The sequence below is a fragment of the Lysinimonas soli genome (genome assembly GCF_042655435.1).
Lineage (GTDB): Bacteria > Actinomycetota > Actinomycetes > Actinomycetales > Microbacteriaceae > Lysinimonas > Lysinimonas soli.
Map to the genome: position 1 here is coordinate 1 of NZ_JBHSMG010000004.1, position 192640 is coordinate 192640.

The window sequence follows — 192640 nt, forward strand, 5'->3', positions numbered from 1 at the left end:
GGGGGGGGGGGGGGGGGGGGGGCGGGGGCGGGGGGCGGGCTACCCCAGCGCGCGCAGGCGGGGGGCGAGGTCGCGCTCGAACAGCGTCAGGAAGCGCCGCTGGTCGTGCCCGGGGGCGTGGAACACGAGGTGGTTGAGCCCGGCATCCACGTACTGCTTGATCGACGCGACCACCTCGTCGGGATCGGAACCGACGATCCAGCGCTTGGCGATCTGCTCGATCGGCAGGGCATCCGCCGCGTTCTCCATCTCGATCGGGTCGGTGATCGAGTGCTTCTGCTCGGCGGTCAACGACAGGGGCGACCAGAACCGGGTGTTCTCGAGGGCGACATCGCGGTCGGTGTCGTACGACAGCTTGATCTCGATCATCCGGTCGATCGCCTCGACGTCTCGGCCCGCCTTCTCGGCGCCCTCCTTGACCGCGGGGATGAGCTGCTCGGTGTAGAGCTCCATGCCCTTGCCCGAGGTGCAGATGAAGCCGTCACCGGCACGCCCCGCGTAGCGGGCCACGACGGGGCCGCCCGCCGCGATGTAGACGGGGATCGGGACATCCGGTCGGTCGTAGATGCTCGCGTCGACCGTGGAGTAGTACTCGCCCTCGAAGGTCACGCGGTCGCCGGTCCAGAGCTGGCGCATGAGGTCGACGGACTCGCGCAGCCGGGCGAAGCGCTCCTTGAACTCGGGCCACTCCCCCGTCCAGCCGGTGGCGATCTCGTTCAACGCCTCGCCGGTGCCGACCCCGAGCATGATGCGACCCGGGTACAGACATCCCATCGTCGCGAACGCCTGCGCCAGCACCGCCGGGTTGTAGCGGAACGTCGGCGTCATGACGCTCGTGCCGATCTGGATCGTGCTCGTGCGCTCCCCGACCGCCGCCATCCAACTGAGCGAGAACGGCGCGTGCCCGCCGGCGTGCCGCCAGGGCTGGAAGTGGTCGCTAGTGGCCACGCTCTCCATGCCGTGCGCCTCGGCCGCGACCGCGATCTCGACCAGCTCACGCGGGTCGAACTGCTCTGCTGAGGCCTTGTATCCGAGTTTCAGGGGCATGGCTTCATTCTTTCAGGTCGGGATGCGCGTGGTGCCGGCGAGCGGAGCGGGGTCGGGGCGCGGGAGGCGTCAGGGCGCGGGCGGGCCTGCGAGCTCGGATGCGCGCCCCGCGACCCCGTCGGCGTAGCCGCGCTCGTATCCGGCCCGGTCCGCCTCGTCGCTGCCGAGCCGGAACATGTCGAGCTCCGCGGCCCGGACAAGGCGTCGTGCCCCCGGCGCATCCACCCCGGTCACGTAACGCCCGAGTCCGCGCACGACGGCGACCGGTCGCCCGCCCGCCTTGCCCTTCACGAGGTCGGCGGCCCCCGCCAGCTCATCGGCGATCGCCGGGACCGTCACCTCGAGCGTGCGCCCCTGTGCGTCGGTCGAGCCGCGCAGGTCGTCCACGACCATCAGGCCCGCGGCGCCGATGGCCACGTCGGTCTGGCCGTCCCGCCATGGGCGGCCGAAGGTGTCGCTGAGGATCACGCCGAGCGCCACGCCGAGCCGCTCGCGCAGGGCGGTCGCCAGGGCGCGAGCCGAGGCATCCGGATCGACGGGAAGCAGCGCGATCATTCCCTCGGGCACGTTGCTGGCGTCGACACCGGCGGCGGCCATGACGAGTCCCACATGCGTCTCGACGATGCGGGTCGTTCCGCCGGAGTGACGGCGCGAGGCGACGAGGCGACGGGTCTCGGCCGTGATGGCGTCTTCTCGATCGGCGGCGTGGATCAGCCGCCCCTCGGCCTTCGAGACGACCTTGCTGGTGACGACGAGGATGTCGCCCTCGATCACCCGCCCCGCCAGCACGTCGCCGAGCACGGCGGCCAGGTCGTCGCCGGGCCGGATCTCGGGCAGGCCGTCGATCGCGAAGATCGTGACGGCGTCGGCCGGGGCGGCCCCGTCGAGAGCACTCACCGGGTGACCTTCGGCATCGCCTCAGCCGCAGCGAGGCTCTCCAGCATCATGTGCGTAGCCGCGGCTAGCCGCGGTCCTTCTGAAGGTAGTCCGCGACCGCCCTCGGCACGTACGGGGCGACATCGCCGCCGAGCGAGGCCACCTGGCGGACCAAGGAACTGGACACGTGAGCGTGGGCGGGGTCGGGCAGCATGAAGATCGTCTCGACGCCGGCCAGGTCGCGGTTCACGATCGCCATCGGGGTCTCGTAGGCCACATCCACCTGCGAGCGGATGCCCTTCACCAGCACGCTCGCGCCGACGTCGGTGCAGTAGTCGACCAGCAGACCCACGCTCCAGCTGGTGACCAGGATGTTCTTGGCCGCACCGGATGCCGCGATGGAGTCCTGCAGCAGCGACACGCGCTGTGCGATCGGCAGCAGGGCGGTCTTGCCCGGGTTGTGAACCACAAGCACGTGGATCTGATCGAAGATGCCCGCCGCCCGCTCGATCACATCGAGATGGCCGAGAGTGACGGGGTCGAACGACCCGGGAACGACCGCGATCCTGCTCATGCACTGAGACTATCGGGCGCGTCCTGGGCGAACCATCCGACCGCCGGGTTGTCGACGTGCTCGCGTCAACCCTTCGCCAGGAAGGCCGCCTCGGCGGCGTCCAATCGGGCGGCGAGGGCCCGTCGCAGCGCCGGGTGCTCGGCGAGGTCCGGGTCGGAGTCCAGCACCGCGCCCGCCAGCACCCGCGCCTCGGCGATCAGCTCGCCGTCGCGGGCCACCCGCAGCAGCTTGAGCGAGGAGCGTCCGCCGGACTGCGCGCGCCCCAGCACGTCGCCTTCGCGTCGCAGCTCGAGGTCGACCTGGGCCAGCGCGAATCCGTCGAGCGTCGCCGCCACGGCATCGACCCGTTCGCGCGCCGGGGTCTCGAGTGCGGCCCGCGTGACGAACAGGCAGAGCCCGGGCACGCCGCCGCGTCCGACGCGACCGCGGAGCTGGTGCAGCTGCGCCACTCCGAAACGGTCGGCGTCGAGCACCACCATCGTCGAGGCGTTGGGCACGTCGACCCCCACCTCGATCACGGTCGTGGCCACCAGCACGTCGATCTCGCCGGCGGCGAAGGCGCGCATGGTCGCATCCTTCTCATCGCTCGACATGCGCCCGTGCAGCGGCTCGATGCGTCGGCCCGCGAAGAGCGGATCGGCGCGCAGCTGCTCGAGCACGGGGAGCACGGCGGCGACGGGGCCGGCGGGGCTGTCGTCGGGGGTCGCATCCGGATCGCCCTCCTCGACGTGCTTGGCGTCGATCGCAGGGCACACCACGAAGCCCTGGCGGCCCTGCGCGAGCTCCTCGCTCAGACGCCCCCAGATCCGCGACTCCCACCCCGGATGCTCGGCAAGCGGCACGACGAACGACTCGATCGGCGAGCGCCCGGCCGGGAGTTCGGCGATCGTCGAGATGTCGAGGTCGCCGAAGACCGTCATCGCGACCGTGCGCGGGATCGGCGTCGCCGTCAGCACGAGCACATGCGGCGCGGCGCCCTTCAGCCGCAGGGCCTCACGCTGGTCGACCCCGAAGCGGTGCTGCTCGTCGACGACGACGAGTCCGAGTTCGGCGAAGCTCACCGTGTCGCCGATCAGGGCGTGCGTTCCGACGACGATCGAGGCGCTGCCGGATGCCGCGGCCAGAAGGGCGCGCCGCCGCAGCGCCACCGGCAACTGACCCGTCAGCAGCGTCGGACGCAGCCGCGCGGCGAGGTCCGGGCCCAGCGCCGCCGTCAGCGACCGCAGGTGCTGCGCCGCCAGGACCTCGGTCGGCGCCAGGAAGGCGGACTGGCCGCCGGAGTCGGCCACGGCGAGCATGGCGCGCAGAGCCACGAGCGTCTTGCCCGAACCGACTTCGCCCTGCACGAGCCGGTTCATCGGGGCGCCGTCGGCCAGGTCGCGTTCGATCTCGGCGCCGACCGTCAGCTGGTCGTGGGTGAGGGTGAAGGGCAGCCGCTCCTCGAACTCGGCCGAGAACCGGCCCGGCGCTCGGGAGGTCGCGGCCTGGGAGCGACGTTCCGCGCGCTGCTGGAGCAGCGCCGCCTGCAGCACGAACGCCTCCTGGAAGCGCAGGGCGTCGTGCGCGCGACGCCAGTCGGCATCCGTCGCAGGGCGGTGCACCAGTTCGATCGCCCGGCGGAAGTCGAGCAGCCCGCGATCGCGCCGCACCTCGTCGGGCACCGGGTCGTCGAGCGGCGGCAGCACGTCGAGCAGCACCTCGATCGCCTTGGCCAGCTGCCAGCTCGCCATCGTCGAGGTCGCGGGGTAGATCGGGATGGGCTGCTCGGCCCACTGCCGGGCCGCCTCGGGATCGCTCGGGTCGGCCGCGGCGAGCGCGGGGGCGTCGTCGGCATCGGGGTCGAACAGCTCGTAGTCCGGATGCGCCAGCTGGCGCGCACCGCGGTACTCGCCCACCTTGCCCGCGAAGATGCCGCGCACACCCGGCCGGAGCTCGCGAGCGCGCCACGCCTGATTGAAGAAGGTCAGGGTGAGGTGCGCGCGCCCATCGCTGATGACAACCTCGAGGATGGTGCCGCGCTTGGCCCGCATGGGGCGCTCCGTGGCGCTGCGCACCTCGGCCACGATCGTCACGCTCTCGTCGAGCTGCAGTTCGCTGATCGCGGTGAGCTCGCCGCGGCGCGCGTACCGGCGCGGATAGTGGCCGAGCAGCTCGGCGACGGTGGTGTACCCGAAGCCCTTCTCGATCGCCTGGGCCGTGCGCCCGCCGAGCGCCGTCGACAGGCGCAGCTCGAGCGGAGCTGCTCCCGCGAGGTCAGGCGTTGGCACGAGTCGAGGCTACCGTCGGCCGGCGATACGGCCGGGCGTGGGAGCGTGCCGGCAGCTACAGCCAGCCCTTGCGCTTGAACACGAGGTAGAGGATCAGACTGCCCACCAGCATGAGACCCAGGGCGAAGGGGTAGCCGAGCATCCAATGCAGCTCGGGCATCACCTTGAAGTTCATGCCGTAGATGCCCGCGATCAGGGTCGGCGCGAACAGGATCGCCGCCCAGCCGGAGATCTTGCGGGTCTCCTCGGCCTGGCGGTTGCTCGCCGCACTGAGCGCCTGGGCCTCCTCGCTCTGTCGCTGGGCGACGAGCGAGGTGTTCACGGCCAGGATGTCGCGCAGCAGCAGGCGGAACTCCTCGACACGCTCCTTGGCCTGCACGACGTGATCGGCGACATCCCGCAGATATTGCTGCAGGATGTCGCCGACATAGCCGTCGGCGAACCCCGACGAGAGCGTGTCGATGATGCCGATGAGGGGCGACACGGCGCGCTCGAACTCGATGACCTCCCGGTTGAGCTCGTAGATGCGGCGCGAGACCGCGGCATCCCCGTCGAACACCTGGGTCTCGATCTCGTCGACGTCGTTGGCGACGCCCTCGACGACCGGGCCGTAGCCGTCGACGACGGCATCCAGGATCGCGTAGAGGATCGCCTCGGCACCCTCGTCGAATGCGCCCGGCGTGGTCTCCATGCGCTTGCGCACCACCGAGAGGTCCGGTGATTCGGCGTGCCGCACGGTGATGACGAAGTTGGAGCCGCTGAAGACATGCAGCTCGCCGAACTCGACGCTCTCCGTCGCATCGATGTAGTGCGCCGCCTTCAGCACCATGAACAGCGTGTCGCCGTAGCGCTCGATCTTGGGTCGCTGGTGCGCGTGCACGGCGTCTTCGATCGCGAGCTCGTGCAGGCCGAACTCGTCGGCCAGCTCGGCCAGCTCGTCGGCGCTGGGGCGGTAGAGCCCGATCCAGGCGATCGCATCCGGATGCGCGGCGAGGGTCGCGAAGGTGCCCGCGAGGGTCGCGGGGCTGTCGATCTTCACGCCCTTCTGGTACACGGCGTTGTTGACGAGGCCCGTGGCTCGACCGGGTGTCGAGCGGGTCAGGGTGGATCGGGCGGCCGACGTCGCGGGCGGCACCGCCTCGACCGGGGTCGCGGACCCGTCGGGGCTCGGGGCTGCGTCGGCGGCGGCCGTGGGCGTCGTGCGGGGCTTCGCGCCGAGCAGACGCACGCGGGGAAGCTTCGGGCCGGAGGGGGTGGACACGGGGGAATCGTAGCGCCGCCGGGATGACGCTCTCTGAAGGCGGGGGCAGCGCGTGGCGGCCGGCCGGCTCCGCGGCACCGCTCCAGTACCGTGGGCACATGACGCGCATCATCGGCGGCTTCGCCGGGTCGATCCGGTTGACCGTCCCGGCGTTCGGCACCCGCCCGACGAGCGACCGGGTGCGCGAGGCGATCTTCTCGGCTCTCGAGGCGCGCGACGCGATCGACGGGGCCCGCGTGCTCGACCTCTACGCCGGATCCGGCGCCTTGGGGCTCGAGGCAGCCTCCCGTGGCGCGGCGCACGTGACCCTCGTCGACCGGGCGACCGCGGCGACCCGGGTCGCCCACGACAACGCCGCCGCCGTCCGCAAGGCCGCGCCCCGGGGCAAGGCCCCCGAGATCATCGTCTCGAGCCAGCCCGTGCAGTCCTTCCTGGGCGGCGCGACGGGCGTCTGGGATCTCGTCTTCCTCGATCCGCCCTACGAGTTGGGCGGCTGGGAACTGGCGCACACCCTCGAGGCGCTCGGCCCACGACTCGCTCCGGATGCCGTGGCCGTGCTCGAGCGCTCCGCCCGCGACCCCGCCCCCGCCTGGCCGTCGGGCCGACACGGACTCGAGCTCGAGCGCCGCAAGGACTACGGGGACACCGCGCTGTACTGGCTCCGGCCCCGATCGAACGATGACGCCGACGCGAGCGCCGACGCGGCACCGAAGGGCGACGCGCCCTCAGGTCAGCCCGACCCGCCGTTCCAGTCGGCGTAGGGATCCCAGCCGCCCCGCGCCTCATACGGCACGCCGTCGACGAGCACCCCGGCGACCCCCGGGGAATCGACCGCACGCACATGCCCGATCGGGCGGAAGTCGCCGGGCAGCTCGGTCCCGGGCGGGAAGGTGGCCAACAGTGCGTGGTCCTCTCCCCCGCGCAGCACCTGCTCGGCTCCGACCTCGTCGTGGTCGCCTTCCAGGGCGAGGCCCGCGATCCCGATCGCCACGCCGTCCAGATCGATCAGCACGCCGCTCGCCGCCGCCAGCCGTCGCGCGTCGAGCGCGAGGCCGTCGCTCACGTCGAGCATCGCGGTCGCCCCGGCGAGCGCAGCACGCACCCCGTCGGCCAACGGCGGGCGGGGGGTCAGCTGCGCGGCCAGCTCGGCGCCGTGGGCGTGCCGGAGGGCGGCGACGCGGCCCGCATCCGGATGCCCGTCCGCGTCGACCGCGTGCGCGAACAGCAGGGCGATCCCCTGGGCCGCGAGCCCCAACGCCCCCGAGACCGCGACGATGTCGCCCGCTCGGGCGCCGGAGCGCAGCACGGGCGCCCGGCCCTCCAGGTCGCCGAAGGCGGTCACGGCGATGACGAGGGTGTCCGAGACCGAGAGGTCGCCGCCGACCACCCCGGTGCCCGGGGCCAGCTCGGCGCACGCCTCGCGCAGTCCGTCGGCGATCCCTTCCAGCGTCGCGGCCGGGGTCTCGGACGGAGCGACGATCGCCACCACCAGGCCGGTCGGGCGCGCGCCCATCGCGGCGATGTCCGAGAGATTGGTCGCGGCGGCCTTCCAGCCGAGTTCGAACGGCGTCGACCAGGCCAGCCGGAAGTCGGGCCCGTGCACCATCGTGTCGGTCGTGACGACGTAACGACCGTCGGGTGCCGCGAGCACCGCGGCGTCGTCGCCGGGACCGAGCAGGGCGGATGCCGCGGCCGGCAGCCGGGGGAAGATGCGCGCGAGCACCGCCGCCTCGCCCAGCGAACCCAGCGTCTCGGATCGCGCGACGCTCGCGGGCTCGCCCCCAGACTGCTCCATGCAGCCCACGCTAGCCTGAAGGCGATGAGAACCCGTCGTGCCGCCGCGGCCGTAGCCCCCGCTCTAGCGGCCGCCGTCCTGTTGACCGCGACGCTGACCGGATGCTCCCCCATCGTCGCGCTCACCCCCGCCACGCACGCCAACGACCCGGCCTGCGCCGACGTGATCGTGCGCCTTCCGCAGACCCTCGAGGGCCTGGCGCGACGGGAGACCAATGCCCAGGCGACCGGGGCGTGGGGCGATCCCGCCCAGGTGCTGCTGCGGTGCGGGGTGACCGAACCGACGGCGTCGGACCTGCCGTGCGTGCAGGTCTACAACACCGACTGGCTGCGCGACGACACCAACGCCCCCAGCTACGTGTTCACCAGCTACGGCCGCACCCCCGCGATCGCGGTCGTGATCGACCAGCGCAAGCTGACGCCCGGCCTCGTGCTCGGCGACCTGGACTCGGTGGTCGCCTTCACGAAGCCCAACGGGCGGGCCTGCTCATCGATCGAGGACTCGCTGGGAAGCACTGCGACGCCCGGCCCGACTCCCACACCCACTCCGACCCGCTGAGGGGCCGGCCCGCTACCGCTCGGTCGCCAGCCCGAGCGTGATCAGCTCGTCGATCAGCTCCGGATAGCTCATGCCGCTCGCCAGCCAGCAGGCCGGGAACATCGAGATCGGCGTGAACCCGGGCATCGTGTTGATCTCGTTCACGACGAAGCCGGCCCCGGTGAAGAAGAAGTCGACGCGTGCGAGCCCCGCGCCGCCGATCGCCTCGAAGGCGCGCGCCGCGATCCGCTGCATCTCGGCGAGCTCCTGCTCCCGCAGCTCGGCGGGGCAGACCAGCTCGACGCCCGGTGCGTCACGGTACTTCGCGTCGAAGTCGTAGAACTCACGACCGGTGATCACGATCTCGCCCGCGACGCTCACCCGCGCCGGGGTGCCGTCACGTCCCTGAAGCACGGCGCACTCGAGCTCGCGACCCACGACGGCCGCCTCGACGAGCACGCGATGGTCCTCGTGGAACGCGGTCTCGAGCGCCGCATCCAGATCGTCCCACGACGAGACCTTGGTGACCCCGACGCTCGAGCCGGCCCGCGCCGGCTTGACGAAGACCGGCAGATCGAGGCCGCGCATCCGGCGCTGCCACAGCTCACGATTCGCGGCGAGGTCGGCGCGGGTCACGGTCACCCAGGGCGCGACCGTCACCCCGGCGCCCTCGAGGACCGTCTTGGTGAAGTGCTTGTCCATGCCTAGGGCCGACGCCAGCACGCCGTTGCCGACGTAGGGCAGCCCCACGAGCTCCAGCAGACCCTGGATCGTGCCGTCCTCGCCGAACGGGCCGTGCAGGATCGGGAAGGCGACGTCGACCTCACCCAGGGACGCGGGCACGCCATCCGCCGCCACGACCGTGAACTCGCGGGTGGCGGCCGACTCCGGGACATGCACGCGCGTGCCGTTGTCGACGACCTCGGGCAGCTCCGCCCCCAGCGAGAAGCCGGCGACCGTGGCCGGATCCTGCAGAGTGAACGCGCCGTCGCGGGTGATGCCGATCGGCACGACCTCGTAGCGCTCGCGATCGATGGCCCCGAGCACTCCGCCCGCGGTCGCGCAGCTGATGGAATGCTCGCTGGAACGGCCGCCGAACAGGAGCGCGACGCGGATCATGTGGGCTCCCGGGGGATGTGGATCAGAACGGGGTGGCGAGGATGCGGACCGCCGGCCCCCGAGCCGCCGCGCGTCACTCGCCTTGCGGCTCGTTCGTCTCGGTGGTCAGGTGCGGCGCGATGTCGCGCGGATTCAGCGTACCCGCCAGCACCTCGGCCACCTGGCTGACGATCGGCATCTCGACCCCCATGGATGCCGCCAGCTCGAGGATCGGCGCGACCGAACTCAGCCCCTCGGCCGTCTGGTTCATCTGCGCGATGACCTCGCCGTACGCGTAGCCCTGCCCGAGCAGGCGCCCCGCCGTGTTGTTGCGCGACAGCGGCGACTCGCAGGTCGCGATGAGGTCGCCGAGACCGGCCAGACCCGCGAGGGTCTCGGGGCGTCCGCCGAAGGCGACCGCGAAATCCGTCATCTCGACCAGACCGCGGGTGATGATCGACGCCTTGGTGTTCTCGCCGTAGCCGACCCCGTCGACGATGCCGATGGCCACCGCGATGAGGTTCTTCAGCACGCCGCCGAACTCGGTGCCGATGACGTCGGTGTTGACGAAACTGCGGAAGTAGGGGTTGGTCGCCACCAGCGCGACCTCGGTGGCCGTCGCGAGACTCACCGACGACACGACCGCCGCAGTCGGCTGCTCCTTGGCGATCTCGAGCGCCAGGTTCGGCCCCGAGACGACGGCGACCCGATCGGGCGAGATGTCGAGCTCCTGCACGATGACCTCGCTCATCCGATAGCGCGTGCCCTTCTCGACTCCCTTCATCAGCGAGACGACCGGCACCCCTTCGGGCACCAGCTCGCGCACGATCCGCAGGTTCTCGCGCAGCGACTGGCTCGGCACGCTCAGGTAGACCTGCTCGGCGCCCTCGAGCACCTCGGGCAGACGGGAACTCGATTGGATGCCGCGGGGCAGGTTGATGCCCGGAAGGTAGTCGGAGTTGCGGCGCGACTGCATGATCTCGCGGGCCAGTTCGGGCCGGCGGGCCCAGACCGCGACGCTCGACCCGCCGTCGGCGAGCACCTTGGCGAAGGTGGTCCCCCACGATCCGGCGCCGAGGACGGCGACTCGCATCCTCGTCGGATCGGCAGTGATGCGCGCGTCGGCCATGATCGACACGCTATCGGGTGCGGTGAGCCGGAGTTCCCTCGCCGCTCGGGGTCGCGCGCATCACGACTCCATCGTGCCGAACTCGCTCTGGCCGTGCTCGGAGGGGTCCCAGCGCTCGGCGGGAGCCTTCTCGCCCCGCAGCTGCTCGACCAGCCGGGTGATCTCGGCCATCAGGGCCGCAGTCGCCGACGACAGCACCTCGCCGGTCAGCGGCTTGCCCTTCCACGGGCTCAGGTCCATCGGCTCGCCGATCAGGATGTCGACGGGCTTGCGTGGGAACAGGCTGATCTTCGACGAGTAGCGACCCATGATCTTCTGGTCGCCCCAGTGCGCCGCCGGGATGATCGGCACGTCGTGTTCGAGCGCGATGCGCACAGCCCCCGACTTGCCCCGCATCGGCCACAGCTCCGGGTCGCGGGTCAGCGTGCCCTCGGGGTAGATGACGAGGGCGAGGCCCTCGTCGGTGATGCGTCCGGCCGCCTCGAGCGTGCTGCTCTGGCCCCGCACGGCGCGAGCAACGGGAACCTGCCCCGTCACGCGGAACGCCCAGCCCACGATCGGCAACCGGAACAGACCGGCCTTGGCCAGGTAGCGCGGCACCCGGCCGTGGTGCCACAGGGTGTACGCGGTGACGAGGGGGTCGAAGTTGGTGACGTGGTTCGCGGCGAGGATGAACGCCCCGGTCTTCGGGATCCGCTCGGCGTTCTGCCAGCGGTAGCGCCCCACGAGCAGCAGGAACGGGATGACGATGGCCCCGAACAGGCGCCAGACGGCGGTCTTCTCCGACCGCCTCCCCCGCTTGGGAGGGTGCGCCTGCAGGGGTGTCGAATCGGCGGAGGACGGCTTGCGTGCCGACATCAGGCGGCCGTCCGCTCGTCAGGCAGCTCAGCCCACCAACTCGAACCGCGCCCCGAGAGCCTCGAGCTTCTCGACGAAGTGCTCGTAGCCGCGGCTGATGATCCCGAGGTTGGTCACGGTCGAGCGGCCCTCGGCCGTGAGCGCGGCGATCAGGTAGCTGAAGCCGCCGCGCAGGTCGGGCACACGCACGTCGGCGCCGTGCAGCGGGGTCGGGCCCGTGATGACGGCCGCCTGCTCCAGCTTGCGCCGGGGAACACGGCGGGTCACCGACTCGAGGCCGTCCTGGTGCACGACGATGTCGGCCCCCATCTCGACCAGGGCATCCGTGAATCCGAAACGGTTCTCGTACACCGTCTCGTGCACCACCGAGACACCCTCGGCCTGGGTGAGGGCCACGATGAGCGGCTGCTGCCAGTCGGTCATGAAGCCGGGGTGCACATCCGTCTCGACCTGAACGGGCTTGAGTGCGCCGCCCGGGTGGTAGAAGCGGATGCCGTCCTCGTGCACCTCGAAGGCGCCGCCGACCTTGCGGAACACGTTGAGGAAGGTCATCAGGTCCTGCTGCTTGGCCCCGCCCACGAAGATGTCGCCGCCCGTCGCGAGGGCCGCCGAGGCCCAGCTCGCGGCCTCGTTGCGGTCGAAGATCGCGCGGTGCGTGTAGCCGCTGAGCGTCTCGACGCCCTCGATGAAGATCGTGCGGTTCGGCTCCATCCAGATGATGGCGCCCATCTTCTGGAGGACCGCGATCAGGTCCATGATCTCGGGCTCGATCGCGGCGTTCTTCAGCTCGGTCACGCCGCGGGCGCGCACGGCGGTCAGCAGCACCTGCTCCGTGGCGCCGACGCTCGGGTACGGCAGTTCGATGTTGGCCCCGGTCAGACCGTCGGGGGCCGTGATCCGGATCCCCTCGTAGCTCTTGTCGACGATCGCCCCGAAGGCACGCAGGGCGTCCATGTGGAAGTCGATCGGCCGGTCGCCGATCCGGCAGCCGCCGAGGTCGGGGATGAGCGCCTCGCCGAGCCGGTGCAGCAGCGGGCCGCAGAACAGGATCGGGATGCGGCTCGAGCCGGCGAGCGCGTCGATCTGCGCGAAGTGCGCCCGCTCGACGTTGCTCGGGTCGAGCACCAGAACGCCCTCCTCGGGGCTGGTCACCGCGACCCCGTAGGCGTCGAGCATGCGCGTCACGATCGAGACGTCGCTGATCTGCGGCACGTCCTGCAGGATGCTCGGCGTATCGCCCAGCAGGGCCGCCACCATCGCCTTGGTGGCGAGGTTCTTGGCCCCGCGCACCTCGATCCGGCCGCGCAGCGGAATCCCGCCGTCGATCACGATGCTGTCGGACATGAGTCCCACGCGTTCTCCCGCCTTCTGAGCGTCCTTCGCGAGGTCTGCGACCGAATCAACCACTGGGTACCTTGCCTTGCCTTCCGGATGAGGGTCCGGTTGCCTGTTGAATACGGGCCTGTTCCCGTTGAAAAGGGCTCATGCCCGCGGAGCGCGGGCTGAGCGACTATCGGACCGGCAACGTCGTCGGGCGCCAGCTCTCCCGGCGGCCCTCGAACTCGGTGATCCTCGCCTCGTCGCGCAGGGTCAGCCCGATGTCGTCGAGACCTTCCAGGAGCCTCCACCGAGTGTAATCATCGATCTCGAACGGAGCCACGAGATCGCCGACCGACACGGTCCTGGCCACCAGGTCGACGGTCGCGGACGTTCCCGGGTCGGCCTCGATGAGCTCCCAGAAGCGCGCAACCGTCTCCTCGTCCACAACGCCGGTGAGCAGGCCCTGCTTGCCCGAGTTGCCGCGGAAGATGTCGCCGAAACGCGGCGCGATCACGGCGCGGAATCCGAAGTCGCGCAGCGCCCACACGGCGTGCTCGCGGCTCGATCCGGTGCCGAAGTCCTGCCCGGCGAAGAGCACGGTCGCGCCCTGGTACGCGGGCTGATTGAGGATGAACTCGGGGTCCTGCCGCCACGACGAGAACAGGGCGTCGTCGTAGCCGGTCTTGGTGACCCGCTTGAGGTAGACGGCGGGGATGATCTGATCGGTGTCGACGTTCGAGCGGCGCAGCGGCACGGCGACGCCCGTGATCGTAGTGACCTTGTCCATGACTACGCCTCCGCCTTCTCGAACTGCTCGGCCCCCACCAGGTCCCACGGCGACGAGAGCGTGCCGCGGATCGCGGTGGCCGCGGCCACCAGCGGCGACACCAGATGGGTGCGGCCGCCCTTGCCCTGGCGTCCCTCGAAGTTGCGATTGGACGTCGAGGCGCAGCGCTCGCCCGGGGCCAGCTGGTCGGGATTCATGCCGAGGCACATCGAGCAGCCGGCGAAACGCCATTCGGCCCCGAACTCCTCGAAGATCTTGTCGAGGCCCTCGGCTTCGGCTTCCAGTCGCACGCGCGCCGAGCCCGGGACCACCATGACGCGCACGTGATCGGCCTTCTTCTGGCCCTTCACGATGCCGGCGAAGGCCCGGAGGTCCTCGATGCGGCTGTTGGTGCACGAGCCCATGAACACCGCGTCGACCTTGACCTGCTTCATCGGGGTGCCCGCGGCGAGGTCCATGTACTCCAGGGCGCGCTCGGCGGCGGCCCGGTCGTTGGGGTCGCTGAACGACGCGGGATCGGGGATCGTCTCACTCAACGACACGCCCTGGCCCGGGTTGGTGCCCCAGGTGACGAAGGGCTCCAGCTCGTTCGCGTCGAGGAAGACCTCGGCGTCGAACGCGGCGTCGCCGTCGGTCTTCAGGGTCTGCCAGTAGGCGACGGCGGCATCCCAGTCCTCGCCCTGCGGCGCGTGCGGGCGGCCCTTCAGGTAGGCGTAAGTGGTTTCGTCGGGGGCGACCATGCCCGCGCGGGCGCCGGCCTCGATCGACATGTTGCAGATCGTCATCCGGCCCTCCATCGAGAGCGAACGGATGGCGCTCCCGCGGTATTCGAGCACGTAACCCTGCCCACCACCGGTGCCGATCTTGGCGATCACGGCCAGGATGATGTCCTTCGCCGTGACGCCCGGCCGCAGCTCGCCCTCGACGGTGATCGCCATCGTCTTGAACGGCTTCAGCGGAAGAGTCTGCGTGGCGAGCACGTGCTCGACCTCACTCGTGCCGATGCCGAACGCCATCGCCCCGAAGGCGCCGTGCGTGCTGGTGTGGCTGTCGCCGCAGACCACCGTGATGCCCGGCATGGTGAGCCCCAGCTGCGGGCCGACGACGTGCACGATGCCCTGCTCGATGTCGCCGAGCGGGTGCAGCCGGATGCCGAACTCCTCGCAGTTGCGGCGCAGGGTCTCGATCTGGGTGCGGCTCGTGAGGTCGACGATCGGCCGGTCGATGGCCAGGGTCGGGGTGTTGTGATCCTCGGTGGCGATCGTGAGGTCGGGGCGCCGAACGGGGCGGCCCGCGACCCGCAGGCCATCGAATGCCTGCGGGCTGGTGACCTCGTGCACGAGGTGCAGGTCGATGTAGATCAGGTCGGGGTTGCCATCTTCGCCCTTGGCGACGAGATGGTCGTCCCAGACCTTCTCGGCCAGGGTCTTCGGGGTCGTGCTCATCTGACTGGTCCTTCTTCGTCGTGCCGCGCGGCCTGCTGGCCATGATCGGGCGGCGGTATCTGATCGGCCACCGTCATGCCGGCGACGGCGAACTCCGCGACGAGGACGGCCGAAGGATCAGGCCTCGTCGCGGCAGGGAAGGAGCACGAGTCGTACGGGAAGCATCAACGCAGGTTACCACTGCGCCCGGCGACGCCGCCGGGGAGCGACGCCCGCTCAGAGCTGATGCCGGCGGGATCAGCGCAGCAGCGCGGCCGCGCCGAGATCGACGGCGAGCACGACCGCGCCGATCGAGAGCACGGCGAGGACCGCGACGAGCACGGCCACCGCGATCCGGCGCCGTGTCGTGGGAACCACGGGGATGCGTGGCGCGGAGGCCTCGAGCGTCGCGCCGGACGGACCGGCGCCTCCCCCGCCCGTCGCGTCGAGCTCGCCGTTGCCGCCGGCGTCGCCGCCGACTTCGCTGCCGATCCCCTCATCGACCGGGACTTCGATCGCGGTCGGCTCGGCGCCGAGCTCGCGCTCGACCTGTTGCAGCGCCCGGGCGAACTCCACCGCCGACGAGAACCGGTCATCGCGCCGGGGCGACATGGCTTTCGCGAGTGCCGCCGACAGCGACGACGGCACGTCTTCGCGCCAGATCGGGGTGAGCTGCCCGCGCTGGATGCGGGCGATCAGGTCGGCGGTGCCGTTGGGTCCGCCCGCGACCTCGAAGGGGGTGCGTCCGGCCAGGACCGTGTGGATCGTCGCGGCGAGCGAGAAGACGTCACTGCGCACATCGGGCATGGGAACGTCGACGAACATCTCAGGTGGAGCCCACGGGACGCTGATGCCGATGGTCTCGTCCGTCTCGGTCGCCGCATCCACCCCCGCCGGCCTCCTAGCCGCCGCGACATCGCTCGCGATGCCGAAATCGGCGAGAGCCGGCCAGCCGTAGTCGTTGGTGAGCACATTGGAGGGCTTGATATCGCCGTGCAGGATCCCGAAGGAGTGTGCGGTCGCGACCGCCCCGGCCAGGCGGATCCCGACCCGCAGGGCGTCGACGACCGACAGCGGCCGGCGCTTGTAGCGCTCTGAGAGACTGGGGCGGGAGCAGTACTCCATGACGAGGTAGGGGCGGCCGTCATGGGCGACTCCGGTCTGGTGGATCGTCACGATGTACGGATGCGTCGACAGCCGCGCCATCACGTCCGCCTCTGCCGAGAACGCGGCTCGCTGCCGATGACTGAGGTCGGCAGGCAGCAGCGTCTTCACGGCGACCCGGCGCCGCGGCGACTGCTGCTCGAAGAGGAACACGTCCGAGAAACCACCAGACCCGATCAACCGGTCGACGACGAAGCCGTCGATCACGGGCGGATCCGAAGGTATCCGCTGCACGCCGACCCCCTTTCCGAGATTCGTGACAGAAATGTCGGCGATGCATGCTAACAAATCCTCGCGTATAGGGGGACTGAACGGTCTGTCTCCGTGCGCTAGGGAACCATCGAGCCGGTGCGACGAGCATCCAATCGCAGCCGGATCACGCTCGCGACCACAGCGACGCTCATCGCCAACACGATCACGGCCAACGACACCGGGGTGGAGATCTCGGGAGCCCACTGGACCCCGTGCCCGCCGTTGATGAACGGCAGCTCGTTGCCGTGCAGGGCGTGGAAGAACAACTTGACGCCGATGAAGCCCAGGATCGCCGCGATGCCGTACTTGAGGTAGACGAGCTTCTCGACCAGATCGCCGAGCAGGAAGTACAGCTGCCGGAGCCCCATCAGGGCGAAGACGTTGGCGGCGAAGACCAGGAACGCGTTGGTCGTGATGCCGAAGATCGCCGGGATCGAGTCGAGGGCGAACACCAGGTCGGTGGTGCCGAGGGCGATGAAGACGATGAGGGCCGGGGTGAACAGCCGCCTGCCGTCGACGGTCGTGCGCAGCTTGGCGCCCTCGAAGGTGTCGGTGATCGCGATGCGCCTGCGCAGGAGGCGGATCAGGCGGTTCTCGGTCTCCTTCTCCTCGTCGTGACTCGTGACGGCCTGGTTCACCGCCGTGTAGACCAGGAAGAGGCCGAAGAGGTAGAAGATCCAGCTGAAGTGCTCGATGAGCTGGGCGCCGAGCAGGATGAACACGCCGCGCAGGATCAGCGCCAGCACGATCCCCACCATCAGGATCTCCTGCTGGTACTTCCGCGGTACCGAGAAGCGCCCCATGATCAGCAGGAACACGAACAGGTTGTCGATCGAGAGGCTGTACTCGGTGAGCCAGCCCGCCACGAACTGGCCCGCGTGATCCGCGTCGCCGAGCACGAACAGCAGCCCGGCGAAGATCAGCGCCAGCAGCACGTAGAAGGCGATCCAGATGGCCGACTCCCGCGTCGAAGGGATGTGCGGCCGGCGGAAGGCGAGGAAGATGTCGGCGGCGAGGATCAGCAGGAGCACGCCGAACGACGTGAACTCGAACCAGACGGGGATCTGCATGGGGGGCCTTCCGGACGGGGCATGACGAATGTCCGAACGTCTCTCCCGCGCCGGCCCGGCGTCTCGACACCGCGGCCCGCGATCGCGACCGGGGCTGCAGCGTCGGAGCCCGTGATGACGGTCGCGATGAGGTGGGATACTCCCCTTCGCGCGTTCAGACTAGCGGGTCCGGTCGCGTCATCCGGCGTCGACTTGACCTGTTCCTGCGCCGTGCGCACCTCGGCGCGGGGGTTGGCGGCGCCCGGAGCCGGGGCTACAGTCGGTGCCATGACCGACGCCGACCGCAACCTCGCCCGCAAGAGGATCAAGGCTCGTCGCGAGTTCTGGAGCATGCTCGCGATCTTCATCGTCATCAGCCTGCTGCTGACGGCGATCTGGTTCATGACCACCGGAGGCACCGGCTACTTCTGGCCGATCTGGCCGCTCTTCGGTTTCGCGATCGCCACGGTGTTCGGAGCGTTGAACGCCTTCGGCATCATCAACCGCGAAGTCACCGAGGCCGACATCGACGCCGAGCTGGAGCGACGCAACCGCAAGAGCTAGGGACGCTACCTGAGGAACCCGGCTGCGCGATAACAGGAGGCGCCTAGTCGAAGAACCAGGCCCGTTTGTCGGCGATGCCGCGCCCCCCTTTGTTCTTGGACGACGTGGTCTTCGCCGCGCTCCCGACCGAGGAGTAGAGAGTCCAAAGGTGCGTGACCGCAGCGCGACGGCTCGCCACCGGGTCGTGAGAGGTGATGGCGTTGGCGATGGCATCGTGGGTGGTGCCCGAGCGGTGCGCGGACGCGGGAATCGCCAGGGACATCCGACGGAACTCGCGAAGCCCGGGCACCAGCATGGAGTACAGCTGGTTGATCAGCGAGTTATGTGCGGCGAGCACGAGCGCATCATGAAAACGCTCGTCGGTGTCGATGAGGGCATCGATCTCGGCAGCGGAGCGATGCGCCTGGGAGGCGGCGTGCAGCCTGGCGATGTCATCGGATGTCGCACGCTCGGCCGCGAGCCCCGCGGCCGCGATCTCTAGCGACATCCTGGCCTCGAACAACTCGGTCACTTCGAACTCGTTCTCGGCGCACCATTTGACGAAGGAGTGCACCGGCTCCATCCGGTTGCCCTCGACGATGAAGGTGCCGACACCTTTTCGTACCTCCAGCACGCCGAACGCCTTCAGCTTCTGAATGGCCTCCCGCAGCGAGGTGCGCCCGACTCCGAGCTGCTTTGCCAGCTCGATCTCGATCGGCAACTGCTCGCCAGGAGTCAACCTCCCTTCGTTGATCGCAGAGAGCAGGGTCTCTGCGATCATGTCGGGAAGCGATCGGCGGTCGCGCGGAGTGCCGAAGAGAATCGCCGTGTCGATGTCGGCGCTCATCGCGTCGGCCAGAGCCAACAGCGGGGAGAGCCCGCCAGCATCCCGTCACGAACCATTCGTTCTCCCCATCTCCGCTGTCCGGGGGTCGACCCCGCCACAAGCTCTAGCGTGCGATGGTAACAGGGGGTTCCGCACTGCAGAACGCCGTCCTCGCGAACGCCCAATGTGAACACCGTGTAACTGTCGTGTTACACCGGCTCGTGTCGGTTGACTGATGTCAGACATCTCAATAACCTGGCCACACCCGGCCGGTGTTACGCAAGCGTTCGCGCCCTGTTCATCGCCAATGGGTGAACACCGCCGCTCACCGCTCGCCCCCTGTGTCGAGCGACAGTCAGTTGTTGTCTGATGTCAGACTGCATCCCCCGATACCGCAAGGACTTCTCCCCGAATGACGACCTCCCCCTTTGTCTTCTCGACGGACCGCATCGAAGCGGGCCGAGGGCCGTCACTCGTGGTTGCCCACGGTGGCGTCGACATGGAGCCGGTCGACGCCACATTCCTCTCGCTCGAGGCCGCGACGACGGCAGCCCTCGCGGAACTCGCTCGCGGCACCGACGGGATCACCGCCGCGCTCGCCTCGGTCGCCGTGCTTGAAGATGATCCACGGTTCAACGCCGGTTACGGCTCGGTGCTCACCCGCGCCATGACCGTCGAGACCGACGGGGCGGTCTCGTCCGGCCGCACCGGCCGCTTCGCGGGGGTCGGCGCTGTCCCCGGCATTCGCCGGCCCGCGGCGCTCGCGCACCGAATCATGCAGCAGGAGGAAGTGGTGCTGCTGGTCGGCACCCAGGCGGCGGAGTACGCGGCGTCGCTCGGCATCGAAATCGAGGATCTGGTGACCCCCGAGCAGTTGCAGGCTCTGCGAACGCAGACCGACGACCCACTGACCAGCGTGTTCACCGGCAGAGGAATCCCGAGCGAGACCGTTGGATGCCTCACAATCGATCGTCTGGGTGAGGTCAGCAGCGCATCCAGCACAGGCGGCCTGCTGGGCAAACCGCCGGGCCGGGTCGGAGATGCATGCATCCCGGGCGGCGGCTACTGGACCGACGAGCGCTTCGGCGTGCTCTGTTCCGGCTCCGGCGAGGCCGCGATGAGCATCAACCTCGCGAGGACTGTCGCAACGCGGGCGGTCGAAGAGGGACTGGCGAGTGCCCTCGAGAACTCGCTTCGGGCGGTCACCCGCTCGGGCCGTGCTGTCTGCGCGATCGTCGCGGTCGACGCCCTCACGGGCGAGGTGATGACGATGCACAACGGGTCCAGCTTCCCTGTGTCGGTCCGTAACGATCGGGCGACATACCGACTCGGCGACCCGACCCGCGAGCAGAGCGACGAACGGTCCCGCCGATGACGATGACGACCCGCAGAACGACGGACCGGGTGCGCTCCGGGGTCGAGGCCGCGCTCGCGGGCAAGGGCATCTTCATCGCCCTCGCCGTGATCCTCGTCGTGGCCGCCGTGCTGGCACCCAACTTCTATGCGCAGGTGAACATCGCGAACACGCTGCGCCGTGCATCGATTCTGGGTCTCCTGACGATCGGGCAGTTCCTGGTGCTCACGGTCCGCGGGGTCGATCTCTCCGTTGCGGCCATGGTCGGCGTGACCGCCGTGGCCATCACCACCTCGGGCAATATCGCAATCGGATTGCTCATCGCGCTGGGCATCGCTGGTGCAGTCGGCGCGGCCAACTCCTGGCTCGTGGTTCGGCGATCCGTCCCCGCGTTCGTCGCGACATTCGGCACGGCACTGGTGCTCGAAGGCGGCAAGCTGCTCTGGACGCGCGGGGCGCTGAGCGCCGAATCCCCCGCACCCCTGGTCGACCTCGCCCGAGCTTCGCTGGGGCCCGTACCGCTGCCGGTCATCCTCTGGATCGTGGCGACGGTCGCGGCAGTGGCGTGGACGCAGCGCACCGTCTCCGGGCGTCGCTTCGTGCTCTCGGGCGCCAACCCGCGAATGACCCGGCTGTCGGGCATCGGCGTCGGCGGCAAGGTGTGGCTCGCCTTCACTCTCGCCGCGGTGCTCGCCGTGCTCAGCGGAGCGCTATTGGTCGGCTTCTCCGGCTATGTGGATCAGAACGTCGGCGCCGGGATGGAACTCGACTCGATCACGGCCGCCCTGCTCGGTGGTGCCCGATTCAAGGGCGCGGAGGGATCGTTCGTCGCCGCGATGGGTGGGGTGCTCGTGCTCGGTGCGATGTCCACTCTGATCGTGGTCCTCGGATTCCCCCCCCAGATCCAAGACGTCGCGAAGGGCGTGGTGCTCATCCTCGCTCTCACATTGCACTGGCCGCGACGGCGCTGAGTACCCGCCCCAGGACCAACCCATCGAAGCACCAAGGAGGAAGAGGAAACATGAATAAGCCCAACCCCGCCGCGCGGAAGTTCTTCGCGATGGCCGTGGCAGGACTCGCCGTGCTGGGAATGGCCGGCTGCTCCACACCCGCAGCCGACAGCACCCCCACGTCGGCGGCAGCGAAGAACCCGGTCAAGGTCGATTCGAACGGCCGCCCCATCCTGACCGACGACTACTCCAAACAGGTCGCCGCCGCGGCCGGCGTGGAGGTCGACACCACCAAGTTCAAGAAGACCGCGCCATACAACATCGCAGCGATCGTGCAGGGCCCGACCAACGGTTGGGGCACCACCTTCGACGCCGTGATGAAAGACGAGTTCACGAAGTCGGGCAAGGTCGGCAACCTCATGTACGTGCCGTGGAACTTCCAGACCGACAACCAGGTGAAGGGCGTCGAGGACGCGATCGCGGCCCATGTGGATGCGATCATGCTCACGTCCCTGTCGCGCGCCGGGCTGGTCTCGGCCGTCGAGCGCGCCACGGCGGCAGGCATCCCGGTGATCACCTGCATGGCGGGCGTGCAGAGCACCGCGTACACGGCAGAGGTGAGCCGCAACATCCCGCAGATGGGGTTCTCGAGCGCGGATGCCATCGCGCAGCAGCTGCACGGCACCGGCAAGGTCGTGATGCTGAACGGCATCGCGGGGGCTGACGCCGCCGAGTTCTGGAAGTCGGGCGCCGAGGCGGCCTTCAAGCAGTACCCGGGCATCACGATCGTCAGCCAGCAGTACGCGGACTGGTCGGCGGCGAAGGCGATGGACGTCATGCGCACCGTGATCGCGCAGCACCCCGATGCCAACGCGGTGTGGGTCGGTGGGCTCGAGATGGGGCCGTCGGTCATCCAGGCCTACAAGGAAGCGGGCATGACCGTTCCACTGATCGGCGGCACCAACCCCACCAACGGGTTCCTTCGTCTCGCCATTCAGGACAAGCTCAAGTTCAACGTCTCGCCGTTCCCCCCGGCGGCGGCGAAGGAGTGCGTCGACACCGTCTTCAAGGTGCTGAACGGCCAGAAGGTCGCCAAGTACACCGACGTCATCGACACCATGAAGGGCGTCGCGCCGTACAGCCAGGCGGACGCGTCGAAGTGGTACGAGCCGGCCTTCAACGACGACTACATCGGCCCGAAGGTCGCAAGCGACGCGGTCTATCTCGCCGCCGGGTTCGGCAAGAAGTAACTCGGTTCCCACGGATGGGGCCCCTCGCATCTGAGGGGCCCCATCCTGAGGCAGACGGCGGAAAGGAGACAACGATGGCGACGATCCCGGCGATCGAACTGGACGGCATCACGAAGAGCTACGGATCGGTGACGGCCCTCGACCACGTTGGCCTGACAGTGCTTCCCGGTGAGGTGCACGCCCTGATGGGCGAGAACGGAGCTGGAAAGTCCACCCTGATGAAGGTGCTCAGCGGAACGCTGCAGCCGGACTCGGGAACCGTCAAGGTCTTCGGCGAGACGGTCGACACCCGCTCGTACTCCCCCAAGGTCGCCCACCGACTCGGGGTCGCCATCGTGCATCAGGAGTTCTCCCTGATCCCGTCGCTCACGGTGACCCAGAACATCTTCCTCGGCATCGAGTCGACTCGCTTCGGTCTGCTCGCCCGCAGCAGGATGACGGCGAAGGCCGCGGAGCTGCTGAAGCGGGTGCACTCGCGGGTCTCCCCTCACGCGCTCGTGGAAACACTCAGCATCGCCGAGGCGCAACTCGTCGAAATCGCCAAGGCGCTCGCTAGCGACGTCAAGATCATCGCGTTGGACGAGCCGTCGGCGGTGCTCTCCGGCGCAGAGCTCGATTCGTTGTTCACCGTCATTCGGGATCTGGCGGCGAGCGATGTCGCCGTACTCTACGTCAGCCATCGCATCGACGAAGTCTTCACCCTGTGCAGCCGCTATTCGGTGCTCAAGGACGGGCGCAACACCGGCACCGGTCGCATCGACGAGATCGACGCCGACACACTCATCTCGCTCATGGTCGGGCGCAGCGTCTCGCAGTTGTTCCCCGAGTCGAACCGCCACATCGGCGAGATCGTGCTCGAAGCTCGGCAGCTGGAGATCGAGGGGCTCGCCGCGCCGGTGAGCCTGCGCCTGCACGCCGGGGAGATCGTCGGACTGGCCGGGCTGCAGGGTTCGGGCAGAACGCGACTGGCGCGCGGTCTGTTCGGCGACATCCCCTCCACGGGAGGGCTGAGGGTCGGCTCGCGCGACGTCGCTTTGTCCAAGCCCTCCGACGGGATGAAGCACGGAGTCGCCTACCTCCCCGAAGACCGCAAGGGCCTCGGCCTTGCGCTCGGTAAGCCGGTGGGAATCAACATCTCCATGCTCGCCTGGAGGCGGCTGAGGTCACGCCTGTTGACCATCGACCGCGATGGGGAGCGTTCCCTCATCCGATCAGCCATCGAGAAGCTGTCGATCAAGACCGATCCCTCGGGAAAGGCCCCGGTCGCGACCTTGTCCGGAGGCAACCAGCAGAAGGTCGTTATCGCGAAATGGCTTGAACTGCTTCCCGATGTCGTGATCTTCGATGAGCCGACGCGGGGAATCGACGTCGGGTCGAAGGAGCAGATCTACCTGATCCTGCGAGAGCTCGCGGATTCGGGCAAGGCGGTGCTGCTGATCTCGTCCGAGCTCATCGAGGTGATCGGGCTCTCCGACCGCATCCTCGTCATGGCCGACGGGGAACTGGTCGGCGAGCTGTCCGAAGCGACGACGGGAGAAGAGGACATCATGCGGCTCATCACCTCACACACTCCGGTCGGGAAGGCCACGGCACGCCCATGAGAACCCTCAGCGAACGGGTCGCAAAGTACGCCGGAAGCGGCATCGTCGTCTGGCTCGTCGTGACGATCCTGCTCGTCATCGCCTTCAGCTTCGCGAAGGGATTCGCGACACCCGAGAATCTGACGAGCGTCAGCCGGCAGGGCGCGGTGCTCGCCCTGGTCGCGCTCGCGCAGTTCTTCGTCGTGCTGGTCGGCCACGTCGACTTGTCGATCGCTGCGAATGCCAAACTGGCTGCGCTCCTCGCGGCCATCGTGATGGACGGCACCGACCGCAACCTCCTCACCGGGGCGCTTGTCGCGATTCTGATCGGCGTCGCCGTCGGAACCCTCAATGCGATCGTCGTCGTCGCCCTCAAGGTCGAGTCGTTCATCGCGACCCTCGGCACCGCCGCGATCGTCCAAGGGGTCGCCCTGTTCGTCGCTCCGACGCCGGTCGGCAAGAGCTCGCCCGCGCTGGTGCAGTTCTACGGCGCTCAGGTTTTCGGTGGGATCTACCTCGTCGTGCTGGTCGTCGCACTGCTCTGGGGTGTCAGCTGGCTCGCTCTGCGGAGAACGGTATGGGGCGGCCACGTCTTCGCCGTAGGTGGCGACCCGGCCGTCGCGGCACTCAGCGGAGTGCGCAGCTCGCGCATCATGATCAGCTCGTTCCTGACCAGCGGTGTGCTCGGCGCGCTGGCCGGCCTTCTCATTCTGGCGACCTCGGGGGTCGGCGATCCGACTGCGGCCGAAGGTCTGCAATTCACCACCCTCGCCGTCGTTGTCATCGGCGGGGCCAGCCTCGCCGGTGGTCGCGGCACACTGATCGGCTTGCTCGGCGGCGTCGTGCTGTTCGCACTGCTGGGTAACGTCTTCAATCTGCTGCACGTCGACGTGTGGTACCAGGAACTGTTGCGCGGCCTGATCATCCTGCTCGCCGCCGCGATGTTCGTGAGCCGGGTCGCGAAGCGACGACGCTCGAAGAAGAAACCCGATGCCGAACGCCGGCCAACGAGAGAAAAGGTGGATGCCTGATGGCAATGACCAGCAATGAGGGACGCGGAATGACCCCCGAGGAGCGAAACGAGTTCCTCACGACGGGAAGGATCTTCGCCAAGATCGCCACGGTGAACGAGGACGGCTTTCCGCAGGTCAGTCCCGTCTGGTACACGTGGGACGGCGAGTCGTTCCTGATCATCAGCAAGGAGCGCACCGGCATGGTCAAGAACCTCCGCCGCGACCCGCGCTGCGGCATCCTGGTCGACAACCCCACGCTCCCCTACAAGCGGGTGAGCGCTCAAGCCGAGGTCGAGTTTCTCGAGGACTTCGAATACATCGAGCCGATGCGCGAGATGATCCTGCGCTACCTCGGGCAAGAGGGCATGGAGTACGGCGAGAGCACGTTCGAGTTCGCCCGCACCCCGTTCAAGGTGCACCCGGTGCGTATGACGAGCTGGAATGGCGGCGGCTTCGATCGCACGTTCAGCAAGGAGACCGTGTGGAAAGAGGTCCGGTGACGGCTGCGAGCGCGAGGCTCAGCGGCAAACGGATCCTCGTCACCGGCGGCGGCTCCGGGATCAACTTCGCTATCGTCGAGCGTTTCATCGCCGAGGGAGCTTCGGTTTCGGTCGGTGACCTCAATCCGGGCGCCGCAGATGCCGTCACGGCTCTCGGCGCTCGGTTCACCTCGGTCGATGTGGCCGACGCCGATGCCATCGCCGGCTGGGTCGCCACGGAGGCCGCAGCTCTCGGAGGTCTGGACGTCGTGGTCGCCGGCGCCGGGTACGAACTCGTGGCCACCGCGACCGAACTGACTGTCGAGCAGTGGGATCACCACATGGCCGTCATGCTGCGGGGTCCGTTTGTGACGTTCAAAGCGGCTCTCCCGGTGATGATCGAGGGCGGGGGCGGATCTCTCATCGCCCTCGGCTCGAATCTCTCCTTCGCCGGCCTCACCGGATTCACCTCCTACGTGGCGGCCAAGCACGGGCTCATCGGCTTGGTGCGCGTGCTCGCGATCGACTACGCGGCACACGGGGTCCGAGTCAACGCCCTGTGCCCGGGACCGACCGACACCCCGCTCATCCGCCGCCAACTCGTCGGTGTGCCGGATCCCGATGGGCTGCTTGCTCGCTGGGAGAGTGACACCCTCCTCGGCCGCCTCGGCCGCCCCGACGAGATCGCCGCAGGCGCACTGTTCCTCGCGAGCGACGAATCGAGCTTCGTCACCGGCTCATCCCTGTTGGTCGACGGCGGGTACACCGCCCGATGAGCGCCGCGGACCTCGATTTGGAACAACTCCTTGAGCAACTCGTCGCGATCGACTCGCGCAACCCCGATCTCGCGACCGCGAGCCCCGGCGAGCGTCCCCTCGCCGACTTCGTCGCCGACCGGCTCGGCAGAAGCGGCCTCGAGGTGACCTTCGAACCGGTGCTCGGCGAGCGCGGAAACGTGCTGGCGGTGCTCCCCGCGCGAGACAGCTCGGCGACCGTGGTGTTCGAGGCGCATCTGGACACCGTGCCGGCCGAGCCCGGAACCATGCGACTCCGACGGGATGGGCGCCGGGTGTACGGTCGCGGTGCCTGCGACACCAAGGGTTCCCTCGCGGCCATGCTCGGCGCTGCGCACCGTTTGGCGCAGAGCAATGGCCGCCGCCCCCGGATCATCGTCGCCGCCGTGTGCGATGAGGAGTACATCATGCGGGGCGGGCAGGCTCTGGCCCGTTCCCTGCCCCCGGCCGACGCGGTCATCGTCGGGGAGCCGACCTCGCTGCTTCCCGCGCGCGCCCACAACGGCTTCGTCCGACTCTCCGTGACGGTGGTCGGAGTGGCTGCACACAGCTCACGAGCCGAACTGGGAACGAACGCAATCAACCAGGCTGCGGGCTTGATCCTCTATCTCGACGAGACGATCGGACAGCGGCTGCGCGCCAGCCCGGATCCGCTGTCGGGACCGACACCGCTGTCGGCCACGATGATCGAGGGCGGTACGGCACCGAATGTGATTCCCGACCGCTGCACGGTCTGGTTCGACCGACGGGTATCCCCCTCGGAGACGCCGCAGTCGGCGCTCGATGAGATCCGGTCAGCGGTGGCCGACTTCTCGGCTCGGGAGGCGGTGCGGGTCGATGTCGCTGAGCCGCTGATCGCGCTCGGCGCCCTCGACACAAGCGCCGAAGCTCTCGCTGTGCGAGCCGCCGAGCAGGCGGCCTCCACGCTGCTCGGTCGCCCCGTGATCGCGGGCGGCCTCGGCTATTCGACGGATGCGTGCTGCTTCTTCGATCGCCCCGACCTGCCGGCCGTCGTGCTCGGCCCCGGCTCGATCGACCAGGCTCATGGCGAGGTCGAATGGATCGACCTCGACGAGGTGACCGTTGCGCGCGACATCTACGTGGAACTCGCGATGAACGTCGCAACTCTCAGACTCGAAGGAGACGGTGGATGATCACGGACTTTCACACGCACGTCGACGAGGCGGAAGCCTTCGGGTGGATCGACCCGCCCGAGAAGATCCTCGGCCTGCTCGACGAGGCCGGTATCGAACGCGCCGTGATCATGACCTACACCGACCTTCCCGGCCTCAACCCGGGCGCTCTCGAATACATCGTCGGCGCAGCGAACCAGTACCCCGACCGCCTGATCCCGTTCTTGCGGGTCAATCCGAACCACCCGCGCGTGATGCCCGAACTCCTGGAACGGGCGCTCGCAGCGGGAGTGCGCGGACTCAAGGTCCACCCCACGACGACCCTGGCTCATCCGGCCGCCGAACCGACGCTCGAGGTGCTCCGCCTCGCAGCGCGGAGCGGCGTTCCTGTGCTCTTCCATTGCGGGGATGATCCGTACACGACGCCACAGACGCTCGAACTCGCCGCCCAGCAGGTTCCAGACTGCAACATCGTGCTGGGTCACATGGGTGGGTACTTCCACGTGACCGACGCGATCGAGGCGGCCATCCGGCAACCGAATCTCTACCTCGAGACCTCGGCGATGCCGTATCCCGAGATGATTCGGCAGGCCGTCGACCAGGTCGGCGCCGATCGGGTCATCTTCGGCAGCGACGGTCCCGGCTGTAACCCCCGGCTCGAGTTGGCGAAGATCACCTCGATCGGGCTGCCGACGGAACAGGAGCGTCTGGTCCTCGGCGGAAACGCGGAGCGACTGCTGGGAGGCACGGCGGCATGATCGACTCACTCGTCGTCCTCGGGAACAACCTCTTCCGTCCCGGGCTCAGTGTCGAGGCGGCCGTGGCGTCCTCGTCACGACTCGGCCTGGAGGGAATGGTTGCGGCCCCGGCCCGCGACACCGACTACAGCGTCGTCGATGCCAACGATCGGCTGGCACGCGATGCCGAAGGGCACCCCGGCATCCGCCGTCTGGTTCGAGTCGATCCGAATCAGGGGCGAGCCGCCGAGAACGAACTGCGACGGGGGATCACGGAACTCGGCTGTGTCGGGCTCTTCCTCAATCCTGACGAAGAGGTCTTCCGTATCCAGGATGCCGAGCCCGTGGTGCGAGTCGCCGCCGGCCTCGGGATCGCCACGGTGATCGTCGCAGGAGTCCCACTCCGGTCGGAGGCGCTGCAGATCCTGGAGCTCTCGGCCAAGGTGCCTGACGCGCGCCTCATCCTGAGCTCAGGAGGTCAGGTCAACATCACCGGGCTCGGCATGGCGGACGCCTGGATCGCGCTTGAGCGCAATGCGAACATCGCCGTGCTCTCCAACGGTGAATACCGTCAGGACTATCTGGAGAGGATCGTGCGCGAACTGGGCCCCGAACGCCTGCTCCTGGGCACGATGGCTCCGTACTACGACCGCGCGTTCGAGATCGCTCGGATCGAGAACATCGCCTATTCCGCCAGCGATCGAGCGCTCGTCGTCGGCGGGAATGCACGGCGCATCTTCGGCTGACCGAGTAGGCCGAAATCCCCGTGATTTAGGGGCTCTTGGGATGACACGGACCCTCATAGGATCACGTCGCATGTCGTCGTAGCCAATCTGTTGCCACGGAGAGCTCTGATCTGCGACACGCTGTGGGACCCGGCGATGGCCCTTGGCATACCCCATCTATCAGAGTATTCTCGGCGCATGAAATCCGTCGAACTTCGTGAACCCAGCTTCTGGGTTCTCACCGCTCTTGCCGGCGGCCGCAGCCATGGGTACGCCTTGATCCAAGAGACGAAGTCGCTCTCGTCAGGCCGCGTCGAGCTCAAGGTCCCCACCTTGTACGCGGCCCTCGACCGCCTCCGCGAACAGGGCCTAGTCGCCCCCGACGGCGACGAGGTGACCGACGGCAGGCTCCGACGGTTCTTTCGTCTGACCGATGACGGTGCGGCTCGCCTCCGCGAAGAGATTGAGCGAATGGAAGCCAACGCAAGGCAAGCGAAGTCGCGCCTGCGGATGCGGCCCACCCAGGTAGCAAGAAAGGCCATGGCATGAGCGGCGCCGACGCCGCGCTCCCGCTCGACGGCGATCGGAGTGCGGGCTCGCCTGAGTCTGCTCTCGCAGCCGAATATCGGCAGCTGATGCGCTGGTATCCCCATCGGTGGCGTCGAGACAACGAAGACGCGATGCTCGGGGCCTTGCTCGACCAGGCCGAGGACGAGGGGCGCGAGCACCCGACGGACGCGGAGCGAACGGCGCTTGTGCGCTCGGGGTTGGCGCAATGGTTCGGGTTCCCGGTTCCGGGCCAGCGGCTGCGCCTCATCCCATTGATCGTCGGAGGCGCGCTGTCGGTCTTCTATGCGACTGTCGTGATCTGGTCGCCACAGACCAACTACCCCGGTTCGATTGGCCCGTTCTCGAACCCGTCGATCATCACCTGCGTACTGCTGAGCCTCGCGCTTGTCATTGGGCTCTTCACTCGAGCCCGAGTTGCAGACGTCTTGGCGCTGGCGGCTGCGGCGGTCGAGATCGTCATCGGCGTCCTTGCAGCACTCCACCCGACGCTCGGGCCGGAGCCGTGGCAAGGGCCGAGCCCCAGCACCGCCGCCCTGTTCGCAGGTATCGCAATTCTGAGCAGCGTCACTCTTGGTCGAGGTTGGGCCTCCGCCGCCGGTGCGTTGCTGGTGGTCGCGGGGACCGCATCGATGATGGTCGTCAACTTCGTTCAGGCCGAGCTCGGAATGTTCTCTGTCTTGTCGACCATCCTTGTTGCGGTCATCGTGGCGGCTGTCGTCGGAGCCATCGCCATCTCCATCCGGCACCGCAGGATCAGCAAGAGGTCAGTGTGAGCGCCCGCGCCAATGGCCGCCGGACAACGAGTTCACGCCGACTCTCCCTCTATGGCTCGGGAAACAGATCAACTCCCCCGCAAACACGGGAGAGTTGGAAGAAGTGACCCCAGCGGGATTCGAACCCGCGTTACCGCCGTGAGAGGGCGGCGTACTAGGCCACTATACGATGGGGCCGTCACGACAACTTGACGAGTATGCCATACCTTGAGGGGCCCACGCCATTCGACGAGGGCCATCTCCAAGCCATGGAGGGCCGCTGGTCAGGTGGGCGTCGCAGCCAGCACGCGCAGGGCGCCGGGAACGAGCTCCACGTCGATGGGGGCTCGTCCGATGCGCTCGCCGTCGGCGTAGACGATCACGCCCTCGCCCGCAATCCGCACGCGCCTGGCGCGATCGATCGAGACCTTGGGATGCCGCACGTGAGTGCCCTTGAAGACGCTCGGAAAGATCCGGATGAAGTTCAGCCGGCTCAGCGGGCGCACGATCATGACATCGAGCAGGCCGTCGTCGAGACGGGCATCCGGCGTGATCTTCATGCCGCCGCCGAGCGAGATGCCGTTGCCGATCGAGACCATGTTGGCGTCGACGACGAACTCGCGGTCGTCGAGGGTCACCGTGTAGTGGATCGGCTTGAGCCGCACCAGCTCGATACCCAGCGCGATGATGTACCGGCTCGGCCCGCGCGGGTGGCGCATGAGGTTGGCGCGCTCGTTGACGGTGGCGTCGAATCCGGCGCTCAGCGAGCAGGCGAACCATCGCTCGGCGGGAACACCGTCGTCGTCGAGGTAGTGGATCAACCCGGCGTCGACCACGCGCGGAGGGTGCTGCAGGGCCTCGGCCAGGGCATCCACCGAGGCCTCGGTGTCGTCGAATGGCAGCCCCAGTGAACGGGCCATGTCGTTGCCGGTGCCCGAGGGGACGATTCCGAGCGGGACCTTCGTGCCGGCCAGGAGGTTGGCGCCCAGGTTGACCATGCCGTCTCCGCCGACCACGACGAATCCATCCGGTTTCGACCGCACCGCCGCGCGCGCGGTCGTGAGCAGCGACTCGTAGTCGGGTTCCGTCAGCGAGGTGACCTCGTGCCCCATCGCCCGCAGCGTCTGCACGACCGCGGGCCCGATGTCGCGGGTCGTCCCGAACGAGGCCGAGGGGTTGATCGCGACGACGACTCGCTTGACCTGAAAATGGTCCGCCACACGGGCCTCCGGGATGCTCGTCTCGCGCGATCGCCGCGCATCGTCGCGCGTGCCTGGACTCTATCGTCCCGCACCGGTGAGAGCTGCCACACCGGGCGGGGATGCGCGCCGTCTAGGGTCGGAGAATGGACGGGATCGGGCTGGGGTTGCATGCCGAGCCGGTCGACGCAGAGTTGTTCGAGGCCCTGGCCCGCGCTCATCCGCGGCTGGGACTCGATGGTCTGCTGAGGCGGCCCGGCCGCCGGGCGCGGGTTTCTCGCCCCCGGGCCGAGGCCGCGGCGTGGGGTTTCCGCTGGCCGCTGCTCGAGTCGCACACCCGACGCTGGTGGCCGCAGGGGGTCGACACGCGACCGGATGGCAGCGACATCCTCGTCGTGAGCTGGTTCGCACAGGACCGTCGCGGGCGCTCGACCGGATCGCGCCTCACCGTCGTCGATCTGCGCGACGCGCGACGCCCGCGCTTCCACCACGTTCTGCTGGTCGAGGCGGTGCGCGGCGACGACGGCCGGGTGCAGATGGATCCCGTGCTCGTGCACGCGGGCGGCCTCGCCTGGGTGGGCGACCGGCTGTATGCCGCAGCGACCTTCGACGGGCTCGTCGCCTTCGGCCTCGCCGACATCCTCGACACGCGCGCGGGAGGCACGCGGGCCGGGGGCCGACGACCGGCCGCCCCGTTCGGCGCCCGCTTCGTGCTCCCGCTCTCGGCACGGCTCCGTGCTACGACTCCGGATGCGGCACGATCGCTGCGCTACTCCTTCGTCTCGGTCGAGCGCGGCGGCACCGCGGCACGGCCGCAGCTGGTCGTGGGCGAGTTCGGCGACGAGGCCCGCGGGCGGCGGATCGCCCGCGTCGCACTCGCGGCCTCGTCCGCACCGGGCGACGCCGCCGAGGTGGTCGAGATCGCCGAGCCCGGCATCGCCCGGATGCAGGGCGCCTGCCTCATCGAGAGCACCTGGTTCGTCAGCGCGAGCAACGGCCTACGGCCCGGCGACCTGTGGGTCGGAAACGCCGCCGGATGGACGCGGCACCCCGGCGTGCTCCCCGCCGGGCCAGAGGACCTCGCGGCCTCCGTCGACGGCTCGACGATCTGGTCGCTCAGCGAGTGGCCGGGAGCCCGCTGGGTGTTCCGCATCGACCCGGCCGGGTGGGCCGCGCGCCGCTGATCGCGCCCGCTACCGGCTGAACCGCATCCGCCGCAGCAGCTGCGCGTTGAGCGCGACCACGATCGTCGAGACCGACATGACCGCCGCGCCCACCGCGGGCGGCATGACGAAGCCCACCCCGGCCAGAACCCCCGCCGCGAGCGGAAGCCCGATGACGTTGTAGCCGGTGGCCCAGGCCAGGTTCTGCAGCATCTTGCGGTAGCTCGCGCGGCTCAGCGTGATCGTGTCGGCGACCCCGCGCGGGTCGCTCGAGGCGAGCACGACGCCGGCGGATTCGATCGCGACGTCCGTTCCCGCTCCGATCGCGATGCCGAGGTCGGCCCGCGCCAGCGCGGGCGCGTCGTTCACACCGTCGCCCACCATCGCGACCCGCTTCGATCCCTCGGCCTGCAGCCGGGCGACGACGTCCGACTTCTGCCCCGGCAGCACCTCGGCGAACACCTCGGTGATGCCGAGCCGGCCGGCGACCCAGTTCGCGACCTCGTGCGAGTCGCCGGTGAGCATGGCGACCCGGATGCCGCGCTTGCGCAGCAGGGCGACGGCCTCGACCGATTCGGGCCGGATCGTGTCGGCGAGTGCGAACATGCCGAGCACGCGCGCCTCCTCGGGCCCCGTGCCCGCGGTCTCGTCGATGAGGTAGACCAGCGTCGCGCCGTCGGGGGCGAGCTCGCGCGCGCCGTGGATGAGTGCCGGATCGAGACGGATGCCGCGTTCCGTCACGAGACGCGCGCTCGCCATCGTCAGCGTGCGGCCCGCGACCGTCGCAGTCGCGCCGCGTCCCGCGAGCGACTGGAACGCGGTCGCCGGGTCGAGACCCAGCTCCTTCTGCCGGGCCGCATCCACGATGGCGCGCGCGATCGGGTGCTCCGACTTCGACTCGACGGAGGCGGCCAGCGCCAGCAGCGCGTCCTCCCCCGCGTCGGCACCGCCGGGGGTGGGCACGACCCGCACGAGCCCCTGCTTGCCGGTCGTGAGCGTTCCGGTCTTGTCGAAGAGCACGACGTCGATGTCACGCGCCTCCTCCAGTGCGGCGCGGTCCCGCACCAGGATGCCGCGACGGGCCCCGATCGCGGTCGTGAGCTGCGCGACCAGCGGGATGGCGAGTCCGAGCGCGTGCGGGCACGCGATCACGAGCACCGTGACGACGCGCTCGAGCACGAACGCCGGGTCACCGGGGCGCAGCAGCAGCCACACGATCAGGGTCACGGCGGCGGCGGCGATCGCCAGGTAGAACAGCCAGCCGGCGGCGCGGTCGGCGAGCAGTTGCGCCCCCGACTTGCTCGCCTGCGCCTCGGCCACGAGCCGCATGACGCCCGCGATCGCGGTGTCGTCGCCGAGCTTGGTGACCTTGACGGTCAGGGCGCCGGTCGCGCCGTCACCACCGACGTTGACGCTTCCCGCGACGACGGATGCGCCGATCGCCTTCGCGACAGGAGCCGACTCGCCCGTGAGCAGCGACTCGTCCAGCTGCGACTCGCCGTCGACGACCTCGCCGTCGACGGGGACCGCGGCGCCGGGCCGCACGATCACGAGATCGCCGAGCGAGAGCGACCCGACCGGCATCGTCATGGTGTGCTCGCCGTGCACGACCTCGGCCTCGTCGGGGATGAGCTTGGCGAGTTCGCCGAGCGCGTCCGACGCGCCCATCACGGCGCTCATCTCGATCCAGTGCCCGAGCAGCATGATGACGATGAGCGTCGCAAGCTCCCACCAGAAGTCCATGCCCGGCAAGCCGAAGGTCACCGCGAGCGAGTAGCCGAATGCCACCAGGATCGCGAGCGAGATCAGGGTCATCATGCCCGGCTGCCGACCCCGCAGCTCCGACACGGCGCCCGTCAGAAACACGCGCCCACCGATCAGGAAGATCGCGGCGCCGAAGACGGCGGGGATCCACTGACTGCCCGGGAAGCGCGGGCCGCCGAGGCCCAGGATGTCCTGCAGGCCGGTCGAGAACAGAAGGGTCGGCACCGCGAGAACCAGGCAGACCCAGAACAGCCGGCGGAAGACATTCGGGTCGTGGCCCATCGCGGCGTGGTCGTGCGCGCTGTGGCCCATCGCGGCGTGGTCCATCGTGCTGTGGTCCATGGCTCCGTGATCATGCACCGCGTGGTCGTGGTCCATGTGCTCTGACTGCGTCATGCGGATGCTCCTCGGTTGTTCTGCAGTTCGAAGACGGTCAGGAGTTCGGCCACCGCGGCATCCCGCCGCTCACCGCCCGCGTCGAACATGTCGGCGACGTGCGTTCGCAGGTGGTTCTCGACCAGGAGCTTGTTGAGGCTGCTGAGCGACTTCTGGATGGCGAGGGTCTGCGTGATGATGTCGACGCAGTAGGCCTCGTCGTCGATCATCTTCTCGACGCCGCGCAGCTGCCCCTCGAGGATGCGCGCTCGGTGCAACGCCCGCTTCTTGATGTCCGCGATCATGCGGCGAGTATACCCCCTAGGGGTATCTGGCGGCGTACAGTCGCAAGAGTGAAGGTCACCAAATACGAACACTCCACGCTCGTCATCTCCTCGGCCGACAAGAAGCTCGTGGTCGATCCGGGGGTCTTCCTCACTCCCCCCGACTTCGGCAACACGGTCGCCGTCGTGATCACCCACGAGCACGCCGATCACTGGAGCGAGCAGAACCTCGCGGCGATCCTCGAGAAGTCGCCCGACGCGAAGATCTTCGGACCGCAGGGCGTCGCCGACGCGGCGTCCGGCTTCGAGATCACCGTCGTGAACGCCGGCGACCGCGTCACGGTCGATCCCTTCACCCTGGAGTTCTTCGGCGAGAAGCACGCCGTCATCCACGAGAGCATCCCCGTCGTCGACAACGTCGGCGTGCTGGTCAACGACGAGCTGTACTACGGCGGCGACTCGTACACCGTGCCCTCGAAGGCGGTCGGAACGCTCGCGGCCCCCGTGGGAGCGCCGTGGCTCAAGATCGGCGAGGCGATGGACTACGTGCTCGAGATCAAGCCCAAGCGCGCCTTCTACATCCACGACATGACTCTCTCGGCCGCAGGCAAGGGCATGGCGAGCGATCGGCTGAAGTGGGCGACCGAGCAGAATGGCGGAGAATACCTCCCCCTCGAGGTCGGCGACTCCCTCGACCTGTAGGCGCTCGCTCCCCCGCGCACGGCCCGACCGTCCGCGCCCGGTCGGATACCATGATCAGACCTCAGCATTTCCGCTCGCTCTGATTCAGGACCACCGCTGTGTCGAACTACGATCCGAATGACGGATTCTCGGACTTCACCGAGATGCTGCGCCGCGCCGAGGCCCAGGACCGCCAGCGCCCCAGCCGGCCCGCGGAACCGGATCCGGTCGAGCGTCGCCGCCGCCGTCGTCGTGGGCGCGTGGCCGGCCTCGTCGTCGGCCTCGTAGTGCTCGCCGTCGTCGGCACCTACATCCCACTGGCGCTGACGGCTCCCATCGGCGCGGCCGCCTCGACCGTCCACCGTCCCGACGTGACGCCGCCCGCCGCGACGACCCTCGCGATGCCGCCGGAGGGCGAGTCGGCCCTGAGCGTCGCCGGGGCGGATGACTACCTGGGCGCGAGCGCGAGCGGCATTCTCGCCTCGAGCGGCGGTGACTCTCCCCTGCCGATCGCGAGCATCAGCAAGCTGATCACCGCGATGGTCGTGCTCGACGCCAAGCCGTTGCGCTCCGGAGCCGGTCCCACCCTCACCTTCGACAAGGCCGATCACGCGCTCTACGACAAGTACTACCTGCTCAACGCCACGATCGCGGCGATGCCGACGGGCAGCACGATGTCGGAGCACGATGCCATCGAGACGATGCTCGTCGTCTCGGCCTGCAACTACGCCGAAGCGATCGCCGACTGGGCGTTCGGATCGAACGCCGGGTTCGTGAGCGCCACCAAGCGGTGGCTGAAGGCGCACGGCCTCGGCGGCACGACCATGGTCGAGCCGACGGGGATCGACGACCGCAACACCAGCACCCCGAGCGACCTGATCGCCATCGGCAAGCTCGCCATGGCGAACCCGGCGGTCGCCGAGATCGTGGCGAAGATCCGCCTCGACGTGCCGGCGCTGGGGGGTCTGCCGAACACGAACGACCTGCTCGGGTCGGACGGGATCAACGGGATCAAGACCGGCACCCTCGATTCGGCGGGGTCGGACCTGCTGTTCTCCGCCACGATGTCGGTCGGCACCTCCACCCCGCTGACCATCATTGGCGTGGTACTCGGCGGAGACACCCACAGCTCGGTCAACGCCGATGTGCGTGCCCTGCTCACGAGCCTCGGCTCGGGCTTCCATGAGGTCTCGCTCGCGACCGAGGGGCAGCAGGTCGGCACCTATTCGACACCCTGGGGAAGCAAAGCCACGATGGTGCTGGGCTCGAGCGCCTCGGTGTTCACCTGGTCGAACACGCCCATCACATCGACGATGACGACCACGACTCTCAAGACCGGTGCCGACGGCGAGAAGGTCGGCACCGTGACCTGGAAGGCCGGCAAGAACACGGTGTCGGTACCGGTCGTGTTGAAGGGCAGCATCAAGCCGCCGAGCGCCTGGTGGCGGCTCACCCATCCGCAGCAGCTGTGGAAGTAGCTGTCGCAGTCGTCGGTGGCGATCGCTAGTCTCGCGGAATGAGCGAACTGCGGATCGTTTCGGTCGTCGACGCCCCCTGGGACGATGTGCGCACGGTGTTCGGCACGCGCGGCGATCCCGCCAGGTGCTGGTGCCAGTTCTTCAAGACGGATGCCGCCGCCTGGAAGCAGCAAGGCGCCGCGGCCTTCGAGGGCGCCCTGTGCGAGCAGGTCGACGCGGCGCGTGCGTCCCATTCCGCGGGACCGGGGGTTCTCGCGTATCTCGGCTCCGGCTTGGAGCCCGGCTCCGGCTCTGAGAGCTGGGAGCCGGTCGGCTGGGCGGCGGTCGAGCCGCGCTCGGCGTATCCGCTCATCCTGCGCGGACGAGCGATCGCAGGCAGCATCGATCCGGTCGACGGCGCCGACGCGGCATCCGTCTGGGCGATCACCTGCTTCGTGGTCCGCGTCGGATTCCGCCGCCGCGGCGTGGCTGGCGCCCTGCTGAGCGGGGCGGTCGCCGAGGCCCGGCGCGGGGGCGCACGGGTCGTCGAGGCCTACCCGGTCGACACCGCGGGCGAGAAGGTCAGCTCGGCCGATCTCTACCACGGGCCGCTGTCGGCCTTCCTGGCGGCAGGCTTCGAGATCAGCGGACGACCCCTCGACGGCCGCGCCGTCGTGCGGCTGGCGCTATCCGGGTCGTAGGCCGGCCAGCCGGAGCACCGCAGCGAGGCCCTCCGGCGTACCCGGCCAGTGCCGGCGGATCGCCTCCGGCCCGGCCCGCCGGACCGCGAACCGCAGGGCGATCGCGACCACGATGGCATCGTCGGCGTACCCGAGCACGGGGATGAAGTCGGGAATCAGATCGATCGGCGACAGCAGGTAGACCAGCAGGGCACCCAAACAGATGCGAACGCCGATCGAGACCGTGCGGTCGCCCGCCAGGCGCGTGAGCAGCCGCGCGACATCCGGGGCGAGACGCAGGAGGTCTCGCAGACTCGCCGCTTCGGGATGACGACGCTGCTCGGTCCAGAGGAACAGCACGAGGAGAAGCCACAGCATGACCAGGCCGCCGACGACACCGAGAGCGAGCTGCCACCACTGGGTCATGAGTCGATCATGTGCTTCGGTTTGAGCAAAGCAACAGTTGCTGGCTCGGTAACGAAATATTCAAACCTAGACCTTGAGGCCCTGGTAGACGCCCTCGCTCGATTCACGCGGCCGCAGCACCCGGAGAAGACCCTCGAGGAACTCGTCCGAGTATACGAGCGGATCCAGGCGAGCCCGAGAGCAGCCGAGAAGGCGTATGAGGTGCACATCCACAATGTCGAGCGACGGCTCGGGAGCACGCGCGTCGCGGATCTTGTCGCTGAGTACGAGGGCGGACTGGCCGCGGAAGCCCTCGCAAAGGAATACGGCGCGCCGCCTCAACGGTGCCGCGGCTGGTGCGCAGAGCCGGCGGAGAGGTTCGGAAGCAAGCCCCTTCGGACGGGGTACTGGCGGAAGCAGCCCGTCTCTACCAAGAGGGGACATCACTCCAGCAGCTCGCGGATCAGCTTGGCGTTCCGAAATCGACGCTGCGGCGCAAACTCAGCGAGTCCGGGGTCGTAATGGGCCGGCCGTCAAGCCGCACGGTCCTCATCATCGAGACGGATCCGCTCCAGCGCCAGCAGGAGCTTCCGCACATCCGGGTCTAGGTCCATAACGGTCATCGCCTCACTCAAGATGTCCGGGAAACCGGGTCAGGCTCCGTAATCGCTTGCGCCTGAGGGGCGGCCTGGGCCGCCTCAGCGGGGAGCGGCGTCAGCACCCCGACGACCAGTGCCGCAACCGCGACAATCGGAATCAGCACACGACGGGCGGAGGACACACGAGCCACGACAACATCCCAGCGAAGAGAAGCCACGAGCTGCCAATGGTTCGCCCGACCAACAACGCTCCAACGCGTCACCGGTGAGGAAACGTTAGTACCCGAAAAGCGTTACCTGAGAACTCCCCATGTGAACATCTGATTACGCGTCTACCCCAGAACGGGTGCCATTAAAATCCGGACGCTCTCACCGAAATCACTCATCTCCCACCGCACTTGCGAGAACGAATAGCGGAGATCGCCGACTCTGGAAGCGAGTCTCCGCAGCGCAATGTTCGCCCGCCCCGAACGCGAGAAGGAAGTCCAGGTCACCGATTGCCTCGCGCAGCTGTGTGTGGCTAGGGGTGGCCAAAGCGTTCCGATCTAGTCCCGAACGTCGCCTCCAGGGAGGCGGGGATTACCAGTTCCTGCATCAGGCAGTTGGTATCTCTTGCCGTTGCGTCGGTTGATCGATCGCTGATCACCTATTCCGCTGGCGACCTAAACCCGCCCGCACGATCGTTCACTCCGACCGGGGAGCCCTCCGGGTCAGGCTCACGGTTCCTGGCCCGCAAAGCTCAGTTATTCTTTGGAATTGGGCGCCGTTCGCGCCGCGTCGCCCGATATCTCGACGTCACTTCAGAGTGAGCAGGAAACAAAAAGGGACGGCGCCACACGCGTCGTCCCTTTGGATGAATATCTTGGGCTACTTTGGCGCTCTTTTCGCGCCTTGGTTTGAGTAAGCCAACCTTGGCTGGGGTACCTGGACTCGAACCAAGAACAACTGAACCAGAATCAGCCGTGTTGCCAATTACACCATACCCCATCGAAAACCCTGGTCAGAGGGCAGTTTCGAAGTTTGACCCCTCACACCGTCGTGAGACGGATGCGCGGCGGGCCGTCGTCCAGCATACGACATGACACACTCCCTTCATGACTCGACCCCTCGCCGACTGGCACGCCGACCACCGCAAGACCCTGACCAAGGGCGACAAGGCCGCGGACCGCCTGCGCAACGTCATGGGCAGCTGGTTCTTCGTCGGCGGCTTCGTCGCCTTCATGATCGTCTGGGCGATCGTCAACAGCTTCAAGATCGCCTGGGATCCGTACCCGTTCATCCTGCTGAACCTGTTCCTCAGCATGCTGGCCGGCCTGCAGGGCGCGATCCTGCTCATCGCCGCGAAACGCCAGGATGCGATCGCCGCCGCCCTCTCGACGCACGACTATCAAACGAACAAGGCCGCCAAGAAGGAGATCGAGGAGCTCATGGCGATCAACCGCGCCCAGCTCGAACTGCTCAACCAGCTGTGCGGCAGGCCGGCCGACTCCGCCGAGACGACGAAGCGGGTCGAGAGGGCCCGATCCGCCGGCACGGGGACGGTCGTCGAGGGCTCGGCCTAAGCGGGCAGGGGCTGCTCGAGCGCCTGCCGGAAGCGCTCGATGCGGGCGAGCGTCGCCTCCTTGTCGAGGATCTCCATCGACTCGAACAGCGGCGGACTGATGCGCTTGCCGCTCAGGGCCGTGCGCAGCGGTCCGAAGGCGAGCCGCGGCTTGAGGCCGGCGCCGCCCTCCTCGGGCGAGTTGGTCAGCGACACGCGCAGAGCCGACTCGATCGCCTCGCGGGAGAAGTCGTCGAGTTGCTCCAGGCAGGCGTAGGCCGCGTCGAGCACGAGGCGCGCCTGGTCGCGGTCGGTGGGTAGGGCATCCGGCTCGTAGGCGATCGCGTCATCCGCCTGGAAGAAGAACGCCAGCAGCTCGCGCACCTCGCTGAGCACGGCGATGCGCTCCTGCACGAGCGGGGCGGCCTCGCGCAGGATGGCCCGCTCCGAGGGCGTCGGGGGGTCGCTCACGATGCCGGCCAGGTAGGGCAGGATGCGCACCTCGAAATCGTCGGGGGCCAGCATCCGGATGTGGTCGCCGTTGATCGAGTCGGCCTTCTTCTGGTCGAATGAGGCCGGGTTCGGGTTGACATCGACGATGTCGAAGGCCGTCACCAGTTCGTCACGGGTGAAGATGTCGCGGTCGGGCGCGATCGACCAGCCGAGCAGGGCCAGGTAGTTCAGCAGCCCCTCCGGGATGAAGCCGCGATCCCGGTGGTGGAACAGGTTGGACTCGGGATCGCGCTTGCTCAGCTTCTTGGTGCCCTCGCCCCGCACGAGCGGAAGATGGCCGAAGCGCGGCACGAAGTCGGTCACCCCGAGCTCGATCAGGGCGAGGTAGAGCGCGATCTGCCGCGGGGTGCTCGAGAGCAGATCCTCGCCGCGGAGCACGTGGGTCACCCCCATCAGCGCGTCGTCGACCGGGTTGACGAAGGTGTAGAGCGGGGCCCCATTCGGGCGCACCACCACGAAGTCGGTGAAGCTCCCGGCCGGGAAGGTGATCGGCCCGCGCACGAGATCGTCGAAGCTCAGTTCGGTGTCGGGCACCCGCAGGCGAAGGGCGGGCTCGCGCCCCTCGGCCCGGTAGGCGGCGCGCTGCTCGGCGGTCAGCTCGCGCTCGAAGTTGTCGTAACCCTGCTTGGGGTCGCGGCCGTTCGCGACGTTGCGGGCCTCCATCTCGTCGGGGGTGACGAAGCTCTCGTAGAGCAGGCCGGCATCCGTGAGGCGGGCGATCAGCTCGCGGTAGATCTCGGTGCGCTGCGACTGCCGGTACGGCGCGTGCGGGCCGCCCTTCTCGACCCCCTCGTCCCAGTCGAGCCCGAGCCAGCCGAGCGCGTCGAGCAGCTGGAGGTAGCTCTCTTCGCTGTCGCGGGCCGGGTCGGTGTCTTCGATGCGGAAGATCAGCTTTCCGCCGGTGTGACGCGCGTACGCCCAGTTGAAGAGCGCGGTGCGGATGAGCCCGACGTGCGGGGTGCCGGTGGGCGAGGGACAGAAGCGCACGCGCACGGCCGAGCCGGTGGCGGTGGAGAACGGAAGAGACATCGGAATCGAGCCTAGCGACCGCGACGCCGCCGGGCTCGCGCCTCTCGCCGCCCAGCGGCTCAGACGACCGCGAGCACGGCCGAGGCCGCCAGGGCCAGCACGATGCCGACGGCCTGAAGGACGCTCAGTCGTTCGCGCAGCACGAAGAAGGCCAGGATCACGGTGCCGAGCGGGTAGAGCGCGTTGAGCACGCCCATGACCGCCAGGTCGCCGAGGTGCAGTCCGACGACGAGCAGGATGTTGCCGAGGGCGAGCAGGATGCCGGCGAGCACCGCCTGCACGACGCCGAGCCGATCGCCCAGCCCCGCCAGCTCGGCCCTGCCCCGCCGCACGCGGTTCACGAGCAGCACCGTGCCGTAGAGCAGCGTCGCAACGCAGAGGTCGACGAGCAGGGGCGCCAGCCCGGAATCCCTCGGCGTGCGGCCGATCGCGATGATGTAGCCGGCGAAGCCGATTCCGGCGATCGAGCCCAGCACGACCGCCCGCGGCGTGACCCGCACCGGATCGCGCTGCCGCGGCACCGCGAGCAGCACCGCCGCCACGACGACGGCGGCGAGCGCGACGTAACCGAGCGGCGCGATCCGCTCACCGATCGCGAAGCCGACGATCGCCGGAACGACGGCGTAGATCATGGCGACCCCCGGCGAGACGACGCTCATCGGGCCGATCGCGAGGCTGGCGTAGAACGCCCAGGTGCCGATGCCGCCCGCAACGCCCGCCACGGCGCCGAGCAGCACCGCCGACGCCGACCAGTGCCCCGAGCCCGACACGGTGACGACCGTGACGATCAGCAGCGCCGCCAGCTGGCTCAGCAGGCTCACCAGCAGGGAGGTCATCCGCCGCGAGGCGAGACCGCCGAGGAAGTCGGAGGCTCCGTAGACGAGGGCGCTGGAGAGTCCGAGGAGGGCGATCACATCCCTAGTGAACCGGATGCCACCGTCGCGTGGTGACCGGCGCGACGGGCCCTGGCCTCCCCGCCGCGAGCGCGATCAGGTGAGCACCGCGACCAGGAGGGCGAGTCCCAGGATCGCGGTCCAGCTGAGTGCGCCGGCGAGGAGGGCGCGCGGACCCGATCGCACCAGCCGCTCGAGCCGCAGCGAGGTGCCGATCGCGAACAGCGCAGCCGCCAACAGCGCGGACTGGACGACATCGGCGACGGCGAGCACGGCATCCGGTACCGGAACGAAGGTGCGCACGAGCACGAGCGCCACGAACCCGACGATGAACAGCGGCACGATCGGCGGCCGCGGCGGCGCCACCTCGTCGGTCGCGGGCAGGCGTGCCGCCCGTCGCCGCGTCGAGACCGAGGCGATCGCGACCATCGGCGCGAGCATGAGAACGCGGGTGAGCTTGACCACGACGGCGATCGCGAGAGCGGCGGCTCCGGCGGTTCCCGCCGTGGCCACGACCTGGCCGACGTCGTGCACGCTCGCCCCCACCCAGTGGCCGAAGGTCACCTGGCTCAGACCGAGGGGTACGGCGAGCGCGGGCAGCAGCGCGATCGCCGCGGTGCCGTAGAGCGTGACGAGGGCGATCGGCGTGCCGGTGTCTTTCGGGTCGGTGCCCCGGGCGGCGCTCATGGCGCCGACGGCGCTCACGCCGCAGATCGAGAACCCGGCGGCCAGCATGACCGGCTCGTCGCCCGGAAGGCGCAGCGCCGTCGCGATCGCCCAGGTGAGCACGAAACTGACGCCGACGAGGGCGACGATCGCGACGACGGCGAGCCAGCCGAGCCGGGCGATGTCGGCGAGGCTCAGCTTGAGGCCGAGCACCACGATGCCGAGCCGCAGCAGGCGGCGAGCCGACACGCCGAGGCCCGGGCGCAGCACGCCCTCGAGAACCGGTCGGACCGGCCCGATCGACCCGATGACGACTCCCAGCACGATCGACGCGGTCAGCCACGGGATCACGGGAACCAGCAGGTGGATGCCGTAGCCGGCCGCCGCGCCCGCCGCCACCACCGCGAGCCCCGGCAGCCAGACCGCGCCCCGGGGCACCTGGATCCGCCGGCGCTCGCTCACGGCACGCCCCGCGCGGGCGTGGTCGGTGCCTCGTCGGCCCCGAACGCGATCGCGTCGTCCGGTTCGCCCGGTGACGACGCGCGCCGACGCGCCCGCCAGGCGAGGGCGACGAGCACCGTGGCCACGAGCGCGATCGCCACCAGGGCCAGGCCCGAGTAACCGATCGCCGCGAGGATCGGACCGGCGAGCGCCCCGCCGGCGGCGCCCGTGCCGCTCATCACGAGGTCCGCGCGGCCCTGAACGACCGTGCGCCGCGCCGGATCGGCGGATTCGGAGATCAGGGCGGACCCCGCCACCGTCGAGGCGCTCCAGCCCAGCCCGAGCAGCACGAGACCGATCATCACGAGGTCGGCGCGAGCGGACCCGAACGAGGTCAGCAGCAGGGAGGCGAGCAGCAGCCCCTGCCCGATCGCGATCACCCGCTCCCGTCCGAGTCGATCGGCCAGCAGGCCCCAGATCGGCGACGCGGCATACATCCCGGCCACGTGCAGGCTGATGGTCACGCCCACGATCACGAGGCTCGCGCCGTTGTCCATGAGATGCACGGGCGTCATCGACATGACGGCGACCATCGTCGCGTGGCTGAGCGAGGTCGAGATGACCCCGGTGCGCACACCGTTGCGATCGAGACCGGCGAACGACACGACCCCCGCGGCGGTGCGTTCCGCCCGGATCCGCGCCGCGAGCCGCAGCGGGTCCGGTCGGAGCGCCACGAAGTAGATGGTCGCCGCGATGAGCTGCGCGACGATCGTGAAGAGCAGCGGGCCGGTCAGGGCCGGCAACCCGATCGACAGGCCCACGTCATCCGCGAACTGGATGAGGTTCGGCCCCGAGACGGCGCCCACCGTGGTCGCCCACACCACCACGGCCAGGTCGCGGGCGCGCCCGCCGGGATCGGAGAGATCGGTCGCGGCGAACCGCGACTGGAGGTTCACCGCGGTGCCGACGCCCACCAGGGCGAGGCCGACCAGAAGCAGCGGGAACGACACGATCACGGCGGCGACCAGGGCGACGGCCGCGCCGCCCGCCGCCACGAGAGCTCCGGTCGTGAGCGCCGGAGCCCGACCGTGCCGGCGGGCGAGCGCCGCGAGCGGCACCGCCGCGACGGCGGCACCCACGGCGGTCATCGTCGCCGACATGCCCGACCACGATTCCGAGCCCGAGACCCGTGTCGCGAGCAGGGCTCCGGAGGAGAAGGTGACGCCCATGCCGATGCCGGCGAGCGCCTGGCCGGTGATCAGCGCGAACCTGCTGCGTCGCCGGACCGAGCGCACCTCGGCCACGGTGACGGCGGTCACGGCGCCGGAGCGTCGCGGTTGCGCGCCGGGTTGCTGAGCGTCCCGATTCCTTCGATCGTGATGTCGATGGTCTGACCGTGCACGAACCCGCCGAGTCCGGAGGGGGTGCCGGTCATGATCACGTCACCCGGCAGCATGGTCCAGACATCGGTGATGTAGGCGATGAGTTCGGGGATCTTGTGCAGCAGGTCCTTCGTGTTGCCGTGCCGGCGCGGCTCCCCGTCGACCTGGCTGCTGATCTCGAGATCGCTCGGGTCGAGCTCGGTCTCGATCCAGGGGCCAAGCGGAGCGAAGGTGTCGTAGCCCTTGGCACGGGCCCACTGACCGTCGGCGAACATCTGATCGCGCGCCGAGACGTCGTTGCCGATGGTGTAGCCGAACACGTAGTCGGCCCAGCGCTCGGCCGGAACCTGCTTGGCGATCCTGCCGATCACCACCACGAGTTCGCTCTCGTGCGTGATGCGACCCTCGACGGGCGGGATCTGGATGGCGTCGCCGGGCCCGATGACGGCCGTGTTCGGCTTCAGGAAGATCAGGGGGTTCTCGGGGGCGTCGACGCTGTTCGCCATGTCCTGCCGGTGCTCCGCGTAGTTCAGCCCGACGCACACCACCTTCGAGCGCGGGATCACCGGCGCGAGCAGCCGGGCGTCGGCGAGCGGCACCCGCTCCCCCGTCGGGTGATACCCCGCGAACATCGGATCTCCCGCCAGCACCACGAGTTCGTCGTCGTCGACGATCGCGAAACGGGGGTCGTCGCCGGGAGTGCTGAACCGGGCTACCTTCACGGCTTCGAGCCTAGTCTTGCGGGATGCATCTGCTGACCGACGGCGACCCCACGGCCGACTCGACACTGCTGCTGGCGCATGGGGCCGGTGCGGCGATGGACTCGCGTGGGATGAACGAGATCACGGCCGCGCTGGTGGCGCGCGGCATCCGCGTTGTGCGCTTCGAGTTCGGCTATATGGCCGGGCGACGCGACGGCGTGCGCAGACCGCCGCCGCGTGCCGAGACCCTCGCACCCGAGTACCGGGATGCGGTCGATGCGGTGCGCGAACTCGGTGTCCCGAGGTCGCTGCTGATCGGCGGCAAGTCGATGGGCGGCCGCGTCGCCAGCATGATCGCCGACGAGCTGGCCGATGAGGGGATGATCGACGGGCTGCTCTGCTGGGGCTACCCGTTCCATCCGCCCGAGAAGCCCGGGCAGCTGCGCACGGCGCATCTGCTGACGCTGCGAGTCCCCACGCTGATCTGCCAGGGCACGCGCGACCCCTTCGGCGGGCGTGACGAGGTGGTGGGCTACGGGCTCTCCCCCGCGATCGACGTGCTCTGGCTCGAGGACGGCGATCACGACCTCCGCCCGCGCGCGGCGGTCAGCGGGCGCAGTTACGCCCAGAACATGGCGGAAGCCGCGGATGCCGTTGCGGCGTTTGCGGCGCGCGTCAGCTGAGCGGGCGCCGCGTGCGGCCGCACACCTCGAGCACCCGGACGCCGAGCAACCCGGCACCGAGCATCAGGAGCAGCAGCGCCGCAGCGAGCCCGTCGCCGATCGGCAAGCCGGTCGCAGGCAGTCGAGCCGGAACCGTGGCCTGCACCTCCGTCGCGCCGATGTCGATCACCCGCACGATGCGGGTCAGGCCACGCTGATCCACCGTGACCGGGTCGCTGAAGGCCGGGTCGCCGGCGTCGATCGCCGATCGGAAAGGGACTCGCCCGACGGGTCTCGGGGTGCGGCCACCGTAGCAGCGCTCGGGGCGAATCGAGCGACCGGCTCACCTCAGCGCGTCACCCAACGCTAGGCGTCGAGGCGCATCATCCAGTGGTGGCGGTCCTCGGCGCGGCCGTACTGGATGTCGGTGAGCTCCTGTCGCAGCGACAGCGAGACGCGCTCGCCCTCGGGCTCCGGCATCCAGATTCCGAAGCTCGACGACTTGATGTCGGAGATCGGAACCACCACGGCGGCCGTGCCGCAGGCGAAGGCCTCGACGATCTCGCCCGACTCGGCACCCTCGCGCCACTCGTCGATCGTGATGGGACGCTGCTCCACCTTGAAACCGCGGTCGCGGGCGAGCTTGAGGATCGAGTCGAGCGTGATGCCCTCGAGGATCGAGTCGCTGTCGGGGGTCAGCAGGGTCCCGTCCTTCGTCACCAGCACGACGTTCATGCCGCCGAGCTCTTCGATGTACTTGCCCTGCTGGGCGTCGAGGAAGAGCACCTGGGCGCAGCCGTTCTCGTAGGCCTCCGCCTGCGGAAGCAGCGACGACGCGTAGTTGCCGCCGGTCTTCGCCGCCCCGGTTCCGCCGTGGCCGGCGCGCGTGTAGTTCGTCGACAGCCAGATCGAGACCGGCTCGACGCCGCCCGAGAAGTACGCCCCCGCCGGGCTGGCGATGACGTTGTAGTTCACCTTCGCCGCGGGGCGCACGCCGAGGAAGGCCTCCTTGGCCCACATGAAGGGCCGCAGGTAGAGGCTCGTCTCGGGGGCATCCGGAACCCAGACGGCATCGACGGCGATGAGCCGCTTGATGGAGTCGAGGAAGTACTCGGTCGGCAGCTCAGGCAGGGCGAGGCGGCGGGCCGAGCGCTGCAGGCGCGCCGCGTTCTGCTCGGGCCGGAACGACCAGATCGACCCGTCGGCGTGACGGTACGCCTTGAGCCCCTCGAAGACCTCCTGGCCGTAGTGCAGCACGGCGGCGGCCGGCTCGATCGAGATCGGGCCGTAGGGCTGCACCCGCGGCCGGTGCCATCCGCCCTTCTCCGACCAGCAGATGTCGACCATGTGGTCGGTGAACCACTTGCCGAACCCCGGGTTCGCCAGGATCTCGGCGCGCTCGGCGTCGCCGGCCGGGTGGTCGTTGCGGGTGACCTGCCAGAGCAGGCTCTGCGTCGCCATGGGGAGGAGGTTGATGGCCATCGTGTCTGCCGTTCTTCTTGTCGAGAGCTTGGTGTCTAGTGTGCGCTCACCCGGGCGGTGATGGCAGCGCCGACCTGACTCGTGGTGCGCGAGGCGGTGCCGCGCTCGGCCAGGTCGGCGGCGACCGCCGCTTCGATGCGTCGCGCCGCATCCGGAAGCCCGAGGTGGTCGAGCAGGAGCGCGGTGGACAGGATCGCCGCGGTGGGGTCGGCCTTCTGCTGCCCCGCGATGTCGGGAGCCGATCCGTGCACGGGCTCGAACATCGAGGGGAACGCGCCGTCGGGGTTGATGTTGCCCGAGGCCGCCAGTCCGATGCCGCCGCTGATCGCGCCGGCCAGATCGGTGAGGATGTCGCCGAAGAGGTTGTCTGTGACGATCACGTCGAACCTAGCAGGATCGGTCACGAGGAAGATGGTCGCGGCGTCGACGTGCAGGTAGTCCCAGTCCACCTGCGGATGATTGGCCGCCTCGGCCCGCACGAGGCGCGACCAGAGGGTGCCCGCATTGGTCAGCACGTTGGTCTTGTGCACCAGCGTGAGCTTCTTGCGGCGCCTCTCGGCGAGCTCGAAGGCGTACCGCACCACGCGCTCGACCCCGTAGGCGGTGTTGACGCTCACCTCGTTGGCGATCTCGTGCGGGGTCCCGACGCGGATCGCGCCGCCGTTGCCGACATACGGGCCCTCGGTACCCTCCCGCACCACGACGAAGTCGACATCACCGGGCGCCGCGAGGGGACTCTTCACGCCCGGCAGCAGGCGGGTCGGACGCAGGTTGACGTAGTGGTCGAAGGCGAAGCGCAGCCGGAGCAGCAGGCCGCGCTCGATGATTCCACCCGCGAGCTTCGGATCGCGCGGATCGCCCCCGACGGCCCCGAGCACGATCGCCTCGTGCCGGGCGAGGCTCGCCAGGTCGTCGTCGGTCAGGATCGCGCCGGTCGCGAGATAGTGGGCCGCGCTGAACGGATACTCGGTCGTCGCGATCTCGGCCTCCCCCGCGGTTGCCGCGCGCAGCACGGCGATCGCCTCGGCGACCACCTCAGGGCCGATTCCGTCGCCGGGGATCGTGGCGAGGTCGATGGTGCGGGTCACGCGGTCTCCTGCTGGGTCCGAGCCGGATCCGGCCGATTCGGGCGATTCCGGGTGAATTTCGAGGGTGGAGCGAACTGCCAGGTGCCTCCCAGGCCCGCGGTCAGGAGCGTGCGAATCAGGGCATCCGAGGCGTTCGTCAGCCTATCGCGCGAGCCTGGATGGATCGGGCCGTCCCCCAAATGGGGGACATGGTTGGCGTAGGCTCGGCGACATGAGTATTGGACTCGGAATCTTTCTGTTCGTCATCGGCGCCGTCCTGCGATTCGCACTGCGCGTTCAGGCGGCCTGGATCGACCTCGAACTCGTCGGCGATCTGCTGATGGGCGCGGGTGTTGTCGTCGTGATCCTCGGGCTCGTGCTGATGCTCCGCAAGCGCAGCACGGTCACGACCGTGCACACCGCCGTCGACCCGCAGAGCGGCGAGAGCGTCGCCTCGCGCAAGACGGACGTCGACCCGCTCCCCTGAGCCGCGGCCCCGCCCCGCCACCGAGCGCCGTCCGATCTCGCGACCGCGCCCCGAATACTCCGGGCGTTCGCAAGATCGCGCGGCGCTCGGCTGTTGAAGGGCGGGGCTACCGCGGGCGGGTCAGTCTTCGACGATGTCGATCTCGAGCAGGGAGTCGGCCTCGATCGCGTCGCGCACGGTCTGCAGCAGCCCCTCGGGAACCGGTGAGTCGACGGTCAGCACGCTCAGCGCCTGCCCGCCGGCCCGCTGCCGCGCGATCTGCATTCCGGCGATGTTGATGCCGGCGTCGCCGAACTGCTTGCCGTAGATGGCGACGATGCCGGGGCGATCCGTGTACAGCATCACGATGAGGTGCTCGGCGAACGGCACCTCGACGTCGTAGCCGTTGATCTCGACGATCTTCTCGACCTGCTTCGGGCCGGTCAGGGTGCCGCTGACCGAGAGCTGGTGCCCCTCGCTCGTCGCGCCGCGGATGGTCAGCACGTTGCGGTACTCGTCGCTCACCGGGTCGGTGGTCAGGCGCACGGCGATGCCGCGCTGCTCGGCCAGGATCGGCGCGTTGACGTAGCTGACCTGTTCGCTGACGGTGTTCGAGAACAGGCCCTTGAGCGCCGCGAGCCGCAACACGCTCACGTCGAACTCGACGATCTCGCCGCGCACCTCGATGTCGACGCTCGCGAGCGGTGCCTCGGCGAGTCCGGCGAGCACCTGCCCGAGCTTCTCCATGAGCGGGATGCCGGGACGCACCGTCGGGTCGATCACGCCGCCGGCGACGTTGACGGCATCCGGGACGAGTTCACCGTCGAGGGCGAGCCGCACCGACTTCGCGACCGACACGCCCGCCTTCTCCTGCGCTTCGTCGGTGGACGCACCCAGGTGCGGGGTGACCACGATGTTCGCCAGGCCGAGCAGCCGCGAGCCGGTCGGGGGCTCGCTCACGAAGACGTCGATGCCGGCGCCCGCGATGATGCCGTTCTCGAGAGCGTCGGCCAGGGCATCCTCGTCGATGAGGCCGCCGCGGGCCACATTCACGATGTACGCCGTCTTCTTCATGGCGGCCAGCTGGGCGGCGCCGATCATGCCGGTCGTCTCGGGCGTCTTCGGCATGTGGATGGTGATGAAGTCGGACTGGGCCAGCAGTTCGTCGAGCGAGAGCAGCTGCACGCCCATCTGCTGCGCACGTGCCGCCGTGACGTAGGGGTCGAAGGCGACGACGTTCATGCCGAAGGCCTGCAGGCGGGTGGTGATGAGCGCGCCGATGCGGCCGAGGCCGATGATGCCCACGGTCTTCTCGTAGAGCTCGGCGCCGGTGTACTTCGAGCGCTTCCACTCCCCCGCCGCGAGCGAGGCGTTCGCCGCCGGGATGTGGCGGGCGATGCTCAGCAGGTGCCCGATCGTGAGCTCGGCGGCGCTGATGATGTTGGAAGTCGGCGCGTTGACCACCATGACGCCGGCCTCGGTGGCCGCCTTGATGTCGACGTTGTCGAGCCCGACGCCGGCGCGGGCGACGACCTTGAGCTGGGGCGCGGCGGCGATCGCCTCGTCGTCGACGTGGGTCGCGGAGCGGATCAGGATCGCGTTGGCCTCGGCGAGCGCGGCCAGCAGAGCGGGTCGGTCGGTGCCGTCGACGTTGCGGACGTCGAAGTCGGGCCCGAGGGCGGCGACGGTGGCGGGCGAGAGTTCTTCGGCGATCAGGACGACCGGCTTGGCCACGAGAGCGTTCCTTCGGGGTCGGCGATCTGTGCGTCTCAGGGTGGCAGGCACAGCGGGGTTCAGTTTAGTGGGTGCGCGGAGGGCGCCCTGACCCGCCTGAGCCGGCCGTCGGGACTACTTCAACGCCGGCTGCACGGCCGCCGCCCACTGGATGACGCTCAGCGTCAGGGCGTTGGATGCCGCGAGACCCACCGCGAGGATCAGCGCGCGGGCAAACAGCTCCCGCCGCCGTCCGAGCAGCAGCGCCGCCGCGTACAGCACGACCGGTGCGGCGACGCCGACGATCAGCAGCCACCAGGGCACCGCGCCGCCGATGCCGAGCGAGGCGTAGAAGCCGGGCAGCGCGACGAGGTTGGAGATGCCTTCGAACAAGGGATACGCGTAGAGCGCCGCGAACACGAGCAGGGTGACGACGATGCTCACGATGCCGCGCAGGCCCGCGGGCTCGACCTCCTCGAGGTCGAGCGCCTCGGGGGCGGCTTCGGGGCGCATGGATTCGGCGCTCATCCGAGGGCCGCCAGCAGAACCGGCCACGGCACGAGCACCACGACGCCGAGCGCGAACCAGCCGAGCCGCACCGCCGTGCGGCTCTCGCGCGTGAGCGTCAGGGTGGCGAGGAACCACAGCGCGCCCGAGATGATCGAGACGAACTCTCCGAACTGCCACGCCACTTGAGAGAAGGTGTCGGTGGCGCTCGAGACCGTGATCTGCACGGAGAGGATCCACCCCACCACGACCGCAAGGTAGAGCACGGCGAACAGCGCGGTGACCGCCGTGCGCGGGATGCTGCGGGGGGCGGCCGCGACATCCGAGCCGACGTCGCCGCCCTCGGCGTCGACCTCGTCGACCGCTCGGTTGCGGGTGAGGGGGTCGATGCCGCCGCGCAGATCGTCGCCCGCCCAACTCAGGGCCTCCGCGTCGTCGTCGAGCGCGTCGGGTTCGGACGCGTCGCCCGCCGTTTTCTTCACGTGCCCATTCTCTCCGCTCCGGCTGCAAGTTTGACCATGCCGCCGCCCCATCGGGTCGCGCCGCCACCCGCACCAAGGTCGTCGGGCGTCGCGCGGGCGTTACACGTGCGACACATCGATGATGTTGACTCGCCGGATGGATCTGATCGAGGTGCGCGAGACGCGGATCGCGCGCCGCCGGAACGATCTGACCTTCGGAGCGCACGAGGTCGCCCTCGGCGGCGGCAGCTGGCTGTTCTCGGAGCCGCAGCCGGGCATCCACGGTCTCGTCGACCTGACCGGGCTCGGCTGGGAACCGATCGTCGAGTCGCCCGACGGCGGCCTCGAGATCGCGGCCACCTGCACGCTCGCCGAACTGCGCCGGATGCCGCGGCACCCCGCCCGCCCCGCCGACGCCCTGTTCGCACCGGCGGTCGACGCGCTGCTGGGCTCCTGGAAGGTGCACAACGTGGCCACGGTCGGCGGCAACGTCTGCCTCGCTCTGCCTGCCGGTCCGATGACCTCGCTGACCGCCGCCCTCGACGGCGTCGCCGTCATCTGGATGCCGGGCGGCGGCGAGCGCCGACTGCCCGTCACCGAGTTCGTGCTCGGGGTGCGCCGCACCGCGCTGAGGCCCGGCGAGGTGCTGCGTGCCATCGAGCTTCCCGCGGTCGCCCTCGCGGCCCGGGTCGCGATGCGCCGGATCGCGCTGAGCGAACTCGGCCGATCCGCCGCCTTCGTCATCGCCCGGGTCGACGCGGGCGGGGAGTTCGTCGTGACGATCACCGCGGCGACCCCGCGGCCGTACCAGCTGCGCTTCGCTCGGATGCCGGGCGACCGCGAGCTCGCGCACGCCGTCTCGGCGATCGACGACTGGCACGACGACGCGCACGGCGCGCCGGACTGGCGGCGCGCGATGACCCTGCGGTTCGCCGAGGAGCTGCGGAACGAGCTGACGACTCGCTCGGTCGCCCGGGACGGGGCGACGCCATGACGATCGTGGTCACCGTCAACGGGGAGCCGCTCGAGGTCGAGCCACGCAACGGGCAGGTGCTGAGAACCCTGCTGCGCGAGAACGGTCATCCCGAGGTGAAGAAGGGCTGCGACGCGGGCGACTGCGGAGCCTGCTCGGTGCTGGTCGACGGGGTCGCCCTGCACTCCTGCCTGGTGCCGGCGCATCGGCTCGACGGGGCCAGCGTGACGACCGCCGCGGGGCTGGGCAGGCGGGCCGCCGACGGCAGTGCGGTGCCGCATCCGGTGCAGGCCGCCTTCGTGGGCGCCGCGGCCTTCCAGTGCGGATTCTGCACGCCGGGCATGGTCGTCACCGCCTCGACCTTCCAGGCCGCCGACCTCGACGAGCTGCCCAGGATGCTGAAGGGCAACCTCTGCCGCTGCACCGGCTATCGCTCCATCTCGGATGCGCTGCACGCGGTGCGCAACGTCGAGACCCCCGAGCCCGGAGCGGCGGGCGGCCGCTCGGTCGCCGCCCCTGCCGCCTGGCGCGTGGTGACCGGGCGCGAGCAGTACACCCTCGACGGCCCCGCCTCCGAGTACGGCGACGAGGCCCGGGCGGCCGGGAGCGCGACGACGGCGCTGCTGCACCTCGCGGTGCTGGGCAGCCCGCACGCGCACGCCCGCATCCTCTCGATCGATTCCTCGGCGGCCGAGGCGATGCCCGGAGTGCGTCTCGTGCTGACCCACCGCGACGCGCCCGCGACCGCCTTCTCGACCGGCCGCCACCAGAACCGGCTCGAGGACCCCGACGACACCCGCGTGCTCGATCGCGTGCTGCGCTTCCGCGGGCAGCGCGTCGCGGCGGTCGTCGCCGACTCGGTCGCCGAGGCGGAACGCGCGCTCGCCGCGATCCGGGTCGAGTACGAGGTGCTGCCGGCCGTGTTCGACCCCGAGGCGGCGCGCCGGCTCGGGGCGCCGCTCGTGCATCCGGAGCTCGCGCCCGAGGCACGTGCCGCGGCGCCCGAGCGCAACACCGTCGCCGAGCAGCACGGCGAGCGAGGCGACGTCGACGCGGCCCTCGCCGCCGCGGCGGTCACGGTGAGCGGCACCTGGAGCACGCCGCGCGTGACGCACGCCGCCCTCGAGACGCACGCGACGCGCGGCTGGCTCGACCGCGACGGACGACTCGTGCTGCGCACCTCGAGCCAGGTTCCCTACCTGGTGCGCGACGAGATCGCCCGGATCTTCGAGCTCGACGCGGCCCGGGTGCGGGTATTCGCGGCGCGGGTCGGCGGCGGCTTCGGCGGCAAGCAGGAGCTGCTGACCGAAGACATCGTGAGCCTTGCCGTGCTGCGCACCGGTCGCGCGGTGCAGTACGAGTTCACCCGCGAGGACGAGTTCCGGATCGCGCCGCTGCGGCATCCGATGCGGGTGTCGGTCACGCTCGGCGCGGCCTCCGACGGCACGCTGACCGCGCTCGCGGTGGACCAGCTCATGGACACCGGCGCGTACGGCAACCACGGCATCGGCGTGATGTACCACTCGGTGCACGAGTCGATCGCCGCATACCGCTGCGCCAACGTGCGGGTGGATGCCCAGTCGGTCTACACGAACAACCCGCCGTCGGGCGCCTTCCGCGGCTACGGCCTCGGGCAGGTGATCTTCGCGATCGAGTCGGCGATGGACGAGCTCGCCCGCCGCCTCGGGATCGACCCGATCGAGCTGCGGCGCCGCAACGTCGTCGTGCCCGGGGATGCGCTGCGGACGATCGAGCACGAGGCCCCCGACGATCTCGCGTACCGCGGGGCGCACGGCGCCGGGCAGTGCCTCGACCTGGTCGAGGCGGCGCTCGCCCGGCCCGACGCGGAGCCCGTCCCCGAAGGGTGGGCGGTCGGCACGGGCGTCGCCCTCGCCATGATCGCCACGATCCCGCCGCGGGGGCACTACGCCGACGCGGCCATCCGGGCACTGGAGGGCGAACAGGTCGACGGCGCACTGTTCGAACTCGAGGTCGGAACCGCCGAGTTCGGCAACGGCTCGACGACGGTGCACGCCCAGCTCGCGGCGCAGGCCCTCGGGACGACGGCCGACCGCATCCGGATCCGCCAGTCCGACACCGATCTGGCGGGGCACGACACCGGCGCGTACGGATCCACCGGGGTCGTCGTGGCGGGCACCGCGGTGTTCCGGGCGGCGACGGCACTGGCAGCTCAGCTGGCGAGCGGCGGGGCGCACGAGGCGCGCGGGCATTCCGACGGCACCCCGCGCTCGGTCGCGTTCAACGTGCACGGCTTCCGGGTGGCGGTGCGGCCGGACACCGGCGAGGTGCGCATCCTGCGGTCGATCCAGGCTGCGGATGCCGGCACCGTGCTCAATCCCGAGCAGCTGCGCGGGCAGATCGAGGGTGGCACGGCGCAGGCGATCGGCAGCGCGCTTTACGAGGAGGTGCGGCTCGACGGCGAGGGCGGGATCACGACCGCGACGTTCCGCAACTACCGCGTGCCGACGTTCGGCGACGTGCCGCGCACCGAGGTGCTGTTCGCCGAGACCCATGACGAGCTCGGCCCGCTCGGTGCCAAGTCGATGAGCGAAGCGCCGTACAACCCGGTCGCCCCTGCCCTGGCCAACGCGATCCGCGACGCGATCGGGGTGCGTCCGCACGAGTTGCCCATGACGCGCGACCGGGTGTGGCGGCTGGCCGCCGACGGCTGACGGCCCCGCGCTCCCCCGAGCCTGCGTTCGCCCGATCGCCCGCCCGTGCACGATGTCGGGCGACGCGGAGTCACGGCGCCGAGACGTCGATGACGACCCCGCTCATCCGACATCGTGCAGCGCCGGCTGCGTCGGCTGCGCGTGCAGCACCGGCTGCGGGTCGCGCGAGTGGATCGCGCCCTGCGTCGTCTGCAGGGGCCGGCGGCTGGCACCGGTGCGCTCCGCGAGCACCTCGGCGAGGATCGACAGTGCCGTCTCTTCGGGCGTCGACCCTCCGAGGTCCAGCCCGATCGGCGAGTGCAGGCGATCGAGCAGCCGCTCGCCGACGCCTCGCTGTCGCAGCGCGGCGACCCGGCGCGCGTGGGTGCGGCGGGAGCCCATCGCCCCGACGTAGGCGGCCGGCGAGCGCAGCGCGAGCGCGAGCGCGTCCGCGTCGAAGCGGTCGTCGTGGCTCAGCAGGCAGATGACCGTGCTCTCGTCGATCGCGGTGCGCGCGAGGTAGTCCGGCGGCCACTCGACGACGAGCTCCGCTCCCGGAAACCGTGCCGCCGTCGTGAACAGCTCGCGCGGGTCGCAGACCGTGACGCGATAGCCGAGCACCTGGGCCGCGTTGGAGAGGGCCGTGGAGTACTCCATGGCGCCGATCACGATCAGGCGGGCGGGCGGCATCCGGAAGTCGACGAAGGAGCCCTCGACCGCGCAGTCGGCGGCATCGAAGCCGTCGGGCGTCATGCTCACCCCGGCGGACCGCCCGGATGCCGCGAGCCGAAGCGCGGCGACGGCCGCGTCATCCGGTCGCAGCAGGGCGAGGTGGATGCGGAGCAGGCCGCCGCAGCTGAGCCCCACCCCCAGCGCGGTCTCGTCGCTCACGCCGAACTCGACGGTGCGGGTGCGACCGTCGTCGAGCACACGCTCGGCGACCTCGACGGTTGCGCCCTCGACGCAGCCGCCGGCGATGCTGCCGATGACGGCCTCGCCGTCCCAGGCCATCGAGGTTCCGAGCATGCGGGGCGAACTCCCGTCGATTCCGACGACGGTGGCCACGACGAGCGGCCCGCCGGGGTGCGTGTCGTCACCGTCCAGGCGGGCGAGCAGACGGTCGGCCAGCTCGAGCATGCCGCCAGCGTCGCACACGCGCGTTGCGGCCACGTTACGTGGGGCCGGGCTGACGTTGGCGCGGGTCTCATTGGCGGCCGTGACTGCAGCGAATGGTGCCGAATGGCGGTTCATTCCCTCGGGACGAGCCATTCGGCACCGTTCGCGGGTGCGGCGGCGAGCGTCGGCAGGGGCCGACATCTGGCCGACACATGCGGATGCCAGGATCGTCGCATGCTGCGATTGACGGGGGCGACGGCGATCGTCGTCGACGAGACCACCGAGACGACGGGCGAGCTTCTGCTGGAGGGGGCGCGAGTCGCTGCCGCGGGCTCGGATGCCGCCGACGCCACGACCCTCGACGTCACCGGGCACGTCCTCACCCCCGGCCTCGTCAACGCCCACCACCACCTGCTGCAGAGCGCGTTCCGCACGCTGCCGGGCACGCGCGGCGTCCCGATGGCCGACTGGCTGCCGACGATGGCCTCGGCATATGCCCGTGTCGGCATCGACCCGGAACTCGCGTCGATCGCAGCGGGGATCGGCGTGGCCGAGGGGTTGCTGAGCGGGGTCACGACGGTCGCCGACCATCACCTCAACTGGGGCTCCGCCACCACCGCCGAGAGCGTCGAGATCGCCCGCGCGACGACGGATGCCGCCCGCGCCCTCGGCGGACGCGTCGCCTTCGTGCGCGGGGCCGCGCGCGACGACCCGCAGGCCGCGGCATCCTCGGCGCAGGCCATCGTCGACGCGCTGCTGCCCGGAACGCACGGCGGGGTGTCGGCCGATGGGATGCTGCAGCTCGCGGTCGGGCCGGCGGGCGTGCACTCGGATCCGCGCGAGACCTTCGAGCTGCTCGGCGAGGTGGCCGCGCGCCACGGGCTTCACCGCCGAACGCAGGCGAACGAGCAGGTCGACGTCGCCATCGCGCTCGAGAGGTACGGCAAGCGGCCCCTCGAACTGCTCGAGGAGTGGGGCTGGCTGGCCGACGACGTCACGATCGCGCACCTCTGCGAGGTCACCGACGACGAGATCGCACGACTGGCTGCGGCCGGCGTGACAGCGACCCATGCGCCCGGATGCGACGTGCCGATGGGCTGGGGCATCGCCCCCGTCGCCCGGCTCGCCGCGGCGGGCGTCGCGGTGGGCCTCGGCACGAGCGGCGGCGGATCCAACGACGCCGGTCATCTGCTCGCCGATGCACGGCTCGCCCTGCAGGTCTCCGGGCTGGTCGGCGAGCAGCTGCCGGCCCGTCGGGTGCTCGCCATGGCGAGCGCGGGGTCGGCGGCCGGCCTCGGGCGCGTCGAGCTCGGGCACCTGCGCCCCGGCGCCGCGGCCGACCTCTGCGTCTGGGACGTGAGCGGCGTGGCCGACGCGGGCGTCGCCGATCCGGTGGCCGGGCTGCTCTGGGCAGCGCCCGGACGGCGGCCACGCCACGTCATCGTCGCGGGCGAGTTCGTGGTGCGCGACTACGAACTGGTGAACGCCGAGGAGCGCGAGCTCGTCGCCCGTCTGAGCGAGCGGCTCGCGCGCACGCCGGTCTAGCCGCGCGGCGGCAGACTGAACCGGTCGATCTCGGTGAGTGCCGCGACCGCGAGCCCGACGCTCGACTCGAAGCCGCGCCGGCCGGCCTCGGCATTGGCGCCCGTCGGGTCGCCGATCACGCCGCTCGGCCCGAAGTCGTTGCTCAACCAGCCGAACTGCACGGGCTTGCCGTTGAAGCCCAGGTGCTCGTACTCGGCGAGGTGCTCCGGCACGTTGCGCGCGAACAGGCTCTCGTCGACGAGGTCGGGGCGCAGGTGCATGACGACGGAGGTCTCGGCGTATCCGCCGTGGATGCCCTGGCCGAACTCGTCGGGCTCGCCGTCGCGCCCGGTGCCGGCCGCGATCCGCAGGGCGGGCATCACGAAGGTCTGCAGTCCGAACATCCGTCGCAGCTGGCGCACGGCGACCTGCAACAACGCCACGTTGCCGCCGTGTCCGTTCATGAACACGATCTTGGGCGCGGGGGTCATCGCGACCGAGCGGCCGAGGTCTTCGAGCACCGACATGAGGGTGCTGGCGCTCAGCCAGAGGGTTCCCGGCGCCCAGTAGTGCTCGTCGGACTTGCCGACCGAGAGGGTCGGAAGCTGCCAGAGGTCGAGGCCGGCCTCGACGCCCGCGGCGACCGCAGCGGAGGCGGCGGTCTCCGCCATCAGCGCGTCGGTGATGAGCGGCAGGTGGGGGCCGTGGTGCTCGATCGCGCCGATCGGCACGATCAGGATCGAGCGATCCGTGAGCGTGGACGTCACGGCCGGGCCGCTCAGCTCGGCGAACTTGCGACTGGTCATCCGGTGCCATGCCTTTCGTGGATCGTGAGGAGATGGATCGTGCGCAGTGGATCGTGGCGGCGCCCCCGACCCCGCCCGCCGAAGCGGAACGGGAGCCGAGGGCGCCGTCGGTACTGTGCGGTTACTTGAGCCCGATCGAGCTGTCGATGAACTCGTTCGTGTAGAGGTCATCGGCCTTCAGCTTGGGGTCGATGTTCGTCCCCAGCTTCGTGTAGATGGCCGATGCCGCGGTGAAGAACTTGTCCATGCGGGCCTTGTCGAAGTCGCCGAGGGTCGAGTTGGTGCCGTTGCTGACCAGCTTGTCGGCGATCATCGTCTTGCGCGAGTAGTCGGCGACGCCGGGGCTGTAGGTCCAGCCCGTGTTGTAGGCCGCGACCAGCTTCTGGATGAGCGCGTCGGCCGCCTTCGGGTTGGCGAAGTAGTCGACCTCCTCCTGCTGCAGCACCGGGGTCAGCGCCTTGAGGCAGGGCGTGAGCTTCGTGAAGTCGGCGGTGCGCACGGCCATCGACGACTGGTACGGGTCCCATCCGGTCGACGAGATCAGGGCGTACTTGACCGGCTTGTTCCAGGCCGGAACCTCGTGCTCGTAGATGTACGGCTCAGCGGAGGCGAAGCCCTGCTGGACGTCCTTGCCTGCGGCCGCCACGAAGTTCGCGGGGGTGCCGTCGTAGCTGGAGTCCTGCTCGGCCTTCGTCATGTAGCCGGCATCCGTCAGGTAGTCGATGTAGGCCGAGCCCGAGAAGTAGCGCCAGACGCCGCCCGTCTTGGTGAGCGCCTTGCCGAGGTCCTTCACCGTCTTCACGTCCGGGTAGGTCTTCGGGTCCCACATGACCATGATCGGGCTCTCGTCGAGCGGGGCGAAGAACGCCTTGGTGGGCGTCTTGGCCGAGTTGGCGATCTGGTCGTCGGTCGTGACGTAGCCCATCGTGATGCTCGTGTCGGTGTACATCTGCGCCGCGACGCCCGTGAAGCCGATCGCGGGCCCACCCGCGCGGATCTCGACCTTGACGCCGGTGGACTTGCCACCCAGCTCGAGCGTTCCCGACACCGACTTCTTGTCGGCGTCGATGACCGCGTCCTTGCCGAGCATCTCGTAGAGGTGGCCGTGCTCCGACTCCGGGTTCCAGTCGGTCTGGATGACGATGGTCGCCGGGCACCCCGCGGCAGCGAGGTCGACGGTGGCGCTCGCGGCGGAGGCGCTCGTGCCGCTGGACGGGGTGGATGCGCAGGCGGCCAGGCTGGCGGCCACGGCGATCGTGCCGGCCATGGCGACGATGCGACGGTGGGACTTGTGCATGTGTCTCTCTTTCATCGGATGTGCAGAGCGGGAAGGGCGGTGCAAGGGACGGTGCAGAGGTGGTGCGGGGTGGTTCGTCAGGAAGAACGGGGGCGTCGGGTCAGTTGACCGGGTCGTACCACTTGCCGACGGCGAGCCGCGAGAGCAGCCCGAAGATGAAGAACATCGCGACGCCGAGCAGGGCGGAGGTGATGATGGCCGCGAACAACTGCGGGTAGCTGAGCAGCCGCGCGTAGGTCTGCAACAGGGTGCCGACGCCCGGCGTCCCCCGCTGGAAGAAGAAGTCGCCGACGATCGCGCCGACCACCGAGAGACCGGCCGAGGTGCGCAGCCCGAGGAAGATCGACGGCAGCGCCGCCGGGAACATCAGCTTGCTGAGCACGGTCCAGCGGTCGGCCTTCTGCAAGCGGAACAGCTCGTGCTGGGAGCGGTCGACGGACTGCAGCCCGAACAGGGTGTTCGCCACCATCGGGAAGAGCGCGATCATGACGCAGACGACGACTCGCGCCGTGAACTCGTAACCGAACCAGACTCCGATGAGGGGGACGAGCGCGAGGATCGGGATGCACTGCAGGATCACCGCGTAGGGATAGGTCGAGCGCTGCACCCACTTGGCGAGAGCCATCGCGGTCGCCCAGGCGATCCCGAGGGCGGCGGCGATCACGAGACCCGTGACCGCGACCCCGGTCGTGCGGAACACCGCGATGATGATCTGCCCGCCGCTCGGCCCGAAGAAGCCCTGCGTGAGCACCTCGTCGGGGGTCGGGACGAGGAAGGCGCGCCCCGCCCCGAGGATCGCGTGCGCGCCGTACCAGATCGCGATGATCACGACGAAGACCGCGAGCGGCGGAAGAGTGGCGCGCAGCGCACGGCCCGCCCGTTCCCCGCGCGAGCGCACGGCCTTGCGCGAGACCGGCATGTCGGCGACGTCGGCGACCGCGATCTGCGGTGCGTCGCGGACCACGTCGGTGATGACGGCGGAGGCGTCGCTGGCGGCCATCAGTGATGTCCTTCCCGGAGGGCGTGGGATACCTCGCCGACGAGTTCGGCGAACTCGGGCGTGTAGCGGATGTCGGGGTCCCGTGGCATGTCGAACGGGACGTCGAAGGTCTTGACGATCGCCCCCGGACGGCCCGACATCACGACGACCTTGGTCGACAGGTAGACGGCCTCCGACACCGAGTGGGTGATGAACATCCCCGCGAAGCCCTCGCGCACGAAGAGCTGGATGAGCTCGTCGTTGAGTCGTTCGCGGGTGATCTCGTCGAGCGCGCCGAACGGCTCGTCGAACAGGAACAGCTCGGGGTCGAGGGTCAGCGAGCGCGCAAGCGACGCGCGCATCTTCATGCCCCCGGAGAGCTGCTTGGGCAGGTGCTTCTCGAAGCCTTTGAGCCCGACCAGCTCGATCGCCGCGTTCGCCTTGGGCCGGCGCACGCGGATGGGCTGGTTGTTGAGTTCGGCCAGCAGCTCGACGTTGCGCTGCACGTCGCGCCAGGCCAGCAGGGTCGCGTCTTGGAAGACGTAGCCGATCCGGTCGGTGGAGACGGTGACCGTGCCCTCGCTGGCGGTCTCGAGACCGGAGGCGATGCGCAGCAGGGTCGACTTACCGCATCCGGATGGTCCGACGACCGTGACGAACTCGCCGCGCTTGACGGTGATGTCGACCCCCGAGAGCGCGACCGTGCCGTTGGGGAACTTCATCGCGACGTTCTGGAAGTCGACGAGCGGCGCGTCCCCGATGGCACGAGCCGCTGTCGGGGAGGGTGCGGTCATCGCCACGGCCGGCTCGCTTTCCACGAAGAAGGGTCTGCCGCAACGCCGAGGCAAATGTTGATGGAAGTAACATCTCCGAAGCTAGGGCCGCCGTATTTCGCGCGTGTGTCGAGGGCGTAACCCTCGTGATAAATGCGGCTGGATCGAGTACTGCTCGACTATTCGTCGATCCGCCGCGACCCGGCCGCGCTCTCAGGCCGGGTGACCGTACCGGGCGGCGAGCGGCTCGAGCGACTCGCGCACCTTCGCCGACGCCTCCCCGGCGAGCGGATTGGTCGAGACGCCCGACTCGTTCACGAGTTCGCCGCCGACGTAGACGCGCTTGAGGTTGCGCAGACCGCAGGACAGCACGTAGTTGCGCACCGGATGCCAGAGCGGCCCGATATCGGGAGCGGTCGGGTCGACCACGACGAAGTCCGCGAACTTGCCGACCTCGAGGCTGCCGATGCGGTCGTCGACGCCGAGCAGCTTCGCCGACCCGAGCGTGTGCAGCCGCAGCACCGTCTCGGGCATCATCGACAGCGGGTCGCCGGTCTTGGCGCGCAGGCCGAACATCCCCGTGCGCATGTTCTGCCACGGGTCGGCCACGTCGGTGCAGGCCTGGTCGTCGAGGCCCATGCCCACGGTCATTCCGAGGGCGAGCATCTCGGGCACCTCGGCGAAGCCCGAGGCGAGCCGGCCGTTGGAGCCCGGCTGCCACGACATCCCCGAGCCGCTCTCGGCGGCCTCGCGGATGATCTCGGGCGTGGTCTGGATGAAGTGGCCGAAGATCATTCCGGGACCGAGCGCCCCGGCATTCCGGTAGAGCGCCCACTTCGAGCGCTGCAGCTCGGTCGCCTCACGGGTCTCGAGGAAGTGCGCCTGGTTGATCAGCCCGAAGCGGCGCATCGCCTCGACCTCGAGTTCGGCGGCGTTCGGCCGGATCGACCACTGCACGCTGCCGGTGACCGCCGCTCCGAGGGCGAGATCGCGGTCCAGGGTCGCCGTGTGGTCGAGCACGGCCGCCAGTCGGGCGAGCACCTCGTCGTCGCTGCCGATCGCGTCATCCATCGGCGTGGAGTTGACGAATCGCAGACCGGCGTCGGCCTTCGCGTCGATCTGGCGGGTCTGGTACTCGATGGGGCGCAGAGTGCCGACCGCCTGACGCTGCCCTTCGATCATCGGCTCCCACGGGATGCGCGGGTCGGTGAAGTCGTAGGCCGCGGTCACGCCGGCGCCGAGGAAGTCGAGCGAGCCGTGCAGCGTCGTCCAGTAGAGGTCGTCGGGCGTCGCGTGCCGGATCAGCCCGAGCATCGAGTCGCACCAGCCGTACAGCGTCTCGGTGACCCCGAGGCCGCGGCTCGCGCTCGTGAACAGGTGGCTGTGCGCCGAGATGAAGCCGGGGGCGACGAAGGCGCCGGCGACGTCCAGGGTCTCGAACCCCGAGGCGGCGGCGAGCACGGCGGCGGACGGATCCCCCTCGCCGAGGTCCGCGATCCGCCCGTCGACCACGAGCATCCAGCCGTGCTCCAGGTAGCCGGGGTCCTCGGTGCCGGCCGGCACGGTGATGAGGCGGGCGTGGGTGACGAGAAGCGAGGTCACGGTTTCCTCCGGGGACGGGGCAGGGGCGGGGGCAGGGGCAGGGGAACTACAGGTCGAGCACGAGACGCGGGCAGGCCGCCCGCGAGACGCAGATGAACATGACGTCGCCGCGCGCGCGCTCCTGCGGGGTCAGGATCGAGTCGCGATGATCGATCTCGCCCTCGAGCACCGGTGTCTCGCAGGTGCCACAGGTGCCCTCGTGGCAGCTGGAGAGCACGAAGACGCCCTCCTCCTCGACGACCTCGAGGATGCTGCGCTCGGGCGGGACGGTGACGGTCACCCCGCTCAGCGCGAGTTCCACCTCGAACGGCTCCGGCCACACGGGCGCCGTGAGCGTCTCGGCCTCGAAGCGCTCGGTGTGGAAGTCGAGCCCGGCCGCCGCGGCGGCCCGCTCGGCGGCGTCGATGAAGCCCGCCGGCCCGCAGCAGTACACCCGCGTGCCCGGCGCGGCGGCGGCCAGCACGGCGTCGAGCTCGAGCCGTTCGCCGCGCTCGCTGAGGTGCGTGACGAGCCGCTCGCCGTGTGCCGCGGCGAGCTCCGGCAGGAAGGCCATCCGCCCCTCGTGCCCCGAGTAGTGCAGCGCGTAGTCGATGCCGGCATCGCGCGCGGCGGCGGCCATCGGCAGGATCGGCGTGATGCCGATCCCGGCGGCGAGCAGGATGACGGGCACGCCCGGCTCGGGGTCGAAGTGGAAGTGGTTGCGCGGTCCGGCGAGGCGCACGGCCTGGCCCTCGCGCAGGGAGTCGCACATCCAGAGCGAGCCGCCGCGGGCATCCGCCTCGCGCAGCACGCCGAGGCGCCAGCGATCGGCGCCCGGGTCGCCGCAGAGCGAGTACTGCCGGATCAGACCGGAGGGCAGCAGCACGTCGACGTGCGACCCGGGAGTCCAGACGGGCAGGGCCTGACCCTCGCGTGCGGCGAGTTCGAACACGACGACGCCGTCGACGGCGGTGTCACGGCGGATGACGACGGCGTCGACATCGGAGGCGATCGGGCGGTTCACAGGCGCGCCGGGTGCTCTTTGACGATCAGCAGGCGGAACGGAGCGCCGTCGATCGAGCGGAAGCGATGCGGGGTGCCGCCCGCCAGGTAGACCGCGTCGCCGGGCGCGAGCCGCAGCGGCTCGGGGCCGGCGGCATCCACCTCGATGTCGCCCTCGAGGGCGTAGATCCACTCGTCCTCGTCGTGCACGAATCGGTCGCGGTAGTCGGAGTTGTCGCTGCGGTACTCCATCGGGTGGAAGGCGCGCGCGCCCTCGACGAGCATCTGGGCGGTGCCCTCGCTGTAGGGCCCGGTCGTTCCGGTTCCGGCCCGCACGAGCGAGACGGATGCCGCCGGCTCGCGCCCGCGCCGCGGCTCGTCGACCGAGAGCAGCTCGACCTGGCTCGTACCGAGCGCGCGGGCGATCCGCTCGAGCGAGGCCATGCTCGGACGGGCCAGCCCGCGCTCGAGCTGGCTGAGGAACGGATGCGACAGCGCGGCGGCCTCGGCCAGCTGCACGAGGGTCATCGAGCGGGCACGGCGCATGTCGCGGATGCGGCCGCCGACCCGCTCGGCCTGCTCGTCGACGGACGCCTCGACCGTGTCGCTCCAGCTCATGGCGCTCCTCACCTGGTTCGGGGTGCCGACGTGGAGGGCGCCCGGAGGGTATCTCAGCACATTCTGTCGGTGGCCGTCGTCCGAGGTGCTCGGGAATTAACGCGGGGAAACCGCGGCGACACACGACCGAAACGCACGATCCGTAGATTCGGCAAATGTTGGAGTGATCAACATCGCCCCGCGCGAACGCCCGTGTCGGCTCGCGCGCCACACCCCGGAATCGTTCAGAACAGGAGTTTCGTGCCCGCCCTGATGCAAGCACTGCAGTGGCTGCGCGGAGCCCGCCTCGCCGACGGCAGCATCGTCGACATCCGGCTCGACGACGGGGTGGTCAGCGAGGTGACGAGCGCGAGGAGCGGCGTCACGGGCAGCGGCTCGGGTGGTGCCTCGGCCGATTCCCTCGAGCTCGACGGATTCCTGGTCGTCACCGCGCCGGCCGAACCACATGCTCACCTCGACAAGGCGCGCAGCTGGGACGCCGCGAACCCCGAGTTCGGTGACCTCGTCAAAGCCGTCGACTCGTGGCGGGCGTTCTCGGCGAGCGCCACCGAGGACGACATCTTCGAGCGGGCCCTCGCCCAGGCCACGGCCATGCTGCAGCTCGGCACCACCGCCGTGCGCACGCACGTCGACATGCTCGGCGGCGACGACCCGCTGCGCGGGGCGCGCGCCCTGATCCGGGTGCGCGAGCGGCTGACCGGCCTGATGGACGTCCAGCTCGTGGCGCTCGGCGGCGAATGGACCGATGACGCGACCTTCGAGGGCGCGCTCGACCTCGGCGTCGACCTCATGGGCGGCGCCCCGCACCTGGCGGGCGATCCGCTCGCCGAGGTCGCGCGTGCGGTCGCGATCGCCGACCGCCGATCGGTGCCCATCGACCTGCACACCGACGAATCGCTGCACGGCCCCATCACCATCCGCGAGTATGCGCGCCTGACCCGCGGGCGGGCGCAGCCGGTGTCGGCTGGGCACTGCGTGCGACTCGGAACCCTCGAGGCCGACGAGCTCGCCGAGGTGATCGCCGAGGTGCTGGCCAGCGACATGGGCATCATCTCGCTGCCGATCACGAACCTCTACCTGCAGGGCTGGGAGCACCCGAGCTCGACCCCGCGCGGCCTCACCGCGCTGCGCGCCCTGTTGGATGCCGGGGTCCGGGTGGGTGCCGGCGCCGACAACGTGCGCGACCCGTTCAACCCCGTCGGACGCGGCGACGCGCTCGAGACCGCGTCGCTGCTCGTCACGGCCGGACACCTCGACCTGTTCGAGGCGATCGCCGCCGTCACCGACGGGGCCCGCTCCGTCATGTCGCTGCCGCCGGCGGGGCCGACTCCGGGCGCGCGCGCCGAACTGCTCGCGGTGCGCGCCGACTCGCTGGGCGAGGCGATCGCGACGGCCTCGCACGACCGCTACGTGATCCACGAGGGCCGGCTCGTCGCGCGCAGTCGCGTCGTGCAGGAGGTCGGGCTTCCGCTCGCGGCTGGGGCCGCCACCGGACTCGCAGGCCGCGCCACCGAGGTGCCGGCATGATCGGCGCGCCCCCCGGCCGACTCGACGACCGCGTCGACGGACGCCTGATCGGTCGGCGCGCGGTCGTCACCGGCGGCGCGCGCGGCATCGGCGGGGGCATCGCGGCGGCACTCGCCGCCGAGGGCGCCCAGGTGGTGATCCTCGACCGCCTCGTCGCCGAGGGTGAGCGCGCAGCCGCCGAGATCGGCGGACGGTTCGTCGAGGTCGACCTCGCCGACGCCGCCGACGCGGAACGCGCCACCGAGCAGGCCGTCGCCGAGCTCGGCGGCATCGACGTGCTGGTCAACTGCGCCGGGATCTTCTCCCGTACCCAGCTGATCGACCTGACGGTCGCCGAGTGGGATCTGCTGTTCGCGATCAACACCCGCGCGATGCTCACGACGATGCAGGTCGCGGCACGGACCATGATCCCGGCGGGCTCCGGCCGCATCGTCAACCTCGCCAGCATGGCCGCCAAGAAGGGCGGGGCCAGCGAGGCCGCCTACGCGGCATCCAAGGCGGCCGTCGTCGCCCTCACCCGCGCGGTCGCCTTCGAGTGGGGCCGGCACGGGATCACCGCCAACTCGATCTGCCCGGGCTACGTGCTGACCGAGATGGGGGCGGGCACCCGCACCCCCGAGCTCGTCGCGAGCTGGGAGGCGCTCTCGCCGCTCGGCCGGCTCGGCACGATCGACGACGTCGCCGCGGTCGCACTCTTCCTCAGCCTCCCCGAATCGGCCTACCTGACCGGCCAGGCCATCAATGTGACCGGCGGCATGGTCACCCACTGACCGCTCCATCCTCAGAAAGGCTCCCCATGGGCACCGACACCCTTCCCGCCGTCGACCTCGACCGCATCACCGCCCTCGCGGCCGAACTGCGCGAGCTGCTCGGCGAGGCCGCCGTCAGCGACGAGGACGCCGCGCTCGAGCGCGTCTCGGTCGACGGCTCGACCCTCTCCCCCGTGATCATGCAGAAGCTGCCGCTCGGCCGCGCGCAGCTCGTCGTCTATCCGACGGATGCCGAGGGCATCGCCGTCGCGGTCGGTGCGGCCGTGCGCCACGGGGTGCCGATCACGCCGCGCGGCAAGGGGACCGGCAACTACGGCCAGGCCATCCCGATGGCGGGCGGGCTCGTCATCGACACGTCGAAGGCGCGCTCGATCGTCGAGGTCGGCGACGGCTACCTGATCGCCGACGCCGGCGCGCCGATGATCCAGATCGAACAGGCCGCCAACCGCACGGGACAGCAGGTGCTGATGTTCCCGTCCACCGTGCAGTCCACGGTCGGCGGCTTCGTCTCGGGCGGGTCGGGCGGCACCGGATCGATCAAGCACGGCATGCTGACCTCGATCGTGGGCGGCTATGTGCGCTCCCTCGACGTCGTGCATGCCGAGCCGGATGCGCGCCTCATCCATCTCGAAGCGGAGCAGGCCCACAACTACCTGCACAACTACGGGGTCACCGGCATCATCGCCCGCGTCGAGGTCGCGCTCGAGCCGCAGCAGCCGTGGTCGGCGTTCTACGCGAGCTTCGACGACTTCCACGACGCCTTCGAGCTGATCCGGCCGATGGCGGCGCTCGAGCCGACGCCGCGGCTCGTCTCGGCCGACCTGCCGACCCTCGCCGACGCCCTGCCGAACGACGAGGCCCTGCCGGCCGGCAAGGCGAGCCTGCGCGTCATCCTCGACGAGTCGACGATCGAGGCCGCCACGCGCCTGGTCGAGCAGGCCGGCGGCACGGTCGAGGCCGTGCGGCCCGGTCTGCAGAACACCATGAAGCTGTCGATGGTCAGCTACAACCACCCGATCGAGTGGCTGCAGAAGGCCTACCCGGGCGTCTACTTCCACGTCGAGGTCGGCGGCGACGCGCTCGTCGACCGGATCGACGAGGTGCACGAGATCTACCCCGGCGCGATGCTGCACCTCGAGGCGATGGCGCAGGGCACTCCGGGCGGAATGCTCGCCGCGCCGTACACCGGTGAGGCCGACCTGCTCGCCGGCTTCGACCGCATGCGCGCGATCGACGTGGGATTCCACAACCCGCACCAGTGGTTCGTCGACTACGAGCCCGAGCGCAGCGTCGAACTGGCCAAGAGCACCGACCCCCAGGGTCTGCTCAACCCCGGCAAGCTCGTGGAGCCGGACGTCGACACCGGGCGCAAGCGATGACCTCCGAGTGGCAGAACGCCAGCGGGGAGCTGGTGTTCCGCGACGACTGGCCCGAGGAGCCCACCCCCGTGCTGACCGAGTGGCTGCCCGACAACGAGGAGCCCGCGCGACCGACGATGGTGGTCGCGACCGTCGACGAGTCCGGCGCCCCCGACAGCCGCATCCAGCTGCTGACCGCGTGGGACGACCACGGCTTCTACTTCCACACCGACACCCGCTCGCGCAAGGTCGCGCAGCTCGCGCACGAGCCGCGCGTCTCGTTCACCGTGCACCTCCCCGCCGAAGCGCACCAGATCACGGTGCAGGGGGTCGCCGAGCTCGCCGACGCGGCCGAGCTGGAGTGGGCGTTCGCGCACCGCTCGGCCTACCTGCAGCAGCTGGCCTGGCAGAACACCGTCGAGTTCGCGAGCCTGCCCCGGCTCGACCGGGTGAGCGCATGGGACGCCTTCGCGGTCGACCACGTCGAGGGCTTCACGGCTCCGCCCACGTGGACCGGCTACCTCGTGCGCCCCAGCCGCCTCACCTTCTGGGTCGGGAGCACCTCGACCGCCAGCCGACGGGTCGAATACCGCAGGGCCGCCGCGACGGGTGAGCTGTCGCGCAGCAGCTGGGCGGTGACGCAGCTTGCCGGCTGAGCTGCTCGACGGTCCCGTCGTCGCGGGCGCGTCACCTCTGTGCCCGAAACACATGGAGTACGGGCCGTGCGGCGGAGTCGAGTTCGACGGCGGCTGCGAGGTGGCGGCCCACCCCTGCGTGTTCCTCGAGACGCCGACCGTCGGGTGGCACGGGCTGGTGGCCGCCAGCGAGCCGGATGACGCGATCGCCCGACCGGCGGCGGCCGATCCGCTGCCCGTGCCGGTCGCCTCGGCCGGGGCGGCGCGGATGCGCGCGCTGCTCGCGACGCGCGCCGTCGTCGTCGCCGACTTCCCGGCGGCGGCGCTCGACGCGGGGTCGATCGCGGCGTGCGCCGAGGCGATGGCTCCGGGAGTGGATGCGGTGCTCGCGGGCGACTCGGGGGCGGCGCGGGTGCAGTTCCCGCCCGCCTACCGCGCCCATCTCATCCAGTCGGCGGGCCTCGCCGTCTGGACCGGACTCAACTGCCGCGACCGCAACCGGGTCGCGCTGGAGGGCGAACTGGCGGCGCTCGCGCACGTCGGCGTCGCCGGCATCCATTCGGTCACCGGCGACCACACTCTCACCGGGTCGCGACCGGATGCCGCCCCCGTCTTCGATCTGGACAGCACCGAACTCGCGGCCCTCGCCGCCCGGGCGGGGCACCTGGTCTCGGTCGCGGAGGCGCCCGCGACTCCCCCGGTCGATCGGCGGGCCGCTCGGCTGCTCGAGAAGGAGCGCGCGGGGGCCGAGATCTGTTTCGTGAACCACTCCGGCGGGGTCGAGCCGGTGCGCGCCTTCGTCGCGGCGACCCGGGCGCTCGGCTCGCGCGCGGGCTTCATCCCGTGCGTTCCGGTCGTGATCGACCGCGAGAGCGCGGAGCTGCTGCTGAGCTTCACCACGCTCGTGCTGCCGGAGGGGTACCTCGAGGGGATCCTCGCGGCGGGGGCCGGGGCTGCGGCCGGGCGCGACGACGGGAGCGGCCCGGATGAGAGCGGCCCGGGCGAGAGCGGCCCGGATGCGGGGGTGCGGGAGGCCGGGATCGCCGCGGCGGTCGAGCTGTCGCGCGGCTTCCTCGCGATCGACGGGGTCGTCGGCATCAACCTCAGCGGAGGCGGAGCCCCCGATCGGGCCCTCGAGTTCGCCCACGCCCTCGCCGAGATCGGTCGGCGGATCAGGACGAACCTCGATCACGGGAGCGGGACGTGACGGCCCGGCCGATCCTTCCTGATCCGGCTGCGGTGTCGCGGGGTGCGGGAACGACCGGATGCCGACCGGCTGCCGGTGCACGGGGAACGAGAGCCGCCGGATGCCGACAGGCCTCCCGCGGCACGGGAGCGGCCGCATGAGCGCCGAGTTCGTGATCCGCGGGCGCGCCCTCGTCGACGGCGCGTTCCTGGACGCCGAGGTGCACGTGATCGACGGCACGATCGCGGCCATCGGCCGGCCGGTAGCCGGCGGGCCGGCATCCGATCGCGGAGCCGCCACCTCGACCCGCACCGTCGTCGAGCTCGCCGCCGACGAGGTGCTCATCCCGGGCCTCGTCGACACCCACGTGCACGTCAACGAGCCGGGCCGCACCGAGTGGGAGGGCTTCGCGAGCGCCACCCGCGCGGCGGCGGCCGGGGGCGTGACGACCCTCATCGATATGCCGCTCAACAGCATCCCGCCCACGACGACCCCCGAGAATCTCGCGGTCAAACGCGCGGCCGCGTCGGGAGCCGCGCGCGTCGATGTCGGATTCTGGGGCGGCGCCGTCCCCGAGAACCTCGGGCGGCTGCGCGAGTTGCACGACGCGGGCGTCTTCGGCTTCAAGTGCTTCCTGGCGCCCTCGGGGGTCGACGAGTTCGGGCACCTCGACGCCGCACAGCTCGACGCCGCGCTGCACGAGCTCGCCGCCTTCGACGGGCAGCTGCTGGTGCACGCCGAAGACCCGGGCGTGCTGCACGCGCACGAAAACGGCGGCGGGCCGGGCTACGCCGACTTCGTCGCCTCCCGCCCGCCCGAGGCCGAGCTGGTCGCGATCCGGCACGTGATCGACGGGGTGCGGCGCACGGGAACCCGCGCGCACATCCTGCACCTGTCGTCGGCTGCGGCCCTGCCCGAGCTGCGTGCCGCCCGCGCCGAGGGGCTGCCGATCACGGTCGAGACCTGCCCGCACTACCTCGCGTTCTCGACCGCGACGATCCCGGATGCCGCCACTCAGTACAAGTGCGCCCCGCCGATCCGCGACGAGGCCAATCGCGACGCGCTGTGGCGCGCCCTGCTCGACGGCGACATCGACCTCATCGTCACCGACCACTCCCCCTCGACGGCCGAGCTCAAGTTCGCCGGCGACGGCGACTTCGGCCGGGCCTGGGGCGGGATCGCGGGGCTGCAGCTCGGGCTGTCGGCGGTGTGGACGGCGGCGGCCGAGCGCGGCATCCCGCTCGAACTCGTGCTCGGCTGGATGTCGGAGGGGCCCGCCCGCTTCGCCCGCCTCCCCGGACGCGGCGTCATCGCCCCGGGCGCGCGCGCCGACCTGGCGGTGTTCGCTCCGGACGAGCGGCGCACCGTGCACGCCGCCGAGCTGCTGCACAAGAACCCGGTGAGCGCGTTCGACGGCGCCGAGCTGCGCGGAACGGTGCGGCGCACCTGGTTGGCCGGGCATCCGGTCGATCTCGCCTCGGACGCGGCACCCGCCGGAACCCTGCTCACCCGACCCTGAAAGGCCCAGCCATGGCATATCTGCTCAGCGACCACCAGTACGGCAAAGCCGAATCGCGCATGGTGCGGATCTACCGCGACACGGCGCGGCACGAGATCCGCGACCTCAACGTGACGACGGCCCTGCGCGGCGACTTCGCCGAGGCGTACCTGAGCGGCAGCCAGGCTGCCGTGCTGCCGACGGACACGCAGAAGAACACGGCGTTCTCGTACACGAAGGAGAAGGGCGTCGCGACGATCGAGCAGTACGGGCTCGAACTCGCCCGGCACTTCGTGAGCGAGATCGAGCCGGTGTCGGGAGCGCGGATCGAGATCGAGGAGTTCCTGTGGGAGCGCGCCGTGATCGACGGAGTGGAGCACGATCACACCTGGCTTCGCAAAGGCCAGGAGGTGCGCACGGCCGCGATCACGGTGGATGCCACGGGCGAGTACGTGATCGCGGGCCTGAAGGACCTGATCATCCTGAAGTCGACCGGCTCGGAGTTCGCGGGATTCCTCGTCGACGGGTACACGACCCTGCCCGAGACGCACGACCGCGTGATGGCCACCGCGCTCGACGTGAAGTGGCGGTACGCGGCGGCGGACGGGGGCGACGTGGTCGGGGGCGTCGACTGGGACGGCATCTACGCCTCGGCGAAGGCGATCATGGTCAAGGAGTTCGCGACGCTGCAGTCGCTCGCCCTGCAGCAGACGCTCTGGCACATGGGCACCGCGGTGCTGGATGCCCACCCCGAGATCGTCGAGATCAAACTGAAGGCGCCGAACAAGCACCATTTCGACTACGACATCGCGCGGTTCGGGGTGGAGCAGAAGGGCGAGGTGTTCCACGCCGACGACCGCCCGTACGGGTTGATCGAGGCGACGATCGCGCGGGAGGACGCCCCGGCCGCCCACGACGCGTGGAAGTTCTCGGCCGGGCTGGCGTGAGCCGGGGGCCGGTGTGAGCCGGGGCTGGCGCGAGCCCGGCCCCGGGCCGAGCAGGGATCTCGGGCGGGCTTGTGCGGCGTCGACCGGGCTCACCCGGTCCCAACCCGGTGTGCCGATCAGGATGCCGACCGCGACACGCCGCTGCCGCATCCTGATCCGCGGACGACACGCGCGCGGCATCCTGATCCGCGCAGGACGGGGAGCGCGCGGGCGCGCGCGGCACACCCCGGCACGCGCGGCGACCGCCGGCGGTCAGCTGCCGCGGTAGGTGGAATAGCCGAACGGGTTGAGCAGCAGCGGCACGTGGAAGTGCTCGTCGGGGTCGATGATCTCGAAGTCGATCGTGACGCGCGGGTAGAAGCCCTCGCGGTCGATGAGCTCGAAGTAGCGACCCGTGTCGAAGACCAGGGTGTAGATGCCCGCGGGCAGCTCGTCGGGCCCGAGCTCCGAGACGCGGCCGTCGGCGTTGGTGCGTCCCTCGCCGAGCAGGCTGCCGTCGGCGGCGCGCAAGGTCACCGGGATGCCGGCGGCCGGCAGCCCGTGCGCCGTGTCGAGCACGTGGGTCGAGATCTTGCTCATGCGGCGCTCCCGGTCTCGTTCGCCGCGACCCCGAGGGCCGTGGCCAGTCGCAGGATGGCGATCTCGCGCAGCTGCTCGGCGACGATCGCGAGCTCCGTGGCGTCGTCGAGCGCGAGCCGGCGGGTGAGCTCGGCGAGGATCTCTCCGCGCGTCCGCCCGGCGGCACGGATCAGGAACACCCGGTCGAACCGGGCCTCGTAGGCCGCGTTGCCCGCCGCGATCGCCGACGCGAGCTCGGCGTCATCCGACCCGGCCGCGGTGTCGAGGGAGGCCTGCTCGCGGCGGCTGTGCTCGGCAGCCGCGCCCGAACCGGTCGGCTTCTCGCCGATGCGCGGATGATGCGCCAGCGCCTCGTCGATCTCGGCGGCACTCAGGGGGGTCGCGGCGGTGCGGGCGGCATCCAGCAGCTCGTCGAGGGTCTCGAACGGGGCCAGCCCGGCCACCTCGAACACCCAGCGCCGCACCCCGAGGGCGGCCTCGAGCGCGGCACGCAAATCGCTGTCGGTGACCTGCATCATGTGCTCAACTGTAGCCATGACCGACGGCGCGCCCGGCCCGCTGCCCGGCCTGGTGCCGGGCCTCGTGGGCGTCGTGCTCGCCGCCGGCGCGGGCGTGCGCGCGGGCGGTCCGAAGGGCCTGCGCCGCCTGCCCGACGGGACCCCTTGGGTCGCCCACGCCGTCTCGGTGCTGCAGAGCGCGGGCTGCTCGACGGTGCTCGTCGTGGTCGGGTCTGCCGCGGCGGATGTCGCGGCTCTCGCCCCCGCGTCAGCCACCGTCGTGCACGCCCCCGACGCGTCGCACGGGCTGTCCGAGTCCCTGCGCACCGCCCTCGGAGCGGCGGCTCGACTTCCGGCTCCCGAGGCCGTGCTGCTCACCCTCGTCGACCTCCCCGGCATGCCGGGCGCCGTCGCCGCGCGCGTCGTGGCCGCTGCCCCGGTCGACGCCGCGACCCTGCGCCGCGCGGTCGTGAACGGGCGGCCGACGCATCCCGTGCTCATCGGGCGTGCGCATTGGGATGCCGTCGCGGCGTCGGCCGACGGCGATCGCGGGGCGGGACCGTATCTGCGCGAGCACGGCGCTGCCGAGGTCGAGTGCGCGGAGCTGTGGGACGGGGCGGACGTCGACAGCTGACGCCACCTGTCCCATCACCCGCGCACCGGGCTACCGCGGCTCCACCGCCCCGACCGCCTGCACCGCCGCCCGCCACGCGAGCGACGCGCAGCCGGCCCGGAGCGGGTACCGCCCGATCCCGGCGAACACCTCGGCGTCGCCGAACTCGGCATCGGGCACCCCGTCCGCCAGCACCGCCTCGAGGTACCGGGCGGCGATCGCCAGGAACGACGACCGTGACAATCCCGGCGCCAGCGCCGCCAGCGCCCCCGCCGCCGCGGTCGAGACCACGCAGCCGTGACCCTCCCAGTGCACGGCGGCGATCGCGTCATCCGTCATCACGACGCGCACGGTGAACTCGTCCCCGCACGTCGGCGAGCGCCGATGCGCCGACGGCGCCTCCGCATCCACGCCCTCGAATCCGAAGCCGTGACGTGCCTTCGCCAGCTGCTCGATCAGCGCAGCGCGCTCGCTCTCATCCAGGCCGAGGCCACCGGGAGGAGTCACTAGCGCGGCTCGTACTCCGCCGCCAGCTGGCGCACCGCGACCTCGAGGGCGTCGATCGAGGCGGCCACGTCGTCCGCGCGCACGGACTCGTCGGCGTGGTGGCTGATGCCGCCGCGGCAGCGCACGAAGAGCATGCCGACCGGGGCGATCGCGGCGACCGCCATCGCATCGTGGCCCGCGACGCTGAACAGCTCCATGACATCGGATGCCGCACCGTCGCCGGTCGACTGGATCCCCGCCGCGAACGCCGCTCTCAGATCGGGCGCGCACACCACCTCGGGAGCCTCGTGCGTCGTGCCGATCGCGACATCCAGCCCGCGTCCGCCGGCGATCGACTGCAGCTCGTCGCGGATCACGTCCCACGTCGCGTCGCGCCCCTCGGCGGTCTCGTCGCGCAGGTCGAGGCTGAAGGTCGCGACGCCCGGGATCACGTTGACGGCATCCGGCTCGACCTGGATGCGCCCCACCGTCGCGTAGCTGCCGCGCGCCCGCGCGATGCGCTCGATCGCCAGATTCGCCTCGCTCGCGCCGAGCAGCGCATCGTGCCGCAGCTCCCACGGGGTCGCGCAGTGCCGGGACTCCCCCGTGAAGGTGATCATCCGCCGCTCGGCCGCCGCGATCGTCGTCACGACGCCGAGCGCGCGGTCGGCCTGCTCCAGCCGCGGGCCCTGCTCGATGTGCACCTCGAGGTACGCCAGCAGCTGCTCGGGGGTGCGGGCCGCCGAGCCGATCCGTTGCGGGTCGAGGCCGAACTCGCGGGCGGCGTCTCCGAGCCGGATGCCGTCGGCATCCCGCAACCCGGCCCACTCCGGCTGCCAGCTCCCCGCGAACGCCCGGGAGCCGAGCAGGGTCGTGCCGAATCGCGTGCCCTCCTCGTCGCCGAACGCCACGACCTCGAGCGCGAACGGCAGCTCGGCGTCGCGCAGCCGGGACGCGACCTCGATCGCCACGAGCACCCCGAGGATGCCGTCGTGGCGCCCCGCGCCCGGCACCGTGTCGAGGTGCGAGCCCAGCACCACCGCGGGCAGCCCGTCCTCGGCCCCCGCCAGGCGGCCGCACTGGTTGCCCGCCGCGTCCTCCCAGCTCACCAGGCCCGCCTCGCGCATCCAGCCCGCGGCGAGGTGGTTGACCGCGCGATGCTGAGGAGTCAGGTAGACGCGCTCGATGCCGTCGGGGCGCGAGCTGTGCGTGGCGAGCTCGTCGGCGCGCGCCAGCACCCGTGCGGCGGCCGCCGGCGCGCCCTGGGACAGGCTGCTCACGCGGCCGCCCCCGCGTTCGCGTACGACTCGAGGGCGGCATCCACCCCCGCACCGGGCGTGAGCCTCACGCCGCCGCGCCGCAGCAGCTGCTCGAGCGCGGCGAGCGTGGTGAGCACGGCGTCGCGCCGCGCGTTGTAGCCCATGGTGCCGATCCGCCAGACCTTGCCGGCGAGGGGACCGAAGCTCGTGCCGATCTCGATGCCGTAGTTGTCGAGCAGGGCGGCGCGCGCCCGGTCGCCGTCGAGCCCGTCGGGGATGTGCACGCCGACCACGTTGTTCATCCGCACCGACTGGTCGCCGAACAGCTGCAACCCCATGCCGACCAGGCCCGCGACCATCGCCGTGCCGTGCAGCCGGTGGCGCTCGACCGCGGCGTCCATGCCCTCCTCGACCAGCAGCCGGGCGCACTCGCGCGCGCCGTAGAGCATCGTGGTCGCCTCGGTGTGGTGGTTGAGCCGCTTCGGCCCCCAGTAGTCGAGGATCTGCGCCAGGTCGAAGTAGTTGCTGCGGATCGGGTCGCTACGCACGGCATCGCCCTCGACCCGGATGCCCGCCTCGACGCTCTTGCGGGCCTCGATGATCGAGACCGCGGCCTCCGACAGCGTGATCGGCGACGATCCGGACGGCCCGGCCAGGCACTTCTGCAGGCCGCCGGTCGCGGCATCCACCCCCCAGGCGTCGGCGAGGAAGGTGTTGCCGCCGAGGCTGGCCGTCACGTCGGTGTAGAGCAGCGCGCCGTACTTGGCCGCGAGCGGCCCGAGCTCGTCGAGCGGCTGGGCGAGCGTGGTCGCGGTGTCGCCGTGCACGATGGCCAGCAGCTTCGGCTTGATGGATGCCAGGGCCGTCTCGATCTCGGCCGGCGGGTAGACGGTGCCCCACTCGCGCTCCAGCACGTGCACCTCGGCGCCGCTGCGCTCGGCGATCTCGCGCAGCAGGTGCCCGAAGCGTCCGAAGATCGGCACGAGCACCCGGTCGCCCGGCTCGATGAGGCTGACGAAGGCCGCCTCGATGCCGGCGCGGCTCGTGCCGTCGACGAGCAGCGTCGCCGCGTTGTCGGTCTGGAAGACCTCGCGGTAGAGCTCTTGCACCTCGGCCATGTACCCGGTCATAGCGGGGTCGTACTGCCCGACGAGCTGGGCCGACATCGCCCGCAGCACCCGCGGATCCGCCGTGATTGGGCCGGGCCCCATGAGCAGCCGGGGCGGCGGGTTGATGGGGCCGCTGTCGGGGGTTCTGGCTCTGCTCACGGTGACTCCTGGATCGTTGGCATCAGGCTAGCCGAGGGGTGTTTCGGTCAGGTGACGCGGGAGGAGCACCGGTGAAACAGCGATCGAGGGCCCTTACCTTCCGCCGAGGGCTGCCGCGAGCTTCTCGCCGAGGGCGATCAGGGCGACGTCGCTGCCGCGCGGTCCGACGAGGCAGAGGCCGAGGGGGGCGTCACCGCCGAACGGCCCCGGCGCGCTGAGCATCGGCACGCTCAGCGCGGGACGTCCGGTGAGGCCGGCGATGCAGCACAGGCGCAGGGTCGCCGCGCGCACGCGATCGAGTTCGGCGGAATCCGCGGTCGTCGACGGCGCGGCCGAGGAGGCCGAGGGCAGCAGCAGCACCCGATCGCCGAGCAGGGCGTCGAGCCGGGCGCGGTGGGTCGCGAGCGCGGCGCGCGCCGCGGACTCCTGCTGCGGGGTGATGGCGGCCGCGATGGCGAAGCGGGCCGCGGTGCCGGCGCCCACGGCATCCGGATGCGCGGTCACCCAGGCGCCATCGGCGCGCCAGGCGTCGGCCGCCTGCACGACGCGGAACGTCTCGAACAGCTCGTCGGGATCGCCGAGCCCGACCGGGTCGACGGGGATGCCGGCGAGACCGGCCGAGAACGCGAGCTGGACGGCGGAGTCGGCGACGGCGACCAGGGCCGGATCGACGAGGAAGCTCGCGGCGAGTTCCACCGACGGCTCGCCCAGGATGGCGATCGCGACGGCGCGCAGCACCGCGGCCGAGCGGGTCAGCCAACCGACCGTGTCGAAGGTGTCGGCCAGCGGCAGAAGGCGCTCGCGGCTCACCGCGCCGTGCGTGGTGCGCAGGCCCCAGAGCCCCGTGTACGACGCCGGCACGCGCACGGACCCGGCGGTGTCGGTGCCGAGGCCGATCGAGGCCTGGCCCGAGGCGACCGCCGAGGCCGGTCCGCTCGACGACCCACCGGGCAGACCGCCCGGTGCGAGCGGATTCGGCGGGGTTCCATAGTGCGCGTTCGCGCCGGCGACCGAGTACGCGAACTCATCGGTCTGCGCGATGCCCCGGATCGACGCCCCGGCCGCGAGCAGCGCCGCGACCGCTGGGGCGGTCCCGTCGGCGACCGGCGCCTCGGCGAGCCAGCTCGGGTTGCCCGCGCCCACCCGGAAGCCCTCCACGTCGAACAGATCCTTCACGGCGATCGTCTCGCCCGCGAGCGAACCGGATGCCGCGGCCACCGGATCCGAGGGCGCCACGAGGGGCGCGCCCACCACGCGCCACACCCGCGTGTCGATCGCCGGAGCCGGAGCGGACACGTGCGCCGCCTCGACGACCCAGCCGCCCGCCCCGCGCACCCAGAGTTGGGTCTGCTGCCCGCGTCCGCCCCCGAGCGGGGCGACGACGGCGACGACCAGGGCGGCGTCGCCGGACGACCCGACGGGGCGCACTTCCAGCCGCACGAGGGTGCGCTGCGGAGCCCCGCCCCGCCCGCGCCGGAACGCGGCGATCGCGTCGTGGCCGAGCAGCAGCCCGGCCGCGTCGCCACGGAGAGTGTCGGGCCCGGGCGCGAAGAAGGCGTCGAGGGCCGCCACGTCGTCGGCCATCAGGGCGTCCTCGTAGGCGAGCACGGCATCCACGAGTCCCGCCGGTTCGGCGACCCCGTCGGGCAGGTGCACCGGGGGCCGTGGCTGCGCGCCGCTCATGAGAAGTCCGCCTTCCGGATGCGGGCGTGCACTCCGCACACCAGGTCGACCACCTGCGACACGTCGAAGTCGCTCGCGGCGCTGAGGTAGGCGTAGGCGTGCTCGGCATCCATGCCGTAACGGGCATGCAGCAGGGCGATCGCCGCACGCACCGCCTTCTTCATCGCCTCGCGCAGGTCCTGATCGAGCCCGGTGGGAACCAGGTAGTCGGCGGTCTCGACGAACGGCCCGTGCACGCGGGCGAACTCGGCGAGCGGATCCGAGGCCGGCACGACGTCGAAGCGCACGGTCGCGCGCAGCGAGGCCTCCAACGCCGTGAGCGCGACCTCGCCGTCGCCCTGGGCGAAGTGCGGGTCGCCGAGATAGGCGAGGGCGCCCTCCACCTGCACCGGCAGGTACAGGGTCGAGCCCTCCGTCAGCAGCTTGATGTCGATGTTGCCGCCATATGCCCCGGGAGGCACGGAGTGCGGGCGCTCGTGCCCCGCCGCAGCGACGCCCATGATGCCGAGGAAGGGCGCGAGCGGAAAGTGCACGTCGCGCTCGGCGCCGGCCGTCCGGGGCAGGGCGGCCGAGCCGCCGTCGGCATCGACCGGCGAGAAGATGCTGACGTTCGACTCCCCGCGCGGCATCTCGCCGGGCAGCGCCCCGCGGCCGTGCCGGTTCGAGATCACGCCGTAGGGAACCCGCGGCAGGGTCTCGAGCACCGTGATCGCGAGCAGATCGCCGACCCGGGCACCGCGCACCGCGATGGGTCCCGTGACGACGTGCGGACCGTCGGTGGCGGGGTCGCGCCGACGAGTCGCCGTGAGTTCGATCGCGTCGCGGAGCACGGCATCCACGGGAACTCCGTGCGCGGCGAAGAACGCGACGGGGTCGCTGCCCTGATCCTCGAGGATGCCCTCGTGACTGATGGTGTCGACCGTCACCTCCGAGCCCGGGTCGACCTCGAGCAGCGGTGCGTCATCCGCGCAGGGCAGTCGGCCCCAGAACACCGCGGCCGGGTCCGCCGGGAGGTAGTGCGCGGCACGGACCGGGCCGGCGCCGGGCTGCAGCACGGGCTGCGTCGCGTGGGTTCCGTCGTGGGTTCCGTCGGGGCTTTCGGTCACGTCAAGGCTCCCCGCTCGGGTCCGATACTGTCGAATCAGCCTAGCGAGAGGAACCCGATGATCAGCCGCCTGCGCGACCACCCATCGGGTCTGCACCTCGGTCTCATGCTCGCGCTGACCTTCTCGACCGGGGTCGTGGATGCCGTCGGTTACCTCGGCCTCGACCGCGTCTTCACCGGCAACATGACCGGCAACGTCGTGATCCTCGCGATGGCGCTCACCGGCGCGAACGGTCTGCCGATCTTCGGGCCCGTGATCGCCCTGGTCTGCTTCCTGGCCGGGGCGGCGATCGCCGGCCGCACCCTCAAGGGGGTGCCCGCGGGCTGGCACGTGCGCACGACCGTGCTGCTCGGGGCCGTCGGCGTGCTGCTGCTGGTCGCCACGGTGCTCGCCTTCTCGATCCCCGATCGCCCGGTGGGTCTCGAGCTCGCCATCACGGGCGCGCTCGGCCTGGCGATGGGCACGCAGGCCGGTTCGGCCCGGCACATCGGCGTCGCGGATGTCACGACCGTCGTCGTCACCTCGACGCTCGTCGGGCTGGCGTTCGACTCCCGCTTCGGCGGGGGCAAGTCCACGCACCCGTGGGCGCGCCGCGCGGGCGCGATCCTGCTGATCGGGGCGGGCGCGGCATCCGGAGCGCTGCTGCTGCGCGCGCACATCGGATTCGGCATGGGCCTGGCCGCGCTCATCACGATCGTCGTGGTCGTACTCGGCACGCTGGGCCGCCCCCACCCCGTGCCGGGCGACCCGGAGTAGGCCGTCCCCGCGGTCCCGTCCGGTCCCGCCCCGCCCCCCGCCCGGCGTCCCACCCGGTCCCACCCGGTCACACCCGGTCCCACCCGGTCCCACCCGGTCCCACCCGCCGTATCGGATTCAGGATGCGCCGCAGAGACATGCGGCAGCCGCACCTGATCCGCAGACACCGCCGGCGCGCCATCCTGATCCCCGGACAGCAGGTGCCGGCTGATCCCCCGGGCAGCAGGTACCGGCGAGCGACCGGGCGCCGGGTTCGGCCCGGCCCTCAGCCGGTCGGCGCCTCGAGGTTCCAACGCGGGTAGAGCAGCGGGATCGCCTTGGGCACGCCGAACTGCACGGCATCGGCTCGGTGCCCGACACCGGGGCCAACGAAGCGGTACGTCGTCATCCCCGCGGCTTTGGCCGCCGCCTCCGCCTTCGCCGCCTCGGGTCCGAAGACGGGGTCGTTGCCGCCCACCGTGAAGATGGCCGTCGTGTCGGCGTAGTGCTTCGACGCCCAGATCGTCAGGGGAAGTTCCGCGGTGTAGGCGGCGCGGTCGCCTCCGAAGCCGCGCTGGATCGTGGTCGCGACCGAGCCAAGCGACGGCGTGATCTCCCCCGAGATCGAGACGATCGATCCGAACACATCGGGATGCTTCCCCCCGAACGACATCGCGCACTCGCCGCCGTTCGAGTAGCCGCCGACCGCCCAGTTGCGGGGCCCCGTCGCCACGTGCAGCGTCGAGCGCACGTAGTTCACGACGTCGGTCATGACGTAGGTGTGGACCTTGCCCATGCTCGAGTCGATGCAGAGCGGGTTCTTGTAGGGGTTGCCGATCTGATCGATCGTCAGGACGATCGGGCCGAGCCCGTGATGGGCGGCCGCGAGCGCGTTCAGAGTGGGTAGGAAGAGCGCGCTGCTCTCGGGACCGCCGGGCTGACCCATCATCATGATCAGGATCGGCAGTGCGGGTGGGTCCTTCACCAAAGCAGCGGGTGGCAGGTACAGATACGCCGGCCGTGCCACGAAGCCCGAGATGGTCGCGGGGATCGTGACGGTGCCGAAGCTGCCCTGGGCGGGCATCCCGGCGGGCGCGACCCAGGTCTGCCAGAGCGGCTTCGGGGGGCCGGTCGGAGTGCTGCTCGGCGTGGGAACGGGCTTCGGGACCGCCACCGGATGACCGGTCTGGATGTTCAGGAAGGCGGCGACCGTCGCGTTCATCCCGTAGGCCGCATTGATCCCCACCGTCGCCGTCACCAGGAACAGCACCACGGACAGCGCCGCGATCGTGCGCCGCCACCAGCGCGAGCGGGGGAAGTTGACCACCGCGACGGCGATGCCGGCGAACGCCGCGATGACCCAACCGTGGGTGTCGGGGTCCAAGGGCAGCCCGAAGACGTTGAACACCCCCTCGCTCAACCACAGCACCAGCACGGCGATGAGGGCTCCGGCCGCCGCGGCGATCCCGACCGTGATCAGCCAGCGGCGCGTCGACCACGACGACTGCGCTCGGAACTCGCGAAGCCGGCGGCTCGGCCAGCGGCGCGGCCGACGGCGCACCACGAGGTAGGCGAGGGCCACCAGGCTGAGGGCCGCGAGCACGGCGAGCACGGTGCCGTCGATGATGTTGAGACCCAGAAGCGGATCCACGGTCTCCTCCAGCCGGCCGAATCGGGTGTCGGCTCTGTATTTTGACCGGCACGGCCCCGGCGACAAAATCGACGCGCACGCGGGCGGCGATTCCTCAGTTCCGCTCTCAGAATCGGTGCTCGCGGCGACCGCGTCGAGCCCAGGGAGCGGGCTACTCGCCGCGCAGCTCGGTGAGCCGCCGCACGTAGTCCGTCGCCGGGGCCGCCACCAGCTCGGCCCAGGTTCCGCGCTGCGTGATCGTGCCGCGCTCGAGCACCGCGACCTCGGCGGCGAGCGCCACGACATCCGCGGCGGAGTGCGTCACGATCACGGTCGGTCCGGCGAAGTCACGCAGGTGCGCCGACAGCTCGGCCCGCACCTCGTCGCGCACCTCCACGTCGAGCGATGCCATCGGCTCGTCCAGCAGCAGAGCCTCGGGATCGGCCGCGAGGGCGCGGGCGAGCGCGACCCGCTGCGCCTGGCCGCCCGACAGCTCGTGCGGGTAGCGGGCGGCGAGCCCGGCGAGGTCGAAGCGCTGCAGCCAGGGCGCGACCGTCTCGCGCGCGCTTCGGCGGCCGGCGCCCGTCATCCGCACCCCGTAGGCGACGTTGTCGGCCACGGTCAGATGCGGGAACAGCAGGAAGTCCTGGAACACCACGCCGATGCGTCGCCGCTCCGGCACCAACGCGCCGAGATCGCGCTCGCCGGTCGGCCCGCCCCGCAGCCGGATGCCGCCGCTCACGATCGGCACGTGCCCCGCCAGGGCGTGCAGCACGGTGGTCTTGCCCGCGCCGTTCGGTCCGACGAGCGCGAGTGGACGCCCCGCTCCGACCACGAACTCCGCCGCGACCCGCAGCTCGCCGCGCTCGGCGACGAGGTCGACGGCGAGGTCGACGGCGAGCTCGCGCGCGCCCTCGGCGAGCGCGGCGCTCACCCCGCTCATCCGCGCACCCCGGGCAGCCAGCGGTCGCGCAGCCCGAGCAGCACGGCGACCGAGACCACCAGCAGCACGAGAGCGAGCGCGATCGACTGGTTCAGGTCGGTCTGGCTCGCCAGGTAGCTCGCGATCGGCAGCGTGCGGGTCACGCCCGGGTAGCTGCCCGCGAAGGTGATCGTGGCCCCGAACTCGCCGAGGGCCCGGGCGAAGCAGAGCACGGCGCCGGCCGCGATCCCGGGAGCCACGAGCGGCACCGTCACCGTACGGAACACCTGCCACGGCGTCGCCCCGAGCGACGCCGCCGCGAGCTCGATGCGACGATCGGCTCCGCGCAGGGCACCCTCGACGGCGAACACCAGGAAGGGCATCGCGACGAAGGTCTGCGCGATCACCACGGCGCCGGTCGTGAACGGGATCGTGATCCCGAGCCCGCCGAGAAGGCGGCCCAGGACGCCGTTGCGGCCGAGCAGCAGCAGCAGGGCGAGTCCCCCGACCACGGGCGGCAGCACGAGCGGGATGGTCACCGCGGCGCGCAGCAGCCGGCGCGGCACTACGGCCCACTCCACCGAACGGGCGAGCACCACGGCGAGCGGCACGCCCAGCACGAGGCAGCACACGGTCGAGATTGCGCCCGTCAGCAGCGAGAGCCCGAGGGCCTGCAGAGTCTCGGGCGCGACGAGCAGGGCGGGAATCCGCGGCCACGGCGCGCTCAGCAGGATTCCCAGCAGCGGCAGCACGAGCAGGGCGAGCGCGACGCCCGCGAGCACCCAGAGGACGACCGCGGGACCGCGCCGACGAGCCCTAGCGGTGACCGAATCCCGCATCGTGCAGCACCTTCTGACCCGGTGCCGACAGCACGTAGGCGATGAACGCGGCGGCGGCCTTCTTGTCGGTCGCGTTCTTCAGCAGCGCGATCGGATAGTCGTTGACGACCTTCGCGGCGGCGGGCACCACGACGGTGTCGACCTTGCCCTCGGCGGACTTCGCGTCGGTCACGTAGACCAGGCCGGCATCCACCTCGTCGAGTTCGACCTTGGTGAGCACCGCCTTGACGTCCTGCTCGAGGGTGACCGGGGTGACCCGGAGTCCCTCCGCGGTGAACAACTGCTGCGCGGCGACACCGCACGGAACCGTCGTGTCGCACAGGGCGGACTTCACGCCGGGCCTGGTGAGGTCGGTGAGGGAGGTGATGTGCGCCGGGTTGCCCGGGGGCACGACGAGGGTCAGCACGTTGGTCGCGAACAGGGTCGGCGCCCCGTCGGTCAGCTTCGCGTCGCTGACCGTCTTCATGGTGCTCTGATTCGCCGACGCGAACACGTCGGCCGGCGCCCCCTGCGTGATCTGAGTCGCGAGCGCCGAACTGCCGCCGAAGTCGAAGGTGACCGTGACGCCCGGGTGCGCCGTATGGAACGAGGCGGCCAGCGTCTCGAAGCTCTCGGTGAGGGATGCCGCGGCGAGCACGGTGACGGTCCCGGTCAGCGGGTCGGCGGTGGCGGTCGTGCTCCCGGAACTCGGGGAGCCGGCCGCCGACGCGCACCCGGCGAGCAGCAGAGTCGCGGATGCCGTGGCCAGCAGCAGGACGGATCGGCGGGTCATGCGGTCTCCTCGGGCAGTTCGACGACGACGACAGTGGCTTTGACGCTCGCGACGGCGAGCATGCCGGGTTCGAGGCCCAACTCATCGGCGGCCTCGCGGCTCATCAGCGAGACGATGCGGAACGGCCCGGCCTGCAGGTCCACCTGGGCCATGACGGTGTCCTTGGTGACGGCGGTCACGATGCCGGTCAGCCGGTTGCGGGCGGAGGCGCGCGCGTGCGGGAACGCGGACGACATCGGCGACTCGGCGGCCGCCTCGGTCATCAGCGGAACGAGGTCGACACCGCGCACGACCTGACGGCCGCCGGCCCCCTTCTCGATGCGCAAGCGTCCGTTCTCGCCCCAGCGGCGCACCGTGTCGTCGCTCACCCCGAGCAGCGCGGCCGCCTCACTGATCTTGAACTCGGTCACCCCGGACTCCCCACCTCCGCGTCCGCGGATCGATAGCTCCAATCTATCCGCAATTACGTGCACAACAACTCGATCGGCCCTCACCCGCGCGGCGAATGCGGGCCCGGGCCAGGCCCGCCGGGCGGGTGAAAGAATCGGGGCATGACCCCGGTCGATCCCGACTCCCCCCGTTTTCTTCGGCAGCGCGTGCTGGGCGGCTTCGGGGTGGAGGCGCAGCGGCGACTGGCCGAGGCGCACGTGCTCGTGATCGGGGCGGGCGGGCTGGGCAGCGCCGTCATCCCCGCGCTCGCGGCGGCCGGCGTCGGCACCATCGCGATCGTCGACGACGACACCGTTGAGGCGAGCAACCTGGCGCGGCAGACCATTCACGGCGCGGCCGACGTCGGGCGCTCGAAGGTCGACTCCGCGGCGGATGCCGTGGCGCGCCTCTCCCCCGAGACCACCGTCATCCGGCACGACGTCCGGTTCGCGAGCCAGAACTCCTTCGAGCTCCTGCTGGACGCCGACATCCTGGTCGACGGCTCCGATACTTTCGCCACCCGCTACCTGGCCAACGACGCGGCGGCGATCCGCGGCATTCCGATGGTCTGGGGCTCCGCCGCCCAGTACTCCGGCCAGGTCGGGGTCGCCTGGGACGAGAAGGGCGTCGACTACCGCGACCTCTTCCCCGTGCAGCCGAGCGACGACGAGGCCCTCAGCTGCGAGCTGGTCGGCGTACTGCCGACCGTGTGTGCCGTGATCGGCGCGATGATGGCGAACGAGGCGATCAAGCTCATCACGGGCGTCGGCGAGCCCCTGCTCGGTCGGGTCGCCTCCTTCGATGCCCTGAGCGGCAGCACTCGCGAGATCGCGTACGCGCGCGATCCGAACGCCCCGCGCCCCGGCTCGCTCGAAGAGCGCACGACCCTGCGCGAGCCCGAACCGGCACGATCGGTGACGGCGGCCCAGCTCGCGAAGCTGCTCGCCGGACCGACGACCGCGGGCATCCACGAGACCCCTCCCCTGCTGCTCGACGTGCGCGAGGCGTCCGAGGCGTCGTTCGTGTCGCTGCCGGGCTCCGTGCTCATCCCGCTCGGCAGCCTGCCCGACCGGCTCGGCGAACTCGACCAGCTGCTGGGCTCACGCGACGCGCCGATCGTCGTCTACTGCCACCACGGCGTCCGTTCGGCGCGCGCCCTCGACATCCTCGAGAAAACCGGCTTCACGCGAGCCAGGCACCTCACGGGGGGCATCGACGCCTGGGCGTCGCAGGTCGAGCCGCAGATGGCGCGGTACTGAGGGTGGCCGACCGCACCTCCGTCGACGCCCACCTGGCCCGGGTGCTCGCCCTGCTCGCGCCGCTGCGATCCCGCGCCGACGAGCTCGTCCCGCTCCCCGAGGCCCTCGGCCGGGTGACCGCCGCCGATCTGGTCTCGCCGATCGACCTGCCGCCGTTCCGCAACTCCCAGATGGACGGCTTCGCGGTGCGCGCGGCGGATGTCGCATCGGCCCCGGTCTCGTTGCCGATCGCCGGCGAGGTGGCGGCCGCACCCGGCACCCCCGCCGCCCTGAGACCCGGCACCGCCGTACGCATCATGACGGGAGCCCCCGTGCCCGAGGGCGCCGACGCGATCGTCCCGGTCGAAGACGCGCTCACGACGAACGAGTCCGTCTCGATCGCCCGTTCCCGGACCGTCGGCGAGTACGTGCGCGAGGCCGGCTCCGACCTGCCGGCCGGGTCGGTCGTCGTGCCCACCGGGGTGCGGCTCGCGTCGCGGCACCTCGGCGCGCTCGCGGCATCCGGTCTCGCCTCGGTGCCCGTGCGCTCCCGGGTGCGGGTCGCCGTCCTCAGCACCGGCAGCGAACTCGTCGCGCCCGGCTCGCCGCTCGGCCCCGGCCAGATCCCGGATGCCAACGGCGTCGCCCTCGCCGCCGCGGTCCGCAGCGCCGGCGCCGAGGTCGTGCTCGAGGGGCGGGTCACCGACACAGCCGCGGAGCTCGAAGCCCTGCTCGAGGCGGCCCTCGCCGTCGGCGCCGACCTCGTGCTCACGAGCGGCGGGGTCTCGATGGGCGAGCACGAGGTGGTGCGCGAACTGCTCGAGCCGCACGGTGCCGTCGTCGACGTGCTGGCCATGCAGCCGGGCGGACCGCAGGCCCTCGCGACGTGGAACGGGGTGCCCGTGGTGTGCTTCCCCGGCAACCCGGTGAGCAGCCAGCTGAGCTTCGAGATCTTCGTGGCGCCGAGCCTGCGCGAGCTCGCGGGGCTTCCCGCGCCGGTGCGCGAGCCGCGCGTGCTGGAGTCCGGGTTGCGCTCGATCGCGGGCCGGCGGCAGTTCCTGCGCGGGCGACGCACTCGCGGCGGGGGCGTCACGACGGTGGCCGGCCCGGGTTCGCATCTGGTCGCGGCGCTCGCGGCATCCGATGTGCTGATCGTCATCCCCGAGGACGTCGTGGAATTGGGCGCCGGGGATTCCGTGGAGACTTGGGAGCTATGAGCGAGCACGCCGAGCACACGGGCCTCAGTCATCTCGACGACGAGGGCCGTGCGCGCATGATCGACGTGGGCGCGAAGCCCGTCACGCGCCGGGTGGCCGTCGCGGGCGGGCGCCTGCGGACCACCGCCGAGGTCGTCGCGCTCGTGCGCGCCGACGATCTGCCGAAGGCCGACGTGCTCGCGACGGCCCGGATCGCGGGGATCGCCGCGGCGAAGCGCACGAGCGAGCTGATCCCGCTCGCCCATCTGCTGCCGCTCGACGGCGTCACGATCGACTTCGAACTCGGCGACGACGCGATCGAGATCCGCGCATCCGTCTCGGTCACGGCGCGCACGGGCGTCGAGATGGAGGCCCTCACGGCCGTCGCGCTCGCCGGACTCGCCCTGCACGACATGGTCAAGGCGGTCGATCCCGCGGCGGTGCTCGGCGACATCCGGCTGCTGTCGAAGTCGGGAGGCAAGCGCGGACACTGGAGCAGGGAGCAGAGCCCAGCGTCCGACGCCGCGCCCGTCGAGGCCCCGCCCGCCGACCCGGCGCCGCGCGGTCGTGCCGTCGTCATCGTGTCGTCCACGGGAGCCGCCGCCGGAACCCGTACCGACACGACCGGCCCGCTGCTCGACGAGTGGCTGACGCGCCACGGCTTCGCCCCCGATCCGGTCATCGTCAGCGCGGATGCCGACATCGCGACCGCGATCGCGGTGGCGGTGAGCACTCGCCCGGCCGTGCTGCTCACGACCGGCGGCACGGGCATCCACCCGCAGGACCGCACCCCCGAGGCCACCCGCGCGGTGCTCGACCGGGAGCTCCCCGGCGTCGCCGAGGCCATCCGCGCCGCCGGCCGGGTGGCGACCCCGACGGCGGCCCTCAGCCGCGCGACGGCCGGCATCGCGGGCTCGACGATCGTCGTCAACCTGCCGGGGTCGCCCGGCGGCGTCCGCGACGGGCTCGCGGTGCTCGACGAGCTGCTGCCGCACCTCCTCGACCAGCTCGCGGGCGGCGGGCACGCGCATGCCTGAGTCGCCGGACGTTCTCGCCCTGGTCACGGATCAGCCGCTCGATCGCGCCGTCGTCGAGGACTTCGTCACGACCCGCAGGGACGGCGCCGTGGTGACCTTCGAGGGCGTCATCCGCGATCACGACCACGGCGCAGCGGTCTCGGCCCTCGACTACCAGGCGCACCCGGATGCGGCGGCCTTCCTCGCGACCGTGTGCGCCGAGATCGCCGCCGAGTCGGGTCTGCGCGTCGCTGCCGTGCACCGCATCGGCCACCTCGTCGTCGGCGATGTCGCTCTGCTCGCCGCGGTCGCCGCCCCGCATCGCGCCGACGCCTTCGCCGCGTGCGCCCGTCTCGTCGACCTGATCAAGGAACGCGTGCCGATCTGGAAGCGCCAGCACCTCGACGACGGCGTCTCGGAGTGGGTCGGCCTCGACTGAGGTCGGCACCGCCCGGAGGACCTTCGGCCCTGATCGGATCGATCCGCCGCACCTAGCGTCGAGGGCATGATGTACGGATACGGCTCGGGGTACGGCATCGGCGAGTGGGTGCTGATGGGCCTGGCGATGGTGGTGTTCTGGGGAGCGATCGTGACCCTGATCATCGTGCTGGTGCGTCGATCGCGCGCGGAATCCTTCCCGCCCCCGCCGGCCGACACGTCACGGCACTCGACGGCGCTCGACATCCTCGCCGAACGCTTCGCCCGCGGTGAGATCGACGAGGAGGAGTTCGCGAGTCGTCGACGAGCCCTGCTCGGACATCCGGAATGACCGTCCGCTGGCCGGTCGTCATCATCGGGGCGGCGGCGACGCTCCTGCTCTCGGTCGGCTCCCTCGTTCTCATCGGCATCTCGTCGGGCGGCATCGGCTCGCCGGCCGGAGGCTCCGTCGTGAACTGCGCCCCGCCGTCTCTGACGGGCCAGGTCGTGCACCTCACCGCCATGAACATGGGACGGGGGAATGTCAACGGGATGATGGGCGGTGCGGGCGCAATGTCGCTGCGCGCCGACCGTTCCACCGTGTCGTCGGGCAAGGTCTCGTTTCTGGTCACCAATGTCGGAACCGTCAGCCACGAGCTGATCGTGCTCCCCCTCACCGGCTCGGCCCTCGCCGGATCGCGCGCCATCGGCGGCGACTCCCGTGTCGACGAATCGACGAGCCTCGGCGAAGCGTCGGCGAGCTGCGCGGAGGGCTCGGGCGAGGGGATCCTGCCCGGCGCCTCCGGCTGGGTCACCCTGACCCTCGCGCCCGGACGCTACGAGTTGCTCTGCAACCTGCCGGGCCATTACGCCGCGGGCATGTACACGCAGCTGACCGTGCGCTGACGGGTCCCGTCAGCCCCCCGCGAAGGGCGGCAGCACGTCGATGCGGGCCCCGAGGGGACGGGCCGGATCCCGGCTGACGATGCCGTCCACGAGGAACGACCCGCTCGCCAGCACCCGCGACATCGCGGCGCCGTAGCGCGCGGCGAGCGCGTCCTTCAACTCCCCGACGGTCGCCGGCGAGGCGTCCCAGGTCTCCTCGTCGCGGCCGGCCGCCTCGGCCGCCGCCGCGAAGTAGCGGATCGTCACCCCGCTCATCCGCCGATCCCGCCCATCGAGCGCAGCGGTCGCACGAAGTCGGCGGCGTCGATGCCGTGACCGGCCTGCTTGCCCCACATGGCGGCGCGCCAGCGGTCGGCGAGCTCCTCGTCGGAGGCGCCGCCGCGCAGCAGACCGCGCAGATCCGTCTCGTCGTCGCCGAACAGGCAGGAGCGCACGGTCCCCTCCGCCGTGATCCTGGTGCGATCGCAGGCCTCGCAGAACGAGCGCGTGACCGAGGCGATGATCCCCACGGTGGCGGGGCCGCCGTCCACCGCCCACTCCTCGGCGGGAGCGGACGGGTCGTCGCGTCCGGCGGGGGTGAGCGTGAACCGGGTGCCGAGCACCGCCAGCAGCTCGGCCGCGGGCACCATGTTGGAGCGCTTCCAGGCCTCGTCGGCATCCAGCGGCATCTGCTCGATGAAGCGCAGCCGCGCGTCGTGCTGCAACGCCCAGGCGAGCAGCTCGGGCGCATCGGCGAGCGTCTCGCGCATCAGCACCGCGTTGATCTTCAGCGGCGTGAACCCGGCGGCGTGCGCGGCCTCGATCCCGCGGAGGACGGCCGGCAGGCGGTCGCGGCGGGTGAGGCGGGCGAAGTGATCGCGGTCGACCGTGTCGAGCGACACGTTGACCCTCGTCAGGCCCGCCTCCCGCAGAGCGGCGGCTCGCTTGTCGAGACCGATCCCGTTTGTGGTCATCGCGAGCGGCAGCCCCGGAGCCGCCGTCGCCGAGAGCGCGATGATCTCGACCAGGTCGGCGCGCGTCAGGGGCTCGCCGCCCGTGAATCGCACCTCCTTGATGCCCAGTTCGCGCGCCCCGATGCCGACCAGCCGGGCGATCTCGGGGGCCGTGAGCAGATCGTCCCGCGGGATCGCCGGCAGTCCCTCGGCCGGCATGCAGTAGGTGCAGCGCAGCGAGCACTTCTCGGTGATCGACACCCGCAGGTCGCGGGCGACGCGCGCAAAGCGGTCGACGAGCCCCGCGACATCCGGGCGGCCGTCGGTCGACGGCGCCGCACTCGGATCGCGGCGCAGTGCCGGCATGCCGAGCGCGAGAGTCATCCCGCAAGCCTAAGCTGCTCCGGCACCGACGTGACTGCCGCGGGCTGTGCCGCCTCGCTACGCTGGACGGCAGCGGAAAGGGGTCGGCATGTCGTTCATCACTCGAGGGTTCACCGGCCGGTCCCGAGACCGCGACCCGCGACTGCCCCCCGGCCAGACGAAGGTCGACGACTGGCCGGTGCTGTCGGCCGGCCCGACCCCTCGGATCGCCACCGAGGACTGGTCGTTCACCGTCACGACCGAGACCGGGGCGACCACGACCTGGAACTGGGACGAGCTGCGCGCGCTCGGCATCGAAGACATCGACACCGACATCCACTGCGTGACGCACTGGTCGAAGCTCGACATGCACTGGCGCGGCGTGCCGATCGACAAGATCCTCGCCGGGATCGACACGCACGCCGGCTACGTCATGGCGCACAGCTACGGCGGTTACACGACCAATGTGCCGTTGCCCGAACTGCTGAACGGTCAGGCCTGGGTGGCGTTCGAGGCGGATGGCGCACCCCTCGATCCCGAGCACGGCGGTCCCGCACGGCTGCTGGTGCCCAAGCTGTACTTCTGGAAGAGCGCGAAGTGGGTCAACGGTCTCACCCTGATGGACCGTGACGACCCGGGCTTCTGGGAGAGCGCCGGCTACCACCTGCACGGCGACCCCTGGAAGGAAGAGCGCTACTGGTGATGGATGCCGTGCTCGAGCCGGCTGCGGCGGCTCGCACCGCCTGGCGCGTCGGCACGGTCGTCGAGGCGCGTCCCGAGACCTCGACCGCGCGCCGGATCGTGCTCGAGGTGCCCGACTGGCCCGGCAACGACGCGGGCCAGCATCTCGACGTGCGCCTGACCGCGCCAGACGGCTACCAGGCGACGCGCTCGTACTCGATCGCCTCCGCCGGAGCGTCGACCCGGGTCGAGCTCGCCGTCGACGAACTGCCCGATGGCGAGGTGTCGCCGTTCCTCGTCCAGGATCTGGCGGTCGGCGATCAGCTCGAACTGCACGGCCCTCTCGGCGGTTACTTCGTTTGGATGCCGCAGTCCGAAACGCACGACGAGCGTCCCGTGCAACTCATCGCCGGCGGCTCGGGGGTGGTGCCGCTGCTCGCCATGGTGCGGTCGCATCGCGCGACCGTCGACCCCACGGCGTTCCGGCTGCTCTACGCGGTGCGGGCACCGGACGACGTGTTCTACTCGCGCGAACTGGCAGAGCTGACCGCCGGCCCGAATCCGCTGCGCCTGGATTTCGTCTACTCCCGGCGCGCACCGCACGATTGGCCGGTACCGGCCGGACGGATCACCCGCGAGGCGCTCGAAGCCTTCGTCGTGCCCGCGGCGCAGCGCCCGCGGGTGTACCTGTGCGGCTCGACCGGCTTCGTCGAGCGGATCGCGGGCTGGCTCATCGAACTCGGCCACGCGCCGGGCGACATCCGCACGGAACGATTCGGAGGAAGTTGATGACGCACGTCGATGGCAACGCCCTGGCCGGCCCGCTCTCCGAACTCTTCGCCTTCGATCTGACGACCGCGGTCGGCCGGTGTCTGAACTGCGGGGCGTCGGGGATGATCGGCGACGCGATGGTCTACCTGGCCGCGCCAGGAACCGTGGCCCGCTGTCCGCACTGCGACGAGGTGCTCGCCACCCTGGTCGAGGCCGATGATCGGGTGTGGCTGAGCCTGCGCGGCATCAGCGCCCTCGAGGTGCGCCGGCGCCCCTGAATCAGCTCGGCAGCGGCGCCACGGGCGCGATGGTGCTGAGGATCTCGCCGATGCGGCCCTTGCATCCACCGCAGCCGGTGCCCGCGCGCGTCGAGCGCGACACGTCCGCCACCGTGACGTCGCCCGCGAGCGCGGCGTTCGTGATCCGCTCGACGGTGACGCCGTTGCACCAGCAGACCGTGGCGGTCGGGCCGAGCGCGCCGGCGGCATCGCTCGGCTCGTAGTCCGGTCCGTCGTGGCGCAGCAACACCGAACGGTCGGCGGGCAACTCGCTCCCCCGCTGGAAGAGCAGGGTCAGCTCGGCGGCCGTCCGCGGCATCCCGACACTGACGAAGCCCTCGAGCCGGCCGGCGCGCGTCACCATCTTCACGTACCGGCCGTGGTCGGGGTCCGACCACTGGGCGACCGAGCGGCGTTCGTCGCCACACACCTGCTCGGGCCCGTCGTCCCAGGGATCGACGTGCACGACTCCGGCCGCGACCACGTCGACGCTGTCGGCCTTGAGCTGGATGACGCCGTCGCTCTCCTCTGCGAGCGGCTCGCTCGGCTCGGCCGCTCCGCTCAACTCATCGTGGAAGCGACGCGCCAGCCACTCGGCCTGGCGCCAGCCCGCGCCGATGAGCCCCAGCGGACCGCCCGCCGGCTCGGACGACCGGGCACCCGTCACAGGGCGCGCCGCGATGTGGGCGCAGTCCCCGATCGCGAAGATGTCGGGGTCCCCCCAGCTGCGCAGCTGCTCGTCGACCAGGACGCCGCGCGACACCGGCAGGCCCGCGATCGCCGCCAGCTCGCTGCGCGGCTGCACCCCGCACGAGATCACCAGCAGCTCGCCCGCGATCTGCTTGCCGTCGGCGCAGAGCAGGGCGTCGAACCGCGGCACGCCGTCGTCGCCGGTGCGCAGCAGCACGCTCTCGGCCCGGGCGTGCGCGACGAGGGCAACCCCGGAGCCGCGGGCGCCGCGCGCGAGCACGGTGCTCGCGGCGCGATCCAGGTTGCGCTCCATCGGGCCGGCCCCGTGGAACACGACGCAGGTCTCGGCGCCGGCTCGCGCGGCGGCGAACGCGAGCTCCATGCCCAGCACGCCGGCGCCGAGCACGACGATGCGCGATCCCGCCCGCACCGCCTCGCCGAGGCGCTCGGCGTCGTCCAGGTCGCGCAGCACGGTGACGCCGGCCGGCAGAGGGGTCTCGCCGTGATCGAGAGCGTCCCCGTCCTCCGAGGGGCGCAGAGCTGCGGGGCGGCGTGCGACCCCGTCGAGGGTCGGCAGCTGCGCGCGGGCACCCGTGGCGAACACGAGCCGGTCGTAGGGCAGCTGCTCGCGGGTCCCGAGCAGCACGGTGCGGCGGCTGCGGCGCAGCTCGACGACGGTCGTCGCGGTGAGGATCCGCACGCCGGCCTCGCGGGCCTCCTCGGCATCCGTCACCTCGAGGCTCTCGCGCTCGGCCTCGCCCACCGCGTACTCGGCGACGAGCACCCGGTTGTAGGCCTCGGCGGCCTCGGCCCCGACGACCGTGAGCTGCACGAGGCCGGCCCGCACGGCGGGCAGCAGCTCTTCGACGAATCGCGCGCCGACCGGCCCATATCCCACCAGCACGACCCGCTCAGCCACGGTCGCCCACCATCACGGCAGACGGGGCCGGGTCGCGCACGGCGCGCACCTCGACGGTCGTCGTCTTGAACTCCGGCATCCCCGAGATCGGGTCGGTCGCCGCCTCGGTGAGCAAGTTGGCGCTCTCGCCGTCGGCGAAGTGGAACGGCAGGAACACCGTGTCATAGCGGATGTCGGCGCTCACCGCGACCCGGCACCGCACGGTTCCGCGCGGAGTCGACAGCTCGACCTGGTCGCCGTCGGCGAGGCCGAGCCCGGCGGCCGCCGCGGGGTGCAGCTGCGCCTCGGCATGTGGATGCGAGGCCATCAACTCGGGCACCCGTCGCGTCTGCGTGCCCGACTGGTACTGCCCGAGCAGTCGGCCGGTGATGAGCGTCATCGTGCCGTCGCGCTGCGCCGGCGGGGTTCGCGGGTGCGCCTGCACCGGCACGAGCCGGGCCCGGCCGTCGGGGTGCGCGAACGACTCCAGGAACATCCGCGGCGTTCCCGGGCCGCCCGCGGGATACGGCCAGAAGGCCGCCACGCCGGTGTCGAGCAGTTCGTGGCTGAGCCCGGAGTAGTCGGCGGGCCCGCCGGCTGAGGCGCGGGCGAGCTCGTCGAACACCTCGGCCGCGTCGGTGCTGTAGCTGCCGGGGGCGGCGAGGCGCTCGGCGAGCTCGTGCATGATCCAGAGCTCCGAGCGCACACCGGCCGGCGGCTCGACGGCCTTCCGTCGCCGCAGCACGCGCCCCTCGAGCGAGGTCATCGTGCCCTCCTCTTCGGCCCACTGGGTGACCGGCAGCACGACGTCCGCGAAGGCCGCGGTCTCGGAGAGGAAGAAGTCGCAGACCACCAGTAGATCGAGCGTCTCGAGGCCCGCGCGCACCCGCGCGGCGTCGGGCGCCGACACCACGACGTTCGAGCCGTGCACGAGCAGCGCGCGCAGGCCGTCCGGCTGCCCCATCGAGGCGAGCAGCTCGACCGCGGGCACGCCCGGCCCCGGGATGATCTCGGGCGGCACCCCCCAGACGCGCGCGACGTGCTCGCGGGCATCCGGGTCGACGATCTTGCGGTAGCCCGGCAGCTGGTCGCTCTTCTGCCCGTGCTCGCGGCCGCCCTGGCCGTTGCCCTGCCCGGTCAGGGTGCCGTAGCCGGAATGCGCGGTGCCGACCAGCCCGAGCACGAGCGCCAGGTTGATCGCGGCGCTCGCTGTGTCGGTGCCGTCGACGTGCTGCTCGACGCCGCGGCCGGTCAGGATGTAGCTGCCCCGCCCCGAGGCCAGCCGCGCCGCCACCTGCCGCAGCTGCGCGACCGGAACCCCCGTGTGCTGCTGCACGCGCTCGGGCCACCAGCGGCTGACGCTGCGGCGCAGCCGCTCGAAGCCGCTCGTGCGGTGCTCGAGATAGTCGCGATCGGCCAGTCCCGACTCGATGACCAGGTGGGTGAGTCCGAGCAGCAGCACGAGGTCGGTGCCCGGAGCCGGCTGCAGATGGATGCCCCCGCCTTCGGCGGTCAGCTTCGCGGTCGCCGAGCGTCGCGGGTCGACCACGATGAGTCCGCCCGCGGCACGCGCTCCGGCGAGGTGGCCGATGAATGGTGGCATCGTCTCGGCGACGTTGCTGCCGAGCAGCATGATCGTGGCGGCCTCGTCGAGGTGATCGACCGGGAACGGCAGCCCGCGGTCCACCCCGAAGGCCCGGTTGCCGGCCGCCGCGGCCGACGACATGCAGAACCGGCCGTTGTAGTCGATGCGGGAGGTGCCGAGCGCGAGCCGCGCGAACTTGCCCAGCTGGTAGGCCTTCTCGTTGGTCAGACCGCCGCCGCCGAACACGCCGACCGCGTCGGCTCCCGACTCGGCGCGGATCGCCCGCACGCGATCCGCGATCAGATCGAGCGCCTCGTCCCAGCTCGCCGGGCGGAACCCCTCGCCCTCCCGGATCATCGGCTCGACGATCCGCTGCGACGAGCGGAGCAGTTCGGCCGAGGTCCAGCCCTTCTTGCACAGGCCCCCGCGGTTGGTCGGGAACTCGCGCCCCGTGACTTCGGGGGTGCCGACGGGGTCGACCGCGCGGACGGTCATCGCGCACTGCAGCGCGCAGTACGGGCAGTGCGTCGCCGCCCCTACCTGGCCGTCGGCGTCGGTCATCCCGGTCGTCCCCTCAGATCTTGTGCACGGCGACGGCCGAACCGCGCCGCAGGTAGAAGAAGGCGGTCACGGCCATGAGCACCAGGTAGGCGACGATGAAGCCGATGATCGCGTCGGCGTAGCTGCCGGTCGAGCTCTTCGAGGCGCCGAGCACCTGCGGGATGACAAACCCGCCGTAGGCTCCGATCGCCGCGATGATGCCGAGGGCGGCGGCCGTCTTGCGCTGCGTGCCGACATCGCCCGAGTGGGACCGTGCGTCGGCGACGCCGCTGCGCGCGGCGAACACGCTCGGGATCATGCGGTACGTCGCCCCGTTCCCGATGCCCGTGGCGACGAAGATCACCAGGAAGCAGCCGAGGAAGGCCGCGAAGCTGCCGGAGGCAAGCACGAGCAACACGGCGAAGGCGCCGAGGGCCATCGTCGCGAAGGCCGCGACCGTGACCACCGCACCGCCGAAGCGGTCGGCGAGGCGCCCGCCGAAGGGTCGGGCGATCGAGCCGACGAGGGCGCCGAGGAACGCGAGCGACAGCGCGGCCGAGCCGACCTGGAAGGTCGAGAAAGCCGGGAACTGGTCGACGATCAGCTTCGGGAAGACGCCGGCGAAGCCGATGAACGAGCCGAAGGTGCCGATGTACAGCAGTGCCAGGACCCAGAGGTGCGGCTCGCGCAAGGCGGCGGCGGAGGCGGCGAAGTCGGCCTTCGCATTGGACAGGTTGTCCATGAACCGTGCGGCACCGAAGATCGCCAGCAGGATGAAGGGCACCCAGATCCAGCCGGCGAGCGGCAGGTTGAGCGTCGCCCCCGCACCGATCGTGATGGCGATCGGAACGACGATCTGCGCGACCGAGACCCCGAGGTTGCCGCCGGCGGCGTTGAGGCCGAGTGCCCAGCCCTTACGGCTCTGCGGGTAGAAGTAGGTGATGTTCGACATCGAGCTGGCGAAGTTGCCGCCGCCGAACCCGGACAGCGCGGCGACCGCGAGCATGACGGGGAACGGCGTGTTCGGGTTCGACACGCAGATGCCGAGGGCGATGGTCGGGATCAGCAGCAGGCTCGCCGAGATCATCGTCCAGTTGCGCCCCCCGAAGCGCGGCACCAGGAAGGTGTAGGGGAAGCGCAGAGTCGCGCCGACGAGGCTCGGGATCGAGATCAGCCAGAAGATCTGCGAGGTGTCGAAGTGGAACCCGGCGTGCGGCAGCTGCACGACCACGATGCTCCACAGCTGCCAGACGATGAAGCCGAGGAACTCGGCGAAGATCGACCAGCGCAGGTTGCGAGCGGCGATCCTCGTGCCCACGGCCGCCCACTGCGCGGCGTTCTCGGGCTGCCAGTTGTCGATCCAGCGCCCCGGGCGGTGCCCGAGGGCCGGGAACTCGACGTCGCTCAGGGCGTTCGCGGGGGAACTGCTCGGAGGTGCTGTCGTCGTCATCGATTCTCCTTGCGGTGAGTGCGGGGTGTCTGCGGCCCGCGGGATGCTTCGACGCTAGAGACGCGGTGTTTCCGACAGGCACGCCCGCCGTGAAGATCCCGTCACGAGGTCGTCACCGTCTGGGGGGCGGCCTGCAAGGATGCCGAAACATCCGCGTTACACACGGCTCGATAGCGGTCGAGCACGATCTCGACGAGCTCGCGGGGAGCCGCTTCGCCGGCCACGAGCAGCGGCGCGGTCACCACCTCGGCGCCTGCCTCGCCGGCGAGTCCCGCGAAGTAGCCGGGCGCGAGCAGGTAGCTGGCGATCACGACCCGGCCGCCGCCGGCCGCCCTGCGGGCCTCGGCCACGGCATCCGCCAGACGGGGCGTCGCGGCCGAGATGAAGCCGACCGAGACGGGCCGACCGAGCAGCTCTGCGAGCTCGGATGCCGCGACCCGGCAGTCCCCGACGGCGCGCGCGTCGCTCGACCCGGCCGCACCGAGCACGACCGCGTCCTCGGGCGCCAGACCCGCCTCGTCGAGGCGGCGGGCGAGCAGTCGGGTCAGCCGCGGATCCGGGCCGAGCGCGTCGGCGATCGTGACGCACCGGTCGAGGCTCTCTCGGGCATCCCGAGCCAGGTCGACCCGCACGTGGTACCCGGCCGACAGCAGCAGCGGCACCACGATCGCGTCTCGGCCCGGCTCGAGGGCGCTCAGCGAGGTCGGAACATCCGGTTGCTGCACGTCGACGAACGACTCGACCACGGCGGTCTGCCCTGCTTCCGCCGCGACCGCCCGCACCAGGGCGGCGACCGCACGCTGGCCACCGGGGTGGCTCGTCCCGTGCGACGCGGCGAGCAGGGTCGGCGACGCCGTCACGCGGCGCTCACGCCGATCTCGACGGCGCCCGCCGAGATCCGCACCGGGAACACCGACAGGCCGGGCCCGTCCACGCTGAGGCAGTCGCCGGTCTCGAGGTCGTACACCTGCTTGTTGAGCGGGGAGGCGATCGTCGCGCGGTCTCCGCGCGAACCGACGATGCCACGCGACATGACGAACGACCCGGTCACCGGATCCTGGTTCGACACCGCCCGCACGACGGGACCGGGAAGCAGGAACAGCGCGACCTGGATGTCGTCGATGAGGGCGGCCTCGCCCCAGAACGGCTCGAGCTCGTCGATCGGGCAGACCCCCACCCAGCGGGTGTGCGCCGGCGGCGCATCGACCGCTCGGCGGGCCACACCATTCGAGATCGACACCCGCCCAGAGTAGAAAGGCCGGATTTCGGGGGATGACCGGGGCCGTGACGATCGCGTAACGAAGACCTCACACCGTGCGGGGTTCGCCGTGAGCGCGCGGTCACAACTCGTTACGCGGGCGCAACGGGAGGGAAACGAGAGCTTCCTAGTCTGAACGGACATGAACGGGGGCCCCATGACCACGAAGAACGCGCCGCGTCGCATCGTCGTCATCGGTGCGGGCCCCGCCGCGCACCGCTTCGCCGAATCGATCCGGGCCGGTGCGGGTGCCGGGGCCGACGACCAGGCGCTCCACCTGACCGTGATCGGCGAGGAGCGGCATCTGCCGTATGACCGTGTCGCGCTGTCGCGCCGACTGCTCGACGCCGACGATCTGACCCTCGGCGACGGCAGCATGTGGTCGCCGGCCGACGCGTCCGCCGACGCCCCCGCCGCACCCGGCGTCCGGCTCCATCGGGGGGTCGCCGCCACGGCGGTCGACCCGGCCGCCCGCACGGTGACCCTGGCCGGCGGTGAGGTGCTCGACTACGACGAGCTGGTGTTCGCGACGGGCTCGTCGGCGAGCGTCCCGCCGATCCCGGGCGCCGACCGCGGGCGGGTCTACCGCACGGTCGACGACGTCGACGGCCTGGTCGACGAGCTGCCCGCCCTGATGGACCGCCTCGGCCGGGCCGTCAACATCACGGTCGTCGGCGGCGGACTGCTCGGGCTGGAGGCCGCGGGCGGCCTCGCCAAGCTGGGCGGCAAGGTGACGGTCGTGCACTCGGGCCGCTGGCTGATGTCGGCCCAGCTGGATGAGGGGGCCGGGCAGGCGCTCGGCCGCCTGATCCGCGCGCAGGGCATCGCCCTCGAGCTCGGCCACCGCCCCGCGGAGATCATGACCGCCCCCTCGGGCACGGTCATCGGGGTGCGCCTCGACGACGACCGCGAGTTCCACGCCGATCTCGTCGTCTTCGCGATCGGGATCACCCCGCGCGACGAATTGGCGCGCGCGGCAGGCCTGACGCTCGGGCCGCGCGGCGGAATCGAGATCGACGAGAACTGCGCGAGCTCCGCCTCCGGGGTGTGGGCGATCGGCGAGGTCGCCAGCTTCCGGGGCAGCTGCGTCGGACTCGTCGCCCCCGCGAACGCCATGGCCGAGGTCGCGGCGAACCGCATCCTCGGCGGTGACGCCGTGTTCTCCGGGATCGACGACGCCACCAAGCTCAAGCTCTCGGGCGTCGAGGTCGCCAGCTTCGGCGACGCCCTCGCGACGACGCCGCATGCGCTCGAAGTGGTCTACGCCGACCCGGCCCGCGGCCTGTACCAGAAGATCGTCGTGACCGACGACGCCGCGACCCTGCTCGGCGGCATCTTCGTGGGCGACATCGCGCCGTACCCCTCGCTGCGCCCCCTGGTCGGCAAGGAACTCGGCGCCGAGCCCGCGGCCTTCCTGTCGTCGGCCGGCGGCGAGGCTCCCTCGCTCGAGCTCCCCGACGACGCGCAGCTCTGCTCGTGCAACAACGTGTCGGTCGGCGCGGTGCGCGCGGCGGTGCGCGGCGACCACGACGAGCCGTGCCACGAACTCGGCGCACTCAAGGCCTGCACCCGCGCGGGCACGCAGTGCGGATCCTGCGTCCCGCTGGTGAAGAAGATCCTCGACACCGAGCTGGCCAAAGCCGGCGTCGAGGTGTCGCGCGCCCTCTGCGAGCACTTCGAGTTGAGCCGCAGCGAGCTGTTCGAGGCGGTCCGCGTGCTGGAGCTGACCTCGTTCGAGCAGATCATGGCCCGCTTCGGGCACGGATACGGCTGCGATGTCTGCAAGCCGGCGGTGGCATCCATCCTGGCCAGCCAGACCTCGGCGTACATCCTCGACTCGGGCCGCGGAACCCTGCAGGACACGAACGACCGCGCCCTGGCGAACATGCAGCGCGACGGCTCGTACTCGGTCGTGCCGCGCATCCCGGGCGGCGAGATCACCCCGCAGAAGCTCAAGGTCATCGCCGAGGTCGCCGCCGACTTCAAGCTGTACACGAAGATCACCGGTGGTCAGCGCATCGACCTGTTCGGCGCGCGGCTCGAGCAGTTGCCCGAGATCTGGAAGATCCTGGTCGACGCGGGATTCGAGTCGGGCCAGGCGTACGGCAAGTCGCTGCGCACCGTGAAGTCGTGCGTCGGGTCGACCTGGTGCCGCTTCGGCGTGCAGGACTCGGTGGCGATGGCGATCCGGCTGGAGCTGCGCTACCGCGGCCTGCGGGCTCCGCACAAGTTCAAGCTCGGGGTCTCGGGATGCGCGCGCGAGTGCGCCGAGGCACGCGGCAAGGACATCGGGGTGATCGCCACCGACCAGGGCTGGAACCTCTACGTCGGGGGCAACGGGGGCTACCAGCCGGCGCATGCCCAGCTGTTGGCGCAGGACCTCGACGACGAGACGCTGATCCGCTACATCGATCGCTACGTCATGTACTACATCCGCACCGCCGACCGGCTGCAGCGCACGGCCCGCTGGCAGGAGGAGTTGGAGGGCGGGCTCGACCACGTGCGCCAAGTGGTGTGCGAGGACAGCCTCGGGATCGCCGAGGAGCTCGAGCAGGCGATGGCCGCCCACCTCGACAACTACGAGGACGAGTGGGCCGCCACCCTGAAAGACCCGGAGCGCCTGCGCCGCTTCCGCTCGTTCGTCAACGCCCCCGCGACCGGCGATCCGGGCATCGTGCAGGTCGTCGAGCGGGATCAACCGCGCCCGGCCCGCCCCGAGGAGCGGGAGTCCGTGCTGCTCACCGGCGCACGCATCCCGCTTCGCGATTCCCTACCGGAAAGGGGCGAGTGATGGAGATCGATCTCGACCTCGCCGGACGCCGCGTACTGGTGGTGGGCGGTGCCCCCGCGAGCCGCTTGGCGATCGCCCGCGTGCTACACGCCGGAGCGAGCGTCTTCCTCGCCTCGGTGTCACACCCCGCGGGCCCGGCGCATCCCGTTCCTGCCGCGGTGCATCGGATCGCCCTGCCACGCACCCGCACGGCCTGGCGAGAGCTGCTCTCCGCCGTGGATCTCGTGGTGATCATCGAGCTTCCGAGGGCCGCAGAGACGACCCTGCGCGCCGCCGCCCGCGATCGACGGGTGTGGATCGTCCGCGAATCGCCGGCGGCGACCTCCCCCATCGGCCACGTGACCCTCGCCGGAGGAGGTCCCGGTGACGAGGGAATGCTCACCCTCGCCGCGCGCGAGGCGTTGCGCCGCGCCGACGTGGTCTTCTTCGACCGGCTGGCGCCGCAGGCGCGAGGGCGGGACTGGGCTCCCGGTGCGGAGTGGGTCGATGTCGGCAAGACCCCGGGACATCACGCGGTCCCCCAGGCCGAGATCGAACGCCAGATGGTGGATGCCGCTCTCGCGGGACGCACGGTGGTGCGACTGAAGGGCGGCGATCCGTTCGTCTTCGGCCGGGGCGGCGAAGAGGTCGCCGCCTGCCGAGCGGCCGGGGTCCCGGTGACGGTGCTCTCCGGCGTCACGAGTGCGATCGCGGTTCCCGCCGCGGCGGGCATCCCTGTCACTCACCGTGAGGTGAGTCGCATGTTCACCGTCGTGTCCGGTCATGCCCCGCTCGACGACGCGACCGTCGCCCACCTGATCGGGCTCGACGGCACGATCGTCGTGTTGATGGGCGTCAACACCCTCCCGCACCTCGCGGCCGCTCTCACTCGCAACGGCATGCCGAGCGACATGCCGCTCGCGGTCATCGAGCGCGGGCTCACTCCGGGCCAGCGCACCACGATCACCACGGTCGGCGAGTCCACCGAGATGGCCGCCCGCCTCGGGGTGCGGTCACCCGCGATCCTCGTGATCGGCGAGGTCGTACGCTTGTGCCACGACGATGACGCCGCTCTGCGCGAGGTCGCCGCCTTCGCCGCAGGACGGTGACTGTGCCCCATCGACGTTTCGCGTCGAGGAGGGAGGAACGGTGACCGACCTCTCCCCCGACGGCGTCGCCGCCTTCAGCCCCGATCAGCTGGAGGGCTTCCGGATCGGCGTCACCTCGGACCGGCGCTCGGAAGACCTGATCGCAGCCTTCGAGCGACGCGGTGCCGAGGTGCTGCACGCCCCCGCCATCCGGATCGCCCCCGCCGCCGACGATGTGCAGCTGACCGCGGACACGGCCGCGATCATCGAGGCGCAGCCGGACATCCTGCTCGCCACCACCTCGTACGGCATCCGCCGTTGGCTCGAGGCCGCCGACGCGGCGGGGTTGGGGTCGTCCCTCATCGAGACCCTCGAGCACTCGCGCATCCTGGTCCGCGGACCGAAGGCACGCGGTGCCGTGCGAGCGGCGGGGCTCGACGACTCAGGAATGAGCGACCAAGAGACGACGCGGTCGCTGGTCGATCGCGTCATCCAGGAGGGCGCCCGCGGCACCACCGTGGCGGTGCAGCTGCATGGATTCACCGACCGAAAGCAGCTCGACCGGCTCGCCGCTGCCGGCGCCACGGTGCTGAGCGTCGCCCCCTACCGCTGGCAGCTCCCCGAGGATTCGAGCCGAGTCGTGCGGCTCGTCGATGCCATCTGCGCCGGATCGATCGACGCCGTGACCTTCACCAGCGCGCCCGCAGTGGATGCCCTCTTCGCCACCGCCGACCAGGCCGACAAGCTCGACGCGATGCTCGATGCCTTCGCCACGACGGTCGTCGCCGCGGCGGTCGGACCGGTCACCGCCGCCCCGCTGCGGGCGGCAGGCCTCGAGCCCCTCGTGCCCGATCGCTTCCGGATGGGGGCGCTCATCCGCCTGGTCTGCGAGCACCTCGAGGCGCGAGGCATCATCCGTCTCGCGACCACGCACGGAGCGGTGGAGATCCGCGGACGGCTGGTGGATGTCGCGGGCCGCCGCTCCACCCTGGCGCCCAACTCGCTCATCCTGTTCCGTGCCCTCGTCGCGGCGGCGGGCACGGTGCTCTCGCGTTCCGATCTGGCGGCCCTGCTGCCCGACAACCCCGACGATCACGCCGTCGACGTCGCGATCAGCCGGCTACGCCAGTCGCTTCCGGAGCCCGCGCTCGTCATGACCGTCATCAAGCGCGGCTACCGCATCGACGTCTGAGGCCGGGAGCCCCGACCCTCGGGAGTCCCCGGACGACAGCGAAGGGCCGGGAGGATCGCCCCCGGCCCTTCTGATCTGCGCGCGCGAGATGTTCTCCGCGGCGCGGGAGGTCGCGGCCTGCTAGCGGGCCGCGCTGCCCTCCACGTAGTCGGCGTCCTGCTGCTTCCAGGCGAACAGGGCGCGCAGCTTCTTGCCGGTCTCCTCGATCGGGTGCGCGGCGCCCTTGGCCCGCAGCGCCAGGAACTCGGGGGCCCCGGCGTCCTGGTCGGCGATGAAGCGCGCGGCGAACGCACCCGACTGGATGTCGGCGAGAACGGCCTTCATGTTCTCCTTGACGTGCGGGTCGATCACGCGCGGGCCCGAGACGTAGTCGCCGTACTCCGCCGTGTCCGAGACGCTCCAGCGCTGCTTGGCGATGCCGCCCTCCCACATCAGGTCGACGATGAGCTTGAGCTCGTGCAGCACCTCGAAGTAGGCGATCTCGGGCTGGTAGCCCGCCTCGGTCAGGGTCTCGAAGCCGTACATGACCAGCTGCGAGACGCCGCCGCAGAGCACGGCCTGCTCGCCGAACAGGTCGGTCTCGGTCTCTTCGGTGAAGGTGGTCTTGATGCCGCCGGCGCGCAGGCCGCCGATGCCCTTGGCGTACGACCAGGCGAGGTCCCAGGCCGATCCGGTGGCGTCCTGCTCGACCGCGACGATCACGGGCACGCCGCGTCCCGCCTCGTACTCGCGACGCACGGTGTGTCCGGGGCCCTTGGGGGCGACCATGATCACGTCGACGCCCTCGGGCGGGGTGATGTAGCCGAAGCGGATGTTGAAGCCGTGACCGAAGAGCAGCGCGTTGCCGGGCTCCAGGTTGTCCTTGATGTCGGCGGCGTACAGGCCGCGCTGGTGCTGGTCGGGCGCCAGGATGACGATGACATCCGCCCACTTGGCCGCCTCGGCCGAGGTGAGCACCTCGAAGCCGGCCTCCCTCGCCTTCTGCACCGACTTGGAGTCGGGCTTGAGGCCGATCTTGACCTCGACGCCCGAGTCACGCAGGTTCAGCGCGTGGGCGTGGCCCTGCGAGCCGTAGCCGATGACGGCCACCTTCTTGCCCTGGATGATCGACAGGTCGGCGTCCTTGTCGTAGAAGATCTCGGTCATGCTTTTCCTTACTCGTTGGATGTGACGGTCGGTTCTTTCGTCGCCGGAACGGCGAGTCAGCTCTTGAAGACGCGTTCGGTGATGCTCTTGCTGCCGCGGCCGATGGCCAGCAGGCCGGACTGGGCGATCTCTTTGATCCCGTACGGCTCCAGCACGCGCAGCAGTGCCTGCACCTTGCCGCTGTCGCCGGTGACCTCGATCACCAGGGCATCCGTCGCGACGTCGACCACCCGGGCGCGGAACAGGGTGACCGCCTCGAGGATCTGGCTGCGATTCGAGTTGTCGACGCGCACCTTGATCAGCAGGTGCTCGCGCTGCACCGACTGGGTCGGGTCGAGCTCGACGATCTTGATCACGTTGACGAGCTTGTTGAGCTGCTTGGTGACCTGCTCGAGCGGGGCGTCCTCGACGTCCACGGCGACCGTGATGCGCGACAGCCCCGGGATCTCGGTGGCCCCGACGGCGAGCGACTCGATGTTGAACCCGCGGCGGGCGAACAGGCCGGCGACCCGGGTCAGCAGACCCGGCTTGTCCTCGACGAGCAGGGAGAGCACGTGGTGGGTCATGTGTCTGCCCCTCGCGCCGCCGCTACTGCGGCGCGAGCCGCTCCGTCGACCGAGCGCGGTCGCTCGACTCCACTCATCATTCTTCCTCCCAGGCCGGAGCGTGGTCGCGGGCGTACTGCACCGACGAGTTGCCGACGCCCTGCGGCACCATCGGCCACACCATCGCGTCCCGGCTCACCACGAAGTCGATGACGACCGGTCGGTCGTTGGTCTCCATCGCGAGCTTGATCGCGGGGTCGATCTCTTCGGGCTTCGTGACCCGGATGCCGAGGGCGCCGTACGCGTCGGCCAGCTTCACGAAGTCCGGGATCATCTGGGTGCCGTGCCCGGTGTTGAGGTCGGTGAAGGAGTGGCGCCCGTCGTAGAACAGCGACTGCCACTGCCGCACCATGCCGAGCGAGGAGTTGTTGATGATCGCGACCTTGATCGGGATGTTGTTGATCGTGCAGGTGGCGAGCTCCTGATTGGTCATCTGGAAGCATCCGTCGCCGTCGATCGCCCACACCAGCCGATCGGGCTCGGCGACCTTCGCGCCCATCGCCGCAGGAACGGCGTAGCCCATCGTGCCGGCGCCGCCCGAGTTGAGCCAGGCGTGCGGCCGCTCGTACTTGATGAACTGCGCGGCCCACATCTGGTGCTGACCCACGCCTGCCGCGTAGATCGCCTCGGGACCGCTCAACTCGCCGATGCGCTGGATGATGGCCTGCGGCGAGAGCAGCCCGTCCTCCGGCTCGGTGAAGCCGAGCGGGTAGTTCTTGCGCAACTCGTTCAACCGCGCCCACCAGGCCGCGAGGTTCGGCTTCTGCGTGGCGGCGGCCGTCGTGAAGGCCTCGCTCAGATCGACGATGACGTCTTTCGCGTCGCCGACGATCGGCACGTCGGCGTGGCGGATCTTGCCGATCTCGGCCGGATCGATGTCGACGTGCACGACCTTGGCGTGGGGCGCGAAGTCGGCGACCTTGCCGGTCACCCGGTCGTCGAAGCGGGCACCGAGCGCGACGATGAGGTCGCTCTCCTGCAACGCGAGCACCGCGGGCACCGCCCCGTGCATGCCGGGCATGCCGAGGTGCTGCGGGTGCGAGTCGGGGAACGCCCCGCGCGCCATGAGCGTGGTCACGACCGGTGCGCCGGTGTTCTCGGCGAGCTCGAACAGCACCTTCTCGGCGCCCGAGCGGATGACGCCGCCGCCGACGTAGAGCACCGGCTTCTCGGCGGCCGCCAGCAGCTCGGCGGCGGCGATGATCTGCTTGCCGTGCGCCTTGGTCACCGGACGGTAGCCCGGCAGGTCGATCTTGGGCGGCCAGATGAACGGCGCCGAGTTCTGCTGGGCGTCCTTGGTGATGTCCACCAGCACCGGGCCCGGGCGTCCCGTCGTCGCGATCTGGTACGCCTCGGCCAGGGTCGCCGGGATCTCGGCCGGATCGGTCACCAGGAAGGAGTGCTTGGTGATCGGCATCGTGATGCCGACGATGTCGATCTCCTGGAAGGCGTCCGTGCCCATGACGGTCGAGAAGACCTGGCCGGTGATCGCGATGATCGGCACGGAGTCCATGTGGGCATCCGCGATCGCCGTCACGAGGTTGGTGGCACCCGGGCCGGAGGTGGCGATGCAGACGCCGACCCGTCCGGATGCCGCCGCGTACCCCTCGGCCGCATGCCCCGCCCCCTGCTCGTGCCGGGTCAGGATGTGGCGGATCGCGGTCGACGACATGAGCTCGTCGTAGAACGGCATGATCGCGCCGCCGGGGATGCCGAAGACGTCGGTGATGCCGAGCTTCTCGAGCGTGGCCAGGATCGCGCCCGACCCGGTCAGAACGGGAGGAGCCCCGTCGGACGCGCCGGAGCGGCCGGGCTTGGCTGCAGGAGGTGCAGTGGTCATGAGTGGTCCTTGCGTGCGAAGACGATCGTGAGAGGGCGGAGGCTACCCCGTGACCGCGCCCTCCGCAGCGGAGTGCACGAGCTTGGAGTATTTCGCGAGAACGCCACGGGTATAGCGCGGTGGAAGAGGAGCCCAGCCGGAACGGCGGCTCTCCAGCTCGGCCGGATCGACAAGTAGGTCGATCGTCCGGGCTGCGATATCGACCCGTATCAGATCACCATCGTGCACGAAGGCGATCGGACCTGCGTCCGTCGCCTCGGGAGCGATGTGGCCGATGCACAGGCCGGTTGTGCCGCCTGAGAATCTGCCGTCCGTCAAGAGTAGTACATCTTTTCCGAGGCCCGCGCCCTTGATGGCCGCCGTGATCGCGAGCATCTCGCGCATGCCCGGCCCGCCCTTCGGACCCTCCCAGCGGATGACGACGACATCGCCGTGATGGATCTCGCCGTTGGTGAGGGCGTCCATCGCGGCGCGCTCGCGCTCGAACACCCGCGCGGGGCCCTCGAACAACGCCGCATCGAATCCGGCCGTCTTGACGACTGCGCCGTCGGGCGCCAGCGAGCCGCGCAGGATCGTCAGACCGCCGGTCTCGTGGATCGGGTTGTCGAGGGTGCGCAGCACGCTCCCGTCCAGCGGCGGGATGTTCATCTCGGCCAGGTTCTCGGCCATCGTCTTGCCGGTGACGGTGAGGCAGTCACCGTGCATGAGGCCGGCGTCCAGCAGCGCCTTCATCAGCACGGGCAGGCCGCCCCGGCGGTCGACGTCATTCATCACGTAGCGCCCGAAGGGCTTGAGGTCGCCGAGGTGCGGAACCTTCGCGCCGATCCGGTTGAAGTCGTCGAGGGTGAGCTCGACCTCGGCCTCGTGCGCGATCGCCAGCAGGTGCAGCACGATGTTGGTCGAGCCGCCGAGCGCCATGCCGACCGCGATGGCGTTCTCGAAGGCCTCCTTCGTCAGGATCTGCCGTGCCGTGATCCCCTGGTTCAGCAGGTTGACGACCGCCTCGCCGGAACGGTGCGCGTAGTAGTCGCGCCGGGCATCCGCCGAGGCCGGGCTCGCGCTGCCGGGCAGGCTCATGCCGAGCGCCTCGGCGACGCTCGCCATGGTGTTGGCGGTGTACATCCCGCCGCAGGCTCCCTCGCCGGGGGCGAAGGCGCACTCGATGCGGTGGGCGTCCTCTTCGCTCATGGTGCCGGCCTTGACGCCGCCGACCGCCTCGAACGAGTCGATGATCGTGATGTCCTTCTCGGTTCCGTCGCTCAGACGCACCCAGCCGGGCGCGATCGAGCCGGCGTACAGGAAGACGGATGCCAGGTCGAGTCGCGCGGCCGCCATCAGCATCCCGGGGATCGACTTGTCACAGCCCGCGAGCAGCACGGAGCCGTCGAGCCGCTCGGCCTGCATGACGACCTCGACCGAGTCGGCGATGACCTCCCGGCTCACGAGCGAGAAGTGCATCCCCTCGTGCCCCATCGAGATGCCGTCGCTGACGCTGACCGTGCCGAACTGCAGCGGGTAGCCACCCCCGGAGTGCACGCCCTCCTTCGCCGCCTGCGCGAGGCGCGCGAGGCTCAGGTTGCACGGGGTGATTTCGTTCCACGAACTGGCGATGCCGATCTGCGCCTTGTCCCAGTCGGCGTCGCCCATTCCGACGGCGCGGAGCATCCCGCGGCTCGTGGTGGCTTCGATGCCGTCGGTGACGGTGCGGGAACGGGGCTTGTGATCGACCTTGGCAGGTGTTTCCGGCATGTGACGAGGGTATCGCTGCCTCGCTTCCCCCGCCGACGGTCCTCGGACGCCCAACTGTTTCCCCTCCCCCTGCCCTGCTGCCGAAATGCCACTTGGGGCGAGCAGATGCCGAAACTTCGGCACCAAGTGGCATTTCGGCAGCAGGGGGGCGGATGCCGGGCTACTGCTCGTGGACGTCGCCGGAGCGGAACGTGGCGAGGGTCGACAGCACGAGCGCGATCTCGTCCGGCCCCTCCACGCGGAACGCCGCCTCGGTCTTGCCGGGGCCGCTCTTCACCCCGAGGTCGTGCGGCAGCAGAGCGGCGAAGGCGTCTTCGTCGGTGACGTCGTCGCCGGCATAGAACACGGCATCCGCCGCGGTGTAGCGACGCAGGTGCTCGACCGCCTCGCCCTTCGTGGTCGAGCGCACCGAGAACTCCAGCACGTTCTTGCCCTCGCGCACCGTCAGGTTCTCGACCTCGGCCTGCGCCTCGCTGAGCGCGACCAGGTGAGCCACACGCGAGTCGTGCTCGGTCGCGAGCCGGGTGTGCAGGGCGAAGCCCGCCGGCTTGGACTCGAGCCAGACGTGGTCGATCGAGTCGGCCACCTCGCCCAGCACCTCGTGCAGCACCTCGACCTGTTCGAGCTCGGTGGTGTTGAGACGGATGTGGTCCGACGGATCGTCGAGGCGGATCTCGATGCCGTGCGACCCCACGAGCAGCGTGGTGTCGGGAAGGTCGGCGACGGCGATGAGGCTGGCCAGCGAGCGTCCGCTGATCAGTGCGACCCGGGTGTTCGGCAGGGCGAGAAGGCGAAGCACCGCCTCGCGGGCCTCGGGGATGGCGCGGGCGGCATCCGGGGAGTCGACCTCGGGGGCGAGCGTTCCGTCGAAGTCGAGGGCGACGAGCAGCCGCTTCACGCGGGCGAGCTCGCGCAGGGCTCCGATGAGAGCGGAGGAAAGGGGTTGGGGCATGGTCGTGAGGGCGTCAGCTGCGTGGCGCCCGGTCCACCGTCCATTCCAGATCTCCCAGCGGATCCGAATCCGGATCCCGTTCCGGTTCGGGTTCCGCATCCGAGCTGCGCTCGCCACTGCGACGCCGCGCCTCGGCGAGCGTCCGCAGGAATCCCTCGGACCACCGATTCACGTCGTTCTCGCGCACCCGCTTGCGCATCGCCCGCATCCGCTTGACGCGCTCGGCGCGCGGCATCTCGATCGCCCGCATGATCGCGTCCTTGACGCCCTCGATGTCGTGCGGGTTGATGAGCAGCGCGGTGCGCAGCTCGTCCGAGGCGCCGGTGAACTCGCTCAGCACGAGCACCCCGTCATCGTCGAAACGCGCCGCGACGTACTCCTTGGCGACCAGGTTCATCCCGTCGCGCAGCGCGGTGACGAGCATGACATCGGCGGCCAGGTACAGCGCGGCCATCTCCTCACGGGGGAATCCGTGGTGCAGGTAGCTGACCGCCTGGTGGCTGATCGTGCCGTAGTCGCCGTTGATGCGGCCCACCGTCTGCTCGATCTCGTCGCGCAGCTGGCGGTAGGTCTCGACCCGCTCGCGACTCGGACTCGCGACCTGCACGAGCGTGACGTCTTCGACCTTGAGCCGGCCCTCGTGCAGCAGCTCGCCGTAGGCCTTGAGCCGGTGGCCGATGCCCTTGGTGTAGTCGAGCCGGTCGACGCCGAGCATGATGGTCTTGGGGTCGCCGAGGTCGTGCCGGATCTGCGCTGCCCGGGCCTGCACCTCGGGGCTGCGGGCGAGACGTTCGAAGGTGTCGACGTCGATCGAGATCGGGAACGGCTTCGCGATCACCCGACGGGCCGGAGCTCGGCCGTGCGACGGGACCTCGATCACCGGGCTCTTCGTGGCGTAGCCCAGCAGCCGGCGCACGGCACGCGAGAAGTTGCCGGCATCCGCGACCCGCTGGAAGCCGATCACATCGGCCCCGAGCAGCCCCTCGATGATCTGTGCCCGCCACGGCAACTGCGAGAAGATGCCGTACGCCGGGAACGGGATGTGGTTGAAGAAGCCGATCGTCAGGTCGGGCCGGGCCTGCCGCAGCATCCGCGGAACCAGCTGCAGCTGGTAGTCCTGCACCCACACGGTCGCGTCGGGCGCCGACACCGCGGCGATCGCGTTGGCGAAGCGCTGGTTGACGCTCACGTAGCTGTCCCACCACACCCGGTGGTAGCTCGGCGGGGCGATCACGTCGTGATAGAGCGGCCAGAGGGTGTCGTTGGCGAAGCCCTCGTAGTAGTTCTCGAGGTCGTGCTCGGTGAGTTTGAGGGGGACGATCCGGATGCCGTCCCAGTCGAAGGGCTCCAGCTCGAGATCGGGTTGACCGACCCACCCGACCCAGGCACCATCCGCCTCGCGCATGATCGGCTCGAGCGCGGTGACCAGGCCGCCCGGTGACGGCCGCCAACTCGAAGCCCCCGTGTCGTCGACCACTCGGTCGACGGGTAAGCGGTTCGAGGCGACCACGAAGTCATATCGTTCATCGCCCATTGCCCCACGGTATCAGCCGATTCCCATGACTTCCCGGGCAGGCATTTCGAGGCGGCCGACGGCTGGTTTCAGAGTTGCTGAGACTGTCACACGCCGGACACATCGGCACGTTAGGTTTGAGCAAATGATCTCCATCGGCATGAGCACGACGTGCGTCTTCCCGGGTTCTGTCGACACGAACTTCCGCATGGCGCGCCTCGCCGGCTTCGACGGCATCGAGGTCATGGTGACCAACGATCCGGTCACCCAGGACCCCACGGCACTGCTCGAACTCAGCGAGCGCTACGGCCTGCCGATCCTGTCGATCCACGCGCCCGTGCTGTTCCTGACCACCTTCGTCTGGGGTCGCGACCCGCAGGTCAAGCTCGAGCGTTCCGCCGAGCTCGCGGCGGCCGTCGGCTCCCCGAGCGTCGTCGTGCATCCGCCGTTCCGCTGGCAGTCGGGCTACGCCGAGAACTTCGAGCGCGTCGTGCGCGACGTGCAGGCGAACACCGGCGTCGAGATCTGCGTCGAGAACATGTTCCCCTGGAAGGTCGGCGGCAAGAACGTCAAGGCGTACGCGCCGAGCCCCGACCCGCTCGACCTGGACGTGCAGGCGATGACCCTCGACTTCTCGCACGCCTCGCTCTCGGGACGCGACTCGCTCGAGTACGCGATGGCGATGGGTGAGCGGCTGCGCCACATCCACCTCTGCGACGGCACGAAGTCGGTCGATGAGGGCAACATGTTCGACGAGCACCTGGTGCCCGGCCACGGTACCGAGCCGGTCGCCGAAACGCTCAGCTACCTGGCCGAGAACCACTGGTCGGGCTCGGTCGTGGCCGAGGTCAACCTGCGCAAGATCCGCGACGAGCGGATCAAGCTGGCCATGCTGAAAGAGACCGTCGCGTTCGCGAAGCACTACGTCGGCCAGGAGCACGAGGAACGCGAGCCCCTCACGGTCGGCTCGGTCAAGGCCCGCCACCAGCGCAGGGCCGCGCGGCGCAACCTGAAGTCCCGCCCCGACGCCGAGTAGGGCGCACTCGCGGCCCGGCTTCCGCAGCACACCGAGCTACGCGATCGCCGGCACCAGCCCGAGCTCCCCGGCCCGGCGTGTGCGGCGGATGACGAGTGCCGCGAGCGCCACGCTCGCTGCGCCGAAGAGCAGGAGCGCGACAGCCGATCCGATCGCCACCGCGGCGCTTCCCCCCGCGACGATCTGCTGCATCCCGGTCGTCGCCCAGGTGAGGGGCAGGTACGGGCTGATCCACTGGAACGGCGTCGTGAGCACCTGCACCGGGTAGACCCCGCCGATCGCGGCGATCTGCACCGCGAGCAGGAACAGCGAGATCACCAGGCCCGCGCGCCCGAGCCGAACCGTCAGCAGATGATGGAAGGCCGTGAAGGCCGCCGCCGTGAGCAGCGAGAACACCAGAGTGGCCGGCAGGTACTGCCAACCGATGCCGACCGCGGTGTGCATCAAGACGACGAGCAGCGCGGCCTGCACGGCGGTCACCGTACCGGCACGGAACAGGGCGCTGCCCAGCACCCGCGACGACGCCGCCGTGGATGCCAGGATGCGGCGGGTCACCGGGCGCATCACGAGGAAGACCGCGAGCGCCCCGATCCACAGGGCGATCGGAAGCAGGAAGGTCGACACCGCCTGCGCGACCCCGGAGATGGCGTGAGCCTTGGTCACCGAGATCCCGACCGGGTCGGACGCGACGCCGGCGGCCTTGCTCGCCGCGGCGGAATCCGACTTCGGCACCTGAGCGGCCCCGCTGGTCAGTCCCGAGGCGAGGCCCGAGGCACCGGAGGCGAGCTGCGCGGAGCCGCTGGCCAGCGAGTTCGCCCCCGAGACGAGGGCCGAGCCGTTGGCGGCGAGCTTCCGGGCGCCTGCCGCGCTCTGCGCGATCCCCGACTGGATGCCGTCGATGCCCCCCGTGGTCTGCCTGCTGAGGGTGCTCCCGCCTGCCGCCGTCTGCGCGAGTTGCGCGGTCAGAGCCTGCACCTGAGCCAGGGCGCTGCTGCTCGTGGGGTCTGCCGAGAGCGCGGCCGTGGCCGCGGTGAGGGCGGCCGACAGCTGCGAGACTCCGCCCGTGTACGACGACACGCCCGCGCTCAACTGGTCGAGCGACGCCGCCCCGCTGTTGAGCTGCGACAGTCCCGACGACAGGGAGCTCACCCCCGCGGTGTAGCTGCCGACACCTCCGGCGTAGGAGCTCGCGCCCGAGGCCGCGGCATTCGCGCCCGAGGCCAACTGGGTCGCGCCGTCCGCTGCCTGCGAGAGCGAGGCCCCGAGAGTTCCGAGGCTCGCGTAGACCCCCGAGATGTACTGCTTGGTGATGGCGCTGCCGAAGGTGCGCACCATTCCGTCGCTGAGCGACTGCGCGACGGATCCCGCGAGATAGGAGTGCGCGTCGTCGGTGCGGATCGCCAGCCGGGCCTGCACGGGAGAGCTCCCCTGCAGCGACAGCACCGACTTCGAGAAGTTGCTCGGGATCGTCAGCACGGCGTAGACGGAGCCGTTCGCCAGCGCCGTCTTGGCATCCGCCGCGTTGCTGAGGGTCCAGTCCATGCCCGGCGACTTCGTCCCGGTGAGCTGGGTGACGAGCTGCCGGCCGGCGAGCACGTACTTGGTCGTGCCGTCGGCGTTCGTCGTCGTGATCGCCTGATCCTGGTTGACGATCACGGCCGGGATGCGGTCGACGCCGCTCTTGGCGTCGCCAACGGAGGCGACGTAGAGGCCGACGAATGCGAGGGGGACGAGCGCGACCGCCGCGATCCCGATCCAGCGGAGACGTTTGTTCATCGGAGTGCACCTTCTTCAATGGCGTTGTACTCGGGGGCGAGGTCGAAAGCCCGCACGCGGGGCGGGGCGGCGTCGGCCACGTCGTTCAGACCCGGCATGCCGACGACGACCGTCGTGGTGGCCGGCGCGAGCCGGTCGAGAGCCCGCAGGAACGCCAGCGCGTCGAGCGGGTCGGAGAACGGATCGAGCGAGTCGAGAAGCACCACGGCAGCCCGCTCGCTCAGCGCGACGACCGCCATCGCGACGGCGCGTTCCAGTCGCGGCAGGGTCTCGATCGGGGTCGTGGCGTCGACCGAGACGGTCTGACGCCCCAGCCCCTGAAGGGCTCCCGAGACGCGCCCGGCCCGCAGGCGCGCGCGGCGCGCCGCGATCGGCGCGAGATACCAGGGGCTGGTCAGGCGCAGATGCTCCTCGAGCAGCTCGCCGAGCGTCACGCTGACTCCGGGCCGCTCGGGCCCGGCGAGATCGGCGAGCGCGACGAGACGGGCGACCTTGGCGGCGTCGGAGGGCAGCGGATGTCCGCCGACCTGCGCGCGCCCGCCCCGCGGCTCGAGGCGGCCGGCGATGGTCGCGGCGACCAGGCGACGCGTCGCCGTCTCGTCCGACACGAGGGCGATCGTGCCGCTCGGAACCCGCAGCCCGATCGGGCCGGCCTCGGGGCCGTTGCCCGCGCCGACCATGAGCCGGTCGAGCGAGATCGCCTCACCGTCGGCGAATCGCTCGAGAGCCCACACCGCCGCGTCCTGGTGGGCGCGTAGGCCTTCGCCCTCGATGTCGACGTTCGGAAGGATGCGGCTGAGCCAGCGCGGGAGGTACCAGGCCGACCGTCCGGCGAGGGCCATGACCGCCGGGACCAGCGTCATCCTGACCAGGAAGGCATCGACGAACACGCCGGCCGCGAGCCCCAACGCGATGACCTTGATCACCCCGGCGCCCTCGGGCACGAAGGCGGCGAAGACGAAGAACATGATGAGCGCGGCAGCCGTGACGACGCGGGCCGCCCCCGAGAAGCCGCTGACGATGGCGCGGCGGGCGACCGCGTTGCGGGCCTTCCGCGTGGCACCAGCCGGCAGCTGCGCGACGCCGTGCACGTACGCCTCGCGCATGCCCGAGACGAGGAACACCTCGTAGTCCATGGCGAGGCCGAACAGGATCGCCATGAGCAGCACGGGCATGAAGCTCAGGATCGGGCCGGGTACCACGCCGAGCGCCGATGCGCCCCAGCCCCACTGGAAGACCGCGACGACCACGCCGAAGGCGGCGAGCACCGAAAGCAGGTAGCCGATCGCGGCCTTGAGGGGCACGAGCAGCGAGCGGAAGACCACCATCAGCAGGATGACCGAGAGGCCGACCACGATGATGCCGAACGGCAGCAGCGCCGAGTCCAGCCGCGACGAGACGTCGATGGCCACCGCAGTGGCGCCGGTGACGGCGATCGGCGTGTGGTACGTCGAGGCGATCGAGGGTTCGAGCGCGCGGATCCTCTCGACGAGCTGCGTCGTCTTGGGATCGCTCGGCCCGGTGGTCGGGATCACCTGGATGATGGCGGTGTCGAGCGTCGCGTTCGGGGTGCCGGAGCTCACCGTGTCGACGCCCGGCAGTCTCGCGATCTCGTTGCCGATCGACGTCAGATCCGTCATGAAGGTCGTGCTCTGGGTGATGTCGACCGTGATGATGAGCGGACCGTTGCGGCCGGGCCCGAACTCGGTGCTCACGATGTCGTATGCCTTGCGCGCGGTGGTGTCGCTCGGCTGCGAACCGCCGTCGGGCAGAGCGAGGGCAAGGCTGAAGGCGGGGACGGCGAGGGTGCCGAGCACGGCGAGCACGGCGATGATCGCGACGACGGGGGCCTTGAGCACGAGGGCGACCCAACGCTGGCCGAGCGCCGACTTCGGTCGCGCGGATCGCGGGCGAGTTCCGGCGACGTCCGCGCCGGCGACGCCGGCGGTCGCGTCATGCGGATCGTGCGAGCTGGCGGCGGCCGTCGCGAGCGCCCGCCGCGCGGTGCGCGAGCCGGGCTTCGGCGCCAGGCGCGCGCCCAGCAGCCCCATGATCGCGGGCAGCAGCGTCGTGGCGGCGAGCATCGCCAGCAGCACGGCGATGGCCGCCGCGATGCCCATCAGTCCGAGGAAGGGGATGCCGACGATCAGCAGTCCGATCAGCGCGATCATCACGGTGACGCCCGCGAAGATGACGGAGCTGCCCGCGGTCGCGACGGCCGTCGCCGCGGACTCACCGGGGTCCATTCCCGCCGCCAGTTGGGCTCGATGCCGGCTCAGGATGAACAGCGCGTAGTCGATGCCCACCGCGAGCCCGATCATGAGGGCGAGCAGAGGCGTGGTCGACGAGAGGGTGACGAAGGAGGCCGTGGTGAGAACGGCACCCATCGACACGGCGAGCGCGGCGATGGCCGAGATCAGCGGCAGCCCGGCCGCGAGCAGGGATCCGAAGGTCACGATGAGCACCAGGGCTGCGAACAGCACTCCGAGGCCCTCGGTCAGAGAGAGGCCGACCTTGGTGTTCTGGTAGACCTGGCCGCCGAACTCGACGGTGAGGCCGGCATCCGTCAGCGGCGCTGTGGCCTTCTTGACCGCGGCGAGCTCGGTCGCGGTTACCTTCTCGGACGAGGTCGTGAACTGCACCGCGATGATCACGGTCGAGCCGTCTTTGCTGACGGCGCTCGTCGCATACCGACCGTAGGGCGACACCGCCTGCTCGACGCCTTGCACGTGATCCAGGGCCGTGACGACCTTCTCGATCGTCGGGCCGTCAGCGGTCTTCAGGTTTGTTCCGTGCCTGTCCTGAACCACGACCTCGGCGCTGGCACCCGCGGTCTGCGGGAAGACCGCGGCCAGCAGATCGATGGCCTTCTGCGACTCGGTGCCGGGGATGGCGTACGAGTCCTGCAGCTGGCCGCCGAGGCCGATGCCCGCGCCGAGTGCGGCGGCGGCGATCAGAACCCAGGCGATCAGAACCCGGACGGCGTGACGGTAGGCGAAGCGCCCGAGACGGTAGAGGAGGGTGGCCATGTGAGTTCCCGGAGTCAGTCGATGGTGGCGTGCGCGTCGGAGGCGGCGGCGAGGGCCCGCGGCTCGATCGCCAGCAGGTCGCCGAGCACCGCGAGCAACGTCGATCGCAGTTCGGGCAGGTCGGGCTGGGGGGCGGGACCGATCTGCGGTGCGCCGGCCAGAAGGTAGGCGGCGCCGCCCAGGGCGACCCCGAAGCGCACCCTCTCCTCGAGGGAACCCACTTGCTCCTCGAAGTAGCGGGCGATGAGCTCCACCTTGGCCATGGCGCGTTGGATCACGGGCAGATCGAGAAGCGACGCCGACTGGTTGATGAAGACGTACACCGCCGAGCGGTGCTCGAGCAGGAAGTCGACGAAGCGCTCGAGGAACAGGGAACTGCGCTCTCCGCCGCCGCGCAGCCCGTCCAGGCCGACCTCGTGGAGAATCCGCTCGAGCTCGTCGAGCGCGGGCGAGAGGACGGCCTCGAGCAGAACCTCCTTGGAAGCGAAGTGGTACAGCACGGTGGCCTTCGAGACACCGGCACGCTGGGCGATCTGCTGCAAGGAGGTGCCGTGGAATCCGGCGGCGGCGAACTCTTGGAGCGCGACGCGACGCAGACCGTCAGCAGTTGTGGGCATGTCTGAAACGGTAGTTGACCGATCGGTCAGGCGCTGACCGATCGGTCAGATTCGCGGGGAACGCCCAGCGGATCCCCGGTTTCGAGGTCGTTGTGACACTCGGATGCGGGCCAATCCACGTTGCGGGGTAGCGTTGAGGGCGACCCGCTTGGAGGATCCGTGCGCAAATTCCTGTTCAGTGCCAGCGTGCTCGGCGCCCTCTTCGGAGGCGTGGGCGTCATCCGGGCGACCCGCAACGGTCCGCGCGACTGGCGACTGATCCTGCAGTGGATCATCTGGGGCGCCACGGTCGCGATCGCGGTCGGCACGGTCATCGAACAGTCGAAAGACGCGGAGGACTACTGATGTACCCAGGACCCAACGGACCCGGCTTCGACGGCTTCGGGGTGGCACACGTGCTCGCCGCGATCACGTGGGCGATCGGCAGCCTCATCCTGTTCGTCATCGTCGCCGCACTCGCGGTGCTGCTCGTGCGGTTCCTGCTCATCGGTACCAAAGCCGCCAAGCGCTACCTCGAGCTCAACGCGCCCGCGAAGCCCCCGGTGTCGCCGACGCCGACGGTGAGCGCTCCGACGGCAGGCGAGTCGAGCACGGCAGCGCCGACGCCGACCGCTGCGGCGCCGACCACCTCGGCCGCCCAGACCGCGGCTTCACCCACCGCCTCGACCACGGCTCGCGTCGGCACGGCGACCCCCGCCTCCGCCACCGCGGCGACCGTGGTGGCCCCTGCCACGACGGCTCCCGCCAAGGCCGCGGCGGCGAAGCCCGCAGTGGTCAAGCCCTCGATCAAGGCCGCGCCGGCGAAACCGGCCGCCAAGAAGCCGACGCAGACCGAGCCCAAACCGCGCACCCCCCGCACCCCGTCGAGCTGACCCGCACGGCGCGGGTCCCACCCTTGCCCACGTAGCTGCCCCTGCACGCGTAGCTGCCCGCCCGCAGCGCCCCGGTGCTCGCGGCTGCCAGCGCGTGGCCGCGTACCCGGATCAGGACGACACGCCGCGCCCGTTTGCCAGTCAGGATGCCCGGCCCGGGTGTCGTCGGCGGCATCCTGATCCACGCCGCCCCGAGCGGGGCGGGGAGGCAGGCGCCTGCGGACTCGCCGCACGCCTCCGGGCTCGGCCTCGCGCCTCGAACTCGGCACCCTCAGACTCGGCCACGCATCCGCGGATCAGGATGACGCGCGGGGGCTGGCCGCCATTCAGGATGCTCGACCAGAGCGTCGGCCCGAGCATCCTGATCCGTCTCGTCACAGAGTCAGAAAGGGGCGGGGCCGGCCGAGCGCGTCCACGAGCGGACGCGGCGGGCGCCGCGAACCCACGACTAGCCCAGGAATCCCCGCAGCAGCGCGCCCGAGCCCTCGAGGTGCTCGCGCATCGCGTCGGCGGCCCCGTCGGCGTCGCCGGCCAGGATCGCGAGCACGATCGCCTCGTGCTGCCGGTTCGAGTGCTCGATGTTGCGGGCGAGCAGCGGAAAACTGTCGAGCAGCTCGTTGACCCGGCTGCGGTTGTCGGCGATCAGGGTCACGAGCGAGGGCACCCCCGCGATCTCGGCGATCGTGAGGTGCAGTCGCGAGTCGAGCCGGCGGTAGTCGGCCGTGGTGGATGCCGCGACCTCCCCCAGCCGCGTCCACAGGGTCGCGCGTTCCGCCGCGTCCAGGCTGCGCGCGGCCGCGGCCCGGGCGGCCCCCGCCTCGAGGACGTCGCGCAACCCGAGCAGGTCCTCCAGCTCGACCGCGGTCGGCGGCGTCACCGAGCCCGAGCCCGGCGCGGGAAGCGGGTCGCTCACGAAGGTGCCGCCGTAGCGGCCGCGGCGCGACGTCAGGTAGCCGGCATCCGCCAGCTCGCGGATCGCCTCGCGCACCGTGTCGCGGCTGACCGAGAAGCGCAGCGCGAGCTCCCGTTCCGAGGGCAACGCCTGGCCGGGCGCGACGACACCCAGCCGGATCGTCTGCATCAGCCGCGCAACGGTGTCTTCGAGCGAGTTGCCGCTGCGCACCGGACGATACACGGCGGCGGCGACCAGGCCCTCTGGTGCGGGCGCACTCGAACCGACAGCCGGGTCGACCTCGTCGTTGGGAACGGCGGTCGCCCGGTCGACCCGGCGCGACGGCACGCCGTCGCGCGGGTCAGAGCGGGGTGACATACGCCGAGCTGATCCCGCCGTCGACGAGGAACGTCGAGGCCGTGATGAAGCTGGCGTCGTCGCTGGCAAGGAACGCCACGGCGGCGGCGAGCTCCTCCGGCTCCGCGAAGCGGCCGACCGGCACATGGATGAGGCGGCGGGCGGCTCGCTCCGGATCCTTCGCGAAGAGCTCCTTCAGCAGCGGCGTGTTCACGGGACCGGGGCACAACGCGTTGACCCGGATGCCCTGTCGGGCGAACTGCACCCCGAGCTCCCGCGTCATCGCGAGCACGCCACCCTTCGACGCCGTGTACGAGATCTGCGAGGTGGCCGAACCCAGCACCGCGACGAACGACGCCGTGTTGATGATCGAGCCCTTGCCCGCCGGCACCATGTGCCGCAGCGCCGCGCGCGAGCAGAGGTACACGCTCGTCAGGTTGACCTGCTGCACGCGGTCCCAGGCGTCGAGCTCGGTCGTCTCGATCGAGTCGTCGTCGGGCGGCGAGATGCCCGCGTTGTTGAAGGCGATGTCGACCGAGCCATAGCTGGATGCGGCGGTGTCGAACAGCGCATCCACCTGCTCCTTGTCGGTGACGTCGACCCGCACGAAGAGCCCGTCGACCGACTCCGCCGCCGCCTGCCCCGAGACGGGGTCGACGTCTCCGATCACGACCTTCGCGCCCTCGGCGGCGAAGCGCTTGGCGGTGGCCAGGCCGATGCCGCTGGCTCCGCCGGTGATGACGGCGACGCGGCCGGCGAGGCGCTGGGTGAGGTCGATCTTGTCGAGTGGCATGGTGCTCCTAGTTGCTGGCGAAGAAGACGTTCTTGGTGTCGGTGAAGGCGAGGGCGGCATCCGGGCCGAGTTCGCGGCCGAGGCCGCTCTGCTTCGCCCCGCCGAACGGCGTCGTGTAGCGCACCGAGGAATGCGAGTTCACCGAGAGCGTGCCGCTCTCGATGCCCCGCGAGACCCGGATGGCGCGGCCGAGGTCGTTCGTCCAGATCGAGCCCGACAGGCCGTACACGCTGTCGTTCGCGAGAGCGATGGCATCGGACTCGTCGTCGAACGGGAGCACGCTGACCACCGGGCCGAAGATCTCGTCGACCGCCACGCGGTCGGTGCGCGAGGGAAGCAGCACGGTGGGCGGCATCCAGTAGCCCGGCCCGGAGGGGGCCGAGCCGCGGAAGGCGACGGGCGTGCCCTCGTCGAGGAACGACGCCACCGACTCGTAGTGGGCCCGCGAGACGAGCGGCCCCATCTCGGTCGACTCCTCCGCCGGCGCCCCGACCCGCACGGCTTTCACCGCCGGCTCGAGCAGCTCGAGGAAGCGGTCGAACACGCTGCGCTGCACCAGGATGCGGCTGCGCGCGCAGCAGTCCTGACCCGCGTTGTCGAACACCGCGCCCGGTGCCGTGGCGGCGGCGCGCTCGAGGTCGGAGTCGGCGAAGACGACGTTGGCGCTCTTGCCGCCGAGCTCGAGGGTGACCGGCTTGACCTGCGCCGCGCATCCGGCCGCCACCTGCTTGCCGACCGCGGTCGAGCCGGTGAAGACGACCTTGCGCACCTGCTCGTGGGTCACGAAGCGCTCCCCGACGACCGAACCGCGGCCCGGCAGCACCTGGAAGAGGTGCTCGGGCAGGCCCGACTCGAGGGCGAGCTCGCCGAGGCGGATCGCGGTGAGCGGGGTCCAGTCGGCGGGCTTGAGCAGCACGGCATTGCCCGCGGCGAGCGCCGGAGCGAAGCCCCAGGAGGCGATCGTCATGGGGAAGTTCCACGGCACGATGACCCCGACCACTCCGAGTGGCTCGTGGAAGGTCACGTCGATGCCGCCGGCGACGGGGATCTGCGCCCCGAGCATCCGCTCGGGCATCCCCGCGGCGTAGTTCAGGACATCCCGCACGTGTCCGGCCTCCCAGCGGGCGGATCCGATCGGATGTCCTGAATTGGCTACCTCGAGCCGCGCCAGCTCGTCGACGGCACCGTCGACGATCGCGGCGAAGCGCCGCAGCGCGAGGGCGCGGTCGGCCGGGGCCAGCCCCGCCCAGCTGCTCTGCGCGGCGACGGCGCGCGCGACCGCCTCATCGACTTCCTCGAGCGACGTGTGCGCGACCTCGCGGATGACGGTCTCGTCGGCGGGGTTGATCAGGGTGGTCGTGTCGCTCATGCGTGCAGCTTTCGGTAGGAGCGGGCCGCCTCGACGAGCCCTTCGAACAGGCGCGCGTCCTCCTCGGCGTCCTGCTCGGGATGCCATTGCACGCCGACGCCGAACGGCACGTCCTCGAGCTCGACCGCCTGCACGATCCCGTCATCCGACTGGGCCGTGACGCGCAGCCCGGACCCGACGGCGTCGATCGCCTGGTGATGGTAGCTCTGCACGGCGTGCGAGCCTTCGCCGATCACGGCCGCGATCCGCGACTCGGGCTGCACCCGCACCTCGTTGACGGCGAACTCGCCGTTGCCCGCGCGGAAGCGGTCGTCGCCGACCACCTCGGGCAGGTGCTGGTGCAGGGTGCCGCCGCGCAGGACGTTGAGCACCTGGATGCCGCGGCATATGGCCAGGAACGGCACCTCGGCGGTGATCGCCGCAGTGAGCAGCGCGTCGTCCCAGTCGTCGCGCAGCGGGCTCGGACGATCGTTCTCGGGGTGAGCCGTCGCACCGTAGCGCGCGGCATCCACGTCCAATCCCCCGGCGATGATGAGACCGTCGAGTCGGCTCAGCACCTGCTCGGCCACCCCGCCCTCGACCGGCTGAGGAGGCAGCAGCACCGGGATGCCGCCCGCCTTCTCGACGGCCGCGAAGTACACCTCGGGCAGGAAGGCCGCCTGCACGTCCCACACCCCGGTCTGCGCGCGCTGCAGGTAGGTCGTCAAGCCGATGAGGGGACGCTGGAGCTCAGAATCGCTCGAAACCACGGATCCGCTCCCAGTCGGTGACGGCGGCGTCGTAGGCCTTGAGTTCGACGCGCGCGTTGTTGAGGTAGTGCTCCACGACCTCGGCGCCGAAGGCCTCCTGCGCCACCGCCGAGTTGGCGAACAGCTCGGCGGCGTCGCGCAGCGTGGCCGGCACGCGCGGGGCGTCGGAGCCATAGGCGTTGCCCTCGAAGATCGGCTCGAGCTCGAGCTCGTTCTCGATGCCGTGCAGCCCGCCGGCGATGAGCGCCGCGACCGCGAGGTACTGGTTGACGTCGCCACCCGGCACCCGGTTCTCGACCCGCAGCCCCGGGCCGTGACCGACCACGCGCAGCGCGCAGGTGCGGTTGTCGAGACCCCAGGCGACCGCCGTCGGCGCGAAGCTGCCCTCGACATAACGCTTGTAGGAGTTGATGTTAGGAGCGAAGAACAGGGTCAGTTCGCGCATGGTCTTGAGCAGGCCGGCCGTCCAGTGCTCCATGAGCTTCGAGAAGCCGTAGGGTCCGTCGCCCGCCATGACGGCCTCGCCGTCGGTGCCGCGCACCGACAGGTGGATGTGGCAGCTGTTGCCCTCGCGCTCGTTGAACTTGGCCATGAAGGTGAGGGCCTTGCCGTGCTGGTCGGCGATCTCCTTCGCGCCGTTCTTGTAGATCGCGTGGTTGTCGCAGGTGGCCAGCGCCTCCGTGTAGCGGAAGGCGATCTCCTGCTGGCCGAGGTTGCACTCGCCCTTGACGCCCTCGCAGTACATGCCGGCGCCATCCATGCCGTTGCGGATGTCGCGCAGCAGCGGCTCCATACGGCTCGAGGCCAGCAGCGCGTAGTCGATGTTGTAGTCGCTGGCCGGGGTGAGGCCCTCGTACTTCGCCGCCCAGGCCTCGCGGTAGCTGTTCTCGAAGACGATGAACTCGAGCTCGGTGCCCACGAACGGCACGAGGCCGCGCTCGGCCAGCCGGGCGATCTGGGTCTTCAGGATGTCGCGGGGCGACTGCACGACCGGCCGCGAGTCGAGCCATTGCAGGTCGGCCATCACGAGGGCCGTTCCCGGCAGCCACGGGATGACGCGCAGCGTGTCGAGGTCGGGCTTGAGAAGCATGTCGCCGTAGCCGGTCTGCCAGCTCGACATCGCGTAGCCGTCGACCGTGTTCATCTCGACGTCGACCGCGAGCAGGTAGTTGCAGGCCTCGGCGCCGTGCGCCGCGATGTCCTCCCGGAACAGCCGCGCCGAGGTGCGCTTGCCGACCAGCCGGCCCTGCATGTCGGTGAACGCGACGATCACCGTGTCGATCTCGCGGCGGTCGATCAGCGCGCCGAGTTCGCCGATGCTGAGGTTTCCGGAGCGGACGGCCATGGCACTCTCCTGCGGGATCGAAGCGAGGTGGGGCGAAGCGATGAGTCGAGGTGGTGAGACGTCGTGTCGACGTCCGATCCGACCATTACACACTATGGCTCGGCGCTCGCACCTCAGAACATGTCACATGGTTTTTACATCCAAAGGTAGACACGGAGTACCAATGGCGGCCATCCTCGGACGCAATACCGAAAGGACTCCCCCATGAGTGACACCAAATCGATCGGCGGCGTTCAATATCAGGATGTCGGCGCGGGCTACTTCGAGAAACGCACCCTGAAACGCAGCGCGGGTTTCTGGGGCATCTGGGGAATCGGCGTCGCGGCCGTCATCTCCGGGGAGTTCTCGGGCTGGAACCTCGGAACCGACAGTGCCGGATTCGGCGGCATGGCCGTCGCGACCGTCATCGTCATCATCATGTACTTCACCATGTTCTTCTCGATCGGCGAGATGAGCGCGGCCATGCCGCACACCGGCGGCGCGTACTCCTTCGCCCGAGCGGCGATGGGGCCGTGGGGCGGATTCATCACGGGTCTCGCCGAGTCGATCGAGTACGTCGTCACGACCGCCGTCGTCGTGTTCTTCTCGGCGAGCTATCTCAACTTCGCGCTCAACGCGTTCTTCGGCTGGCAGTTGCCCGGGTGGCTGGTCTACGCCCTGCTCTACGCGGTCTTCGTGGTCGTCAACTGGCTCGGCGCCGCGGTGGGTTTCCGGCTGGCCATCATCGTCTCCATCATCTCGATCGCGATCCTGGCGATCTTCGTGATCGTCTCCATCTCGAGCGGCGGATTCCAGGTGTCGAACCTGCTGGCGACGAAACCCGACGCCGGTCAGTCGGCGCTGTTCCCGCACGGCTTCCTGCCGATCCTCGCGGTCATCCCGTTCGCGATGTGGTTCTTCCTTGGCATCGAGGAACTGCCCCTGGCAGCCGAGGAGACGCACAACCCGCAGCGCATCATCCCGCGCGCCGGCATCGTGGCGCTCATCACCTTGTCGGTCTGCGCGATCGCGGTCTTCATCTTCAACACCGGCGTTCTCGGACTGGCCGGCACGCAGGCATCCGGCCAACCGCTCGTCGACGGCTTCGCCAAGATGGTGCCCAAGGGCTTGGACGGCGTGCTCGCGATCTTCGCTCTGATCGGCCTGCTCGCCTCGCTGCAGGGCATCATGTACGCCTACGGCCGCAACCTCTACTCGCTGTCACGCGCCGGGTACTACCCGCGGTTCCTCTCGCTCACGGGCAAGCGGCAGACGCCGCTCGCGGCGCTGGTCGTGGGCGCGGTCCTGGGCTACGTGCTGCTCGTCGTCGTCGATGCCATCACGGCCGCGAGCAAGGGCGCCGGATCGGTCGCAGGAGCCATCGAGCTCAACATCGCGATCTGGGGCGCCGTGGTCTCGTACCTCATGCAGATGGTGGCGTTCGTGGTGCTGCGCCGGCGCTTCCCGAAGGCGGTGCGGCCCTACAAGAGCCCGACCGGGGTTGCGGGAGCCGTCATCGCCGGCATCATCTCGGCGGCGATCTTCATCGCGTTCCTCTTCAACCCCGGGTACCAGATCGCGATCGCGGCGATCGCGGTCGTCTACGTGATCGGCCTGATCGTGTTCGCCGTCTACGGCCGCAAGCGTCTCGTGCTGTCGCCCGAGGAGGAGTACGCCCTCAGCGGCGGCCTGCACCGCGACCCGGAGGCCGAGGGCTACGACGCCATGGAGAAGGAGGTCTTCGGCGACGACGGTCCGCCGAAGCAGTAGCCCGACCCGAGATCCGATCGCCCCGGCGCTGCCCAGCCGGGGCGATCGGCACGTCTACTACTTGCCGAACAGGCGCGCGAAGAATCCGGTGCGCGGCTCGTTCTCGTGCCCCTGGCAGCGCTGCGATTGCGGCACCTTCCTCATGACCTGATCGACGTGCTGGCCACAGCCGGCCCACGTCGTCTTGCCGCACTTCCGGCACGTCACTGCTGAACACATGTTGTCTCCCGAATTGTCTGGTGGTCTCGCTCGACTATACCCCTAGGGGTATTGGCGCACCAATTCGGACTCCGCCGGGTCGGCGATCACTCTCCGCTCGGCCCGGTGTCGTCGAGTTCCCGAAGCGCCTCGAGGCCGCCCGCCCGGTAGCTCGCCCACTCGCCCTCAGGATCGGCGCCAGGTTGTCGACGGAGTCGCCACGCTCCCCGTACTTCTGCGACGGCGGCCGCGATCCAGGTTTGCGTCGCGCCGTCGGGCATGCCGCGCAGCACCTCCCCCAGGGCGGCGACCCGCCCCTCGTGGAACTTGGCGGACGGATACGACCGACCGCTCTTCGCCAGAGCGCAGGCCGTCGAGTCTCCGAGGGCGTCCGACCAGGCCTGGATCGCGTCGGCACGCGCCCGCTGAACCCAGGGCTTGTCGATCACCGCACCCCGATCGATCGGCTCAGGCCAGCGAGAGGAAGAGCTTCTCGAGCTGCGCCTTGTCGAGTTCGGGATCGTCTTGCTTGACGCACTTCTCGAGAGTGCTCGCGATGATCGCGAACCCGGCCCGATCCAGAGCGCTCGACACCGCGGCGAGCTGCGTGACGACGCTCGTGCAGTCCTGACCCTCATCGATCATCCGGATGACGGCGGTCAGCTGCCCCTGCGCTCGGCGCAGCCGGTTGAGCACGGGCTTCATGTCGGTCGGGTCGAGATCCATCGTTCCTCCGTCTTTCGGGCATCGCCCGCCGCTGGTCATGATACCCCCGCCGTATATCCCAGATATACCCCCTGGGGTATCTGTTATGATTGTCGCATCCGGCCACAGTCGGCAGCATCCCGAAAGGAAGATCCGTGGCAACCATCAACCTGACGGCAGAGACGTTCGGCGCGACCGTCGAGCAGAACGGCATCGTCTTCGTGGACTTCTGGGCGGCCTGGTGCCCCCCGTGCCGCGCATTCGCGCCGGTCTTCGACAAGGCATCGACGGAGCATCCCGACATCGTGTTCGGCAAGGTGGACACCGAGGCCGAGCAGCAGCTCGCCGCCACGGCACGCATCACGTCGATCCCGACGCTCATGGCCTTCCGCGATCAGATCCTGGTCTTCTCGCAGCCCGGCGCGCTGAACAGCCGACAGTTCGAGCAGCTGATCGGCGCGATCGAGCAGCTCGACATGGACGAGGTGCGTCGCAACATCGAATCCGAACCCGCATCCCGAGCCTGAGAGGCCCCGTCATGAAATCCATCAGCACCTCCGAGTTGGCCGCCCTCGGGGCCGACGCCACGATCATCGACGTGCGCGAAGCGGATGAGTTCGCCTCCGCCCGGGTCGCCGGGGCGATCAACCTGCCCCTCAGCGAACTCGCCGGACGACTCGCGGACATCCCCCAGGGCGGCACGTTCTACGTCATGTGCCTCTCCGGCGGGCGCAGCGCACGGGCGACGGCCTTCCTCATCGAGAACGGTTTCGCCGCGGTGAACGTGCTCGGCGGGATCAACCAATGGCACCAGGACGGGTTCCCGGTCATGCAGGCCGCCTGAGCACGACTCACGCCCACCACACGCACATCACCTAGAAGGACTGTCATGAAGCGCATCACCACCCGTCTGCTCGCCCCCCTCGCTCTCGCCGGCACCGTCGCCCTGGGGTTGGCCGCCTGCGCGCCGGCCGCCGAGACGCCCTCCATCTCGATCCCATCAGGCACGGTCGTCATCGACGTGCGCACCCCGGCCGAATACGCAGCGGGACATCTCAAGGGCGCCATCAACATCGATGTGGAGTCGCCGTCGTTCAACACCCTGGCGAGCCAGCTGCCCGCCGACGGCAACTACGTGCTGTACTGCCACTCGGGCTCCCGCGCGGCCGCGGCGATCAGCCGTATGGCGACGTTGGGCTTCATCCACCTCACCAACGCGGGCGGACTCGATGCCGCGTCGACCGCCACCGGGTTGGGGATCGTGCGCTAGGACTCGGTGCGCGTCACCGGCCCGGAAGGGTGCCTCTCGCCGTCGTGACCGATCGCCTCCGGCAGCGCGGAATGCCGCTGGCCGCGCTTCGGCGGCACGTAGACGCAACTGTCGCCCGGGCACAGCTGCGGCTGCGTGCCGCCGAACCGCCGTTGGAGCTCGCAGCCCAGGCAGATGCCGAAGGCGGCCTCGAGGAACAGCACGAACAGGCATCCTCCGCACATCGCGAGGGCGACCATCGGCAGACCCAGCCACCCCATCGCACCGCAGGAGATGAACGACAGCACCAGGCCGAGCGACCAGGCGAGCTTCTTCTGTAACGCGCCGACCCATTCGGGGCGCTGACGGCGCACGATCGCGCCGCCGAGAAGGAGACCGGGAGCGAAGCGGGTGCCCGCGAACAGCCGGATGTTCATCTCGAGCATGAACGCGATGCCGAATACCCGAAGCAGACGGACGTCGCCGGTGAACACCGCGATCGACAATCCGACCGCGCCGAGCAGAACGAACAAGCCCGCTGCCGCCCGCACGGCTCGCTCGTTCACGACCGGCACCTCGATGCCGTCGACGAACTCCCCGATGATGGGGCGCGATGACTCGGGCGCGTCCCGGCGCGGCATCCTCGGTCAGGCCAGGCGCTCGAAGGCCGTCAGATGGTTCTGCGAGCCCGCCAGCAGTCGCTGGTATGCCGCGATCACGTCCGCCTCGTCCTCACGATCGAGGGCATGGCCCAGATCGGCGATGTCCTTTTTCTCGATGATCAGCCCGACCTGGATCGCCTCATCGTAGCTCGAGCGACCCTGCGCGACGAGCTCGGTATAAAGCGTCTGCAACTCGGGGTCGGTGAACGCCCCGGCCTCGGCCGCTCGCGGGTCGACGATAGTGCGGCTCTCGAGCAGCGGAACGAGCAGGTCCTGATGCGTCGTCTCGCTGCGCGAGATGTTTCTGAAGATGTTCGCACCCCAGGTCTGGGCGAGGGCGAGGTACACGTCGTGTGCGAGCTTCTCCTCTTCGATCATGTAGAGCAGCGAGGCGCCCGTGTCACGGGTGGTGACATCGCTGGACGGCTCGGGTGCCGAGGAGGCCGTGGCCTGCGACCGCGATGCCTCGGACCCGGGGTTGGACAGCACGATGGCGGTGACGCCCGCGCCGGCGACGACCAGGCCTGCGGCCACGACCGTGATCACGAGACCACGTGTCTTCATGCGGCGGCCCTCGTCTCTGCGGATGCCCGCTGATCGTCGGCGCCGTGCTGAGCCGCGCTGTGGCGAGCCGAGATGCCTGCGCTCCAGGTGAGGTAGCCGCCATCGAGGTTGACCGCATCCCGACCCAGCTGAGCGAGGATGCGCACCGCCGTGTGACCGCGCTGACCGACCTTGCAGTGCACGACCAGCCGCCGCTCGGGGATCTCGGCGATTCGAGCGCGGAGGTCGTCGAGCGGGATGTTGATCGAGCCCGGGATCGCCCCGTCGGCGTACTCGCGCGGGGTGCGCACGTCGATGAGCACGGCCCCCGCCTCCAGCTCCTCGGCGAGCTCGTGCCACTGGATCGAGCGAGTGAGGCCTTCGACCGCGTTGAGATCGACGTAGCCCAGCATGTTCACGGGGTCTTTCGCCGAGGAGAACTGCGGAGCGTACGCCAGTTCGAGGTCGGCGAGATCGGCGGCCGTCAGGCCTCCGGCCATCGCCGTCGAGATCACGTCGATCCGCTTGTCGACTCCGTCGCCCCCGACTCCCTGCGCGCCGAGGATCTCGTCGGTCGTCGCATCGACGATCAGCTTGAGTGACATCGACTCGGCGCCCGGGTAGTAGCCGGTGTGGGAGGCAGGGTGGGTGTGGATGACGCGGATGTCGCGCCCTTTCGCGCGCAACAGCTTCTCGTTCCAGCCGGTCGCGACGATGGTGAGACCCATCACGCCGACGACCGCGGTGCCGAACGCGTCACGCACGCGGATCGTCTTACCGGAGATGACATCCGCGACCAGCCGACCGTGTCGGTTCGCGAGCCCGGCAAGGGCGACGAGACGCTGCTCCCCCGAGACCGCATCGGTCTTCTCGACGGCGTCACCGATCGCATAGATGGAGGGATCGCTGGTGCGGAGCTGGTCGTCGACACGAATGCCTCCGCGTGATCCGAGCTCGATCCCGGCAGCCACCGCCAAAGAGGTCTCGGGGCGCACGCCGATCGAGGCGAGCACGAACTCGGCCGACACCACCGTGCCATCGCTGAGCGTTGCGGTATCTGGTCCGAGCTCGGTGACCTGCGTTCCCAATCTCACATCGACGCCTTCGTCACGAAGACGCTGGGCAACCGGGCCGGCCATTTCGGGGTCGAGGGGCGGCAGCACCTGGTCGCCGAGTTCGACGACCGTCACCTCGAGGCCGCGGTGCACGAGGTTCTCGACCATCTCGAGGCCGATGAACCCGGCGCCGATCACCAGGGCGGTGCGCGGTGCGGCCGAGAGAGCGCTCATGGCGACGTCGACGTCCTCGATGTCGCGCAGGGTCAACATGCGCTCGCCGCCGGGAATGGGGGGACGCACGGGGGCTGCTCCCGGTGACAGGACGAGCGCGTCGTAGCGCTCGACGGTCTGTTCGCCAGTGACGAGGTCACGCACGCGGACCGTCTTCGCGGAACGGTCGATCGCGGTCACCTCGTGATTGACCCGAACGTCGAGACCGAAGCGTGAGCCGAGCGAAGCGGGAGTCTGCAGCAGCAGGCTGTCCCGCTTCTCGATCACACCGCCGAGGTAATAAGGCAGACCGCAGTTGGCGAACGACACATGCCCGCCGCGTTCCAGCACGACGATCTCGGCGTCTTCGATCAGGCGACGGAGGCGAGTCGCCGCGGACATGCCGCCCGCGACCCCGCCGACGATGATGATGCGCTGTGTGTTCATTGTTCGAGTATAAGATACCCTAGGGGGTATCTCAATCGCTCTCAGGCGACCATCAGAAATACGTCTCGATGAACCCGATCACTCGCGGGGTGTCACCGTCGGCGTCGTCGACCTCGGGGATCAACCGCCACTTGTCGAACGCCGTGCACGGATGTGAGATGCCGAGCCGCACCACGTCGCCGACCTCGAGAGTCGACTCCGCCGGAACGCGGAGGTACGCGTGCTGATCGTTGAGGGCGGTGACCACAGCGCCGGGGACTCCGTGCACGACCGGCAGCCCGAGGTCGAGCGGAGCGTCGCGCTTGCCCGCGTCGAGGATCGCGAGCGTCGGCTCGGGTCGCGAGACCACTCGCGCCCAGAGCGCCAGTGCCGCGCGGAACTCGAGACCGGAGTCGGCGAACGGCGAGATCCCGTCGTAGTACACCTCATCGTGGGCCTGAAAGGCTCCCGACCTCAGCACGACCGACACCCGCCGCCCGACCGACTCGGCCAAGGGGCCCAACTCGTCCGCCACGAGGTCGAACCAGGCGCTCCCGCCCGCGGTCACGATCGGATCCACGAGCGCGTCCCAGCCGAGCAGCGTCTCGGCGAGCTCCCGCAGCTCGACCAGGTACGCCCGCACCCGCGAGACCGTCGCCGCGCTCCGGTCGGCGCCGTACGAGCCCTCGTAGCCGGCCACGCCGCGCAAGCGCAGGCGCGGCGCGGCCAGCACGGCACGCGCGACCGCGAGCGCGGCCTCCGTGCCGCGCGCCCCCGTGCGACCGCCGGGAGCGCCGAGCTCGATCAGCACGTCCAACGGGCGGGTGCCGGCGGACTCCGCGAGGATGCGCGCCGACTCGACCGAGTCGACCCAGCAGGCGATCTCGGGGGCGGCATCCGCGTCGTTCTCTGCCGCCAACCAGGCCACACCCACCGGGTCGACCACCTCGTTGGCGATGAGGATGCGGTGAACTCCGGCCGCGCGCGCCACCTGCGCCTGCCAGGGCGTGGCGACCGTGAGTCCCCACGCTCCGGCATCGAGCAGCCGCCGCCACAGCACGGGCGCCATCGTCGTCTTGCCGTGCGGCGCGATCTCGAGGCCGCGTTCGCGCGCCCAGGCCATCAGGGTCACGGTGTTGTGATCGGAGGCCGCCCGGTCCAGCGTCAGCAGCGGTGTCGAGAACGCGCCGAGTGGATGCCGCTCCCCCGCCGCTTCCGATGCCCTCCTGCCCCAGAACGCGGGCGGCACCGACTTGTGGCGCACCGAGAGCACGGGATCGGGATCGAGCGCGGGGGTCATGACGGAACGCTAGCGGGCGGCGCCGAATGATCCGACCTGGCCATGGAACGCTGCGCCAGATTTGAGGCGCTCAACCCCGCCGCAGCACCCGCACCTCCCAGGGCCGCAGCTCCCATCCGGCCTCGCCGCCGCGATCGGAGTAGTTGCCCAGAAGACGTCCCGCGCCGGCCCACCCCGCGAGCTCGAGCCCCTCGATCGTCGCGACATCCAGAGCATCATCGGAGAGGTTCGCGAGCACCCGGACCGTCACTCCGTCGAGTTTCCGGTCGTAGGCGAAGAGGGCGGGATGCTCGGGTGCGAGCATCGTGAAGTCGCCGTTCACCACGACCGGCTCGCTGTGCCGCAGGGCGATGAGCGCGCGGTAGAACTCGAAGACCGACCCTGGCACCCCGAGCTGCGTCGCGGCGTTGATGGTCGCGTGGTTGGGGTTCGGGTCGATCCACGGGGTGCCGGTGGTGAAACCGCCCTGCGGTTCGGCCCTCCATTGCATCGGGGTGCGAGCGTTGTCGCGGGCGCTGTGCCGCATCCGGTCGAGCACCGCCGCGCCGTCGTCGCCGAGGTCCGTCACCGCGTGCGCGTAGTAGTTGATCGATTCGATATCGCGGAACTCCGCGGCATCCCGCAGCGGCGCGTTGGTCATGCCGAGCTCTTCGCCTTGATACACGTAGGGCGTGCCGCGCTGCAGATGCAGCACGGCTCCGAGCGCCTGTGCCGACTTCTCCCAGTGCTCGTCGTCGTTGCCGAATCGGCTGACCGCCCGCGGCTGGTCGTGGTTGTTCCAGTACAGGCTGTTCCACCCGGTGCGGGCCAAGCCCTTCTGCCACCGGGCCAGCGACGCCTTCAGCTCCCGCAGCTCGAGCGGCTTCGGGTCCCACTTGCCTCCCGGCCCGTGATCGAGGCCGACGTGCTCGAACTGGAAGACCATGTCGAGCTCGTGCCGCGAGGGATCGGTGAACAGCTCCGCCTGCTCGACCGTGACGCCGGGCATCTCGCCGACCGTGACGAACTGCCCGGTGCGGCCGCCGAAGACGGCGGCGTTCATCTCTTGAAGGAACTCGTGGATGCGCGGACCGCAGATGAAGGGCGAGGGCGCGTCGGCTGCCGCCCCGGCGGTATCACGCAGCGGCAGCTCCTTGGAGATCATGTTGATGACATCCATCCGGAAGCCGTCGACGCCGCGGTCGAGCCACCAATTCATCATTTCGTAGACGGCTCGGCGCACGGCCTCGTTCTCCCAGTTGAGGTCGGGCTGCTTCGTCGAGAACAGGTGCAGGTAGTACTCCCCCGTCGGCTCGTGCCAGGTCCAGGCCGGGCCGGAGAAGAACGACTCCCAGTCGGTCGGTTCGGCTCCCGGAGTGCCGCCCACGAATCCCTCGCGCGGCGGCCGCCACCAGTACCAGTCGCGCTTCGGGTTGTCGGGGCTCGACGCCGACTCGACGAACCACGGGTGTTCGTCGGAGCTGTGGTTGACCACCAGATCCATGACGAGTCTCATCCCACGGGCGTGCACGCCCTCGATGAGTCGATCCAGATCCGCCAAGGTGCCGAAGGCGGGGTCGACATCCCGGTAGTCGCTGATGTCGTAGCCGTTGTCGGCCTGTGGCGATGTGAAGAACGGCGAGAGCCAGATCGCGTCGACCCCGAGCGTGTGCAGGTAGTCGAGTCGGTCGATGATCCCGGGCAGGTCGCCGATGCCGTCCCCGTTCGAGTCCGCGAAACTGCGCGGATAGACCTGATAGATGACGGCGCGCTTCCACCATGTGGTGTCCAGCTTCCCGGCGCCGGTGATCTCGGTGGTCGGCACAGCGGTCGGCACAGTGGTCCTCATCGTTTCGGGTCGGCATGCGGTCGGTCGATCACGACGAGCTGCCAGATGGCGAACTCGGGCAGCGTCGCGACAGCCCAGTCGCCCTCTGCCGACACCTCGACGTCGATCAAGCGTGGAGAGCGGTCGGGGTCGGCGATCCGCACCCGGGGGAGGCCGGCGCCCGCGCGACGGAATCGGAGCACCCCGTGCCCGGGATTCGTCGCGAGCGCGCGGGGCGCGTCCCACAGGGTGTCGCTCTGACCGCACAGATTGATCAGGTGCACGACGAGCGCGTCGCCGACCTCGGTGACCCGTCGCCAAACCGTGCCGGCGTCTGCCGACATCGACACCTCGGCCGAATCGAACCGCACCTCGCAGTCGTCGTTGTAGACCCCGGCGTACGACCCGGTCACGTCGACGATCTCCGGATCCATCAGCAGCGCATCATGCTCGACGAGGAAGTCGTACCAGCGCTTCAGGAGCTCGGCTGTGGAGTCCTCGACGGTGTGATTGCGCACGTAGTACGGATCGACCAGGATGCGGTCGGCCTCCCCCGCCAGCAGCTGGGTCGCCCCGTGCGAGTACAGGGTCGCCATCGTCAGCGCGGTTGCGTGATCGGCGGCCAGCGCCGGTGCCGTGTCGTAGACATGCTGATACGCCGCGATCACGACGGGTTTGCCCTGCGCGAGCGATCGGGCTCGGGCCACGACCTGGCCGAGCGAGCCCAGGGTCAGATGCGGTTCCCAGACCTCGATGTAGACCGCATCCTGCCGGGTGGATGCGGTCACCCAGGTCGGGAAGTCGTTGACGTTGTTGAAGACGAGCACCGAGTCGGGGTTCGAGCGGCGGGCGGCCTCGATGATCGTGCGGAAGGACTCGGCGACATCGACCGCGCGACCGTCCGGTCGCTCCGCCCGCTTGGGATAGCCGTACTGATCCAGATGGAATCCGTCGAAGCCGACCTCGGAGCGAGCCCGCGCGAGCTGCGCCGTGAAGCTCGCGATCCAGTCGTCAGCGGCGGGGTCGACGAGAAAGAGGAAGTCCCCGAGCCCGTAGGGCACGCCGCTCGGGGTCAGCAGGGCGCGGTGCTTCCAGGAGGCCCACTCCTCCGGCCCCACCGCATACACCGCCGCGTAGCCCAGCGCAACGGCCCCGGCCGCGCGCACGGCTGCTGCCAGGCGACGCACCGTGTCGAGCGAGACGGGCTGGTCCAGCGCGTCCCGGTACTCCTCTCCGCCGCCGAGCAGTTCGGCGTGCCGATAGGCCCAGTCGTAGAACTGCACGCCCGTGAGGTGAAGACGACGCACCGTGTCGGTCAGGCCGGCGGCATCGCGACCCGGCGAATAGTCGACGGTGAACCCGTAGCGCAGGCGGCTCAGGGCGGATGCCGAGACGTCGATGGCAGTCCGAACCGTGTGCTCGCTTACAGCAAGTTCGATCCCGTAGCCGCCCGCGGGCAATGCGGCGAGCGCGACCGTCTCTCCGCCTCGGTACTCGATGCGCGCCACCTCCTCGCCGAGCGACCAGACTGTGAGCGTCCCCGGGCCCGGCGCGGATCGCACCTCGAACTCGATCGCCTCGCCGGGCGAGTACCGCGCCCGCGACGGCAGGATCTCGAAACCGCTCATCCCTTGACCGCTCCTGCCGTCAGGCCCTGCACGAAGTACCGCTGGAACACCAGGAACACGATGATCACCGGGACGACGGCGATGAGGGATGCGGCGAACACGAGACCCCACTGGGTCGCGTTCGCGCCCTGGAACGCCGCGATCGCAAGCGGCAGGGTGCGCCGCTCGGGGGTGCTGATCATGGTGAGAGCGAGGGGAAACTCGTCCCAGCAGCTGAGGAAGGTGAAGATCGTGGCCGTCGCGAGCGCCGGGCGCGCCAGCGGCAGCGAAAGACGCCAGTACCGCGTCCAGGCTCCGGCCCCGTCCACCTGCATCGCCTGGTCCAGTTCGCCCGGCACCGACGCGAGGAAGCCGCGCAACAGGAAGGTGTTGAGCGCGAGGGAACCCGCAACGTAGAAGACGATGAGGCCGGGAAGCGAGTCGAGCAGGCCCCAGTTCTTGGCGAGCACGAACTGCGGGATCAGCAGCATGACCGCGGGGATGGTGAGCCCTGCGATCAGGATTCGAAACAGCAGCTCTTTGCCGCGGAACGAGAATCGGGCGAAGGCGAAGGCCATCATCGAGCTGACCAGCACCGAGATCGCCGTCGCGGCGACCGCGACGATGAGGGAGTTGCCGAAGTACAGCAGGAAGTTCTGCGAGGTGATCGCCTGCAGGTAGTTGGCGGTCGTCGCCGGATTGGGGATGAACTGCGGCGGAAGGGTGAGCACGTAGGCCTGGGCCTGGAAGCTCGTCGACACCATGTAGACGAAGGGCGTCACCATGATGACGACCCCGACGATGAGGGCGACATAACGGAAGGCCGTGGCGGCAGGCGAGCCCTCGCGGTGCGCCGGGCGACGCCGCGCCTGCTGTTGCGGCGCCGTCGGGATGGAGGCGGCGCTCACGCGAGCTCCTCCCCGCTGCGATCGCGGAACAGCCGCAACTGGGCGATGGCCAGAACGAACACGAGCACGGCGAGGATCACGGCGAGCGCAGACCCATAACCGAAGTCGAGGTAGGTGAACGCCTGGGTGTACATGTAGCTGAGCACCACGTCCGTCTGTCCCACCGGACCGCCGCCCGTCACCAGCAGTACCGAGGTGAAGACGTTGAGCCCGCCGATCACGAGCATGACCGTCACGAAGACGGTCGCCGGCGAGACGGCGGGCAGGGTGACCGCCCGGAATCGCTGCCAGCGGTTGGCGCCATCCATCGTCGCGGCCTCCTCGAGCGACTCCGGTACGCCCTGCAGCGCAGCGAGGAAGATCATCATCGACCAGCCGATGCCCTTCCAGACGCCGAGGGCGCAGATCGCGACAAGAGCCGTGCCGCGAGTGGACAGCCAGGACACGTCGCTGCTCATGAGGTGCAGGAAGTCGTGCAGCGTGAAGTTGACCAGACCGCTGTCGGCGAAGAGGTACTTGAACAGCAGGGAGACGACCACCCAGCTCGTCACGACCGGGAGATAGAACAACACACGGAAGATCGGCTGGCTCGGGCTCTTGCGCTTCAACAAGGTGGCGATGAACAGCCCGAGGATGATCTGCGGCGGCACCGTGGCGAGCATGTAGATGCCGCTGTTCTGCAGGCTGAGCCAGAAATGCGGGTCGGCGAAGGCTCGGGCGTAGTTGTCGAACCCGACGAAGCGGCTGACCGCGCCCGCGACGATCTTCCAGTCGAAGAAGCTCATCTGGAGTGCCTGCAACGCGGGATAGATGATCACCGCGAGGAAGACCGCCATGCCGGGCAGCAGAAAGAGGTAGGGAACGGACAGGGTGCGAAGACGCGCGCCGGTCAGTGGGCGCCGAGGCTTCGCGGGAGGCTTCGGTGAAGCGGACCGCGATCGCGCGGCGGAGTCGGACTCCGCCGCGCGACCCACCAGGGACGCATCCGTGGTGATGGAGGTCACGAGGGTCAGTTCCCCCCGGCGAGCAGGGCGTCGATCTGCGTGGCAGCACTGTCGAGGGCAGCCTTCACGGTCGTCGTCCCCAGGAATGCAGGCGTCAACGCGGTGTTCAGCGCCGTGTCGATCTTGCTCGCGTTCGGGTTGGCGACGCGCGACTTCGCCGTCTTCAGCTGGTCGGCGAAGGTCTGGTAGTAGCTCGCCGTCGACACCTCCTGGCTCGCCAGGCCCGGTTCGACCGTCATCTGGCCAGTCTTGACCATCGCGAGCTGGAACTGGGAGCCCTGCGTGAAGCGGATGAATTTCTCGGCGGCATCCTGATGCTTCGAGGATGCGGTCATCACGATGTCCTCACCACCGACGACGCTGATCGATCCGCCCGCTCCCGCGGGGATGGGAGCGTAGATCGGGGTGAAGCTCGGATACTGACCCGACCAGATCCCCTGCATCCACGGACCGTCGAAGATGTTGGCGTATTGAGTCTTCGGCAGCCCGTCGGAGGTGCCCGTCGCCCCGGTGTTTCCCGTCAAGAGGTTGGGGATGAGCCCCTCCTTGTAGAAATCCACCAGCATCTGGATGGTTTCGACGTTCGTCGCGCTGTTCAGGTACCCGCTCGCCTTGGTCTGCTTGGCGTTCGTGACCTCGCCGCCGCCCGACCAGATCCACGGCGAGATGTTCCACGCGCCGAGGCCGCTGTCGGCGAAGATCGAGACCCCCGTGCCCTTGAGCTTGGCGGCCTCGGCCTTCAGCTCGTCGAAGGTCGCCGGCGCAGCGGAGAGGCCGGCCTTGTCGAGTGCTGCCTTGCTCGTGATGAGCACGCGCGTGTTGGTGTCGAGCGGGAGGCCGTAGTACTTGCCCTTGTAGAGGTTGGTCGCCAGGCTGCCCGGGTAGACCTTCTTCGATAGCGGGCCGAAGTCGCTCATCACGTCCGACAGGGGCGCGAGCACGCCGAGCTTGGCGAACTGCGGCACCCAGCCCAAGTCGGCTCGTACCAGGTCGGGCAGTTGGCCACCGGCGGCACTCGTCGTGAGCTTCTGCAGCAGGGAGTCGTAGGCGATGTCGACGTAGCTGACCTTGATGCCGGGGTTGGCCTTCTCGAAGGCCGGGATCAGGGTCTTGTTGAGGGCATCCTGTTGTGTCGAGTTGCCGCCGTTGCCGTAGGAGCCCCAGAACGTGAGGGTGATGGGATGGGCGGCCGTACCGTCGGTCGAGCCGGAGGTCTGGGCGCAGCCCGCCGTGGCGAACGCGAGCGCAGCCGCGGCGACCACCGCCAGACCCGCCCTGGTTGAACGCTTCATTGCGATTCTCCTGTTGTTTCTGTTCGTGAATCGGGACACTTGGTGCGATGCCGCGCGATCTCGCGTGACTGGGTTAGTTCTATTGCAGAAGTAATCCGGTGTCAAGTCGGCAATTCTCTGGGCAAGATGTGGCACAGTATCTTCATTGACAGAAGTATCTGGCCTTTGCCAGGCTGGAACCCCGAGCACGAAGGGCTTCGATGCGGATCGCCACACCGCCGTGGACGCCAGACACCGGCGCCTCGCGCTCGGTCGCGCTCGAGGTCCTGCTCAATGGGCCGATCTCGCGCAGCGACATCGCCCGCAAGCTCGACCTCTCTGCGGGTTCCCTGACCCGGCTCAGCACCCCCATGCTCGAAAGCGGCCTGCTCGTCGAGGTCGAGGAACGTGCCGACGGGCGAGCTGGACGGCCCTCGCGGCCGCTCGACATCGTTCCCTCCTCCCAGCACTTCATCGGGATGAAGCTGACTGCCGATGAGGTGCTGGGCGTCACGACCGACCTGCGCGCCAACGTGGTCGACTCGGCATCGGCGCGCCTGAGCAGCCGCGACCCGGAGGCCGTCGTCCGCGTCATCGCCGATCTGGCGGCGAGATTGGCCGCGGGAGTCCCGTCGGTCACAGCCCTCGGGATCGGGATCGGCGCCCTGGTCACCGACCATTCCGTGGTCAGGGCGGCTCCGTTCCTGGAGTGGACCGAGGTCCACCTCGGGGCGATGCTGGAGGCCGCGACCGGCATCCCCACCGTCCTCGAGAACGACGTCGTCGCCTTCACCGAGTCGGAGCACTGGTTCGGCGCGGGGCGCGGCCTCGACCGCTTCGCCGTGCTGACGCTCGGGGCGGGAGTCGGGTACGGGCTCGTCATCCACGATGACATCGTGGTGGACGACGATTCGGGCATCGGCCTCGTCGGCCATTGGCCGCTCGACCCTTTCGGCCCCATGTGTCCCGCCGGTCACCGAGGGTGTGCTCGCAGCGTTCTCACGCAGTCCGCCATCTGCGGCGAGCTCTCGCTCGCCCTGGGCAGGAATGTCGACTACGCCGAGGCGCTCGACCTCGCGACATCCGGTGAGCCGGCAGCACGTCGGGTCGTCGATGATGCGGGCCGCGGACTGGGACGCCTGCTCGCAGCGATCGCCAACCTCACCGCCCCCGAGCGCATCATTCTGGGTGGTGAAGGCGTGCGGCTCGTCGACGTCGCCCGCTCGGCGATCGACGAGGGCATCCGCAACGACCGGGATCCACGGACCCGTCGGCTCGATCTGGTCACGACGTCCGGCGACAACACCGAGTGGTGTCGGGGAGCGGCGGTGATCGCGATCCAGCGCTACGTGTTGGGCAAACGGATCTGAGCGCTGCGGGACGCGTTTCCGGCCGGCTCGGATGGCTGCCGCGCTGAGGGTGCGTGCGACACTGTTGATCGGCAGCAAGAGGAGTACCTCTCATGAGCACGATCTCGGACCGCATCGCCGCGGCCCTGCACCCCCACATCACCGAGCTGTTCGGGCTGATGGGCAACGGCAACGCGTACTTCATCGACGCGGCCCTCCGGGCCGGGCTGCGCTACACGGCGGTTCGCCATGAGGCCGGCGGCGTGGCGGCGGCCGACGCCTATTACCGCACCTCGGGTCGGGTCGCGATCGCGACGGCGACCTACGGGCCCGGGTTCACGAACGCGATCACCCCGCTGGCCGAAAGCGCCCAGGCGCGCGTCCCGTCGATCTTCGTGGTCGGTGACGCTCCGACCACCGGACCGCGACCGTGGGACATCGACCAGTCCGGCGTCGCGGCCGCGATCGGCGTCAAGACTTTCGTCATCACAGCCGAGGAGCCCGCCGAGACGGCGATCGCCGCCCTCGAGCACGCGCTCGGGCGGCGCACGCCGGTCGTGCTGGCGATCCCCTACGACCTCGGGTCCGCCGAGGCCTTCGGCCCCGCGCCCGCTCCCCGCGCTCTGCGTCTGCCCGCACCCGTGCTTCCCGAGCCGGCGATCGTGCGCCGCGTCGCCGATCGGCTTCGCACGGCGAAACGGCCGTTCGTCCTGGCCGGAGCCGGCGCGCGCTGGGCCGGCGCGGCATCCGAGCTCGGTGCCCTCGCCGACAAGCTCGCCGCAGTGACCGGCACCACCGCGATCGCGCGCGGCATCTTCGGCGACTCCCCCGCCGACCTCGGGGTCGTCGGGGGGTTCGGTCAGCAGCGGGCGATGGAGCTGATCCGGGAGGCCGACGTGGCCCTCGTGGCCGGGGCATCGCTGAACCAGTTCACGAACCGCTTCGGCGAGCTGTTCGCTCCCGACACGGTGGTCATCCAGGTCGACATCGCCGACGTCGCCCACCCTCGCGCCGACGAATACCTTCACGCGGATGCCCGGCTCGCCATCCAGGCGCTGCTGGCCGAGCTCGCGGCCGGTACGGCACCGGCGTCGCGCTGGTCGACCCGGGTGGACGCTCTGGCCGACGGGGCCCTGCGCCGCCGACCGTTCGCGGATGAGTTCGCGCCCGACGGAAGGCTCGACCCGCGCGCGGTCGCCATCCGCCTCGACGAGATCATGCCGGCCGACCGCGTGATCGTCAGCGACGGCGGCCACTTCATCGGGTGGGCCAACAGCTACTGGGCGGTGCGCGAGCCGCATCGCCTGCAGATGGTGGGCACCGCGTTCCAGACCATCGGGTTGGGCCTGCCCAGCGCCGTCGGGGCCGGAGTCGCTCACCCCGACTCGCTCATCGTGCTCACGACCGGCGACGGCGGCGCCCTGATGGGGTTGGCCGATCTGCCCAGCGTGATCGCGACGGTGCGTCACGGCCTGATCGTCGTGTGGAACGACGCCGCCTACACCGCGGAGGTGTCGATGTACGGTGCCCGTGGCCTCGACGTCGGGCCGATGCTCATTCCCGAAGTGGACTTCGCGGCGGTCGGCGCCGCCCTCGGCGCGCGCTCGGTCGTCGTGCAGGGGCTCGACGAACTCGCGCCGGTCGCGGAGTGGATCGATGGCGGCGCGCCGGGCGTCATGATCGTCGACTGCCGCATCTCGCCGTCGGTCATCGCGCCCTATCAGGAGGAGATCATGGCGGCCAGCCGACGCGCGTCGGGCCGGACTGCAGCCGCGCGTTTGTAGCCGAGTGCCGCGGGCCCGATCCGGCCGGCGCGCGCGGGGGCCGCGTGCGATCGGTCGAGCGCCGCCCTTTCTCGCTGGCGCCGCGCCACGGAAATCCGCGCCGGCGAGAAAGAGCGGCGCTCGGGAATGTTCGGCGAAGAACAGAGAAAAAGCCCCGCACCTGGCGAGAGGTGACGGGGCTTTTCGTACACCCCCCGGGACTTGAACCCGGAACCCACTGATTGGTCGAGGGTGATTCCAAAGGGGTCGTAGTGATTCAAAACGTGCCTATGTCACCGTGATTGCTGGGATCTTCGTTGACATGAGCACCGATTGAATCACCTCGACACGGATTCAATCACTGGGCATCATGACCAAATCATGACCACGGGCATACTTGTCCGATGAAGCTCGATCCGAGGAAGATGCGGCTGCTCGCGCCGGGTCTCTTCCTGATCGCTGTGTTCGAGTCGGGCTTCGGGATTTGGGATCTCATCGTTGCCGACACGTTCAGTTGGGTACTGGTCCTGCTGGCGGTGATCTTCGCGGGCGCTGGCGTCGGGCTGCTGATCGCCGCGAAATCCCTCGAGCGCCGCCGCTGACTGTCGCAGCCCTACTGCAGCAGGTCGAAGTACTCGGTGCGAGCCTTCATCGCGTGGATGAGCAACTCGTTTCCGCTGTCGAAGACGAGCACCACCGTCTCGAGCAGCCGGCCGGATGAGTCGAATCCCAGGCGCAGCTGGCGGGCTGGGCTGTCGTCATCCAGATACGAAATGAAGACCGGATGCTGCGCCGCCTGGATCCCGTCGTCGGCGCTGACTCCGTGCTTCAGAGCCGCGGCGTGGACATGCACTACGCGACGTTGACCCAGTCTCGAACCGCGGCTCGGATCGCCTCGGAGCGGCTCACGTGCTCGCGCTCGGCTCGGGCGGCGAGAGCCTCGAGGAGGGTCTGGTCCATACGGACCGGCACGACCTCGCTGGCGCCGTCGCCCAGGGGCTTGCGACCGCGCTTGCGGAGTTGTTCGACTGGGTAGCCGGCCTCAGCCTCTTTCGACCACTCCTGAATCCGTTGGTCCGTTACCTCGATGCCATCGATTCGTTCCTCAGCCACGGCAAAATCGTATTACGAAAAGATGCGCATGTCCTGCTAGAAGTCAGAAGCGCCGAACTTGTCTGCTGTTAGGTGAGCGACGTTCCGGACGACGAGCTTTCGGCCATTCGCCCAACAGCGCGACGAGGGCGTGGATAGGTGGCCCACATTTCAGAGAAATCACTGCTGTAGTCGCGATCGAAACGGAGGACCTCATTTGCATCGTTAAACGCCGCCGACCGAACCAAGAACTGATTGTGACTGAGGCGCGGAAGGCCTGCCCACTGGAGGCTAGAGAGTCGGCTGATCGCATGTTCAAGGCTTCCTGTGGCCGGATCGTCTGGATGAAGTCGTCGAGGCGGTTTCGCGCCGGCGCGAAGCCGCGCTGCGGTCCATGGCGATCTGAGCCGCGCCGCGCAGCAGAACTGCGCTACGTTCGGCCGGTGAGGACGCCGAGCTGGACCGTCAGAACTCTCGTGATCGCGGGGCTTCTCATCGGCGCGGCGCTGTTCATCGTTGTGTCGATCGTCACTCCACCCGGCAATCCCTCGACCGGTCTCCGCGCCTGGAACATCAAAATCCTCCTCGCACTCATTTCGCTGTTCTTCCTCGCGTTCGCCGCGATGGTGCTCCTCCAGACCATCCGTCGGCGATCGGAATTGCGATTCGCTGCCTCGCTTGATGCTGACCTGGTGATCCCCGTCTACGTCCACCCGCTCACCCGGCACCAGATCCATTCAGCGTTGCCAGGTGCAAGTTCGGAGCGACTGCCTACCCGCGCCATGATTGCTGCGAGTCGCACCGGCCTAAAGCTGTGGGGCCGCCCAGCACGCAGGCTCGCCACCATCCCTTGGTCCGATATCGCGACGGTGGTGCCCTTCGAGATGGAGAGTGCCAGAAGTCGCTTTGCAGGTCTTTCGATCCAGCTGATCGGCAACGAAGGCAAGGTGCAGGTCCACCTAGTCGGCACGGGGTTGCTCGCGATACCTAGTCGCGAGCAGGCTGTCGACGTCACGGCCAAGATCCGCGCCCTCCGAGCCTGACGCTTTCGCGCCGCCGCAGTCAGTCGTTCGCTACGCGAACCAGCGTAGATCCGGTGGGAACTTCCCGCCCGTTTGCTTGACGTGAGCGCCGACGGCTTTTCGTGCACGATGCCAGGCGGGCGTCCTTCGTGCCGTGAAGGCGATCATCCAACCGCTCAGGGCGAGAAACACCGCCCCGACGAGAACTGCGAGCCACAAACGGACCGAAGTTGCCACCCGACGAACCCGCCAAGGACGGCGACGACGCTGGCGATGAGGAACCAAAGGTACGGGCTGTATGGGGCACTAGGCGCTGGCAAGTTCTTGAAACCGAGCGGGTTGACACCCTCGCCCGCCGCACGCACGATTTCGGCGATCCCCGGGTCCATGCGCGGAAGTCGCTTCGCGCGCGGCTCACGCGCGTGAGGGCCATCGCCAATGTGCCGACCGGTGGACATGCGGATAGCATCGCAGAAGAACTCCAGCCACCTGCATCCGGCTTAGCTGTATCCACCTGAGGCGGCGTCAATAGGCGGCCGGAACGGTCAAGACTCTGGGGCTGTCGATGCCAGCTTGGCGTCTCGGTACCGGTTCATGAGCTCGGCGAGCTGATCTGCGCTGAGGCCGCCGAAGCCTGCTTGGACGCCCTCGTAGCCACCGGCGATCACCTGAGTCGCTTTGCGAACCGGGACATGATCGTCCCTGGCCGAGCTATAGATGACCATTATCGTCCCCCCAATGTGCTGGGCGGTGAACCTACTGCATTCCTCCCAGGCCCTTTGCATCGCGCTTCGCTGGAATGGCGCCTGCAGTTGAAATCCACTTTCGTCCAAGACCAGATACGTCGGGCGCGCGAGTTGAACCGCGAATAGGACGACTCCGAGCCCGAAGAATGCAATCGCGCTCCAACCGACCCATGGGCTCTGGGGAACAATGACGATTCCGACAGCGACGAAGGCACCGACCAGAACCAGAAGCCGAACCGCTCGTCTCCGGGGCATGTTCAGCCTGAGTGGCGACCGAACGCCCGAGGACGAATCCGACATATCGTCGATCCTAGGAGGTGAAGTCTTGGCTACGATCACCGGCGAGCGGACCTTAGCGATTCGCCCATTCCTACCGGTCAAGGCCAATACTGTTAGCAGAGGCGCTCATTAGTAACAGTTTTAGCGAAAGTGTTACTAAGCTGGCCTCGTGGTAACGGATCCGAGCTCTCCGAAGGCAAGCGAACAGGGAAGCTCTCTCGATGAGATCTCCCTGCCGGTGCCTGCCCTCAGGCACGAAGATCACGTCTGGGAGATGGACCCCGAAGGCGAGTTCAGCCGGGCCGAACGGCAAAGAGGATCCGGGCCGTACCAGTCGACGATTCCCGCGCGCATCGCCCACTACTCGCCGCGCATCCCCACCCCGATCGCTGCCGACCTCGAAGACGCGACAAAGGCATTGGTCGACTTTGACGCTCACGCGGCGATGACCCTGGGGGCGGGGAACGCGGCGCTCGGACCAATGAGCGCAATCCTCTTGAGAACCGAGTCGGCAACGTCATCGCAGATCGAAAACCTGACAGCGGGCGCGCGTCAGCTGGCGCTGGCGGAGCTCGATGAATCTCAGAGCCAGAACGCGAGGATCATCGTTGCGAACGTGCGCGCAATGGAAGCGGCGCTTGCACTCGCTGACCAGCTGGATGAACAGAGCATTCTGACCATGCACGGTGAACTCCTCGCACGGCAACCCGGTTGGGAGTCGTACGCGGGCGTGTACCGGGACGAACTCGTCTGGGTAGGTGGTGATCGAGGGTCACCCCGCCGCGCGAACCACATCGGGCCACAGGCCGACCTCGTACCGGGCGCGATAGCCGACCTGCTCGAGTTCATTCAGCGAGACGATCTGCCGGTGCTCGCGCAGGCGGCGATCGCACACGCTCAGTTCGAGACGATCCACCCGTTCGCTGATGGGAATGGGCGCACAGGTCGAGCTCTCGTTCAAGCAATGCTTCGAGGCAAAGGACTCATCCGGAATGCGACCGCGCCGATCTCCGCCGGGCTTCTGAGAGATACAGACTCCTACTTCGACGCATTGACGAGATTCCGTTCTGGAGATGCAGCTGCGATCGTCGAGCGATTCAGCAGCGCGGCTCGCTATGCAGCGGTCTCGGGTATGAAGCTGGTCGACGACCTCGCCCATGAGCAGGAGCGCTCGCGCGCCCTGCTCGGGAACCTTCGCGCTCAGGCCGGCGCTTGGAAGGTGCTCCCGCACCTCATCGTCCAACCCGTGATCAACACTGCATATCTGCAGAACGAGCTGGGGATGAACGCGATGTCCGCGGGCCGAGCGCTGGGACAGTTGACCGAGGCGGGGGTCCTGAGCGAGTCAACGGGACTGCGGAGAAATCGCGTATGGCAGCAGAAGGAAGTCCTCGGGATCCTCGATGACTACGCCGAGAGCATTCGTCGTGGCTGAAGGATCGGCTCAACCAGTCATGACCAAATCACGACCACAGGCATCCGGGAAGAGAAAAAGCCCCGCACCTGGCGAGAGGAGACGGGGCTTTTCGTACACCCCCCGGGACTTGAACCCGGAACCCACTGATTAAGAGTCAGTTGCTCTGCCAATTGAGCTAGAGGTGCGCAATCCGGATATCCCGGACCGAGGGTCCACGATAGCACCCCGGGTGCCAGCGGCGCCAAACGGTCGGCCGTGGCATCCGTCGCGGGCCCCGGCGGCCGTCCTAGGGTGGAGGTCGTGACCGACACCGTGCGCCTCGAGGCGGGCCAGCTCGCGCCCGATTTCACCCTGACCGATCAGAACGGGCGCAAGGTGACGCTCTCGGCGTTGCGCGGTCGCAAGGTGATCGTGTACTTCTACGGCGAGGCGTCGACGCCCGCGTGCACCGCCCAAGCCTGCGATTTCGAAGAGAGCCTCGGCACGCTCGAATCGGCCGGATATGCCGTCCTCGGCATCTCGCGCGACCAACTGCCCGCGATCGAGAAGTTCGCCGCGGCGCAGGGGCTGACCTTTCCCCTGCTGAGCGATCCCGGCCGAGCCGTGCACGAGCTCTACGGGGCATACGGCGAGAAGAAGCTCTACGGCAGGGTCGTGCATGGGGTCATCCGCTCGACCTTCGTGCTCGACGAGCACGGCGTCATCACGATGGCCCTCTACGGCATCAAGGCCACCGGCCACGTCGCGATGCTGCGCCGCAGGCTCGGTCTCGCGGCCTGAGTCGGCGCGGGCGTCAGCCGCCCGTGCGTCGCATCCGGGCGAGCAGCGCCGGCCCGGTGCGATCCAGGATGCGCCCGCCCACGCGCACGCCGATGACGTGTGAGGCGGCGCCCCAGCCGACGCCCACCACGAGCGCGGCCCAGCCGAGCGGCCTCGAGCCGGACGCCAGGCTCGCGATGCCCAGTCCGAGTTCCGGCAGAGCCAGGGCGATCGTGACCCCGGTGACAGCGTACGAGCCCGCGATCGAGGTCATCCCCGACCCGGCCGCGGCCGTGAACGGGTTGCCACCGGCGCGCGCGACGGGCACGACGATCGACGCCGACGAGACGCTGATCACGGCCAGGCCCGACAGCAGCACGCCGAGCGAGATGCCGAGGACGGCCGGCAGGTCGCGTTCGGCCCCGGCGACGGCGAGCGACACGACCGCGACGACCAGCACCGAGGGGAGCGCGAACACGAGGAGGGCGAGAGCGCGGCCGATGCGGTCGTCTCGACCGCGCACGCCGCTCGCCAGGTGCAGGGCGAACGCCGTTCCGTCGTACGAGATCACCGCGAACAGGGTGAGCGGCAGCAGCCCGGCGACGATCGGGGCTGCCACGTCGACGAGACCCGAGGCCTGTACCAGAGCCGCCAGCAGCACGAGCAGGGCCGGCATCAAGGGCACCAGGATGAGCTGCCGCGCGAATCGCGCGTCGCGGAACCAGTAGATCAGCGAGCGGGCCGCGATCGCCCCCGCCGGGGTGGCCGGAACCACCCCGAAGACGCCGAGGCGCCCCCCGGCGACCGCGCGCACCCTCGCTCCCCCGCCCCGGTAGCGGAAGGTGGCGAGCAGGGCGGACCGCCAGATGACGACCATGAGGGCGAGGGTGATGAGCGAGAGACCGAGGGCGAGCACCGCTCGATCCGGATGCCCCGCCACGAGCTGCCCGGGCACGCTCCAGATCGCACCGAACGGCGTCGCCCCCAGCACCTGCGCCGTCACGGAGAACGGCTCGTCCGACGCGAGTCCGGCCACGAGCGCAAGAGCCACCGGGCCGAGCAGCACGATGGCCGCGACGGCGAGCACCGCGACCCGCACGAGCGGACGACGACCGGCGACCAGGTTCGCGGTGACGGTGGCCGTCATCCGTGACCCGACGATGCAGAGCAAGGTCGCGATCGCACCGCATCCCACCGCCGCCCAGGCCGCGCCGGGCGTCTGCCGCCAGGCCAGCGCAGTGCCGACCGAGGCGAGCAGGGTGACGATCCCCGGGATCCAGGTCGCGCCGACCAGGGTCATCGCCGTCATGAGGCGACCGACCGGGATCGGGAAGGGCGAGAGCTTGAGCGGGTCGAGGGTCGGCTCGATGCCGGTGGCGATCAACGGGATGAGGAACCAGCCGAGCGTCAGGGCCACGCCGCCGATCACGACGGTCGCCTGTTGCACGGGCTGCGGGTAGTCCGCGAGCGCGGCGAGGCCTGCGATGACCAGCGAGAGCACGACGAGAGCTTGAAGCGCCCCGAAGATGACCGCGAGAAGCTGGATCGTGTTGCGGCGCAGCGTGTTGGCGAGCACGCGGAACCGCAGGCTCAGGAGCGTCGCAACCACTCGGGCCCTTCGCTGTGGCGGCGACCGCCGACCAGGTCGAGAAAGCGGTCCTCGAGGCTCGCTCCGCCGCGCACCTCGTCGATCGTCCCGGCCACGAGCACCCGCCCGCGGGCCAGGATCGCGACGTGATCGCACATGCGCTGCACCAGGTCCATCGAATGACTCGACACGACGACCGTGCCGCCGGAGCGCACGAATCCCTCCAGGATGTCGCGGATGTTCGCCGCCGACACCGGGTCGACCGACTCGAACGGCTCGTCGAGCACGACGACCCGGGGCGAGTGGATCAGCGCGCAGGCCAGGGCGATCTTCTTCGTCATGCCGGCCGAGTAATCCGCGACGAGGATGCCCGCACTGCCCTCGAGGTCGAGCAGCTGAAGCAGGTCGCGCGTGCGTTCGGCGATGACCTCCCGGGGCAACGAGAACAGCATCCCCGTGTAGGTGATCAGCTGCTCGCCGGTCAACCGGTCGAAGAGCTCCACCCCGTCGGCGAGGTTGCCGATCATCCGCTTGGCGGCCAGGGGTTCCCGCCAGACGTCGATCCCGTGCACGAGCGCGGATCCGGAATCCGGCCGCAGCAGACCCGTGGCCATCGAGAGCGTGGTGGTCTTGCCCGCTCCGTTGGGGCCGACCACCCCGTAGAAAGAGCCGCTGGGAACCCTGAGGTCGACCCCGTCGACGGCGACGGTGGCCCCGTAGCGCTTGCGTAATCCGGTCAGGTGCAGCGCGGCGCCGTCGAACTCGTGCGACGCGGGCGTGCTCACGGGGTGTCCCGTCGCGCCGAGGTCACGGCGACGACGGGCTTCGCGAAGAGCAGCAGGAAGACGACGGCCGCGACGACGATGAGGGGCCAGCCCCAGCCCGGCTGGGCGACCGTGCCCTGCAGGGCGCCGACGCCCACCGCCACCTGCAGGAACTGCCAGACGATGGCCGCCGCACGAATCCACGCCTGACCGCGCAACGTGCCCACCACGATCGCACCGAGCCAGGCGGCGGCGATGAACGCGACGATCGTGAGGGCGATCCCGCTGGCGACCGAGGTCGCCGGAGCCACCAGCACCTCGACCAGCAAGGTCACCGCGAGGGCCGCCAGAGCAAGGAATTCCAGGGTGAGCAGCGCGATCAACACCCACAGCAGGCCGGGGCGTCGTGCTGAGTTCACAGTGTTATCCCATTCGTAACTATTGATTAGCCGTAACAAGTATGAAACTCTTGAACCGGTTGATGTGACGCCTACAGGGTCGTAGGTGAGTCCCGAAATCTCTAACCCCCCACCTTTTCGGTCACTCTTCGACCGCGCGCAGATCCGAAAACTCTACGGATTCGCGACCGCGTCAACAGCAACGATGAAGGAGCACCACCATGGATTGGCGTGACAAAGCCGCCTGTCTCACCGCAGACCCCGAATTGTTCTTCCCGGTGGGGAACACGGGGCCGGCCGTCGACCAGATCGAGAAGGCGAAAGCCGTCTGCGCCCGCTGCTCCGTGACCGAGATGTGCCTGCAGTACGCCCTCGAGACCAACCAGGACTCCGGCGTCTGGGGCGGCCTCAGCGAAGACGAGCGCCGGGCGCTCAAGCGTCGTGCGGCGCGGGCGAGGCGCGCAAGCTAAGCGAGACGCATCGCGCCTCGCGGGCCGCGCCCCCGCCGCCAGGTCACTTGAGCCTGCGCATGCGCAGCTGACGCGACTCACTTCCCCTTCGTCACCCATCGCAGCGGAACGTCGATGGTGACCTCCGTGCCCTCCCCCTCGAGGGTGTGCCAGTCGATCGTCCCGCCGAGTTCGCCCTGGATCAGGGTGCGCACGATCTGGGTTCCGAGCCCCGACCCCACCTTCCCCTCGGCGAGACCGACGCCGTTGTCGCGCACCTTGACGCGCAACTGACCGTCTTTGCGTTTCGCCGAGATCTCGACCTCGCCGTCGCGCCCCGCGAGGCCGTGCTCGACAGCATTCGTCACGAGTTCGGTGAGCGCGAGCGCGAGCGGCGTCGCGTATTCGCTGGGCAGGGTGCCGAAGGTACCGGTCTTGGTCGGGCGCACGGTCGTGTTGTGACTGGATGCCACCTCGGCGATGAGCTTGAGCACCCGGTCGAACACGTCGTCGAAGTCGACGTTCTGATCGAGACCCTCGCTGAGCGTGTCGTGCACCACCGCGATCGCGGTCACCCGCCGCATCGCCTGGGTGAGGGCCTCGCGCGCGACGTCGCTGTGGGTACGGCGCCCCTGGATGCGCAGCAACGACGCCACCGTCTGCAGGTTGTTCTTGACCCGATGATGGATCTCGCGGATCGTCGCGTCCTTGGTCAGCAGCTCCTGCTCCTGATGACGCACCTCGCTCACGTCGCGCACCAGCACGATCGCCCCGACCCGCTCGCCGCGATGACGGATCGGGATGGTGCGCAGCGACACGGTCACCCCGCGCGCCTCGATGTCGGTGCGCCACGGCGCCCGACCGGTGACGACGAGCGGCAAGGACTCGTCGACGATGAGCTTGCCGCTGAGCAGTTGGGTGGTGACCTCAGCGAGCGACTCCCCCTCGAGCTCGCCCACGAACCCCATGCGGTTGAAGGCTGAGAGACCATTCGGGCTGGCGAAGGTGACGATGCCGTCGACATCCAGACGAATCAGGCCGTCCGAGGCGCGCGGCGCCCCGCGGCGCGGCCCGGAGGGGGCCGCGAGATCGGGGAAGTCCCCCGAGGCGATCATGGCGAAGAGGTCATTGGCGCACTGGTTGAAGGTGAGCTCCTGACGGCTCGGCGTGCGCGCCTCACTGAGGTTGCTGTGCCGGGTGATCACCGCGATCGGATGCTCGGTGGTCGCGGCGCCGCTCGGGCTGAGGCGGCGCAGCACGGGCACGGCGCGCACCCGGGTCGGGGTCTCCTCGTACCAGTCCGGCGCCGCGGTGTCGACGATCTGGCCGGTCTCGAACGCCTGCCGCACCTGGTTCTGCCACTCCGGCTTGATCTCCTGCCCCACGAAGTCGCGGTAGAACAGGGTCGCGGCCGACGACGGCCGGGAATGCGCGACCGCGATGAAGCTGTCGGAGCGGGTGGGGACCCACAGCACGATGTCGGCGAACGCCAGGTCGGCGAGCAGCTGGCTGTCGGCGACGAGCAGGTGCAGCCATTCGACGTCGGCGTCGGTGGAGCGACCCTGGGCCACCATCAGGTCGGAGAGCGTCGACACGCTCCTAGGCTACGCGGTGCCGGGGAGCCGCTTCGCCGGAGCCGAGTACGGGGCCGACGGGGCCCGGGCCGCGTCCGGGGGATGCGCGGCGCCGCCGCGCCGACCGCGTCGGCGTGCCCCACTCAACCAGGCGGGCGGCCAGGAGCGCGCACCCGTGGTCGCGGCCGCGGGCGGAGACACGCGCGCCGCCAGCTCACGGATCGCGACCCGGGCCGCCGAGCGCGGGGCGACGTCGCCCAGCGTGCGACCGCTCAACAGGGCGGCGTCGAAGGCGGCGAGATCCCACGGGACGAGCACGGGGTCGTCGATCCCGCCGAAGCGGGCGAGCGTCTGCTGCACCTGGGCTCCCGGATTGAGGCCGATCGCGCTGGAACGCACCTTGTTGATCACGGTGGCGATGCGATCCGGTGCGGTCAGCTCGACGAGGTCGGCGTGCGCGCGCAGAAAGCGCGAGAGGCCGACCGGATCGGCGGACCCGACCGCCACCACCCGATCCGCCGATCGCAGCACCTCGATCGTCGCGGCATTGCGACGGGGCGCGCCGAGATCGGTCATGAGCTCCTCGTCGCGTTCGAAACTCGCCGCCACGTCCACCACGGTGACCTCGACCCAGTCGCGCACCGCGCTCAGCACCCCCGCGATGCGCTCCGCGGTCAGCTCGGGCCAGCGGCTCGCCCGTCCGAGACCGGTCAGCACCCAGAACTCGGCGTGGCCGGAGCGTCGCGACCGGCCGATGCGCTCGAACTGCGCGCGGTCGAGACCGCCGGTGCCGGCCAGCCGGCAGGCGGCGGCGAACCCCGGCGCCTCGTCGAGCAGACCGAGAGCCGGGGCGATGGATGCCGCGTGGGTATCCGCGTCGGCCAGCGCCACCGAGACCCCACGCTCGGCGAGCTCGGCGGCCAGGGCGATCGCGACGCTGGTGCGGCCCGGAGCGCCCTCCGGCCCCCACACGGCGATGACCGTGCCGCGCGACGGCGCGGTCGGCGAGCTCGCAGGGACGGTCGTCATCGCGGGGATCTCGGCCGGCTGCCCGGAGGTCCACTCGAACGGGGCGTCGAGCACGTCGACCAGTCCGAGCGAGGCGGCGTAGCGCCGCTCTGCTGGCGACGTCGCGACCGCCAGAAGCCGCACGCCGAGCGCGTCGCAGCTCGACACCACGCGCGCGGTCAGGTATTGCGGCGCTGCGGCCACGACGGCGAGCTCGGGGGTCACGATCGCGAGCTGGGCGCAGAGCTCCTCGGCGCCCGAACAGCGCGCCACCACGCGGTGCCCGTACCGGGGAGCCTGCGCCGCGAGCCGCTCCTCGTCGGCGAGCGCGAGCGCGAGCGCGACCGTCGTCACGGCCGGGACCCGCTCGTCGACAGCGGCAGGCCGGCCGGAACTGCCGCGAGGGCATCCTCGTCGGCGATCGCCTCGAGCAGGCGCGCGACCTTGGTGCGCGGAACGAGCACCTCGATCGAGCTGCCGCGCCCGTCGACGGCGAAGCCGCCGTCGTTCTCGTCGAGCACGCGCACGACGGTGGCCCCCGCGACGAGCACCGCGGGCGCCGATGCCGTCGACGACGCGTCCTCGGCCAGCGCCGCCGACGCCGCAGCCGATACGGCCTGCGTCGGAGTGGCTGCCCAGAGATCGACGACCGCGCCGGGCACGACCGCACCGCTCACCCGGGCGGCCAGCTGGAGCACGAGCGACGTCGACCGCACCCCCGCCGTGCTGCCGACGGCGGACGCCGGCAGCAGTTCGCCCTTGGCGATGGGCTGCGTGACGACCAGACCGTCCGAAGGGATGTCGCCCGCAGCCAGATAGAGGCGATCGGCTCCGTCGAGCGCGACGGTGCGTCGCACGAGGTCACCCGCATCGATGCGCTCCCCCGGAACGAGGGCGGCCGCAGCTGCGTATACGGTGATGCGCCGATCGGCGGCCGAGACGATGCCGACCACCCCCGCGACGGAGCCGAGCACGAGCAGCACGCCGAGCACGAGCCGGGGGTCGAGGGTCGCGCGACGACGACGCGGGGCCGCATCCGGACCGGGCATAGGCACCTCCGAGAGGGGGGACGAGGGGAACGGGCACCATGCTCGCCCGCACCATGCGTCGGCGCCCCGAGTTATCCACACGCCCGTCCGGCCCGGACGACGCGGCGCATAATCGTGCCATGGTCTTCGGCACGCTCCCGCCCGCTCCCTCCTCGGGACTCGGGCGCTTCCTGACCCTGGCCGACACCGCCGAAGTGCTCAACATCTCGGCGAGCCAGGCGTACGCGCTCGTGCGCTCCGGGGAGCTTCCGGCCATCAGGATCGGGGGCAGCGGGCACTGGCGGATCGAACGCGCGGTGCTCGAGAGCTACATCGCCGGCAAGTACGAAGAGAACCGCCGCCGCAACCTCTGGAATCAGGCCGAGTTCGCCGACCTCCCGGAGCTGTTCGCCCCCGAACGCGATCGCGGGAGTCGCGGCGGTCGCTAGAACCGCACGAGCGCGAGCTCGTCGAACAGCAGGATCCGGATGCGATCGACGGCCGACGCGCGACGCGGCGTCCCCGCTTCGTGCTCCGCGAGGTCGAGGTGGTCGCGCCCGACGCGATCGATCGTGCCGTGCAGTCTCTGCCCGGATGCCGTCGTCACGTCGATCGCAACCCGCCTGCGGCACAGATCTCGCAGCACGAACGCGAGGCCGAGCCGCGCCGAGAGGGATCCGGCGGGCTCGGCGGGCGGATCCGGAACGAGGCTGAGCGCGAGCTGCTCGCTCGTCGGCAGGAGGCTCGCGATCGCCGCAAACGGCACCAGGCAGGAGCCGCGACGCGGGCCGTCCAGCTCGCCCGCGAGCCAGTCCCGGCCGATCGACCCGACGGCGACCGTGACGATCGGGCCGCGGCGCAGCTCGAGTCGGATGCGCTCGGCACCGCCCCGGGCGGGTCGCGTGATGCTCAGCAGTCTCTCTCGCAATCCCAGCCGGCCGAGCCTCAAGCGCTCCTCCTCGGCGAGCAGGTCGACCTCTTCGGCGCCCAGTTCCTGCTCGAGTTGGCCCTCGAGATCGTCGAACAGGCTGTCCCAGCGCATGCCGAGACGCTATTCAGGAGCGCTCCGGGCATCCGAGGTTATCCACAGACGAGAAATCCCCATCGACAGGAGGGGAGCTCGCATGGTTGGGTAATGGCACCCCCCTAACGGGGGTGACCGAATCACTCAGCACGATTCCGGGGGTGTGCGTGAGCACGACAGCACTCGACAGTCTCAACGGGGCGACGTTGGACGGCGCGGCGATCGAGGGCGCGGTATTCGACGGAACGGCGGCTCGCGCCCTGCGCCCGCGCTTCGACTCCGAAGACTTCTTCGGCCAGCAGCCGAGTTCCACCTCGGCGCTGCCCGACCCGGCCCCGTTGCTCGAGAACCTCACGCGGTGCGTCATCGAGATCCTCGCGGGAGCACGCGAGCTGGAGCAGATCGCCCGCTGGGTCAGCGACGACGTCTACCGCCACCTGCTCAAGCGCGTGGTGATCTCGACCCGCGCCCGGCAGGCGAAAGGGCAGGCCGCGGTCCGCCCCGCCTTCACCATCGGGTCGACGACGGTGTGCGAACCTCGGGACGGCGTCGTCGAGGCCGTCGTGATCGTGCGAGGGCGAGCCCGGGCCCGCGCGGTCGCCGTGCGCCTCGAGGGCCTCGACCGACGGTGGCGTGCCACGGCCATCCACGTGCTCTAAGACGTCGGCGGTCGCCCGGTCGGCACCCGATGGCTGAGCCGAGGATGCCGGGCCGCGTCAGCAGTGGTTGCCGGGTGACGCGCCGCACACCTCCGCCGAGAGCGGCCCCCTCTGACCGGCCGAGTCCACGGCTCTCACCCGGTAGTAGGCCACGTTCGCCTGCGAATCCACGAACGGTCTGACCGGGAACTGGGTGACGTCCTGCCGGGTCATGGTTCCGATCCTCGTGAACGAGCCTCCCGAGGTGAGCGATCGGTACACGATGTACGAGACGACATCGAGCTCGGAACTCTGCGTCCAGGTGAGAAGCACCTCCCCACTCCCGCCGCCGGTCTCGGCCTTCAACCCCTGAACCTGGCCAGGAGGCGGATTCGACGGAGCCGTCGCGGTGTTGGAGCTCGTCGGCGTGCTCGCGGGGGTCGACGGAGACGGGGTCGGTGTCGCACTCGACGTCGTCGGGCCGCTCGTACTCTGCGTGGGCGTCGGTTGCGGATTGTTGGTGCAGGCCGTGAGAGTCATGCCGATCAAGGCCAGTGCCACTGCCACGAGAACGAAGGATCGGCGCGTGGACATCTGCCGATCGTCCCTCCGATCGAACGCGCTCTGAAGAGCCGAAGGTCCCGTCAGCGGCCCCTGCGGTGTCTCGTTAGCGGCGCTTCTCCTGGGCGCGACGCTCCGCGCGATTGGCGGGAGGCGGCGCCTGACCGTCGGTGCGCTGACCGAACGCTCCGCGCGCGCCGCCCTGCGTCGGCTGACCCTGCGCCGGTGCCGCGCCCGGGGCGGCCTGCTCCTGACCGAACGCCGGGTTGAGAGCCGCCGCCTGGCGCTGCTGCGCCTGCTGCGCGAGCGCCGTCGCGGCCCTCTCGAGCTGGCCACTCTGGTTGCGCACCTCGACCTCACCCTGAGCGTCGGCGCTCGGCGCCGAGTAGCTGAGCCCGGATGCCGGAGCCTCCGACCCGCCCAGCCCGCGCGCCGCCACCCGGGCTTCGCCGTCGCCGCCGGTCACCTCGACCTCGAGGTTGAACAGGAATCCGACCGTTTCCTCGCGGATCGCCCCCATCATGTTCTGGTACAGGGCGAAACCCTCTCGCTGGTACTCGACCAGCGGATCGCGCTGCGCCATCGCCCTCAGGCCGATGCCGTCTTTCAGGTAGTCCATCTCGTAGAGGTGATCGCGCCAGCGCCGGTCGATGACCGAGAGCACGACCCGGCGCTCGAGCTCGCGCATCGCGGCGTCGCCGAGCTGAGCCTCGCGGGCGTCGTAGGCGATCCGGGCGTCCGAGAGGATCTCGTCCTTCAGCACCTTCGGCGTCAGGCGACCGGTGCCGATCTCGCTCAGCACCTCGTCGACCGTGATCGAGATCGGGTAGAGCGTCTTCAGCTCGGTCCACAGCGCGTCGAGATCCCAGTCGTCGCTCTGGCCCTCGCTGGTGTGCTGGTCGACAACTTCGCCGATGACGTCGCTCAGGAACTTCTGGACGCGCTCCTGCAGGTCGTCGCCCTCGAGGATGTGACGGCGGTCGCTGTAGATCGCCTCGCGCTGACGGTTGAGCACGTCGTCGTACTTGAGCACGTTCTTGCGGATCTCGGCGTTGCGTGCCTCGACCTGCGACTGGGCCGACCGGATGGCGCGGCTCACGACCTTCGATTCGATGGCCAGGTCATCGGGAACCGACGACCTACCCATGAGCGCCTCGGCCGCGCCGGAGTTGAACAGACGCATCAGATCGTCCTGCAGCGACAAGTAGAAGCGGCTCTCGCCGGGGTCGCCCTGCCGACCGGAACGACCGCGCAGCTGATTGTCGATGCGACGGGACTCGTGCCGCTCGGTGCCGAGCACGTAGAGCCCGCCCGCCGCGGTGACCTTGGCCGCCTCGGTCTCGACGGCCTGCTTGGTCGACTCGTAGACCGCATCCCAGGCGGCCTCGTACTCGTCGGGGGTGTCGACGGGGCTGAGTCCCTTGTCGTGCATCTGGGCCACGGCGAGGAACTCGGCATTGCCGCCGAGCATGATGTCGGTGCCGCGGCCGGCCATGTTGGTGGCCACCGTGACGGCGCCGACTCGACCGGCCTGCGCGATGATCGCCGCCTCGCGGGCGTGGTTCTTGGCGTTGAGCACCTCGTGCTTGACGCCGCGCTTGGCGAGCAGGCGCGAGAGGTACTCGCTCTTCTCGACGCTCGTGGTGCCGACCAGCACCGGCTGCCCGCTGCGGTGGCGCTCGACGATGTCTTCGACGACCTGATCGAACTTGGCGGTCTCGTTCTTGTAGACCAGGTCCGACTGGTCCTTGCGGATCATCGGCTTGTTGGTCGGGATCGGCACGACGCCGAGCCGGTAGGTGCTCATGAACTCGGCGGCCTCGGTCTCGGCGGTTCCGGTCATGCCGGCGAGCTTGGAGTACAGGCGGAAGTAGTTCTGCAGGGTGACGGTCGCAAGGGTCTGGTTCTCGGCCTTGACCTGCACGCCCTCCTTCGCCTCGATCGCCTGGTGGATGCCCTCGTTGTAACGACGCCCGACCAGGATGCGGCCGGTGTGCTCGTCGACGATGAGCACCTCGCCGTTCATGACGACGTAGTCCTTGTCGCGCTTGAACAGCGAGTTCGCCTTGATGGAGTTGTTGAGGAACGAGATCAGCGGGGTGTTCGCCGACTCGTAGAGGTTGTCGATGCCGAGGTAGTCCTCGACCTTCTCGATGCCGGGCTCGAGCACGCCGACCGTGCGCTTCTTCTCGTCGACCTCGTAGTCGACATCGGGGATCAGGCGGTTGGCGATGTTGGCGAACTCCGCGAACCAGCGGTTGGCCTCACCCGAGGCCGGGCCCGAGATGATGAGCGGCGTACGGGCCTCGTCGATGAGGATCGAGTCGACCTCGTCGACGATCGCGAAGTGATGGCCGCGCTGCACCATGTCGCTGGCCTGCCAGGCCATGTTGTCGCGCAGGTAGTCGAAGCCGAACTCGTTGTTGGTGCCGTAGGTGATGTCGCTCGCGTACTGCTCGCGACGCTGCTCGGGAGTCTGACCGCTCAGGATGCACCCGGTCGTCATCCCGAGGGCGCGGAAGACGCGGCCCATGAGTTCGGACTGGTAGCTCGCCAGATAGTCGTTGACCGTGACGACGTGCACGCCGCGGGAGGTGAGGGCGTTGAGGTAGGCCGCGAAGGTCGCCGTGAGGGTCTTGCCCTCACCGGTCTTCATCTCGGCGATGTTGCCCAGGTGCAGGGCGGCGCCGCCCATCAGCTGCACGTCGAAGGGACGCATGCCGAGGGTGCGCTTCGACGCCTCGCGGACCGCCGCGAAGGCCTCCGGCAGCAGATCGTCGAGCGACTCGCCGCCTGCGTATCGATCCCGCAGCTGCACCGTCTCGTCGCGCAGTTCGTCGTCGCTCAGCTCGGCGAAGGCCTCTTCGAGGTGGTTGACCGCCTCGGCGTAGTTCTTGAGCCGGCGCAGGGTGCGACCCTCGCCGACGCGCAGCACTCTTTCGAGGACATTCGCCACGGGCCTTCTCCACTCGCTTCGGGGCACGCTCGCGCCCACCGTTACCGGCGCGTAACTCTAGCAAGACTAGCGAGACAGCCCCTGGGAGCGTCGAAGGCTCCGGCGGGTGGTGCGGACGAATCCCGCCCGCACCACCCACATCCGTCAGTGCCGCGCCGACGCCCCGACCAGCTCCTCGGCCGGCTCCTCGAGTCCGATCACGCCGTAGTCCCAGCCCTTGCGTCGGTAGACGACACTCGGTCGATCGCTCTCGGCGTCGATGAACAGGAAGAAGTCGTGACCGACGAGCTCCATGTGGTCGACGGCATCCTCCTGGGTCATGCGCACCGCCGGGAAGACCTTGCGGCGGATCACCACCGGGCTCCACTCCGCTTCCTCCTCGGAGGGCTGGACGACGGGAACCGCGCCGGTCGCGACGCGCTCGATGGCATCCGGGCTCGCGGGGGTGAGATCGGTTCCGGCGAAGCCGTCGGCCGTGGCCTCGCGTAGCGAGGTCGGGCGGTGCAGCCCGCGATGAACCTTCTTACGGTCTTTGGCCTGCCGGATGCGCTCGACGAGCTTGTCGAGAGCGATGTCGAAGGCGGCGTACTTGTCGGCGCCGCCGGACTCCGCGCGCACGACCGGCCCCGGTCCGATGAGGGTGAGCTCGACCCGATCGAACCCGCTGGAGCCGTTGGTCTCGTGGTGCCGGCAGACCCGGATCTCGAGGGCGAGCGCCTTGTCGGCGAGATGGGAGACGCGCTCCGACTTCTCGATGGCGTAATCCTCGAATCGATCGGGAATCCCGACTCCTCGACCGGTGACCGTGATGTCCATGGCAGCCTCCTCCTGCTCCTGCGGGGTGAAACCGTCCGGGTCAGGCGGTCGTCGTCCGCGCTTTCGCCCAAGGTAGTCCCGCCACCCCTGGATGTCACTGGACGTTTGCCACGAAGCCCGAAAGAGGAGCGAATCGTCTCGGGGTCGACGCCACCACGACGGCCGCGACGACCTCCGCGCCCGCAGCGCGCAGTGCGTTCGCCGCGGCGGTGAGGGTCGCTCCGCTGGTGACCACGTCATCCACCAGCACGAATCGCCGCCCCGAAAGGGGGGTGCGCGTCTCGAAGACCGCGGCGAGATTGCGGGCCCGCTCGTCGACCGTGAGCGACTTCTGAACGGCGTGCGGGCGCGCGGGGGCGAAGACCCGCGAGCGATCCAAACCCGCCCGGGCGATCAGAACCGGTACCGGGTCGAACCCGCGCCGTCGCCGCGACCGGCGCGAGGAGGGAACCGCCACGAGCTCGACTCCGGCCAGATCGAAGGAGGCGGATGCCGCCGCGACGGCCGCCGCGAGCGCGGGCGCGAGCGGGCGAGCCAGGCCCGTGCGGGACTGCTCCTTGAAGGCCAGGATCACCGCCCGCGCGATCCCCTCGTACTCCAGGCCCGAAAAGACCGTGAGGCCATCGGCGAGCCGACGCGAACTCGGCTCGGGCACGAGCCGCGCCGCGCACGCCGCGCAGACGGCGCGATCGGGAGCCCCGCAGCCGGCGCACTCCACCGGCAGGATCAGCGCGAGACCATCCAGGACGGCGTCGATGAGAGCGGAGAGCACCCGACCCACCCTGTCCCGTCGCGCGGGACCGTCGAGCGCGTCCGGCAGGACTGGGGAGAACCGCTACTGCTGGGAGGCCAGGAAGGACGCGTTGAGGCCGGTGTCCTGCCAGCCGAAGCTGCCGCTCGGGCTGAAGATCGATCCGCCGCTGTCGAGCACGCGGAGGCCGGCCTGTCCATTGCCGCCGACGATCTGGATCGCGTTGTCGACGGTGCCGAGGGCGACGCTCTGGCCACCCAGCTGGTACGCGTTGACCGAGGTCGTCGCGCCGTCGTGGGCGAGCACGGCGACACTGCCGTTGTCGATCCAGGTGGCATCGACGAGGGCACCGGTGCCGATGGCCGGGTAGACGGGCTGTCCCAGGGCGGTCGGCACGAGATCCTTGTCGCGCACGACCCCGGCCACGAGCAGCTTCGGACCGGATGCCGTCTCCAGCGCGATCATGACGCGGGTGCCGTCACGGGACACGTCGAGCGACACCACCTGCCCGTCGTAGCTGAAGGCGACGGAATGCGGCTTGCCCTGCGCGTCGTAGGCGATGATCGCGCCGGGGCGGTTGGCGGGCACGCTCCACACGAATCCCTCGGGGTCGATCGACGGCGTCACGAGTCCGGGTCGCGAATCCAGGGTCGTGGCGACCCCGCCTCGCACCACCGAGACACCGCCGGCCGTCAGGATGGCGGCGGCATCGCCGGTGCGGCCGACCGCGGCTCCGACCGGGGCGAGCTTGTCGAGCACGGTCCCCAGCCCCGGAAGCGGGCGGACCGCCCCGTTGACGAGCGTGCCGAACGCCCCCTTCTCGAATCCGACGGGGTCGGGAAGCACCGACTCCTCGCGATCCGGTTCGTTGCCGTCGGTGACGGTCACGGGAAACCCTCCGACCGTGATCGAGACGCTGCTGATCGTGCCCAGGACGTTGAGGCTCTGCGTGAGCTGCTGCGTCATCCGGCGCTTTCCGACCGCGCTCTCGGACGACACCTGGGAGCTCAGATCGACCGTCGCACGACCGGAGCTCACAGTCGGGGCGCTCGTGAGCTCCGTGCCGTTCGGGAACGCGGACAACAGCACGCCGCCGCCGAGCCACGGCGCCGGACCGGCGAGCAGCGCCTTCACGATGCGGGTGGCGACCCCCGTGGAGTCGGCGAACCAGCGCGCGTCGGGCACCAGGTACTGGAAGCTCGGATCGAAGAAGAACAGATCGTAGCTGTGGAAGATCGAGGCGAATCGGTTGGGCGTCAGGATCGTGCCGTCGGGAGCGCCCGCGATGCGCCATTGGCCGTGCGCGTCTTTGGCCAAGCGGAATTGGAGCGGTTTGGTCTGCGGCGACGGGTACGTCGTGTACAGGCCCGACGCGTCGACCTCGGCCGAGACCGATATCGACACCTGGAGCAGGTCGGGCCCGATCGACGTCGAGGTGATCGGAGTCGAGCTGACCAGCACCCCTGCGTTCGGATTCCACTTGCTGCGGAAGTCGTCGGTCAGGAATTCGCGGGCCACCTGGTAGTTCAGCTGGGGTCCACGCCCGGCCCGGATGAAGCCGGCGAGGATCTCGGCCGGACTCGCGTTCTTGACCGGCTCGTCGGGCAGCGTCACGAGGAGGGCATCGCCCGAGCCGGAGTCGATGCCGGCCTTGACGACGTTCCCGCTCGTCGGGATGTTGGCGCAGCCGGCCAGCAGCAGTGCGACCGCCAGCAGCGCCGCGAGCCCGAGGGCCTTCGGGCGCATCATGCGGCCTCCTCCTCGGGAGGAAGCGGCAACGGCGACCCCATGACCGCTGCGCCGAACTGCCGGGGCAGCGTCAGGCGGAAGCAGCTGCCCTGCCCGGGCTCGGACCAGACGTCGAGCAGGCCGCCGTGCACGACCGCGTCCTCGAGCGAGATGGCGAGCCCGAGACCGGTGCCCCCCGTCGTCCGCTGGCGCGACGGGTCGGCGCGCCAGAACCGGTCGAACACGCGCTCCATGTCGGACTCGGACATGCCGATGCCGTGGTCGCGGACCGCGATGGCCACGGCATCCGCGTCGCTGTCCACGTAGACGTCGATCGGCAGCCCCTCGCCGTGGTCGATCGCGTTGCCGAGCAGATTCTGCAGGATGCGGCGGATGCGGCGGGCATCCACGTCGGCCTCGAAGTACCCGCCCGGGGCGATCAAGCGGATCTCGGTGCCCTTCTCCTCGGCGAGCGGAGCGACCGCGTCGATCGCCTCCTCGACCAGGCGGACGAGGTTGGTCGGGTCGGTCTCCAATTGCACGGCGCCCGAGTCGTAGCGGCTCATCTCGAGCAGGTCGGCGAGCAGCACCTCGAATCGCTCGGTCTGCGCGTGCAGCAGCTCGGCGGTGCGCGCGGTCGCGGGCGGAAAACTGGCGCGCTGGTCGTAGAGCACGTCGCCGGCCAGGCGGATCGTCGTGAGCGGCGTGCGCAACTCGTGGGAGACGTCGGAGACGAAGCGCTGCTGCAACCGGGAGAGATCGGCGAGCTGGCGGATCTGCCGCTGCAGGCTGTCGGCCATCCGGTTGAACGACCTCGCCAGGGTCGCCAGCTCGTCGCTACCCCGCTCGCGCAGTCGTTCCTCGAGCTGGCCGGCTGCGAGTTTCTCGCTGCTCTCGGCGGCCTGCCGCACCGGCCCGACGATCAGCCGCACGATGAGATAGGCCACCGCCCCGATCAGCAGCACCAGGGCGAGCCCGCCGAGCACGAGGGTGCGCTGCACGAAGTCGAGGGTCTGCTGCACGTCCTTGAGGTTGTAGACGAGGTAGAGCTGGTACTCGCCCGCCGCGGGCACCTCGAGCAAGGACCCGACGATGATGCCGGGGTCGCTCTGCCCCGAGCTGCCGCGCGCGATCGAGATCGACTGCCACGACAGCTGATCCCTGCCACCGTTCTGCACCGTCGAGGCCAGTTGGCTGCTGAGCATGGTGCCGGCGTCGAATCCCTCGTTGGCGCGGTTCTCCATCAGCGACGCGCCGGTCTGCCCGGGCACCCGCAGGATCGCGATCAGCGGCGCGGACGAGACGGTGGCACGGATGGCATTGGTCGCGCTGTCTTCCACGCCCTCCAGATCGACCGTCCCGTTCAGGTCCTCCGCCTGCGTGAACACCTGCTGGGCGCTCATCGTCGCCTTGCTCGCCTCGGTCTTCACCTGGAGCAGCCGCTGGTCGAACAGATTCGAGCTGACGCTCGTCGAGATGTAGGCCCCGATGATGGTGATCGCGACGGTCGACAGGGCGACCGTGATGGCGACCGTGCGCACGCGCAGCGAGCCCCGCCACAGCCGCGCGAGGCGGCTCAGCCAGTCCCGCCAGTCGACGCGCATGAGGGGAACCTACGTCACGGCGCCTGCACGATAGCCGACCCCGCGCACGGTCGTCACGATGCGCGGATTGTCGGGATCGTGCTCGACCTTGGCGCGCAGTCGCTGCACGTGCACGTTGACCAGTCGGGTGTCGGCCTTGTAGTGGTAGCCCCAGACCTGCTCGAGCAGCATCTCGCGGGTGAACACCTGCGAGGGCTTGGCGGCGAGCGCGAGCAGCAGCTCGAACTCGAGCGGCGTGAGGTTGATCCTGCCCTCGCCGCGGCGCACCTCGTGGCCGGCGACATCGATCACGAGGTCGCCGATGCCGATCGTGTCGCTCGAGGTGGGCAGGGTGGGGCGCAGGCGGGCCCGGATGCGGGCGACCAGCTCCTTGGGGTTGAAGGGCTTCACGACGTAGTCGTCGGCGCCGCTCTCGAGGCCGCGGACGACATCCGCCGCGTCGCCCTTGGCGGTCAGCATGATGATGGGCACGCCGCTCTCGGCGCGGATGTGGGCGCAGACCTCGATGCCGTCCATTCCGGGCAGCATCAGATCCAGCAGCACGAGGTCGGCCTTGCCCGCGCGGAACAGATCGAGGGCCGCCTGGCCCTCGCCCGCGAACTGGGGCTCGAAGCCCTCGGCGCGCAACACGATGCCGATCATCTCGGCGATGGCGGGGTCGTCGTCGACCACCAGGATTCGCGCGTTCATCGACCTCGTCGTTTCCTACTGACGCCCCCGGGAGTGGGGACGCGAATGCTTTCGCACAAGAGTAGTCGAGTGTGGAAGCATAACTGAGAGTTGCCCGGAACGCAGGAGGACGGCCGTGACCGACGACCAGCACTGGCAGGCGCCCGGGGCAGCGCCCCTCGGCCTCCCGCCCGTCGCGGCGTCCGCGGCACCGCCTCCTCCCCTGCATTCCGTTCCGTTGCCGGGGGCCGCACCCGGCGCGGGAATGGGCTTGGCCTGGACACCGCCGCCCAAGCCCGGGCTCATCCCGCTGCGTCCGCTCACCCTCGGCGCGACGCTCGGCGGCGCCTTCCAGGTGCTGCGCCGCAATCCGGCCGCGACGCTCGGTCCGGCCCTGCTGCTGACGGCAGCCGTCGCGGTCATCCAGGCGGTGGGTCTTGCGGGTTTCGTCTCCCAGACCCTCGCGCTCTCGAGCGTCGACACGGGCGGCGGCGGCGCCTCGGCGGCGGCGAGCGACTTCAGCTCGGGCTTCCTCGGCTACGGCCTGACCTCCTTCGTCTCCGCCCTGCTCTCGCTCGTGGTCACGGCGATCGTGCAGGGGATCGTCACGCTGCAGGTCGCGAGCAGCACGCTCGGGTCACGGCTGCGGCTCGGAGGCCTCTGGCGCCGGCTCCGGGGGCGGCGCGGCGCCCTCATCGGCTGGGCCGCGATCGTCGGCGGTGTGTACCTCGTGAGCATCGGGCTCGTCGTCCTGCTGCTGGTCGGCATCGGCCTGACCGGCAGCGCCGGGGTCGGCATCGCGATCCTGCTCGGGGTGCTCCTCTTCGGCGGGATCGCCGTCGCGTTCTGCTGGTTGTGGACCAAGCTGGGGTTCGTCCCGACCGCGATCGTGCTGGAGCGCACGAGCATCCTGGCGAGCGTGCGTCGCTCGTGGCGGCTGACGCGCGGAGCCTTCTGGCGGGTGTTCGGCATCCGGCTGCTGGTCGCCGCCATGATCGCGGTCGCGACGCAGATCGTCTCGTACCCGGTCTCGATGCTCGTCTCGCTGGCCGGTGAGATCCTGCAGCCGAACGGCACCACTGTGAGCAGTTCGACGGTCCCCCTGATCGCCAGCCTCGTCGCCACCCAGGGCGTCACCGCGGTCGTCGGAGCGGTCGGCCTGGTGCTCTCGACCGCGACCACCGCCCTGCTTTACCTGGATCGCCGGATGCGCCTCGAGGGCCTCGACCTCGACCTCTCGCGCTTCGTCGAGCGCCGGCAGGCCGGCGAGCCGGACCTGCGTGATCCCTATCTGCCGCCCGCGCCGCGCGCCGAGGCCCAGTTCGGGGTCGCGTGATCCTCCCGCTCGACGTCCCCGTCGATCCGGACGCCCCCGAGGCGCAGCGCTGGTTGCTCGACGAGCTCTCCAAGCCGCAGTACCAGGCGGCCAAGCCGGGGCTGCTCGACCAGATCGTCCGGGCGATCCAGAACTGGCTGTCGTCGTTGCGGCTGTCGGGAAGCGGCATCCCCGTGATCGGCGATCTGCTGCCGATCGTGCTCGCCGTGCTGGTCGCGGCGCTTCTGGTCGTGGCGTTCCTGATCTTCGGCGTGCCGAGGTTGAACCGCCGAGGCGCGGCGAGCGATGAGCTGTTCGGCGCCGACGACCGGCGCGACGCCGACGCTCTCCGGCGGGATGCCCTGCGCGCGGCGGCCGCGGGCGACTACGCCACCGCGATCGCCGAGCTGTTCCGCGCCCTCGCACGCGGTCTCGCCGAGCGCACCCTGGTGTCGTCCTTCCCCGGCAGCACCGCGAACGACGTGGCCGCACGTGCGGCACGCGTGTTCCCGGATGCCGCCGAGCGCCTACGAACCGCCGCGCGCTCTTTCGACGGCGTGCGGTACCTCGGGGCGCCGGGATCCCGGGACGAGTGGGACGCCCTCGTCGCCCTGGAGGGCGAACTCCGCGGGGCCCGACCGACGCACGGCCTCGATGACGACGCCGAGCTGGTGGGGCAGGCGGCCGGGACAGCCGGCGAGACCACGGGCATCCACTCGTGACGCTCGCGGCCGCGCAGGCACCGGATGCCGACACGGTGCTCACGCGTACGCCGCGTCAGGCGCTGCGTCGGCGAGCGGGGTGGATCTCGCTGGTCGCGCTCGTCGTGCTCGTGGCGGTGACGGTCGTGGTGCTGCTCAACTCGAGCACGGTGTCGAAGGACCCGCTCGACGCCGGCAATCCGGCGCCGCAGGGGTCCCGGGCCCTTGTCGAGGTGCTCAAGCAGCACGGGGTCGACGTCGTCACGACCGGCTCGCTGAAGCAGACCCGCGCGGCCCTCGGCGACCCGGCCGACACCACGGTCATGCTCTACGACCCGCAGAGCATCATGACCGCCGAACAGCGTGACTCGCTGCTCTCTCTCGGAACGGAGGTCGTCGCGGTCGAACCGGACCTGCTGGCCCTTCGCGACCTCGCCCCGGGCGTCGGCCTGGTGGGCGAGGTCAGCGGGTCCTTCCGGGCGGACTGCTCCGTCGAGGCGGTGCGCAAGGCGGGCACGGTCACGGCATCCGGGCTCGGCTATCGCCTCACGCCGGACACGGGCGACCCGGCGACCGCGTGCCTCAGCCGTGACGGCGCCTCTGGCCTGATCCGACTCGACGAGGGCGATCGCGCGATCACGGTGCTCGGAGTCGGCACGGCGCTGCAGAACGGCACGATCACCCGCGACGGCGACGCAGCGCTCGCGCTCAACCTGCTCGGGTCCCGCCACACCCTGATCTGGTACATCTCCACCATCGACGACTACGCCGAGAGCTCCTCGGCGAGCCTCGCCGACGTCACCCCGGCCTGGGTGACCCCGCTGCTCGTGCTGCTCGCTCTCGCCGGTGTCGCGGCCATCGTCTGGCGGGGCCGGCGCTTCGGGGCGATCGTCGTCGAGAACCTCCCGGTCGTGGTGCGCGCCAGCGAGACGATGGAGGGCCGGGCCCGCCTGTACTCGCGCGCGAACGCCCGGCTGCACGCGCTCGACAGCCTGCGGGTCGGCACCGTCGACCGCCTGGCCGTCGCGTCGGGGCTGCCGCGCTCGGCCACGGTCGAGGAGGTCATCGACGCGGTCGCCGCGCTCACCGGCCGGGACCGCTCCGCGGTCGCGGCCGTGCTCCTCGACGAGATCCCCCGCGGCGACGCCGACCTCGTGCGACTGTCGGACGAACTGCTCGCGCTCGAAGCCGACACCGCGGCAGCCGTCCTCCGATGACCGCCCCCGCCCCCGGCAGAATGGACAGCATGCCTGACAGCCTCCCCCTCCGCTCCGCGTTCTCGCAGGTCCGCACCGAGGTCGGCAAAGCCGTCGTCGGCCAGGACGGCGCCGTCACGGGCATGCTCATCGCGCTGCTCGCCGGGGGGCATGTCCTGCTCGAGGGGGTCCCCGGCGTCGCGAAGACCCTGCTGGTGCGCAGCCTCAGCCGAGCCCTCTCTCTGCAGACCCACCGGGTGCAGTTCACCCCCGACCTGATGCCGGGCGACATCACCGGGTCGGTCGTCTACGACCCGAAGTCGGGTGAGTTCGACTTCCGCGAGGGGCCGGTGTTCACCAACATCCTGCTTGCCGACGAGATCAACCGCACGCCCCCGAAGACGCAGTCCGCCCTGCTCGAGGCCATGGAGGAGCGGCAGGTCTCGGCCGACGGAGTGACGCGCCCGCTGCCCGTGCCGTTCCTGGTCGCGGCGACCCAGAATCCGATCGAGTACGAGGGAACCTACACGCTCCCCGAGGCCCAGCTGGACCGCTTCCTGCTCAAGCTCGTGCTCGAACTCCCCCAGCGCTCCGACGAGGTCGAGGTGCTGCGGCGGCACGCCGAGGGCTTCGACCCGCGCGACCTGGCGGCGGCCGGCGTCACGCCCGTGCTCGACGCGGCGACTCTCGCCCTGGCGCAGGCCGATGTCGCCACGGTGACCGTCAGTCCGGATGTCATGGCCTACGCCGTCGACCTGGCTCGCGGCACGCGCCAGAGCCCCTCGGTCAAGCTCGGCGTCAGCCCGCGCGGCACGACCGCCCTGCTCGCCGCCTCCCGGGCGTGGGCCTGGCTGACGGGGTCGTCGGGGGTCACCCCCGACCACGTGCAGACGATGGCGATCCCGGTGCTGCGGCACCGCATCCAGCTGCGGCCCGAGGCGGAGCTCGAGGGCGTCTCGCCGGATGCGGTGCTGCGTTCGATCCTGCAGCAGGTGCAGGTGCCGATCTGATGGGCCGGCGATGACGGTCTCCGGCTGGTTCGTCGCGCTCGTCGCGGTCGGCGCGGTGCCGGTCGTGCTGCTCGACGGCTGGCCCGGGGTCCTGATCTGGTTGGCGGTGCTCGCCGTGCTTCTCACGATCGACCTCGCCCTGGCCGGATCGCCGCGCGCCCTGCGCATCTCACGCTCCGGTCCGGCACGCACGCGACTCGGTGAGACCGTCGAGTCCACCCTGCTCATCGCCAACTCCGGCGCGCGCCGGGTGCGGGGGGTTCTGCGGGATGCCTGGCAACCGTCGGCGGGGGCCCGTCCGGCCCGCCGGCCCCTGCTGCTGCCGGCGGGGGAACGCCGCGAGTTCCGCACGACCCTGACGCCCGTGCGCCGGGGCGAGCGGCGGTCGGCGCACGTCACCATCCGTTCCTACGGACCCCTGCGACTCGCGGCGCGTCAGGCGAGTATCCGCGTCTCCGGCAGCATCCGGGTGCTGCCGCCGTTCACCTCGCGCAAGCATCTGCCGTCACGGCTGGCGCGCCTTCGCGAGCTCGACGGACGCACGAGCGTGATGGTCCGCGGCCAGGGAACCGAGTTCGACTCCTTGCGCGAATACGTGCGCGGCGACGACGTGCGCTCGATCGACTGGCGGGCGACCGCGCGACGGCGGGATCCCGCTACGGGCGGTGCGACCCTCGTGGTGCGCACCTGGCGACCGGAGCGCGACCGCCGCGTCGTGATCGTGGTCGACTCCGGCCGCACCTCGGCGGCACGGATCGCCGACGAGCCGCGCATCGACACGGCGTTCGAGGCGAGCCTGCTGCTCGCGGCCCTGGCCACACGGGCAGGAGACCACGTCGATCTGCTGGTCTACGACCGGCTGGTGCGCGGCCGGGTGCAGGGCGCGAGCGGAGCGGCGCTGCTCGCGCAGATGGTCGACGCGATGGCGCCGATCGAGCCGCAGCTGATCGAGACGGATTGGGATGTCGTGCCCGGTCTCGTCCGCCAGGTCACCAGCCGCCGCGCGCTCGTGGTGCTGCTCACCTCGATCGACGCGCCCGGGGCATCCCGGGGTCTGCTGTCGATGCTGCCGCAGCTCGCGCGACGGCACACGGTGCTCGTCGCCTCGGTGACCGATCCCGGCGTGGTGGCGGCGTCGCGCGAACGCGGCGATCGCGAGCAGGTGTACCTCGCGGCGGCGGCGGAGCGCGCGCTGCTCGACGCGTCCCGCGTCGCGGCGGCGATCCGGCAGAGCGGCGCCGAGGTCGTCACCGGTGCCCCCGCGGAACTCCCACCGATGCTGGCCGATGTGTATCTCGCACTCAAGGCGGCGGGGCGCCTCTAGCCACGGCATCACGGCGCGGTACCGTGGCAGTTGTTCCCACCGCTTTCTCAGGATTGGAAGATCGAAATGGCAGAGAACCCTACCCACTCGTTGCTGTCGCGCCTCATCGCTGAGGTGTTCGGCACACTCATGCTTGTCATCGGGGTGATCGGCGCTGCCCTGTTCATCTCGGCCAAGACCGGACCGCTCGGCGTCGCGCTCGCGGTCGGCCTCGCCGTGCTCACCGCCGCCTACGCCGTTGGGCACATCTCGGGCGGGCACTTCAACCCGGCCGTCTCGATCGGCGCCGCCGCCGCGGGTCGGCTGCCCTGGGCCGACGTGCTGCCCTACATCGCCGCGCAGATCGTCGGCGGCGTGCTGGCGACCTTCCTGCTGTGGCTCATCTCCGCGCTCAGCGGGGGCAAGTTCACCGCCGACTTCGGGGCGGTCTCGAACGGATTCGACGCCCACTCCCCCAGCGGTTTCGGCATCGGGGCCGCGATCCTCACCGAGATCGTCGTGACCGCGCTGTTCCTGTGGATCATCCTCGGCGTGACCGCGTCCGGCTCCCCGGCGGCCGGCTTCGCGCCGCTCGCGATCGGTCTGGCCCTGACGCTGTTCCACCTCATCGCCATCCCGGTCGACAACGCCTCGCTCAACCCGGCCCGCTCGATCGCCACCGCCGTCTTCGGCGGGTCGGCAGCGCTCGGCCAGCTCTGGGTGTTCATCGTCGCGCCGATCGTCGGTGCCCTCATCGCCGGCCTGACCTGGAAGCCGCTGTTCGGCCGCAAGTAGCCGGTGCCGTCGATCCACTCCGTCGTCGGGGGCCCCGGGCACCGAACCCGGGGCCCCCGCCGCGTTCCACAGGTCCCACCTGGGCTCTCTGCACCTGCCCCCGTCGGCCGTTCAGGAAGATCCGTCGATTCCGACCCGATCGGTCCCAACCCGACCCGAACCTCCTGAACCTCGTCCAGACGGAGCCGCCTTCTGCGTGGCGGCGGCTGCGGCCCGCCCGCGATACTGGTGCGATGGCGCTGCGCGGGATCGGCCGGATGCTGCGCTCGGCGCGCTTCCGCATCCTCGCCTCCATGCTCCTGGTCACCGCGCTCGGCATGACTGTCGCCGGAGTGACCACCTACCTCATCCAGCGCGAGCGGGTGCTGGCCCAGATCGACGACCGGCTGGAGATGACCGTCGACGGGCTGCAGTCGATCGCCGACGGCACGCCGGATGCGCCGGCGCCGACCACGGTCAGCGCCTTCCTGACCGAGGCGATGCAGCGCGTGCTCCCCGATCACAACGAGAGCATCCTCGGCTTCGTCGACAGGAAGGCCGCCTACGTTCCGTCATCGGGCATCCCGTTCCGACTCGACCGCGACCCGGCGTTCGTCGCTCTCGTGCTGCGAGAGGCAGACCCCCGGCACGCGGTCCGCGGCACCGCGAACACGATCTGGGGCACGCTGCGCTACGTGATCATCCCGGTGTCCATCAAATCCGACATCGACACGGGCCTGTACGTCTCGGCCTACAACATCGACGACGAGCTCGCCCAGTTGTCTCAGGCCTTCGGCAGCTATGCCTTCATCGCCCTCGGCGTGCTCGTGGTCGTCGGGCTGGTCGGGTGGTTCGTGGGCGGACGGTTGCTCCGGCCCATCCGGCTGCTTCAGACGGCCGCGTCCGCCGCTTCGCAGAACACGCTCTCCGAACGCATCCCCGTGACCGGCAACGACGACGTGTCGGTGCTGGCCACGACCTTCAACGCCATGCTCGATCGTCTGCAGTCGTCGTTCGCCGCCCAGCGCGGGCTGCTCGACGACGTCGGGCACGAGCTGCGGACCCCGATCACGATCGTGCGCGGTCACCTCGAGCTGCTCGATCCCGGCGACGTTCGCGAGGTGACCGTGACACGCGACCTGGCGATCGACGAACTGGACAGGATGCAGCTGCTGGTCGACGACATCGCCCTGCTCGCGAAGACCGACGCTCCGGGCTTTCTGCGGCCGGCGCGCGTCGACCTCGGGGAGTTCGCCGACAGCGTGCTCGCCAAGGCGCAGGCGCTCGCTCCCGAGCGCCGCTGGACCCTCGTGGCCCGCGCCGAGCAGCCGGCACGAATCGATCCGGTGCGCACGACTCAGGCCTGGCTGCAGCTGGCCGAGAACGCGGTGAAGTACTCGACGCCGGGAACGCCGATCGAGCTGGGATGCGCCGTCGACACCGAAACCGTCGAGCTCTGGGTGCGGGATCGCGGTCCCGGCATCCCCGACGACCAGCTCGGCCGGGTCTTCAAGCGTTTCGCCCGCGTCGGGGTCGGACGTGGAGACGACGGATCCGGACTCGGCCTCTCGATCGTGGCCGCGATCGCAGAGCTGCAGGGCGGCCGAGCGCGCGCCGAGAACGTCCCCGGCGGCGCTCGCGTCGTCATCGAGCTTCCGTTGGGATCCGCTGACGAAGTCGAACAGGAGGAGGGAATCGATGGTGCCGAGCATCCTGATCGCTGAAGACGAGCAGCGCATCGCCTCATTCGTCGAGAAGGGGCTGGCCGCGGCCGGCTTCGGCGTGACGACGGTGGCCGACGGCCCCGCGGCCCTGGAGGCCGCGTTGGGCGGAGGTTTCGACCTGCTCCTGCTCGACCTCGGACTCCCCGAGGTCGACGGCCTCGACGTGCTGCGCCGGCTGCGGGAGCAGGGCTCGAAGATCCCGGTGATCATCCTGACCGCCCGCGACTCGGCGACCGATACCGTCGCCGGCTTCGAGGGCGGGGCGAACGACTACGTCGCCAAGCCGTTCCGTTTCGACGAGTTGCTCGCACGCATCCGGGCACGTCTGCTGGATGCGCGCGCCGCGCCCGAGCCGTTGCCGATCCTGCGGCACGGCACCCTCGAACTCGACCTGCGGACGCGGCGCGTCTCGGTCAACGGCAAGGGCGTCGACCTGTCGGCGCGCGAGTTCGCTCTCGCCGAGGAGTTCTTCCGCCATCCGGAGCAGGTGCTCAGCCGCGAGCAGTTGCTCAGCCGGGTGTGGGGCTTCGACTTCGACCCGGGATCGAACGTCGTCGACGTCTACGTGCGATACCTGCGCCGCAAGATCGGGGCCGAGCGACTCGAGACCATTCGCGGAATGGGTTACCGGCTGAGAGCGATGGCCGACGACTGAGGGCTGACCGCCTAGTGGTGGCCCCCACCGTACTGGTCACCACTGGAGCGACCGCCATCGTCGCCGCTCGCGTCAGCGCGTCCCGTAGTGCCCGAATCGTCGCGGACGCTGGACTTCACCTCCGGGTCGTGGACCACCGGAGTCCCCGGCGCGGGGTGCGACGGCTCGGAGTCGCCCGTCGTGTCGGGGCTGGTCGCGCCGTTGTGGTCGACTTCTGCCTTGCCCGAGTCGACCGTGTCGCTCTTGTCGAGGCGGGCGGAGCCCTTGCCGTCGATCGCGGTCGGGTGGGCCGGGGTCACGACCGTCATCCCGTCGTCGCCCGGTGCAGGAGTCGGTGTGGCGGTGCCCGTCGGGGCGGCGGTCGCCGCGCTCGTCGGATTGCCGGTCGGATCGGTCGTCGTCACGCCCGAGATCCTCAGCACCTCGCTGGTGGGGGCGCTCCCACCCATCGCACTCGCCATCGTGACCGCGCCGCAGCACAGCACGACGGCGGCCAGCACGGCGCCTCCGGCGAGAATCGGAACCCGGTTCATGGTGTCGCTCCCCCGGACGTCCCATCGGACGTCCTGTCGTTCCAGCTTGCCGTCTTCCGATGAGAGCCACGCGGGTCGCGGGATGAGACCCTTCTCATCCGATCTCGGCTGACATCCCCGGCCCCACTAGGCCGAGATGATCTGTCGTGCCCCGGCATCCACCTCGTCGAGGTCGCCGGTCTGCCCGAGTCGGCGCGCACGACGCCCGCCGATCCACTGATAGGCGAGGAAGCCGCCGAGCGCCACCGTGCCGATGCCGATCTTGAGCGGCCATGGCCACGGCTGACGCGTCACGAAGCCCTCGATGATCCCCGAGCACAGCAGCGACAGGATGAGGCCGATCACGATCGTGAAGAACGCGCGGCCGTCTTCGGCGAGCGCCTGCCTTCGTGTTCGGGCGCCCGGAGCCACCCACGACCAGAAGATCATGAGTCCCGCAGCGGCGGCGGTGAAGATCGAGTACAGCTCCAGCTGCCCGTGCGGCGCGATGTAGAGGAAGAAATGATCGAGGCGGCCGAACTCGTTCATGATGGCGGCGGCGACCCCGAGCTCCTGCGCGTTCTGGAGGATGACAACGGGCACCCAGAGACCGATGATCCCGAGCACGACGCACTGCGCCGCGATGAAGGCGTTGTGGGTCCAGACCTGACCGGTGAACCCGGCCTCAGAGTTGTCCGAGTAGTACGAGACGAAGTCCTGGTCGGCGTACTTCTTCAGCTCGGCGCGGGATCCCAGGGTCGCGAGCACCTCGGGATGGGTCGAGATCCACTGGAAGTAGACGACGGCGACGACCGCCGTGACGGCGGCGACCGCGAGGGTCAGCCAGCGGATCCGATACAGCGCCGCCGGCAGCTGCAGCGAGAAGAACACCGTGAGCTGACGCAACGGATTGGCCGGAGCCCCAGTGAAGCGCAGGCGCGCGCGCGACAACGAGAGCGAGAGCAGGTCGCCCTGGGCCGACTCCCCGACCGTGGTCGTCAAGGTCGAGAGCTGCGTGGCGCCGCTCTGGTAGACCTCGATCAACTCGTCGGCGGCGGCCCCGTCGCGTGGTGCCGACGCCCCCGCGCGTGCGAGCCGATCCCACTCCGCGGCGTGCGCGGTCGAGTAGGCGTCGAGGTCCATGTGCTGCGATGATACCGGCATGGCGCGCGGCTCGGATCGGAGGCGGACCGGCGCCGCTGCGACCGTCGGATTCGGCATCCAGGGCGGCGCATCCGCCATCGACGAGCGCGACCAGTTCGACGAGCTGCCGCACGACGCGGCACTCATGACGGGTGAGGCGGTCGGCCTCGACCTGCGTCCGACGGGCTTCGTGCTCAGAGCCGCCGGCACCATGATCGACTTCGTCGTCTATGCGGGAGCCTGGTTCGTCTCGCTCTTCGTGCTGTTCGCGATCACCTCGCAAGCGAACGTCGAGGATGCCGTCGTCGGGATCATCGTCACCGTGAGCCTCGTGGTCTGCCTGGTCGTGGCCCCGGCAGCCGTCGAGCTGCTCAGCCGGGGTAAGTCGCTCGGAAGGCTCGCGGTCGGCGCCCGTATCGTGCGCGACGACGGCGGCGCGATCGGGTTCCGGCACGCCGCCATCCGTGCGCTCGCCGGCACGCTCGAGATCTTCGGCAGCATCGGCAGCATCGCGATGATCGTCGGCCTGCTCTCGCCGCGATCCCAACGGCTCGGCGACCTCATCGCCGGTACCTACAGCCAGTACGAGCGCGTGTCCCCCGCGCCGGTGGTGGCCTTCGGGATGCCGCTGCCGCTAGGGGCGTGGGCGAGCGTCGCCGACGTGGCCCGCCTGCCCGATCCGCTGTCGCGCCGTATCGCCCAGTTCCTCCGGGAGGCCCCGCGCATGCAGCTCGACCGTCGGGCGTTCCAGGCCTCGGCGCTGGCGCACGAGGCCGCCGCGTTCGTCTCGCCGGTGCCCGCCGTGGACCCGGAGATGTTCCTCGCGGGAGTCGCCGTCATCCGCCGCGACCGCGAGAGCCGCGCCCTCACCCTCTCCGCGCAGCGGCTTGCGCGTCTGCAACCCGCCTTGCGGGAGCTGCCGCACGGGTTTCCCGAGCGCGGCTGAGGCCCTCAGTACCGGTAGTGGTCGGGCTTGTACGGCCCTTCCACCGGCACGCCGATGTAGGCCGCCTGCTCGGGCGTGAGCTCGGTGAGCTCGACGCCGAGTGCCGCCAGGTGCAGACGCGCCACCTTCTCGTCGAGCTTCTTCGGCAGCACGTAGACGCCGGTCGGGTAGTCCTCGATGTGGGTGAAGAGCTCGAGCTGCGCGAGCACCTGGTTCGTGAACGAGTTGCTCATCACGAACGACGGGTGTCCGGTCGCGTTTCCGAGGTTCATCAGCCGTCCCTCGCTCAGCACCAGGATGCTGCGACCGGTCGGCAGGCGCCACTCGTGCACCTGCGGCTTGATCTCGACCTTGACGGCCCCCGGAACCCTCTCCAGGCCGGCCATGTCGATCTCGTTGTCGAAGTGGCCGACGTTCGCGACGATGGCGAGGTGCTTGAGTCCGAGCAGGTGGTCGAGGGTGATGACGTTCTTGTTGCCGGTACCCGAGATCAGGATGTCGATCTCGTCGATGACGCTTTCGATGCGGGCCACCTGGTAGCCGTCCATCGCCGCCTGCAGCGCGTTGATCGGGTCGATCTCGCTGACGATGACCCGGGCACCCTGCCCGCGCAGGGCCTCCGCCGCGCCCTTGCCGACATCCCCATAGCCGGCGACGAAGGCGACCTTGCCGCCGATCAGCACATCGGTCGCCCGGTTGAGGCCGTCGGGCAGCGAGTGGCGGATGCCGTACTTGTTGTCGAACTTCGACTTGGTCACGGAGTCGTTGACGTTGATCGCCGGGAACAGCAGCTCCCCGCGCTGGGCCAGCTCGTAGAGCCGGTGCACGCCGGTCGTCGTCTCCTCGGTGACCCCGATGATGCCGGCGGCCACCTTGGTCCAGCGGTCGGGGCTCGAGGCGAGCGAGCGGCGCAGCACGTCGAGGATGACGCTCCACTCGTGGCTGGCATCCGCCTCGGTGGCCGGCACCGACCCGGCGAGCTCGTACTCGCGACCGGTGTGGACGAGCAGGGTGGCGTCCCCGCCGTCGTCGAGGATCAGGTTGGGGCCGTCGTGCGGCTCGGCGTAACCGGCGGCCGCGCTCCAGTCGAAGATCTGCTCGGTGCACCACCAGTACTCCTCGAGGGTCTCGCCCTTCCAGGCGAAGACCGGCACCCCGGCAGGCGCATCGACTGTGCCGTTCGGACCGACGGCGACCGCGGCGGCGGCGTCATCCTGCGTGGAGAAGATGTTGCAACTCGCCCAGCGCACCTCGGCACCGAGCGCCACGAGGGTCTCGATCAGCACCGCCGTCTGCACGGTCATGTGCAGCGACCCGGCGATGCGGGCGCCCTTGAGCGGCTGACTCGGCCCGAACTCCTCGCGCAGAGCCATGAGCCCGGGCATCTCGTGCTCGGCGAGCCGTAGTTGGTGCCGACCCGCCTCGGCGAGCGAGAGGTCGGCGACCTTGAAGGGAAGAGTGGTCTGCGCGGTCGTCATGCCCCCATTGTCGCAGGACGGACCGGCCGTGACGACGGCGGGATTCAGGCGCCGAGCTGGTCCATGACCGAGTGACGCACGACCTGCCACCCCAGCGGTGCCGAGAGCCGCTCGGCGTGACGCGCGCAGAGGTCGTAGCTGTGCGGTTCATGCCGGATGCTGAGGGGTCCGAGCACGGCCATCGCGTCGGCGTAGTCGTAGGTGAGCGTCGCGACGGCGTCGGCTCCGCAGGCGACTTTGCTGCACGGGCGACCAGGCATAGCTGCATCGTATCGAGCGAGAGGCCGTCTTCCCGTGCGGGGAGCGGCGTGCCGAAAGAGCCCCGAGGCGTTCGCCGGACGGCGATGCGGCGCCTCTCGTCCACCGCGCCTAGGATGTGGGCATGGCTCGCTCGACCCGACGCGTGTCGGCCCGCTCGGGGCGACGCGATCGGCACGGGCGCGGCATCCGCTCGGCCGTCACGGGGCCGGTGCTCGAGCCGATCCGGACCCGGCTCGACGTGTTCGATTCCTATGTCGCGTCAGCGGTCGAATACGTGCGCGACGAGTGGCCCGACGAACTCGCCGACGTGCGCTTCGAGGTCGCCGTGATGCCGGGTGATCCGGGGCCGTCGGGAGTGGACCGCTGGCAGGTGAGCCGGCGGGAGCGCCGGATCGTGCTGTACCGGTTGCCCATCGAACGGCTCGCACACCTGCACAAGGACGACGAGTGGCATCGCCGCTCGTTCATCGAGAGCTGCGTGTTCCGGGCGGTCGCCGAGCTGCTCGGCAAGGATCCGTGGGACATCGCACCGGAGCGCTTCCGGCACTTCTGAATCGGGCCGCGGACGAACGGTCGCCCCCGCGTTCCTGCTAGGGGTGGATGACGATCGGACCTGAAACCGGACGGGCCGACGTGATCGGGTAGCTCGCCAGCTCGGCCGACCCGGCGTACGAGATCGCCGCGACCAGGCCGCGGCCCCCGCGCAGCAGGTAGCTTCCGGGCGCCACCGAGATCGAAGCCGAACCGCCCGCCGGAACGGCGAGAGTCACATCCGTGACGCCCTGGACGAGATGGAGGGTGATCGCCGTCTTGCCCGGATTGACCGCGGAGAGGATCGGCGAGGGCCCCGCCGCGACGGACACGGCCGTGTCATCGGTGAGCTCGGGGGCACTCGCGTACCAGGCGAAGTCCGAGCTCGGCGCGGAGCTGTCGCTCGCGACACCCACATCGCCCGGGGCATCCACGGCAGTCGAGACCCGCACGCCCGCGACGACCGGCTGGTCCGAGGTGATCACGACGGAGTACGTGCCGTCGGGGATCGAGACCTTTCCCGAGTCGGTGTCCGCCGCCGAATCCAGGCCGAGTTCGTTCACCTGGCCGGCCGCGACATCCGTCTGGAAGGAGAGGCCGTTGAACGTGGAGTCCTCGGGCACGAGGCTGACCTGCACCTTCGCCGCGCGGTCCCCCGGCACGGCGAGCCGTACGACGGAGGTGACGTCGTCCCAGTCGGGCAGCGCGAGCGCCTTGTTGACCCCCACCGCGTTGAGCACCCGGATGCCGGGGATCACCACACGCGTCGCGGGATCCGCCCCGCCGCCCACCAGGTCGACGCCCCCTGGATCGAGACCTCGCACGATCGACTGCTGCAGCGCGGCGACGACCCGGCCGCCGCGGGAGACGACGTGCACGACCGGCGAGACGACGTCGGGCGCGAACCCCGCGAGCGGGATGACCCGCTGCGCGCCCGCCTTCACGACGATGCCGGACATCCCGGGGGCGCTCACCGACCCGGTCGGGTCGAGGATCGTCACGGCCACGGTCGCGTCGACCGCGGACGGGTTGGCCACCGTGAGCAGGGTCGTGCGACCGACTGCGGTGGATCCCCCGACGAGCCAGATCGATCCGCTCGGCTCCGCGCAGGATGCCGCGGCGAGTCCGGTGAAGTCCGGTGTCGAGACCAGCTGCGATTGCGCCCCGGAGAGCGTCGCCCCCGTCGCCGGCGCGATCGTCAGCTCCTGAGGAGCCGAGCTGCCGCCGCCGGTCCTCGCATCGCTCTCGGCGAACGGCGCACGCCGGAGCGTCGACCCGATGCCGTCGGCCCGCACCGACGGCGCACCCAGCGACGACGGCACGCTCGCGTTCTGCCCGCTCACGTCGCCGAGCCGCAGCAGGGCGCCCGGGCAGACCCGCACCTGATCAGCCGGCTCGGGCGTCACCGTGACCGCGGGTGAGGTGTGGTGATGCGACGGCAGCGGCACGAGCCCGACGGCTCCCACCACGGCGACGGCCGCGACGATGCCGACCGTGCCAGCCACGACGCGCAGTCCCACGATCGCCGCGCGGCGAACCCGGCCCGGATGCCGCGGCATCCGCACGTCGTCGGGCCCGGACTCGCGTCCGTCCGTCTCCATCGCGGTCTCGGGCGGCTCTGCCGGCGGGGGAACCTCGTCGAACTCAGGCATTCTCATCCTCGTCGAAGGTGTCGGCGGGGTCTTCTCCCGGCAGCGCGACCTCGGTGACGACCCGACGGCGTCGCCCGGTCGGGATCGCCAGCAGCAGGGCGAGGCCGATCACGACGCCCTGCGCGACCAGGATGGCGGTGCTCGTGGCGCCGATGCTCTGCGCCGAGGTGCTCGCCGAGGTGAAGCCCGGCACCCGCCAGAGGGTTCCCACCGAGGTCTCGCCGACCGGCACCAGCGAGGCGGTGGAGTCGAGCGCCTCGGCGGCGCGCTGGCGCACCCCCTCGGAGCCCCCGCTCGCCTGGGGCAGCACCACGAATTCGATCTTGAAGCGCGACAGTGTCGCGCGCGGGTCGTATCCGCTGCGCGAGGCGAGGTTGCCGGCGAGCGTGGCGAGGGCGCGGGTCGACGCATCGGTCGTCACCCTCGTCGACCACAGGGTCGACGACTCGTCGAGGGTCGTCCCCGGCCCGCGATCGACGACCACGGCGAGCGAGCCGTCGTCCTGAGGCACGAGCACGAGCGTTCCGACCCCCGGATGCGCGGTCGCCTCGGCGGTCACCAGAGCCGGCAGCAACTGGCCGTCGCTCTTCGTGACGTTGCCCGTCCCGAGCACGGGGGCGATCAGCAGGGGCGCGACCGAGATCGTCGCGGTGACCAGCACCGCGATGCCGACGACGACGCGAGCGGCGCCGATGGCGTCGAGGGTCACGACCACCGCCGCCACGAGTCCGAGCCAATACAGGCTGAGGCCCGATCCGGGCCAGGGGGTCACGACATCGGCTCCCCCGGCCGCGATCCCCAGGTGCGCCGAGACGACCGCGGTGACCAGCCCGAGCAGCGCGACGATCATCGCCGGGATCGCGCGGCGCGACCCCGGCAGGAAGAGCGCGAGCAGGGCCATGGCTGCGAGCGGGGCGAGCAGCACCGCCGGGGCCAGCACCCCGAGGCCGCCCGGCAGACCGATCGCGGCGGCCAGCGCCGACCAGCCGTCGCTCGCCGAGCTCGGCAGCCCCAGCAGCAGCTGCCAGCCGGTGGGACGGGGGAAGGTCACCGAAGCGCCCGGGTCGGCGAGCAGCCCGAGCGGGTTCCCGCGCAACAGCTGCGCGACCACGAGCGGCGCGAACAGCGCGATCGCCGGAATCGGGATGCCGATCAGGCGCACGAAGCCGCGCGGGCGGGCGAACGCCCAACCGACGACCGCGAGCAGCAGCGCCGGAGTCAGCACGGGCGCGCACGCCGCCGTGGCGGCGAACAGCAGGGATGCCGCCGCGGCGGCACTCCACGATTTGGCGCCCTCGATCGCCGCGAGCACGAGCCACGGCAGCAGCAGGTGCGCCAGCACGGCCGCCGGCCGGCCATCGGCGAGAGCCGAGAGCAGAGGAGGGGCGAGCATCCACAGCAGGGCGGCCACCGCGGGCGGCCAGCGGTGCTCCGTGAAGCGGGTGGCGCACCACCAGGCCCCGAGAGCCGCAAGCGGCATGGCCGCGAGCCAGAGCAGCACGATCGAGAACGAGGTGTTCCAGGGCGTGAGCGAGCCGAGCAGCGCGAGCACCGCCGAGAACGGGTCGGACGGGCCGGTGAGATCGACGCCGATGTTGCGAACGCCCCAGGCCAGCCGGGACCAGAGTGCCCCGACGTCGCCGTCGAGCGGCAGCAGGGCCCCGCCGCTCAGCGCCGACGCGCCGATCAGGCGCCAGAACAGTCCGACGCCGATGACCGCCCCGATGAGGGTGACGGCGGCTCCTCCGCCGCCGAAGAACGCGGCGCGCACCAGGTCGGGCTCGGCGTTCTCGGCGCTCGCCCGGTCGCGCGCGACGGCCCGGAGTTCGCGCACGGCGTCACCCGGGATGCGCAGGGGCGCGATCGACGCCCAGCCGAGCGTGCGGTTGCGACGAAGGCGGGCCCGGGCCGGCGCGACGCTGCCGTCGAAGGCGACCCGGAATGCGGCGGCGAGCTCACCCGGGATCGCGCCGGGGCGTTTGCCCAGCAGCCGGCCGATCGATCGCAGCAGCGCGAGCGGCACGAGCGAGAGCCAGTGCACCGGCAGCGCGGCGGCGGGGGCGTAGACCATACGACGATGCAGCTGCGCGATGCGGGCGACCCGGATGCGTCCTCGCGACGAGAGCGGACGTCGCCGGCCCTGGTCCTCGGGCCGCACTCCGCGGGTGACGCGGGCGTCCGCGACGCGGATGACCCGAAAGCCGGCGAGCCGGGCCCTGATCGAGAAGTCGAGTCCGGCATCCACCCCAGGAAGCCCCGGATCGAAGCCTCCGAGGCGCTCCCAGACGGCGCGCTGCACCAGCATGCCGGTCGAGGTGACCCCGAGCACGTCGCCGTCCGCATCATGCTGGGCCTGATCGAGTTCGTCCTCGACGAGCCTCACCGTCGCTCCGAACCGCGACAGGCTCTCGCCGTACGAGCGGATCAGGGCGTGATCGTCGGGGTCGACGACCTTGGGCCCGGCGATCACGACCGAGGGCGCGACCTCGACCGCGGCCAGCAGTTCCGCCAGTGCGGTCGGCTCGGGCGCCGTGTCGGCGCTCAACAGCCACAGCCAGTCCGATCCCGACTCGGCCGGCGCGGCCGCCTGCAGGCCGAACGAGATCGCGGCGCCCATCGCGAGGTTCGGTGCCGACACGTACTGGGTCGGAGTGGCGGCCGCGAGCTGTTCCGCGCTCCCGTCGGTGGACGAGCAGTCGACGACGACGAGTGCGTCGGGCTTGCGGATCTGGGCGGCGAGCGCACGGAGGGTGCGGTCGAGCCAGGGTTCCCCGTTGCGCACGACGAGGATCGCGGTGACTCGCGGCTGCATCCCTCCGAGGCTAGGCGGCGGTCGGCACGGCGCGGCGCATGACACCCCGAAGGACGGAAGTCACAGGAAGCGGTTCGTCAGGCCGAGCGCGAGGCGCTGCCGCGAAGGCCAGAAATGGCCTTCGTTAGGCGGAGCGTGCGCGCCGGAGGCGACGGCGCTCGCGCTCCGAGAGGCCGCCCCAGATGCCGAAGCGCTCGTCGTTCTGCAGGGCGTACTCGAGGCACTGACCCTTGACCTCGCACGTGGTGCAGATCTTCTTGGCGTCGCGTGTCGAACCGCCCTTCTCGGGGAAGAAGGCCTCGGGGTCGGTCTGCGCACAGAGTGCGTCGGACTGCCAGGCGAGCGGATTGTCGATGCTCTCGGTGTCGGCGGGGCGCAGCCCGGGGATGCCGAGTCGCACCGGATCGACGAACCAGTCGCCGGGAACGGACGGACGATACTCGCTCCGCGTCATGGTCGACTCTCCCTCTAGCACTTTCTGGGTTCCGTCCCCCGACGGAGCACCGTGCCTGGGGGTAATTACACCGTTGTCATTACCCCCACGTCAAGTCGGGAATGTTAATTCTTTCGCCGGGCCCCGAGCAGTTACGACGCGCCGCCCGCTGCCATCCGCGCCTGCCATGCGCTGGACACCATCTGATCGAGTGTGTGACGCATGCGCCAGTCCAGGTCGCGCGCCGCCGTCTCGCCGCTCGCGACGATCCGGGGCGGGTCGCCGGCGCGGCGCGGCGCGATGATCGGGGTGAACTCGATCCCCGTCACCCGGGCGATCGCCGCCATGATCTGGGCGACCGAGACGCCGTCTCCGCTCCCCAGGTTGTAGGCCGCATCGAGCGGTTCGCCGGCATCGAGCCGACGCGCCGCCGCCACGTGCGACACGGCGAGGTCGGCGACGTGCAGATAGTCGCGCACGTTGGTTCCGTCCGGTGTCGGATAGTCGTCGCCGTTGATCTGCGGGGTCCTTCCGTCGAGCAGCGCGTCGAACACGAGCGGGAACAGGTTGTGCGGACTCGTGTCGTAGATCGATGGGTCGCCCGAGCCGACGACGTTGAAATAGCGCAGGGAGGTGTGCCGCAGGCCGGCCGCAACGCCCTGGTCGGCGAGCAGCCACTCCCCGATCAGCTTCGACTCGCCGTAGGGCGACTGCGGGTTCTTCGGCGTGCTCTCGGTGACGAGGTCGACGTCCGGGGTGCCGTAGACAGCGGCGCTCGACGAGAACACGATCCGGTCGACGCCGCGGTCCTGCATCGCAGCCAGCAGTGTGGCCGTGCCTGTCACGTTCTGCTCGTAGGTGTGGAGCGGGCGCTGCACCGAGACGCCGGCGTACTTGAAACCGGCCACGTGGATGACACCGGTCACGCCGTGCTCGTCGAAGGTCCGTGCCAGCAAGGCGCCGTCGAGGATGCTCCCGCGCACGAACGGTACGTGCGCCGGGACGAACTCGCGGTGGCCGCTCGACAGATCGTCGAGCACGACGGCCGAGAGATCCGAGTCGAGCAGGGCACGCACCACGTGGGCGCCGATATAGCCGGCCCCGCCGGTCACCAACCAAGTCATGCCCACCACGCTAGCGGGCGCCGCTCGGCGCTCAGATGCGCGACTTGGTCCGCACCCGGCGGTAGCCGTCGGTCGCGATCTCGCGAACGGCCATCACGATCGCACCGATCAGCCCGGCGATGACCAGCCCCGCCTCGATGAACTCCATGGCAGTAAATCTATGAGTGGCCACCGACAGCCAGAACTGGCATGATCGACACGTTCCGTCGATTTACTGCCAGGAGTGCGCATGCTCAAGAAGGTCGTCCTGATCGCGCTGCCCGAGGTGGCGCCGTTCGAGTTCGGCGTGGTCTGCGAGGTCTTCGGCATCGACCGGAGTGACAGCGGGGGGCCGACCTTCGATTTCACGATCGCGACCGCGCAGCCCGGCCCGGTGCGCACGAGCCTCGGCTACGACATGGTCATCGAGAACGACCTGTCGGCCGCCGCGGATGCCGACCTGATCGCGATACCGGCACACCACATCCGCGGCCATGCCGACGGCACCGATCCGCGCGTGCTGGAGGCGGTCCGCGCGGCGGAGGCACGCGGGGCCTGGGTGCTGAGCGTCTGCAGCGGTGCGTTCGTGCTCGCCGAGGCGGGCATTCTCGACGGCCGGAGGGCCACGACGCACTGGATGCACGTCGACCGGCTGCGTCGGCGCTATCCGGGCACCGAGGTGGACGCCGACGTGCTGTTCGTGCAGGACGGCAAGGTCGTCACGAGCGCAGGAACCGCCGCAGGCATCGACGCCGCGCTGCACATCGTGCGCTCGGAGCTCGGCGCGAGCGCCACCAACGTCATCGCGCGGCGCATGGTGGTGCCGCCCCAGCGCGACGGCGGCCAGTCGCAGTACATCGAGTCGCCGATCCCCGAGTGCCGCACGGATTCGCTCGCCGGCGTCACCGACTGGATGCTCGCCAACCTCGACCAGGATCTGACCGTCGACCAGCTCGCCCGCCGCGCACTGATGTCGCCGCGCACCTTCGCGCGCAAGTTCCGCGCCGAGTCGGGCACGACGCCCGCGGCCTGGCTCAACCGTCAACGGATGCTGCGCGCCCAGCAACTGCTCGAGCAGACCGACGAGGGCCTCGAGCAGATCGCACAGCTGACCGGCTTCGGAACGGCCGCCGTGATGCGGCACCACTTCGTCCGGGTGCTTCAGACGACGCCCACGAACTACCGGCGGGCGTTCGGGGCGCGAGTCGCGGGGTAGCGCGCGCTCTTTCCCTTCCGAATCGCCGACGCTCGACTCAAACGCCCCGGCCGGTCGAGGCCATGAACACGAGGCCGGAGCCGTGCAGCTGCAGTCGCGGCTCGTCCGCGACGTAGACGGCGCTGCCGCGGCTCAACTCGGGGCCTCCGGCGAGCGACACCGAACCGCTCGTGCACAACGCGATGGCAGGCCCGGCCAGTTCGATCGTGACACCGGCGGCCGCGGCATCCGGCGAGATGACGGTCAGCACGAAGTCGGGTACATCGGGGCGGAACACCCTCACGCCGGGCTGCGGCTCCTCGGCGTGCAGGTACGGCACGGGCAGCGGGCGGAAGTCGAGCACCTGCAGCAACTCGGGCACGTCGACGTGCTTGGGAGTGAGCCCACCGCGCAGCACGTTGTCCGACGCTGCCATGAGCTCGACGCCGAGACCGTGCAGATAGGCATGGATATTGCCGGCCGGCAGATACAGCACCTCGCCCGGCTTCAGGGCGACCGTGTGCAGCAGCAGCGAGATCGCGATGCCGGGGTCCCCGGGGAAGTCGTGGGCCAGCTGGCGCACGGTCTGCCACGAGAGCCCCTCGGCCGTCTCGGCCGCCTCGACGAGCGCCGCGACCAGCGCGTCGACGCCCGGCCCACGGGTGATCAACCACTCGAACACGTCTCGCAGCGACGAATCGTCGACCAGGCGGTCGAACAGCAGTGCGATCCGGGCGTCCCCGGCCACCGGCCGCAGCACCGCGCGGGTCTCGACGACCGGACGGAAGCCGCACAGCGCCCGGAAGTCGTCGCTCAGCGCGTAGATCAGCTCGGGCTTGTGGAAGGCGTCCTTGTAGTTGCGCTCCGAAGCATCGATCGGGATGCCGGCCGCGTTCTCGGCCGCGAATCCGGCCTCGGCCTGTTCGGGTGTCGGGTGCGCCTGCAGCGACAGCGAGGATGCGGCGGCCAGCACCTTCAGCAGGAACGGCAGCCGACCCGGCACGAGGTCGGCGAGCGTGCCCGCCCGCCCCACGAGCCGCGATGGCGACCCGGGGTGCGCCCCGAACCACAACTCCGCCTCGGGGCGGCCGGTCGGCGGCGTGCCGAGCAGGCCGGCGATGGCCGTCGTCGATCCCCAGGCGTAGTCGCGGGGCGTATTGGTGATTCCGATGAACATCTAGTGCGCTTTCACCAACTCGATCAGCAAGGTCGCCGATACCGGTTGGATTCCTCCCGCCAACGGGGTGATGGTCAGCGCGCTGATGCCGCCGATGGGGTTGCGGACCGTGATGATGTCTCCCGCCGCGGTCGCGTCGACAAGGGTACTGAGCGCGATCGACGAGGTTCCGGTCGCGCGACCGGTCACGGTGTACGGCAGCTCAACGCCATCGAGCGTCACGACGAGTTGGCCTGATTCGGTGACGGGCACCTGGAAGGTCACACGGTAGACCCCCGCCGTCGACAGGACGAACGCGGACGGAGAGATCCTGCTGGTGCCCGAGCTGGTCGTCGGGCCGTCCTGGGGGAACTGCACGTCCTGACCGGGAGCGACGGTGGCCGCGTTGTCGGGCGGCATCAGGGCGAAGAACAGAGCGGAGTCGCCCGAGCCGGGGGCTCCCGCGGCGCCGGTCGGCCCGATCGGGCCGGCCGGACCCGGCACCCCAGCCGGTCCCTGGGCGCCCACAGGACCCTGCGCGCCCGCCGGCCCTGGTGCACCCGCTCCAGCTCCAGCGGGCCCCTGCATTCCAGCGGGCCCCTGAGCTCCCGCAGGCCCCTGAGCCCCCGCTGGGCCTTGCACCCCCGCCGGTCCCTGCGCCCCCGCCGGGCCGGTCGCTCCGGTCGCCCCGGTCGCTGCGCATCCCACGAGGGGAAGCGCGAGAGCGACCACGATCGCGGTCAAGGTAAGCCTGTGTACGCGCCTCATAGCGCCCTCCTCGTCGACGAAATCGTCTCAGCCTAGGGCGCGAATGGTCCGGCGGACGCCAGGCTCAGCGCGATCACCGTCTAGCCTGAAAACATGAGTCGAACCGACACGTACCGGCGGTGGCTGGGCGTCGTGATGCTGTTCACTCTGATGGCGGGAGACACCTGGCGAAACCTGCTCAGCTGGTGGGGCTGGGGCGTGATCGCGGTCGTCCTGCTCGTGCTCGCAATCGTCGAACTCGTGCGCGCCCGGGTCGACCTGCGGCGGGTGCCACTGGCCGTGTACGCGTTCTTCGCGCTCATCACCCTCTCGCTGCTGTGGTCGGACTATCCGGGGGCGACCGCACTCGGCGTTCTCGGCACTCTGGCCACCGCGACCCTGGCCGTCTACCTCGCGACCGTCATCGACCTCGAGGCTTTCCTGCGCGCGTTCGGACTGGCGCTGCGCTGGCTTCTCGGGCTGTCCCTCCTCTTTGAGTTCGTGGTCGCGGCGTTCATTCGGCATCCGGTGCTGCCGCTCTGGGTCGATTACTCGCAGCTGAAGAAGATCCCGATGGCGTACTACTGGTCGCGCGATCTGCTGTTCCACGGCGGGCAGATCCAAGGCGTCCAGGGCAACTCGAACCTGCTCGCCCTCGCCGCGCTGTTCGCCCTCGTCGTGTTCGCCGTGCAATGGGTCGCCGGCACTGCCTCCAAGGCCTGGCTCGGATTCTGGGCCGTCATCGCCCTCATCACCCTGGCCCTGACCCGCTCGTCGACGGTCCTGCTGGCCCTCGCCGCAGTCGTGCTGGTCGGCGCATTCCTCGCGCTCGTGCGACGCACCTGGGGCACCCGGCGCCGGATCGTGTACGGCGGCGGCGCCGCCGCGGCGCTCGGGATCGCGGTGGTCGGGTTCGCCGCACGCGGGTCGATCCTCGACCTGCTCGGCAAGAGCAGCGACCTGACGCATCGCTCCGAGATCTGGAACCGGGTGATCGAGCTTGCTAACGAGCGCCCCGCGGCCGGCTGGGGCTGGGTGAGCTACTGGGCGCCGTGGGTCGAGCCGTTCCGGCACCTCGCGGTATTCAAGGGAGTCACCTACCTGCAGGCGCACGACGCCTGGCTCGACGTCTATCTCCAGCTGGGCGTCATCGGCCTCGTCGTGTTCGGCTGGCTCGTGCTGACGACGCTCGGCCGCTCGTGGCTGGTGGCGGTGGATGCCGGACCCCGCCCCGCGCGCCTGGTCGCCGTATTCCCGCTGCTGATCACGGTCGTGCTGATCGTGCACAGCATCGCCGAGAGCCGACTGCTGATCGAGATCGGGTTCACTCTGCTCGTCGTCGCCGCGATCCGCAGCGCGGAACGGGAACCGGCGCCGGATGCCTGAGCCGGCATCCTCCCCCCGGGCGCTCCTGATCGGCATGGCCGGTTCGGCCCGCCTCGCCCACGCTCTCGCCACCGTCGGGATCGGCCTGGCCGCCGGCGCCCTGTTTCTGCAGCGCACCCTCGGTTGGGCGGGTTTCCTCGCGGCGGTCGTCGTGGCGCTCGTGCTGATGCTGCTGTCGTATCTGGCCCGTCAGGACGAGATCGCCTGGCGCAGCCTGCTGCCGGTGTCGCTGCTGGTGTTCCTGGTCTGGGCCGCGGTCTCGCTGGTGTGGAGCGACTACAAGTGGGCGACGGTCGGCGGACTGGCTTACCTGCTGGCGTTCACCCTGATCGCGCTGTTCGTGGCGATTTCGCGCGACACGATCCAGATCGTCCGGGCCTTCGGCGACGTGCTGCGGGTCGCGCTGGGTGCCTCGCTCGGCATCGAGGTCTTCTCGGGCATCCTGATCGACGCCCCCCTCCCGTTCCTCGGTGTGCATGGGGCGCTCGGCACGCTCGGCCCCATCTCGGGCATCGAACCGTCACGCGATCAACTCGGCCTCGTCGCGATCATCGGCGCGATCAGCTTCGCCACCGAGCACCGCACCCGCTCGGTCCCGCGGCTCGTGTCGGTGCTCTCGCTCATCCTGGCCGGCCTCTGCATCGTGCTGACCCAGTCCCCGGTGATCGCCTTCGCCACGATCGTGGTCGGCATCGCCGCCGCCGTGATCTACGGGGTGCGCCGGGTCCGCCCGGAACGACGGCAGGCCTGGCAGTTCGCGGTTCTCGGCCTCGCCGTCGCGGCATCGGTGCTGCTCTGGGTCTTCCGTTCACCCGTGATCACCCTGTTCAACGCCTCGGGCACCCTCGACTTCCGCATCGACCTCTGGCGCCGGGTCATCGACTTGGCGACCCTCAACGGCCTGCAGGGCTGGGGCTGGGTCGGTCCGTGGCGCACCGAGATCTTCCCGTTCTCGGTGCTCAACACCGCGGTGCGCCCGACGGATTCGGCCCTCAACGCCTTCCTCGACATCTGGTTGCAGCTCGGCGCGGTCGGCGTCGTGATCTTCCTCGGGATGGTGGGGCTCGCCTTCAGCCGCTCCTGGCTGCTCGCGGGCGCGCGACGCAGCGTGGTCTACGCCTGGCCCGCGGCGGCGCTGGTCGCCCTGATCATCGTGTCGCTCGCCGAGAGCTCGATCCTCAGCGAGTTCGGCTGGATGACCTTCGTCATCTGCTGCACGAAGGCGTCGCAGGAGTTGTCGTGGCGGAGTGCGCTGCGGTCGGCCTCGAACGCAACTCACTTGCCCCCCGAGCGTCGCTGAGGTCTGTCTTGGAGCATGTCGATTAGAGAAAAGAAACGACTTCTGACTCTCGACATTCAGTCGCGCTTCCCCGGCATTCACCCCAACAACAGTGAGCTGACCTCGTTGGTCCACGCAAATTCGTCGACGCTCGGGCTGGCTAGCTGTAGTGCCCAGGGACGTTGTTTGATCTGGGTTTCGTGATGTGACGAGGACCTCCTCGGCAGAGTGGAGCTGCTACCACTTCGCTCTGACCCGAGGAGGTCCTCGTGTCTCACGGTAATGCGGCGTTGACGCCGCGGCATCGGCTTCGTCTTGCCCGGCAGGTGGTTGATGAGGGGTGGTCGATCTCGGCTGCTGCTGCTTACTTCCGGGTGTCGTATCC

The 192640-nt window shown here is 70.3% G+C and carries 185 protein-coding genes, 3 tRNA genes and 3 pseudogenes; 78 read left to right on the plus strand and 113 right to left on the minus strand.

The window, feature by feature from the left end; translation table 11 throughout:
* Window positions 1-39 precede the first annotated feature (39 nt).
* From fgd to ACFPJ4_RS13205, 5 genes are all read right to left on the minus strand, one after another.
* Window positions 40-1047, minus strand: a complete 1008-nt coding sequence (fgd, locus tag ACFPJ4_RS13185) for a glucose-6-phosphate dehydrogenase (coenzyme-F420) (RefSeq protein ID WP_386740914.1) — start codon at window positions 1045-1047, stop codon at window positions 40-42.
* A gap of 69 nt (window positions 1048-1116) precedes the next feature.
* Entirely contained in the window at window positions 1117-1944 is an 828-nt protein-coding gene (locus ACFPJ4_RS13190; RefSeq protein WP_386740915.1) for a coenzyme F420-0:L-glutamate ligase, read from the minus strand.
* Between the two features lie 64 nt (window positions 1945-2008).
* Window positions 2009-2497 carry a pantetheine-phosphate adenylyltransferase gene (gene coaD, locus ACFPJ4_RS13195; protein WP_386740916.1) on the minus strand — a complete coding sequence of 163 codons (489 nt, stop codon included), beginning with the start codon at window positions 2495-2497 and terminating at the stop codon, window positions 2009-2011.
* Between the two features lie 65 nt (window positions 2498-2562).
* Window positions 2563-4764 carry an ATP-dependent DNA helicase RecG gene (locus ACFPJ4_RS13200; protein ID WP_386740917.1) on the minus strand — a complete coding sequence of 734 codons (2202 nt, stop codon included), beginning with the start codon at window positions 4762-4764 and terminating at the stop codon, window positions 2563-2565.
* A 55-nt stretch (window positions 4765-4819) separates the two neighbouring features.
* The gene (locus ACFPJ4_RS13205) at window positions 4820-5866 is read right to left on the minus strand and encodes a magnesium and cobalt transport protein CorA (protein ID WP_386741093.1); all 1047 of its coding nucleotides are present in this window, start codon (window positions 5864-5866) and stop codon (window positions 4820-4822) included.
* Window positions 5867-6123: 257 nt separating this feature from the next.
* On the opposite strand from ACFPJ4_RS13205, the gene rsmD reads away from it, so the two are divergent.
* Window positions 6124-6786 carry a 16S rRNA (guanine(966)-N(2))-methyltransferase RsmD gene (gene rsmD / locus ACFPJ4_RS13210; protein WP_386740918.1) on the plus strand — a complete coding sequence of 221 codons (663 nt, stop codon included), beginning with the start codon at window positions 6124-6126 and terminating at the stop codon, window positions 6784-6786.
* Here rsmD and thiL read toward each other — a convergent pair.
* Window positions 6756-7820: a thiamine-phosphate kinase gene (thiL, locus tag ACFPJ4_RS13215; RefSeq protein ID WP_386740919.1), complete on the minus strand. Its 1065-nt coding sequence runs from the start codon at window positions 7818-7820 to the stop codon at window positions 6756-6758. The genes rsmD and thiL overlap by 31 nt on opposite strands.
* Before the next feature lie 24 nt (window positions 7821-7844).
* On the opposite strand from thiL, the gene ACFPJ4_RS13220 reads away from it, so the two are divergent.
* Window positions 7845-8378: a DUF3515 family protein gene (locus tag ACFPJ4_RS13220; protein ID WP_386740920.1), complete on the plus strand. Its 534-nt coding sequence runs from the start codon at window positions 7845-7847 to the stop codon at window positions 8376-8378.
* Between the two features lie 12 nt (window positions 8379-8390).
* On the opposite strand, the gene ACFPJ4_RS13225 is transcribed toward ACFPJ4_RS13220, so the two are convergent.
* The 8 genes from ACFPJ4_RS13225 to ACFPJ4_RS13260 form a co-directional block, all read right to left on the minus strand.
* On the minus strand, window positions 8391-9476 hold the full coding sequence (locus ACFPJ4_RS13225) for a D-alanine--D-alanine ligase family protein (RefSeq protein ID WP_386740921.1): 1086 nt from the start codon (window positions 9474-9476) through the stop codon (window positions 8391-8393).
* A 73-nt stretch (window positions 9477-9549) separates the two neighbouring features.
* Window positions 9550-10584 (minus strand): NAD(P)H-dependent glycerol-3-phosphate dehydrogenase, encoded by a 1035-nt coding sequence (locus tag ACFPJ4_RS13230; RefSeq protein ID WP_386740922.1) that lies wholly within the window; start codon window positions 10582-10584, stop codon window positions 9550-9552.
* A 60-nt stretch (window positions 10585-10644) separates the two neighbouring features.
* Window positions 10645-11442 (minus strand): lysophospholipid acyltransferase family protein, encoded by a 798-nt coding sequence (locus ACFPJ4_RS13235; protein WP_386740923.1) that lies wholly within the window; start codon window positions 11440-11442, stop codon window positions 10645-10647.
* A gap of 27 nt (window positions 11443-11469) precedes the next feature.
* Window positions 11470-12786, minus strand: coding sequence for a UDP-N-acetylglucosamine 1-carboxyvinyltransferase (murA, locus tag ACFPJ4_RS13240; RefSeq protein WP_386740924.1), 1317 nt, complete (start codon window positions 12784-12786; stop codon window positions 11470-11472).
* Window positions 12787-12952: 166 nt separating this feature from the next.
* Window positions 12953-13549, minus strand: coding sequence for a 3-isopropylmalate dehydratase small subunit (gene leuD, locus ACFPJ4_RS13245; protein ID WP_386740925.1), 597 nt, complete (start codon window positions 13547-13549; stop codon window positions 12953-12955).
* A 2-nt stretch (window positions 13550-13551) separates the two neighbouring features.
* On the minus strand, window positions 13552-14994 hold the full coding sequence (gene leuC / locus ACFPJ4_RS13250) for a 3-isopropylmalate dehydratase large subunit (protein WP_386740926.1): 1443 nt from the start codon (window positions 14992-14994) through the stop codon (window positions 13552-13554).
* Window positions 14995-15231: 237 nt separating this feature from the next.
* Window positions 15232-16344, minus strand: a complete 1113-nt coding sequence (locus tag ACFPJ4_RS13255; protein ID WP_386740927.1) for a serine/threonine-protein kinase — start codon at window positions 16342-16344, stop codon at window positions 15232-15234.
* A gap of 122 nt (window positions 16345-16466) precedes the next feature.
* Window positions 16467-17459, minus strand: a complete 993-nt coding sequence (locus tag ACFPJ4_RS13260; RefSeq protein ID WP_386740928.1) for a TerC/Alx family metal homeostasis membrane protein — start codon at window positions 17457-17459, stop codon at window positions 16467-16469.
* A 267-nt stretch (window positions 17460-17726) separates the two neighbouring features.
* Here ACFPJ4_RS13260 and ACFPJ4_RS13265 point away from each other — a divergent pair, with 267 nt between their 5' ends.
* The gene (locus ACFPJ4_RS13265; protein ID WP_386740929.1) at window positions 17727-18002 is read left to right on the plus strand and encodes a 2TM domain-containing protein; all 276 of its coding nucleotides are present in this window, start codon (window positions 17727-17729) and stop codon (window positions 18000-18002) included.
* Between the two features lie 43 nt (window positions 18003-18045).
* On the opposite strand, the gene ACFPJ4_RS13270 is transcribed toward ACFPJ4_RS13265, so the two are convergent.
* Entirely contained in the window at window positions 18046-18828 is a 783-nt protein-coding gene (locus ACFPJ4_RS13270) for a FadR/GntR family transcriptional regulator (RefSeq protein WP_386740930.1), read from the minus strand.
* A 454-nt stretch (window positions 18829-19282) separates the two neighbouring features.
* Here ACFPJ4_RS13270 and ACFPJ4_RS13275 point away from each other — a divergent pair, with 454 nt between their 5' ends.
* From ACFPJ4_RS13275 to ACFPJ4_RS13330, 13 genes and pseudogenes are all read left to right on the plus strand, one after another.
* Entirely contained in the window at window positions 19283-20182 is a 900-nt protein-coding gene (locus tag ACFPJ4_RS13275; protein ID WP_386740931.1) for an isoaspartyl peptidase/L-asparaginase, read from the plus strand.
* Window positions 20179-21132 (plus strand): ABC transporter permease, encoded by a 954-nt coding sequence (locus ACFPJ4_RS13280; protein ID WP_386740932.1) that lies wholly within the window; start codon window positions 20179-20181, stop codon window positions 21130-21132. The genes ACFPJ4_RS13275 and ACFPJ4_RS13280 overlap by 4 nt, the downstream gene beginning before the upstream one ends.
* A gap of 50 nt (window positions 21133-21182) precedes the next feature.
* Window positions 21183-22361 carry a substrate-binding domain-containing protein gene (locus ACFPJ4_RS13285; protein ID WP_386740933.1) on the plus strand — a complete coding sequence of 393 codons (1179 nt, stop codon included), beginning with the start codon at window positions 21183-21185 and terminating at the stop codon, window positions 22359-22361.
* Between the two features lie 74 nt (window positions 22362-22435).
* Window positions 22436-22939: pseudogene (locus ACFPJ4_RS15415) on the plus strand (ATP-binding cassette domain-containing protein); the annotation flags it as partial.
* 327 nt (window positions 22940-23266) lie between these two features.
* Window positions 23267-23962: pseudogene (locus ACFPJ4_RS15420) on the plus strand (ATP-binding cassette domain-containing protein); the annotation flags it as partial.
* Window positions 23959-24972 (plus strand): ABC transporter permease, encoded by a 1014-nt coding sequence (locus ACFPJ4_RS13295; protein WP_386740935.1) that lies wholly within the window; start codon window positions 23959-23961, stop codon window positions 24970-24972. The pseudogene ACFPJ4_RS15420 and the gene ACFPJ4_RS13295, both read left to right, overlap by 4 nt.
* Window positions 24972-25454, plus strand: coding sequence for a pyridoxamine 5'-phosphate oxidase family protein (locus tag ACFPJ4_RS13300; protein ID WP_386740936.1), 483 nt, complete (start codon window positions 24972-24974; stop codon window positions 25452-25454). The genes ACFPJ4_RS13295 and ACFPJ4_RS13300 overlap by 1 nt, the downstream gene beginning before the upstream one ends.
* A complete protein-coding gene (locus tag ACFPJ4_RS13305; RefSeq protein WP_386740937.1) occupies window positions 25451-26209 on the plus strand; it encodes an SDR family NAD(P)-dependent oxidoreductase in 759 nt (252 codons plus the stop codon). The genes ACFPJ4_RS13300 and ACFPJ4_RS13305 overlap by 4 nt, the downstream gene beginning before the upstream one ends.
* Complete coding sequence (locus ACFPJ4_RS13310) at window positions 26206-27381, plus strand: M20 family metallopeptidase (RefSeq protein ID WP_386740938.1); 1176 nt, start codon at window positions 26206-26208, stop codon at window positions 27379-27381. The genes ACFPJ4_RS13305 and ACFPJ4_RS13310 overlap by 4 nt, the downstream gene beginning before the upstream one ends.
* Window positions 27378-28118 carry an amidohydrolase family protein gene (locus tag ACFPJ4_RS13315; protein WP_386740939.1) on the plus strand — a complete coding sequence of 247 codons (741 nt, stop codon included), beginning with the start codon at window positions 27378-27380 and terminating at the stop codon, window positions 28116-28118. Before ACFPJ4_RS13310 ends, ACFPJ4_RS13315 begins: the two co-directional genes overlap by 4 nt.
* Window positions 28115-28843: an amidohydrolase family protein gene (locus ACFPJ4_RS13320; protein ID WP_386740940.1), complete on the plus strand. Its 729-nt coding sequence runs from the start codon at window positions 28115-28117 to the stop codon at window positions 28841-28843. The genes ACFPJ4_RS13315 and ACFPJ4_RS13320 overlap by 4 nt, the downstream gene beginning before the upstream one ends.
* 177 nt (window positions 28844-29020) lie before the next feature.
* Window positions 29021-29371 carry a PadR family transcriptional regulator gene (locus ACFPJ4_RS13325; protein ID WP_386740941.1) on the plus strand — a complete coding sequence of 117 codons (351 nt, stop codon included), beginning with the start codon at window positions 29021-29023 and terminating at the stop codon, window positions 29369-29371.
* A complete protein-coding gene (locus ACFPJ4_RS13330) occupies window positions 29368-30165 on the plus strand; it encodes a hypothetical protein (RefSeq protein ID WP_386740942.1) in 798 nt (265 codons plus the stop codon). The genes ACFPJ4_RS13325 and ACFPJ4_RS13330 overlap by 4 nt, the downstream gene beginning before the upstream one ends.
* 104 nt (window positions 30166-30269) lie before the next feature.
* On the opposite strand, the gene ACFPJ4_RS13335 is transcribed toward ACFPJ4_RS13330, so the two are convergent.
* Together ACFPJ4_RS13335 and ACFPJ4_RS13340 are read right to left on the minus strand one after the other, a co-directional pair.
* Window positions 30270-30342: transfer RNA gene (locus ACFPJ4_RS13335), tRNA-Glu, on the minus strand.
* Window positions 30343-30428: 86 nt separating this feature from the next.
* Complete coding sequence (locus ACFPJ4_RS13340; RefSeq protein WP_386740943.1) at window positions 30429-31364, minus strand: diacylglycerol/lipid kinase family protein; 936 nt, start codon at window positions 31362-31364, stop codon at window positions 30429-30431.
* Between the two features lie 125 nt (window positions 31365-31489).
* Here ACFPJ4_RS13340 and ACFPJ4_RS13345 point away from each other — a divergent pair, with 125 nt between their 5' ends.
* Window positions 31490-32527 (plus strand): hypothetical protein, encoded by a 1038-nt coding sequence (locus tag ACFPJ4_RS13345; protein ID WP_386740944.1) that lies wholly within the window; start codon window positions 31490-31492, stop codon window positions 32525-32527.
* Window positions 32528-32536: 9 nt separating this feature from the next.
* Here ACFPJ4_RS13345 and ACFPJ4_RS13350 read toward each other — a convergent pair whose 3' ends face one another.
* Window positions 32537-34666: a copper-translocating P-type ATPase gene (locus ACFPJ4_RS13350; protein ID WP_386740945.1), complete on the minus strand. Its 2130-nt coding sequence runs from the start codon at window positions 34664-34666 to the stop codon at window positions 32537-32539.
* Window positions 34663-34950, minus strand: coding sequence for a metal-sensitive transcriptional regulator (locus tag ACFPJ4_RS13355; protein WP_386740946.1), 288 nt, complete (start codon window positions 34948-34950; stop codon window positions 34663-34665). The genes ACFPJ4_RS13350 and ACFPJ4_RS13355 overlap by 4 nt, the downstream gene beginning before the upstream one ends.
* Window positions 34951-34998: 48 nt before the next feature.
* Between ACFPJ4_RS13355 and ACFPJ4_RS13360 the strand changes: the two genes are divergently transcribed.
* The 3 genes from ACFPJ4_RS13360 (at window position 34999) to ACFPJ4_RS13370 (ending at window position 37768) form a co-directional block, all read left to right on the plus strand.
* Window positions 34999-35631 carry an MBL fold metallo-hydrolase gene (locus tag ACFPJ4_RS13360; protein ID WP_386740947.1) on the plus strand — a complete coding sequence of 211 codons (633 nt, stop codon included), beginning with the start codon at window positions 34999-35001 and terminating at the stop codon, window positions 35629-35631.
* A gap of 98 nt (window positions 35632-35729) precedes the next feature.
* Window positions 35730-37088 (plus strand): D-alanyl-D-alanine carboxypeptidase family protein, encoded by a 1359-nt coding sequence (locus tag ACFPJ4_RS13365; RefSeq protein ID WP_386740948.1) that lies wholly within the window; start codon window positions 35730-35732, stop codon window positions 37086-37088.
* A gap of 38 nt (window positions 37089-37126) precedes the next feature.
* Window positions 37127-37768: a GNAT family N-acetyltransferase gene (locus ACFPJ4_RS13370; protein ID WP_386740949.1), complete on the plus strand. Its 642-nt coding sequence runs from the start codon at window positions 37127-37129 to the stop codon at window positions 37766-37768.
* Here the strand turns inward: ACFPJ4_RS13370 and ACFPJ4_RS13375 are convergent.
* A complete protein-coding gene (locus ACFPJ4_RS13375) occupies window positions 37754-38173 on the minus strand; it encodes a YkvA family protein (protein WP_386740950.1) in 420 nt (139 codons plus the stop codon). The genes ACFPJ4_RS13370 and ACFPJ4_RS13375 overlap by 15 nt on opposite strands.
* 66 nt (window positions 38174-38239) lie before the next feature.
* A complete protein-coding gene (locus ACFPJ4_RS13380) occupies window positions 38240-38380 on the minus strand; it encodes a hypothetical protein (RefSeq protein WP_386740951.1) in 141 nt (46 codons plus the stop codon).
* Window positions 38381-38508: 128 nt separating this feature from the next.
* Here ACFPJ4_RS13380 and ACFPJ4_RS13385 point away from each other — a divergent pair, with 128 nt between their 5' ends.
* Entirely contained in the window at window positions 38509-38760 is a 252-nt protein-coding gene (locus ACFPJ4_RS13385) for a helix-turn-helix domain-containing protein (protein ID WP_386740952.1), read from the plus strand.
* Window positions 38761-39663: 903 nt separating this feature from the next.
* Here ACFPJ4_RS13385 and ACFPJ4_RS13390 read toward each other — a convergent pair.
* Window positions 39664-39738 (minus strand) — tRNA-Gln (locus tag ACFPJ4_RS13390).
* Between the two features lie 107 nt (window positions 39739-39845).
* Here ACFPJ4_RS13390 and ACFPJ4_RS13395 point away from each other — a divergent pair.
* Window positions 39846-40313 carry a DUF1003 domain-containing protein gene (locus ACFPJ4_RS13395; RefSeq protein WP_386740953.1) on the plus strand — a complete coding sequence of 156 codons (468 nt, stop codon included), beginning with the start codon at window positions 39846-39848 and terminating at the stop codon, window positions 40311-40313.
* Here the strand turns inward: ACFPJ4_RS13395 and gltX are convergent.
* The 5 genes from gltX to ACFPJ4_RS13420 all read right to left on the minus strand — a co-directional run bounded on the left by gltX (window position 40310) and on the right by ACFPJ4_RS13420 (window position 45937).
* Window positions 40310-41833, minus strand: a complete 1524-nt coding sequence (gene gltX, locus ACFPJ4_RS13400; RefSeq protein WP_386740954.1) for a glutamate--tRNA ligase — start codon at window positions 41831-41833, stop codon at window positions 40310-40312. The two genes, ACFPJ4_RS13395 and gltX, sit on opposite strands and share 4 nt — an antisense overlap.
* 59 nt (window positions 41834-41892) lie before the next feature.
* Window positions 41893-42747 carry an EamA family transporter gene (locus tag ACFPJ4_RS13405; protein WP_386740955.1) on the minus strand — a complete coding sequence of 285 codons (855 nt, stop codon included), beginning with the start codon at window positions 42745-42747 and terminating at the stop codon, window positions 41893-41895.
* A gap of 75 nt (window positions 42748-42822) precedes the next feature.
* Complete coding sequence (locus ACFPJ4_RS13410; protein WP_386740956.1) at window positions 42823-43854, minus strand: YeiH family protein; 1032 nt, start codon at window positions 43852-43854, stop codon at window positions 42823-42825.
* On the minus strand, window positions 43851-45152 hold the full coding sequence (locus ACFPJ4_RS13415; RefSeq protein WP_386740957.1) for an MFS transporter: 1302 nt from the start codon (window positions 45150-45152) through the stop codon (window positions 43851-43853). The genes ACFPJ4_RS13410 and ACFPJ4_RS13415 overlap by 4 nt, the downstream gene beginning before the upstream one ends.
* Window positions 45149-45937 carry a fumarylacetoacetate hydrolase family protein gene (locus ACFPJ4_RS13420; RefSeq protein WP_386740958.1) on the minus strand — a complete coding sequence of 263 codons (789 nt, stop codon included), beginning with the start codon at window positions 45935-45937 and terminating at the stop codon, window positions 45149-45151. Before ACFPJ4_RS13420 ends, ACFPJ4_RS13415 begins: the two co-directional genes overlap by 4 nt.
* Window positions 45938-45960: 23 nt before the next feature.
* Between ACFPJ4_RS13420 and ACFPJ4_RS13425 the strand changes: the two genes are divergently transcribed.
* Window positions 45961-46599, plus strand: coding sequence for an alpha/beta family hydrolase (locus ACFPJ4_RS13425; protein ID WP_386740959.1), 639 nt, complete (start codon window positions 45961-45963; stop codon window positions 46597-46599).
* Here the strand turns inward: ACFPJ4_RS13425 and ACFPJ4_RS13430 are convergent.
* From ACFPJ4_RS13430 to ACFPJ4_RS13440, 3 genes are read right to left on the minus strand one after another with little or no spacing between them, the layout of a single operon-like run.
* On the minus strand, window positions 46592-46909 hold the full coding sequence (locus ACFPJ4_RS13430; RefSeq protein ID WP_386741094.1) for a choice-of-anchor Q domain-containing protein: 318 nt from the start codon (window positions 46907-46909) through the stop codon (window positions 46592-46594). The genes ACFPJ4_RS13425 and ACFPJ4_RS13430 overlap by 8 nt on opposite strands.
* Before the next feature lie 35 nt (window positions 46910-46944).
* A complete protein-coding gene (locus tag ACFPJ4_RS13435) occupies window positions 46945-48039 on the minus strand; it encodes a branched-chain amino acid aminotransferase (protein ID WP_386740960.1) in 1095 nt (364 codons plus the stop codon).
* Between the two features lie 56 nt (window positions 48040-48095).
* A complete protein-coding gene (locus ACFPJ4_RS13440) occupies window positions 48096-49148 on the minus strand; it encodes a 3-isopropylmalate dehydrogenase (protein ID WP_386740961.1) in 1053 nt (350 codons plus the stop codon).
* Between the two features lie 211 nt (window positions 49149-49359).
* Between ACFPJ4_RS13440 and ACFPJ4_RS13445 the strand changes: the two genes are divergently transcribed.
* Complete coding sequence (locus ACFPJ4_RS13445) at window positions 49360-49614, plus strand: DUF6458 family protein (RefSeq protein ID WP_386740962.1); 255 nt, start codon at window positions 49360-49362, stop codon at window positions 49612-49614.
* 120 nt (window positions 49615-49734) lie between these two features.
* Here ACFPJ4_RS13445 and serA read toward each other — a convergent pair whose 3' ends face one another.
* The 3 genes from serA to ACFPJ4_RS13460 all read right to left on the minus strand — a co-directional run bounded on the left by serA (window position 49735) and on the right by ACFPJ4_RS13460 (window position 52295).
* The gene (gene serA, locus ACFPJ4_RS13450; protein WP_386740963.1) at window positions 49735-51327 is read right to left on the minus strand and encodes a phosphoglycerate dehydrogenase; all 1593 of its coding nucleotides are present in this window, start codon (window positions 51325-51327) and stop codon (window positions 49735-49737) included.
* Window positions 51328-51441: 114 nt separating this feature from the next.
* A complete protein-coding gene (locus ACFPJ4_RS13455; protein WP_386740964.1) occupies window positions 51442-51834 on the minus strand; it encodes a hypothetical protein in 393 nt (130 codons plus the stop codon).
* Window positions 51831-52295, minus strand: a complete 465-nt coding sequence (locus tag ACFPJ4_RS13460) for a hypothetical protein (RefSeq protein ID WP_386740965.1) — start codon at window positions 52293-52295, stop codon at window positions 51831-51833. The genes ACFPJ4_RS13455 and ACFPJ4_RS13460 overlap by 4 nt, the downstream gene beginning before the upstream one ends.
* Window positions 52296-52431: 136 nt before the next feature.
* Between ACFPJ4_RS13460 and ACFPJ4_RS13465 the strand changes: the two genes are divergently transcribed.
* Together ACFPJ4_RS13465 and ACFPJ4_RS13470 are read left to right on the plus strand one after the other, a co-directional pair.
* A complete protein-coding gene (locus tag ACFPJ4_RS13465) occupies window positions 52432-53268 on the plus strand; it encodes an FAD binding domain-containing protein (RefSeq protein WP_386740966.1) in 837 nt (278 codons plus the stop codon).
* Window positions 53265-55940 carry a molybdopterin-dependent oxidoreductase gene (locus tag ACFPJ4_RS13470; protein WP_386740967.1) on the plus strand — a complete coding sequence of 892 codons (2676 nt, stop codon included), beginning with the start codon at window positions 53265-53267 and terminating at the stop codon, window positions 55938-55940. The genes ACFPJ4_RS13465 and ACFPJ4_RS13470 overlap by 4 nt, the downstream gene beginning before the upstream one ends.
* Before the next feature lie 102 nt (window positions 55941-56042).
* Here ACFPJ4_RS13470 and ACFPJ4_RS13475 read toward each other — a convergent pair whose 3' ends face one another.
* Window positions 56043-57056: an XdhC family protein gene (locus ACFPJ4_RS13475; RefSeq protein ID WP_386740968.1), complete on the minus strand. Its 1014-nt coding sequence runs from the start codon at window positions 57054-57056 to the stop codon at window positions 56043-56045.
* A 213-nt stretch (window positions 57057-57269) separates the two neighbouring features.
* Between ACFPJ4_RS13475 and ACFPJ4_RS13480 the strand changes: the two genes are divergently transcribed.
* Window positions 57270-58580: an amidohydrolase family protein gene (locus ACFPJ4_RS13480; protein WP_386740969.1), complete on the plus strand. Its 1311-nt coding sequence runs from the start codon at window positions 57270-57272 to the stop codon at window positions 58578-58580.
* Here ACFPJ4_RS13480 and ACFPJ4_RS13485 read toward each other — a convergent pair.
* The 7 genes from ACFPJ4_RS13485 to ACFPJ4_RS13515 form a co-directional block, all read right to left on the minus strand.
* On the minus strand, window positions 58577-59365 hold the full coding sequence (locus tag ACFPJ4_RS13485) for a creatininase family protein (protein ID WP_386740970.1): 789 nt from the start codon (window positions 59363-59365) through the stop codon (window positions 58577-58579). The genes ACFPJ4_RS13480 and ACFPJ4_RS13485 overlap by 4 nt on opposite strands.
* Window positions 59366-59486: 121 nt before the next feature.
* The gene (locus ACFPJ4_RS13490; protein ID WP_386740971.1) at window positions 59487-60662 is read right to left on the minus strand and encodes an ABC transporter substrate-binding protein; all 1176 of its coding nucleotides are present in this window, start codon (window positions 60660-60662) and stop codon (window positions 59487-59489) included.
* Window positions 60663-60762: 100 nt separating this feature from the next.
* A complete protein-coding gene (locus tag ACFPJ4_RS13495; protein ID WP_386740972.1) occupies window positions 60763-61662 on the minus strand; it encodes an ABC transporter permease in 900 nt (299 codons plus the stop codon).
* A complete protein-coding gene (locus tag ACFPJ4_RS13500; RefSeq protein WP_386740973.1) occupies window positions 61662-62435 on the minus strand; it encodes an ABC transporter ATP-binding protein in 774 nt (257 codons plus the stop codon). The genes ACFPJ4_RS13495 and ACFPJ4_RS13500 overlap by 1 nt, the downstream gene beginning before the upstream one ends.
* Before the next feature lie 192 nt (window positions 62436-62627).
* Window positions 62628-64016: an amidohydrolase family protein gene (locus tag ACFPJ4_RS13505; RefSeq protein WP_386740974.1), complete on the minus strand. Its 1389-nt coding sequence runs from the start codon at window positions 64014-64016 to the stop codon at window positions 62628-62630.
* A 46-nt stretch (window positions 64017-64062) separates the two neighbouring features.
* Window positions 64063-65019, minus strand: coding sequence for a PDR/VanB family oxidoreductase (locus tag ACFPJ4_RS13510; RefSeq protein WP_386740975.1), 957 nt, complete (start codon window positions 65017-65019; stop codon window positions 64063-64065).
* Window positions 65016-65615, minus strand: coding sequence for a helix-turn-helix domain-containing protein (locus ACFPJ4_RS13515; protein ID WP_386740976.1), 600 nt, complete (start codon window positions 65613-65615; stop codon window positions 65016-65018). Before ACFPJ4_RS13515 ends, ACFPJ4_RS13510 begins: the two co-directional genes overlap by 4 nt.
* A gap of 240 nt (window positions 65616-65855) precedes the next feature.
* On the opposite strand from ACFPJ4_RS13515, the gene ACFPJ4_RS13520 reads away from it, so the two are divergent.
* From ACFPJ4_RS13520 to pucL, 7 genes are all read left to right on the plus strand, one after another.
* Complete coding sequence (locus tag ACFPJ4_RS13520) at window positions 65856-67142, plus strand: amidohydrolase family protein (RefSeq protein ID WP_386740977.1); 1287 nt, start codon at window positions 65856-65858, stop codon at window positions 67140-67142.
* Entirely contained in the window at window positions 67139-67912 is a 774-nt protein-coding gene (locus ACFPJ4_RS13525; protein WP_386740978.1) for an SDR family NAD(P)-dependent oxidoreductase, read from the plus strand. Before ACFPJ4_RS13520 ends, ACFPJ4_RS13525 begins: the two co-directional genes overlap by 4 nt.
* 26 nt (window positions 67913-67938) lie before the next feature.
* Window positions 67939-69291, plus strand: a complete 1353-nt coding sequence (locus tag ACFPJ4_RS13530; protein WP_386740979.1) for an FAD-binding oxidoreductase — start codon at window positions 67939-67941, stop codon at window positions 69289-69291.
* The gene (locus ACFPJ4_RS13535; protein WP_386740980.1) at window positions 69288-69926 is read left to right on the plus strand and encodes a pyridoxamine 5'-phosphate oxidase family protein; all 639 of its coding nucleotides are present in this window, start codon (window positions 69288-69290) and stop codon (window positions 69924-69926) included. The genes ACFPJ4_RS13530 and ACFPJ4_RS13535 overlap by 4 nt, the downstream gene beginning before the upstream one ends.
* The gene (locus ACFPJ4_RS13540; RefSeq protein ID WP_465262170.1) at window positions 69916-71112 is read left to right on the plus strand and encodes a methylenetetrahydrofolate reductase; all 1197 of its coding nucleotides are present in this window, start codon (window positions 69916-69918) and stop codon (window positions 71110-71112) included. The genes ACFPJ4_RS13535 and ACFPJ4_RS13540 overlap by 11 nt, the downstream gene beginning before the upstream one ends.
* Window positions 71113-71248: 136 nt before the next feature.
* Window positions 71249-72610 carry an allantoinase AllB gene (allB, locus tag ACFPJ4_RS13545; RefSeq protein WP_386740982.1) on the plus strand — a complete coding sequence of 454 codons (1362 nt, stop codon included), beginning with the start codon at window positions 71249-71251 and terminating at the stop codon, window positions 72608-72610.
* 11 nt (window positions 72611-72621) lie between these two features.
* Window positions 72622-73536: a factor-independent urate hydroxylase gene (gene pucL / locus ACFPJ4_RS13550; RefSeq protein WP_386740983.1), complete on the plus strand. Its 915-nt coding sequence runs from the start codon at window positions 72622-72624 to the stop codon at window positions 73534-73536.
* 252 nt (window positions 73537-73788) lie between these two features.
* Here pucL and uraH read toward each other — a convergent pair whose 3' ends face one another.
* Complete coding sequence (uraH, locus tag ACFPJ4_RS13555; RefSeq protein WP_386740984.1) at window positions 73789-74115, minus strand: hydroxyisourate hydrolase; 327 nt, start codon at window positions 74113-74115, stop codon at window positions 73789-73791.
* Window positions 74112-74633 (minus strand): 2-oxo-4-hydroxy-4-carboxy-5-ureidoimidazoline decarboxylase, encoded by a 522-nt coding sequence (gene uraD, locus ACFPJ4_RS13560; RefSeq protein WP_386740985.1) that lies wholly within the window; start codon window positions 74631-74633, stop codon window positions 74112-74114. The genes uraH and uraD overlap by 4 nt, the downstream gene beginning before the upstream one ends.
* 16 nt (window positions 74634-74649) lie before the next feature.
* On the opposite strand from uraD, the gene ACFPJ4_RS13565 reads away from it, so the two are divergent.
* Window positions 74650-75246 (plus strand): nucleotidyltransferase family protein, encoded by a 597-nt coding sequence (locus ACFPJ4_RS13565; RefSeq protein ID WP_386740986.1) that lies wholly within the window; start codon window positions 74650-74652, stop codon window positions 75244-75246.
* Between the two features lie 30 nt (window positions 75247-75276).
* Here ACFPJ4_RS13565 and ACFPJ4_RS13570 read toward each other — a convergent pair whose 3' ends face one another.
* The 5 genes from ACFPJ4_RS13570 to ACFPJ4_RS13590 form a co-directional block, all read right to left on the minus strand.
* On the minus strand, window positions 75277-75732 hold the full coding sequence (locus tag ACFPJ4_RS13570) for an iron-sulfur cluster assembly scaffold protein (protein WP_386740987.1): 456 nt from the start codon (window positions 75730-75732) through the stop codon (window positions 75277-75279).
* Window positions 75732-76991 carry a Zn-dependent hydrolase gene (locus tag ACFPJ4_RS13575; RefSeq protein ID WP_386740988.1) on the minus strand — a complete coding sequence of 420 codons (1260 nt, stop codon included), beginning with the start codon at window positions 76989-76991 and terminating at the stop codon, window positions 75732-75734. The genes ACFPJ4_RS13570 and ACFPJ4_RS13575 overlap by 1 nt, the downstream gene beginning before the upstream one ends.
* On the minus strand, window positions 76988-78238 hold the full coding sequence (locus tag ACFPJ4_RS13580; RefSeq protein ID WP_386740989.1) for a pyridoxal-phosphate-dependent aminotransferase family protein: 1251 nt from the start codon (window positions 78236-78238) through the stop codon (window positions 76988-76990). The genes ACFPJ4_RS13575 and ACFPJ4_RS13580 overlap by 4 nt, the downstream gene beginning before the upstream one ends.
* A 93-nt stretch (window positions 78239-78331) precedes the next feature.
* Complete coding sequence (locus tag ACFPJ4_RS13585) at window positions 78332-79921, minus strand: AtzH-like domain-containing protein (protein ID WP_386740990.1); 1590 nt, start codon at window positions 79919-79921, stop codon at window positions 78332-78334.
* On the minus strand, window positions 79918-81027 hold the full coding sequence (locus ACFPJ4_RS13590) for an acetamidase/formamidase family protein (RefSeq protein WP_386740991.1): 1110 nt from the start codon (window positions 81025-81027) through the stop codon (window positions 79918-79920). Before ACFPJ4_RS13590 ends, ACFPJ4_RS13585 begins: the two co-directional genes overlap by 4 nt.
* Window positions 81028-81084: 57 nt before the next feature.
* On the opposite strand from ACFPJ4_RS13590, the gene ACFPJ4_RS13595 reads away from it, so the two are divergent.
* The gene (locus ACFPJ4_RS13595; protein ID WP_386740992.1) at window positions 81085-81783 is read left to right on the plus strand and encodes a YoaK family protein; all 699 of its coding nucleotides are present in this window, start codon (window positions 81085-81087) and stop codon (window positions 81781-81783) included.
* 265 nt (window positions 81784-82048) lie between these two features.
* On the opposite strand, the gene ACFPJ4_RS13600 is transcribed toward ACFPJ4_RS13595, so the two are convergent.
* The 5 genes from ACFPJ4_RS13600 to ACFPJ4_RS13620 form a co-directional block, all read right to left on the minus strand.
* Window positions 82049-83413, minus strand: a complete 1365-nt coding sequence (locus ACFPJ4_RS13600; protein WP_386740993.1) for an alpha/beta hydrolase — start codon at window positions 83411-83413, stop codon at window positions 82049-82051.
* 151 nt (window positions 83414-83564) lie between these two features.
* Window positions 83565-84335 carry an ATP-binding cassette domain-containing protein gene (locus tag ACFPJ4_RS13605; RefSeq protein ID WP_386740994.1) on the minus strand — a complete coding sequence of 257 codons (771 nt, stop codon included), beginning with the start codon at window positions 84333-84335 and terminating at the stop codon, window positions 83565-83567.
* Window positions 84332-85153 (minus strand): ABC transporter permease, encoded by an 822-nt coding sequence (locus tag ACFPJ4_RS13610; RefSeq protein ID WP_386740995.1) that lies wholly within the window; start codon window positions 85151-85153, stop codon window positions 84332-84334. Before ACFPJ4_RS13610 ends, ACFPJ4_RS13605 begins: the two co-directional genes overlap by 4 nt.
* Window positions 85131-85925: a molybdate ABC transporter substrate-binding protein gene (gene modA, locus ACFPJ4_RS13615; RefSeq protein WP_386740996.1), complete on the minus strand. Its 795-nt coding sequence runs from the start codon at window positions 85923-85925 to the stop codon at window positions 85131-85133. Before modA ends, ACFPJ4_RS13610 begins: the two co-directional genes overlap by 23 nt.
* Window positions 85922-86335: a TOBE domain-containing protein gene (locus ACFPJ4_RS13620; RefSeq protein ID WP_386740997.1), complete on the minus strand. Its 414-nt coding sequence runs from the start codon at window positions 86333-86335 to the stop codon at window positions 85922-85924. Before ACFPJ4_RS13620 ends, modA begins: the two co-directional genes overlap by 4 nt.
* Window positions 86336-86476: 141 nt before the next feature.
* On the opposite strand from ACFPJ4_RS13620, the gene ACFPJ4_RS13625 reads away from it, so the two are divergent.
* The 6 genes from ACFPJ4_RS13625 (at window position 86477) to ACFPJ4_RS13650 (ending at window position 91127) form a co-directional block, all read left to right on the plus strand.
* On the plus strand, window positions 86477-87613 hold the full coding sequence (locus ACFPJ4_RS13625; RefSeq protein WP_386740998.1) for a ThiF family adenylyltransferase: 1137 nt from the start codon (window positions 86477-86479) through the stop codon (window positions 87611-87613).
* A 2-nt stretch (window positions 87614-87615) separates the two neighbouring features.
* The gene (locus ACFPJ4_RS13630; RefSeq protein WP_386740999.1) at window positions 87616-88809 is read left to right on the plus strand and encodes a molybdopterin molybdotransferase MoeA; all 1194 of its coding nucleotides are present in this window, start codon (window positions 87616-87618) and stop codon (window positions 88807-88809) included.
* A complete protein-coding gene (gene moaCB / locus ACFPJ4_RS13635) occupies window positions 88806-89825 on the plus strand; it encodes a bifunctional molybdenum cofactor biosynthesis protein MoaC/MoaB (RefSeq protein WP_386741000.1) in 1020 nt (339 codons plus the stop codon). The genes ACFPJ4_RS13630 and moaCB overlap by 4 nt, the downstream gene beginning before the upstream one ends.
* A complete protein-coding gene (locus ACFPJ4_RS13640) occupies window positions 89818-90243 on the plus strand; it encodes a molybdenum cofactor biosynthesis protein MoaE (protein WP_386741001.1) in 426 nt (141 codons plus the stop codon). The genes moaCB and ACFPJ4_RS13640 overlap by 8 nt, the downstream gene beginning before the upstream one ends.
* A gap of 66 nt (window positions 90244-90309) precedes the next feature.
* Entirely contained in the window at window positions 90310-90573 is a 264-nt protein-coding gene (locus ACFPJ4_RS13645) for an SHOCT domain-containing protein (protein WP_386741002.1), read from the plus strand.
* Window positions 90570-91127: a plastocyanin/azurin family copper-binding protein gene (locus tag ACFPJ4_RS13650; RefSeq protein WP_386741003.1), complete on the plus strand. Its 558-nt coding sequence runs from the start codon at window positions 90570-90572 to the stop codon at window positions 91125-91127. The genes ACFPJ4_RS13645 and ACFPJ4_RS13650 overlap by 4 nt, the downstream gene beginning before the upstream one ends.
* 9 nt (window positions 91128-91136) lie before the next feature.
* Here the strand turns inward: ACFPJ4_RS13650 and ACFPJ4_RS13655 are convergent, their stop codons facing one another.
* Window positions 91137-91382: a MoaD/ThiS family protein gene (locus tag ACFPJ4_RS13655; RefSeq protein WP_386741004.1), complete on the minus strand. Its 246-nt coding sequence runs from the start codon at window positions 91380-91382 to the stop codon at window positions 91137-91139.
* On the minus strand, window positions 91379-92443 hold the full coding sequence (gene moaA, locus ACFPJ4_RS13660) for a GTP 3',8-cyclase MoaA (protein WP_386741005.1): 1065 nt from the start codon (window positions 92441-92443) through the stop codon (window positions 91379-91381). Before moaA ends, ACFPJ4_RS13655 begins: the two co-directional genes overlap by 4 nt.
* Before the next feature lie 88 nt (window positions 92444-92531).
* Between moaA and ACFPJ4_RS13665 the strand changes: the two genes are divergently transcribed.
* The 3 genes from ACFPJ4_RS13665 to ACFPJ4_RS13675 are packed head-to-tail and all read left to right on the plus strand — an operon-like array spanning window position 92532 to window position 94152.
* Window positions 92532-93125: a molybdopterin-dependent oxidoreductase gene (locus tag ACFPJ4_RS13665; protein ID WP_386741006.1), complete on the plus strand. Its 594-nt coding sequence runs from the start codon at window positions 92532-92534 to the stop codon at window positions 93123-93125.
* Window positions 93125-93892, plus strand: coding sequence for a ferredoxin reductase (locus tag ACFPJ4_RS13670; protein WP_386741095.1), 768 nt, complete (start codon window positions 93125-93127; stop codon window positions 93890-93892). Before ACFPJ4_RS13665 ends, ACFPJ4_RS13670 begins: the two co-directional genes overlap by 1 nt.
* Window positions 93892-94152 (plus strand): DUF6510 family protein, encoded by a 261-nt coding sequence (locus tag ACFPJ4_RS13675; RefSeq protein ID WP_386741007.1) that lies wholly within the window; start codon window positions 93892-93894, stop codon window positions 94150-94152. Before ACFPJ4_RS13670 ends, ACFPJ4_RS13675 begins: the two co-directional genes overlap by 1 nt.
* 1 nt (window position 94153) lies before the next feature.
* Here ACFPJ4_RS13675 and ACFPJ4_RS13680 read toward each other — a convergent pair whose 3' ends face one another.
* From ACFPJ4_RS13680 to nirD, 5 genes are all read right to left on the minus strand, one after another.
* Window positions 94154-95761, minus strand: coding sequence for an FAD-dependent oxidoreductase (locus ACFPJ4_RS13680; RefSeq protein WP_386741008.1), 1608 nt, complete (start codon window positions 95759-95761; stop codon window positions 94154-94156).
* The gene (locus ACFPJ4_RS13685; RefSeq protein ID WP_386741009.1) at window positions 95754-97886 is read right to left on the minus strand and encodes a molybdopterin oxidoreductase family protein; all 2133 of its coding nucleotides are present in this window, start codon (window positions 97884-97886) and stop codon (window positions 95754-95756) included. Before ACFPJ4_RS13685 ends, ACFPJ4_RS13680 begins: the two co-directional genes overlap by 8 nt.
* Before the next feature lie 13 nt (window positions 97887-97899).
* Window positions 97900-99315 (minus strand): MFS transporter, encoded by a 1416-nt coding sequence (locus ACFPJ4_RS13690; RefSeq protein ID WP_386741010.1) that lies wholly within the window; start codon window positions 99313-99315, stop codon window positions 97900-97902.
* A gap of 101 nt (window positions 99316-99416) precedes the next feature.
* Window positions 99417-100175, minus strand: a complete 759-nt coding sequence (locus ACFPJ4_RS13695; protein WP_386741011.1) for a sirohydrochlorin chelatase — start codon at window positions 100173-100175, stop codon at window positions 99417-99419.
* A complete protein-coding gene (gene nirD, locus ACFPJ4_RS13700; RefSeq protein WP_386741012.1) occupies window positions 100172-100555 on the minus strand; it encodes a nitrite reductase small subunit NirD in 384 nt (127 codons plus the stop codon). Before nirD ends, ACFPJ4_RS13695 begins: the two co-directional genes overlap by 4 nt.
* Window positions 100556-100715: 160 nt before the next feature.
* Here nirD and nirB point away from each other — a divergent pair, with 160 nt between their 5' ends.
* Genes nirB through ACFPJ4_RS13715 form a run of 3 tightly spaced genes read left to right on the plus strand, consistent with a single transcriptional unit; the run spans window position 100716 to window position 105623 of the window.
* Complete coding sequence (gene nirB / locus ACFPJ4_RS13705) at window positions 100716-103364, plus strand: nitrite reductase large subunit NirB (RefSeq protein WP_386741013.1); 2649 nt, start codon at window positions 100716-100718, stop codon at window positions 103362-103364.
* On the plus strand, window positions 103364-104452 hold the full coding sequence (gene cobA, locus ACFPJ4_RS13710) for a uroporphyrinogen-III C-methyltransferase (RefSeq protein WP_386741014.1): 1089 nt from the start codon (window positions 103364-103366) through the stop codon (window positions 104450-104452). Before nirB ends, cobA begins: the two co-directional genes overlap by 1 nt.
* 40 nt (window positions 104453-104492) lie before the next feature.
* A complete protein-coding gene (locus ACFPJ4_RS13715; protein ID WP_386741015.1) occupies window positions 104493-105623 on the plus strand; it encodes a uroporphyrinogen-III synthase in 1131 nt (376 codons plus the stop codon).
* A 120-nt stretch (window positions 105624-105743) separates the two neighbouring features.
* On the opposite strand, the gene ilvC is transcribed toward ACFPJ4_RS13715, so the two are convergent.
* The 6 genes from ilvC to otsA form a co-directional block, all read right to left on the minus strand.
* Entirely contained in the window at window positions 105744-106790 is a 1047-nt protein-coding gene (gene ilvC, locus ACFPJ4_RS13720; RefSeq protein WP_386741096.1) for a ketol-acid reductoisomerase, read from the minus strand.
* A gap of 35 nt (window positions 106791-106825) precedes the next feature.
* Window positions 106826-107335, minus strand: coding sequence for an acetolactate synthase small subunit (ilvN, locus tag ACFPJ4_RS13725; RefSeq protein WP_386741016.1), 510 nt, complete (start codon window positions 107333-107335; stop codon window positions 106826-106828).
* 76 nt (window positions 107336-107411) lie between these two features.
* A complete protein-coding gene (locus ACFPJ4_RS13730) occupies window positions 107412-109214 on the minus strand; it encodes an acetolactate synthase large subunit (protein WP_386741017.1) in 1803 nt (600 codons plus the stop codon).
* A 42-nt stretch (window positions 109215-109256) separates the two neighbouring features.
* On the minus strand, window positions 109257-110963 hold the full coding sequence (gene ilvD / locus ACFPJ4_RS13735) for a dihydroxy-acid dehydratase (protein ID WP_386741018.1): 1707 nt from the start codon (window positions 110961-110963) through the stop codon (window positions 109257-109259).
* 160 nt (window positions 110964-111123) lie between these two features.
* Window positions 111124-111915, minus strand: a complete 792-nt coding sequence (otsB, locus tag ACFPJ4_RS13740) for a trehalose-phosphatase (RefSeq protein ID WP_386741019.1) — start codon at window positions 111913-111915, stop codon at window positions 111124-111126.
* Between the two features lie 13 nt (window positions 111916-111928).
* Complete coding sequence (gene otsA / locus ACFPJ4_RS13745) at window positions 111929-113449, minus strand: alpha,alpha-trehalose-phosphate synthase (UDP-forming) (protein ID WP_386741020.1); 1521 nt, start codon at window positions 113447-113449, stop codon at window positions 111929-111931.
* Window positions 113450-113573: 124 nt separating this feature from the next.
* Between otsA and ACFPJ4_RS13750 the strand changes: the two genes are divergently transcribed.
* The gene (locus ACFPJ4_RS13750; RefSeq protein WP_386741021.1) at window positions 113574-114464 is read left to right on the plus strand and encodes a sugar phosphate isomerase/epimerase family protein; all 891 of its coding nucleotides are present in this window, start codon (window positions 113574-113576) and stop codon (window positions 114462-114464) included.
* 36 nt (window positions 114465-114500) lie between these two features.
* On the opposite strand, the gene ACFPJ4_RS13755 is transcribed toward ACFPJ4_RS13750, so the two are convergent.
* The 3 genes from ACFPJ4_RS13755 to ACFPJ4_RS13765 are packed head-to-tail and all read right to left on the minus strand — an operon-like array spanning window position 114501 to window position 119886.
* Window positions 114501-116240, minus strand: coding sequence for a YhgE/Pip family protein (locus ACFPJ4_RS13755; RefSeq protein WP_386741022.1), 1740 nt, complete (start codon window positions 116238-116240; stop codon window positions 114501-114503).
* On the minus strand, window positions 116237-119269 hold the full coding sequence (locus ACFPJ4_RS13760) for an MMPL family transporter (RefSeq protein WP_386741023.1): 3033 nt from the start codon (window positions 119267-119269) through the stop codon (window positions 116237-116239). The genes ACFPJ4_RS13755 and ACFPJ4_RS13760 overlap by 4 nt, the downstream gene beginning before the upstream one ends.
* A gap of 14 nt (window positions 119270-119283) precedes the next feature.
* Entirely contained in the window at window positions 119284-119886 is a 603-nt protein-coding gene (locus ACFPJ4_RS13765; protein WP_386741024.1) for a TetR/AcrR family transcriptional regulator, read from the minus strand.
* 159 nt (window positions 119887-120045) lie between these two features.
* Between ACFPJ4_RS13765 and ACFPJ4_RS13770 the strand changes: the two genes are divergently transcribed.
* Both ACFPJ4_RS13770 and ACFPJ4_RS13775 read left to right on the plus strand, forming a co-directional pair.
* Complete coding sequence (locus ACFPJ4_RS13770) at window positions 120046-120231, plus strand: hypothetical protein (RefSeq protein ID WP_386741025.1); 186 nt, start codon at window positions 120046-120048, stop codon at window positions 120229-120231.
* Window positions 120231-120758 (plus strand): hypothetical protein, encoded by a 528-nt coding sequence (locus ACFPJ4_RS13775; protein ID WP_386741026.1) that lies wholly within the window; start codon window positions 120231-120233, stop codon window positions 120756-120758. The genes ACFPJ4_RS13770 and ACFPJ4_RS13775 overlap by 1 nt, the downstream gene beginning before the upstream one ends.
* A 448-nt stretch (window positions 120759-121206) precedes the next feature.
* On the opposite strand, the gene ACFPJ4_RS13780 is transcribed toward ACFPJ4_RS13775, so the two are convergent.
* From ACFPJ4_RS13780 to ACFPJ4_RS13800, 5 genes are read right to left on the minus strand one after another with little or no spacing between them, the layout of a single operon-like run.
* Window positions 121207-122028 carry a FadR/GntR family transcriptional regulator gene (locus ACFPJ4_RS13780; RefSeq protein ID WP_386741027.1) on the minus strand — a complete coding sequence of 274 codons (822 nt, stop codon included), beginning with the start codon at window positions 122026-122028 and terminating at the stop codon, window positions 121207-121209.
* The gene (locus ACFPJ4_RS13785) at window positions 122012-122800 is read right to left on the minus strand and encodes a 3-oxoacyl-ACP reductase (protein ID WP_386741028.1); all 789 of its coding nucleotides are present in this window, start codon (window positions 122798-122800) and stop codon (window positions 122012-122014) included. Before ACFPJ4_RS13785 ends, ACFPJ4_RS13780 begins: the two co-directional genes overlap by 17 nt.
* A gap of 7 nt (window positions 122801-122807) precedes the next feature.
* Window positions 122808-124169 (minus strand): aldehyde dehydrogenase family protein, encoded by a 1362-nt coding sequence (locus ACFPJ4_RS13790; RefSeq protein WP_386741029.1) that lies wholly within the window; start codon window positions 124167-124169, stop codon window positions 122808-122810.
* Window positions 124166-124918: a gamma-glutamyl-gamma-aminobutyrate hydrolase family protein gene (locus ACFPJ4_RS13795; protein WP_386741030.1), complete on the minus strand. Its 753-nt coding sequence runs from the start codon at window positions 124916-124918 to the stop codon at window positions 124166-124168. Before ACFPJ4_RS13795 ends, ACFPJ4_RS13790 begins: the two co-directional genes overlap by 4 nt.
* Entirely contained in the window at window positions 124899-126263 is a 1365-nt protein-coding gene (locus ACFPJ4_RS13800; protein WP_386741031.1) for a glutamine synthetase family protein, read from the minus strand. The genes ACFPJ4_RS13795 and ACFPJ4_RS13800 overlap by 20 nt, the downstream gene beginning before the upstream one ends.
* Before the next feature lie 204 nt (window positions 126264-126467).
* Here ACFPJ4_RS13800 and ACFPJ4_RS13805 point away from each other — a divergent pair, with 204 nt between their 5' ends.
* Window positions 126468-128012, plus strand: coding sequence for an amino acid permease (locus tag ACFPJ4_RS13805; RefSeq protein ID WP_386741032.1), 1545 nt, complete (start codon window positions 126468-126470; stop codon window positions 128010-128012).
* Window positions 128013-128069: 57 nt separating this feature from the next.
* On the opposite strand, the gene ACFPJ4_RS13810 is transcribed toward ACFPJ4_RS13805, so the two are convergent.
* The 3 genes from ACFPJ4_RS13810 to ACFPJ4_RS13820 all read right to left on the minus strand — a co-directional run bounded on the left by ACFPJ4_RS13810 (window position 128070) and on the right by ACFPJ4_RS13820 (window position 128936).
* Window positions 128070-128219 carry a hypothetical protein gene (locus ACFPJ4_RS13810; protein WP_386741099.1) on the minus strand — a complete coding sequence of 50 codons (150 nt, stop codon included), beginning with the start codon at window positions 128217-128219 and terminating at the stop codon, window positions 128070-128072.
* A gap of 98 nt (window positions 128220-128317) precedes the next feature.
* Window positions 128318-128659, minus strand: a complete 342-nt coding sequence (locus tag ACFPJ4_RS13815; RefSeq protein ID WP_386741033.1) for a hypothetical protein — start codon at window positions 128657-128659, stop codon at window positions 128318-128320.
* Between the two features lie 19 nt (window positions 128660-128678).
* On the minus strand, window positions 128679-128936 hold the full coding sequence (locus ACFPJ4_RS13820; RefSeq protein ID WP_386741034.1) for a metal-sensitive transcriptional regulator: 258 nt from the start codon (window positions 128934-128936) through the stop codon (window positions 128679-128681).
* Between the two features lie 134 nt (window positions 128937-129070).
* Between ACFPJ4_RS13820 and ACFPJ4_RS13825 the strand changes: the two genes are divergently transcribed.
* Genes ACFPJ4_RS13825 through ACFPJ4_RS13835 form a run of 3 tightly spaced genes read left to right on the plus strand, consistent with a single transcriptional unit; the run spans window position 129071 to window position 130185 of the window.
* Window positions 129071-129442: a thioredoxin family protein gene (locus tag ACFPJ4_RS13825; RefSeq protein WP_386741035.1), complete on the plus strand. Its 372-nt coding sequence runs from the start codon at window positions 129071-129073 to the stop codon at window positions 129440-129442.
* 11 nt (window positions 129443-129453) lie between these two features.
* Window positions 129454-129759, plus strand: coding sequence for a rhodanese-like domain-containing protein (locus ACFPJ4_RS13830; protein WP_386741036.1), 306 nt, complete (start codon window positions 129454-129456; stop codon window positions 129757-129759).
* 45 nt (window positions 129760-129804) lie between these two features.
* A complete protein-coding gene (locus ACFPJ4_RS13835; RefSeq protein ID WP_386741037.1) occupies window positions 129805-130185 on the plus strand; it encodes a rhodanese-like domain-containing protein in 381 nt (126 codons plus the stop codon).
* On the opposite strand, the gene ACFPJ4_RS13840 is transcribed toward ACFPJ4_RS13835, so the two are convergent.
* From ACFPJ4_RS13840 to ACFPJ4_RS13880, 9 genes are all read right to left on the minus strand, one after another.
* Window positions 130182-130805 (minus strand): DUF4395 domain-containing protein, encoded by a 624-nt coding sequence (locus ACFPJ4_RS13840; protein WP_386741038.1) that lies wholly within the window; start codon window positions 130803-130805, stop codon window positions 130182-130184. The two genes, ACFPJ4_RS13835 and ACFPJ4_RS13840, sit on opposite strands and share 4 nt — an antisense overlap.
* Window positions 130806-130811: 6 nt before the next feature.
* The gene (locus ACFPJ4_RS13845; protein ID WP_386741039.1) at window positions 130812-131390 is read right to left on the minus strand and encodes a DUF2202 domain-containing protein; all 579 of its coding nucleotides are present in this window, start codon (window positions 131388-131390) and stop codon (window positions 130812-130814) included.
* The gene (locus ACFPJ4_RS13850; protein WP_386741040.1) at window positions 131387-133084 is read right to left on the minus strand and encodes an FAD-dependent oxidoreductase; all 1698 of its coding nucleotides are present in this window, start codon (window positions 133082-133084) and stop codon (window positions 131387-131389) included. The genes ACFPJ4_RS13845 and ACFPJ4_RS13850 overlap by 4 nt, the downstream gene beginning before the upstream one ends.
* 52 nt (window positions 133085-133136) lie before the next feature.
* A complete protein-coding gene (locus tag ACFPJ4_RS13855; protein WP_386741041.1) occupies window positions 133137-134363 on the minus strand; it encodes an alanine racemase in 1227 nt (408 codons plus the stop codon).
* 70 nt (window positions 134364-134433) lie between these two features.
* On the minus strand, window positions 134434-136179 hold the full coding sequence (locus ACFPJ4_RS13860) for an alpha-glucosidase (protein ID WP_386741042.1): 1746 nt from the start codon (window positions 136177-136179) through the stop codon (window positions 134434-134436).
* An 8-nt stretch (window positions 136180-136187) separates the two neighbouring features.
* A complete protein-coding gene (locus ACFPJ4_RS13865; protein WP_386741043.1) occupies window positions 136188-137798 on the minus strand; it encodes a glycoside hydrolase family 66 protein in 1611 nt (536 codons plus the stop codon).
* A complete protein-coding gene (locus ACFPJ4_RS13870) occupies window positions 137795-138685 on the minus strand; it encodes a carbohydrate ABC transporter permease (RefSeq protein WP_386741044.1) in 891 nt (296 codons plus the stop codon). Before ACFPJ4_RS13870 ends, ACFPJ4_RS13865 begins: the two co-directional genes overlap by 4 nt.
* On the minus strand, window positions 138682-139689 hold the full coding sequence (locus ACFPJ4_RS13875; protein WP_386741045.1) for a carbohydrate ABC transporter permease: 1008 nt from the start codon (window positions 139687-139689) through the stop codon (window positions 138682-138684). The genes ACFPJ4_RS13870 and ACFPJ4_RS13875 overlap by 4 nt, the downstream gene beginning before the upstream one ends.
* Window positions 139690-139694: 5 nt before the next feature.
* On the minus strand, window positions 139695-140981 hold the full coding sequence (locus ACFPJ4_RS13880) for an extracellular solute-binding protein (RefSeq protein ID WP_386741046.1): 1287 nt from the start codon (window positions 140979-140981) through the stop codon (window positions 139695-139697).
* Between the two features lie 200 nt (window positions 140982-141181).
* Here ACFPJ4_RS13880 and ACFPJ4_RS13885 point away from each other — a divergent pair, with 200 nt between their 5' ends.
* The 3 genes from ACFPJ4_RS13885 (at window position 141182) to ACFPJ4_RS13895 (ending at window position 144674) form a co-directional block, all read left to right on the plus strand.
* Complete coding sequence (locus tag ACFPJ4_RS13885) at window positions 141182-142330, plus strand: ROK family transcriptional regulator (RefSeq protein ID WP_386741047.1); 1149 nt, start codon at window positions 141182-141184, stop codon at window positions 142328-142330.
* Window positions 142331-142422: 92 nt separating this feature from the next.
* Window positions 142423-144093, plus strand: coding sequence for a thiamine pyrophosphate-binding protein (locus tag ACFPJ4_RS13890; RefSeq protein ID WP_386741048.1), 1671 nt, complete (start codon window positions 142423-142425; stop codon window positions 144091-144093).
* A gap of 383 nt (window positions 144094-144476) precedes the next feature.
* Entirely contained in the window at window positions 144477-144674 is a 198-nt protein-coding gene (locus ACFPJ4_RS13895) for a hypothetical protein (RefSeq protein WP_386741049.1), read from the plus strand.
* A gap of 11 nt (window positions 144675-144685) precedes the next feature.
* Here the strand turns inward: ACFPJ4_RS13895 and ACFPJ4_RS13900 are convergent, their stop codons facing one another.
* A complete protein-coding gene (locus tag ACFPJ4_RS13900) occupies window positions 144686-144925 on the minus strand; it encodes a toxin (RefSeq protein WP_386741050.1) in 240 nt (79 codons plus the stop codon).
* The gene (locus tag ACFPJ4_RS13905) at window positions 144925-145185 is read right to left on the minus strand and encodes a ribbon-helix-helix domain-containing protein (RefSeq protein WP_386741051.1); all 261 of its coding nucleotides are present in this window, start codon (window positions 145183-145185) and stop codon (window positions 144925-144927) included. The genes ACFPJ4_RS13900 and ACFPJ4_RS13905 overlap by 1 nt, the downstream gene beginning before the upstream one ends.
* A 290-nt stretch (window positions 145186-145475) precedes the next feature.
* Here ACFPJ4_RS13905 and ACFPJ4_RS13910 point away from each other — a divergent pair, with 290 nt between their 5' ends.
* Window positions 145476-146207, plus strand: a complete 732-nt coding sequence (locus tag ACFPJ4_RS13910) for a hypothetical protein (RefSeq protein WP_386741052.1) — start codon at window positions 145476-145478, stop codon at window positions 146205-146207.
* Between the two features lie 1173 nt (window positions 146208-147380).
* Window positions 147381-148646 (plus strand): Fic family protein, encoded by a 1266-nt coding sequence (locus ACFPJ4_RS13915; RefSeq protein ID WP_386741053.1) that lies wholly within the window; start codon window positions 147381-147383, stop codon window positions 148644-148646.
* A gap of 94 nt (window positions 148647-148740) precedes the next feature.
* On the opposite strand, the gene ACFPJ4_RS13920 is transcribed toward ACFPJ4_RS13915, so the two are convergent.
* Window positions 148741-148813, minus strand: a tRNA-Lys gene (locus ACFPJ4_RS13920).
* Window positions 148814-148928: 115 nt separating this feature from the next.
* Between ACFPJ4_RS13920 and ACFPJ4_RS13925 the strand changes: the two genes are divergently transcribed.
* Window positions 148929-149408 (plus strand): peroxiredoxin, encoded by a 480-nt coding sequence (locus ACFPJ4_RS13925; protein ID WP_386741054.1) that lies wholly within the window; start codon window positions 148929-148931, stop codon window positions 149406-149408.
* 13 nt (window positions 149409-149421) lie between these two features.
* Here ACFPJ4_RS13925 and ACFPJ4_RS13930 read toward each other — a convergent pair whose 3' ends face one another.
* Genes ACFPJ4_RS13930 through ACFPJ4_RS13940 form a run of 3 tightly spaced genes read right to left on the minus strand, consistent with a single transcriptional unit; the run spans window position 149422 to window position 152158 of the window.
* On the minus strand, window positions 149422-150996 hold the full coding sequence (locus tag ACFPJ4_RS13930) for a transporter (protein ID WP_386741055.1): 1575 nt from the start codon (window positions 150994-150996) through the stop codon (window positions 149422-149424).
* On the minus strand, window positions 150978-151760 hold the full coding sequence (locus ACFPJ4_RS13935; protein WP_386741056.1) for an ABC transporter ATP-binding protein: 783 nt from the start codon (window positions 151758-151760) through the stop codon (window positions 150978-150980). Before ACFPJ4_RS13935 ends, ACFPJ4_RS13930 begins: the two co-directional genes overlap by 19 nt.
* Window positions 151757-152158 carry a hypothetical protein gene (locus ACFPJ4_RS13940; protein WP_386741057.1) on the minus strand — a complete coding sequence of 134 codons (402 nt, stop codon included), beginning with the start codon at window positions 152156-152158 and terminating at the stop codon, window positions 151757-151759. Before ACFPJ4_RS13940 ends, ACFPJ4_RS13935 begins: the two co-directional genes overlap by 4 nt.
* Window positions 152159-152358: 200 nt before the next feature.
* Between ACFPJ4_RS13940 and ACFPJ4_RS13945 the strand changes: the two genes are divergently transcribed.
* Window positions 152359-152607: a WhiB family transcriptional regulator gene (locus ACFPJ4_RS13945; RefSeq protein WP_386741058.1), complete on the plus strand. Its 249-nt coding sequence runs from the start codon at window positions 152359-152361 to the stop codon at window positions 152605-152607.
* A 77-nt stretch (window positions 152608-152684) separates the two neighbouring features.
* On the opposite strand, the gene ACFPJ4_RS13950 is transcribed toward ACFPJ4_RS13945, so the two are convergent.
* From ACFPJ4_RS13950 to ACFPJ4_RS13960, 3 genes are read right to left on the minus strand one after another with little or no spacing between them, the layout of a single operon-like run.
* A complete protein-coding gene (locus ACFPJ4_RS13950; RefSeq protein ID WP_386741059.1) occupies window positions 152685-154181 on the minus strand; it encodes a sensor histidine kinase in 1497 nt (498 codons plus the stop codon).
* Window positions 154182-154190: 9 nt separating this feature from the next.
* On the minus strand, window positions 154191-155522 hold the full coding sequence (locus ACFPJ4_RS13955) for an AAA family ATPase (RefSeq protein ID WP_386741060.1): 1332 nt from the start codon (window positions 155520-155522) through the stop codon (window positions 154191-154193).
* A complete protein-coding gene (locus ACFPJ4_RS13960; protein WP_386741061.1) occupies window positions 155519-156217 on the minus strand; it encodes a hypothetical protein in 699 nt (232 codons plus the stop codon). The genes ACFPJ4_RS13955 and ACFPJ4_RS13960 overlap by 4 nt, the downstream gene beginning before the upstream one ends.
* Window positions 156218-156336: 119 nt before the next feature.
* Here ACFPJ4_RS13960 and ACFPJ4_RS13965 point away from each other — a divergent pair, with 119 nt between their 5' ends.
* On the plus strand, window positions 156337-156645 hold the full coding sequence (locus ACFPJ4_RS13965) for a helix-turn-helix domain-containing protein (RefSeq protein ID WP_386741062.1): 309 nt from the start codon (window positions 156337-156339) through the stop codon (window positions 156643-156645).
* On the opposite strand, the gene ACFPJ4_RS13970 is transcribed toward ACFPJ4_RS13965, so the two are convergent.
* Window positions 156642-157238 carry a hypothetical protein gene (locus ACFPJ4_RS13970; protein ID WP_386741063.1) on the minus strand — a complete coding sequence of 199 codons (597 nt, stop codon included), beginning with the start codon at window positions 157236-157238 and terminating at the stop codon, window positions 156642-156644. The two genes, ACFPJ4_RS13965 and ACFPJ4_RS13970, sit on opposite strands and share 4 nt — an antisense overlap.
* Before the next feature lie 149 nt (window positions 157239-157387).
* Here ACFPJ4_RS13970 and ACFPJ4_RS13975 point away from each other — a divergent pair, with 149 nt between their 5' ends.
* Window positions 157388-157879 carry an Rv3235 family protein gene (locus ACFPJ4_RS13975; RefSeq protein WP_386741064.1) on the plus strand — a complete coding sequence of 164 codons (492 nt, stop codon included), beginning with the start codon at window positions 157388-157390 and terminating at the stop codon, window positions 157877-157879.
* Between the two features lie 57 nt (window positions 157880-157936).
* On the opposite strand, the gene ACFPJ4_RS13980 is transcribed toward ACFPJ4_RS13975, so the two are convergent.
* The 7 genes from ACFPJ4_RS13980 to mtrA all read right to left on the minus strand — a co-directional run bounded on the left by ACFPJ4_RS13980 (window position 157937) and on the right by mtrA (window position 166964).
* Complete coding sequence (locus ACFPJ4_RS13980) at window positions 157937-158452, minus strand: hypothetical protein (protein WP_386741065.1); 516 nt, start codon at window positions 158450-158452, stop codon at window positions 157937-157939.
* 73 nt (window positions 158453-158525) lie between these two features.
* Window positions 158526-161375 carry a preprotein translocase subunit SecA gene (secA, locus tag ACFPJ4_RS13985; protein WP_386741066.1) on the minus strand — a complete coding sequence of 950 codons (2850 nt, stop codon included), beginning with the start codon at window positions 161373-161375 and terminating at the stop codon, window positions 158526-158528.
* A gap of 144 nt (window positions 161376-161519) precedes the next feature.
* On the minus strand, window positions 161520-162191 hold the full coding sequence (hpf, locus tag ACFPJ4_RS13990; RefSeq protein WP_386741067.1) for a ribosome hibernation-promoting factor, HPF/YfiA family: 672 nt from the start codon (window positions 162189-162191) through the stop codon (window positions 161520-161522).
* A 94-nt stretch (window positions 162192-162285) separates the two neighbouring features.
* On the minus strand, window positions 162286-162963 hold the full coding sequence (locus ACFPJ4_RS13995) for a ComF family protein (RefSeq protein ID WP_386741068.1): 678 nt from the start codon (window positions 162961-162963) through the stop codon (window positions 162286-162288).
* 63 nt (window positions 162964-163026) lie between these two features.
* A complete protein-coding gene (locus ACFPJ4_RS14000; protein ID WP_386741069.1) occupies window positions 163027-164691 on the minus strand; it encodes an LpqB family beta-propeller domain-containing protein in 1665 nt (554 codons plus the stop codon).
* On the minus strand, window positions 164688-166274 hold the full coding sequence (mtrB, locus tag ACFPJ4_RS14005; protein ID WP_386741070.1) for an MtrAB system histidine kinase MtrB: 1587 nt from the start codon (window positions 166272-166274) through the stop codon (window positions 164688-164690). The genes ACFPJ4_RS14000 and mtrB overlap by 4 nt, the downstream gene beginning before the upstream one ends.
* A gap of 9 nt (window positions 166275-166283) precedes the next feature.
* A complete protein-coding gene (gene mtrA, locus ACFPJ4_RS14010; RefSeq protein ID WP_386741071.1) occupies window positions 166284-166964 on the minus strand; it encodes an MtrAB system response regulator MtrA in 681 nt (226 codons plus the stop codon).
* A 115-nt stretch (window positions 166965-167079) separates the two neighbouring features.
* Between mtrA and ACFPJ4_RS14015 the strand changes: the two genes are divergently transcribed.
* The 8 genes from ACFPJ4_RS14015 to ACFPJ4_RS14050 all read left to right on the plus strand — a co-directional run bounded on the left by ACFPJ4_RS14015 (window position 167080) and on the right by ACFPJ4_RS14050 (window position 175621).
* Window positions 167080-168279 carry a DUF7847 domain-containing protein gene (locus tag ACFPJ4_RS14015; protein ID WP_386741072.1) on the plus strand — a complete coding sequence of 400 codons (1200 nt, stop codon included), beginning with the start codon at window positions 167080-167082 and terminating at the stop codon, window positions 168277-168279.
* A complete protein-coding gene (locus ACFPJ4_RS14020; RefSeq protein WP_386741073.1) occupies window positions 168276-168980 on the plus strand; it encodes a DUF4129 domain-containing protein in 705 nt (234 codons plus the stop codon). The genes ACFPJ4_RS14015 and ACFPJ4_RS14020 overlap by 4 nt, the downstream gene beginning before the upstream one ends.
* Window positions 168977-170176, plus strand: a complete 1200-nt coding sequence (locus ACFPJ4_RS14025; protein ID WP_386741074.1) for a DUF4350 domain-containing protein — start codon at window positions 168977-168979, stop codon at window positions 170174-170176. Before ACFPJ4_RS14020 ends, ACFPJ4_RS14025 begins: the two co-directional genes overlap by 4 nt.
* Before the next feature lie 29 nt (window positions 170177-170205).
* Complete coding sequence (locus ACFPJ4_RS14030; RefSeq protein ID WP_386741075.1) at window positions 170206-171165, plus strand: AAA family ATPase; 960 nt, start codon at window positions 170206-170208, stop codon at window positions 171163-171165.
* Between the two features lie 10 nt (window positions 171166-171175).
* Entirely contained in the window at window positions 171176-172489 is a 1314-nt protein-coding gene (locus ACFPJ4_RS14035; RefSeq protein ID WP_386741076.1) for a DUF58 domain-containing protein, read from the plus strand.
* Between the two features lie 66 nt (window positions 172490-172555).
* A complete protein-coding gene (locus ACFPJ4_RS14040) occupies window positions 172556-173263 on the plus strand; it encodes an aquaporin (RefSeq protein WP_386741077.1) in 708 nt (235 codons plus the stop codon).
* Window positions 173264-173496: 233 nt separating this feature from the next.
* On the plus strand, window positions 173497-174966 hold the full coding sequence (locus ACFPJ4_RS14045; protein WP_386741078.1) for a sensor histidine kinase: 1470 nt from the start codon (window positions 173497-173499) through the stop codon (window positions 174964-174966).
* A complete protein-coding gene (locus ACFPJ4_RS14050; protein ID WP_386741097.1) occupies window positions 174944-175621 on the plus strand; it encodes a response regulator transcription factor in 678 nt (225 codons plus the stop codon). The genes ACFPJ4_RS14045 and ACFPJ4_RS14050 overlap by 23 nt, the downstream gene beginning before the upstream one ends.
* A gap of 11 nt (window positions 175622-175632) precedes the next feature.
* On the opposite strand, the gene ACFPJ4_RS14055 is transcribed toward ACFPJ4_RS14050, so the two are convergent.
* Together ACFPJ4_RS14055 and ACFPJ4_RS14060 are read right to left on the minus strand one after the other, a co-directional pair.
* Complete coding sequence (locus ACFPJ4_RS14055) at window positions 175633-176154, minus strand: hypothetical protein (RefSeq protein ID WP_386741079.1); 522 nt, start codon at window positions 176152-176154, stop codon at window positions 175633-175635.
* A gap of 126 nt (window positions 176155-176280) precedes the next feature.
* Entirely contained in the window at window positions 176281-177276 is a 996-nt protein-coding gene (locus ACFPJ4_RS14060; protein WP_386741098.1) for a stage II sporulation protein M, read from the minus strand.
* Between the two features lie 19 nt (window positions 177277-177295).
* Between ACFPJ4_RS14060 and ACFPJ4_RS14065 the strand changes: the two genes are divergently transcribed.
* Window positions 177296-178222 (plus strand): RDD family protein, encoded by a 927-nt coding sequence (locus ACFPJ4_RS14065; protein ID WP_386741080.1) that lies wholly within the window; start codon window positions 177296-177298, stop codon window positions 178220-178222.
* A gap of 5 nt (window positions 178223-178227) precedes the next feature.
* On the opposite strand, the gene ahcY is transcribed toward ACFPJ4_RS14065, so the two are convergent.
* Complete coding sequence (gene ahcY, locus ACFPJ4_RS14070; protein WP_386741081.1) at window positions 178228-179700, minus strand: adenosylhomocysteinase; 1473 nt, start codon at window positions 179698-179700, stop codon at window positions 178228-178230.
* A 44-nt stretch (window positions 179701-179744) separates the two neighbouring features.
* Complete coding sequence (locus ACFPJ4_RS14075; RefSeq protein ID WP_386741082.1) at window positions 179745-179960, minus strand: DUF3499 family protein; 216 nt, start codon at window positions 179958-179960, stop codon at window positions 179745-179747.
* A gap of 122 nt (window positions 179961-180082) precedes the next feature.
* Here ACFPJ4_RS14075 and ACFPJ4_RS14080 point away from each other — a divergent pair, with 122 nt between their 5' ends.
* Window positions 180083-180514 carry a metallopeptidase family protein gene (locus tag ACFPJ4_RS14080; RefSeq protein ID WP_386741083.1) on the plus strand — a complete coding sequence of 144 codons (432 nt, stop codon included), beginning with the start codon at window positions 180083-180085 and terminating at the stop codon, window positions 180512-180514.
* Between the two features lie 37 nt (window positions 180515-180551).
* Here ACFPJ4_RS14080 and ACFPJ4_RS14085 read toward each other — a convergent pair whose 3' ends face one another.
* The 4 genes from ACFPJ4_RS14085 to galE form a co-directional block, all read right to left on the minus strand.
* Window positions 180552-182144: a DUF5719 family protein gene (locus ACFPJ4_RS14085; RefSeq protein ID WP_386741084.1), complete on the minus strand. Its 1593-nt coding sequence runs from the start codon at window positions 182142-182144 to the stop codon at window positions 180552-180554.
* The gene (locus ACFPJ4_RS14090) at window positions 182137-184956 is read right to left on the minus strand and encodes a glycosyltransferase family 2 protein (RefSeq protein ID WP_386741085.1); all 2820 of its coding nucleotides are present in this window, start codon (window positions 184954-184956) and stop codon (window positions 182137-182139) included. The genes ACFPJ4_RS14085 and ACFPJ4_RS14090 overlap by 8 nt, the downstream gene beginning before the upstream one ends.
* Before the next feature lie 124 nt (window positions 184957-185080).
* Complete coding sequence (locus ACFPJ4_RS14095; RefSeq protein ID WP_386741086.1) at window positions 185081-185410, minus strand: WhiB family transcriptional regulator; 330 nt, start codon at window positions 185408-185410, stop codon at window positions 185081-185083.
* Between the two features lie 131 nt (window positions 185411-185541).
* The gene (gene galE / locus ACFPJ4_RS14100) at window positions 185542-186513 is read right to left on the minus strand and encodes a UDP-glucose 4-epimerase GalE (RefSeq protein ID WP_386741087.1); all 972 of its coding nucleotides are present in this window, start codon (window positions 186511-186513) and stop codon (window positions 185542-185544) included.
* 229 nt (window positions 186514-186742) lie between these two features.
* On the opposite strand from galE, the gene ACFPJ4_RS14105 reads away from it, so the two are divergent.
* The gene (locus ACFPJ4_RS14105) at window positions 186743-187708 is read left to right on the plus strand and encodes a GlxA family transcriptional regulator (protein WP_386741088.1); all 966 of its coding nucleotides are present in this window, start codon (window positions 186743-186745) and stop codon (window positions 187706-187708) included.
* Window positions 187709-187745: 37 nt separating this feature from the next.
* On the opposite strand, the gene manA is transcribed toward ACFPJ4_RS14105, so the two are convergent.
* Both manA and ACFPJ4_RS14115 read right to left on the minus strand, forming a co-directional pair.
* Window positions 187746-188864, minus strand: coding sequence for a mannose-6-phosphate isomerase, class I (gene manA / locus ACFPJ4_RS14110; RefSeq protein ID WP_386741089.1), 1119 nt, complete (start codon window positions 188862-188864; stop codon window positions 187746-187748).
* A complete protein-coding gene (locus ACFPJ4_RS14115) occupies window positions 188865-189347 on the minus strand; it encodes a hypothetical protein (protein WP_386741090.1) in 483 nt (160 codons plus the stop codon).
* Window positions 189348-189704: 357 nt separating this feature from the next.
* Between ACFPJ4_RS14115 and ACFPJ4_RS14120 the strand changes: the two genes are divergently transcribed.
* The 3 genes and pseudogenes from ACFPJ4_RS14120 to ACFPJ4_RS14130 form a co-directional block, all read left to right on the plus strand.
* Window positions 189705-190976, plus strand: a complete 1272-nt coding sequence (locus tag ACFPJ4_RS14120; protein WP_386741091.1) for an O-antigen ligase family protein — start codon at window positions 189705-189707, stop codon at window positions 190974-190976.
* Window positions 190969-192276, plus strand: a complete 1308-nt coding sequence (locus ACFPJ4_RS14125; RefSeq protein WP_386741092.1) for an O-antigen ligase family protein — start codon at window positions 190969-190971, stop codon at window positions 192274-192276. The genes ACFPJ4_RS14120 and ACFPJ4_RS14125 overlap by 8 nt, the downstream gene beginning before the upstream one ends.
* A gap of 248 nt (window positions 192277-192524) precedes the next feature.
* Window positions 192525-192640: pseudogene (locus ACFPJ4_RS14130) on the plus strand (IS481 family transposase); the annotation flags it as partial.

Coding starts and splice junctions, on each gene's coding strand:
- ACFPJ4_RS14060 (WP_386741098.1), bottom strand. CDS start 177,276: ATGGACCTCGACGCCTACTCGACCGCGCACGCCGCGGAGTGGGATCGG.
- ACFPJ4_RS13895 (WP_386741049.1), top strand. CDS start 144,477: ATGAAGCTCGATCCGAGGAAGATGCGGCTGCTCGCGCCGGGTCTCTTC.
- ACFPJ4_RS13750 (WP_386741021.1), top strand. CDS start 113,574: ATGATCTCCATCGGCATGAGCACGACGTGCGTCTTCCCGGGTTCTGTC.
- allB (WP_386740982.1), top strand. CDS start 71,249: ATGAGCGCCGAGTTCGTGATCCGCGGGCGCGCCCTCGTCGACGGCGCG.
- ACFPJ4_RS13355 (WP_386740946.1), bottom strand. CDS start 34,950: ATGATCGCGGACATCAAGAAGCGGGCGTTGCACCGAGCGCGCATCCTC.
- ACFPJ4_RS13785 (WP_386741028.1), bottom strand. CDS start 122,800: ATGCCACTCGACAAGATCGACCTCACCCAGCGCCTCGCCGGCCGCGTC.
- uraH (WP_386740984.1), bottom strand. CDS start 74,115: ATGAGCAAGATCTCGACCCACGTGCTCGACACGGCGCACGGGCTGCCG.
- ACFPJ4_RS13980 (WP_386741065.1), bottom strand. CDS start 158,452: ATGTCCACGCGCCGATCCTTCGTTCTCGTGGCAGTGGCACTGGCCTTG.
- ACFPJ4_RS14045 (WP_386741078.1), top strand. CDS start 173,497: ATGGCGCTGCGCGGGATCGGCCGGATGCTGCGCTCGGCGCGCTTCCGC.
- ACFPJ4_RS13960 (WP_386741061.1), bottom strand. CDS start 156,217: ATGCCCGGTCCGGATGCGGCCCCGCGTCGTCGTCGCGCGACCCTCGAC.
- ACFPJ4_RS14075 (WP_386741082.1), bottom strand. CDS start 179,960: ATGCCTGGTCGCCCGTGCAGCAAAGTCGCCTGCGGAGCCGACGCCGTC.
- ACFPJ4_RS14035 (WP_386741076.1), top strand. CDS start 171,176: ATGACGGTCTCCGGCTGGTTCGTCGCGCTCGTCGCGGTCGGCGCGGTG.
- ahcY (WP_386741081.1), bottom strand. CDS start 179,700: ATGACGACCGCGCAGACCACTCTTCCCTTCAAGGTCGCCGACCTCTCG.
- ACFPJ4_RS13760 (WP_386741023.1), bottom strand. CDS start 119,269: ATGGCCACCCTCCTCTACCGTCTCGGGCGCTTCGCCTACCGTCACGCC.
- ACFPJ4_RS13475 (WP_386740968.1), bottom strand. CDS start 57,056: ATGCTCGAGCTGGCCGACCGTCTGCTCGCCCGCCTGGACGGTGACGAC.
- ACFPJ4_RS13830 (WP_386741036.1), top strand. CDS start 129,454: ATGAAATCCATCAGCACCTCCGAGTTGGCCGCCCTCGGGGCCGACGCC.
- ACFPJ4_RS14085 (WP_386741084.1), bottom strand. CDS start 182,144: ATGCCTGAGTTCGACGAGGTTCCCCCGCCGGCAGAGCCGCCCGAGACC.
- ACFPJ4_RS13845 (WP_386741039.1), bottom strand. CDS start 131,390: ATGAAGACACGTGGTCTCGTGATCACGGTCGTGGCCGCAGGCCTGGTC.
- ACFPJ4_RS13370 (WP_386740949.1), top strand. CDS start 37,127: ATGAGCGAACTGCGGATCGTTTCGGTCGTCGACGCCCCCTGGGACGAT.
- ACFPJ4_RS13890 (WP_386741048.1), top strand. CDS start 142,423: ATGAGCACGATCTCGGACCGCATCGCCGCGGCCCTGCACCCCCACATC.
- pucL (WP_386740983.1), top strand. CDS start 72,622: ATGGCATATCTGCTCAGCGACCACCAGTACGGCAAAGCCGAATCGCGC.
- manA (WP_386741089.1), bottom strand. CDS start 188,864: ATGTTCATCGGAATCACCAATACGCCCCGCGACTACGCCTGGGGATCG.
- ACFPJ4_RS14065 (WP_386741080.1), top strand. CDS start 177,296: ATGGCGCGCGGCTCGGATCGGAGGCGGACCGGCGCCGCTGCGACCGTC.
- ACFPJ4_RS13780 (WP_386741027.1), bottom strand. CDS start 122,028: ATGTCACCCCGCTCTGACCCGCGCGACGGCGTGCCGTCGCGCCGGGTC.
- ACFPJ4_RS13345 (WP_386740944.1), top strand. CDS start 31,490: ATGGACGGGATCGGGCTGGGGTTGCATGCCGAGCCGGTCGACGCAGAG.
- moaA (WP_386741005.1), bottom strand. CDS start 92,443: ATGACTCTCGCGCTCGGCATGCCGGCACTGCGCCGCGATCCGAGTGCG.
- ACFPJ4_RS13230 (WP_386740922.1), bottom strand. CDS start 10,584: ATGGCCGACGCGCGCATCACTGCCGATCCGACGAGGATGCGAGTCGCC.
- ACFPJ4_RS13670 (WP_386741095.1), top strand. CDS start 93,125: ATGGATGCCGTGCTCGAGCCGGCTGCGGCGGCTCGCACCGCCTGGCGC.
- gltX (WP_386740954.1), bottom strand. CDS start 41,833: ATGTCTCTTCCGTTCTCCACCGCCACCGGCTCGGCCGTGCGCGTGCGC.
- ACFPJ4_RS13300 (WP_386740936.1), top strand. CDS start 24,972: ATGGCAATGACCAGCAATGAGGGACGCGGAATGACCCCCGAGGAGCGA.
- ACFPJ4_RS13565 (WP_386740986.1), top strand. CDS start 74,650: ATGACCGACGGCGCGCCCGGCCCGCTGCCCGGCCTGGTGCCGGGCCTC.
- ACFPJ4_RS13585 (WP_386740990.1), bottom strand. CDS start 79,921: ATGAGCGGCGCGCAGCCACGGCCCCCGGTGCACCTGCCCGACGGGGTC.
- ACFPJ4_RS13260 (WP_386740928.1), bottom strand. CDS start 17,459: ATGCAGATCCCCGTCTGGTTCGAGTTCACGTCGTTCGGCGTGCTCCTG.
- ACFPJ4_RS13800 (WP_386741031.1), bottom strand. CDS start 126,263: ATGGCCGTCCGCTCCGGAAACCTCAGCATCGGCGAACTCGGCGCGCTG.
- ACFPJ4_RS13865 (WP_386741043.1), bottom strand. CDS start 137,798: ATGAGCGGTTTCGAGATCCTGCCGTCGCGGGCGCGGTACTCGCCCGGC.
- ACFPJ4_RS13270 (WP_386740930.1), bottom strand. CDS start 18,828: ATGAGCGCCGACATCGACACGGCGATTCTCTTCGGCACTCCGCGCGAC.
- ACFPJ4_RS14120 (WP_386741091.1), top strand. CDS start 189,705: ATGAGTCGAACCGACACGTACCGGCGGTGGCTGGGCGTCGTGATGCTG.
- ACFPJ4_RS13755 (WP_386741022.1), bottom strand. CDS start 116,240: ATGAACAAACGTCTCCGCTGGATCGGGATCGCGGCGGTCGCGCTCGTC.
- ACFPJ4_RS13320 (WP_386740940.1), top strand. CDS start 28,115: ATGATCGACTCACTCGTCGTCCTCGGGAACAACCTCTTCCGTCCCGGG.
- ACFPJ4_RS14095 (WP_386741086.1), bottom strand. CDS start 185,410: ATGACGCGGAGCGAGTATCGTCCGTCCGTTCCCGGCGACTGGTTCGTC.
- ACFPJ4_RS13965 (WP_386741062.1), top strand. CDS start 156,337: ATGGTCTTCGGCACGCTCCCGCCCGCTCCCTCCTCGGGACTCGGGCGC.
- ACFPJ4_RS13855 (WP_386741041.1), bottom strand. CDS start 134,363: ATGACCCCCGCGCTCGATCCCGATCCCGTGCTCTCGGTGCGCCACAAG.
- ACFPJ4_RS13665 (WP_386741006.1), top strand. CDS start 92,532: ATGTCGTTCATCACTCGAGGGTTCACCGGCCGGTCCCGAGACCGCGAC.
- murA (WP_386740924.1), bottom strand. CDS start 12,786: ATGTCCGACAGCATCGTGATCGACGGCGGGATTCCGCTGCGCGGCCGG.
- ACFPJ4_RS13675 (WP_386741007.1), top strand. CDS start 93,892: ATGACGCACGTCGATGGCAACGCCCTGGCCGGCCCGCTCTCCGAACTC.
- leuD (WP_386740925.1), bottom strand. CDS start 13,549: ATGGACAAGGTCACTACGATCACGGGCGTCGCCGTGCCGCTGCGCCGC.
- ACFPJ4_RS13945 (WP_386741058.1), top strand. CDS start 152,359: ATGGATTGGCGTGACAAAGCCGCCTGTCTCACCGCAGACCCCGAATTG.
- cobA (WP_386741014.1), top strand. CDS start 103,364: ATGGAGATCGATCTCGACCTCGCCGGACGCCGCGTACTGGTGGTGGGC.
- ACFPJ4_RS13655 (WP_386741004.1), bottom strand. CDS start 91,382: ATGAGCGGGGTGACGATCCGCTACTTCGCGGCGGCGGCCGAGGCGGCC.
- ACFPJ4_RS13500 (WP_386740973.1), bottom strand. CDS start 62,435: ATGACCGCACCCTCCCCGACAGCGGCTCGTGCCATCGGGGACGCGCCG.
- fgd (WP_386740914.1), bottom strand. CDS start 1,047: ATGCCCCTGAAACTCGGATACAAGGCCTCAGCAGAGCAGTTCGACCCG.
- ACFPJ4_RS13395 (WP_386740953.1), top strand. CDS start 39,846: ATGACTCGACCCCTCGCCGACTGGCACGCCGACCACCGCAAGACCCTG.
- ACFPJ4_RS13480 (WP_386740969.1), top strand. CDS start 57,270: ATGCTGCGATTGACGGGGGCGACGGCGATCGTCGTCGACGAGACCACC.
- ACFPJ4_RS13225 (WP_386740921.1), bottom strand. CDS start 9,476: ATGATCCGCGTCGCGCTCCTGTTCGGCGGCCGTTCCAGCGAGCATTCC.
- ACFPJ4_RS13485 (WP_386740970.1), bottom strand. CDS start 59,365: ATGACCAGTCGCAAGTTCGCCGAGCTGAGCGGCCCGGCCGTGACGTCC.
- mtrA (WP_386741071.1), bottom strand. CDS start 166,964: ATGAACGCGCGAATCCTGGTGGTCGACGACGACCCCGCCATCGCCGAG.
- ACFPJ4_RS14125 (WP_386741092.1), top strand. CDS start 190,969: ATGCCTGAGCCGGCATCCTCCCCCCGGGCGCTCCTGATCGGCATGGCC.
- ACFPJ4_RS13375 (WP_386740950.1), bottom strand. CDS start 38,173: ATGACCCAGTGGTGGCAGCTCGCTCTCGGTGTCGTCGGCGGCCTGGTC.
- ACFPJ4_RS13595 (WP_386740992.1), top strand. CDS start 81,085: ATGATCAGCCGCCTGCGCGACCACCCATCGGGTCTGCACCTCGGTCTC.
- ACFPJ4_RS14055 (WP_386741079.1), bottom strand. CDS start 176,154: ATGAACCGGGTTCCGATTCTCGCCGGAGGCGCCGTGCTGGCCGCCGTC.
- ACFPJ4_RS13765 (WP_386741024.1), bottom strand. CDS start 119,886: ATGCCCACAACTGCTGACGGTCTGCGTCGCGTCGCGCTCCAAGAGTTC.
- ACFPJ4_RS13850 (WP_386741040.1), bottom strand. CDS start 133,084: ATGAACACACAGCGCATCATCATCGTCGGCGGGGTCGCGGGCGGCATG.
- ACFPJ4_RS13350 (WP_386740945.1), bottom strand. CDS start 34,666: ATGACGCAGTCAGAGCACATGGACCACGACCACGCGGTGCATGATCAC.
- ACFPJ4_RS13330 (WP_386740942.1), top strand. CDS start 29,368: ATGAGCGGCGCCGACGCCGCGCTCCCGCTCGACGGCGATCGGAGTGCG.
- ACFPJ4_RS13625 (WP_386740998.1), top strand. CDS start 86,477: ATGACCCCGGTCGATCCCGACTCCCCCCGTTTTCTTCGGCAGCGCGTG.
- ACFPJ4_RS13515 (WP_386740976.1), bottom strand. CDS start 65,615: ATGAGCTGGAGCGACACGGTCGAGGCGTCCGTCGACGAGCAGGCCGAG.
- ACFPJ4_RS13910 (WP_386741052.1), top strand. CDS start 145,476: ATGTTCAAGGCTTCCTGTGGCCGGATCGTCTGGATGAAGTCGTCGAGG.
- ACFPJ4_RS13220 (WP_386740920.1), top strand. CDS start 7,845: ATGAGAACCCGTCGTGCCGCCGCGGCCGTAGCCCCCGCTCTAGCGGCC.
- ACFPJ4_RS13315 (WP_386740939.1), top strand. CDS start 27,378: ATGATCACGGACTTTCACACGCACGTCGACGAGGCGGAAGCCTTCGGG.
- ACFPJ4_RS13885 (WP_386741047.1), top strand. CDS start 141,182: ATGCGGATCGCCACACCGCCGTGGACGCCAGACACCGGCGCCTCGCGC.
- ACFPJ4_RS14030 (WP_386741075.1), top strand. CDS start 170,206: ATGCCTGACAGCCTCCCCCTCCGCTCCGCGTTCTCGCAGGTCCGCACC.
- ACFPJ4_RS13235 (WP_386740923.1), bottom strand. CDS start 11,442: ATGTCGGCACGCAAGCCGTCCTCCGCCGATTCGACACCCCTGCAGGCG.
- uraD (WP_386740985.1), bottom strand. CDS start 74,633: ATGATGCAGGTCACCGACAGCGATTTGCGTGCCGCGCTCGAGGCCGCC.
- ACFPJ4_RS13690 (WP_386741010.1), bottom strand. CDS start 99,315: ATGACGACGACAGCACCTCCGAGCAGTTCCCCCGCGAACGCCCTGAGC.
- moaCB (WP_386741000.1), top strand. CDS start 88,806: ATGAGCGAGCACGCCGAGCACACGGGCCTCAGTCATCTCGACGACGAG.
- ACFPJ4_RS13835 (WP_386741037.1), top strand. CDS start 129,805: ATGAAGCGCATCACCACCCGTCTGCTCGCCCCCCTCGCTCTCGCCGGC.
- ilvN (WP_386741016.1), bottom strand. CDS start 107,335: ATGACCCACCACGTGCTCTCCCTGCTCGTCGAGGACAAGCCGGGTCTG.
- rsmD (WP_386740918.1), top strand. CDS start 6,124: ATGACGCGCATCATCGGCGGCTTCGCCGGGTCGATCCGGTTGACCGTC.
- otsA (WP_386741020.1), bottom strand. CDS start 113,449: ATGGGCGATGAACGATATGACTTCGTGGTCGCCTCGAACCGCTTACCC.
- ACFPJ4_RS13435 (WP_386740960.1), bottom strand. CDS start 48,039: ATGGCGACGCAGAGCCTGCTCTGGCAGGTCACCCGCAACGACCACCCG.
- mtrB (WP_386741070.1), bottom strand. CDS start 166,274: ATGCGCGTCGACTGGCGGGACTGGCTGAGCCGCCTCGCGCGGCTGTGG.
- ACFPJ4_RS13775 (WP_386741026.1), top strand. CDS start 120,231: ATGTACCCAGGACCCAACGGACCCGGCTTCGACGGCTTCGGGGTGGCA.
- ACFPJ4_RS13805 (WP_386741032.1), top strand. CDS start 126,468: ATGAGTGACACCAAATCGATCGGCGGCGTTCAATATCAGGATGTCGGC.
- ACFPJ4_RS13425 (WP_386740959.1), top strand. CDS start 45,961: ATGCATCTGCTGACCGACGGCGACCCCACGGCCGACTCGACACTGCTG.
- ACFPJ4_RS13325 (WP_386740941.1), top strand. CDS start 29,021: ATGAAATCCGTCGAACTTCGTGAACCCAGCTTCTGGGTTCTCACCGCT.
- ACFPJ4_RS13455 (WP_386740964.1), bottom strand. CDS start 51,834: ATGAGCGCCGAATCCATGCGCCCCGAAGCCGCCCCCGAGGCGCTCGAC.
- ACFPJ4_RS13495 (WP_386740972.1), bottom strand. CDS start 61,662: ATGGCCGCCAGCGACGCCTCCGCCGTCATCACCGACGTGGTCCGCGAC.
- ACFPJ4_RS13640 (WP_386741001.1), top strand. CDS start 89,818: ATGCCTGAGTCGCCGGACGTTCTCGCCCTGGTCACGGATCAGCCGCTC.
- ACFPJ4_RS13470 (WP_386740967.1), top strand. CDS start 53,265: ATGACGATCGTGGTCACCGTCAACGGGGAGCCGCTCGAGGTCGAGCCA.
- ACFPJ4_RS13310 (WP_386740938.1), top strand. CDS start 26,206: ATGAGCGCCGCGGACCTCGATTTGGAACAACTCCTTGAGCAACTCGTC.
- ACFPJ4_RS13820 (WP_386741034.1), bottom strand. CDS start 128,936: ATGGATCTCGACCCGACCGACATGAAGCCCGTGCTCAACCGGCTGCGC.
- ACFPJ4_RS14040 (WP_386741077.1), top strand. CDS start 172,556: ATGGCAGAGAACCCTACCCACTCGTTGCTGTCGCGCCTCATCGCTGAG.
- ACFPJ4_RS13645 (WP_386741002.1), top strand. CDS start 90,310: ATGATGTACGGATACGGCTCGGGGTACGGCATCGGCGAGTGGGTGCTG.
- ACFPJ4_RS13530 (WP_386740979.1), top strand. CDS start 67,939: ATGGGCACCGACACCCTTCCCGCCGTCGACCTCGACCGCATCACCGCC.
- ACFPJ4_RS13280 (WP_386740932.1), top strand. CDS start 20,179: ATGACGATGACGACCCGCAGAACGACGGACCGGGTGCGCTCCGGGGTC.
- ACFPJ4_RS13685 (WP_386741009.1), bottom strand. CDS start 97,886: ATGACCGACGCCGACGGCCAGGTAGGGGCGGCGACGCACTGCCCGTAC.
- ACFPJ4_RS13465 (WP_386740966.1), top strand. CDS start 52,432: ATGGATCTGATCGAGGTGCGCGAGACGCGGATCGCGCGCCGCCGGAAC.
- ACFPJ4_RS13605 (WP_386740994.1), bottom strand. CDS start 84,335: ATGAGCGGGGTGAGCGCCGCGCTCGCCGAGGGCGCGCGCGAGCTCGCC.
- modA (WP_386740996.1), bottom strand. CDS start 85,925: ATGACCCGCCGATCCGTCCTGCTGCTGGCCACGGCATCCGCGACTCTG.
- ACFPJ4_RS13650 (WP_386741003.1), top strand. CDS start 90,570: ATGACCGTCCGCTGGCCGGTCGTCATCATCGGGGCGGCGGCGACGCTC.
- ACFPJ4_RS14080 (WP_386741083.1), top strand. CDS start 180,083: ATGGCTCGCTCGACCCGACGCGTGTCGGCCCGCTCGGGGCGACGCGAT.
- ACFPJ4_RS13790 (WP_386741029.1), bottom strand. CDS start 124,169: ATGAGCGACACGACCACCCTGATCAACCCCGCCGACGAGACCGTCATC.
- ACFPJ4_RS13265 (WP_386740929.1), top strand. CDS start 17,727: ATGACCGACGCCGACCGCAACCTCGCCCGCAAGAGGATCAAGGCTCGT.
- ACFPJ4_RS13730 (WP_386741017.1), bottom strand. CDS start 109,214: ATGACCACTGCACCTCCTGCAGCCAAGCCCGGCCGCTCCGGCGCGTCC.
- galE (WP_386741087.1), bottom strand. CDS start 186,513: ATGACTTGGTTGGTGACCGGCGGGGCCGGCTATATCGGCGCCCACGTG.
- ACFPJ4_RS14000 (WP_386741069.1), bottom strand. CDS start 164,691: ATGATGCGCCCGAAGGCCCTCGGGCTCGCGGCGCTGCTGGCGGTCGCA.
- ACFPJ4_RS14090 (WP_386741085.1), bottom strand. CDS start 184,956: ATGCAGCCGCGAGTCACCGCGATCCTCGTCGTGCGCAACGGGGAACCC.
- ACFPJ4_RS13610 (WP_386740995.1), bottom strand. CDS start 85,153: ATGCGGGATTCGGTCACCGCTAGGGCTCGTCGGCGCGGTCCCGCGGTC.
- ACFPJ4_RS13840 (WP_386741038.1), bottom strand. CDS start 130,805: ATGCCGCGCCGGGACGCGCCCGAGTCATCGCGCCCCATCATCGGGGAG.
- ACFPJ4_RS14105 (WP_386741088.1), top strand. CDS start 186,743: ATGCTCAAGAAGGTCGTCCTGATCGCGCTGCCCGAGGTGGCGCCGTTC.
- otsB (WP_386741019.1), bottom strand. CDS start 111,915: ATGCCCCAACCCCTTTCCTCCGCTCTCATCGGAGCCCTGCGCGAGCTC.
- ACFPJ4_RS13445 (WP_386740962.1), top strand. CDS start 49,360: ATGAGTATTGGACTCGGAATCTTTCTGTTCGTCATCGGCGCCGTCCTG.
- nirB (WP_386741013.1), top strand. CDS start 100,716: ATGAACGGGGGCCCCATGACCACGAAGAACGCGCCGCGTCGCATCGTC.
- thiL (WP_386740919.1), bottom strand. CDS start 7,820: ATGGAGCAGTCTGGGGGCGAGCCCGCGAGCGTCGCGCGATCCGAGACG.
- ilvD (WP_386741018.1), bottom strand. CDS start 110,963: ATGCCGGAAACACCTGCCAAGGTCGATCACAAGCCCCGTTCCCGCACC.
- ACFPJ4_RS13535 (WP_386740980.1), top strand. CDS start 69,288: ATGACCTCCGAGTGGCAGAACGCCAGCGGGGAGCTGGTGTTCCGCGAC.
- ACFPJ4_RS13295 (WP_386740935.1), top strand. CDS start 23,959: ATGAGAACCCTCAGCGAACGGGTCGCAAAGTACGCCGGAAGCGGCATC.
- hpf (WP_386741067.1), bottom strand. CDS start 162,191: ATGGACATCACGGTCACCGGTCGAGGAGTCGGGATTCCCGATCGATTC.
- coaD (WP_386740916.1), bottom strand. CDS start 2,497: ATGAGCAGGATCGCGGTCGTTCCCGGGTCGTTCGACCCCGTCACTCTC.
- leuC (WP_386740926.1), bottom strand. CDS start 14,994: ATGAGCACGACCCCGAAGACCCTGGCCGAGAAGGTCTGGGACGACCAT.
- ACFPJ4_RS13970 (WP_386741063.1), bottom strand. CDS start 157,238: ATGCGCTGGGACAGCCTGTTCGACGATCTCGAGGGCCAACTCGAGCAG.
- ACFPJ4_RS13880 (WP_386741046.1), bottom strand. CDS start 140,981: ATGAAGCGTTCAACCAGGGCGGGTCTGGCGGTGGTCGCCGCGGCTGCG.
- ACFPJ4_RS13285 (WP_386740933.1), top strand. CDS start 21,183: ATGAATAAGCCCAACCCCGCCGCGCGGAAGTTCTTCGCGATGGCCGTG.
- ACFPJ4_RS13490 (WP_386740971.1), bottom strand. CDS start 60,662: ATGCACAAGTCCCACCGTCGCATCGTCGCCATGGCCGGCACGATCGCC.
- ACFPJ4_RS13525 (WP_386740978.1), top strand. CDS start 67,139: ATGATCGGCGCGCCCCCCGGCCGACTCGACGACCGCGTCGACGGACGC.